The sequence below is a fragment of the Variovorax paradoxus B4 genome, from assembly GCF_000463015.1.
GTDB classification, from domain to species: domain Bacteria; phylum Pseudomonadota; class Gammaproteobacteria; order Burkholderiales; family Burkholderiaceae_C; genus Variovorax; species Variovorax paradoxus_E.
The window spans coordinates 2,021,344-2,241,565 of the sequence record NC_022247.1 but is presented as its reverse complement, the minus strand read 5'-3'; the positions used below and the strand labels follow the sequence as shown (position 1 = coordinate 2,241,565).

Below are 220,222 nucleotides of genomic sequence, written 5' to 3'. Positions count from 1 at the left end.
CGGTGGATGCGGCTGCACGTCATGGCCGCACGTCCGGCCGGCTCAGCACCACCAGCGAGCGGCGCTGCAGCGGATAGGCGGGCTGCGACCAGGCGGGCGCGAGCGCGGCCACGTCCTCGGTGGCGGGCGGCGGCGTGCCGCTGGCGGTGTCGAGCAGCAGCCGCCATGCGCCGTAGGGCGCGGCCGGCAGGGTGAACGAGATCTCGTCGTGGTGCGCATTGAACAGCACCAGAAAATCATCGTCGTGCAACGCCTCGCCGCGCGGCCCTCGGTCGGCGATGCCGCCGCCGGACATGTACATCGCAAGGCATCGGGCGTTGCCGTCGCTCCAGTCCTCCGGGCGCATCTCGGCGCCGTCGGGCTTGAGCCAGACCACGTCGGTCACGCTCTCGGCCTCCGAGGGCTTGCCGGCAAAGAAGCTGCGGCGCCGGAACGAGGGGTGGGCGCGCCTGAGCGCGATGGTGCGCTCCACGAAGGTGATCAGCGCCTGCCGCTCCGGCGTGGGCGTCCAGTCGATCCAGCTGATGTCGTTGTCCTGGCAGTAGGCGTTGTTGTTGCCGTTCTGCGTGTGGCCGCGCTCGTCGCCGGCCAGCAGCATCGGCACGCCCTGCGACAGCAGCAGCGTGGCCAGCAGGTTGCGCTTCTGGCGCTCGCGCAGCGCGGCGATCCCGGGGTCCTCCGTCGACCCTTCGGCGCCGCAGTTCCAGGAGATGTTGTGGTTGCTGCCGTCGCGGTTGTCCTCGCCATTCGCCTCGTTGTGCTTGTCGTTGTAGGAGACCAGGTCGTTGAGCGTGAAGCCGTCGTGCGCAGTGATGAAATTGATGCTCGCGTGGGGCCGCTTCCCCGACCAGCCGTAGAGGTCTTCCGAGCCGGTGAGCCGCTTGCCGACCTCGCCGATCACGCCCGAGTCGCCTTTCCAGAACCCGCGCATGCCGTCGCGGTAGCGGTCGTTCCATTCGGCCCAGCCGAGCGGGAAGTTGCCCACCTGGTAGCCGCCGTGCCCCAGGTCCCAGGGCTCCGCGATGAGCTTGACGCGGTTGAGCGTCGGGTCCTGGCGGATGGCGTCGAAGAAGCCGCCCAGGTTCTCGACCTTGCCGGCCTCGCGCGCGAGGGCCGAGGCCAGGTCGAAGCGGAACCCGTCGACGTGCATTTCCTCGGCCCAGTAGCGCAGCGAATCCATCACCAGCTGCAGCGCGTGCGGATGCTCCAGGTTGACGGTGTTGCCGCAGCCGGTGAAGTCGTCGTAATAGCGCCGGTGGTCGGCATTGACGATGTAGTAGGAGGCGTTGTCCACGCCGCGCATCGAGAGCGTGGGCCCGAGCTGGTTGCCTTCGCAGGTGTGGTTGTAGACCACGTCCAGGATCACCTCGATGCCCGCCGAGTGCAGCGTCTTCACCATGGTCTTGAATTCCTTCACCTTGCCCGAGGCGCTGTAGCGCGTCTCGGGGGCGAAGTAGGCCAGCGAGTTGTAGCCCCAGTAGTTCTGCAGGCCCTTCTCCGCCAGGTGCCGGTCGTTGAGGAAGCTGTGCACCGGCAGCAGTTCGATGGTGGTCACGCCCAGGCGCTTGAGGTAGTCGACCACCGGCGCGCAGCACAGGCCGCCGTAGGTGCCGCGCAGCTCGGGCGGCACGTCGGGGTGGCGCATGGTGAAGCCGCGCACGTGCAGCTCGTAGATCACCATGTCCTGCCACGGCACCGAGGGCCGGCGGTCGTCGCCCCAGGTGAAGGCGGGCTCCAGCACGCGGCCCTTGGGCACGAGCGGTGCGCTGTCGCGGCGGTCGAACGAAAGGTCTTCGCGCTTGCTGCCCACCGTGTAGCCGTAGAGCGCATCGCCCCAGCGCAGTTCGCCCACCAGGTCTTTTGCGTAGGGGTCGACCAGCAGCTTGTGCGGATTGAAGCGATGGCCCTCTTCCGGCTTGTAGGGGCCGTGCACGCGGTAGCCGTAGGCCTGCCCCGGCCGGGCCTCGGGCAGGTAGCAGTGCCACACGCCGTCGGTGCGCTCCCGGATCGGGATGCGCTGGATTTCATGGCGGCCCTTCTCGTCGAAAAGGCACAAATCCACGCCCTGCGCGTGCTGGGAAAAAAGCGCGAAGTTCACACCCTCCCCGTCCCAGTTGGCGCCCCGCGGATAAGGGCGGCCCGGCCAGACGGCCGTGATCGAATTGCGTTGGCTGCTGCGTGTCATCAAATTGGATGTGGGAGAAAGAAATCTCAGCGCGGCGGGCGCTCGTCGGGCGGGCCGCCCTTGGCAGTGCCGTTGTCCTTCGGCAGGCGGGGCCACCAGCGCTCGATCTGCTCCGCCGCCCAATCCTTGCCCGCAAGCCCGAAGGCCAGCGCCAGCGCAAACACCACGCCCGCCAGCACCACCAGGAAGCTTTCGCGCACGATGTCGCCGCCCACCTTGACCTGGTCCAGCGCAATCAGGATGACGAAGGCCATGACCGCATAGCGCGCGATCTGCCCCAGCAGCGCGGCGTCGCGCAACTGCGCGCCCCGGAAGTAGCTCGACACCGCCTCTCCCACGAAGCGGGCAAAGTACGAACCGAAGGCCAGCACCAGCAAGGCCACGAACAGATTCGGCACGAACCACACCACGCGCCCGAGCAGGTCGGCGATGTAGCTCAGGCCCATGCCGTTGAACGCCAGCAGCAGCGCCGCAAAGATCACCAGCCAGTAGGCCAGCACGCCGAAGAGGCTGCTGGTGTCGCCCGGCCATCCGCCCTGGCGCAGGAAGTTGTCCAGCCCCGCGCGCTCGGTCAGCACGTTGAAATTGATGGCGCGCAGCGCCTTGGTGACCGCAAAGCGCACCGTTTTGGCGATCAGCCAGCCGGCGAGCACCACCACCAATGCCATCGCCAGGCGGGGCACGAAGGCCCCGACCTGGTAGAGCATTGCGTTCAGCGGCTCCAGGTGAATGCCAAATCGGTCCATGTTTCTCTCCGGTGCGTGGTTGTGGTGGCGGACGAAAGCGGCGAATGCAATGCAAGCATCAACCGGGCCGCTCCACATGCAGCAGCGCGAGCACCCCGTTCAGCGGCACCTGCGCCCAGTCGATGCGGTTGTTGAGCTCGTAGCGCAGCTCGTACAGCGCCTTCTCGATCTCGAACAGCGCGAGCAGGTCGGCGTCGATGCGGGTGGCGTCTTCTCCCGCGCCCGCTTCCGTGTAGCCGTCCAGGAAGGCCTGGCGCGCCGACTGCTCCCAGGCGGCGGCAGGCGGCCCCAGGTAGGCGGCCTCGTCCACGCTCTGCGCCACGCGCCGCAGGGCGGACCAGCGCACGTAGTTCAACGAACGCAGCATGCCGGCCACGTCGCGCAGCGGCGATCCCTTGGCGCGGCGCTCGTCGAAGCTGCGCGCCGGCTCGCCTTCGAAGTCGATGATCACGAAGTCGTTGTCCCGCAGCAGGACCTGCCCCAGGTGGAGGTCGCCGTGGTAGCGGCTCTTGATGCCGCCGTGCGCCTGCGGCGTGCGCGCGGCAATGGCGTCCTGCAGCGCAGCCTCCATCGCGAGCAGGGCCTGGGCGTCGGGCTGCGCCGGCGCCGGCAGCTGGTTCAACCTTTCGCGCAGCAGCCCCAGGGTGGTGGCGGCGTCGGCGCGGGCCTGCTCTGCGTAGCGGGCGATGTCGCTGTCCAGCAGCGGTTCGGGGTCGAAGGCCGCCGCGCCGGTGCGCAGCGCCAGCGCCTTGTGCAGCTCGGCGGTGCGCCGGCCCAGCGTGGCCATGAGCGCGAGAAAGCCGCCGTGCACGGCCATCGGGTCCGGCAGCGTGCCGTCGGTGGTGGCGAAGTCGCGCAGGAAGCGCTCCAGGTGGCCCAGCGTGTGATCCCAGCCGTCGCCCTGGTTCGACACATAGGACTGCACCATGGCCAGCGTCATGGCGCGGCCGTCGTTGCCGGTGTATTCGAGCGCGCCCAGCACCGGAACGCAATGCGGATATCTGGCGACCTCGGTCAGGAAGCGGCCCATTTCCAGCTCGGGGTTCAGGCCCTCGCGCAGGTGGCGGTAGCCCTTGAGGAACAGGGTTTCGTCGAGCGTCACCACGGTGTTGCTGCTCACGCCGCTGGGCCGCCCGACCGGCAGGCTGGCGATGTCGGCCTCGACGTCGGCAAAGGCGGCCGTCGCGCGGAACTTGAGCCGTCCGTGCGCGGTTTCCAGGTCCAGGCCGCTGCGGATGGCCTGCACCAGCGCGCGGCAGAAGGCTTCGTCGTAGAACGCATCGCCCATCAGGCCCACCTGCGCCTGCTGCCGCACCTTGGCGAGCGCCGCCTGCGCAACGCCGGCCATGCGCTCTTCGTCGCGCTCCTCCCAGGCCAGTGCCAGCGGCATGAAGTAGGTGGCCCCGCCGGGCGGCCCGTCGAGTTCGAGCAGCGGCAGCATCCAGCTGAGCGGCCCCACCTCCCACACGGCATGGTCCGCCAGGCGCGCGCGTTCGATGGCGACTCCCTTCGACGCATACCAGCGCTGGATCTCGATGTGGCGCGGCAGCGTCTCCAGCTCGAACTGGGCGCGCATGCGCTCCGACATGCCGATGCGCCAGGGCATCACGCGCTCGCGGAAGAAGCTGGTCCAGCCGTCGAACAGCACCAGGGTGGGCCACTCCTGGAGCGCCACACCCTCCTGGTGCCAGCTGGGCATCTCGGCATCGGAGGTGAGCCTGAACCAGTAGAAGCCGTACGAGGCCAGCGTGAGCAGGTACGGCAGCTCGCCGATGGGCGGGAACGGCGCGCGGCCCAGCATCTCGATGGGCACGCGGCCCTTGAAGGCCGAGAGGTCCAGCTCCACCGGCTGGGCGGCGCGCGAGAGGTTGAACACCGTGAGGATGATGTCCTGGTCGTACTCGCTCAGGTAGGCCAGGATCTTGCGGTTGCCCGGCTTCAGGAAGCGCCGCTTGCCGCGGCCGAAGGCATGGCTGGTCTTGCGCACGGCCAGCATGCGCTTGGTCCAGTTGAGCAGCGAGCTGCTGTCGCGCGCCTGCGCCTCCACGTTGAGCGCCTCGTAGCCGAACATCGGGTCCATGATGGGCTGCAGGTACAGCCGCTGCGGGTCGGCGCGCGAGAAGCCGGCGTTGCGGTCGGGGCTCCACTGCATGGGCGTGCGCACGCCGTTGCGGTCGCCCACGAACACGTTGTCGCCCATGCCGATCTCGTCGCCGTAATAGATGATGGGCGAGCCGGGCATCGACAGCAGCATGCCGTTCATGAGCTTGACGCGGTCGATGTCGTTTTCCATCAGCGGCGCCAGGCGCCGGCGGATGCCCAGGTTGATGCGCGCGCGCAGGTCGGCGGCATACATGGTGTACATGTAGTCGCGCTCCTTGCTGGTCACCATCTCGAGCGTGAGCTCGTCGTGGTTGCGCAGGAAGATGGCCCACTGGCAGCCCTCGGGAATGTCGGGGGTCTGCTGCATGATCTCGACGATGGGGTGCCGGTCTTCCTGCGCAATGGCCATGTACATGCGCGGCATCAGCGGAAAGTGGTACGCCATGTGGCACTCGTCGCCATCGCCGAAATACTCGCGCACGTCTTCCGGCCACATGTTGGCTTCGGCCAGCAGGAAGCGGTTCTTGTACTGCGCGTCGATGGCGGCGCGCACCTTCTTGATCACCGCATGGGTCTCGGGCAGGTTCTCGTTGCTGGTGCCGTCGCGCTCCACCAGGTAGGGAATGGCGTCGAGCCGGAAACCGTCCACGCCCATGTCGAGCCAGAAGCGCATCACCTTGAAGATGGCTTCGAGCACGGCGGGGTTGTCGAAGTTGAGGTCCGGCTGGTGGCTGAAGAAGCGGTGCCAGTAGTAGGCCTTGGCCACCGGGTCCCAGGCCCAGTTGGAGGTCTCGGTGTCGGTGAAGATGATGCGCGTGCCCTGGTAGATCTGGTCGGTGTCGCTCCACACGTAGAAGTCGCGCTCGGGCGAGCCGGCCGGCGCGCGGCGCGCGGCCTGGAACCAGGAGTGGTCGTTCGAGGTGTGGTTGATGACCAGCTCGGTGATCACCCGCAGCCCGCGTTCGTGGGCGGCCTCGAGCATCTCGCGGAAGTCGTCCAGCGTGCCGTACTGCGGGTTCACGTCCTCGTAGGCCGAGATGTCGTAGCCGTCGTCGCGCAGCGGCGACGGGTAGAAGGGCATCAGCCAGATGGTGTTGACGCCGAGCTCCTTCACGTAGTCGAGCTTGGCCGTCACGCCCTTGAAATCGCCGATGCCGTCGTTGTTGGAGTCGAAGAACGCCTTGACGTTGAGCTGGTAGATCACCGCATCCCGGTACCACAGCGGGTCGTCGCTGATGTCGATCTCTATCGTTTCGAGCGCAATGTGGGAGACGGGGGCGTTCATCGTTGCGGCCTCACAGGAAGTAGTCGAAGTCGCGCTCGTCGCCGTGGCGCCGCCGTACGACGAAGATGTGCGCGGGCGCGCTGTGCGGATCGAGCTTGACGTAGTGCCAGCCGCCCTGCCAGATGAAGCGCTGTCCGCTCAGCAGGTCGTGCATCTGGAACGCACGCGAGCGATCCACGCCCACGCTCTGCGGATCGAGCTCGAGCCAGCCCTCCTGCACGTTGTGCGGGTCGAGGTTGACCACGGTCACGACCACGTTGTCGCCGCTCTCCGACACCTTGGCATACGCCAGCAGCTGGTCGTTGTCGATGCGCAGGAAGCGCAGGCCGCGGTCCCGGTGCAGCGCCGGGTTCTCGCGGCGGATGTGGTTCACGCGGGTGATGAACGGCGCCAGGCTGGCCGGGTCGTCGTGGTTCCAGTGGCGCAGCTGGTACTTTTCGGAGTCGAGGTATTCCTCGCTGCCGGGCGAGCGCGGCAGGTGTTCGCGCAGTTCGTAGGCCGGCCCGTAGATGCCGTAGTTGGCCGACAGCGTGGCGGCAAGCACCAGCCGTGCCATGTACACCGAGGCTTCGCCGCCCTGCAGCTGCTCGTGCAGGATGTCGGGCGTGTTGGGCCAGACATTGGGCCGGAAGTAGTCCACGCCGGGCGCGGTGGAAAGCTCGGTGAAGTACTCGACGAGCTCCTGCTTGGTGTTGCGCCAGGTGAAGTAGGTGTAGGACTGCGAGAAGCCCAGCTTCGCCAGCCGGTGCATCACCTTGGGCCGCGTGAAGGCCTCGGCAAGGAAGATCACCTCCGGGTGCTCGCGCCGGATCTCCCCGATCACCCACTCCCAGAACGCGAAGGCCTTGGTGTGCGGGTTGTCGACGCGGAAGATGCGCACGCCCTCCCCGATCCAGTGCTCGATCACGCTGCGCAGCTCGGCCCACAGGCCGCGCCAGTCTTCGCTCTCGAAGTTGAAGGGATAGATGTCCTGGTACTTCTTGGGCGGGTTCTCCGCGTACTGCACGCTGCCGTCGGGACGCCAGCGGAACCAGTCGGGGTGCGCCTTCACATAGGGATGGTCGGGGGCGCACTGGAAGGCGATGTCCAGCGCAATCTCCAGGCCATGCGTGGCGGCCTGCGCGCAGAGGCGGCGAAAGTCTTCCGCCGTGCCAAGGGCCGGAAGAATGGCCTTGTGGCCGCCCTCGGCCGCGCCAATGGCCCAGGGGCTGCCGACGTCGTCGGCGCCGCTGGCCAGCGCGTTGTTGGGCCCCTTGCGCTGCAGGCGGCCGATGGGATGGATCGGCGGAAAGTAGAGCACGTCGAAGCCCATGGCCGCGATCGCCGGCAGCCGGGCCTCCACGTCCCTGAAGGTGCCGTGCACGCCGGGCGTCGGGCCGGCCGAGCGCGGGAACAGCTCGTACCAGGTGCTGAAGCGCGCGCGCTCGCGCTCGGCCTCCAGCGGCAGCTCGGACGGAAAGCGCACTTCGTGCCGGCGGTCGGGGTGGCGGCGCGCCAGCATGGCAAGCTCTTCGTCCAGCGCAAGGGCCTTGAGCGCCGACGCGTCCGCCCCGGGGTCGGCGGCCACGGCATCGAGCTCGGTGGCCCAGTTGGCCAGGGCCTGCCGGTCCGCGCCCTCGGCCCGCTCGGCCGCGGCGGCCACCTCCAGCGCGCCCACCTGCGATGCGATGCGCACGTCGTCGGGGTCCACGCGGCGCGTCATTTCATGGCGCCACGACTCGAAGGGATCGACCCAGGCCGCCACGGTGTAGAGATAGGGCCCGAGCGCGGGCGGCGAGAAGGCCGCCTCCCACACGTCGTTGGCGAGCGGCTTCATCGGCACTTCGCGGAACTCGGCCTTGCCTTGCGGACGCCAGCACAGCTGCACGCGCAGCACGTCGTGGCCATCGGTGAAGCAGTGCGCCTTCACGCGCACCCTCTCGCCGACGATGCACTTCACTGCGAAGCGGCCGTTGTCCACCGACGGCAGCACGGTGTCGATGACTGCGCGCCGGTTGCCGTCGCGCACGTCGGGCGCCACGGAAGCCATGGGCACCTGCGGGGTTGTGAACAGTTTCATCATGATGGCCGGTGCTCGAGAATCAGCGTGGACAGCGGCGGCAGGGTCATGCACACCGAGTGCATGCGGCCATGCGAACGCACGGGTGCGGCCTCGACGCCGCCAAGATTGCCCCACCCCGAGCCGCCGAACTCGACGGCATCGGTGTTGATGAGCTCGCTCCAGAAACCGGCCAGCGGCACGCCCAGCAGGTAGTTGGTGCGCGGCACCGGCGTCATGTTGCTGACGACCAGGAGCGGCGGCTGGCCGTCGCGCGGCTTGCGCAGGAAGGCGAACACGCTGGCGTCGGCATCGTCGGCCGCGACCCATTCGAAACCCGACGCGGAAAAATCCTGCTGGTAGAGCGCGGGCGCGCCGCGGTACACGCGGTTGAGCTGCGCCACCAGCCGCTGCAGGCCGCCGTGCCCTTCGAGATCGCAGACCCACCATTCGAGCTCGCCGTCGTGCGTCCACTCGCGCCGCTGCCCGAACTCGCCCCCCATGAACAGCAGCTTCTTGCCCGGGTGCGCCCACATGAAGCCGAACAGCGCGCGCAGGTTGGCGAACTGCTGCCATTGGTCACCGGGCATCTTGCCGAGCAACGAGCCCTTGCCATAAACCACTTCGTCGTGCGACAGCGGCAGCACGAAATTCTCGTGGAACGCATAGACCAGCGAGAACGTCATCTTGTGGTGGTGGTACTTGCGATGGATCGGCTCTTCCTTCATGTAGGCGAGCACGTCGTGCATCCAGCCCATGTTCCATTTCTCGCCGAAGCCCAGCCCGTCCATGTCGGTCGGCCGCGAGACGCGCGGCCAGGCGGTGGATTCCTCGGCCACGGTGATCGTGTCGGGGTGCTCGCGGTAGACGGCGCGGTTCAGCGTCCGCAGGAAGTCGATGGCCTCCAGGTTTTCGCGGCCGCCGTGGCGGTTGGGAATCCATTCGCCGTGCTTGCGCGCGTAGTCGAGGTAGAGCATGGACGCGACCGCATCGACGCGCAGCCCGTCGAGGTGGTACCTGTCGAGCCAGAACAGGCCCGACGACACCAGGAAGCTGCGCACCTCCGCGCGGCCGTAGTTGAAGATGCTGGAGTTCCACTCCGGATGGAAGCCCTGGCGCGGGTCGGCATGCTCGTAGAGGTGCGTGCCGTCGAAGAACGCGAGGCCGTGCTCGTCGGTCGGAAAGTGCGAAGGCACCCAGTCCAGCAGCACGCCGATGCCGTTCTGGTGCAGGTGATCGACCAGGTACATGAAGTCCTGCGGGGAGCCGAAGCGCGCCGTGGGCGCGAAGTAGCCGGTGGTCTGGTAGCCCCAGGAGCCGTAGAAGGGGTGCTCCGTCACGGGCATGAGCTCCACGTGCGTGAAGCCCATCTCCTTCACGTAGGCCGCGAGTTCATGCGCGATCTCGCGGTAGCCCATGAACCGGCCTTCGCGGCGGCGCCACGAGCCCAGGTGCACCTCGTAGACGGACATCGGGGCATCGAGCGCATTGCGCGCCGCCCGCGTGGCCATCCATTCGGCGTCGTTCCACTCATAAGAAAGTTCACAGATGCGCGAGGCCGTGGCGGGCGGCAGCTCGGCGCGGAACGCGAAGGGGTCGGCCTTGTCGACCGTGTAGCCGCCAAAGCGCGACCGGATGCGGTACTTGTAGGCCTGGCCCGGCGCCGCGTGGGGCGCATGGCCCTGCCAGATGCCCGTGCCGTCCGCCGACGGCGCGAGCGGATCGGCGTCGCCGGACCAATGGTTCCAGTCGCCGACCACCGTCACCGACTCCGCGTTGGGCGCCCACACCGCGAACCGCGCGCCGCCCTCCTTCAGAAGATGGCAACCCATGAGGTCGTACAGGCGGGAATGCGTTCCTTCGCGGAACAGGTAGGCGTCTTGCGCCTCGGGCTCTGACAGCGGCTGGATCACTGGCACCGGTGTTCCTTGCTTGCATGAAGGCCAGCGACCGGGTGTCCAACGGAACACGCTTTCGGCATCTGCAAGCCTGACCGCACAATTTGCAAAGAATCCCGGCGCAGCGGGTAAGGCTTAAACCGCCTTGGCGTGTCGGAGAGTTCCCCATAACGCGATCAGGGACGAAAAATGGCCGCGCGCGGCGCGCGGTCTTTTCAGGCCGCGAGCGGCGTGGCCCGCGAGGCGGTTTGCGAGCGCGCGGACCGCGGGGAGATGCGCCGCGAAAAGTCGTCCACGGTCAGGATGATGGGCTGGGTCGGATTGGCCCGGTACCGCTTGAGCGCTGCAGCGCCAATGACATCGAAGTGCGCCCTGCAGGTCTCCAGCAGGCGGTCGCCCAGGTTTCGGGTGCCGAACACGTCGTGCAGGGTTTCCTCTGAAATCTGGCCGATGATCCGGGCACCATCGGGTCCGTCCGGGTAGATCGCGAAGCGGACGGCCGCCGTGTCAAAGCAGTAGATGCCTTCGAAGTCCATGTCTGTCTCCTGAAGAATTTCTTCGCTCGCATAGGCGAATCGGATTCAGCGCGGAACCACGCAGACGGCGGCGTGGATTTCCGCGCAAGTTCAGGAAGGATGCAGCCTACACGCCTCCAGCGGTGCGGGAATCGTGGCCTCGCGAGGGTAAGACTTGCTGCAATCCATGTCCGAAGCGCTTGGCGCCCAGCCAGCCCTTCAGGCCCGGATGGCGAGGCTTCGGTGGCGGCAGGTCGCCCGGATAGCGGATGCGCGCGAGCTCCTCGCGCCCTTTTTCGGTCAGGGCCAGCACCTGCGCCGCGGGTTCGCTGCCCGCCAGCGTCAGGGGGTCGGCTGGCGCCGGAATCAATGCAATCACGAGCCCCGCCCGGCGAAGAATCCTGACCTCGTCGATCTCCTTGGGCGTGCGGAAAGACACGGGCAGGCGGGATGCGGCAATCTGCTTGAGCAGGTCCATCGGCATGGCAAATCTCCTTCAGGTTTGGAATGACGACTGACGATTTCGACGAGGATCGATCTAGGTTCGCCGGGCGCGGGTTCAAGAGGCGCGGCAACGTGATTCTTTCAATCGCGCCTTCCGTCCTCATAGCGCTCGAACGATCGGTTTCCGGGCCCCTGCGCGCACCTCTTGAAAACCCGCCGCGAGCGCCTATTTCGCTGATCGGGAGCGCTGGAGACACACGCCTCCGGCGCGCCGTTCAACCTGTTCTTGAATGGAGGTTTTCGCCATGTACCGATCCCTGTTTCCGCGCGACGTGTTCGCAGAGATGGATCGCCTGCAGCGCGAGATGCAGCAGGCCTTCGATCTGTCTCCGACCATCCGCGGCTTCGGCCGCAACGGCTTCCCGGCCCTGAACATCGGCGGCACGCCGCAGACCGTGGAGATCTACGCGTTCGCACCCGGTGTCGACCCCTCCAGCCTGGAGGTCCACCTGGAGCGCGGCCTGCTCACCATTGCCGGCCAGCGCGGCAAGACCCTGCCCGAGGCCGATGCGCAGGCGGCCGTGCACATCAACGAGCGCTTCGAGGGCGCGTTCCGCCGGGTCCTCACCCTGCCCGACGATGCCGACCCCGACGCCGTGGCCGCCAGGTACCGCGACGGCGTGCTGCACATCACCGTGCAGCGCCGCGCGTCGTCGCTGCCCCGGCGCATTGCCGTCCAGTGATATCGACCATGAAGAAAGGAGAGACGATCATGGACAGCCACACCACCACTTCGCCTCGCGCGGCCGGATCGAAGGAGCTCGCGCCCAAGGACGACAGCTCGCGCTACAGCGACGCGGCGCTCACGCCGCCGGTCGACGTGGTCGAGGACAGCGGCGGCATCACGCTCTTTGCCGACCTGCCGGGCGTCTCGCGCGACAAGCTCAGCCTGCAGGTGGCCTCCGACACGCTGACCATCGACGCCGAGTCCGGTCTCTCGGTGCCCGAGGGGCTGGAATCGAGCCACACGGAAGTCGGCCTGGCCCGCTTCCGCCGCGTCTTCACGCTCAGCAAGGAGCTCGACACCAACGCCATCTCGGCCGAGCTTTCGCAGGGTGTGCTGAAGCTGCGCATTCCCAAGGCCGAACATGCCCAGCCGCGGCGCATCGAGATCCAGGCCGCCTGAGCGAGGTGCGCAGCATGTGGTGCTCCGGAGGTGAAGAAAGATGAGCGGCACCGAGTGCCTTGCGCGCCTGCGCGCCGACGCTGCAGCCCTGAGCCCGCGCGCCGCGCACATCGCGCTGGCGCTCCTGCCCGCCGTCGATCACCTACCGGATGCATGGAAAGCGGGCCTGCGCAAGACGCTGACCCACCGCGCCAGCGCGGCCGCGCCGCTGTCCCCCATCGAGTTCGACGCGATCCGCGTGACCGCGGCCAGCCTGCCGCATGCGTACCCCGAATGGGTGGTCACCGATCCCGAGCATCCGAAGGCGCGGGAATTGATCGTGAATGCGTGGCGGGAGGCGGAGCGCCGCGGCCGGGGTGGGTTGCAGGCCGGCGCATAGGCAGGCTCGCCATCCACCCGGAAGGGGAAGACCCCCGGTGGCAGTGCACGCCTACGCCAATGTGGGCATCGCCCTACAACACCCTTGCGCCGGCAAAAATAAGGTGCCTGCAAGGACATCCGAAAAATGGCATTCGCGTCTTTCAGGAACCGGCAGCAGGCGGGCCGCGTGCTCGCCCGAAGGCTGGCCGCCTATGCCCACAGGCCGGAGGTGATCGTGCTGGCCCTGCCACGCGGCGGGATGCCGGTTGCGTACGAGGTGGCCAAGGCGCTGCACGCCCCGCTCGACGTGCTGGTGGTGCGCAAGCTGGGCGTGCCGGGCCACGAGGAATTCGCCATGGGTGCCATCGCGGGCGGCGGCGAACAGGTGCTGGACCAGGACCTCGTGCGCGAGCTCGGCATCGGCGCGAGGGAGGTCGATGAAGTGGTGCGCAACGAGCAACACGAGCTCGAACGGCGCGAACGCGCATACCGCGGCAACCGGCCCGCGCCCGATCTGCATGGCCGCACCGCCATCCTGGTGGACGACGGCCTCGCCACCGGCTCGACCATGCGCGTGGCCGTTCGCGCGGTGCGCCGGCAGGCGCCCGCACGCGTGGTCGTTGCCGCCCCCGTGGCGTCGCCCGAAGCCTGCGCGCTGCTGCGGGGCGAGGCGGACGACGTGGTCTGCGCCGAAACCCCGGAGCCTTTCCTGGGTGTGGGCCGCTGGTACCTGGACTTCTCGCAGACCAGCGACGAGGAAGTGTGCAGCCTGATCGAAGACGCGAACCATCATGGCGCGCATCCAGCCTGAGGACCGTGGACGATGACGCCCTCCCCCATATCGAAGGAAGCAGACGCGCTGCGCGCCGCGGCACATCCGATGGACGGCTCTTCCGGCGACCACGACGCGCTGCTCGAGCTGATCGGCGATGCGCACTACGTGCTGCTCGGCGAGGCTTCGCACGGCACGCACGAGTTCTATGCGGCGCGCGCGGACATCACGCGGCGCCTGCTGGCCGAGAAAGGCTTCAACGCGGTGGCCATCGAAGGCGACTGGCCCGATGCCTATCGCGTGAACCGCTACGTCAAGGGCGCCGGCGACGACGCCGATGCGCGCGAGGCGCTCGCGGGCTTCCGGCGCTTTCCGACCTGGATGTGGCGCAACGAAATTGTCGCGAGCTTCGTCGAATGGCAGCGCGCCTTCAACGATGCAGGCCCGGCGCAGGGAAAGACCGGCTTCTACGGGCTGGACCTCTACAGCCTGCATGCCTCCATCGAAGCCGTGCTCGCCTACTTCGACCGCACCGACCCCGAGGCGGCGCGAAGCGCCCGCGAGCGCTACGGGTGCTTCGACCGCTTCGGCGATGGCGGGCAGGTCTACGGCCTGATGGCCGGCCTCGGCAACACGCCCTCCTGCCAGCGCGAGGTGGTCGACATGCTGGTCCAGATGCGCCGCGCCGCCGGCGACGCATGGCGCAGCGGCATCGCAGCCAACGAGGAAGAGGCCTTCAATGCCGAGCAGAACGCGCGCCTGATCAAGAACGCCGAGGCCTACTACCGCTCGATGTACCTGAGCGACGTGTCCTCGTGGAACCTGCGCGACCGGCACATGGTGGAGACGCTGGGCGAGATCGAGCGCCATCTCTGGCGCGCGAGCGAACGCCCGAAGATCGTGGTGTGGGCACACAACTCGCATCTGGGCGACGCGCGCGCCACCGAGATGGGCGAGCAGCGCGGAGAACTCAACGTCGGCCAGCTGGTGCGCGAACGCCAGGGCCGCGATGCGGTGCTGGTGGGCTTCACCACGCATGCCGGCACCGTGATGGCAGCCTCCGACTGGGGCGCGGCCGCCGAACGCAAGCAGGTGGCTGCGTCGCGCCCGGACAGCTACGAGGGCCTCATGCACGAGACCGGATTCGAGCGTTTCATGCTGCCCCTGCGCGGCGAGGGAAGCCCTTTCTTCGCGCTGCGGGCGCCGCGGCTCGAACGCGCCATCGGCGTCATCTACCGGCCCGAGACCGAGCGGCAGAGCCACTATTTCTTCGCGCGGCTGCCGGTGCAGTTCGACGCACTGCTGCACTTCGACCGCAGCCGCGCGGTCGAGCCGCTGGAACGCGATGCAGCGTCGATGGACGCAGAGGTTCCCGAGACCTATCCGTCCGGCCAATAGCCACCGTTGGCGCCCCACCCACCTATGGGGGATTGCGCGAAGTGGGGCAATCCCCGCTTCTGACACACTACATGCGCCGCGCGGACTGCATCGCGATGCTTTTTTTCCTCTCCAATGAACTCATCAGGTCTCGGGAACATCCGCATCAGCTTGAACTCACGTCTCAGCCTCGGCGTTGCCGCGGTGGTCCTGGCGGCGACCTTCGCCATTGCCACGGTTGCCCTGCATCTGGTCAAGACCAGCATGAAGGCCTCCATTGAAAGCGAAGCGTTCGCGCGCCTGTCGGCCATTGCAAACACGGTAGGCCAGAAGTTCGTCAGCCGCCGCACCCTGCTGGAGACCTTCGCCGACAGCGTGGCATCGAACGAATTCCCCGACGCGCCGGCGTTGCAGGCCTTCCTCGAAAGGCACCCGTCGCTTCGCAAAGCCTTCAGCAACGTCGCGTTCTTCACGGCCGACGGCGACCTGATCGCGAGCCTGAGCGGAGCGCAGCAGCTCGGCAGGGTGAACATCAAGGACCGCCCGTACTTCCTGCAGACGATCGCCTCGCAGGCCGGCGTGGTCTCCGAACCCTACCTCAACCGGCTCAGCGGCCTGGCACAGATTGCCATGACCGAACCGGTGCTGGACCCTGCCGGCAATGTGCGATACGTGATCTCGGGCGCCCTCAACCTGAAGGACCGGAACATCCTGGGCGAACTCACCGACATGAAGTTCGGCGAAACGGGCTATCTGTTCATCACCAGCACGGAAGGCGTGGTGATCGACCATCCGCGCACCGAGCGCATCATCAACCAGACGGGCCTGAAGGGGGTCGGCAATCCCGAGATCGAGCGTCCGATCGAAGGCTACGAAGGTGCGACCGAAGGCTTCAACCATGCGGGCGTGCACGGCCTGTATGCCTTCAAGCGCATCCAGCAGACGAACTGGGTGCTGGGGTCCATGTACCCGAGCGCGGAGGCGTTCGCGCGGGTCGACGCCATCGAGCGTTCGGCCTGGATCGGGACGGTGGTGCTCGCGATGTTCGCCGGCGCCATGGCACTGGGCCTCGTGCGCGGGCAGCTCAGGCCGCTCACGCATCTGCACCGGCACATGCTCGACGTGGACAACCCGGCCCTGGAAACGGCCGTGCCGCGCACGTATCCGCGCGACGAGATCGGCGACATCGCGCGCACCTTCGACACGCTGATGCGGCAGCGCAAATCGAGCGAGAAGTTCCTGCGCGACATCACAGACAACCTTCCCGCGATGGTGTCGCACGTGGATGCGCAGGGACGCTACACCTTCGTGAACGCACCACTGTGCAGAAAGCTCGACCGCGGCGCGGCCCAGCTGATCGGCCGCGCGGCGCAGAACGTCGGCGAAGACGAGACGGGGGATGCCGCCGTTCGGCGCGTGCTGGCCGGCGAGGCCGTCAGCTTCGAAAGCCGGGGCCAGGCCAGGCACGGCGAGGAAGACCGCTACTTCCAGACCGAACTCATCCCCGACCGCGACCAGGCCGGACAGGTTCGCGGCTACTACGCCATGACCTCCGACGTGACCGAGCGCAAGCGGATCGAATTCAGCCTTGCCCACAGCGAAGCGCAGGTTCGCGTCATTGCCGACAACATCCCCGCCCTGGTGTCGCACGTCGATTCCTCGCTCAGGTACACCTTCGTCAATGCCCAGGTGAAAGCCTTGCACAAGGAGCGGGCCATGGTGGGCCGATCGATGCCGGAGGTTCGCGGCCCGGCGGATTTCGCGATCGTGGCATCGGCCTACGAACGCGCGCTGGCCGGCGAGACGGTGGTCGTCGAGAAATCCGGCGATGCGGCGCTGGGCATCGGAAACCGGACCTTCAAGGCCCACTACATTCCCGACCGGGACGCGGACGGCGTGGTGCAGGGCGTGTTCGCCATGACCTTCGACATCACCGACGAAGTGAACATACGCAAGGCCCTGACCGAGCAGGAGAAGCGGCTGCGCGACGTGACCGACAGCATCCCGGCGCTGGTGGGCTATTTCGACAGCAGCGAGAAGTGCCTCTTCGCCAACAGCCGCGCGCGGCAGATGGCGGGCCTGGGCGACGGCCCGCTCGACGGCGTCACCCTGCGCTCGGCGCTCGGCAAGGCGGTGCACCGGCAGATCCGGCCCTATCTTCCGCTGGTGCGCGAGGGCAAGTCGGTGCGCTTTCCGGTCCAGGCCCCGCTCCATGGAAGGGATGGCTATTTCCAGGTCAACCTGGTCGCCGACATGGACCCGCAGGGCGACAAGCTCCTCGGTTTCTATCTCATGACCTTCAACATCACGGCGCTGAAGCGGGCGGAGCTGCGGCAAGCCGAAAGCGAAAGGCGCCTGCGCACCATCACCGACAACCTGCCGGCACTCATCACCTACATCGACCGCGACGAGAAGATCACCTTTGCCAATGCCACCTACCGCGAATGGCTCGGGGTGGAACCCGCCGGCATCCTGGGCCACCACGTGAGCGACGTCGCGGGCCCCGAGCTGTATCTTTCGCGCAAGGCCATGATCGCGCGCGCGCTGGCGGGCGAGCGCGTGGAGTTCGAGGCGCAGACCCGGACCCAGGGCGTAGACCGCGCCACCCGCGTCAGCTACGTGCCCGACATCGGCCCCGACGGCGCCACGCGCGGCATCTTCTCGCTGAGCCTGGACATCAGCGCATTGAAGGCGGTGGAGCGCCAGCTGAGCGACCTGGCACGGTTCGACACGCTCACCGGCCTGTCGAACCGGCTCGCCTTCAACGAGTTTCTGCCCGGAGCCATCGCCCGCGCGCAGCGTTCGGGCAATGCACTGGCGGTGCTGTTTCTCGATGTCGACCATTTCAAGACCATCAACGACACGCTCGGCCATGCGACCGGCGATGGCGTCCTGGTGGAATATGCGCGGCGCCTGCTGGCCAGCGTGCGAACCACCGACACCGTGGCGCGCCTCGCGGGCGACGAGTTCGTGGTGGTGCTGGAGAACGTGCACACGCGGGAAGCCGCCGTGGCCGTCGCGCGAAAGATCGTCCAGCAGGTCGGCACCGCCCCCTTCGAGGTGGACGGCCGGAGCCTGAACGTCACGACCAGCATCGGCATTGCCTTCCACCAGGCGGCCGACGCCTCCGTCACCGCCGCCGATCTGCTGGCGCGCGCCGACGCTGCGCTCTATCGTGCAAAGGCTGCGGGGCGCAACACCTTCGGATTCTCCGATTGAGAACTTTGGTTGCGGTTGCGCATGGCCTTCGTCCACCGCAGCGGGCGCATCCCTGCTGACAAGCCCGCCCCGGCGGCCTCAGAATCCCTCTCACAGGAGAACCCATTTCATGTCCCCCACCGAAGTCGTCACGCCCGAGCAGCTGCTGCACGCGCTGGAGGTTCAAAGCCGCATGCCGATCCTGCGCATCGGCCAGGCCCTGATGGCCCTGGGCATGCTCACCGAAGAGCAGCTGCGCGCCGGCCTGGCCCAGCAGCAGCTCGACCGCAGCGTGCCGCTGGGCGAGACGCTGGTTCGCATGGGCGTGGTGACCCGGGCCCAGCTGCAGGCCGCGCTGGTGCGCAAGATGGGCTACCCGCTCGTGAACCTGCATGAGTTCCCGGCCGCCGTGGACGCCCTGCGCACCATCAGCCACGGGGTCGCCCGGCGCCTGCAGGTGATGCCGCTCATGATCCACCAGGGGCGCCTCATCGTCGCGCTCGACGATCCGGCCAGCCGCCACGCGGCCATCGACGAGGTGGAGTTCATCACCCAGATGAAGGTGGTGCCGGTGATCGGCGAATGCCTGGTCCTGGACACCGTGCTCTACAAGGCCTACGGCAAGATCGGCACCGAGTCGGTCGATCCGACCATCGTCCACGATCCCTCGCGGCCGCTGGACTTCGACATGGGCAACGCCGGCACCAGCGAGCTGCTGGTCACGCTCGAGAAGGAACGTCCCGCGCCGGCCGTCGAGGAAGAAGGCATCGAGCAATCGGACAACTCGCTGGTGCGCATGATCAACAGCATGATCGTGGACGCGCACCGCGAAGGCGTCTCGGACATCCACATCGAAAGCTATCCGGGCAAGGAAAAGACCCGCATCCGGTTTCGCCGCGACGGGCGGCTGCACACCCACCTGGAGCTGCCGGCCAGCTACCGCAACGCGGTCGTCGCGCGCGTGAAGATCATGTGCGACCTGGACATCAGCGAAAAGCGCAAGCCCCAGGACGGGAAGATCAATTTCGCCAAGTACTCGCCGCAGCACCGCATCGAGCTGCGCGTGGCAACCATTCCCACCGCCAACGGGCTGGAAGACGTGGTGATGCGCATCCTGGCCTCGGCCAAGCCCATTGCGCTGGACAAGCTCGGGTTTTCGCCGCGCAATCTCTCGGAGCTCACCAAGGCCGTGGAGCGCCCCTACGGCATGGTGCTGTGCGTCGGGCCCACGGGTTCGGGCAAGACCACCACGCTGCATTCGGCCCTGATGCACATCAACACGCCGGAGCGAAAGATCTGGACCGCCGAAGACCCGATCGAAATCACCCAGCCCGGCCTGCGCCAGGTGCAGGTGAATCCGCGCATCGACTGGACCTTTGCCAAGGCGCTGCGGGCCTTCGTGCGCGCCGATCCGGACGTGATCATGGTCGGCGAAATCCGCGACGAGGAAACGGCCAAGACGGCCATCGAGGCGTCGCTCACGGGTCATCTGGTGCTTTCCACGCTGCACACCAACAGCGCGCCCGAAACCGTGACGCGGCTGCTGGACATGGGAATGGACCCCTTCAACTTCGCGGACTCGCTGCTGGCGGTGCTGGCGCAGCGGCTGGTGCGCCGCCTCTGCAGCCATTGCCTGCAGAGCCGCCCCCTGCGCCCCGAGGAGATCGAGGAACTGTTGGCCGACTACATGCACTCGTTCGCGGGGCAGGAGGCGCCCGACGAACGCGAGACCGTGCGCAAGACCTGGCACAGCCACCACGGCCGCGACGGCCAGCTGCAGGCCTTCACGAGCAGCGGATGCCCGCACTGCGACAACACCGGCTTCAGCGGCCGCGTCGGCATCCACGAACTGATGGTGATCTCCAGGACGCTGCGCCGCCTGGTCCAGGGCGGCGCCCGCGCCGAGGAACTGCAGGAAGCCGCCATGCGCGAAGGCATGCGCACCCTGCGCCAGGACGGCATCGACAAGGTCCTGTCGGGGCAGACCACCATCGAGGAGGTCCGTGCAACCAGCAACGTGTGAGGCGGCGCCTCAGGCGGCGTCCCACGCCACGGCCGGCAGCATGGCGATGCCGGGCCTGGCGAACAGGTAGCCCTGGAACAGGCCCACGCCCAGCGACCGGAGGGCGTGGACCTCCTGCGAAGCCTCGACGCCTTCCGCCACCACCCGGATGCCGAGCTCGTCGCAGGTGCCCACGAAGCCCTTCACGATGCTGAGCCGAACCGGGTCGTTGTGGATGTTGCGCACCAGGCCCATGTCGATCTTCACCACGTCGGGCTGGAATCCGGCCAGAAGCTCGAAGCCCGCATAGGCGGCGCCGAAGTCGTCGATGGCGGAGGTGAAGCCGTAGTCCTTGTAGGTGCGGAACACCGCCGCCAGCGCAGGCAGGTCCGCCACGCGTTCGCCTTCGGTGATCTCGAACATCAGGTGGTTCACCGGAAAATTGCAGCGCTGCGCGGCCACCATGGCGGTATGAAAGCACTCGGCCTGCCGCTCGGCCACGTCGTTGGGCAGGATGTTGAGGCTCAGCCGCGTCTCCATGCCCAGCGCGGAGGCGGTCTCGATGGCTTTCACGCGGCATGCCTCGTGAAACGCGAAACGCTGGCGCGGGTTCACGCGCGACAGAACCTCGAAGGCGCCCTCGCCCGACGTGCCGCGCACCAGGGCTTCGTGCGCGAAGACTTCGCGCCGCTCGAAATCCACGATCGGCTGGAAAGCCATGACGAACCCGTCATCGAAGCCGGGAAAGCAAGCATCTGCCGTTGTTCCAATGGTCACTGGAGTGGATCTCGCGGGAAAGGGGCCGGGTCGTTCAGGCAGCTCGATAAGTACGTAAATGTAACTCCTTCATCCATGGCGGCCTCCTTGATCAGCATGCGGGCAGGTCGAGCTCGACCCAGACCGGCGCGTGGTCGCTCGCCCCGGGCCGGCCGCGCACTTCGCGGTCCACGTTCGCATCGGTCAGCAAGGGTGCGAGTTCGCGGTTGAGCAGCAGGTGGTCGATGCGCAGGCCCGCATTGCGCGGCCAGCGGTTGCGCCAGTAGTCCCAATAGGTGTAGATCGCTTCGTCGGGATGGCGCGCACGGATCGCGTCGGTCCATCCTTGCTTCAGCAGGCGGGCGAAGGCCGCGCGGCTTTCCGGCTGCAGCAGTGCGTCGTCCTGCCATGACGCGGGGTTGTAGATGTCCGCATCGGTGGGCACCACGTTGAAGTCGCCGGCCAGCACCGCCGGCATGCCGCAGCCGTAGAGAAGGCGCGCATGGGCGTTCAGCCGCTCGAACCATTCGAGCTTGTAGTCGAACTTGGGGCCGGGCTGCGGATTGCCGTTGGGCAGGTACAGGCAGCCGACGATCACGCCGCCCACCACGGCTTCGAGATAGCGGCTCTGGCTGTCTTCGGAGTTTCCGTCGAGCCCGCGGCCGGTTTCGATCGGCTCCCTTCCACGCGCCAGAATGGCCACGCCGTTCCATGCGCGCTGGCCGTGGAACAGCACGCCGTAGCCCGCCTCGCGAATGGCCGCGGCGGGAAAGTTCTGGTCCGGGGATTTCAGCTCCTGCAGGCAGGCCACGTCCGGGCGGGACTCGGCCAGCCACGCCAGCACAAGCGCAAGCCGGCTGTTGATGCCATTGACGTTGAAGGTCGCGATCTTCATGGGCGCTGCGTTGAACACAAGCGGGGCTGCCCGGATCATGGCTCCAAAGCCGCCAGGCCCCTGTCGGAGAACACGCTCCCCGCGAGAAGCCGCAAACCGTTGAAAAGCCTTCAGCGGCGGTCGCTTCGAGGCGCGCCCGGCACCGAGATGCACATCAGCGCGCCGGCCGCCGTGAGCCCGAGGAACGCCGAAGCCCACAGCGCGCGCTCGCCCCAGCCCTGCACGAGCAAGCCGAACAGGAACGGCGCACCGGCCTGCAGCAGCCGCGCGGGCACCATCAGCAGGCCCTGCCGCCCGCCGTAGCCCTGGGGGCCGAACAGCAGCAAGGGCAGCGTCCCGACCGCGATCGTGAGAATGCCGTTCCCGGCGCCATGCAGCACGGCAAAGACCATGGCCGCCGGCGCACCGAACATCAACAGCGCGGCCACCCCCAGCGGATGCGCCAGAGCGGCGATCCGCGCCGACAGCAGCGCCGGCGCACGCCTGAGAAAACCGAACTCCAGCAGGCGGCCCGCCACCTGCGCCGGCCCCACCAGCGCGGCAATGGAAACCGCGGCCATCGCCGACACCCCGCTCGCGTGCAGCAGGCTCGGCAGATGCGCCGCCATGGCCGTGCTGACGAACCACCCGACGGCAAAGACATAGGCCAGCAAAATTTCCGTCCTTCGCGGCCGGGCCCTGCCAGGCGCCGGCGCGGCGGCTTGCCCGGCCTCGGGAAGCCGCTGCGCCGCGGCCTCCCGCACCCTCGGAACGATGGCATTCAGCGGCAGCCCCAGCACCAGGTGCAGGCCCGCCCAGGCCATGCATGCGCCGCGCCAGCCGCAGTGCGCTTCGAGAAACGCCGTCAACGGCCAGCCCACCGTGCTGGCAAATCCCGCGAACAGGGTGATGCCCGTGATGGCGCCGCGCGAGTCGGCGCCGTGAATGCGCACCACCGTGGCAAAAGCCGCCTCGTACAGCCCGCTGCCCATCGCGACGCCGATCAGGCCCCACGCGGCCATCAGCCACGGAACGCTCGCGGCCTGCGACAGTGCCAGCAGGCCCGCGGCAAAGACGAGGTTGCTGCCCATCAGCACGGGCCGTCCGCCGAACCGGTCGATCGCCTTGCCGGCAAAGGGCCCCAGCGCGGCCGACACCACCAGCGCCAAGGAGAACGCGGCAAACACGATGAACGACGGCGCGCCGAGGTCGCGCGCGATGGGCGCGGCCAGCATGGCGGGCAGGTAGTACGACGAGGCCCAGGAGAGCGTCTGCGCCGTTCCGAGCGCCGACACCGTCAGCGCCCGGCGGGATGCGGGCGTCATGCCGTGGCGGCCTCGGCGCCGGTCAGCCCGCCTTCGCGCCTCTTTCGTACCAGCCCTGCGACCGGTTGACCACCGCGACCACCAGCAGCATCACCGGCACCTCGATCAGCACGCCCACCACCGTGGCCAGCGCGGCGCCCGACTGGAAGCCGAACAGGCTGATGGCCGTGGCCACCGCGAGCTCGAAGAAATTGCTGGCGCCGATCAGCGCCGACGGGCCGGCCACGCAGTGCGCCACGCCCAGCTTGCGATTGAGCACATAGGCCAGCCCCGAGTTCAGGAACACCTGGATCAGGATGGGCACCGCGAGCAGTGCGATCACCAGCGGCTGCCGGATGATGGCCTCGCCCTGGAAGGCGAACAGCAGCACCAGCGTCAGCAGCAGCGCCGAGATCGACCATGGCCCGAGCCGCGCCGCCGCCGCCTGGAAGTGCGCCGTGCCCTTCTTGAGCAGGTGCTTGCGCAGCAGTTGCGCGATGATCACCGGCACCACGATGTACAGGCCCACCGAAGTCAGCAGCGTGTCCCAGGGCACCGTGATCGACGACAGCCCGAGCAGCAGAGCGACCACGGGCGCGAAGGCCACCACCATGATCGCGTCGTTGAGCGCCACCTGCGACAGCGTGAAGTACGGGTCGCCCTTGCACAGCTGGCTCCACACGAACACCATCGCCGTGCAGGGCGCCGCCGCCAGCAGGATCAGGCCCGCGATGTAGCTGTCGAGCTGCGTCGGCGCAAGCAGCGGCGCGAACACGTGGCGGATGAAGATCCAGCCCAGCAGCGCCATCGAGAACGGCTTCACGGCCCAGTTGATGAAGAGCGTGACGCCGATGCCGCGCCAGTGCGCCTTCACCTGCCCGAGCGCCGCGAAGTCGATCTTCAGCAGCATCGGGATGATCATCACCCAGATCAGCACGCCGACCGGCACGTTGACCTTGGCCACCTCGAGCGCGGCAATGCCGCGGAACACGCCCGGCAGCCACTGGCCCAGCGCAATGCCCACCACGATGCACAGCGCAACCCAGATCGTGAGGTAGCGCTCGAAGAAGCCGATGGCGGGTGGCGGTGCGGACGATGCAGCGGCGGCGGTGGCGGTATGGGAGCTCATGGAAAAGTCAGCTTTCGGAAATCGCGGCCAGCGCCGCCTGGAGTTCGGAGTCCGCCATCGTCTCGATCGGCAGGGCCAGCAGCTGCACGAGGCGATAGGCGAGCGCCTGGCGCGTCAGTTCGAAGGCCACCCGCTTGCCTTCGTCGCCGCCGGGCGCATTCGACGGATCGGGGTAGCCCCAGTGCACCTTCACCGGGCTGCCGGGCCAGTACGGGCAGGCTTCCTGCGCGGCACTGTCGCACACGGTGATGACGATGCGCATGGCCGGCTTGTCTTCGCCCACGAACTCGTCCCAGCTCTTGCTGCGGCAGGCCGACACGTCGACCCCCGCATTGGCGAGCGCCTCGAGCGCGAAAGGGTTCAGGCGCCCGCTCGGCGCGCTGCCGGCGCTGTAGGCCCGCACGTCCCTGCCCGCCTTTCGCGCTAGGTGGTTGAGCATGCCTTCGGCGAGCACGCTGCGGGCCGAGTTGTGCGTGCACAGGATCAACACGTTGACCGTCATGGCGCAGCCTTCTGGACCCTGCCGATGTCGCGCATCTCGCGCTGGATGGCCATGGCATCGAGCCGCGCGAGCGGCAGCGCCAGCATCAGCTCGATGCGGCGCTTCAAGGTCAGCGCCGTGTCCATGAACTGGCGCTCGGTCGCTTCTTCCGAGCCCTCGAAAGCCGCGGGATCGGCCACACCCCAATGGGCCGTCATCGGCTGGCCCGGCCATACCGGGCACACCTCGCCCGCAGCCTTGTCGCAAACCGTCAGCACGAAGTCCATGGCGGGGGCGCCGGGCCCGGCGAACTCGTCCCAGTTCTTGCTGCGGTAGCCCTCTGCGGGAAGCCGCAGCCTCTGGAGCGTGCGCAGCGCCTGCGGGCTGACCCTGCCCGTCGGATGGCTGCCCGCCGAATACGCCTTGAACCGGCCTTCGCCCATGTGGTTGAGCAGGCCTTCGGCCATGATCGATCGCGCGGAGTTGCCCGTGCACACGAAGAGCACGTTGTAGATTCTTTCAGCCATGGCAGTTCGCCTCGCGCGTCCCAGGTGCGCAGCACGCAGTCTTCCGGCTCGCAACCGCCCTCTTCTCGCCATACACCGGCACATTGCCCAGCGTGTGGAAGTGCTCCCAGGCAATGCCCTGCGGATCGGTGATCCAGTGCTTTTCGCTGCGTGCGTAGCAGCAGGTGGTGGCGCCTTCGTCGAAGGTTTCGATCTGGGCGTCCGCGACGCGGGCCTTGAGTTCCGCGAGTTCCTCCTCGTTCTCGGCCTGCAGTCCGAGATGGTCGATGCCCAGCGAATTGGCGCGCGTCGACACCGCAAAATTCACCGGCGGATCGGTGAGCATCCACTTGGCGTAGTCGCTCTCCACCCGCGCCGGCTCCGAGGCGAAAAGCCTGGAATAGAAGGCGATGCTCGCCGGCAGATCCTGGACGTTCAGATGCACATGGAATCGTTTCATGGTTTCTCCTTCAGCATGGACAAGCCTGGGCCGCCTGGGGCAGGCAAGCCTCGCCCTGGCAGCAGTTCTCAGTGAGGTACCCGATCAGCGCGTTCATCTGCTCGAACGCCGCGCGGTAGATCAGGTTACGGCCGCTGCGCTCCTGCGTCACCAGCCCCGAATGGGTCAGCTCCTTCAGATGGAACGACAGGCTGGTGGCCTGCACGTCGAGCGCCTCGACCAGCGCGCCGGGCGTGAGCCCCGCCGGGCCCGCAACCACCAGGGCGCGGAAAACCTGAAGGCGCACCGGCTGGGCCAGCGCGGCAAGGGATCTGACGATGTCCTGTTCTTCCATCGTTCAATAATAGTTGCATAATCGCAGGAATGCAATCGACAAATCCTTCCTCCATCACGATCTTTCACAACCCCGCGTGCGGCACCTCGCGCAACACGCTGGCGATGATCCGCAACAGCGGCGAAGAGCCCCGGGTCATCGAATACCTGAAGACCCCGCCCGCCAAGGAAACGCTGCGCGAACTGCTCGCCGCCATGGCCATGGCGCCGCGCGCGCTGCTGCGCCGCAAGGGCACGCCCTACGACGAACTCGGGCTCGACGATGCCAAATGGTCCGACGATCAGCTGCTCGACTTCATGCTCGCGCATCCGATCCTCATCAACCGCCCCATCGTCGTCACGCCGATCGGCACGCGCCTGTGCCGCCCTTCCGAGGAAGTGCTCGACATCCTGCCCTTGCCGCAAAAAGGCCCGTTCACCAAGGAAGACGGCGAGATGGTCATCGATGCGGAGGGCCGCCGTGTCGATCGCGCTGCCTGAGCTTCCGAACATCGACGCCGAGCTGTTCGACCGGCCCTCGCCCGAGCGCTTCTCCAACACGGCGCCGGCGCGCCACGCACCGCGCTTCCTGCTGCTGTACGGCTCGCTGCGCGAGCGCTCCTACAGCCGCCTGCTGACCGAAGAGGCCGCGCGGCTGCTGCAGGCCATGGGCGGCGAAACGCGCATCTTCGATCCCGCCGGCCTGCCGCTGCCCGACAGCGCGCCCGACGACCATCCCAAGGTGCAGGAACTGCGCGAGCTCGCGCAATGGGCCGAAGGCATGGTGTGGTGCTCGCCCGAACGCCACGGCGCCATGACCGGCATCATGAAGGCGCAGATCGACTGGATTCCGCTGAGCGTGGGCGCGGTAAGGCCCACGCAGGGCAAGACGCTGGCCGTCATGCAGGTGTCGGGCGGATCGCAGTCGTTCAATGCGGTGAACCAGCTGCGCGTGCTCGGGCGCTGGATGCGCATGCTGACCATCCCCAACCAGTCGTCCGTCGCCAAGGCCTTCCTGGAGTTCGACGAAGCCGGGCGGATGAAGCCCTCCGCCTACTACGAGCGGGTGGTCGACGTGATGGAGGAACTGGTGAAGTTCACCCTGCTCACGCGCGACGCGGCCGCCTACCTTGTCGACCGCTACAGCGAGCGCAAGGAAAGCGCCGAGCAGCTCTCGAAGCGGGTGAACCAGCGCGCGATCTAGCGCGGTGCCCGAGGCCGTCGTTGGCCCGACAATCGGCGCCCATGAACGCCAAGCCTTCGACGACAACCCCGCCGGGTCCACCGCCGTCCATGCCGCGACCCATCCGCGTTGCAGCCTCCCTGATCCTCTTGCGCGACGGCGCCCACGGCATGGAAGTGCTGCTGCTGCGCCGCGCCGAGAAGGCCGACGACCAGAACAGCGGTGCCAGCGTGTTTCCGGGCGGCGTGGTCGATGCGCACGACCGCCGCCTGCACCTGATGTGCAAGGGCCTGGACGATGCGGCGGCCAGCGCGCGCCTGGGCGTGCCCGATGGCGGCCTCGACTACTACGCCGCCGCGGTGCGCGAATGCTTCGAGGAAGCGGGCGTGCTGTTCGCAAGCGATGCCGAAGACCGCCTGGTCGAGCTCGACCGGCTGCTGCCGAGCCGGCTCGAATCCATGCGGCATGCCGCCGAGCAGGGCACCGATGCGCTGCTTGCGATGTGCGACGCGCAAGGCTGGCGCCTGGCGATGGACCGGCTGGCCTATTTCAGCCACTGGCTCACGCCGCCCGGCATGCCGCGCCGCTTCGACACCCGCTTCTTCATTGCGCAGATGCCGCCTGGGCAGGCCGTGAAGCCCGACGGCCGCGAGACCGTGGCGCACATGTGGCTGAAGCCGGCGGAGGCGGCGCATCCGCGCCGCGGCCTCAAGCTGATGAACGTGACGCGGCGCACGCTCGAGCAGCTGGCAAGCTTCGGCAGCGCCGCCGACTGCATCGCCCATGCGCGAAGCCTGACACGGATCGTGCTGAACATGCCGCGCCTGGCCGACGGGCCTTCGGGCCGCCGGCCAGTGAACATCGAAGAAGCCGCCTATGAGGAAATCGGCCGCCTCGACCCCGACGGCCAGGGCCACGCACGCTACGCGCTCGAGCCCGGCCTCGTCACGCAGCTGTCGGCGCGCGTCGTGCGCGTGGCTGGCGCAGCGGAGTCGCATCACAGCTATTTCGTCGGCGGCGAAAACGGCCACTGGGCGTTGATCGATCCCGTGCCGCACGGCTCGGTGCAAGGCGAGGCGCTTCGGGCCGCGGCACCCGGGCAGGTGAAGTGGCTGCTCTCGACCGCGGCAGGTACGCGGGCATCGGCCGCGCCGCTTGAAGGGCTTCGATCGGCATGGCCGGATGCCGCCGTGCTGTGGCCGGAGCCCGGGGACACCCTTCGCCTGGGGGGTGCAACGCTGCACGTCCGGCCAGCCGATCATGGCGCGCCTGCACGCCAGTTCCTGCTGGCCGAGGAAGGCACGCTGTTCACCGGCTGCGCCGCAACGCCCGCCGCGCACGGCACCTGCGCCACCGGCGAGGCCGGGTGGATCGCGCCGGCCAGCGGCTTCATCTTTCGCAAGCTTGGCTAGGGCACTCGTCAGGAACAGAGGGCCGGCACCGCATCCCGGCGCAACTGCCCGCGCATCGCGCTCATGCGCTTGATGGCAGCGCCAAGCAGCTTCACGGCCACCTGCGGGTGCTGCTCGCACAGCCCGCGCATGGCCGAAACCGGCACCAGATACACCGACGAAGGCTGCGCTGCAACCAGCGTCTGCCTTGCCCGGTAGCGGCTCTCGCTGAGAGAGGGGCCGAGAAAGAATTCGTCCTGGCGGATGAGGTCGGTGGTGACGTCGCCGCTGCTGCTGCGCCCCTGGACCACCACGCGCAGCAGCCCGCTCGCCACGCAATAGAGCCTGTCCGTCCACTCGCCCGTTGCAAGAACGGTTTCATCGCACCCGTAGGAGCGAAGCTCGCTGGCCTGGACCAATGCCGCGCGTTCCGCATGCGGCAGACCGCCGACCAGAGTGTGCAAATACATCCCCGAATGGTGTCCGAAGGCACTGCAGAGTGCATACCCATGAATTGGGGATGCCGCGCCGGCCTCTATCGCCCGGGCTTCACCCCGGCTGCGCGCCGCAGGCATTCGATCAATTGCTGCGTGCTGGGCGTGCGCCTGCGCCCGCGCATGGTGATGAGGCCCACCGGCGGCAGCTCGATCGGCACCTTGAGCGCCAGCACCTTCAGCATGCCCTGCTGCTGGAAATGCCGCGCCACCGAGCGCGCCATGAAGGCCACCGCATCGCGCTGCTGCAGGAAGCTGATCTGCGCCAGGAAGGAGGCCGACTCGATGATGTCGGCCGGCGGATGCACGCCGTCGCGAAAGAACATCTGGTCGAGCTTCACGCGCAGCGAGGCCCAGGGCGGCGGCATCACGCAGCGCTCCTTCGCCAGGTCGGCCCAGCCCAGCCGGCGCTTCGCGGCCAGCGGATGCCCCGGCCGCACCACCGCCTGCATGGGCTCGGCATGCAGCGCCTCGGTTTCGAGGTCGGGCGCCGCATAGCCGGGCTCCAGCCGCCCCACGAACAGGTCCAGCTCGCCCAGGCGCAGCTTGGGCAGCAGGCGCGTGAGGTCGCCCTCCTCCACCAGCACCGTGGTCTGCGACGAGTGCGCCTTGAGCATCTCGACGGCGCGCGCCATCAGCACCGGCATGGCCACCACCATGGCGCCCACGCTGGTGCGGCCCGCGGCGCCGCTGGCCACGGCCGCGATCTCGTCGCGCGTGCGGTCGTAGTCGGCCAGCACCGAGCGCGCGAAGCGCACCACGCTGTCGCCGTAGGGCGTGGGCTCGGTCCCGCGCGTGGAGCGCTCGAACAACGCCAGGCCGAACATCCGCTCGATTTCCGCCAGCGACTTGGACACCGCCGGCTGCGTGACCGACAGGAACTCGGCCGCGCGGCCCAGGTGGCGGAACTGGTCGAGCGCCACCAGCATCTGCAGGTGGCGCAACTTGAGGTTGGAACGCAGGACGCGGTCGATCTGGCTCATCGTGGTGCTTGCGGCTGTTTCCGCTTCATAACCTCCAGGCTATGAAGAGAGTCCGCTATTTCATTGGATTGCAATGATTGTCTACTGAAGAATGCGCCCAGCTTTCTCGAACAACAATCGTCGGAGACACACACATGACCCTGCAACGCACCCTGCAGCGGCGCCAACTGGTGCTGGGCGGCCTCGGCGCCGCCGCGCTCGCCACCGCCACCGGCCGCGCCTTCGCGGCCGACTATCCGGAACGCCCCATCACCTTCATCTGTCCCTGGCCCGCCGGCGGTACCGCGGACCGCTCGATGCGCGCCATCTGCCAGATCGCCGCGCGCGAGCTCGGCCAGCCCATAGCGCTGGAGAACCGGGCCGGCGCCTCCGGCATGATCGGCACCAAGGCGCTGGCCTCGGCCCGCCCCGACGGCTACACGATCGGGCAGATCCCCATCTCGGTGACGCGCTTCGCGCAGATCGGCACCGTGCAGATCGATCCGCTCAAGGACCTGAGCTACCTGGCCCGCACCTCGGGCCAGACCTTCGGCATCGCGGTGCCCGCCAGTTCGCCCTTCAAGTCGCTGCGGGACATGGTGGCGCAGGCCAAGGCCAAGCCGGGCACGATCAGCTACGCGCATGCCGGCGTGGGCGGCGCCACCCACGTGGGCATGGAGCAGTTCGCGCAGGCGGCCGGCGTCAAGTTCAATGCCATTGCCTACAAGGGCGGTTCCGCCGCGCTGCAGGACGTGCTGGGCGAACAGGTCGACATGCTGGCCGACAGCAGTTCGTGGGCGCCGCACGTCGAAAGCGGCAAGCTGCGCCTGCTCGCCACCTGGGGCGAGGCGCGCACGCCGCGCTTCAAGGACACGCCCACGCTCAAGGAGCTGGGCTACGACGTGGTGGTGGAAGCGCCCAACGGCATCGGCGCGCCGCGCGGGCTGCCGCCGGCGGTGGAAAAGAAGCTGCGCGATGCGTTCCGCGTGGCCGTCAACAGCGAAGAATTCAGGAAGGTGGCCGACAGCATCGACGCCCCGGTCATGTACCAGGACGGCCCCGACTACCGCAAGTACGTCGAAGCCGTCTACCGGCAGGAGACCGAGCTGATCCGCAAGCTCAACCTCAAGGAACTGATGGAGAAAGGTTGATGGCCGACAGCCCCCTGCTTCGCCTGCACCCGCACGACAACGTGCTGGTTGCCAAGACGCCGATCGCCCTGGGCGAGACGATTGCCGAGTTCGGCGTGCGCGCACGCGCGCAGATTCCCGCGGGGCACAAGATCGCGTCGCGCGCCATCGCGGCCGGCGAGCAGGTGAAGAAGTACGACACCGTCATCGGCGTGGCCTCGCGCGACCTCGAGGCGGGCGACTACGTGCACAGCCACAACCTCACGCTGGTGGACTCCTACCGCGACCCGGCCTTCTGCCAGGACGTGCGTCCGGTGGCCTATGTGCCCGAGGCCGAGCGCGCCACGTTCATGGGCTTCGTGCGGGCCGACGGCCGCGTGGGCACGCGCAATTTCATCGGCATCCTGTCGTCGGTCAACTGCTCGGCCACCGTCATCAAGCGCATTGCGGCGCACTTCACGCCCGAGCGCCTGGCGGCCTTTCCCAACGTGGACGGCGTGGCCGCCTTCGCGCAGACCAGCGGCTGCGGCATGTCGTCGCCGAGCGAGCATTTCGACGTGCTGCGCCGCACCCTGGCCGGCTATGCCCGCCATCCCAACCTGGCCGGCGTGCTGATCGTGGGCCTGGGCTGCGAGCGCAACCAGGTCGACGCGCTGGTCGACTCGCAGGGCCTGCAGCAGGGCCGCCTCATGCGCACGATGGTGATGCAGGACGTGGGCGGCACGCGCCAGACGATCGAGGCCGGCATCCGCGCCGTGGAAGAAATGCTGCCCGAAGCCAATGCCGCCGAGCGCACCCGCGTGGGCGCCAACCACCTGAAGATCGGCCTGGAGTGCGGCGGGTCCGACGGCTTCTCGGGCATCACGGCCAACCCGGCGCTGGGCGCGGCCATGGATGTGCTGGTGCGCCATGGCGGCACCGCCATCCTTTCCGAAACGCCCGAGATCCATGGCGTCGAGTTCATGCTCACGCGGCGCGCCGCGACGCCCGAGGTCGGCCAGAAGCTGCTCGACCGGCTGGCCTGGTGGCAGCGCTATGCCGCGGGCCAGAACGCGCAGTTCAACGGCGTGGTGGGGCACGGCAACCAGGCCGGCGGGCTGGCCAACATCTTCGAGAAATCGCTCGGCTCGGCCATGAAGGGCGGCACCACGCCGCTGCAGGCCGTGTACGAATACGCGGAGCCCATCGACCAGGCCGGCTTCGTCTTCATGGATTCGCCGGGCTACGACCCGGTGGCGGTCACCGGGCAGATCGCCAGCGGTGCGCAGCTGATCTGCTTCACCACCGGGCGCGGCTCGATGTTCGGCAGCAAGCCGGCGCCGACCATCAAGCTGGCCAGCAACACGCCGATGTTCAAGCGCCTCGAGGAGGACATGGACATCAACTGCGGCGTGGTGCTCGACGGCGAACTCTCGGTGCCGGAACTCGGGCAGCAGATCTTCGAACAGATCCTGCGCCATGCCTCCGGCGAGCGCACGCGCAGCGAAGCGCTCGGCCTCGGCGATCATGAGTTCGTGCCGTGGCACCTTGGCATCGTCAGCTGACCTTTCCCCTTGGCCTTGCAGCACAACGAACAAAAATGCCCCTGACCCTCACCCGCCCCGACCTGCAGCGCACGGCCAACTTCATCGCCGGCGAATGGTGCAGCACCGACGGCCGCACGCTGGACGTGACCGACCCCGCCACCGGCGCGCTCATCGCACAGGTGCCCGATTCCGGCGCGGACGCAGCCCGTGCCGCCGCCGATGCCGCGTATGCGGCGCTCCCCGCCTGGCGCCGCACGCCGGCCAAGCAGCGCGCACAGATCCTCAAGCGCTGGAACGACCTGGTGCTCGCGCATCAGGACGACCTCGGCCGCCTGATCTCACGCGAACAGGGCAAGCCGCTGGCCGAAGGCATCGGCGAGGTCGCCTACGCGGCCAGCTATATCGAGTGGTTTGCCGAAGAAGCCACGCGCGCCAATGGCGACGTGATCCCCGCGCCCGTTCCGGGCCGGCGCATGTTCGCCATCAAGGAGCCGGTGGGCGTGGTGGCCGCCATCACGCCGTGGAATTTTCCGGCCGCGATGATCGCGCGCAAGATCGCGCCGGCGCTTGCGGCGGGCTGCACCGTGGTCTGCAAGCCGGCCGAGGACACGCCGCTCACCTCGCTCGCGCTGGTGGCGCTGGCCGCGCAGGCCGGCGTGCCCGCGGGCGTGCTCAACATCGTGACGGCCTCGCGCGAGCGCACGCCCGAAGTGGTCGATGTGTGGCTGGACGATGCCCGCGTGCGCAAGATCACCTTCACCGGGTCGACGCCGGTCGGCAAGCACCTGGCGCGCCGCTCGGCCGACACGCTCAAGAAGCTGTCGCTCGAGCTCGGCGGCAATGCGCCCTTCATCGTGTTCGAGGATGCCGACCTGCACGCCGCGGTCGACGGCCTGATGGCGGCCAAGTTCCGCAACGGCGGACAGACCTGCGTCTGCCCGAACCGCGTGTTCGTGCACAAGGCCGCGCATGATGAATTTGCCGAACTGCTCGCGGCCCGTGTTTCGGCGCTGCGCGTCGGCCCGGCCAGCGACCCCGCTTCACAGATCGGCCCGATGATCAATGCGCGCGCCATCGAGAAGATCGAACGCCATGTGCAGGACGCCGTTTCGCGTGGCGCGCGCGTGCTCACCGGCGGCGCGCGGCTGCCCGCGCTGGGGCCGAACTACTTCGCGCCCACCGTGCTCGTGAACGCCGACGCCACCATGGCCTGCGCCTGCGAGGAGACCTTCGGCCCCGTCGTTCCGCTGACGCGCTTCGCGGATGAGGCCGACGTGGTGGCCCAGGCCAACGACACGCCCTTCGGCCTGGCCGCGTACTTCTACTCGCGCGACGTGCGCCGCATCTGGCGCGTGGCGGACGCACTCGAAGCCGGCATCGTCGGCATCAACGAAGGCGCCCTGGCCGCGGAGGCCGCGCCCTTCGGCGGCGTGAAGGATTCAGGCTACGGCCGCGAAGGCTCGGTCCACGGCCTGGACGACTACCTGCATACCAAATACGTCTGCCAGGGCCAGCTGGACTGACGCCACGCGCACACCCCACACATCCAACGGAAAAGACATGCCCGCCCTCAACGCCTTCAAGACAGCCTTGGCCGCCAAACAGCCGCAGATCGGCCTCTGGCTCTCGATGGCCGACCCCTACATGGCCGAGGTGAGCGCCACCGCCGGCTTCGACTGGCTGCTGATCGACGGCGAGCACGCGCCCAACGACCTGCGCTCGACGCTGGCCGCATTGCAGGCCGTGGCGCCCCACCGCGCCCAGCCGGTGGTGCGCGCGGTGCAGGGCGACACGGCGCTCATCAAGCAGCTGCTCGACATCGGAGCGAAGAACCTGCTGGTGCCCATGGTCGACACGGCCGAACAGGCGCGCGCGCTGGTGTCGGCCACGCGCTATCCACCGCTGGGCATCCGCGGCGTCGGCAGCGCGGTGGGCCGCGCCTCGCAGTGGAGCGCACGCACCGACTACCTCGACATCGCCGATGCGGAGGTCTGCCTGCTGGTGCAGGCGGAAACCGTGGCGGCGCTCTCCAACCTGGCGCAGATCTGCGCGGTGGACGGCATCGACGGCGTCTTCATCGGCCCGGCCGACCTGGCCGCGTCGATGGGCCACCGGGGCCGGCCCGGCCACCCGGAGGTGCAGGCCGCGATCGAGGCCGCCATGCGCACCATCGTGGCCTCCGGCAAGGCCGCGGGCACGCTGACCTCGGACCCGAAGCTGGCCCGGCACTACCTGGAACTGGGCTGCACCTTTGTCGCGGTCGGCGTCGACGTGCTGCTGTATGCGGGCGCGGCCCGCAAGCTCGCCGCCGACTTCAGCGGCGCGCCGCCTGCCGCCGAGCCCGCGCCGCGCGCGGCCTACTGATTGAAGGCCCCGGCGCGAGAAAAGGCTACGGCAGGTTCTCGCGGAAGATCACCTGGCTGCGGGTGGTTTCCACGCCGCTGAGCGCCTCGCGCCCGTCGCGCAGGTTGGCAAAGATGCGCACGCAGCTCATCAGCGTGGTGTGCGGGCTCTGCGTGATCACCGCGTCCATGCTGCCGTCGATCAGCAGCGTGCGCGTGTCGGGCGTGAGTCCGTGCCCGATGAACACCACCTTCTGCTCGCGCCCCGCCTCCTTCAGCGCCCGCGCCACGCCGTCGGACGCGCCGCCGATGTTGTAGATGCCGCCCATGTCGGGGTATTGCTCCAGCAGCGCGCGCGTCTGCCGGTAGTTCTTGCCCGCATCGTCCTGGCCTTCGCGCAGGCCCACCACCTCGAGCCGCGGGAACATCTCGTCGATCACGTGCAGGAAGCCGGCCTCGCGCTCCTCGTGCGCCTTGTAGCTCAGGCTGCCCGCGATGAGCGCCACCTTCGCGGCGCGCGCGCCGATGAAGCGGCCGATGAGGTAGCCCGCGGTGCGGCCGGCCGCGCGGTTGTCCAGCCCCACGAAGGCGGCGCGCTCCGAGTTCGACAGGTCCGAGATCAGCGTGACCACCGGCAGCCCGCGCGCAGCCAGCGCCGCCACGGCCTCGCGCACCGCGGGGTGCTCCAGCGCCATCATCGCGATGCCGTCGCAGCGCTGGCCATGGCGCCGCAGCGCGTCCGCCAGCTCGTGCGGATTGAAGCTCTCGATGAACACCGTGCGGCACTGCACGTTGAACGGCGCCCAGTGCTCCTGCGAATAGCCCACCATGTCGCCCAACATGCGGATGAAGCGGTTGGTGCCGGCCGGCAGCAGGAACACCAGCCGGAGGGGCGGCGGCGTGAGCGCGGCATAGAGCTCGGGGCCCGGCAGGTAGTCGAGCTCGCCCGCGGCCTTGAGCACGCGCTGCACCGTGGCATCGCGCACGCCGGGGCGGCGGTTGAGCACGCGGTCGACGGTGGCGGTGGACACCTGCGCCGCGCGGGCGATGTCGACCACGCGCGCGCGCCGCGCATCGGAAGGAGGTGAAGGGTTATCCCGCATACATCAAAAACCATCAAAACCAAGTTTGACCCGGATGATGCATGCTTTTATCTTCGCTGTGGCTCGAATTCAAGGGTGCATCAGATTGCATCAACCGAACTACGAAGATCCTGGAGACAAAGACATGACCTCGCTGACCCGCCGCAGTGCCCTGCGCACGCTTTCCGCCCTCCCCGCCGCCGGCATCGTCTCGGCCCTGCCGCGCATCGCCCGCGCGGCCGAGTTCTCGTACAAGTACGGCAACAACCTGCCGCTCAGCCATCCGCTGAACATCCGTGCGCAGGAGGCGGCCGACCGCATTGCCAAGGAAACCAAGGGCCGGGTCGAGATCAAGATCTTCCCCAACAACCAGCTCGGCGGCGACACCGACATGCTGGCGCAGGTGCGCTCCGGCGGCATCGAGTTCTTCACGCCCTCGGCGCTGGTGATTGCCACGCTGGTGCCGGTGGCCGCCATCAACGCGGTGGGTTTCGCTTTCAACGACTACAGCCAGGTGTGGGGCGCCATGGACGGCAAGCTCGGTGCGCACGTGCGCGGCGCCATCGCCAAGTCGCGCCTCTACGCCTTCGAGAAGATGTGGGACAACGGCTTTCGCCAGACCACCAGCAGCAAGGCCGCGGTCACGAACGCGAAGGACATGGACGGCCTGAAGATCCGCGTGCCCGTGAGCCCGCTGTCGATCTCGATGTTCAAGGGCCTGGGCGCCGCGCCCGCGAGCCTGCAGTTCAGCGAGGTGTATTCGGCCCTGCAAACCAAGATCGTCGATGCGCAGGAGAACCCGCTGCCGATCATCCAGGTCGCCAAGCTGTTCGAGGTGCAGAAGTTCTGCTCGCTCACCAACCACATCTGGGACGGCTACTGGTTCATTGCCAACGGCCGCGCCTGGGAGGCGCTGCCGGATGACCTCAAGACCACCGTGGCGCGCGCCATCAACGACGCCGGCATGCAGCAGCGCGAAGACATCAAGAAGCTCAACGAATCGGTGGTCGGCGACCTGCAGGCCAAGGGCCTCACCATCAACCGCCCGGTGGCCGAGAGCTTTCGCGCCAAGCTGCGCGAGTCGGGTTTCTATGGCGAGTGGAAAGGCCGCTTCGGCCCCGAGGCGTGGGCGCTGCTCGAAGGCGCCGTCGGCAAGCTGGCCTGACCGTCCATGGTGCATGAATCCACTTTCGAGGCGGTCCCGTTCGTGGGCGCCGGGCCGTCCGCCAACGCGCTGAGCGGCATGGCCGGGCGCGCCGACCGCGTGCTGGGCGGCCTGGTCGAGGCCGTGGCCGCATTGCTGGTGCTGGCCGAGATCTGCGTGCTGTTCGCGGGCGTGGTGTCGCGCTATGTGTTCCATGCGCCGCTGGTGTGGTCGGACGAGCTCGCGTCCATCCTGTTCCTGTGGCTGTCGATGCTGGGCGCGGTGGTGGCGCTGCGGCGCGGCGAGCACATGCGCATGACGGCGCTGCTGCAGAAGGTGCAGCCCTCGACCCGCGCCATGCTCGACGCCTTTGCCATCGCGGCCTCCATCGCCTTCCTGGTGCTGATCATCTGGCCGTCGATCGACTATGCGCACGAAGAGTCGTTCATCGTCACGCCCGCCCTCGAGATCAGCAACGCCTGGCGCGCCGCGGCCATTCCGGCCGGCATCGGCATCATGCTGGCGATGGCGCTGCTGCGCCTCTTGCGCGTGTGCACCGGGCGGCAGATCGCCGTCGCGGTGCTCGGCATGGCCGCGCTGGTGGCGGCCTTCTGGCTTGCGGCGCCGCTGTTCGCGACGCTGGGCAAGTTCAACCTCGTGATCTTCTTCGTGGTGGTGGTGGCGGCCACCGTGCTCTCGGGCGTGCCCATCGCGTTCTCGTTCGCGCTGGCCACCTTCGGCTACCTGGCGCTCACCACGCGCACGCCGCTGCTGGTGATGGTGGGCCGGCTCGACGAAGGCATGTCGCACCTGATCCTGCTCGCGGTGCCGCTCTTCATCTTCCTGGGCGCGCTGATCGAGATGACGGGCATGGCGCGCGCCATGATCCAGTTCCTTGCCAGCCTGCTGGGCCATGTGCGCGGCGGCCTCTCTTACGTACTGATCGGCGCGATGTACCTGGTGTCGGGCATCTCGGGCTCGAAGATCGCCGACATGGCAGCCATTGCGCCGGTGCTGTTCCCCGAGATGGTCAAGCGCGGCGCCAAGCCCGGCGACCTGGTGGCGCTGCTGTCGGCCACGGGCGCGCAGACCGAAACCATTCCGCCGTCCATCGTGCTGATCACCATCGGCTCGGTCACGGGCATCTCCATCGCCGCGCTGTTCACGGGCGGGCTGCTGCCGGCCGTGGTGCTGGGCGCCGCGCTGTGCGTGGTGGTGTGGTGGCGCTACCGGCGCGAAGACCTGAGCGGCGTGCAGCGCCACAGCAAGCGCGAGATCGGCAAGCTGCTGCTGGTCGCGCTGCCCGCGGTGCTGCTGCCCTTCGTGATCCGCGCCGCCGTGGTCGAGGGCGTGGCCACGGCCACCGAGGTGTCGACCATCGGCATCGTCTACTCCGCCATCGTCGGTCTGGTGGTGTACCGGCAGTTCGACTGGAAGCGGCTCAAGCCGATGCTCGTCGACACGGCCTCGCTCTCGGGCGCAATCATCTTCATCGTCGGCTGTGCCACGGCCATGGCCTGGGGCCTCACGCAGTCGGGCTTCTCGCAGGACCTGGCACGCGTCATGGGCGCGCTGCCAGGCGGCGCCTATGGCTTCCTGGCCGTGTCGATCGTGGCCTTCATCGTGCTGGGCAGCGTGCTCGAGGGCATTCCGGCCATCGTGCTGTTCGGGCCGCTGCTGTTTCCCATTGCCAAGGCGGCGGGCGTGCACGAGGTGCACTACGCCATGGTGGTGATCTTCGCGATGGGCATCGGCCTGTTCGCGCCGCCCTTCGGCGTCGGCTACTACGGCGCCTGCGCTGTCAGCAAGGTCAACCCCGACGAAGGCATCAAGCACATCTGGGGCTACATCGGCGCCATGCTGGTCGGCCTGGTGATCGTGGCCGCGTTCCCGTGGTTCTCGACCGGTTTTCTCAAGTTCTGATCACAACAACACACTCACATCAACGGAGCCAACCGCAATGAGTCGATTCCTCGGCGAGATTCGCCAGCTGGGCTATGTCGTGCACGACATCGAGGCCGCCATGGACTACTGGAGCACCACGCTGGGCGTGGGCCCCTGGTTCTACAACCCCAAGGTGCCCATCAAGAACTACCGCTACAACGGCCAGGCGCACGAACCCCACAACTCGGTGGCGCTGGCCAACTCGGGCTACGTGCAGGTCGAGCTGATCCAGACGCGCAACGACGTGCCCTCGATGTACCGCGACTTCCTGCAGGCCGGCCGCACCGGGCTGCAGCACGTCGCCTACTGGACCGCCGACTACGACGCCGACCTGGCGCGCCTCACCGCGCAGGGCTTCAAGCCCGTGATGAGCGGCGAAGTGGGCGAGCGCGGCCGCTTCATCTACTTCGACACCGAATATCACCCGGGCACGGTGATCGAGCTGTCTGAAGTGGCGGGGCCCAAGGGCAAGATGTTCGACCTGATCCGCAGCGCCTCCGAAGGCTGGGACGGCAACGAGCCGGTGCGGCCTTTTCCAGACCTGAGCAAGCTGTGACCGTGACTGAACGCATCCGCGCGCGCTACTTGATCGAGACGCCGCTGGACCCGGCCGCCGTGGCCGAGGTGATGGCCGGCGAACAATCGTGCGGCACCTTCACGCGCGTCGAGGGCGAGACCGACGCACTGCGCGAACGCGCGCGCGCCACGGTCGACGCGATCACCGAGCTTGCACCGGCCGAGACGCCGAGCCTGCCCAACGCCCTGCTCGAACGCAAGGGCACGCGCGGCCCGTGGCGCCGTGCGCTGGTCGACATCTCGTTTCCGGCAGCGAACATCGGCGCCAACCTGCCGACGCTCGCGGCCACGGTGTCGGGCAACCTCTACGACCTGGGCGAAGTCACGGGCCTGCGGCTCGAATCGCTGAAACTGCCGGCCGCGTACCGCACGCAGTTCGAGATGCCGCGCGCCGGCATCGCGGGCACGCGGCGCACTACGGGCGTGGCGAGCGGCGCGCTGGTCGGCACCATCATCAAGCCAAACGTGGGCCTGTCCGCCAGCGAAACCGCCGCGCTGGTCGCACGGCTCTGCGCCGCGGGCGTCGACTTCATCAAGGACGACGAGGTCTGCGCCGATCCCGCGCATGCGCCGCTCGCCGAGCGCGTGCCCGCGGTGATGGCCGTGGTGCGCGCCCACCAGGAGCGCACCGGCAAGCACGTGATGGTGGCCTTCAACATCACCGACGAAACCGATGCGATGAAGCGGCACGCCGACCTGGTCGAGCGCGAAGGCGGATCGTGCGTCATGGCCAGCCTCAACTGGTGCGGCCATTCGGGCATGCAGACCCTGCGCCGCCACACCGGCCTGGCGCTGCACGGCCACCGCAACGGCTACGGCGCGCTGTCGCGCCATCCGCTGCTGGGCATTTCGTTCCAGGCCTATCAGACGCTCTGGCGGCTGGCCGGGGTCGACCACATGCACGTGCATGGCCTGCAGGGCAAGTTCTCGCAGCCCGACAGCGAAGTCATCGAATCGGCGCGCGACTGCTTCACGCCGCTGACCGATGCTGCCGACGACCGCGTGATGCCGGCCTTCTCGTCGGGCCAGTGGGCCGGCACGGTGCCGGCCACCTGGGCCGCCATCGGCAGCGACGACCTGCTCTTCATGGCCGGCGGCGGCATCCTCGCGCATCCCGATGGCGCGGCGGCCGGCGTCACCAGCATCCGCCAGGCCTGGTCGGCTGCGCGCGCCGGCACCGCGCTGGAAGAAGCCGCCCGCAGCGCGCCCGAACTGGCGCGCGCGCTGGCCTTCTTCGGCAAGCCGTGATGCCGGCCGCTCCGGCTCCGGCCATCGTCTACTACGGCGACGACTTCACCGGCGCCACCGACACCCTCGGCACCGCGGCGCGCGCGGGCCTGCGTGCCCTGCTGTTCCTGAAGACGCCCGACACCGCGCAGCTCGCGCAGGCCGGGCCGCTCGACGTGCTGGGCATTGCAGGCGCCGCGCGCGCCATGGCGCCCGAGGCCATGCAGGCCGAGCTGGCCCCGGTCGCCGCGCTGTTCCGCTCGCTCGGCGCACGCGTGCTGCACTACAAGACCTGCTCGACCTTCGACAGCGCGCCGCACATCGGCTCCATCGGCGCGGCCGTGCGTGCACTGCGCGGCGCCGTCGAACAGCCCTGGACCGCGATCATCGGCGGCCAGCCCAACATCGGCCGGCACTGCCTGTTCGGCAACCTGTTCGCGGCGGCCGGCGCGGGCGGCGAGGTGTTTCGCATCGACCGCCATCCGACGATGAGCCGACATCCGGTCACGCCGATGCATGAGGCGGACCTGAGATTGCACCTGGCAAAGCAGGGCCTGGCCGACGTGCGCTCCATCCCTTTCACGGCCGCCTCGCAGGGCCCGGATCCGCTCGGCGCGGCGCTGCAGCGTGCACTGCGCCGGCCCTCCCCTGACGCTGACGCCAACACTGCCGAGGCCGTGCTGTTCGACGTGGCCGACGCACCGCAGCTGGCGGCCATCGGCCATGTGCTGTGGTCGCAGGCCCGGCGCGCCACGCTGCTGGCCGTGGGCCCGAGCAGCGTGGTCGATGCATTGGCCGGCGCACTCGGCACGCGAAGCGATGCGCCAGTCGACCAGCGCCACGTCGCTCCCGCGCGCGGCCCCGTGCTGGTGCTTGCCGGAAGCCTGTCGCCCGTCACGGCGCGCCAGGTGGCGGCGGCACGCTCGTTCGACACCGTGTGGCTCGATGCGCCACGGCTCGCGCAACGCGACGCGGCCACGCTGGAGCGACATGCCCGCGACATCGCGCAAGGACTCGCCCGCGGCCGCAACGTGCTGGCCTGCACCCGGCCCGCCGAGCAGACACCCACCGAGGGCAACAACGTCGATGCCCAGGCCCTCTCCCGCGCCGGCGGCGACCTGCTGGCAAAGGTGCTGGCGATGGCGCCGCTGCAACGCGTCGGCATCGCCGGAGGCGACACCTCGAGCCACGCCGTGCAGGCGCTCGATGCGTGGGGGCTTTCCTATGTGGCCGACATGGGCGCCGGCGCGTCGCTGTGCCGCGTGCACAGCGACGCCGCCGCGCTCGACGGCATGGAGATCATGCTCAAGGGCGGCCAGATGGGCTCGGACGATGTGTTCGAGCGCCTGGTGCATGGTGGTGCGGGCAGCAGCCCGCCTTTGTGAGAGAGGGGCGTTCAGGCGAACGCGTAAGGACCGGCAAAGTCTCCGATATGGCTCACGTGGCTGACCATGCCCTGCCGCTCGTCCCACAGATGCAGCATGCAGCCGCGCGGCCCGACGTGGGACTGCGGGGGCGCATCGGGGCGCAGCTGCAACGCGATTTCCGTCGTGGTGCTCGGGCATGAACAGACCACCGTTCCGCCCCAGCGGCGCAGCATCGTGCGATGCACATGCCCACACAGCACCAGTTCGACGTTCGGCGCGCCTCGCACCACGTCTTCGAGCTGCTGCGCCTCCATGCAGCGGTAAGCATCCATATAGGGAATGCCGCTCGTGAAGGGCGGGTGATGCAGCATCAGCAGCGTGGGCTTGACGGTGTCTTTTGCCAGCACGCGCGCAAGCCACGCAAGGCCTTCGGCGTCGATGTGGCCGTGGTGCTTTCCGGCGGGGCACGAGTCGAGCCCGATGATGCGCACCGCGTGGTCGTCCACGCACCAATGCAGCGGCCCTGCCTTGGGCAGGTAGGCGTGGTCGCTGAACGCAGCGCGAAAGCTCTCGCGACGATCATGGTTGCCGGGTATGACGAGAAACGGAATGCGCGAGGCAGCGAGCAGCGTGCGCGCCATCTCGTATTCTTCGGCGCGGCCTTCGTCGACAAGGTCGCCGGTGAGCACGAGCAGATCAGGGCGACGATCGAGCGCATGCACGTGTGCGAGCGCCTCGGCAAACATTCTGTTGGAGTCGACAACGCCCTGGTACAGCTCGCCCTCGGCGCGAATGTGCGGATCGGACAGCTGCGCAATGAGCATCAGGACCCCTTCAAATCAGGCGCGTCGTTGCGCAATTATTGAAACAAAACAATTCAATAGTAATAGCCGACTTACAGCAACCACATTGCAATTGTTAGACATTTTCAAAAAACAATACAAAAGTTCTAATTCCCGACTGAGTTTCCGGCTGTAACGCGAAATCGGCCTGTGCGCGGGCGTCCGCGACCTCTCTCGCCTCCCCCGTCTTAGGTACCGTTTCCCCTCTCTCGAGTGGTACCATCGGGCCGTTGACTAGGGTAACAATGCGCAATCGCCGGTTACTATCGGTTGTCGACGCTGTCGCTCACTTCCAAGCTTCATCCGAACGGGAAAAACACATGAAACATAGTCACCTGATCGCAGCCATGGCCCTTGCAGCCCTGGCCTCCGCGCCTGCACTCGCCCAAACACTGCCTGTGCCTCCGACCAGCGCCGCTGATGCCGTTCGCGCAGCTGGCGGTGGCGGCCTGACGACGCAGCAGGCCGGCCTTGCAGCTGGCGGCGGCGTCCTGCTGGCAGCAGCCCTTGGCGGCGGCGGTGGCAACGGCGGTGGTGGCTTCATCATTCCCGGCGGCCCAGGCGGCACCGGCACTGGCACCACCGGAACCACCGGCACCAGGTAATGGCCGGAGCCCTCCGCAAGGGGGGGTTCCCAGCGAGATTCCAACGCACCTCCAGCGCGGTGCGAAAACTAGGATGTTGCGTACTCGCATCATCCTTTTTTTTGGGCGGATGCTCCTCGGGCTCCTCGGCAATGCTTGCCACGGCCCGGCACCTCTACAACAACAACGCCTCGCCGTCGGACTCCCACACATTCCGTCCGGAATTCAGCTATTTGCGGGCCACCTTGGAAGGCCGCACCGTGTTTCTCGTGCTCGGATACGTCGACCCCCATTCCGAAGGTCCCACAGAGGTCTGGTACAGCGCCTCGGGTGAAACCGTGCGCCTGCGCCACGGGCGCCTTGTGGCCACGGCCGGCCTGACGACCGACTGGCGCGCGGTGCGCCTTGTCAATGCACCCGCCTGGCCTTCCGCCACGGCCGCCGAGCGCACGACAACAACAACAGCACGCTTCCAACGCGAGCGCGACCTGATGCCAGGCTACCGTTCGGGCATACGCGACGACATCGAGCAGCGGCCGATCAAGCCACCTACCGACACCATGCTCGCCGGCAGATCGGCAAGTTCGCTGCGCTGGGTCGAGGAACGCAGCAGCACGCGCCCGGCTTCGGCGTCGTTGCCGCCGGCACGCTTTGGCCTCGCCCAGGTTGGCGACAAGCTCGAGGCGGTCTATTCCGAGCAGTGCCTTTCCCGTGATCTGTGCTTGAGCTTCGAGCGGTGGAATCCCTCTGTGCCAGCCAACGTTGCCTCGACAAGCGCAGCTGGTTCATGAGACCCCCGCCCCCGCCCGGCCCCATCACCAACCCCTTCCGCCTCAGCCTACTGGCCGCAGCGATCGTGTTGATGATTCCCTCCGCCCACGCCGCAGCAACGACCCGCGCGCCTGCGGGTGCCGCGGAAGTGCGCCCGGGCGAGCGGCTCAGCGACTGGCTGCTGCGCCAACCCGAGGATGCGGCCAGCCCCGGCCTCGCATGGCAGGTGCCGCAGGAACTGCTCGCCCAGCAGTTCCTGAAAGAGTCGCTGCTGGTGCGGGTGGAAGCGGCCGTTCGATCGGCCTCGCCCGAGGAACGGGCTTCGCGCGAACAACTCCTGTCTGTGCTGCAGAGCCTTCCGGCGACCGGCCGCGTGGCGCTGGGCATCGTCGATCCGCGCTGGCTGCAGGCGAATCCGGGGCAAGACCCCGTGCTCAGCGAAGGCCAGCGGCTCGCGGTGCCGCCCGCCCCGCTGCGCACGGTGACCGTGGTGCAGCCGGACGGCAGCTTTTGCCGGGTTCCGCATGAAGGCGGACGCTTGCTGCTCGACTACCTGAGCGCCTGCGGCCTCGACAGCGGCGCCGACTGGGCCTGGATTGCGCAGCCCGACGGCCGCACCGCGCGCGCAGGCATTGGGGCCTGGAATGCCGAGCCCGCCGATGAACCCGCGCCGGGCGCCTGGATCTGGGCCCCGCCGCGCCGCATGTCCGCTCTGGCGGCACTGTCGGAGGGGCTGATCAAGTTCCTTGCCGTGCAAGGCCCCTCGCCGCAGGAGCCCAGCACCGCTCCCCCGGCCGCCGATGCGCCCGTTTTCGCCGCGCCCACCGTCGCCGGCACGCTCCCCGAGGCCGTAGCCTCGCAGCCGCGCCCGCTCGACATCAGCGGCAACGACTGGGGCGAAACCGGCCTGCTGCAAACGCCATCGGCCCGCATGGGAGTGGCCGGCGACACGCGCGCGTCGCTCACGTCGATCTGGCCCTACACGCGGCTGAACGTCATGTTCCAGCCCTTCGACTGGATGGAAGCGGGCTTTCGCTACACATCCATCTCCAACCGCGTTTATGGGCCAACTTTTGTCGACCAGTCGTTCAAGGACAAGAGCATCGACCTGAAGGTCCGGTTGCTCGAGGAATCCACCTACCTGCCCCAACTGGCGCTGGGCTTTCGGGACATCGGCGGCACGGGCCTATTCTCGAGCGAATACCTGGTGGCCGGCAAGCGCTTGCATGAATTCGACTTCAGCCTGGGCATCGGCTGGGGCTACCTGGGCGCCAGCGGCAACATCACCAACCCCTTCAAGTTGCTGGGCAGCCGTTTCGACACCCGACCCCGCGCAAATACCACCGGCAACGCCAACATCAGCAGCTTCTTTCGGGGACCGGCCGCCCTCTTTGGCGGCGTGCAATGGCGCACGCCGTGGGACCCGCTCACGCTCAAGCTCGAATACGACGGCAACGACTACCAGAGCGAACCGCTGAGCAGCAAGCTGCGACGGCGCTCACCCATCAACATTGGCCTCTCTTACCGCGTGTCGCCCAAGGTCACGCTGTCCGCCGGCTTCGAGCGCGGCGACAAGTTCATGATTGGCCTCACGCTGGCAAGCAACCTGGCGGCCTCGCAATCGCCCAAGCCCGCCGACCGGCCGCTGCCGGAATTCAGGCCGGAGGCGGCCCCCCGCTCCCCCGGCTGGGCAACCACCGCGGCGGAGATCGAGGCACAGACCGAATGGACCGTCGAGCGCATTGCGCCCAAGGACGACGTGCTGCATGTGTGGGTGACCGACAGCAACACCGTCTACCGCACCGCGCGCGTTGAAAAAGCCATTGCGGTGCTCCACCACGATGCGCCCGACACCATCAAGAGCTTTGTCTTTCACTACGCCGAGCGCGGGCTCGCGGTGCATGCGCAGGCCGTCGACCGCGCCGAATGGGTGGCCGCGCGCATCCAGGCCTTGCCGCCGCATGCGGCGCGTGCCGTGTCCAAGCGCGACTACGAACCCGAGCTGGCCCGCCCCGACGAAAAGAGCGGCACTGCGCAGAGCACCGTCGCCGAGGCCGCCGCCACGGAGACGAATGCCCCTTGGGTGCGCCCCCGCGACAAGTTCACCTTTGGCATTGCGCCGAGCTATGGGCAGATCGTCGGCGGCCCCGACGCCTTTCTTCTCTACCAGCTCGGCATCCAGGCCACCGCCGAATACCGCTTTACGCCGCGCACCTGGCTCAGCGGCGCGGTCAACCTGCGGCTGGCCGACAACTACGACAAGTTCACCTACACCGCGCCCAGCGATCTGCCGCGCGTGCGCACCTACCAGCGCGAGTACGTCACCTCTCGGCGCTTCACCATTCCGTCGCTGCAGCTCACGCACGTGGGGCAGTTGTCGAGCAACCACTACTACAGCATGTATGGCGGTCTGCTCGAATCCATGTTTGCCGGCGTGGGTGCCGAATGGATGTATCGGCCGGCGCGCTCGCCGGTGGCCTTTGGCGTGGACATCAATCGCGTGCGGCAGCGCGACTTCAACCAGGACTTCGGCCTGCGCGACTACAAGGTGACCACCGGCCACGCCAGCCTTTACTGGGACACCGGCTGGAACGGCGTCATGGCCAAGATCAGCGCGGGCCAGTACCTTGCAGGCGACCGCGGCGTCACGCTCGAAGTCATCCGCCGCTTCGACAATGGCTTTGTGCTGGGCGCCTACGCCACCAAGACCAACGTCTCATCCGCGCGGTTCGGGGAAGGCAGTTTCGACAAGGGCATCTATCTTTCGATTCCGCTCGATGCGCTGCTGCCGCGGTCGAGCAAGTTTGCGCTGGGCTTTGCGTGGTCGCCGCTCACGCGCGACGGCGGCGCGCGCCTGGGCCGCAGCAACACCCTTTATGAACTGACCTCCGTACGCGACCAGGGCGCCTTCAACTTTGCGGCCCCGCCAGACAACAAGCCTCGCGCCGGAGACAACATCTTGAACTTCGATCGCAGCAGCAGCCCATGAGTGTTTGTATGCAAGTTAATATCGCTCGCCCGCGCCTACCAGGCGCATGCGTTGTCCATTTCTGCATAGAAAGGCGGACACGTTGAAATCCGTTCTCGTCGTTTGCATCGGCAACATCTGCCGAAGCCCGATGGCGCACGTCATGCTCGCCGACGCCCTGCCGCAGATCACCGTGTCGTCGGCCGGCACGGGTGCGTTGATCGGCCATCCTGCGGACCCCATTGCCCAGGAATTGATGGCCGCGAGGGGCCTCGACCTGGGCGCCCACCGCGCGCGCCAGATCACCCAGTCCATGTGCGTTCAGGCCGACCTGATCCTCACCATGGACGAGGGGCAGCGCCGCCACATCGAAAACAACTACCCGCTCACGCGCGGCAGGGTCTTTCGCCTTGCCGAAACCGCCAAGCTGAATATCCCTGACCCCTACCGCATGGGCCAGGAAGCCTTCGAGCACGCACTTCAACTCATCGACGCCGGCGTCAAGACATGGGCCGAACGCATTCGGCAATTCAAATGAACACCCCTGCTGTGACCACTTCCAATGCTGCGCGCCTCGGTCAGCCTGCCGCTCCCTCGACTGTTGACGATGACGAGGTCTACCTGTCTGAATATCTTGACATCCTGATCGACCGCAAGTGGCTGGTCGCGGGGGTCACGGCGCTGGCGCTGGTGCTCGGTGGGGCCTACGCATTGCTGTCCGCCCCTATCTACCAGTCCAACCTGCTGATCCAAGTCGAGGACGCTACGCCTGATGCCAAGGGCTTCCTCGGCGATGCCTCCAGTCTCTTCGACGTCAAAACGCCCGCCACCGGCGAAATCCAAGTCATCCGCTCACGGATGGTGCTCGGCGCCGCGGTGGATCAGACGCGCTTCTATATCGACGCCAAGCCTCGCTATCTACCGATACTCGGCACCTGGCTGGCGCGGCGGGCCGACGAGCTTTCGAATCCGGGCTTCCTCGGCATAGGCGGCTACGTCAACGGCAAGGAACGCATTGATGTCGCCCGCTTCGACGTGCCGACCGAATTCGAGGACGAAGAGCCTTTCCTTGTCACCGCTCAGGGCGGCGGCAAATACACACTCACGCACGAGGATTTGGACCGGCCGCTGACCGGCGTCGTCGGCCAGCCACTCCACCATGTCCTCGAAGGCGGCACCATCGACCTGCTCATTAACAAGCTTGATGGCAAGCCCGGCGCGGAATTTGTCGTTTTGCGCGCCTCGTGGTTACGAACCATCGAGGATCTGCAAAAGCGCATGCAGATCGGTGAACAGGGCAAGCAGTCGAATGTGATCAGCGTGGCACTGGAAGACAGCGACCGCGATCGCCTCTCCGGCATCCTCAATGCCATCGCCAATCAGTACGTGCAGCAGAACGTCGAACGCAAGGCGGCCGAAGCGCAGAAAACGCTGCAGTTCCTCGACGAGCAACTGCCCGAATTCAAGCGCCAGCTCGAGGCTTCAGAAGACGCCTACACGCGATTTCGCAACAAGAACGGCACCGTGGCCTTCGACGAAGAAGCCAAGGGTGTATTGACCCAGACTATCGAACTGCAAACCAAGCTCCTCGAAACCCAGCAGCGTCGCCGCGAGGTGGCGGCGCGCTTCACCGACGCCAACTCGCGGGTGAAGATTATCGATGGGCAGATTGCCGCCATCGACAAAGAGATTGGCGGCCTCAATGCGCGCGTGAGCCGAATGCCCACGATGCAGCAGGATGCGCTACGCCTCGAACGCGACGTGCGGGTGAACAGCGGGCTGTACCAGTCGCTGCAGAACAACGCACTGCAATTGCGCCTGGTGAAGGAAGGCAAGACCGGCAACGTGCGCTTGCTCGACAAGGCAGTGAAACCAAAGGAGCCAGTCAAGCCGAAGAAACCACTTGTTCTGGCGCTCGCGCTGGTGCTCGGCCTTCTGGCCGGCGTGGTACTGGCCCTGGTGCGAGCTCGCTTCCTCGCAGGCATCCGGGATCCGCAGGAGATCGAGGCCCACACCGGCTTGACGGTTTACTCGGTCGTGCCCTTCACCGCCGAGCAGACGGTGCTCGACCAAAGTGTTGCCGAAGGTGCGAGGGGCATTCGGCTGCTTGCCGTGACCCACCCGGAAAGCCCGCCCATCGAAGCACTTCGCAGTTTGCGGATCGCGCTGCAATTCGCCACTCTCGAAGCCGGTAACAACCGCGTGCTTATCACCGGCGCAACGCCAGGCATTGGCAAGAGCTTCGTTTCAGGCAACTTCGCAGCCATCATGGCCCATGCCGGCAAGCGGGTGCTGTTGATCGACGCCGACATGCGCAAGGGCCATCTGAACAAGCAGTTTGGCCTGCGGCGCGAGGGTGGCCTGTCGGAACTGCTGGCTGGCGAACTCTCGACAGATCAGGCCATCCGTTCGCAGGTGCTGCCGAATCTCGACGTGCTGACTACGGGCAAGCTGCCGACTAATCCAGCCGACATGCTGATGTCGGAAAGCTTCGTCCGCTTGCTCGACATGGTTTCCGCCCGATACGACCTGGTGGTGATTGACACGCCGCCAGTGCTCGTGGCGACTGACACCGCCGCAGTGGCGCCACACATGGGCGCAGTACTCCTCGTGGCCCGCGCGGATCAGACCCAGCTCGGCGAACTTAACGAGAGCGCCAAGCGCCTTGCGCAAGCGGGTAGAACAGTCAATGGCGTGATCTTCAATGGCATCGACTTGACGCGCCGCCACTACGGCAGCCATGGCTATCGCTACGGTGGCTATCGATACACGGAATACAAGTACGACGCCTGACCGCGACAAGATTTCGACCAGAGCGTCGATTTCTGCGAGCGCTCGCTGGTCGGCGAATCGATACAGGCACCCGACGACGACGACCTCAACAACGTCAGCGGCACACTCAACCTGCGACAAGCGATGCAGCGCCATGGCGTCGATCGCGTCGTCTTTTCATCCACGGCCGCAGTGTCGGCCCACCGTCGGCCGAACGCATCAACGAAGACCATCCCAAGGCGCCTATCAACCCCTATGGTGCCGTCAAGTTGATGGTGGAGCGCATGCTGGCGGATGCCGCCCACGCGTATGGCCTGCGTTCCGTTTCGCTGCGCTATTTCAACGCGGCAGACGCAAGCCCCGACTGTGACATCGGTGAAGCACATGATCCGGAAACACGCCCAGTCACCGGACGAATGATTTTTCAGCGTGACTGCCAAAGATGCCGATCAAAACCCGTCGAGCTAAAGCCGGCCATCCAAAATCTATTTTTGAATCCTCTCCCAAGTTTTATTTTCCGGATTGTACATTTTAATAACTCGAGCGGGAACACCAACAATTACGGAATAATCAGGAAAAATTCCGCGTACCACAGCATTGGCACCAACGACACAGCCATTGCCCAAGATGGTCCCGGCTTGTATGCGAGCCCCCATACCAATATAGCAATTTTCCCCTATTCTTGTTTTCTTCCATATCATCGGCTGCCTGAGTACTGGAACGTCAACTTCCTCATGATGATGTTCAATATCCGTGACAGAAGAAAATCCCAGGATGAGCGTTCCCTTACCAATGCTAATTTCCCCCATGCTAGTGATGTGAAAATCCTGCTCAATGGCGACATCATCATGAATAAATATTTTTCCTTGACCATGGCATTCAGCCCGAAACCCAGGAAAAATTCTTACCTTTTTTCCCACGTAAATTCGACTCGGCTGCACTAAAAACTTTGGGGACCCAATGTAGCCCGGAAATTTGAAAGATCCAAATATCAATTTATAAAAGACTGCACGAATGGCCCAGGTAATTTTAAAAACGTATTGCATTGAATGCTTAATTATCGATAGCCCCGCAGGTCAATTTGGCTTTCGGGCAAAGTCAGCTACTTCTTGAAAACGCCAACCAGCGTCTCTTTGTCGAATACCAGCAGCGAAGAAATGCGGTGGCGTTCCATCAGCGCAATAGCATCTTCCACTCGCGTCTCCGCCGCCACACGCACCGGGCTGCGCGTCATCACATCAGATGCGCGACGATCGAAAACGTCTTTGCCATAGCGCGCGACCGCACGCCGCACGTCGCCATCGGTGATTACGGCCCACTCGCTGTCGACCTTGACGATGGCCAGTCCTAGGCTGGAACGTGTAATCGCACTGATGACATCCATGATCTGTGCGTCTTCGCCAATAATGGCCAGGTTCGCACTCGTCATTTCATGTCCGACGCGACTCAGCAGACGCCGCCCTAGCGAACCCCCAGGGTGAAAGCGGGCGAAATGTTCTGGCCTGAAATCACGCGCTTCCATCAGCGTCACCGCCAATGCATCGCCCATCGCCAACGTCGCCGTGGTCGAGGCAGTTGGCGCCAAGTGCAGCGGACAGGCCTCAGCCTTCACGCCCACATTCAAATGACAGTCGGCCGCGCGCGCCAACGTAGAGTTCGGATTGCCTGTGATCGCCACCAGGAAATTGCCGTTGTCCTTCAGGAAAGGCAGCAACTTGACCACCTCCTCGGTCTCCCCGGAAAAGGAGATGGCAAGAAAGGCATCCGCAGAAGTCACCATGCCCAGGTCGCCGTGGTACGCCTCACCAGGATGCATGAAAAAGCTGGGTGTGCCGGTGCTTGCCAGTGTGGCTGCGATCTTCTTTCCGATGATGCCCGACTTCCCCATGCCACAGACGATGGTGCGGCCGCTGGACTGCAGGATGTGCTCCACCACCAGAGAAAAATCACCATCGAGCTTGCCTGCGAGTTCGGCAACTGCCTCGGCCTCGACCTGGAAAACTCGCTTGGCAGAAGCGCGGTAGTCCATGGCGGATGTTGCGACTGTGTTCATTTTTCGCTCTTTCAAAGATAAGAAGGATTGCGGCACAACAGCAGCCGATCAAGATTTACCAGGCCCACCGATTCCGTGGCGCAAGCCCAGCGCGGCCCTCTCGATCAACGGATATCCAGCGGAGGAAAACTCTTCACCAAGTCGTCAATCGCCTTGACCTGGGTAAGAAACGGCTCCAGCGCCGCCAGCGGGAGCGCGCTGGGACCATCGCAACGGGCGCGATCCGGGTCTGGGTGAGCCTCCAGGAATAGCCCGGCGAGCCCCACCGCCATGCCAGCGCGAGCCAATTCCAGCACCTGATTGCGACGCCCTCCGGATGCCTCGCTGCCGGCATCTCGGCGTTGCAGGCTGTGGGTCACGTCGAAGATCGCCGGCAGCCCACCAGTGGAACTGATCATCTCGCGGAACCCGAGCATGTCCACCACCAGATTGTCGTAACCGAATTGCGCGCCCCGCTCGCACAGGATGATGCGCTCGTTGCCCGATTCGCGAATTTTGGTGACGATGTGCTTGAGCTGAGTGGGACTTAGAAACTGCGGCTTTTTGATGTTGACCGCGCGTCCGGTCTTTGCCACAGCAACCACTAAATCAGTCTGACGGGCCAGGAACGCGGGGATTTGCAGCACGTCTACGACCTCGGCCACAGTCGCCGCCTGCTCCACTTCGTGCACGTCCGTGATTACAGGAACGCCGAAGCGCTTCTTGACTTCCTCAAAAATCCGAAGGCCCTCATGCAGGCCCACGCCACGAAATGAGTGAATGGAGGAACGATTGGCCTTGTCGAACGAAGCCTTGAATACGTAGGGAATATCGAGCTTGGACACCACCTTCACGTAGTGCTCTGCAGCCACCAACGTCGAATCGAGATTCTCCAGCACATTGATGCCACCGAACAGAACGAACGGCAAATGATTACCGCTCATCACGCCATCTGCGATCGGAATTTTCATTAAATACCTCGATTAGGAATCAAAACACAGAACTTGAATGCAATTCCGCATTCACTCTATTCCTTCAAAAATCGCTTTTCGAATACGAGCCGCTTGATCACGATCATCGTTATACCATTGACCTATATTAAGAAAACGGCGCTGCGCGGCAATTGGCATCAATTGATCAGCCTTCACAGCCGCGACAATAGAGCAGGAGTCGGGATAACTTAAGCCGTCGACTTGAAAGGCTTGCGCCAAGCGCCCATCGTTCAATAAATAAATCGGTGCTCCGGCATATAAAACCTCAACGACCGCACCCGACATATGAGCCAGACTAAAATCGACATCAATCAAATAGGTTGCAATATCGAAATGTCCAATGCTTTGCAAGCCTCCATCCAAATGTTCTAGATATTCTTTAGGGCGACTCCACGGATGCAACCGAATCAAATATTGAAGTCCGAGCTCCTGCGCAATAAATTTAGCAGTCGCAATCAACTCAAGGTTAGATTCTTTAGCGCTGTCAGCATTCAGCATCACACCGAACACACCTTTAGAAATCTTCTTTGCCCTAGGCAAGGCGAGCCGACTCCAGTCCTTGACCCATCCGCTTACTATTAAGTTCTCCGGCGGAAATCCATAGCGAGAAAATTCGGCTTGCGTAGCTTTACCCCAACAGAGCATTCGCCGGCTAACAAAGTTTGAATAAGCTTCAGCATCAGAGCTCATATTTCGCTCATCTAAGACACGGTACTGTCCGTGCTGGTTGGTCACCGTAAACAATCCAGCAGTATTTCCCATTTGAGCCAAAAGATTTTCGGGCGCATGGGCGTCGCAGAAAGTAACCAAGCGATCCTGTCCTCGCAGCAGCGACCGAAACGAGTAAATAGCGGTAGTTCTGTATTTTGCAATGAGCAGTGCAGTTGCTACTTTTTGCAAAACTCCAACGCGATACCCTTTTACGCCTTGAAAAGATGACCAAAATCGCGTGAGCGTCTGCCAAGCCTGTACGATAGAAAATCGCTCTTCGCTTTCTGCGTAGGAGCAGTTCCTTCCTAGGATTTCACGCAGTTGATTCGGTATGTAGTCATAGTCGGCTCTCTTTTTATGACGGGCAGAATAGAAAAGCAGCACGCGGCATTTCGCTGTCTCATGCGTAATCACTCGCGTCGCGTAGAACAGAGAAAAGATTATCTTCTTTATCCAACCACCCAGAGAAGTATCATAAAGATATATCGCAACCACGTTCGCATAATTTACCTTCCCAAATACTGCAGTTCCACTAAATTTGAAATCTTTTATTTTTCTGTATTTTAAACTTGAGTTCACACCCCCCCCCCTCAAGCGACAGTGATATTACGCACCCGTACACCCAATATCAACGAGAGCGCCAAATAGCCAAGTACAAAAGAAACACAAGCCATTTCGATCGCAAAAAAATAACTTAAACAAAAAAACACAAGAACCCCAATGAAGTTTATTGCGCCCTGCGAAATCAATAGGAAATTTTCGTCTCGACACATACTTAGCACCACCGAAAAGAGTGAGGCAACTGAAAAAAGCACTTGACTAAATAGCAACACCACAAGTGTGGCATCCATATTTTTCTCTATTCGAGCGAACGCGAAAATCTGCTCGCGAAATAGCATGATGGCGATAGATGCCAGAATGCTGGCGCCAAGAATTGTAAAGAACGAAATCCTTATGATTCTTCGTAATTCATTGAATTTTCTTTCAGCATGCAGAACAGCGAAGCGTGAAGAGAATGTGAAGTTAATCGCCAACATTACCAAGCTGATAAGTGTTGAAATTTTCTGCGCCACCATGAAACCTTTGTAAAGCTCCGCGCCATAGACGGTTGGCACTACAAGCAAGGCGGTCCAGCCCAAAATTTGCTGCGCCAAAACTACTCCGCCGAGCTTGTTAGCTGCACGAGAATCTGCCCTCCGATCGGCAGCATCTAGACTATTAGTGCATCGCACTAATACTGATAAAGGTGATCTGTAAGTCGCAATAACGCTCAAGTACACAAAAAAAACAATGGCTGTGTACAGAAAAAAAAGCTGCTCCGCGTTGGCGCGCCAGCCCCCGGCCATCAGTAATAGCAATCCGAAAAGAGAGAAAAGGGGAACCACAATATTCAAGAGAAATGTGGCAAGGTTTGTACGTCCTTCTCCTTGGTAAGCACGAGCTGCACATGCAGAAAGTGCAATCAGCGCGGATGCAACCGAAAGGCCGAGAGCTTCAGTAAACGTGAATCCATAAAGCACTAAACTTATTTTCGGCTGCTGCAGCGCCAAAGACAGAATCAATGACAATCCTGTCCACGTGAGTACGCGTCGATGAGAAATAACAATTAAGTGCATTCTCAATGTGGAAACTTCGGAAGCGGAAGCAGAAGCTACGCGCCGGATGATGACTTCGTCCAACCCCCAGCGATAGCACACGGCCGCGATGACACTAATATTGAATAGCAGAAAAAAACGAGCTGCGTCTCTTGTCTCCAAGTAGCGAGAAACTAGAACAGTAAATAAGACTGCGACAGCCGCCCCCGCGCCGCGCAAAACGAGAGTATTTAATACCGCCGCGAGCCGTTGCAAATTCATCAGCACGGCACTTTAAGTAAGAGAGTTTCGCTCGATTCGCCTGAGAATTCGCAATTCCTTGTGCATCAAGTAAATCAAAAGAAACACAAAGACGATGCCATTGGCATAATACTCCCCCATCCGAAGAAGAATAATGATCAAACTCGACAGGCATGCGATGCTTATCGCAGCATAGTTTTCAGACCTGATGACTCGCCAGCTCCAATAGAAAAAAAGACAGATAAACAGCCAAGCCCCTACTCCAAGCTCTGCCGTTAGGCGACTCAACATCGACGTCGCAGAACCTCGACCCGGGAGTTCATCGCGGTATGTCGGCATTTCATAATTGTCAATGTATTTGTCAAATACGACGCTATACATCCCAAATCCCGCTCCTACTCCAAAATTATCTTCAATGGAGCGCTGGGCGATGGACGCATTTACCACCGCAGAGTAGGTACTAATGTTGATCCCATCATCTACGGTCAATTGAGTGTTAGCGAGCATGGAGACAGTATCGTTCCACCTCAACTGAAAGAATTCGGTTTCGGACAACTTGTATGCGCCGAACAGCGCAAATGGAATCGTAAAACTTAGAATCCAGAGTTTTTTTGGACTTAACCCAGTCAAGAACGAAATCACTACCGCTGCAAACAGGCCAAGATATCCGAGAGATGAAGTTGAAAATATCAGGGCGACGATGACTGCTGCTCCGCTCAGGCTCACCTTAAAGTGGCGAACGAAACTGGACATGTGATAAGCAGCGGCAGGAACCAACGCACATGCATAGAACGCCGGTTCAACACTCAGTCCAGCAACACCCAAATAAACCCCGTAGTCTTTGGCGCCTTCGGTGAATGGAAAAAATATGTCAACTTGGGCAACAACAAAAAATAGTTGCTGGGCGATACCCAGCCATGAAAAGAAAGCTGCAACCTGCAGGTACTTTTCAAAAAACGCACCGACCGACTTACCTGTTAATCGATATGCCGAGTAGTAATAAACAACAAAAAACATGAGTAACACGATTTTTGCGCTCGCAGAAATTACTCTTTCTACGAACATTCCATAACTCTCATACGTGAGCAGCACGCTGATCAGTGAGACGAGAAGAAGGAGAACAAATAAGAAAACAAAATCCTTGGTGACACCAAATGATCGGTTGAATATCACCATCGGAACATAAGTCGCCGCCATCACAAAATAGGCGAAAAACAGGATCCCGACGGGTGTCTCAACATACAGCCCAGAAATGAATGCAGTTGCAAACGAAATCCACAAAAGAATCGATTTATATCGCAATCTTGGCGCGGCGAATTTTATTGCTCGCATATTATTTTTCAGTTCGGGCCCGTGAAATATGGATGGATTTTATTGTCAACCAACTCATTGACCAGCAATATTAAAAAACAGGAACTAATCCACGAGTGTCGGCATCTGCTGCTCGGGGAGTTTCGCCCGAACCTTTGGCAAGTCACCAAAAATCTCATCCGCCCAGGCAGCTATCGAGTAGTAGGCAACGATAGCTTCGTCAACATCAATGCGCGGCGATCTTAGGAAATCTTTTGGTATTGCAGGATTTTTACGATCAATCGCCAAGACATTCTTTGGATCATAGAAACTCGCACCAAGAACACTGGGATTAGTCGTGATCAGTTTTCTTGCGGACCCGAGAATTTCCAGCGTCCTCATCGTGAAGCCAGTTTGAGCGGTTCGCTCGATATCTAGAACCGCGCCCGCTCTTGCCATAAGGCCAGATAACTCTTTGTGAGAAATTGGCTTGAATATAAAATCGTCCTTTTTGACACTCCAGAAACTCGGATCAAATACCCTTCTTGCCCAATATATGATTCGACTGGGGCAATAAAGTACTTTGTGAAAATTCACACCAGACCCCGTCAAAGATTCATCAATTTTCTTGACAATCTTATATCGATCGGTATGCGCGGTACCAACAAATAGCAAGTCGATATCGGGGGTGATCGGCCGACTGTTTTGATAGTCTCTAACAAAAAATAAAGGCCGATATTTCAGCCTTGAGTCATTTTTTACATCGACCGGATCAAAGCTCAGCGCCACGTCGAAGTGATCGACCTTCGCAAATGAAGAGGACGGCATATTTTTGTAGCCGTCCCAAAAATACAGTCTGAAAATGGCATCAGGAAATACCTTTCTCAAGTATTTTATCGATTCGACCGAAAGGGATTCACCCTTGATGACAAAAACTTCCCGGATATTCTTATCTCTATTCTCCTCGGCAATGCGCTTGAAATAGCGAAAAGCCATTTTCTCCGCAATGCCGGGAAGTAGTCTTGTTTTTACTTTCCCGAGAAAACTGGTCGAAGGCCTGTCTTCATACCAGAAGACATTTTCAAACTTCTTTTCCAGTTCGTTCTTTATGTGCTTGGCGTAGCCAAAGAAACTGGACGAAATGAAGAGGACGGACATATCTTGTGGCGCGGAGAATTAAGCGGAGCGATGGAAAGCCGGAGGATGAGACACCTTCTCCGACACGAGATCGCTCGTTGTTGGATGGAAACTCACTTCAGCAGCCCCTTGCTACGCATCTCGCTGACGGATCGCTCGTAGCCTGAATCGCTGACTTCCTGGGTTTGCACCCAGTCAGCAAACGCCTTCACACCATGGGCAAAGTCCACTGCTGGCACGAAGCCAAGGTCGGACTTAGCCCGAGTCAGATCGGCAAAGTTGTGGCGGATGTCGCCCACGCGAAAGTTGCCGGTAACTTTGATTTCGCCGTCGCTGCCGTAGTTGGCTCTCAGCGCCTGCGCGACGCTCAACACGTCGGTGGCCTGGCCGGTGCCAACGTTGTAGGCGGCGCCGCTCACATCGGCATCGATGGCGGCAAGAGTGGCGCTGACCACGTCGTCGATGTAGACGAAGTCGCGGGTTTCCTTGCCATCCTCGAAAATATTGATGTCTTTGCCCTGAAGGAGCAGAGTCGAGAAGATCGAGAGGATGCCGGTATACGGATTCTTCAGAGACTGGCCTGGCCCATACACGTTCTGATAGCGCAGTGCCACACTGGGGATACCGAGACTGGCACCACCAGTGAGTATCAATTGTTCTTGCACCTGCTTGGTGATGCCGTAGATGGAACTGGGATGGATCTTCGAATCTTCGTCGGTAGGAACGGCTACTGCGATGTCGCCGCTTTCCGGATCCCGGCAGTCAAAGATGCCATTGCTCAGATCGCCCGGATCGCGTGCGCCGGGATAGACGTAGCTGTTGCGGCCTTTGTACTTTCCCTCGCCATAGATCGCGCGGGAGGAAGCCACGACGAGCCGCCGGACGGTTTCACTACCGGCTTCTTTCTTGGCGAGGATGTCGAGTAGCAGCGACGTGCCGCGAATGTTGACATCCACGTAGCGATCGATCTCGTACATCGATTGCCCTGTGCCGGTTTCCGCTGCCAGGTGTATGACGACGTTTTGACCAGACAAAGCATTCGCCCAGTCTTCGCGACTTCGAACGTCTCCCTGAATCAAGCGCACCGAGGAAGGCAGACGCCGTACCAAGGCAGATGACTGCGGATCTTCACCGTGAATTTGAGGCGAAAGGTTGTCGAGTACGGTGACCTGATCGCCTCTGCTAACCAAGGCGATCGCCAATGCGCTGCCGATAAAGCCGGCACCGCCTGAAATCAAGATATTCATTCGATTCTCGTTAACAATATAGACGGAACAATTCAAGAGCAGTGCCAGCTTAATAGGAACCGCGTCTTGTGATTACCACAGCAAATGTTTTCGCGATGATCAGCAAATCCCCTGCCAGCGACCAATTGCGCGCATAGCCAACATCCAGTCTTACCCGTTCGTCGTAGCCAAGATCGTTCCGTCCGCCTACTTGCCAGGGACCAGTAATCCCCGGTTTAACGCTTGAGTAAAATATTGCAGCGCCGCCGTAATACTGCTCCAACTCTTTGGCAATCACCGGACGAGGACCAACGAGGCTCATTTCGCCACGAAGTACGTTCCAGAATTGCGGGAGTTCGTCCAAGCTGGTCTTGCGAATAATGCGTCCGAATTTGGTAATACGGGGATCATCTCTCAACTTGAAATCGCGCTCCCACTCGGCCTTGGCTTCGGGGTTTTCTTCTAGATGTCGATCTAAAATCTCGGCAGAATTTACCAACATAGATCGGAATTTAAGGCAGTTAAATTCCTTGCCTCCGCGACCGACGCGACGGTGGCTGTAGATGGCTGGAGAACCCGTTGTATAACGAACGCCCAGCCATAGAATCAAGTAAAGCCAGCTATGGATGACGATAAATATCACAGCGGCCACAATGTCTATCGTTCGCTTGATTACCTTTTCCCAAGCAGGATGCGTCGAGTGCCGCCTCTTCGGCCTGAGACCCGGATCAACAAAATTGGCTGCATACCCATTTACAGTTTCTTCGTTCTCGCTCATACATTGACCCCGTATATGTAAATTACGAACTACGCCGTCGCCGAAGTCGCTGCGAGCGTTTTCTGATGTGAGACCAAGACCACGATCAATTTCTGATGACGAACATCGAAATCAAAATTGCCTTGAGACGGTTTTTTTGGGCGCACAAATCCTCCTCGCTGCCAATCGCTGCGAATTTCACGATCAAGAGAATGAGAAAAGTTGCGCCGGCTGCGGGTGGGTTAAAGCGTGGCCGGTCACGCTATAGATCGGTACCTATCGGAATCGATCTCCCACTTCACTGCCCAAATTCACTACCTGAGCCGAAGGCAGAATCAAGCTGACCACACGGTTCCACTTCACGAGCGGCACCGGGTCGATATAGACCACGTCTTGCGGCTCCAGGCTGAACTGCCTGGCCAGCACCATTGCGGCTGGGTTCTTGGCGTCCAGGTGGAAGATTGCGGGCAAGCCGGTGGCACCCTGGCGAATCACGTAGATCTGGCCGGGGTTGGAGGTGGTAAGCACCGGGCCGCCTGCGTCGCCGAGCGCTTCGTTCAGGTTGAGGCGGCCGTTGCTGCGCACTGTCAGTGCCGATGGGCGGAGGATTTCGCCCATCACGTACACCTTGGCGTCTTCGCGGTGGCCGATGCGGATGGTGTCGCCGTTCCTCAGGGGAATGTCGTTGCCGTCGCGGCCGGCTTCGCGCAGGCGCGTGAGGTCGATGTCGATGGATTTGCCGTCGCGCACCAGGGTCACGGCCGCACGGTTGCCGTTGGCGGTAATGCCGCCGGCCCGGTTGATGGCCTCGGTCAGCGTCATGGGCACGTCGGTGAAGATCTGCGAGCCCGGCACGCGCACTTCGCCTTCTATATAGGCACGGCGGCTGCGGAAGGACTGGATGCGCACCGTTACTTCGGGCTCGCGCACCTGGGTGACGATGAGCTTGGAGATCAGGTCGCCCGCCTCGGCCTCGGTGAGGCCCGCAACCCTGACGCGACCAACATACGGAAAGGCGATTTCGCCCGACGAATCGACGATGAAGCCCGGTGCCACGCTCACACCGGTGGGGTCGGCCTGCTGCGAGATGACTGCGCCGGCATTGGGCAGCAGCTCGGGGTGGTCATACACGATGACGCCGACCACGTCTCCGGGGCCGATGGTGTAGCGCTGCGGCTTGCCGAACAGCGCCCGCACTTCCGGCGGCACGTTCTTGGGCCCGGCCTTGGCCAGGGTGCGCACAAGGGCTGGCGTGATGGGGGTGATCCGGTCCTCGGGTGCTGCGTCGGGCAGGTACTGGAACTTGGGCGGCAGGTCTTCAGCGACCTGGTACGGCTCCACAGTACCCATGCCCGGCACGACGGTGCAGCCCTGAAGCACGGCACCCAACACCACAGCGGCGGCCCATGCCGCCGCGTTTACTTCTCGTCTCAAAACTGACCCCCTCGTTTGTTTGCTTCAGCCCAGCCAGCCGACCCTTTCGAGGTCGCAGCCTGTTGCTGAATACCCTATCTCGTACCGATATTTTATCTTTTGTTGCTAAACGTTTGTATTCAACTAGTGACGCGGATCACTTTTTCAGAGGTATCTAACGTGTTTTACCTTTTGCAACCCATCTTCTCCAGGAAATGTGATGGATGTCCTTGTCAGGACACATAGATATTTTGGAAACAGTTGCGCGAGGTTGAGGGAAGAAGCGAGCAGCTTGTCATCACTCGTATTGGGGAGGCGGCCCATTTTTTTGTAATACCCAGGGGATGGACATCAGCGATCAGCAGATGGTCAGGTGCGACATATCCAATGCTCCAAAAAGAGCCTTTCGGGAGGGCATTTGTTGTTTACCCCCATGTACACCTTCGCAATTGACATCGGAATCTTCGTAGCTGGCGCCTTCCTGGGTGTCCTGGTCATGTGTCTGCTCCAGGTTTCGCGGTCTGACGACTGACGCCGGCAGCCCTGCCTCACGGAGCTTGGGCAAGCGACCGTTGTTGCCACGCGTCACTGCGGGACGGTCCTCGTGACGGTGCGTTTAAACGCCTTGAGGCCTTTTTCCCTACGGAAATCCGTGATGGAGTTGGCAAAACCGCTTTAAAAATGCAATCAGCGGTCTGTGACAGCCAGTACTTCACGATACATTTTGTAAGTCAGAAGCGACCGCTGATCCAGCATAACGAGCGCCGGCAGTCCCAACGGACTGCCGTTCCTTGTTGTTGATTGCTTCTGGACGCCCGCCTCCATGCGAGGTCTCGCAGCCAGAAGGAATCCGGCAGGTCCCGGTGCCCTCGGCCCCTCTGTAGGGCCCGCCTTCCAGCCATTTCTCAGCCCGTGCCTGGCGGATGGGTTACCCACGAGCAAGTACCCAAGCGTGCAACCACAGCGCGACGGCTTGAAGCGCGCCGGTTGACTTTTGGAAACTAAAGTATCAATAATTGATAGTTGAGAACTATTTTGTTACTTAGCCGGAGCGAGCTCGGCGTTCTTCAACCCCCGTCTTTCCAAAATCTTTCCTCTACCCAGTTGGCATTCATCATGAAAAAAATCTCCCTCATCGCTGCAGCGATCCTTGCCGTTACCGCCACCAGCGCTGTCCTGGCAGCAACGAGCCCGGCCACTGCCACGTTCCAGGTTCTGATCACTGTCAACAAGGCCTGTTCGGTTGTCGCGGGTACCGCATCCAACATCGATTTCGGCGCGGTCGACTCCTCCGCCACCAGCCTGTCCGCCAGCAGCAACATCAGCGTGACCTGCTCCAAGACGACGCCCTACAACGTGGGCCTGCTGCCCTCGAACAGCGACACCACGGGCGCCGGTGAGATGAGCCCCGCCAGCGGTACGGACAGGGTCGCCTACCAGCTGCGTTCGGTGAGCGCTACCGGCCCGGTCTGGGGCAGCACCGCCACGGCCACCGACGTGGGCAACGGCGTGGCCGGCACGGGCACTGGCGTGGCGCAGACGATTCCGGTGTTTGCCACGGTTGCCGACGCCAACGTGACGCCTGGCGCCTACGCCGACACGGTGACGGTCCAGGTCAACTACTGATCGATCGATTGCCCATGCACCATCTGCTTCGCTATACCGCTGTCCTCGCGCTTGCCTTCGCGCATGCGCTCGCATCGGCAAGTGGATTGCAGGTGTCTCCGGTCACGCTGACGCTGCAGGCCACGCAGAACGCGGAAGGCCTTTGGCTCAGCAACACCGGCGACACCGTGGTGCACGCGCAGGTGCGGGTCTATCAGTGGACGCAGGAGAACGGCACCGAAAAGCTGACGCCCTCGCGCGAACTGCTCGTCAGTCCGCCGATGGTGCAGCTGGCCGCCTCCGACCGGCAGCTGATTCGCGTGATTCGCTCGGGCGTTCCTGCCGGCACTGTCGAAGGCTCGTACCGGGTGATCATCGACGAGCTGCCGGTGGAGGTGAAGGAGAAGAAGGGCCTGCAGCTGGTGCTGCGCTATTCGGTGCCGATCTTCATCGCTGCCGCGGGCGCACAGTCGCCTGCGCCCCAGCTCGCATGGTCGCTGCGCCGGGAAGACGGCAAGGCGCTGCTCGAGGTGGCGAACAACGGCGGCATGCATGCGCAGCTGGCCGATCTGGAATTTGTCGACACGGTCGGCCGCCGCACGCCGGTGCATGCCGGCCTGATGGGCTACGTGTTGCCGGGCGCGCGCATGCGCTGGCCACTGAAGACTTCCGCGGAGGCCTTTGCCCTCGGCGGCACCCTGGAAACGAAGATCAATGGCAACGCGACGCAGGAAAACATCCCGCCGCTCCCACGCGCCCGCTGAGCGCCTGCTGCCACTGCTGCTTCTTTCCGGTCTGATGTCTTTCGCCGCTCAGGCGGAGAATGCTGCAGCCGGCGCAAGCGCACTGGTGGCCGCGTCCACGGAAGGCGATCTCGCCGGCCCCAGCGGCAGCGACCTCTATCTTGAATTGAGCCTCAACGGCAATCCGCGGGGCCTGGTGCACTTTGGCCTGCGCGGGCAAGAGCTGTGGGCCAGCGCGGCCACGCTGCGGCAGCTGGGCTTTGTGCTGCCGGCGGGCGTGTCGGATCCGGTGCGGCTCAAGAGCCTTCCGGGGGTACAGGTGAAGTACGACGCGGCGGTGCAGAGCGTCGCCATCCATGCCTCGGCCGATGTGCTGCGCCTGCCCACGACGGTGGTCGACACGTCGACAACCATCGTGCCAAAGGCCAGCGCTTCGCCCGGCTTGCTGCTCAATTACGACCTGTATGGCACGCAGGGGCGCGGCAATTCGTCGAGCCTCAATGCGCTCACCGAACTGCGTGCGTTCAGCGGGAGCTCGGTGCTCACCAACACGCTGATGTCGCGCGCGACCCGCACCGATGGCGAGGGCTGGCAGCACGACTCGGTCCGGCTCGACACCACCTGGAGCAAGTCGTTTCCTGACGACATGCTGACCCTTCGCGTGGGCGACACCACCACGGCCTCGCTGCCATGGTCGCGCTCCACGCGAATCGGCGGCATCCAGCTTTCGCGCAATTTTGCGCTGCAGCCCTATCGCACGACCACCCCGCTGCCGGCCTTCATGGGGTCGGCCACGCTGCCTTCGCAGGTGGAGCTGTACATCAACGGCTTGCGCCAGTACACGGGCCAGGTGCCGGCGGGGCCGTTCCAGCTGAAGACGGTGCCAAGCATCAATGGCGCGGGCAATGCGCAGGTGGTGCTGACCGATGCCTTCGGGCGCGCGACGACGCTCGATTTTTCGCTGTACGACACGCAGCGGCTGCTGGAGGCGGGCCTGTCGGACTGGTCGGTGGACCTGGGCATGGTGCGCAAGAGCTACGGCCTGCGCTCGTTCGACTACGGCAACGAACCCGCCGCCACCGGCACCTGGCGCTACGGCGTGAGCAACAGCTTCACGCTGGAAGCGCACGGAGAGGCCACCAAGGGGCTGGTCAAGGGCGGCGTTGGCGGTGCCTTGCTGCTCAGCCAGAGCGGCGTGCTGACGGGCGCCATGGCGCAGAGCAGCTATGGCGCCGAGCGGGGCTCGTTGGTCAACCTGGGGTACAGCTGGCGCGACAACCGGTTCAATTTCACGGTCGAAGGCACCCGCACGCGCGGCGACTACCGCGACGTGGCCTCGCTGTACGGCAGCGCGCCGCCACGCGGCTCGGGCCGCGCATCGATCGGCTACACCACCGGCGGCTTCGGCAGCTTTGGCCTGAGCTACCTTTACCTGCGCTATCCGGCGCAAGAGGCAACGCGCCTGATCAGCGCCTACTGGTTCAAGGCGCTGGGACGCAGCGCCTCGGTGAACGTGAGCCTCAACCAGAACCTGGACAACCGGCGGGAGCGCAGCCTTTTCGTGGGCTTCACCTGGGCGCTGGACGGCAAGGTCACCGCCAGCACCGGGGCCCAGCGCGATGGCGACCGCACCACCTTCTCGGCCGACGCGCAGAGCTCGACGCCGAGCGAAGGCGGCATCGGCTGGCGCGCCGGCCTGCGTCAGGGCGGCGGCCAGAACGGCGGACAGGCCGAGCTCGACTACCTGGGCCGCTACGGCCGCGCGATGGCCGGCATCAGCATGATCGGCGACAGCCGCTACGCCTACGCCGGCGCCACGGGTTCGGTCGCGTTCATGGGCGGCCAGCCGTTTGCGGCCCGGCGCATCGACGATGCCTTTGCGGTGGTTTCCACCGATGGCATCGCCGGCGTGCCGGTGAGGCTGGAGAACCGGGACATCGGCACCACGGACGGCAACGGCATGCTGCTGGTGGCGCCGCTGCGCGCCTACCAGAACAACCAGCTGTCGATCGACCCGATGCAGCTGCCAGCCGACGTGCGGATCGAGCGCGTGAAGACGGTGGCCACCCCCAGCGACCGCGCCGGCACGATGGTGCGCTTTGGCATCACGCCGATCAATGCGGCGGCGCTGCTGCTGGTGGACGAATCGGGCAAGCCGCTGCCGCTGGGCAGCCGGGTGCGCGTGAACGGCGGCACCGGCGAGCCGGCGCTGGTGGGCTTTGACGGCGCCGTGTACCTGGAGTCGCTGGAGGCGCGCAACACGCTCGAGGTGCAGACGCCCGGCGGCCGCTGCCGGGCCAGCTTCGACTATCGCAAGGACGGCGCGGGGATTCCGCAGATCGGGCCGCTGCGCTGCATCAGGGAGGGGAAGACGCCATGAGCTTTTCTTTGAGCCGCACCTTGCAGGCGCTGCGCCTGCCGCTGTTTTGCGCGCTGCTGTGGTGGCTGCCGGTGGGAAGCGCGCAGGCGGCGGTCAGTTGCAACGCGACAATGACGGCCCTGAATTTCGGCACGGTGGAACTGGTCGACGGGAGCACGCCGCCATCCGTGAACGCCACGCTGACCTACACCTGCAACAACACCGGCAACAGCACCGAGTCCCTCAGGGTCTGCTTCAACATTGGCGACGGCGACCAGAGCCTTGGGAGCTTCGACCCGCGGCTCATGAAGCTCACCACAGGCAACAACACCTTGAAGTTCCGGCTCTTCCAGGGGACGAGCGGCACGGTCTGGGGTTCGAACGGCAACGCGGCGGTGCCGAATCCCTTCACCGACACGATGAGCATTGCTCGCCGATCCAGCATAACGAGAACCACCACCATGCGCGGGGAACTGCTTGCCCTGCAAGGCACGGCACCTCCGGGTCAGTACACGGACAACTTCGGCGGCATTCACACCTCGATCACGCTGTCGTCGAACCAGGGCTCCACCGCGCCATCGACGTGCAACGGCTCGTCGTCGGGCAACTTTCCCTTCGTGGTCAACGCGACCGTCGCCAAGAGCTGCCTGGTCACGGCCGATCCGCTGAACTTCGGCGGCATCGACGGCCTGCCGGGCATGGGCAACAGAGACCAGACGAGCACGATCAACGTCACCTGCGCGGCGTCGACCGTCTACAAGGTCGGGCTGTCGCCATCCAATGGCTCGACGATCGGTGCCGGGGTGTTGGCGCCGACGGGGGGCGTGCCGGGCAACACCGACACGGTGCCCTACCGGCTCTACCGCGATGCCAACCGCTCGCTCCCGTGGGGCAACGTCGTGGACACCAATACCGTCACGGCCACCGGCAACGGCACGGCCCAGGCGCTGACCGTGTATGGCCGGGTCCTTGGCAGCAGCGTGAACGTGCGGCCGGACAGCTACCTGGACACCGTGACGGTCACCGTGACCTACTGACCCGCCAGGGCCAGCGGGCGGACGCCGCCAAAAAAAGCGCGGGCGGCCTTAATTTTCCGGCTACTCTGCCGATAACCCAGGTTGGGGCATCGATGCGATGCCCTCCACCGAGGTTGCGACGAGAGGAGGTCCCATGTCCGGAAACATGTCCCGTGCAGGTTCTGCCGGCCTGCTGCTTCCATCGCGTGCGGCACGCGCGGCGGCCGCCGTCGGCATGCTGCTGCTGTTGCCGCTGCGGCTCGGCTCTGCGGAGCCGATGCATGGCATGGGCAGCTCCACGGCCAGGTTCAACGTGACGATGATCGTTCTTCCGACCTTCAAGGTGCTCCAGGTCACGCCGGTGAATGGCGGACATGAATACCGCGTCTGGACCAACATGAAGTCGGTGCTCATCAAGGGCCGCGAGTACCGGTTCGACAAGATCGGTGAAACCGCCTTCACCGTGGCCGGCACCACCGCCGACGGCCTCGACACCCTCGACCCCACCTGGCGCAGTGCCATCGGCGCCATGGCCGCCATCACGGCCCGCACCGCGCCACGAACGGCCGGTGCTGCTGCTGCAGATGGCGACGGGAGCAATTCGATGAGGGTGACGGTGATTTACTGAGGGGCGATGGGGGGTCGCGAGCGCCCCCTCAGATCATCCTGCGTTGCGAGGCACAGGCGTGTTGAGCAGCTGCTGCTCCCAGAGATACGCGATGCCGCTGCCGGCGAAGTGCTGGATGAGAATCTCGGTCAGCTCCTCGACGTGCTCGGTGCGCGCCCAATCGCGTTGCCATTCGCCAGCGAGCGCCATCACAGTCATCACGTTCGCGCCGGCCGCGATCATTCGCTGGATGGCAACTTCGTGAGACTCCTTCGAAATCCCGCCCGACGCGTCGGTGATCACGGTCACGTCCCAGCCTTCGCCGGCGGCCTGGATGACAGGCATTGCAACGCAGACCTCGGTCCACAGGCCGGCGATGATCAGCTGCTTGCGGCCAGTCGCCTTGACGACGCTCACCACATTCTCGTCCTGCCAGGTGTTCACCCAGGTGCGATCGATGACTTCCTGGTCCGGAAATACGTCGGTGATCTGCTTGAAGAGAAGTCCACCGCGCGCCGCGATCACGCTGGTGAGAATGGTCGGAACATTGAAGGTTTTTGCCAGCTTCGCCAGGGCGGTCGTGTTGTTCACCACGGCCTGCGGGTCGTGGCTGTTCAGATTGGCAAGCTGGTAGGGCTGGTGGTCGATAAGAACGAGTACCGAATCTTCGGGACGAAGAAGCGAAGCCAGGCCGTTGCGAAAAGTCATTGATGGATCCTTTGTTTCGGTTGTGAACGGGACGTTGCCCCGAAGCAGGATTGTGTTGTTCCTCCTTTTGATCCGGTAGTACCATTTCGCGGCGAGCTGTGTCGCGGAATGGGGAACACCAAATTGGACATCGAAGAGCTGCAGACATTCGTGGAAGTTGCCGATGCCGGAGGGGTTTCGTCTGCTGCGCTGCGGCTCGGCGTGTCCAAGTCGATCGTCAGCCGTCGCCTCTTCCGGCTTGAAGCGGAGCTCGGTGTCCAGCTGCTTGCGCGGTCCACCCGAGGGGCTGCGCTCACCGAAGCCGGGGCCACGTTCCGGGACCATGCAGCCAGGGTTTGCGCCGAGATCGAGGTGGCCAGGGAAACGATCCTGCCCGCCGGTGACCTTCGCGGCCGCTTGCGCGTTGCTGCGCCGTTTTCCTTGGGCCCGACTCACTTCGCTCCCATGCTCGCGGAAATGGCACGGCGCCACCCCGGGCTTCACATCCAGACCTGCTACAGCGATCGCTTCGTCGATCTCATCGCGGAGGGTTACGACTGTGCGATACGGGTTGGCTACCTCCAGGACTCCAACTTGATCGCAAGGCGCATCGGCCCGGTCCATGGGAAGCTCGTCGCGAGTCCGGACTATGTCAAGGCGCATGGGTCGCCCGAGACACCGGAGGAGCTTGCCGGCCATCAGGCCCTCATGCAGGGAACCGAAGCCTGGCAACTCACGGATGGCGACAAGATCATCACGGTTCGTCCGCAGGGGCGCTTCAAGGCCGACAACGGCACAGCTTTAGTCGCCGCTGCGACGGCAGGACTCGGGATCGCCTACCTGCCCGATTGGCTCACCCATGAACATGTGGCCTCCGGGGCACTCGTGCCGGTCATGACACGTCATCCACCACCCCCGGCAGGTGCATATGTCGTCCGGCCGCCGGGCCAGCATCCCGCACGGAAGATACGGGTCCTCACCGAACTCCTGATCGAGTATTGCGACCGGTCTCCGCATCCTGTGGGGGCTGCCGCGGTTTGAGGGGGTGCGTCGGGCGAACAGTGCCTGCCCGCAGCAGGGGATATAAAGCACTTTTGGGAACCTGCACATCGCCATGCAAAGCCAGCCCGCCTCCGCAGCAAGCGCAAACCTCCTGGAGGACACGGCACCGATCGTCGAGCAGTTGCCCGTCGGAATTTTTCGCAAGGACGCCGAGGGGCGCTTCACCTTCGTCAATGCCCGGTTCTGTCAACTCAAGGACCTGCCTGCAGAACGGATTCTGGGCCGGACGCCTGCAGAGATCGCCTCCGACGAGGCGCGTTCGCTGCAGGTGATCGAGTCCGCAGTGCTGGGGCCCGATGGAACGGTCATCGGCAGCCAGGGGATCTTGCTCGAGGTGCCCGAGCGCAACCCGGAGGACGAAATGCTGGCCAACGAGCGTGAGCTGCTCCGCGCGCTGCTGGACAACTCTCCGGACCATATCTACTTCAAGGACGCGCAGTCCCGTTTCATCAAGACCAGCACGGCCCAGGCCCTGGAGTTCGGAATGGCCACGCCCGAAGGGCTGGTGGGAAAGTCGGATTTCGACGTCTTTTCCGAAGACCACGCGCGCCCGGCGTTCGAGGACGAGCAGGAAATCATCCGCACGGGTTTGCCGATGATCGGCAAGGTCGAAAGAGAAACCTGGATCGACGGGCGGCCCGACACCTGGGCCTTGACGACAAAGATGCCTCTGCGAAACCGTGCAGGCCAGATTGTCGGAACCTTCGGCATCACCAAGAACATCTCCGATCTGAAGGAGGCCGAGCGCCAGATTGCCGAGGTGCACAAGCAGTTGGTCGAGGCCTCGCACCTGGCCGGCATGGCCAGGATCGCCACCAATGTGCTGCACAACGTCGGCAATGTGCTCAACAGCGTGAACGTGTCTGCGGCGCTCGTTCTTTCGCGCGTTCGCGCCTCCAAGGTCCCGGGGCTGGCGCGGGCCGTCCAGCTGATGGAAGACCACGCGGACGATCTGGGTGCGTTCCTCGCTTCGGACCCCAAGGGCAAGGTGCTGCCCGGCTATTTGCGCCAATTGGCTTCCGCGCTGGTGGCGGAGCAGAACGACGCCATCGAGGAACTGGCGGCGCTGGGCAAGAACGTGGAACACATCAAGGAGATCATCGCCGCGCAGCAGGCCTACGCCGGAGCGTCCAGGCTCCTGGAGAAGGTGCAGATCCGCAAACTGGTGGACGATGCATTGCGCATCAACGCAGAGGCGTTGGCGCGGCGCCGGATGGTGGTGGAAAAGGAGATTGCGCCTGTGCCCGAGTTGCTGCTCGACCAGGGGCGGATACTGCAGATCCTGGTGAACCTGATCAGCAACGCCGAACAGGCCATGGAAGGCGTGGCCGACCGCGAGCCCAGGCTCACCTTGCGGGTGGAGCTGATGCCAGGCCAGCGGCTGCGCATCTGCGTTGCGGACAACGGCGTGGGCATTGCGACGCAAACCCTGCCCCAGGTGTTCGTGCACGGGTTCACCACGAAAAAGACCGGCCACGGATTCGGCCTGCACAGCGCCGTGATCGCCGCGCATGAAATGGGCGGAACCCTCACGGCCCACAGCGACGGGCCAGGCACCGGAGCGGCATTCACGCTGGAGCTCCCGGTTGGAACAGAAGGCGCAGAAACGCTCGGCGCAGGTTGAATTCCGGCATGCCTCGGCGCATCCGTCCTTGCCGGCGTGCCCGGCGTTTCCGTTGCGCAGGACAAGACGCTGCGCGTGCTCGTGAGTTTTGCGGCCGGCGGTGCCGCAGACACGGTCGCGCGCCGTGGGCGAAGGCCTGCGCGAGAGCGGCTACACCGCGATCGTCGACAACAAGGCCGGATAGGCAAAAGACATAGCTGATATAGGCGCTTGTTGCTTATCGCCGCGCGGACGCAGCACCAGACTTCGGGCATGACCCAAGCAACGACAGAGACAAGCGCCGCATCACGCCTCCTGGTGCGCTACCGCCCGCCGCTCGCAGACGCCGACGTGCAGATCGAGTACGCCGACCAGGGCTCGGGCCCTGTGGTCTGCATTCTTGCCTCGCTGGCGCGCTCCGGCAGGGACTACGACGAGGTCGCCGGGCTGCTGCAGCTCCACGGCTTCCGCGTGATCCGCCCCGAGCCGCGCGGCATGGGCCGCAGCGAAGGCCCCATGCACGGGCTGAGCATGCACGACTTCGCGGCCGACGTGGCCGCCGTGCTCGATCACGAGAAGACGGGGCCCGTCGTCGTCGTTGGCCATGCCTGGGGCAGCCAGCCCGCGCGCATGCTCGCGGCAGACCGCCCCGACCTGGTGTGCGGCGTCGTGATGGCGGCGGCCTCCGCCGGCAAGCTGCCGCCCGGATCGACCGAGAAGCCCTACAGCCGCCTGCGCGAGGCGATCGACGGCGCGGGCGACATGAACCTGCCCGAGGACCAGCGCCTCGACTGCCTGCAGCGCGCCTTCTTCGCACCGGGCCACGACGCGCGCGTGTGGCTCGACGGCTGGAGTGCGGCCACGCACAAGGCGCAAAGCCATGCACGCATCAACACCCCGGTGGACGACTACTTCTCGGCAGGCACGCAGGTGCCCATCCTGGACCTCCAGGCCGAGCACGACGCCGTGGTGGTCCCGAACGTCATGCAGCCCTACCTGGGAGCGCGCGTGACTGTGCAGGTGATTCGCGACGCGGGCCATGCGATGGCACCCGAGCAGCCGCGCGCCATGTCGCTTGCCATCGGCGCGTTCGCGCACCGCGTGTATCTCGCCCGGGCCGCGGCATAGAACCGCGGGCCCGCAGGCCCCATCGCCACGGCACGCCGCACCGCCGGGAGAACCGGCGGGCAGGCACTCGATTTTCCAAAGGAGACAAGCATGTTCAAGCACATCCACCGCACCGCCATGACGGTCGCCTTCGCGGGCACTGCGCTGTTCGCGGGCACCGCCGCCAGCGCGCAGGACTACCCCCACAAGCCGATCCGCATGGTCATCCCGTACACGCCGGGCGGCTCGATCGACAACGTGGGGCGCCTGGTCGCGGACCAGCTGCAGCGCCAGCTCGGCCAGCCCATCGTGATCGAGAACACGCCGGGCGCTTCCGGCCTGCTCGGCGCATTGAACGTGAAGAAAGCCAAGGCCGACGGCTACACCTTGCTGTTCAACGCGTCCAGCCAGGCGTATCTGCCGCTGGTGGTGGCCAAGCAGACCTACGACGCGGAGCGCGACTTCACGCCCATCGGCCAGATCGGCTTCGTACCGCTGATCGTTGCGGTCAACAACGCCGTGCCGGCCAGGAACATGGCCGAGTTCGTGCGGTTGGCCAAGGCCAATCCCGGCAAGTACACCTGGGCCACGTCCGGCTTGGGCACGACCAGCCACCTGAGCGAGGAGATGGTCAACCGCGCACTGGGCCTGCAGATGGAGATCGTGCCGTACAAGGGCGCCGTGCCGCAGCTGACCGACGTGGTCGGCGGCCATGTCTCGGCCGCCATCTCGCCCATGCCGGGCGTCACGTCGTTCGTGCAGGCCGGCCGGTTGCGGCCTCTGGCCGTGACAAGCAAGGCGCGCCTCGCGTCGCTGCCGGATGTGCCCACGCTGGCCGAGAGCGGCATGCCCGGGTTCGAACTGCTCTCCTGGTACGGCATCTGGGGCCCGGCCGACCTGCCCGCCGCGATCACGGAGAAGCTCAACGCCGAGATCGGCAAGGCCGTGCAGGCCCCGTCGCTGAAAGCCAGGTTCGCCGAGATGTCGTTCGTGCCTGCGCGGTCCACGCCCGCGGAGTTCAAGCAGTTGATCTCCGAAGACCTGGTCAAGATCGGCAAGGCCGTGAAGGACGCGGGCATCCGCATCGATTTCTGAGCCGCAGGAGCCCCAACCATGCACCCCTCTCGCTTTTCAGCTTCGCGCCGCCAGCTGCTGCGCGCCGGCACTCTGGCGCCTGCCGGGCTGACGCTCGCCTGCCTCGGCGTCTCGGCCGCCGAACCATTCCCTTCGCGCACCATCCGGATCATCGTGCCGTTCACACCGGGCGGGGGTACCGACGTGGTGGGCCGCACGCTGCTGGTCGGCATGCAGGCCGCGCTCGGCCAGGCCCTGATCATCGACAACAAGCCGGGCGCCGGTACGGTCATCGGCACCGACATCGTGGCCAAGGCGCCAGCCGATGGCTACACGCTGCTGATGACCACCTCGGCCATCGCGATCAACGATTCACTGGTCAAGAAGCTGCCCTACGACACGCAGAAGGACATCACCGAGGTCGCTCTGATCTGCACCGGGCCCAACGTGCTGGTCACGCGCGCGGGAAGCCCGTACAAAAGCGTGGCCGACGTGATCGCCGCGGCCAAGGCCGCGCCGGGCAAGCTGACCTATGCCTCATCGGGCAACGGCTCGGCCGTGCACCTGGCCGGCGAGCTCTTCAAGAACATGGCAAGGGTCGATATCGCGCACGTGCCTTATCGCGGCGCAGGCCCGGCCTACAACGACCTGATCGGCGGCCAGGTCGACCTGCTGTTCGGCACGGCCGGCGGCGTGGCCAAGCTGGTGGCCGGCGGCAAGATGCTCCCGATCGGCATCACGTCCGCCAAGCGCAGTGCGGCCTACAAGGACGTGCCGACCATTGCCGAGACGCTGCCGGGGTACGAAGCCGACGTCTGGTACGCGCTGTTCGCGCCGGCCGGCACGCCGCCTGCCGTGATCGCGACCCTGAACGCCGCATTGCGCAAGGCCGCCGAGACACCAGCCTACAGGGACCGGCTTGCGAACGAGGGGTTGACCGTGGCCGCCGGCACGCCCGAGCAGATGACCAGACTGATGCGCGCCGAAGAGGCTCGCTGGCGAAAGGTCGTGGTCGACGGCAAGGTCACCATCGATTGAGGAACACCCCCATGCAACATGCAGGCAACGGACGACTGCAAGGCAAGGTCGCCATCATCGTGGGCGCGGGCCAACTTCCCGGCGGCACCGTCGGCAATGGCCGCGCCGTGGCGGAGCGCTTCGCACAGGAAGGCGCAGCGCTGCTGCTGGTCGACATCCAGCAGGAACTGGCCGAGGCGACGCACGAAGCGGTTGCGGCGTACGGGCAGCGCGCCAGCGTGCTGCGCGCCGACATCACACGCGAGGACGATTGCCGGGCCATTGCCGCCGCGTGCATCGAGCGCTACGGGCGAATCGACATCCTGCACAACAACGTGGGCCGTTCCAAGGGCGACCGACGCACGACCGAGATGGACGCCGGCATGTGGGACGAGATCATGGCCATGAACCTCAAAGGCATGTTCATGACCTGCAAGCACGTGCTGCCGCAGATGGTCTCGCAAGGTGCGGGCAGCATCATCAACGTCTCGTCCACGGCTTCGATGGCCGCGCGACCGACCGTGACCTACAAGACCAGCAAGGGGGCCGTCAACGCGTTCACGCAGCACCTTGCCATGGAGAACGCCGCGCACGGCGTGCGCGCCAACGCCATCCTGCCGGGCCTGATCGACACGCCCATGGCCATCGAGCGGCGCGCGCAGGAACGCGGCGTGTCGCGCGAGGTGGTCCGCGCCGAGCGTGAGGCGCTGGTGCCCATGCGGCGCATGGGAACGGGCTGGGACGTTGCGAACGCCGCCGTATTCCTGGCCTCCGACGAGGCCCGGTACCTGACCGGGGTGCTGCTGCCGGTCGACGGCGGCCTGCTGTGCAAGCGGGGCTAGGCACGCGCGCAAGTACGGGCTCAGACCGCCAGTCCCTGCAGGTCAGCAGCCCGGTCCAGGCCCCATAGGCGCTGCAGCAGTCCCTGCGCGCGTTCGGCACCGATCACCGGCATCGCCAGTTCAAGAAACTTGTCCTCCAGTTCGGCGTCGGACAGCGGCAGCTCGGGGTCGCCCTTGCGGTCGGGCTGCAGCCAGGCGTGGCGCTGACCGTCGACGGTCTCGATCTCCACACGCGCCGAGCGGCGGCCGGGGAAGGCCGCATCGAGCTCCGGATCGACCACGGCCGTGATGCGCGCCATCATGGCGCGCGTGTCGGCATCCACCAGCCGCTCGGGCGTGTAGGCTGCCAGCCGCACGCTGCCATGCACCAGCGCCGTGGCCACCACGAAGCGCAGGCTGAAGCGGGCTTCGTTCTCGGTGCGCGGGTCTTCGTAGCAGGCAATGTCGAGCGCGGGGCCGTAAGTCGCCACATGGACGTGGCGAATGTCCGATGCGCGCAGGCCGTACCGGCGTGCGAGTTCCAGAGCACCGTCGATGGCGGCGAAGGTGTGGCCGCAACCGACATGGTTCTTGAAGGTCAGCCGCGTGACGTGGAAGTCACGCCCCAGCGTCTCGCCCACCTTCGACCAGTCCGGGCCGTCGCTCATGGCGCGGCCGAAGCCGGCCTCGCCGTCCAGCACGTCCAACGAGCCCGTCACGCCCTGCGCGGCCAACTGCGCGGCGAGCACGCCGCCCTCGGCGGCGCGGCCCGCGTGCAGGGGCTTGGACATCGAATCCATGCGGAACGCCTGCTGCAGCCCGGCTGCGAAGGTGGCGGCCGTGGCCAGCGCATGTGCGAAGGGCGCGCCCTGCAGCCCCAGCAGGCCCGCAGCGGCGGAGGCGGCCCCGAAAGTGCCCACCGTTCCCGTGTTGTGCCAATGGCGATAGTGCGGCCGCCCCATCACCACGCCGATGCGGGTCGAAACCTCGTAGCCGAGCACCACGCCGCGCAGGAAGTCCAGGCCCGCGGCGTTGCCATCCTGCGCGATGGCAAGCGCCGCCGCCACGGTGGCGGCACCAGGGTGGTACATGGCGTCGCGGAAGCTGTCGTCCACCTCCGCGGCATGGGCCGCCGTACCGTTGAGCAGCGCGGCCACGCGGGGCGTTGCACAACGGCCGTCGGGCAGGCGCGCACGGCCGCGATCCAGGTCGTCCGCCAGCAACGCACGAAGCTGCGGCATCGGCGCCACCGCCAAACCCGGAAACAGCGCCGCATACCAGTCGATCACGGCACGTTTCGCGTGGTGCAGTACTTCGTCATCCAGCCGGGCCTGGTGGAATTCGGTGGCGTAGCGGGCAAATACTTCAGTGGCATGCATGGTCAGGTCCGATCAGTTTCAACGCTCAGGCGAGCACGACGACGCCGTCAGCGGCACGCACGCCCTGCCCCTGCGGCAACACGAAGACCGGATTGATCTCGGCTTCGACCAGGCGCTCGCCGAGCTGGGCCGCCATTTTCGAGAAGGCGACGATGGCATCGACCAGCGCCTCGACATCGGCCTTGGGGCGGCCGCGGAAACCGTCCAGCAATGGCCAGGTCTTCAGTTCGCGCGCCATGGAGAGCGCGTCCTCGCGGCTCAGACCACCCTGGGCGGGCAACAGCCGCATCGTGGTGTCCTTGAACAACTCGGCCGTGATGCCGCCCATGCCCAACAGGATGGCCGTGCCCAGCACATCGTGGTGCACGCCCAGGATCAGCTCCGTGCCGCCGCCCACCATTTCCTGCACCAGGAAGCGCCGGGGCCGCACGCCTGCCTTGCTCTCGACTTCAGAGGCCATTGCCAGCAGGCGCGCCCCCACCGTCTCGGCCGTGAGGCTCACGGCGACGCCGCCGACATCGCTCTTGTGCGTGATCTCGGCCGACAGAATCTTGAGCACGACTCGGCCGCCCAGTTCGCGCGCCGCAGCTTCGGCCTGGGTTGGCGTGGCCACGACCACCTCGCGCGCGCAGGGCACGCCGAAACGGGTGAACAGCTGCTTGGCCTGGGCTTCGTCCAGGGAGCCTGCCGGCAGGTCGTCGACGAGCACGGCCGCCGCGGGCGCGCTGAACGTCGGCTCTTGCCAGCTGCCGACATTCAGCATCGCGCCCAGCGCGCTGGTGCAGCTTTCGGCCGCGGCAAATGCGGGCACACCGCGCTGCGTGAGCAAGGCCGCGACTTCGGGCGCATGCGGGCTCACGTAGGCGATCACCGGCTTGTCCGAGTGGGGCAGGCAGTCCTGGATGGCGCCTGCCATCAGTTCCGGCATGGCCAGGCTGGAGGAGCCGACGATGATCGCCAGCGCGTCGTAGCTGGGGCTCTTGAGCAGGATATTGATGGCGCCGCGCAGCAGGTCCGGCTGCAGACCCGCCAAGGTCACGTCGATGGGATTGCGGTCGAGCACGGCGTGATCGCCGGTCTGCAGCGCGCGCAAAGCCTCGGCCGTCGCAGCGTCCGGCGCCGGCGTCTCGAAGCCTCGCATGCCCAGATCGTCCGAAACCAGAGTTCCGGCTCCGCCCGTCGAGGTCAGGATGGCCACGCGCTTGCCGCGCAGCTTGCGGCCCGTGGCCAGTGCGACCGGAATGTCGAGCAGGTCGCCAAAGGTCTGGGCGCGAATCACGCCGACCTGCCTGAACAACGCGTCGTACATGCTGTCGGCCCCCGCCAATGCACCGGTGTGCGATACGGCAGCCTTCGCGCCGGCTTCGGAGCGACCGATCTTGAACGCGACGACAGGCTTGCCCGCGCGCGCCGCCTTCAGCGCAGCGGCACGAAACTTCCCGGGGTTGCGGACGCTCTCCACGTAGAGTGCAATGACCTTGGTGTCCGCGTCGTCAGCCAGATGATCGACAAAATCCGCCAGGTCCAGATCCACCTCGTTGCTGGTCGAGATCAATTTCGACAGGCCGATGCCGCGTGCAGCGGCACGCGAAAGCAATGCGCCGAGGATGCCCCCGCTTTGCGAGACCACGCCGATCCCGCCGACCGGAAAATGATCCATCTCGAGCGCGCCGCTGGCGGAGAGCACGATGTTGTCGGTCAGGTTGACAAGTCCGATCGTGTTGGGGCCGAGGATCCGCATGCTGCCGGCGGCCTCGATGAGTTGCTGCTGGCGACGCGCGCCCTCCTCCCCGGTTTCCGTGTAGCCGCTGGCGAGCACGATCGCCGCAGCGCTCCCCTTGGCCGCGAGTTCGCGCACGGCCTGATGCGCCCGCTCCGCGCCCAGCAGCACGATGCCAACATCGGGCGTGCCGGGAATCGAGGCGATGTCGGGATAGCAGGTCAGGCCGCCAATGGAGTCGACACGCGGATTGACCGGGTAGATCTCGCCCGTGAATCCGTGCTTGCGCAGGTAGGCCACCGGGCGGCCGGCGGTCTTGGCGGCATCCGCCGAAGCGCCGATCACTGCGACGCTGCGCGGCTTGAGGAGCCTGGTGATGGAGTTCGGTTCGGTCATCTCGTCGTCCCGTTTTTCGCGCTGCTCTTGGCCAGGAAGGCCATCACCGACTCGCGATGCTCGGTGCTGGTGTAGCAAATGCCCTGCGCCTGGCTCCCCTGTGCGAACACCTGGTGCGCGGACAACTCGAAGCTCTGGTTGAGGATCGTCTTTCCGAGGGCCAATGCGGTGGCCGATCCCTTGCTCATCTCGGCCGCCCAGCGCTGCGCATCGGCAACGAGGGTCTCGGCATCCGACTGGCGATCGGCGATGCCGAGGCGCAGCGCCTCTTCAAGCTCGACCTTCCGGCCGCTGAAGATCAGTTCCTTGGCTTTCGAGAGGCCCACTCGGCGCGGCAGGAAGTACATGCCGCCGCCATCGGGAACGATGCCGCGATGGATGTAGGACCACGTGAAGCTCGCCGCATCCGAAGCGATGATGAAGTCGCAGGCCAGGGCCGTGTCGGCTCCCAGGCCGGAAGCCGCCCCGTTGACGGCAGCGATCGTTGGCTTGGGCATGGTGTGCAGCAGCGATTGGGTGTGGTGCACACGTTGCTGGCGGCTCCAGCCGTTGAAGCCCACCTCGCCGGCAGGCGCCTGCATCCGCCGTTCCATTCCGGCGACGTCCCCGCCGGCGCAGAAGCCCTTGCCGCGCCCGGTGAGCACCAATGCGCGAATCGCCTTGTCGCATGTCACATGCTCCAGCGCCGCGATGAATTGCGTGCGCATGTCGTCGCTCATGGCGTTGCGCTTCTCGGGACGGTTCAGCCACAGGGTGGCGATGCCGCCTGCAACTTCCAGCTCGATCAATTGTTCAGTCATTTCACCGTTCCCCTCATTCGTTGGTGATGTTGTTTTCCTTGACGACCTTGCGCCAACGCGCTTCCTCGCCCTTGGCGTACTTGTCGAAGTCCGCCGGCGAGCCCCCGTTGATCACGAGGCCCTCCCCTTCCACGCGCTTGCGAAAGGCCTCCGTCTGGACGGCCTTCTTGGCGGCGGCGTTCAGGCGGGCGATGACGTCAGCGGGAGTGCCGGCAGGCACATACAGGCCGTACCAGCTGTCGGCCACGTAGCCAGGCACGCCGCTTTCCGCAATCGTCGGCACCTTGGCAAGCGCGTGGGAGGACGATCGCGTGGCCGTGGTGACTGCAAGCGCGCGCAGCTTGCCGCTTTCGACGAAGGTGCCCACTGCAGCCGCGGTTGCGAACATGACGTCCACCTGGCCGCCCAACAGATCGGTGATGGCCGGACCGGCGCCCCGGTAGGGAATGTGGGTGATGTTCGTCTTCGTCAGGTTCTTGAAGAGTTCACCGGCAAGGTGCGCCGAAGTGCCTGCGCCTTGCGATGCGAACGAGAGCTTGCCCGGATTTGCCTTGGCTGCGTTGATGAGATCCTTGACCGATTTGAGCGGGCTGTCTGTCCGCACCACCAGCACATTCGGAGAAACCCCGACGAGCATGACCGGCGCGAAGGCCTTCTCGTAGTCGTAGGGCAGCTTGCTCTGGATGCTGGGGTTCACCACATGCGCAACGGTGGCCATCACCATCGTGTAGCCGTCGGGTGCAGCCTTCGCCACCGCGTCCGTTCCGATGATCGTGCCGGCGCCGGGCTTGTTGTCGATGATGACCGGCTGACCCAGTTCCTGGCCCATCGCGATGCCCATGGTGCGGGCGACCAGATCGGTGCCGCCGCCCGGTGCAAACGGCACGACGATCTTGACGGGCTTGTCGGGGAACGCGGCGAGTGCCGGCGTCGGGATTGCAGCGGTCGCCGCTGCGATCGAAAAAAAGACCGAGACGGTCCTGAAGCATGCCGAGAGCAGGCCTTTTTGCATGATTGTCTCCAAATGGAAGAAGGTCGAAGGAAGCAGGATCGATGGCGGCTTGGGTCTTCTCATCGAGTGCCTCCAGCTTAGGTTCCCGGAGCACCTTGCGCACCCCCCTATTTCCAATCAATGGAATTACACTGCGCGATCCCTTCAACCCCGAACCCCATGTTCATGTCCACCAGACGCCAACATTTCGAAGAGCCGACGCTGAATCGATCTCTCGAGCGGGGGATCGAGATCCTCCGGGCCTTCAGGCCCGGTGCCGACCTGCTGGGAAACGGCGAGATCGCGGAGCGCACCGGGCTTTCGCGCGCCACCGTCAGCCGCCTGACCCAGACATTGGTCGAAACCGGAATGCTCGAGCATGATCGGAGCCTTCGGGCCTACCGGCTTGCCGCGCCGGTATTGAGCTTTGCCCACGCCATGCGCGCCGGCTCCCCGGTGTTGAACACGGTCGCCCCGCTGATGCGAGCCCTGGCGGAGAAACTTCGCATCAATGTCGGCCTGGCTGTTCCGGACCGGGACGAAATGGTCTACCTCGAATCGGTCCGCTACAACCGGAGGGTTTCGCTGCGCAACGTCGTTGCGGGCCAGCGGGTGCCGATGGAGCTCACTTCGCTTGGCCGGGCCTACCTGGCGGTCGCCGACGAGCCCCGGCGGCGCGCTCTCATGGCACAGTTCCGCGAAAGACGCCAAAGCGGCTGGAACCAGATTCGTGACGAGATCAGAAGCGCAGCCCGAAGCGTGGCTGAGCGCGGCTTTTGTACCGCTTCCTGGCAACCGGAGGTGGTCGCCCTCGCGACGCCGATCGCGGTGGAAGACCGCCCTGTCTACGTGCTCAACGCGAGCGTCACGACGAAGGCCGGCATTGCGGAGACTGAGTCGATGCTCGCAGGCCCGCTGCTCCAGCTCTCAGGGAATGTGAAAGCCGCCCTCGCCGCGTTGGAGATTCGGAAAGCCTAGCGAGGCGCCGACCTTCAAAGCCCTAGTCGGGCGCGCCTTCCCCATGCAGCCCGACGATCAGCGAGCGCAGCCACGTGATGGCCGGGTCCTTGTGAAAGCGACCATGCCAGAACAGGTTGATCGCAATCTCGGGCAGCTTGGCCGGGTGACGGATGTAGGACAGTTCGAAAGGCCCCGCCAAAGCCTGCGCGAGCCGCTCCGGAACGGTCGCGACCAGGTCGGAGTCGTGAAGGATGTGGCCCACGGCGACATAGTGCGGAACGGTGAGGACCACCTTTCGCACCACCTTCTTCCGGCCGAGGATTTCGTCGGCGTTGCCGTGGCCCGTTCCCGCGGAGATCACGACGACGTGATCGGCCGAGGAAAACTCGCTCAATGAAACCGTCTTCTTGTCGAGGGGATGCCCACGCCGGAACATGCAGACGTACTGCTGCTTGAACAGCCGCCGCTGAAAGTACCCCGCCTTGAGCTGCGGCAACAGGCCGATCGCAAGGTTCACATGGCCCGCTTCCATCTCATCCTGCAGGTTCACGGCCGTGTTGCGAACGGTGCTGATGGACACATTCGGCGCAAGACGTGCCACTTCCTTCATCAGCTTGGGCAGGAAGTAGATCTCGCCGATGTCCGTCATGCCCACCGTGAAGGCGCGCTTCGAAGTCGACGGGTCGAACGACGCCTTCTGGTTGATCGCCGCGTGGATGACTTGCAATGCGCTCGCGGTGGGTCCCGCAAGCTGCTGTGCATACGGCGTCGGCTCCATGCCGTTGGGCGTTCGAAGGAACAACTGGTCATCGGTGAGCTTGCGCAGTCGAGCCAGCGCGTTGCTCACGCCCGGCTGGGAAAGACCAAGGCTGACTGGCCGCCTTCGAGACGCGCCGATCGACGAGCAACTGATGGAAAACGACCAGAAGGTTGAGGTCGATGTCTTTGAGCTCCATGACGCCTCACATTCGCGGAATCAATCTGAACTATTCCCCATATTCTATTGAGCGATGGCACCGGAATGGCGATCATTGCTGCACACAAGACGCTGTTCCCCTACGGCAGCACAGGAGACACAAGACATGGACGACACATCGGCCGTCTTCCCCCAGAAGATCCACTGGGAAAGCCAAGGCACCAGCCGGATCCCCTTCATGGCCTACACCGAGGCCGATCAGCATCGACAAGAGCTGGAGCGCTTCTTCTATCGAAACCACTGGTGCTACGTCGGCCTCGAGGCCGAGGTTCCGGAGATCGGGGACTTCAAGCGAACGGTCGTCGGCGAACGCTCCGTGATCATGGTGCGCGACGCCGCGGATTCCATCAGCGTCGTCGAGAACGTGTGCGCTCACCGGGGCATGCAGTTCTGCCGCGAGCGCCATGGGAGCCGCAAGGCGGAGGGGTTCACCTGCCCTTATCACCAGTGGAACTACACGCTCACCGGCGACCTGCAGGGAGTGCCCTTCCGCCGGGGCGTCAAACAGGATGGAAAAGTCAACGGCGGGATGCCCGCCGACTTCAAGCCCGCCGAGCATGGCCTGAACAAACTCAAGGTCGCGACCCGCGGGGGTGTCGTCTTTGCATCCTTCGACCCCGACGTCGAATCGCTCGAAGACTTCATGGGGCCGGAGATCCTGGGTTATTTCGATCGGCTGTTCAACGGCCGAAAGCTGAAGATCCTCGGCTACAACCGCCAGCGCATTCCGGGCAACTGGAAGCTGATGCAGGAGAACATCAAGGACCCATACCACCCGGGCCTGCTGCACACCTGGTTCGTCACCTTCGGTCTCTGGCGTGCCGACAACAAGTCGGAGCTCAAGATGGATCGGCACCATCGGCATGCCGCCATGATTTCAACGCGTGGTGCGAGCGGCAAGGCCGACCAGGTCACCCAGGTGTCGAGCTTCAAGGAAAGCATGCAGCTCAACGACCCCCGCTTCCTCGACATCGTGCCGGAGCCCTGGTGGGGCGGACCGACGGCTGTGATGATGACGCTGTTCCCGAGCGTGATCTTTCAACAGCAGGTCAACAGTGTCTCTACGCGCCACATCCAACCGAGCGGCCCCGGTGCCTTCGATTTTGTTTGGACCCACTTCGGATTCGAGGACGATACCGAAGAAATGACGCAGCGCCGGCTGCGTCAGGCCAATCTCTTCGGACCCGCCGGATTCGTGTCCGCGGACGACGGTGAAGTGATCGAGTTGTCGCAAAAGGGTTTTGAGCAGAAGCCTTTTCATCGCACGCTCGCCGAGCTTGGCGGACGCGAGGTCGGCGACACGGATCACATGGTCACCGAGACCCTGATCCGGGGCATGTACGAGTACTGGCGCAAGGTGATGGAGGCTTGACGTGGACTTCAAAGACTACTTCGAACTGTCTCAGCTCTACGCCAGCTATGCCCAGGCCGTCAGCTCCAGCCAATGGGAACTCTGGCCCGAATTCTTCACGGAAGACTGCATCTACAGGCTTCAGCCACGAGAGAACTACGACCGCGGCTTTCCGCTGGCGACGCTCTCGTTCGAGAGCAAGGGGATGCTCAAGGACCGTGTCTACGGGATTCGCGAAACCCTGTTTCACGACCCCTACTACCAGCGCCACATTGTCGGAACACCGGTTGTGCTGAAGGCCGAAGCCAATCGCTTCGAGTCGGAGGCCAACTACGCGGTGTTTCGCACCAAGCTCTCCGAGCTTTCAACAGTCTTCAGCGTCGGGCGCTACATCGACGTCGTCGTACGGACCGAACAGGGACTGAAATTCGCTTCGCGGCAGGTCATCTATGACAGCGAAATGATCCCGAACTCCGTCATCTACCCGTTGTGAGGCAACCCATGAGCGATCCTGATTTCCAATGGACCGACGCGGCTCCGGTCGATGAAGTACCGACAGACGATGTCGTGGGCATGCTCGTCGACGGACGCGACATTGCCCTGTACGGCGTAGACGGCCAGATCTATGCAACCGACAACATCTGCACCCACGGGCACGCCCGCCTGTGCGAGGGCTTCCTGGAGGGGCACGAGATCGAATGCCCTCTGCACCAGGGCAAGTTCGACGTGCGCAATGGCGCACCGATGTGCGCCCCCGTGACGGAAGCGATCCGCTCCTATCCGGTGAAGATCGAAGGCGGCCGGGTGTTTCTTTCACTGGGCTGATTCAGCTGCATGGCAATGCTCGCGCACCGAGCCCAGACACACCGTTCCGCAACGGCCCGGAGGCCCCATGAGTGATCGGACGATCGTGATCGTGGGCAGTGGCCAGGCCGGAGGATGGGCTGCGCAGACGCTGCGCAGCGACGGCTTCGATGGCCGGGTGGTGCTGATCGGCGACGAACCTCACCGCCCCTACGAAAGGCCGCCCCTGTCAAAGGCGGTGCTCGCAGGCGATGCGCATCCGGACACGACCTACCTGCAGAAATCGGAAGCGTTCGATGCGCTGAACCTCGACTGGCGCCCCGATGTCAGCGCAACGCGCATCGACAGGACCGCGAAACGACTGCATCTGAGCCACGGCGAGCCGATTCACTACGACAGCTTGATCCTCTGCACCGGAGGACGGGCGCGCCGTTTGGGCATCCCGGGTTCCGATCTGCCTGGCATCTTCACCCTGCGCAGCATCGGCGATGCGGCAGCGCTCGGTGCGGCGCTCGTTGCCGGAAAGCGGCTGCTTGTCGTAGGCGGCGGATGGATCGGGCTGGAGGTCGCGGCGACCGCCCGGAAGAAGGGCCTGGACGTCACCGTCGTCGAGGCCATGGGTCGGCTGTGCGAGCGCACGGTTCCTGCGGAGATTTCCAGCTACCTGCTGCGGCTTCACACCGCGCATGGCGTTCAGGTCGAGTTGGGTGCGGGGATCGAGCAGTTGGCCCAAGGGCCGGGCGAAGACCTGACGGCAACCCTCAGCGACGGACGGGAGCTGGCTTGCGACGTGGTTCTCTTCGGCGTTGGATTGATCGCGAACGATGAACTCGCACGCGAAGCGGGTCTGGCATGTGAAGGCGGCGTCCTGGTCGATTCCCAGTGCCGGACCTCGGATCCGGACATCCTTGCCGCTGGCGACGTCGCGATCTGGCACTGCGACTGGGCTGCCCGGCGCATGCGACTGGAGTCCTGGCAGAACGCCCAGGAGCAAGGGATCGCGGCCGCGCGCGCCGCGCTGGGAGCCACGGTGAACCATCAGCCGCTGCCGTGGTTCTGGTCCGACCAATACGACGTCAATCTGCAGATCTTCGGCGTTCCGACACCCAGGCACCAGGTGGTCGTGCGCGGCGACGTGGACTCCAACAGCTTTGTCATGTTCTTTCTCGATGCAGACAAAGTTGCCGCGGCGCTCGGGCCGAACGCGGCGCGCGATCTGCGTTTTGCGCGACGCCTGATCGAGCGTCGCACGAGCGTCGATCCCCATCAACTCGCCGACCTCCAGGTCCCTCTTTCCAAGCTCTGAAGGTCGAAAACGAGCGGACGGCTTTCCGCCCCTCAACAGACTCTCATCATGCCCCCCGCCTGTCTCTGGAATTCGAGCGGCAAGGCGCTGCTGGGCAGCTTGAAAGAACCCGAGATACGCGCCTGGCTGAAGGAACGCGAGCTGCCCGCCGTCACCGCCACCACCAAGACCGGCCACGAGGCGCCGCTCCCGCTGCCCTCGGGCACCACGCGGGCGCCGCGATGGCGGCAGACGTTCCGGAAGGCCTGGACCTGCCCCTTCTCCTGGCGCACCAGCAGCAGCGGCACGCCGACGTACGTCAGCGACAGCCACGCGCCCGGCGCCGCGAGCGACGCGCTGGCAGCCACCGGTTGCGGATGCCGGCGCAGCAGGCGCAGTTCCTGGCGCGCGATGGCCTCGTCGGTGTACTGGCCGACCGGCACCCGGTCGCCCTGCCCTTGTGCGTCCGCGCGCCCGTCGAGGGGTGATCGCTCGCAATCTACCGACTGACCAGTCGGTACATCAACGCCTCCTTGTGCGTCAGGTCGGTTTGCGAAGGAAGCCCTGCTGGGCGCCGTTGCGGTTGGGCGCGAAGCCGTTGGCCTGCAGCGTCTCTTCGGCGGTCTCGTAGAAGACGCCGATCTTCATGATCTCGCGCGCCTGCTGCGCGGTGGCGATGGGGCGGCCGAACTCGGTCGAGATGCGCACCAGCTGCTTGATCTGTTCGACCGAGCTCATCTTGCCCGTGCGCGTCTGGTTCCAAAGCACATCCTCGATGCCGCAGCGCACATGAAGGCCCAGGGCGATGCCGATCATGTTCACGGGCAGCACGTTGAGCACGGAGCTCTCGACAGTGACCACAGAGCCGTCGGGTGCGGCGCGCAGGAAGTTGGCCAGGTTGTAGATGTTGGCCTGGTCCATGCCGCCGCTGATCGCCACCCAGTTCATCACCAGCGGGCCCTTGTAGGCGCCGCGGCGGATCATCCGCTCGATGGTTTCGAAGCTGTTGATGTTGTAGCACTGGAACTCGCTCTGGATGCCTGCGGCCGTCAGGCGGCGGATGTGCTCCTCCACCCAGCTGGGGTTCGAGGGCACGATCATGTCCTTGTACGTCGAATACAGCCGCGGGTCGCCGCGCGACAGGCCCTTGAAGTCGTCCAGGCCGGCGTGCTCGGTCACGTTCATCTGCGTGGTGTTGACGGTCACGGTCACCTGGTCGGGCTTGGGCGTGAGCTCGGCCAGCATGTGCCGCGTGTCGTCGCTGAGCCACTTGGCCGCGGAACCGTCATCCTCGGGCGCGAAGCTGATGGAGCCGCCCACCTGGATGACCATCTCCGGCACGCGGGCGCGCACGCCGGCGATCAGTTCGTTGAACATCGACAGGCGCTTGCTGCCCTTGCCATTGGCTTCGCGCACATGCAGGTGCAGCACGGTGGCGCCGGCTTCGTAGCAGTCGACCGCCTTCTGGATCTGCTCTTCCATCGTGACCGGAATGTCTTCCGGAAAGTCGGCAGGAATCCACCCCGGCGCATAGGGGGCGGCCGTGATGATCAGGGGTTGCTGGTTCTCGGGATAGAGGTGGCCGTCGAGGAAGTTCATGGTGATGTGTCTCCGGTGGGAAGGGGTCTCTGACGCCGAAAGTGTCTGGTGCACTTGGGAAAACTTCTTGCTCATCTGGGGCGAGGTTTTGTCTTTTTGGGGCAATGGCGCGTCGCGCGCCGACATCGATTCCGGTGTCGCGATTCGGTAAGTGATCGGCGCCTGTCGCCAAGCATTGGGAGGACGTGGCGCCGGAAAATTCGCATGCTCCCGCGTCTTCCGCTTGCCCCTTTCACCTGAGGATGAACCGTCATGTTTCTGCATCTGCTGCGGCCCCCCCTGATCTCCCTGGCCGCCTTGTGCTGCGCCGTGGCCCCCGCCGCGGCCCAGCCCTGGCCCGACAAGCCCATCCGGCTGATCGTTCCCGCGCCGCCCGGCGGCATCTCCGACGCGTCGGCGCGGCTGCTCGCCGAGCAACTGCGCGTCAACCTCGGCCAGACCCTGCTGGTGGAGAACAAGCCGGGCGGCTCCGCCGTCATCGCCGAGCGCGCGCTGATGGCCGCGCCGGCCGATGGGTACACGCTGATGGTGGGACCGTCGAGCGTGCTGTCCGACATTCCGCTCACCGTGAAGACGCCTTTCGACCCGCTGAAGACCTTCACCTACGTCGGCGAGGTGACGGGCATGTTCCATGTGCTGGTGGCCAACACCGGCTTTGCGCCGAACACGGTCAAGGAACTGCTGGCGCATGCCAGGCAGCATCCGCGCTCGGTGAGCGTGGCCAACCTGAGCGCGGGCACGCGCTCCAACCTGCTGGGCGAGATGCTCAGAGAGCGAAGCGGCAACGACATCCTCGTGGTGCCGTACAAGGGCTCGGCGCCGGCGCTGGTCGACCTGATGGGTGACCAGGTGCAACTGACCTTCGAGGTCGTGAGCAACGTCACTTCGCTGATCCGCAGCGGCAAGATCAAGGCCCTGGCCGTGGCGTCGTCCAAGCGCTCTCGCTTCCTGCCCGACGTGCCCACCTTCGGCGAACTGGGCCTGCCCGACTTCGTGCTGCCGGACGCGAGCGTCGGCGTGTTCGTGCTGAGCAGCATGCCGCTGCCGCTGCAGGAGAAAATCCGCGCCGAGGTGGCCAAGGCCGTGCAGTCGCCGAAATTCCGCGAGGCCCTGCTCGCGCAGAATTACGATCCGCCCCGCGACATGTCGCTGCCGCAGCTGCGCCAGACGCTGGACGCCACGACCGCCCACAATCGGGCCATCATCGAGAAACTGCAACTCAAGATCAGCCCCGAGTGAGCGCGGGGCCCCAAAAAAGCCAGCCATGAAACACCTCGGTCGACTGATGCGCAGCGCGAGCCTCAGCGGCTACGTGGAGCTGGTGCAGTCGCTCGGCCGGGACCCGCATGCCTTCATGCGCACCGTGGGGCTGAAGGCCCAGCTGCTCGAACATCCCGAGACGCTGATCCCGGGCGACGCGGTGCGCGAACTGCTCGAGATCACCGCGCGCGCCACGCGCACCGAAGATTTCGCTCTGCGGCTCGCGGCGCAGCGCAAGCTCTCCGCGCTCGGCCCCATCAGCGTCGTGCTGAAGGAAGAGCCCACGCCGCGCGATGCGCTCGACACGCTGGGCCGCTACCTCAAGCTGGTGAACGCCTCGCTGAGCTTTCGCCTCGAAGACACGGGCGACATGGTCATCATCCAGGAAGACCTGCTGCCCAGCCCCGGGTTGCCGATGCGCCAGTCGATGGAGCTGGCCGTGGGCATCATGTTCCGCATCCTCGGCGAGCTGATCGATCCGCAGTGGCGCCCGCTCCAGGTGTGCTTCACGCACCGCCCGCCGGCGGACGTGTCGGCGCACCGGGCCTTCTTCGGGCGCCACGTCAAGTTCAACCAGGATTTCAATGGCTTGGTCTGCCTGGCGGCCGACCTGCGCAAGCCGCGCGAATCGGGCGACCAGGGCGCGGCGCGTTTCGCGCGCGAGTACCTGGATGCGGCACTGAAGGACCGCGGCGAGAGCACGCGCGAAGCCTGCCGCGAACTCATCCTGGCGCTGATGCCCGGCGGCGGCTGCACGGCGCAGGAGGTGGCGCGGCACCTGCGCGTGGACCGCCGCACGCTGCACCGCCGGCTCGAGGCCGAAGGCTTCACCTTCAGCAGCCTGCTCGACCACGTGCGCTCCGACCTCGTCAAGCGCCACCTGCGCGACAGCGACCTGCCGCTGAGCGAGGTGGCCGAACTGCTGGGCTTCTCGGGGCCCAGCAGCTTCAGCCACTGGTTCCGCAATCACTTCGGCTGCAGCGCCTCGCAGTGGAGCAAGCAGACGGCCGGCGCGGTGGCTCAGGGCGCGGTGCGCGCGTTCTGAGCCAGGTCTTCGAAGCGCAGGGCATGCGACATGTCCTCCAGCAGGCGCCAGAACGCGTGCGTGAAACGCCTCGTCATCGCGATGCGCTCTCTCAGGCCGCCTTGCGCAGGAAGCCCTGGTTGGCCCCGTTGCGATTCGGCGCGAAGCCGTTGGCCGCCAGCGATTCTTCGGCCGTCTCGTAGAACACGCCGATCTTCGAGATCTCGCGCGCCTGCTGCGCCGTGGCGATCGGGCGGCCGAACTGGCGCGAGATTTCCACCAGCTGCCCGATCTGCGCCACGGTGCCGATCTTGGCCGAGCGCGTCTGGTTCCACAGCACGTCCTCGGTGCCGCAGCGCACGTGCAGGCCCATGGCGATGCCCATCATGTTCACAGGCAGCACGTTGCGCACCGAGCTTTCCACGGTAAGCACCGCGCCGTCGGGCACCGCACGCACGAAGTTGGCGAGGTTGTAGATGTTCGGCGCGTCCATGCCGCCGCTGATCGCCACCCAGTTCATCACCAGCGGGCCCTTGTAGACGCCGCGGCGCATGAGCCGCTCGACCGACTCGAAGCTGTTGATGTTGTAGCACTGGAAGGCGCTCTGGATGCCGGCCTTGGTGAGACGGCGGATGTGCTCCTCGACCCAGCCGGGCTGCGCCGGCACCGTCATTTCCTTGTAGGCCTCGAAGATGGCCGGGATTTCGCGCGAGGTGCCCTTGAAGTCCGCCAGTTCGGCATGCTCCGTGACGTTCATCTGCGAGGTGTTGACCGTCACCGTCACCTGGTCGGGCGTCGGCTCCAGTTCGGCCAGCATGTGGCGCGTGTCGTCGCTCAGCCACTTGGCGGCGGCGCCTTCGCTCTCCGGTGCGAAGCTGATCGAGCCGCCCACCTGGATGATCATTTCGGGCACGCGTGCGCGCACGCCGGCGATCAGCTCGTTGAACTTGGACAGCCGCTTGCTGCCCTTGCCGTCGAGTTCGCGTACGTGCAGGTGCAGCACGGTGGCGCCGGCGTTGTAGCAATCGACCGCCTTCTGGATCTGCTCCTCCATCGTGACCGGGATCTCGCCCGGGAAGTCGGAGGGAAGCCAGCCCGGTGCATAGGGGGCAGCGGTGATGATCAGCGGCTGCTGGTTTTCGGGAAAGAGGTGGCCGTCGAGGAAGTTCATGGCGTGGCGTCTTCTGGTTGCAATGCGGATATCGGAAGGAAGCGCACGGCTCAGTACGGCACGTCGCCCACGATGCCGGCGCGTTCCATCTTTCGCGGCGCGGGCCAGTAGTCGTTCAGCGCGTAGTGCTGCGTGCTGCGGTTGTCCCAGACGACCACGTCACCCGGCTGCCACGACCAGCGCACCTGGTACTCGGGAATGGTGGCCCGGCTGAGCAGGTAGTTCAAAAGAAGCGCCGCGCCCGGCGTCTTGTCGATGCCGTGCCGCACGTTCTCGGGGGTGCTGTAATTCACGAAGTGCGTGGTGAAGCTGCCCACATAGAGCACCTTCTCGCCGGTCTCGGGGTGCGTGCGCACCACGGGGTGCTCCACGGGCGGGTTGTCCTGGCCCAGCTTGAGGCGGGCTTCCATCGGCATGACGGCGCCGAACGAATGCTCGATGCTGGCCTTGGCGCGCAGCTTGGCGATCTTCTGCTTGATCTCTTCGGGCAGCTCGTCGTGCGCCTGCACCATGTTCACCCAGATGGTGTCGCCGCCGATCTCGGGGCATTCGATGCAGCGCAGCACCGAGCCCAGCGGCGGGGTCGGGCGCCACAGGCCGTCGCAGTGGTAGGTGTTCTCGTAGCTGTGCTTGTTGTCGCTGCGATGGATGAGCACCAGCCCCGGGTGATCGGGGTCGGAGCCGAGCACCGGATGGTCTTCCAGCGGGCCGAAGCGCTTGGCAAAGGCCACGTGCTCGGCGCGCGTGATGTCCTGGCCGCGAAAGAACAGCACCTTGTGCTTGAGCAGCGCAGCGCGGATGGGCGCAAAGCGCTCGGGGTCGCGCGAAGCCTCGCCCAGGTGAACGTCGGTGACTTCCGCCCCGAGGGAGGGCGTGACGGGTCTGATCTTCATGAGAGGTCTCCGTTGGAATGGCGGGTGCAGGTCAGTTCGCCTGGATGCGGTACTTCTTGACGATGGCGGCGTTGCGCTCCGACAGCGCCCGGGTCTCGGCGATGAGCGCGGGCGTGTCGACGCTGAGTTCGGGCTCCAGCCCCACGTCGATCAGCTTCTGCTGCACGGCGGGGGCCTGGCCGGCCTTCTCGATCACGGCATGCAGCTTGGCCAGCACGTCGGCCGGCAGCTTGCTGGAGCCGATGAAGCCGACCCAGCCACGGAACTGGAGGTCCGGGTAGCCGAGTTCGGTCGTGGTCGGCACGTCGGACAGGAAGCGCGAGCGGGTCTTGCCGGTGAAGGCATAGGGGCGCAGCTTGCCGGCCTTGATGAGCGGCGTCGAGGTCAGCATGCCGTCGAACATGATGTCGACCTGGCCGCCGAGCAGGTCCTGCAGCGCGGGCGGTGAGCCGGGGTAGCCAACGTGCTGCATGTCCAGCCCGGCGCCGTCGTTGAGGATCAGCCCGGCGTATTGCGAGACGGTGCCGGGGCTGTAGCTGGCGAAGCTGGCCTTGCCCTTGCGCGCCTTCAGCTCGGCGATCAGGCCCTGGAAGTCCTTGGCCGGGTAGCTGGCCGCCGACACGAGCACCACGCCCGACCGCGCCACCGACGCGATGGGCACCACGTCCTTGAGCGGGTCGAACGGCATCTTCACCACCTGCGGCGTCTCCGCCAGCACGTTGCTCGCAGCCAGCACGATGGTGTTGCCGTCGGGCGCCGCCTGCAGCATGGCCTGCAGGCCGATCGAGCCGCCGGCGCCGGGGCGGTTCTCGATGATCACGGGCCGGCCGATGTCCAGTGCCATCTGTTGCCCGACGACGCGGGCGACGATGTCCATCGTGCCGCCCGGCGGCGCGGGAACGATGAGCTTCACGGGCTTGTCGCCCAGCGCCCAGGCCCCGAGGGCCATCGAGCATCCGACCAGCGCCGCCGCGGCGCGTGCAAAGTGCAGCAGTTTCATGGGTTGTCTCCGGTTCTTGTCATGCAGGCCTCGGTGGGCCAACACCGCCAGTATCCGGCGCACCCCGCCCTCTGTTCTTGCTTTATTGGGGCGTCTGCTTGTCGATTTGGGACATCGCCGCGGCGGTGCTTCCGGTCGCCGCGGCACGCCGCAAGAATGAGCGCTTCCATGCACCCAGACACTCCAGGAGACGCACCATGAACCAGGCCATCCGCTTCTATGAGACCGGCGGCGCCGACGTCCTGAAGCTCGAACACGTCGAGGTCGGCGAACCCGGTCCCGGCCAGGCGCGCGTGCGCCACAGCCTCATTGCCGTCAACTTCATCGACATCTACTTTCGCACCGGGCGCTATCCGCTCGCCCTGCCCAACGGCCTCGGCTCCGACGCCGTGGGCGTGGTGGAGGCCGTGGGCCCGGACGTGACCGACATCCGCGTGGGCGACCGCGTGGGCTATCTCATCGGGCCGCAAGGTGCCTACTCGCAGGTGCGCGTGATGCCGGCCGATGTGCTGATTCCGCTGCCCGAGGGCATCTCCGACCGCACCGCCGCCACGCTCATGATGAAGGGCATGACGGCGCAGTACCTGTTCCGCCAGGTCTATCCGCTCCAGGGCGGCGAGACCATTCTTTATCACGCGGCCGCCGGCGGCGTGGGCCTGATCGCCTGCCAGTGGGCCCGTGCCCTGGGCGTGACGATGATCGGCACGGTCAGCACCGACGAGAAGGCGGCCATCGCCAAGGCCAACGGCTGCGCGCACACGATCGTGACCTCGCGCGAGAACATCGCCCAGCGCGTGCGCGAGATCACCGAGGGCAAGGGCGTGCCGGTGGTCTACGACTCGGTGGGCAAGGACACATTGGAAGCGTCGCTCGACTGCCTGCAGCCGCGCGGCTCGCTGGTGAGCAACGGCACTTCTTCGGGCTCGGTGGTGATCGACACCAAGCTGCTGGCGGCCAAGGGCTCGCTCTGGCTCACGCGCCCGGCGATGGTGCATTACATCCAGCCGCGTTCGCACATGCTGGCCATGGCCGAGGAGCTGTTCGGCCACGTGCTGGCCGGGCGCATCGTGAGCGAACCGCAGCAGAGCTTTGCGCTCGCCGACGCGGTCGAGGCGCACCGCGCGCTCGAAGGCCGCAAGACCACCGGCGCCACCGTGCTCGTGCCCTGAGCAACGAACAAGCAGCGCCGCCCGGCGCTCAGAACGTGTGCCGGATGCCGACGTCGTAGCCCATCGCGCCGCGGGGCTGGAAGCCGCCCGAGGTGGTGAAGCCCGGCTGCGGAAAGATGGCAGGCAGGCTCAGCACCAGCGGCGTCACGCCCATCACGGTCGGGTTGTTGTGGCCGTCCCGGATGCGGATGCGGGCCACCGACGCGTACAGCGCCGTCCGCTTCGACAGGTGATGCACATAGCCGACTGCGAGCTTGTTGGTGCGGGCGTCCGCATCGGGCACCGTCGATCCATTGTCGAACTTCACCGTGGCGTAGGAGACGCGAATCAGCCCCGGGCCGACCGGCACCGTGAGGCCGAGCAAGGCGCCGTCGTACCGGCCGCTGACCGCGGCGGTCAGCGGCCGTTCCTTCACGTCCTTCACGCGCGACAGTTCGCCGAACAGCTTGGCCCACCCGAAGTCGTAGGACGCGCCGAGATTGACGGTCTTGATGCGCTCCTTGTTGAGCAAGGTGTCGGCCACCGTGCTCTCGCCGTAGGCCAGCGCCACGTCAACGGCCCCGTTCGACCAGCCGGCGCGTGCGCCCGCATAGCGCCCGCGGCGGCCCGTGCCGTCCGGGGCGGACGCGCCTTCGACCTTGATGTTCTCCGGCAGCGCGTACTGCACCTGGCCGTAGAAGCCGCCCAGATTCGGCGGCAGGAAGTAGCTGACGGCGTTGCTGGTGCGCAGGTAGCTGTCGGTGCCCGCCGAGAGGCCTCCGTTGAGCAGGCCGCCGGTCGCCAGTGCACGCGAGGCCGCGATGTTGCTGTTGACGACGGCGATCAGGTTCGTGCCCACGCCGTTGACGGTCATCGGATCGAACACCGCGTCGTTCCAGAACGAGGCGGTGTAGTCGCGGCCCAGGCGCAGTTCGCCGAAGGGCCCGCTCAGGCTGAGCGTGGAGCGGCGTCCGAAGTTGGAGATGCCGCCGCCCGTGTCGTTGCTCAACGGCGCCTCGAGCCAGAAGCTCGCAGCCAGGCCGCCGCCGAGGTCTTCGGTGCCCCGGAAGCCCAGGCGGCTCGAACTCAAGCCCGAGGGCGACAACACCGTCTGGCTCTGGCGCATCGTGCGCGGCCCGAAGAGCGCGGCGGAGCCGTAGGTCGAACTCTTCGTCGAATAGCGACTGATCCCCGCGTCGACGACACCGAACACGGTCAGTGAGGATTGGGCACTCGCGCCGGCGGCGCAAAAAGATCCCGCAACAAGAATGAAAGGTCTGAGCATGCCTGGTGTCTCCGATGGCTGTTGTTCGGTGCCCTGGATTCTGGTGACGGCGGTGTTCTCCCGATTGACTTTGCGCGCCAGCCACTTACCCTTCGATGCCACTCCAGTGCTCAGGTTTTCGATGTCTTCCTTGGTCCGCGCGGCAAGTCTCACCAACTACAGCGAAGTCGCCCGTGCCAGTGGACTGGACCCGGTGCGCATGCTGCTCGATGCCGGGCTGAACCCGAGCGTGCTGGACGAACCCGACCTGATGATTCCCGTCGAGAGCGTGGCCTCGCTGCTGCAGTCGTCGGCCGCGCGTTCCGGCAACGAGAGCTTCGGCCTGTGCATGGCGGAGTCGCGGCGCCTGTCCAACCTCGGGGCCGTCGGCCTGCTGGTGCGCGAACAACCCACGCTGCGCGATTCGCTCGATGTGCTGATGCGCTACCTGCCGCTGCTGAACGGCTCACTGTCGCTGATGATCGAGGCCTTCGACCAGGTGGTGGTCATCCGCGAGGAAGTGAAGCCCGGCAAGGAAAACCGCGCCACGCGCCAGCGCATCGAGCTCGCGCTGGGCGTGATGCTGCGCATCATGCGGCAGTTCCTCGGCGCCGACTGGCAGCCGCGACGCGTGTGCCTCGCGCACCCGGCGCCGCGCGACCTGCGCACGCACCGCCGGGTGATGGGCCCGGCCGTCGAGTTCGATCACGACTTCAACTGCATCGTCTGCGCCAAGGAAGACCTGGCCGCGCCCAACCCGTCGGCCGACCCGGCCATGGCGCGCTACGCGCAGCAGCTGCTCGATGCCTCGGCCCGGCCGCCCGTCGAAGCCCTGCACGACGACGTGCGGCGCGCGGTACTGCAGCTGTTGCCCAGCGGGCGCTGCACCATCGAGCAGGTGTCGGACCACGTGGGCGTGGTGTGCCGCACGGTCCAGCGCCGGCTCGCCGATGAAGGGCAGACCTTCTCGTCGATCGTCAACGACGTGCGCAAGGAACTCGCCACGCGCCACGTGCTGGAAAGCGACCGTCCGCTGGCCGAGGTGGCGGCGCTGCTCGGCTTCTCCGCGCCCAGCGGGCTGTCGCGCTGGTTCCACGCGCAGTTCGGCTGCAGCGCGAAGGAAAGCCGCGCGAAGCGCAGCGCGGGGCGCCGCCGGACGGCCGCGCTGCATGCTCGGGATTGACGCGGAAAATCGGCGCCGACCTCCTTCCCGCAGACACCACGGACACGAACGACCCTTGGCCACCTTCCCGTCGACCGGTGCGACCGGCGCCCCCCGCGACCTGCTGCTCAAGGTGACGCCGCCGCGCGTGCCGCGCCACCTGGTGTCGCGCGCCCGGCTGCTGGCCAGCGCCGATGCGCTGCGCGACCACGCGGTGTTCGTGGTGCAGGCACCGTCGGGCTTCGGCAAGACCTCGCTGCTGGCGCAGTGGCGGCTGGAGTACCTGGGCATGGGCATGCCGGTCGCCTGGGTCTCGGCGCAGAACCACGACGATCCGGGCCGGCTGGTTCAGAGCCTGGCGCTGGCGCTGCGCGTTGCCATGGGGCGCCCTGCCTTCGGCCGCAGCGTGCTCGAGGACGACCGGCCCGGCAACCTCGGGAGCGTCACGGCCCTGCTGTCCGAGCTGACGCAGGCGGCGCTGGATGTGGTGCTGGTCATCGACGAGGCCGAGCGGCTGCCGCCGGCCTCGCGCGAGGCGCTGGCCTACCTGCTGCGCAACGCACCGCCCAACGTGCGCACGCTGATCGCCACGCGCCCCGACGGCCGGCTCGACATCGAGGACCTCGTGGCCTACGGGCAGTGCGTGGAGATCGGTCCGGCGCTGCTGAAGTTCAGCCTCGACGAAACCCTGCAGCTCGTGCACGCCCGCTTCGGCGCGCGCGTCGACCGCAACACGGCCGCCCGGCTGCACGAGCTGACGGAAGGCTGGCCGCTGGGCCTGCAGCTGGCGATGACGATCATCTCGCGCGGCGCCGATGCCCACGCTGCCCTCTCCGGCATGACGGCGGCGGCCGGCGAACTGCAGGGCGAGCTGGTGCGGCTGCTGCTGGTCAACCTGGACCCGGACGATCGCGATTTCCTGGTGCGCATCGCCGTGCTCGACCTGCTGCATCCGGATCTGTGCCGGGCCGTGTCCGGTGCCGAAGACGCCGCGGCGCGGCTGGCGCGGCTGAACAACGACACGCCGGTGTTCGCCGCAGCAGAAGGAGGCGACTGGCTGCGCATGCATGCGCTGGCGCGCGACGTGCTGCGCCAGCGCTTCGGCGCGCTGGACACCGCCGAGCAGGTCGCGGTGCATGCGCGCGCGGCGCAGTGGCTGGCGGCACACGACCTGTTCGACGAGGCGGCGCACCATGCGCTGAGCGCGGGCCAGCACCAGACGGCCTACGAGCTGGCGGAGCGCAGCCTGTACGAGTCCCTCATGCGGCGCGGCCGGCAGGCGGCCGTGCTCGAATGGCTCGCGCAGATGCCCGCCGACGAACTCGACCGGCGCCCGCGCCTGCTGCTGGCAGCGGCGTGGACGCTCGCGTCGAGCGAGCGGCACGAGGAGGCCGGCCGCTTCGTGGCACGCATCCTGGCGCAGCCCGACGTCGGCGATGCCCTGCGCTGCGAATGCGCGCTGATCCTCGGCAGCGCCGCCGTGTTCGCGGACGACCCCGACCGTTTCGTCGAACTGCACGCGCCGTGGACCGAGGCCGTGCCGCTGACAGACCCGCTGCTGCTGCAGTCGCACGCCAACCGCATGGCCTACCGCGCGCTGCTCGAAGGCGAACCGGCGCTGGCGCGCCTGCGCCAGCAGCAGGCCATGCGCGGGCACCCGGGTCACGGCATCGACTACATCCGGCGCTGGAGCGAGCTGGTCATCGGCCTCAGCTACGCCTGGGAGGGCCAGGTGCTGCTGGCCGAGCAACTGCTGCGGCCCGCCGTGGCGGGCGCCGAGGCCGAGCTGGGCCGGCGCCACCGCTTCAGCTGCAACCTGGCTGCGCTGCTCGCCGCGGTGGCCTGGGATCGCGACCTGCCGGGCGACGCTGCGACGCTGCTGGCCGACCGCCTCGACGTGCTGGAGCACAGCGGCCTGCCGGAATCGCTGCTGCTGGCCTATCGGACCGCCGCGCGCATCGCGGCGGCCGAAGGCGCCGAACACCGCGCGCTGGAACTGCTGACCGCATTGGACGCGGTCGGCGCCGCGCGGCGCCTGCCGCGGCTGCGCATCGCCAGCCTCGCCGAGCAGGTGCGCCTGCACGCGCAGCGCCACCGCGCCCAGACCTGCCGCGAACTGTGCGAGCGCATCGACGCACAACTGGCCGACCCCGCGCTGCCGCAGGGCCCGCTCTGGCGGCGCGGCGTGGAGACGCTGCGCGACGTGGCCCGCGCCCATGCGGCCATTGCGACGCGCGACTGGCCGGACGCCCTCGCGCAGCTGGCGCGTGCCGACGACCAGGCCCGCCAGCGCAAGCAGGGCGGCCTGCACATCGAGCTGCTCGGCCTGCGCGCGCTGGCGCAAGAGCGCTGCGGCCAGCCCTCGCAGGCGCTGCTGCGCGAAGCGATGGACCTGGCGCGCGCCTACGGGCTGCAGCGCGTGTTCTCCGACGCGCACCCCGACCTCGGCGCCTGGGTCGGCACGCTCGCGGCCGAGAGCGCGCAGCCCGAGATCACGGTCGCCAGCGCCGCCGCGCCGCCGCCCGCGCTCCCCGCGACGCACGGCGCGGTGCTCACGCCCAAGGAGGGCGAGGTGCTGTCGCTGCTGGCCCGCAACCTGTCGAACAAGGAAATCGGACGCGCCATGCAGGTGGGCGAGACCACCATCAAGTGGCACGTCAAGAATCTGTTCGCCAAGCTGGATGCCGGCACCCGCACGCAGGTGGTCCAGCGCGCGCGCATCCTGGGACTGCTCGGCCCCGAGCGCTGAGCGAGGGTTCTCCCTCCCCTCCCGGACCGGGCGCCCCCTTCTGCAAGGAGGGGGCGCGGGAAGGGTTCGCGACCTATTCTTCCTTCCCACACGGTCACCGCCGGACAGCGGCGCCAGACGACCGGGCGAAGGAGACAAAACCATGGGTTCCATGAACCAGCCAGCCCCCTCGAATGGGGCACCCGCCGTGCTGACGCGCGGCATCCAGGTCCACCCCGTGACCTGCGCGATCGGCGCCGAACTGCGCCAGGTGTCGCTGGCCGAGGCCTCGCGCGACGCCGGCCTGGCGGCCGAGATCCGCGCGCTCCTCATCAAGCACAAGGTGCTGTTCTTCCGCCAGCAGGAGCTCACGCGCGCCGAGCATGTCGCCTTCGCCCGCCACTTCGGCGAGCTCGAAGACCACCCGGTGGTCGGCAGCGACCCCGAGCACCCCGGGCTGGTGCGCATCTACAAGAACCCCGACACCCCGGTCGACCGCTACGAGAACAGCTGGCACACCGACGCCACCTGGCGCGAGAAGCCGCCCTTCGGCTGCGTGCTGCGCTGCGTCGAATGCCCGCCGGTGGGCGGCGACACGATGTGGGCCAACATGGCGCTGGCCTTCGAGAATCTGCCCGCGCACATCCGCCAGCAGATCGCCGGGCTGCGCGCACGCCACAGCATCGAGGCCACCTTCGGCGCCGCGATGCCGATCGAGAAGCGCCTGGCGCTGAAGGCCCAGTTCCCCGACGCCGAGCACCCCGTGGTGCGCACGCACCCCGACACGGGCGAGAAGATCCTGTTCGTCAACGGCTTCACGACCCACTTCACCAACTTCCACACGCCGGCCAACGTGCGCTACGGGCAGGACTACCAGCCCGGCGCCGCCATGCTGCTCGCGTACCTCGTGAGCCAGGCCCAGATCCCCGAGTACCAGGTGCGCTGGCGCTGGCAGCCGGGCGACGTGACGATGTGGGACAACCGTTCGACCCAGCACTACGCGGTCATGGACTACCCGCCCTGCCATCGAAAGATGGAACGCGCCGGCATCGTCGGCGAAGCGGTCTTCTGAGCGGGCGCAGCCCTGCGCCTTCCTTATCCCCTTCTTCCTTTCTACCGAGGTTTTGCCATGAACTTTCTCGACGGCCATCTGTTCCCCGAAAACCAGCAGCCGCTGATCATCACCGCCGCGCCCTACGCGCCGTCGTGGGTGCCCGCCGACTTCCCCGAGGACATCCCGGTCACGATGGAGCAGCAGATCCAGAAGGCGGTCGATTGCTACAACGCCGGCGCCACCGTGCTGCACCTGCATGTACGCGAACTCGACGGCAAGGGCAGCAAGCGGCTGTCCAAGTTCAACGAGCTGATCGCCGGCGTGCGCGCACGCGTGCCCGAAATGATCATTCAGGTGGGCGGCTCGATCAGCTTCGCGCCCGAGAGCGAAGGCGCCGCTGCCAAGTGGCTGTCGGACGACACGCGCCACATGCTGGCCGAGCTGGAGCCCACGCCCGACCAGGTGACGGTGACCATCAACACCTCGCAGATGAACGTGGTCGAGCACTGGGAAGACGCCGACGTCAAGGGCACCTCGATGGAAGACCCCGAGGTCTACCGCGCCTACAAGGAAATGACGGTGCCGGCGCAGCCGGGCTGGGCCGAGGAGCACATCCGCCGCCTCAGCAAGGCCGGCATCCAGAGCGCCTTCCAGTGCTACAACATCAACAGCTTCGACTCGGTCGAACGGCTGATGCGCCGCGGCGTCTACAAGGGCCCGCTGGTGATGAACTGGGTGGCCATCGGCGGCGGCATGGACGTGCCCAACATCTACAGCCTGGCCAACTTCGTGCGTGCGGTGCCCGACGGCGCGGTGCTCACGGTGGAAAGCTCCATGCGCAACGTGCTGCCCGTGAACATGATGGGCATCGCCATGGGCCTGCACGTGCGCTGCGGCATCGAGGACAACCTCTGGAACCAGTCGCGCTCCGGGAAGATAGGCACGGTGGCGCAGGTCGAGCAGCTGGTGCAGATCTCGCGGCAGTTCGGTCGCCCGATCGCCACGGCCAAGCAGGCGCGCGAGATCTCCAGGATCGGCGTCTTCTACGACACGGCAGAAGAATCGCTGCTGGCCAACGGCTTCGCGCCCAACCGCAACGGCGGCCAGCAGGGCTTCCTGCGCAAGGCGGCCTGAGCCCTCTCCCCACCTCACTCCAGGCACTCCCATGACACTTCTTCCGCGCCTCGCTTCTCTGACGATGGCCGTTGCCGCCGCGCTGTACGCGCCAGCCGGCTTCGCCTTCATCGACAAGCCGGTTCACCTGATCGTGCCCGCGCCGCCGGGCGGCACCATCGACGTGATCGCGCGCATCATCGGCGACCAGTTGGCGCAGGAGATCAAGCAGCCCGTCGTGGTCGAGAACAAGCCCGGCGCGGGCGGTGCGATCGCCGTCAAGTACATGCTCTCGCAGCCCGCCGACGGGCAGACGCTGATGGTGACGGCCAGCAACGTGCTGTCCGAGATTCCCCACGTGATGAAGACCGGTTTCGACCCGCTGAAGGACGTGAAGCCGGTCGGCATCATGGCGCGCTCGGCGCTGCTGTTCATCGCGGCGCCGCAGTTTCCGGCCAAGGACGCCAAGGAGGCCATCGCCTACGTGAAGGCGCATCCGGGGCAGGTGTCGTACGCCTCGTACAGCGCGGGCACCGCCTCGCACTACGCAGGCGCGATCCTGAACCAGAAGGCGCAGCTCGACATGCAGCACGTGCCCTTCGCCGGCTCGGCGCCCGCGCTGGCGCAGGTCATGGGCGGGCAGATTCCGCTCATGTTCGACGGCACGGTCACCTCGAAGAACCTGGTCGCCGGCGGACGGGTGCGCCTGCTGGGCGTGGCCTACAAGACGCGCCTGCCGGACTTTCCGAACGTGCCGACGATGGCGGAGATCGGCTACCCCGACCTGAACTTCAGCAACTGGACCGGCGTGATCGCCTCGTCGCAGATGCCCGCCACGCTGATCGAAAAGATCCATGCGGTGCTCGAGAAAGTCGCCGCCACCCCGGCCTTCCGCGGGCGCCTCGTGAGCGCCGGCTTCGAGCCGGTCGGTCCGCGCTCGCTGGAGCAGGCCGCGACCGAACTGCGCGAAGAGCACGGCCGCAACGCCGAGATCGTGAAGAGCTTCGGCATCCAGCTGAACTGATCCCCACCCTCCATTCCCCTGCACATGACCGCTCCCACCGTCCTGATCGTTCCCGGCCTGCGCGACGCCGTCGCCAGCCACTGGCAAACCCTGCTTGCGGCGCGCCTGCCACGCGTGCGCGCGGTGCCGCCGATGGGCCGCGAAGACCTCGACTGCACCGCGCGCGTCGAAGCCATCGAGCGCGAGGCGCAGGCGGTCGACGGCCCGCTGATCGTCGTGGCGCACAGCGGCGGCGTGGTGATGCTGGCGCACTGGGCGCAGCGCACGCGCCGGCCGGTGCGCGGCGCGCTGCTGGCCACGCCGCCCGATTTCGAACGGCCGATGCCCGAGGGCTACCCGAGCGTCGAGGCCTTGCGCGCAGGCGGCTGGCTGCCGGTGCCGACCGGGCCGCTGCCGTTCCCGAGCATCGTGGTGGCCAGCCGCGACGACCCGCTGGCGTCCTTCGAGCGCGTGGCGCAGATGGCGCAGGGCTGGGGCAGCCGGCTGGTCGACCTTGGCGCGGTCGGCCACCTCAACCCCGCTTCGGGCTACGGCGAGTGGCCGGGCGCGCAGGCATTCCTCGACGAACTCGCGGCGGGCTGAGCCCATCTCGCCGCCCCTTGCACCGAGAAAGAAACACATCATGGTCAAAGCCATCCGCTTCCACGAGACCGGCGGCGCCGACGTCCTGAAGCTCGAACACGTCGAGGTCGGCGAACCCGGTCCCGGCCAGGCGCGCGTGCGCCACAGCCTCATTGCCGTCAACTTCATCGACATCTACTTTCGCACCGGGCGCTATCCGCTCGCCCTGCCCAACGGCCTCGGCTCCGACGCCGTGGGCGTGGTGGAGGCCGTGGGCCCGGACGTGACCGACATCCGCGTGGGCGACCGCGTGGGCTATCTCATCGGGCCGCAAGGTGCCTACTCGCAGGTGCGCGTGATGCCGGCCGATGTGCTGATTCCGCTGCCCGAGGGCATCTCCGACCGCACCGCCGCCACGCTCATGATGAAGGGCATGACGGCGCAGTACCTGTTCCGCCAGGTCTATCCGCTCCAGGGCGGCGAGACCATTCTTTATCACGCGGCCGCCGGCGGCGTGGGCCTGATCGCCTGCCAGTGGGCCCGTGCCCTGGGCGTGACGATGATCGGCACGGTCAGCACCGACGAGAAGGCGGCCATCGCCAAGGCCAACGGCTGCGCGCACACGATCGTGACCTCGCGCGAGAACATCGCCCAGCGCGTGCGCGAGATCACCGAGGGCAAGGGCGTGCCGGTGGTCTACGACTCGGTGGGCAAGGACACATTGGAAGCGTCGCTCGACTGCCTGCAGCCGCGCGGCTCGCTGGTGAGCAACGGCACTTCTTCGGGCTCGGTGGTGATCGACACCAAGCTGCTGGCGGCCAAGGGCTCGCTCTGGCTCACGCGCCCGGCGATGGTGCATTACATCCAGCCGCGTTCGCACATGCTGGCCATGGCCGAGGAGCTGTTCGGCCACGTGCTGGCCGGGCGCATCGTGAGCGAACCGCAGCAGAGCTTTGCGCTCGCCGACGCGGTCGAGGCGCACCGCGCGCTCGAAGGCCGCAAGACCACCGGCGCCACCGTGCTCGTGCCCTGAACGAAGAACAACGAACAAGCGAACGAAGAGCCCCCTCCCATGAACGGATTGATGATGGATCGGCCGCTGCTGATCTCCTCCCTGCTGACGCACGCGGAAACCCAGCACGGCGAACAGGAGATCGTCTCGCGCCGCGTCGAAGGCGACCTGCACCGCACCACCTACCGCGCGCTGGGCCAGCGCGCGCGCCAGCTGGCCAATGCGCTGGCGGCACTGGGCGTCGCGCACGGCGACCGCGTGGCCACGCTGGCCTGGAACGGCCACCGCCACATGGAGCTGTACTACGCGGTCTCGGGCTCCGGTGCCGTGCTGCACACGCTGAACCCGCGCCTGCACCCGGACCAGGTGCGCTGGATCGTCGATCACGCGGAAGACCGCGTGCTGTGCTTCGACCTGAGCTTCCTGCCGCTGGTCGAGGCCATCGCCCCGCACGTGGCCACCGTGAAGGCCTTCGTCGCGATGTCCGACCGGGCGCACATGCCCGCGTCTTCGGCGATCCCGAACCTGCTGTGCTACGAGGACCTGCTCGACGCGCAATCGCCCCGCTTCGAGTGGCCGGATTTCGACGAACGCACCGCCTCGTCGCTGTGCTACACCTCGGGCACCACCGGCAACCCCAAGGGCGTGCTGTACAGCCACCGCTCCACGGTGCTGCACAGCTACGCGGCGGCCCTGCCCGACGCGCTCAACTGCGCCAGCGCCGACACCATCCTGCCCGTGGTGCCGATGTTCCATGTGAACGCCTGGGGCCTGCCGTACATCGCATGCATGGTGGGCGCCAAGCTGGTGTTCCCCGGCCCGTCGCTCGACGGCAAGTCGCTGCACGACCTGTTCGAAGCCGAGGGCGTGACCGTCTCCGCCGGCGTGCCCACCGTGTGGCAGGGCCTGCTGACGCACGTGGAAAGCCACGGCCTGAAGTTCTCGACCATGCGCCGCACCATCGTCGGCGGCTCGGCCTGCCCGCCCGCGATGATGCGCGCCTTCCAGGAGCGCCACGGCGTGCAGGTGCTGCATGCCTGGGGCATGACCGAGATGAGCCCGCTGGGCACCGCCGGCGCGCTCAAGCCCGCGCACCATGCGCTCGACGCCGAACAGCGCCTGGCCATCCAGTCGAAGCAGGGCCGCGCGGTGTACGGCGTCGAGATGAAGATCGTCGACGCCGACGGCACCGCCCTGCCCCACGACGGCCGCAGCGCGGGCGAACTGATGGTGCGCGGCCCGTGGATCCTCTCGCGCTACTTCAAGGGCGAAGGCGACGGTCCGCTGGTGAACGGCTGGTTTCCCACCGGCGACGTGTCCACCATCGACGCCGACGGCTTCATGCAGATCACCGACCGCAGCAAGGACGTGATCAAGTCCGGCGGCGAGTGGATCGGCTCGATCGACTTGGAGAACATCGCGATGGCCCACCCCGCCGTGGCGATGGCCGCCTGCATCGCGGCGCGCCATCCGAAGTGGGACGAGCGGCCGCTGCTGGTGGTGGTGCGCAAGCCCGGGCAGGCGCTCGCGCGCGACGAACTGCTGCGCTTCTACGACGGCAAGATCGCCAAGTGGTGGACGCCGGACGACGTGGTGTTCGTCGACAGCATCCCGCTCGGCGCGACCGGCAAGGTGCAGAAGAACCTGCTGAGAGACGCCTGGCGCGACCATCTGCTGGACGAAGACAAACACAACAAGCAGGAGACAAGACCATGAAGAAGAAGACCCTCGCCGCCGCCGCGGCCGCCCTGGTCGCCGGCCATTGCCTCGCCCAGTCGTCGCTCACGCTGTTCGGCGTGGTCGATGCAGGCGTCAGCCACTACCGCACCACGAGCAGTTCGTGGAACCCGCTGCGCCCGGCCGAGCTGCGGCAGAGCCAGACCGTGCTGTCCCCGTCGGGCAATGCCTCGAGCCGCCTGGGCTTTCGCGGCACCGAAGACCTCGGCGGCGGGCTGGCCGCAAGCTTCTGGCTCGAGGCGCCGCTGAACAACGACACAGGCGGCGGCATCGCGAACTTCGGACGCCGTTCCACGCTCAGCCTGAGCGGGCCTTTCGGCGAACTGCGCCTGGGCCGCGACTACACCGCCTCGTTCTGGAACGACGCGGTGTTCGACCCGTTCAGCGTCAACGGCGTGGGCACGAACCTGATTGCCGTCGTCAACAGCAACATCGCGGCTTCGCGCGCGCTGGCGACCGGCGGTCTGCTCAACGGAGGCCTCTCGGCGGGCACCGACAGCTACCTGCGCACCAGCAACGCCCTCAGCTATTTCCTGCCGCCGAACCTGGGCGGCTTCTACGGCCAGGTGCAGTACGCGCTGCACGAGAACGTGAAGATCGACAACCTGCCGGACAGCCCCTCGCAGCGCGGCCGCTACGTGGGCGGTCGCATCGGCTGGGCCAGCGGCCCGGCCGACGTGGCCCTGGGCTACGGGGAGAGCACCCTGGCCAGCACCGCCTCCCAAGGCGAGAAAATCAAGAGCCTGAACCTCGGCGCTTCGTACGATTTCGGGCCGGTGAAGCTGTTCGGTGAATGGTCGCGCGTGCGCGACGTGCGCAGCAGCAACAGCGGCCTTCCCGCCGGGGCCATGCGCCTGAGCGACCGCTACGACGGCCTCATGGCCGGCATCAACGTGCCGCTGGGCGCCGGCATGCTGCGCGCCTCCTACGCCCGCGTGCGCTTCCTGAACGGCCTCGGACTGCCGGACGGCAATTCGTCGGTGAACAAGCTCGCGCTGGGCTATGTGCATAACCTGTCGAAGCGCACGGCGCTGTATGCCTCGGTGGCGCGCATCCACATCGGCAATGGCCGCAACAACCCGTCCGTGATGGGCGTGACGCCGCTGGTGTTGAGCAACCCGGCGATCTTTCCGCAGCCGACCTATGCAACCACCGGCGGCATGCAGCCGCGCAGCGCGCTGGGGTACGACGTCGGCGTACGCATGGTCTTTTGAGCAAGCCCGGCACGCTCATCGCCGACGAGGCCTGCGACACGCAGGCTCGCGTGCTTGGTCAGCTTGCGGGCGCCTCGTCGAAGAAGCATCGTTCGGGATTCCTGGATCTATCGTTCGCCGGGCCGGCCGGAATCAGCACCCTGACATTGTTCGCGCCCGTCCGGACACCGACGTGCAACCGAGCTATTCGGGCCTGATGTCGGGCGACGCAATCGTGGGCACCCCCTGCGAGATGGCGGCACCGTTCTGGGCCACCATCGCGCGCCGGTAAGCAGGCCTCGCCTGCAGGCGTTCCCAATAGGCGCGAACCGACGGCGTGAATTGCTGGTCGAGGCCGAGATGCCGGGCCAGCAGCAGCGCGTAGCCGACCGAAACATCGGCGGCGGTGAAACGATCCGCACAAAGGAACGCCTGCTCCGACAAGAGCGGTTCCAGTGTCCGCAACCTCGCGAGGAACCACTTGCCGTAATCGTGGGCCACCTGGGGCTGGCGCCGTTCGCCCGTTTCGAAGTGCAGATAACGCAGCACCAGTGTCTGCGGGAACGTCAAGGTCGCTTCACCGAAATGCAGGTAATTCAGGTAGGCGCCAAAGGCCGGCTCATCGATGCCCACATCGAGCTTTCCCGGAGAAAAGCGTGCCGCCAAATACTGGCAGATGGCAGACGACTCGGTCATGCGAACCGTCCCGTCGAACATGGCCGGCACGGTTCCCAGGGGATTGATCTCCAGGTACGGCCGGGCCAGCGCGCGGGGCGGGAACGGCATCATCTTCAGCTCGTACGCAACCCCGATCTCCTCGAGCATCCACAAGGGACGAAACGAACGTGCGCTCACGCAATGGTGCAAAGTAATCATGGCTTCAGTGCTCGGTGGCGGCGGGCCTCGACCCACTTCCTACAGCGTCGGCGATGAGGTCGCCCATGCGTTCCGTTCCAACCAGTCGGGTGCTGCTGCATCGGATATCCGCGGTACGGTAGTCCTGACGAAGCACCGAGCGTATCGCAACCTCGATGACTACAGAAAGGTCGGGCCAGTGCGCGGAGTGGCGCAGCAGAAGCCCTATTCTTACTGTGTCACAAGCGTAGCCTTGTGTTTTCGCGCAGGCAGCACGGACATCGGGGCAGCGTCTTGAGCAAGGCTGCGGCGATAAGCAGCCGCAAAGTCGTGATGGACGATGGCACGTGGCGCTGCGTGCGCTGGGCTGCCGCGAGGCTTGTAATGCGTGGGCAGGGCAGATTCTTTGCTTCGTGCGGAGTTTTTTTTTACCGGCTCCCTCGGGATGCCGCAGTTGCCGCGCCATCAAGAAGCCGTAAGCGGCGATGCTCAGGCTGGCGTGGTGATGGAACCCCCGCCAGCCCCGGCCTTCGTAGTGGCCCAGCCCCAGTTCCTGCTTGAGGTCCTGGTAGTCGCGCTCAATGCGCCAGCGCATCTTGGCCTCCAGCACCATGCGCTCAAGCGGCAGATCCTCAGCCAGCGTGGACAGCCAGTACTTCATCGGCTCCTTGTGGCCTTCGGGCCACTCGATGAGCAGCCACTCCTGGACGCGCTGCTGCATGCGCAGGTGCTCGCGATGGGCCGCGCGCACGCGTACGCCACCCGGCTGACGCCTTCGTTCGTGCCGATGACCGTCCAGACACAGGCGCCCGCGCGACGCAAGACATGCATCTGTGAAGGTCTGCGGATGGCCGCAGCGGTCAGACGCTGCCGCGAAGAGCCGCGACGGCGACCTCGTAGGCAAGTTGCTCTGCTGTGCTGCTTGGCGCATTGTTGCTGGTGATCACCACAATCTGTGGTGGAAAAAAACCGAAACCAGCATGATGGGAGCGCGTTTTGGCACCTTGTGGTCGACGTTCAGGGCCTTGGCCCGCCCTACTCCCGCATCGTGAATACGACCGACAGGTAGCTCACCGGACTTTCCTCGATTGAATCAATTCCATGCAGGGCGGTGGCGTCGAACTGCAGTGAATCGCCCGGGGCCAGCTTCACCACCTTGGTGCCGTAGCGATAGGTGACGTGGCCAGTGAGAAGGTGCAGGAACTTCACACCGGGGTGCTGGAAGGTCACGTAAGGCTCCGCTTGCGGCAGTAGGGTGACCAAGTAAGGCTCAACGAACAGGTTGCCCGAGAGCTGATGGCCCAGGAGTTCGTAGCGGTAGCCGGCTACGGCGCCGACGCGCTCGACCAGTATTCCCTTGCCCGCGGGGACATAGGACAAGTCCGTGCGACTGGTCTGATCACCGAAGAAACGGGAGACTGGCACCCCCAGGCCGCGGGCGATGCGGTCGAGCGTTTCGACGGAGGGGGAGACCAAGCCGCGCTCGATGCGCGAGAGCATGGAGCGGGAGACGCCGGAAATGACGGCGAGATCCCCTCCTGAGGCGCCGGATGCAACGCGCAGCGCCCGGATCTGGTGGCCAATACGGAAGGCAGAGTCGCTGCGAGTGGGTGCTGAGGCAGGTATACGCGTGCGCACGACAGACGCCGGCAGCCGGAAAGGGCGAGCAGTCGGAAAAGGGGAGGCGCCGCGCAGTTCTTTCATCACACTCGTCGCAAGGAAGATGAAGCGTCGACCAGTGAGGCTGAGACTTCATGGGTCTTATCGTACGTGGTTTTATCGTACTCGCACATGGACCATTCGTCCATGCCCAACCCGTCCCCAAAGTACGCGTCCGATCCGGCGCTCGTATCGTTGGGCGTCGCCATCAGAGGCATCCGGCTGGTGCGCGGGTTTTCTCAAGAAGATCTCGCCCTCCAGAGTCAGATCGAGCGCTCGTACATGAGCAGTATTGAGCGCGGTATGCAGAACGTAGGCGTGATGACCCTGGTGCGTATCTGCGCGACGCTTGGTGTGTCCGTTGCCGAATTGATGTCGGCCGCGAAGCTGTAGTTTTGGCTCGAGCAGTTCGGCAATCTCGGCGTGAGTGTGCTGCTCGAGCAGCATGTCGACGAGTTCGACGACCTTCGGCTGTGTCTTAACTTGCTGTGCCGACGATCTGCGATTCACCGTCGTGATCGTCTGCGTTTTGCCGCCCTTGAAGCGCACGTGAACCTTGGTGATTCCCTCTGCAGGCAGCCTGATCAAGGTGGCATCTTCGATGATGAGGTCGATCATCCTCTTGCGCTCGCGGTTCGGCGTGTGGGGGCGGAACCAGTGGCGACATTGCGGCCAAGCCCGAACTTCGCGCCGATCAAGGCCAAGCGCGCCTTCGAGGCGGTGTGCGAGCAGATCCGCCGCGAGGTGGCACTGGGCACATTGAAACCGGGCGACCGCCTGCCGCCTGAGCGCGAATTCGCCGAGCAGCTCGGCGTCAGCCGCACCGCCATCCGCGAGGCGATGCGCAGCCTGGAGAACGCCGGCATCGTGCAGTGCCAGCAAGGCATGGGCGGCGGCGCCTTCATTCGCGAGCGCGACTCCATGGCCGTGACCCAGGCCGTCGGCGACATGGTCATGCTGGGACAGATTCCCTCGCACAGCGTGACCGAGGTGCGCATCATCCTTACCGAACAGGCGATCCGCATGGCCTGCGAACGCGCGACCGAAGAGGATTTCATGGCGATCGAGCGGGACATCGACCGTGCCGAGCAGCTGACCGTTCGCGGCGACTTCACGCGACGCAACACCTACATCACCGAGTTCTACCGCATCCTTGCACAGGCAACGCACAACCAAGTCATGGTGATGCTGGTGGAGTCACTCTCGGAATTGACCCGTACGCTGCTGGCCAAAGCGAGCCCGGTGCCGCGCAGCGATGTAATCGGCGTGCGGCGCAATGTGCTAAAGCTCATGCGCGCGCGACGCCGACGGTGCGGTCCGGGAGATGCGGGCTCATCTCGAGCGATTGCATCGTTTGCTCGAAGCGCAGGACTGATGGCACAACACAACCGAGCGTAACAAGACGCTGACCGGCATTCGGTCGGATGGGCCAGTCTTCAAGGCCGCTTTCGCCAGCTCACGATCGCTGGCGAGATCACGTCGTCATCACCCGCTTGACGAACTCAAGGACGGAGTCGGTCGCGGGAGCTCGAGGCTTCCAGCCAGCCGTTGCCACTTGTGCACGATGTTGACATTCACGCTGTTACGTTCGGCGGGCTTTTACAAAACGAGGCAGGTCTGAGCGACACAGTTGAAATACGATGTGGCGCGCTCAAGTACGCTATAACCTGCTGGCCCACTCAATGGTTTCCGAGGGCCGAAAACCCGCATGAATGCTAGCTTTGTTGGGTTGGGACATCGTACTTTACCGTCACTTCTACCGTCGAAAAACGAGCGCTTTTACTGGCGCGGGAGATGGACTCGGTTTGCGGGGAAGCTACTCCTGCCTATCAATCGTCAACGATCGCCAGCACCGAGGCTCTATTTTGCCCGCGTTAAACGCGCTGGCTGCAAGACGGCGCAGGCAGGGTGTCCTACCCGGCTTCTGGGATGGGTTCGCCTTACGCGGTGGGAGCGCTGTTCCGAACTCGCACCTTCGGCATTTCCAGGTAGCCTTCAATGGCATTGCGTTAGCTAGTCGTTTATTGACAAATGACTAATTATTGCAACATACTTCAGGGATGGGCTCGGACTCCACGCTCGAACAAGCCGTCCTCGCGTTCGCCGGACGTCGGCCACTGCTGCGCGCGCGAGATCTGGCTGAGCAGGGCCTTCCGACCGTGGTGCTCAGCCGGCTGGTTGCAGCCGGCAAGCTTGAGCGCATCGCCCGTGGCGTCTACAGCCTGCCAGGACGCGCGCTCAGCGAGCACCGGTCTCTGGCCGAGGTAGCCCTGCGTGTGCCGCGGGGTGTCGTGTGCCTGCTGTCGGCGCTTCGCGTCCATGGCATCGGCACGCAGGCGCCCTTCGAGGTCTGGATGGCAATCCCCCATCACTCGCCCACACCCCGGCTGGACCAGCCTGCCCTGCGCGTGGTGCGCATGTCGGGCGCCGCTCTGACCGAGGGCATCGAGCCGGTCGAGATCGACGGCGTGAAAGTCCCGGTGTTCAACGCGGCCAAGACGGTGGCCGACTGTTTCAAGTACCGCAACAAGATCGGCCTGGACGTGGCGCTGGAAGCGCTGCGCGATGGCTGGACACAGCGCAAGCTGACCATGGATGCGCTCTGGCACTACGCCACGATGGATCGCGTTGTCAATGTTATGCGGCCCTATCTGGAAAGCGTCACCGCATGAGCCGCAACCTGGCCGCTTCCATCCGCGCCCGCCTGAAGCAGCGCGCCGATGCCACGAAGCAGGACTTCAACCTGACGCTGACTCACTATGGGTTGGAGCGGCTCCTGTACCGGCTGTCAGTCTCGCCGCATGCCGCCAATTACCTGCTCAAGGGCGCACTGCTGTTTTCGCTGTGGTACGACCAACCACATCGGCCGACGCGGGATGCGGACCTGCTGGGCTTCGGTCCAGACGATCTCGACACCGCCGTGGCGGCCTTCCGCGAGATCTGCCAGATCGAGGTGGAGGATGGAATCGCATTCGATCCTGCCTCGGTCAAAGGCTCGGTGATCCGCAAGGAGGCGGGCTACGGCGGTGTGCGGATCGACCTGCGTGCGAAGCTGGATGGTGCGCGCATCGCGCTGCAGGTGGACATCGGTTTTGGCGACGCGGTCACGCCGGCGCCGGAGACGGTCAGCTACCCGGTGCTGCTCGAAGACCTGCCCGCCCCACAACTGCGCTCCTATCCGAAATACACGGTGGTGGCCGAGAAGTTTCATGCGGTGTGCCTGCTCGGCATGGCCAATACCCGCATGAAGGACTACTTCGATCTCTGGGTACTGCTTGCCGAAGATGCCTTGGAAGCCGCCGAACTGCGCCGCGCAGTCGAGGCCACGTTTGATCGGCGGAAACTCGCGATGCCCAGCACCCTCCCCTCGGGCTTGAGCGATGCATTCGTGCAGGATGCTGCGAAGCAACGACAGTGGGCGGCCTTCCTGAAAAAGAACCGACTCGAGGCCCTGGACCTCGCCCAGGTCGTCGCGCTGTTGCGCGGCGAGTTTCAGAAACTCGGGGCCTACAAGAACAACGAGGAGCACCTGGCCAAGGGCAAGAAGGGCACCGTCTTCGGTGGCGTCGCCGAAGTGGGCGTGACGATCGAAGAGCTCCAGCGCCGCGAAGCCAAGCTCTGAGCGTCAACGATGCCACTGCGGCAGGGAGAGCATCCCTCTCCCTTCCGCAAAGGTCTTCCTACCCTGCTTCTTCTGGACGGTCCATCGTGAACTCCAGAGCGTGGAGGTTTCGTTCGAGTTATCCGCGACGACGGGCAGCGCGTGGCCGAGCACGTGACCACGCTTGATGCAGGCCGATCCTTTGCCTGCGTGACGTCTGCCTGGCAGGCGCATGAAGCGGAATTGCGGGGCTATCTGCGACACCGGCTCTCGGATGCGGACGCCGCCGACGACGACGTGCTTCAGGATGTCCTCCTGAAGGCCATTCGACAAGGTCCAGGCTTCTGCACGCTCGAAAATCCGCGCGCTTGGCTGTTTCAGGTGGCGCGAAACGCCCTGGTGGACCGGCTTCGCATGGCACGCCCGACCGAGCCGCTGTCTGACGATTTGCCGGAGGTGCCCCACGAACCGCTCGCGGCGGTGGATGCGCTTGCCGATTGCCTGGACCGCGCACTCGGAGAACTCTCAGCCGGTGACGCAGCCATCCTGCGTGCCTGCGACATCGAAGGCCAGACCCAACTGGCGTTTGCGCAGTCACACAGCGCAACCCTGGCGTCAACAAAGTCGCGCCTGCAGCGGGCGCGGCAACGCCTGCGCGATCGAATCCCAAGGGCATGCCAGGTGAGGTTTGCACCCGACGGCAGCGTTTGTTGCCACATACCGCGGCCGGACGTCCCCACCTGAGATCACTCCACCGCGCCGCATTGCGCAGGTGGCAGATGCGTCGAGGCCATCCAAGCGGACCTGGTTTGATCTCCATCAAGCGCCCGCAGCGCCATCGGTGCATCCTTTTGCCTGGATCCTCGTCTCCTCGTCAGGAGGATCCCACCATGACCGAACTGACCCTGTCCCAACGTACCCAATTGCTGCCCCGGCGGCACCCTCGCGCCTTCCTCTTGCTGGCGGCTGTCGCCTGGTGGGCACTTTACAAGTCGCTCAATTCCGTTTCCGAGGCGCTCGTTGCGGCGCTGCCGGTGGAGCGCGGCAGCCGGCTCGGCGGCGCGCTCCAGTTCTTCCTCTACGACACGCCCAAGGTGCTGCTGCTGCTCACGGCCGTGGTGTTCGTCATGGGGATGGTCAACTCCTACTTCACGCCCGAACGCACCCGGGCGCTGCTGGCAGGGCGCGCCGAAGGCATGGCCAACGTGATGGCGGCCGGCCTGGGCATCGTGACGCCGTTTTGCTCCTGCTCGGCGGTACCGCTGTTCATCGGGTTCGTTCAAGCCGGAGTCCCGCTGGGCGTGACCTTCTCCTTCCTCATTTCGGCACCGATGGTCAACGAGGTCGCGCTCGCGCTGCTGTTCGGCATGTTCGGCTGGAAGATCGCCCTGCTCTACATGGGGCTGGGGCTGACGGTGGCGATCGTTGCCGGCTGGGTCATCGGCCGGCTCAGGATGGAAAGCTACCTCGAAGACTGGGTGCGCGACATGCCCAAGGTGGCCGCCGCAGGCGGCGAGAACGGACTGACGCTGCCCGAGCGCATCGAGTCGGGCTTTGCGAGCGTGCGCGAGATCGTGGGCAAGGTCTGGCCCTACATCCTGGTCGGCATCGCCATCGGCGGCGCCATTCATGGCTGGGTGCCGCAGGACTTCATGGCATCGATCATGGGCAAGGACGCGTGGTGGTCGGTTCCGCTGGCGGTACTGCTCGGCGTTCCCATGTACACCAACGCAGCCGGCGTGATTCCCATCGTCCAGGCCCTGTTGGCCAAGGGCGCCGCGCTGGGCACCGTGCTCGCCTTCATGATGAGCGTGATCGCGCTGTCGCTGCCCGAGATGATCATCCTGCGCAAGGTTCTCAAGATCCCGCTGATCGTCACCTTTGCGGGCGTGGTCGCCATGGGGATCCTCATCGTGGGCTTCCTATTCAACGCGGTCCTGTGACTGCGTCTTTGCACACCGGTCTTGCGAAAGCCCCCTCATGCCCGAACTTGTTCTGCATCTCTTTCACAACGACCCTGCTGCGCTGTCCACTGTGCCCACGCACCAGGCACACGACACACGCCGGCCAGCGCTGGAGGTCTACATCTTCGGACCGGCCGAAGGTGCGCGATCGGCGAACGACCGGGCCGAATTCAACGGTCGCATCGATGCGCAGGTGAAGCTCGGGGTGCGAATCGAATCACCACATGCATCGGCTTGGCACAGCTGGCGGGCGCCGACGCGGCGTTTCGCGACCGCGGTCCGGCCCTCGAGTCGGCCGCGGTGGCATTTCCGCGCTTCGCTGCCGAAGCGGCCACTCCATGTCGACACTGGACCCACGGCCCCTGCCGAGCAGCACAGCCATGAGTGCTTCTGTCTCGGCCTCGACCGCGGCGCGCTTGGCGCCGGCGCGCACGGTCATATCGGGTCGGCGGCCGAACCGGCCGTTTGAATTTTCAGTCTCAAGGAGCTTTCATGGACATCAAGGTACTCGGCACGGGTTGTGCCAACTGCAAGAGCACCATCGCGCTCATCGAGCAGATCGCCAAAGACAAAGGCGTGCTCATCACGCTGAGCAAGGTGGAGGAATTGCGCGACATCATGGGCTATGGCGTGATGAGCACGCCCGGCGTCGTGATCGACGGCAAGGTGGTGCACGCGGGCGGCGTGCCCCGGCGCAACAAGATCGAACAATGGCTGACGGCCTGAGAAGCGCTCGATGAATGATCAGGTCAATCTGCCGCCGCCGGTTTCCTGCGGCAAGTGCCTTTGAACCGCTCAGCCCATGGGCAAGATGCAGTTCGACGTCGTTGCGGTTCGCCTGAGCGCACAGCTCAGCGAGGCTCGCTGCAAAGAGGCCACCGTGTCGCTGGACACCGACCTGGCCGGCAACCCAAAGGCTTTCAATCCAGCAGAACTGCTGCTGGCGGCCCTGTCGGCCTGCATGATCAAAGGCATCGAGCGTGTCGCTCCGATCTTGAAGTTCAAATTGCAGGGCGTCGACGTTCGCGTGCACGGCGTGCGGCAGGATGTGCCGCCGCGCCTGGAATCCATCACCTACGAAATTGTGGTCGACACCGACGAGTCCGACAGGCGGCTCGATCTTCTCCATGAAAACGTGAAGAAGTACGGCACGGTGTTCAACACCGTGGCGCCCGGTACCGCGTTGTCGGGCGTCCTGCGGCGGAAGGAGCCCCCTCCGTGAGCACAGGGCATGACCACGGCCACGGCGCGGCCGGTTTCAATGCCGCCTTTGCCATCGGCATTGGCCTGAACATGGCATTCGTTGTCGTCGAGGCCTTCTACGGCTGGAGGATCAATTCCCTGGCCCTGCTGGCCGACGCAGGGCACAACCTGAGCGACGTCATTGGCCTTGTTCTGGCCTGGGGCGCAGCCCTGGCCAGCCGGCTGCGACCCAATGCACGCCACACCTATGGGTGGAAGCGCGCAAGCATCCTGGCCGCCTTCATCAATGCGCTGCTGTTGCTGGTGGCGATGGGATCCCTGGCCTGGGAGGCGGTGCACAGGCTGCAGTCACCCGAACCCATTGATGGCCTCACGATCATGCTGGTCGCCGGCGTCGGCATCGTCGTCAACACGATCACCGCGCTGCTGTTCATGCGCGGCCGCGAGGGCGATCTCAACATCCGCGGCGCCTTCCTTCACATGGCGGCCGACGCGCTGGTATCGGCCGGCGTGGTGGTGGCCGGCAGCCTGACGCTGTGGTTCGGCTGGACCTGGCTCGACCCAGTGGCCAGCCTGGTGATCGCCGCCGTCATCGTCGTTGGCACCGCCAGCCTGTTCAAGCAATCCCTGCACCTCTTGTTCGATGGCGTGCCCGAAAGCGTGGACCTCCATGAGGTGCAGGCCCTGCTCGAGGCCCTGCCCGGCGTGGCGCGGGTGCACGACCTGCACGTGTGGGCCATGGGAACGTCCGAGATCGCCATGACCGCGCACCTGGTGATGCCCGAGGGCCATGCAGACGATGCCTTCCTGCAGCGGGCAACCGGGCAACTGCACGACCGCTTCGGAATCGAGCACGTCACGCTGCAGGTGATGCGCGTCCCGTTCACCACCCCCTGCGCTCGATCTGACGATAACACCAGGCTCAGTGACCCTCGATCAGTTCCCCGAACAGTTCCTTGACCTTCGCTCGCGCCTCGGCAAGCGCAATCCGGCCTTGCCCGGTGATCTCGTAGACGCGCCGCCCCCGCCGCCCAGTACGCTCGTGACGCGACGTCAGATAACCCTTTTTCTCCAGTCCATGCAGCATCGGGTACAGCGTTCCGGCGCTCATCTCATATCCGTGATGCCGTAGCTCCTCAATGATGCCGAGTCCGAAGATCGGTTCCACGGCTGCGAGGTGCAGGATGTGCAGGCGGATCAGGCCGCCGTAGAGGTCTTTATCGGTCATGGCACAGTCTCACAGAACGGCACTCAGCAACCAGCCTGCCGCACCGCTACCGATGACGACCAACCAGGGCGGGAGCTTCCAGAACATCAGTGCGACGAGGGCCACCAGAGCCAGCCCGAAATCTCGGGGCTGATGAATGGCGCTCGTCCATACCGGCTGATAGAGCGCAGCCAGCAGGAGACCGACCACGGCAGCATTGACCCCGGCCAGCGCCGCTTGAGTGCGCATGCTGTGCCGCAGCCGCTCCCAAAAAGGCAAAGCACCGACGACCAGCAAGAATGACGGCGCAAAGATCGCCAGCAGGCAGATCGTGCCGCCGATCCATCCGGAAGGCGTTGTGCTCATGGAGGCCCCAAGAAACGAGGCGAACGTGAACAGGGGGCCGGGCACCGCCTGCGCAGCACCGTACCCCGCCAGGAAGGCGTCATTGCTGACCCAGCCGGAGGGCACCACCTCAGCTTGCAGCAGCGGCAGCACGACGTGGCCACCGCCGAAAACCAGTGACCCGGCACGGAAGAAAGCGTCCACCACGGCCATGGGTTGACTTGGCATCAGTTGAGCCAAAACCGGCAGACCGACCAGCAGAGCGAAGAACAGCGTCAACCAGATCGCGCCGACACGGCGGCTGACCGTGATCGGCAGCGGATCATGTGCGCCGTCCTGAGCAGGCTTGAACAGCAGCAGTCCAGCGATGCCCGCAGCAGCAATCATGCCGACCTGCCCCCATGCGGACGGGACAAGCAGAACGACACAGGTCGCAATCGCCATGATGGTGATACGCGGCACATCCGTACAGAGGTTGCGTGCCATGCCCCATACCGCCTGGGCGACGACCGCGACTGCCACCACTTTCAGACCATGCAGCGCGCCTGGCGATATGGCATTGCCGTAGGTGGAAATGCCCAGCGCGAACAGGATCAAGGCAACGGCTGAAGGCAGTGTGAAGCCGGCCCAGGCGGCCAGCGCCCCGGCGTAGCCCGACCGGGACAGGCCCAATGCCATGCCGACCTGGCTGCTTGCAGGCCCCGGCAGGAATTGGCACAGCGCCACCAAGTCTGCATAGCTGCGCTCGGACAACCAGCGCCGCCGTGTGACGAACTCATCGCGAAAGTAGCCCAAGTGTGCGATGGGACCGCCGAAAGAGGTCAACCCAAGACGCAGAAAGATAAGAAAAACAGACCCCGGGTTGCGGTCGCCAGTGTGCGTGTTGGTCATCGGTTCCTTTGATTTCAAAAGGGATCGGTTCATAATAATCGAATATCGATATTGAAATTCAATTATTTGACGGAGGCTCGGGAATGGAACTTGTCTTGATTGGCGTCTCGGCGCTACTCATCTCTGGCCTGACACTTTTTTTCCGGCTTCGGTCTTGGCACAGTTCTGATGCCGGTTTTCGCGTTGTTCTTCCCGTTGCCGCTGGCGATCGCAGCCACCGCTGTTGTGCATTTCGCCAACAACATTTTCAAGTTCGGCTTGATGGCCAAGCAGGCTGACTGGCGGGTCGTGGCACGCTTCAGTGTGCCTGCCGCTATCGCCGCCTTGGCGGGGGCAAGTCTCATCCATCTGTTCGACAAGATGCCGGTCATTGCGAGTTACGCCGTTGGCGAATCGACATTCGAGATCACCATGATCAAGGCCGTCATAGGCTCCCTGATCGTGGCATTCGCCCTCTTGGAGTTGTCACCCCGCTTTCAAGCGCTGGCGTTCCCGCCGAGTTGGCTGCCACTGGGAGGCGCGCTGTCCGGTTTCTTCGGTGGCCTGTCAGGGAACCAAGGCGCACTGCGCTCGGCCTTCCTGTTGAAAAGTGGCCTATCGAAAGAGGCGTTCGTCGCTACAGGCGTCGTTTCAGCCGTCATCGTCGACGCTGCGCGACTGGTGGTTTATGGCGCCAGCTTCATGGCGAGCAACCTTGCTCAGTCGCAGGAACTGCTCGCGCCTGTTGCGGTGGGCACGATCTGCGCTTTTGTCGGTTCATTCATGGGCAAGCGCATGCTTCAAAAAGTGACGCTGCGCGCTGTGCAGATCGCGGTGACTGGGGCGATGCTGCTGATCGGCGTTGGACTGGCGACCGGTCTGGTATAGCCCAAATACTGAATGGCGGCAGGAATGGGCAATCGTGATGTCTGATATCCCGCGGCGCGCGCTTTCCCCCGTCCGGCATCAAAGCATCAAAAGTAATACCGCGCATGGAACTCAAGCTTGCGCGATACCTGCTTCTCGCCGAAATCGGTGCCACTGCGGCCGTGCAAAAACAACAGCCGCAGACGCAACTCGAGGTTCTTGATGCCGGTGTACTGCAGCTCCGGCGCGATCTGGAAGCTGCGGTCCTGCCGGTTCACGATGGCGGTGAGGGAAGGCGTGAAGTAGACGATGCCCAGCGCGTCTTTCACCTGCGCGCGGAAGTAAACATAGTCTCGTCCGGCATTCGGCCGACCGTAGCTGCCCTGGGCCAGCGACAGCGCCTTCTGGAACAGGGGACTGCTGCCCGTGCGCTGCAGTTGCCCGTACCCCGTGTCCACCAGCTCGTAGAACTGGCGCGCTTCGGGCTCGGCGTATCCGGCGCCGTTGCGGTAGTACTCGACGATATACGTGGTGTCGTTCGCAGTGAGATAGCGCAGCCCGATCAGGTAGCTGGTGGCGTTTCCGACCTCGTTCGTCACGGTGCCGGCGGCGGTGGTGACAGGCCGGGTGAACTTCCGGATGCGTGCCCATTCGCCGTGGATCTCGATGTTCGACGCAAGGTTGCGCGAGAAATCCATGCCGAAACGGGCCGGTCGGCTGCCCTTGCCCTGCCATACAAAATCAATGTCGGTATCGCGGTAGAGCAAGTAGAGCTTGGCGGCGGGATTCAAGTGGCCTGGGGCCCCGAAGTCTTGGTTGACACCGCCGCTCACAGGCAGCAGGACCGGCGTGAAGGCAATCGTCTGGAGGTCGCCGCCCGGGCTCGCGATCCAGTCGGCGTTCGCCATCACGAAGCCCTCGCGCGCGAGCTGGGGGTCGTTCGGGTCCTTGGGCCGCTCGACAAAGCCGACCGGATTCCATGCGTAGCCCTTGCCCCACTTGAGCGAACGCTTGCCGACTTCCAGCGTCAAGCCCGGGGTGGGACGAATCGAGTAGGCGGCCTCGTAAACGCTGTTGTTGTGACCGTGCGCAAGCTGGTCGCGTTGCACATCTGCGTTGAGCCGGAAGTCGAAGGTACCCATACCCTTGCGCAGCTTGCCGGCCAACTGCAGCGTTGCGGAACTGCGGTCCAGGCTTTCTCGCTGAGCCTGGTTGTAGAAGCCGAGCTTGTAGAAGGCCGTGTCGCGGCTGAACGAGAAGCTCTCCTGCTTGAACTGCACATAGCCGCCCAGTTCGAACGGTTTCTTCTCGAACTCGGAAGCATCGAAGCTGTACTCTTGCGCGTGCCCGAGTGCCGTCCATGCCAGCAGCGGAACGACGGCTCCGACGCGCAGCTTCCTTGCGACGGTCATTTCCTCAACTCTTGGACCCGCGGCAGATAGTTGAGCGTGAATATCTCGTCAGGGAATTCACGCTTTTTGAGGCCCGACCACAACATCACCGACTTGTAGCCCTTCTGCAGCGGGCTGTCCGTCTCCAGCGTCGCCGGGCGCTTGATGCCGCCGCCGAAATCCTTGACGTCCTTGAAGCGCAGAGTCTTGATCAGCAGACCGCTGGCCGCGTAGCATTCGATGGTCACCGGCAGCAGGAGCTGCCTGTCCACCCACATCTTCAGCCGATCGTAGGCGATCTCGCCGGTCTTCGCCTTCAGCGACAGCACCAGCGCGTCCTTCTGCTCGTCGAGCGATTCCACGTTGTACTCGGCTCCGTAATCGATGCGCATGATGTCGGCATTGTTGAAGACGCTGCCCGTGACCGACTGCAGGCTCGTGATGCGGATCGCGCGGCCCACGTCGGGCATGTACAGCCACATGTTCTCTTCCAACCGCAGGGTGACTCGCCCCTTGTCGCTGGGCGGCAGGAGAAACAGTGCCACGACCTTGTCCCGGCCCTTCTTCATGGTGTAGAGCACTGATTCCTTCTGGCTGCCGTCGGGCTGGATGTCGATCAGCTTGCGATAGGACTCGTAGGACTCGGGCTCGAGGTTGCGATCGACCTGCTGGAGAATCTGCGTCCCATCGAGCGCCATCGCCGGCAGTGCAAGCAGACACAGAGCAAGGTACAGCAGTTTCTTCATGATGGTCCTGTCGATTCACACGTGGCCCAGCGCCGTCACCGGGTCCATGCGCGAGGCCTTCCAGGCCGGCTGCAGGCTGGCGAGCGCCGACATGACAATCACCAATGCGGCGATGATCCCCACGTCACCGACGGTCACGGAGGGAGACAACGTCACGGGCGCCGACTGCATACCGAAACGGAAGGCCGGCTTCCAGATGTTCAGCGCGTAGATGGCCACGAGGCTGATCGCCGTGCCGATCGCCGTCCCGCCCAGCCCGAGCAGCAGTCCTTCGGTCAGAAACAGCGAGAGGATTCTCCGCGGCGGCGTGCCGATGGCGGAGAGGGTCCCGATCTCGCGGATCCGTTCGTAGACCGCCATCATCATCACGTTCATCACGCTGATCAGAACGATCGAGACCAGCATGACCTTGATGAAGATCGCCAGCAGATCGATCATGCGCACGATGCTCGAAAACGGCGACAGATCCGCCCAGGTGTGCACTTCCAGGCCCGGACCGCTCCCCGACCCACCACCAACCCCATCATTCGGCTCGGTGGGCTTGCCGACTGACGCGCCCAGCGCGCGACTCAGGTCCGCGTAAACCTTGTCGAGTTGTGCCGGCTCCTTGAGCCGGATCGCGAATTCGCTGACCTCGGCCTCCTTCATGCGAAGCAGGGCACGCGCGTCTTCAATGGAGATGTAGCCGTCCTTGCCGCCCGGGCCGGTCGCGCTCTGCACCACGCCACCGACTGTGAAGGTCTTGCCGTTGACCGAGCCATCGCCGTTGGTGGCAACCAGGACCACCGTGTCGCCGACCTTCACCTTCAGCCCTCGTGCGATCAGCTCGGGGATGAGGATCTCGCCCGGCGTCAGCAGGACACCCTCCCGCTTCGCACCGATCAACCGCCCGGGAAGCAAGGGCGTGGTGGCGGCTTCCTTGGCCGGGTCCACGCCGTTGATGCGCACGCTCGTGGTTTCGGTGAAGTTGCTGAACATGGCGCCCAGCTTGACGCGCGGCGCGTAGGCCTCCACAGCATCCATGCCCTTCAGGGTCTGCTCCACCCTGTTGACTGTCTGGGGCCGCATGTTCAGGTTCAGCGGCAGGCTGTCGATCGACGCGACGTAGCCTTTGCGGTGCACCTCCAGATGGCCCAGCATCGAATCGGTGAACTGGCCGATCATGATGCTCTTGAACGAGCCGGTGGTGGCGACGAACAGCAGCACCGCCACGATCCCAAGCGTGATCAAGGCCGAGGTGAGAAAGGTGCGCCGGCCAAACCGCATGAGGCTGCGAGCCGCGATCTTCAAGACCTTAAACATGGAGGGACGCCTTTCTTTCCGGCTGCGATTGACGGCGGATCCGGCCGTCCTCGAGCTCGAAGATGACTTCCGCCTCGTCCATGATCTTCGGGTCGTGGGTCGAGAAGACGAAGGTGGTGCCCAGCTCGTCGCGCATCTTCTTCATCAGCTCGATGACGCGCAGTGCCGTGTCGTGGTCCAAGTTGGCCGTAGGCTCGTCGGCCAGCACAAGTTGCGCGTTGGTCGCCAGCGCCCGTGCAACCGCCACCCGCTGCTTCTGCCCCCCCGAGATCTGGTCCGGGCGCTGCCCTGCCTGTTCGCGCATACCCACGGCGTCGAGCAGTCGTTCGACCTGCTGGCGCCGTTTCGCCTCGGGCCAGTCCTGCACCATGATGAGCGGGTACTCGACGTTCTCGTAGACGGTGAGCACCGGAATCAGGTTGAAATTCTGAAAGACGAAGCCGATGTGTTGCCCGCGGAATTCGGCGGCCGCACGGCGATCCATCTTGCCAATGTCCTTGCCAAGCACCGTGAGCGTTCCGCTCGTCGCGTGGTCGAGGCAGCCGATCATGTTCAGCAGCGTGCTCTTGCCGCTGCCCGAAGGGCCGACGAACGCGACGAAGGATCGCGCCTCGATCGTGAAGTCGACGCCCTTGATCGCCTGCACCTCGACCTCGCCAGCGCGGTAGGTCTTGACCAGGTGCTCGGCGCGGATCAACGGCGCGGGCGATGCGAACTGAACGCGCGTGACGGGCGCGTTCATTTGCGCCCCAGCGCTGCGCCGTTGGCGCCCTCGCCAAGCTCGATCCGCCGCCCGCCTTTGCTCTTCGTGCCCGCGGCGGTCGCGTCCGACCTGATGGCCAGGATGACCATCCTGATCGACGCCAGCGATTTCGGCAGCGCGAAAGCCGGACTGGGAACGTATCTCATCGAAACATCTCCGTGGCGAAGCCGAACAGGTCGCTCGAGTATCCGGGCGCGTCAGCGGTAGACATTGACGTGGATCAAGCAAGGCCGATCCTGCGAGGCTGCGCGCTATTTGTGGTGAAGATGCATATGTGCGCCGTGGTCGGAACGCTGGGCGGCGAACCAGGTGTGGATGGCTGTCACCACGGCAGGGTCATCGCTCGCAAATGTGAGGCGTGCGCCGGCCGGAACATTCGCATACGACACCCGCAACCTGTCGCCAGCGTGCGCCAGATCCGTGAGTCCAGCCATGTCCTGCCCATGAATCCGCGCCGGGTCAGAAAAGTCGCCGCGGGCGAAGCGCCTTGCCTCGATCGCCAGATGCGAGCGAATGAGGGCGGTCTGGCGCACGTCCTTCGGGTCGTTGGCCGTGATGGTTTCGACGCCACCGTCCGGGGTGTCGTCGAAGAAGTGGGTCGTGCGCGCCAGATCGAAGGGCATCACCGAGGCCCCCTTGTGGGCCACGTCCTCCTGCCGGGATGTCGTGACCGCAGGCTCGGCCGCTGAAGTAACCGATACCCCTATCAAGGCAGCTGCAGCGGCTGCGACGAGTTGATGCATTGCGTTTCTCCGATTCAATGAGGCCCGAGGTGCTACCGGCGGACGCGTTCGGTGCCAATGCCCATCCGATCAGCGAAGGCCAGGGACGAGATTGCGTGAGCATCCGTCTTGTATCGCCTTTTGGCGGCGGGGCGATGGCTACGCTGGCCGACAAAACAACGATGGCGATATGCGTCTGTCGCAAGACCTGCGCGTCGCCGGTCCAGGGAAGCAATGGCCTTCCGGTCGCTCGCCGAAGAGAAGTGAGCGAGCATTCTGGATGGGCAAGATTGCGCAGCGCCGAGGCTCCGCCCTGCTCGGCGACAGGCGCCTTTCGCGGTCGGATCAGTGCGTGTGATCGGGCGTCGCGCCGCGCCGGTCAGAACCGGGGCCCATGCTCGAACCCATCCCGCCCGGGCCCATCGCGATGCGGCTCATCATGCCTCGGCGCATGGCCGCCATGCCATCGCGGACCAGTTCGGTCACCTCGCCGGCGTGTCCCTGCAGGGCGGCCACCACTTTGGCGTCCGTGGAGGTGCGAGTGACGACTGCGCCTTTCTCGGTCGTTTCGACTTTTGCGGCGATCTTTTCCCGGTTCTCGAACAGCACCGGCAGGGTGCCGCTGAAAATGTTGAACTCGCGCCCATCCTGCAGTCGCTGCGACATGCTGGCCACATGAGCCTTGATGGCCTGTGCAACCTGCGGATCATCGGATTCGGTGACCGTGCGTATGCCGTCGGGCAGCATCGTCACAGTGCGCTTGATCTTGGTGTTATTGGCCAGCAGGTCGTGCACGAGGTTCATGTCTTCGGCCGATCCGGCATCCTGCTTCGTCAGCATCGCGGTCGGCCCGGCCATCCGGCCGTGACTGGCCGCCCCGACGCCTTGGCCCATGCCACGCATCGGGCCGTGACCCGCGCCAAAAGGTTGACCGAGCGCCGTGGCCGCGGTCAGACCCAGCGCCAGCGCGGCGGCGATGCTGCCGACTGAGAGTTTGAGAGCACGCTTCATCTTGAGTCTCCATGCTGAACCGAGTGGGCACCTTCCAGCGTTGAAAGGCGTTGACATGACCTCTTGCGCGATGTCGTGCATGTGGCCACGACCCGTATTGGAAGCGCGAGGCCCTTCCGGTAGATTGCTGCCAAGCATGGAATTGCATCGCCAACCGCCGGATTGGGGTCATGCAACACTACGATACAAAACTCGCCGCGTCCGAGTCCGGTACGGGACGACGCTCATGCCATGGACCACAAAGACCGCATCCTGATCGTCGACGATGACCCAGATATCCGGCAGTTGCTGGTGGATTACCTGGCCCGCAATGGTTTCGACGCCGTGCCGGCCGCCAGCGGCCGGGAACTGTGGCAAGTGCTGAACAAGCACGCTGTCGATTTGGTCGTGCTGGACCTGATGCTCCCCGACGCGGATGGGCTGACGCTGTGCCGCGACCTGCGCGCGAAGTCGAACCTGCCCGTCTTGATGCTCACCGCGCGCGGCGAGGAGACGGATCGCATCCTCGGCATCGAGATGGGCGCTGACGACTACCTGGTCAAGCCGTTCAGCCCGCGCGAGTTGCTGGCACGCATCAAAGGCATCCTGCGTCGCACGCGTGCGTTGCCGCCCAACCTCAAGCCCGATACCCAGCGCTGCCTGGTCTTCGCCGGCTGGAAGCTCGACACCGCCACCCGGGCGCTCACGGGGCCCGATGGCGTGGTGACGCCGTTGTCGGGTGCCGAGTACCGCCTGCTGCGCATCCTGCTCGATCACCCCAACCGGGTGCTCAATCGCGATCAACTGGTGGAACTGATCCATGGCCGCGAAGCCGAGCCTTACGACCGCGCCATCGATGTCCAGGTGAGCCGCCTGCGCCAGCGACTGCAGGACGACGGACGCGAAGCCCGGCTGATCAAGACCGTGCGCGGCGAAGGCTACGTGTTGGCTGCTGCGGTGGAGGGCTTGCCGTCATGCACCTGAAACTCATCAAGTTAGTGCCGCGTTCGCTGTCTGGGCGAATGACGCTGATCCTCGTGCTCGGCCTGTTCGTCGCGCAGGTGGTCAGCCTGGTGCTGCATCTGCAGGACCGTTCGGCCATGATGGCGGCCGGGCGCGTCCATCCTGGGATGCCAGCCTTCGACGCGTTGCCGTTGCGCTTTCTCTGGCACGTGTCGCTGACCCTCGGCGCGGTCGTCGTGGTGTCGCTGGTGGCCGTGCGCTGGGCGACGCGGCCGCTGGAGCAGATGGCCGCGGCGGCGACCGCCTTCGCGCACGACCTCAACGCCGCGCCGCTGGAGGAAGTCGGGCCGACCGAGGTACGCCGGGCCGCAGAAGCCTTCAACTTCATGCAGCGGCGTCTGCGCCAACTGGTGGTCGAGCGCGGCAGAGCGCTCGCAGCCGTCTCCCACGACCTGCGCACGCCGCTCACCCGTATGCGGTTGCGCACTGAACTGGTGGAGGACCCAGGCTTGCAGAACAAGCTCAATGCCGACATCGACGCGATGCGGAGCATGGTCAACAGCGTGTTGTCCTATCTGGGTGGGCTTGAGGATGCCGAACCCCTCCAGCCAATCAACATGGAGGCGCTGTTGTCCAGCATTGTCGAGGATGAGCAGGCTCTGGGACGAAAGGTCCGTCTCGTGCCATCGTCGGGGTTGAGGCGCGTCCCATCGGCTCCCTACGTCGGAAAGCTGTCGATACTGAAGCGTGCGGTGGTCAATCTGATCGACAACGCCGCAGTCCACGGTGATACGGTGGAAGTCCGAATCGACGACTCTCCAAGTACGGTCCGCGTGGTGATTGAAGACAACGGGCCCGGCATACCCGGCGCAGACTTGACGCGCGTTGTCGAACCCTTTGTTCGATTGGACTCGTCGCGTAGCCTCGAGAGCGGAGGAGTAGGACTAGGCCTTGCCATCGCGCGTGACGCAGCGGCCTATCACGGTGGGCGGTTGATTCTCGAAAATCGCCCGGGCGCAGGGTTGAGAGCGAGCATCGAGCTACCGCGGGGTCAGTCCGTCGAGAGGTGAAGTGCTGTGCGTTGTCGTCGTAGGCATTCGCTGCCGGCCTCGCACGAGTTGGACGATCAATGTTCTCTACCGACCCACTCTGGTTCCGCGCACGCGACAGACGCGCATCCGTTCAGCTTCTTAGGGACTCGTCGACCTCGGCCGCTGTGCTTCTTGCGGTGCGCATCACCCCGATGAGCGTTGCCGACGCCGGCCCGGTCCATTCTCCATAGCCCACCAGCCAGAGTCCGGGTACATCTCGCGAGCAAGTCCCGGTGACAGGGACCCTTCCGTCTTCGACAGCGTCGAGCGGTATGAGATGGTCCAACGCCGCGCGAAAGCCTGTGCACCAGATCACCGCATCGAATTCGCGAACGGTGCCGTCGTCCCAGAGTGCGCCTTCGGACGTCATCCGACGGAAAGGTCTGACGGACGACAGCACCCCGCGTGCACGGGCGTCCATCACCGGCGGCACCATGACGATGTCGCCGAATCCGCCAGGAAGCGCATCGATGCTTCGCCCTTCCTGCAGCGCACGCCATCGCGCCGTCGCACGCTCGAACAGCACACGGCCGTCCACGTCATCTGGCAGAAAGGTGGGCTCGTCTTCCGTGACCCACACGGTCTCGTCTGCCGAGAGCGACACTTCGGCCAGGATCTGCGCACCGGAGTTTCCACCGCCCACGATCATGATCCGCTGGCCCCTGAATTCGTCCGGACTCCGGTAGTGCGCCGAGTGGAGCTGGCGGCCGGCGAAATCCTGCATGCCCGGATAGACGGGCATGAAAGGTTTGCGCCAAGTGCCCGTTGCGCTGACGACCGTTCGCGCCGTCCAGGTCCTGCCGGCGGCCTGCACGCTGAAGCCCCGCGCATCGCGCGTGATCGAGGATACGAATACCGGCCGCTCGATCGGGAGTGCGTAGCGCTTTTCGTAGTCCCGCAGGTAATTCACCACATGGTCGCGACCGGGATAGGTTGTACCTGCGCTCGGCATTGGCCACCCCGCGATCGAACTCCAAGCCGCCGGTGAAAACAGACGCAATGAATCCCATCCGTGCTGCCAGGCGCCGCCGCCGCGTTCTTCGGCGTCCAGAATCAGGAACGAGCGTTGCGTACGTCGCAGGAAGTACGCCACCGAGAGCGCCGCCTGGCCACCGCCGATGATGATCACGTCGTAGGTCATTCGACTGTCAGGCCACCGGTTTCAATGCGCCTCCGCGGCATGCGGAGCCGTCCTGATGCTGGTGGTCATGATCACCAGCGCAAGGCAGGCGGACAGGCCGAGTCCGGCGGAAAACCACAGCGCACCGTCGCCCCACCGCTCCACGGCCATGCCGAACAGGAATGGCGCGGCCGCCTGCACGAGGCGTGCCGGCACCATCAGAAACCCCTGTCGCTGGCCGTAGCCCTTGGCGCCGAAGATCAGGAGCGGAAGCGTCCCGATGGCGATGGTCAGAATGCCGTTGCCCAAGCCGTGGAGCACAGCGAAGGCAGCGGCGGCCGAGGTGCCGAACAGGCCAAGACAAAGTGCGCCCAGCGGATGCGCCAGCGTGGCCAGCCTGGCCGACAGCAAGGGGTGCGCGCGCTTCAGAAATGTGAACTCGATCAGCCGTCCCGCCACCTGCGCCGGCCCGACCAGCGCGGCAATTCCCACTGCCGCGGCGAGCGTGGCGCCGCTGGCCAGCAGCAGCTCGGGCAGGTGCGCGGCCATGGCCGTGCTGATGAACCAGGTCACTGCAAACACATAGGCCATCAGGACTGCGGCACGGCGCTGTTGCGCGGGCGCGAGACCGGGGCCGGCGTCCTTCTCGGAGGTCGCGGTCTCCTTCGATGCCGAATCGGCGCGGGAAGCGCGAGGCAACAGCGCATTGAGCGGCAGGCCGACCACCAGATGCAACGCGGCCCACGCAAGACAGGCGCCGCGCCATCCCACCGTGCTTTCCAGGTAGGCCGACAGCGGCCACCCCACGGTGCTCGCAAAGCCTGCGAACAGCGTGATGCCGGTGATGGCTCTGCGCGCGTTCTGGCCGTGCAGGCGCACCACGGTGGCGAAGGCGGCTTCGTAGAGGCCGCTGCCCATTGCCAGGCCCATCAAGGCCCAGGCTGCAAAGACGTGGCCAGGGTGGACGGCTTGGCTCAGAAGTGCCAGGCCGGCGGCGAACACCAGATTGCTGGCCATGAGAATCGGTCGCCCACCCAGGCGATCGATGAGCCGGCCCGAGTAAGGCCCGATCGCGGCCGCGACAAGCAGCGCCACCGAGAATGCACCGAAGACCGTGGAGGTCGAAGTGCCGATGTCCCTGCTGATGGCGCCGGCCAGGACCGCAGGAAGGTAGTACGACGATGCCCATGCCAGGGTCTGCGCCACCCCCAGCATCACCGTCGTCGTGGTCCTGCTCTGCACCTTGGCTTGCTCCCTCAGATGCTTCGCAGGTTGACGCGTTTCGAAAGGGCCTCCGCGCTCTCGCGCCGTTCGCTGTAACGGTCGACCAGGTAGTCCGCGCAGTCACGCGTGAGCAGCGTGAACTTCACGAGTTCTTCCATGACGTCGACCACGCGCTCGTAGTACGGCGAGGGCTTCATGCGCCCGTTTTCCTCGAACTCGAGAAAAGCCTTGGCCACCGACGACTGGTTGGGGATGGTGATCATCCGCATCCAGCGGCCGAGCACGCGCAGCTGGTTCACGGCATTGAAGGACTGCGAGCCGCCCGACACCTCCATGACCGCCAGCGTCTTGCCCTGGGTGGGACGCACCGAGCCGACCGACAGCGGGATCCAATCGATCTGTGCCTTCATGATCCCGGTCATGGCGCCGTGGCGTTCGGGCGAGCACCAGACCATGCCCTCGGACCACTGCGCCAGATCGCGCAGTTCCCGGACCTTCGGATGATCCTCGGGCGCGCCGTCCGGCAGGGGCAGTCCACGCGGGTCGAAGATGCGTGTTTCAGCGCCCATCCTCCGCAGCAGCCGAGCCGCTTCTTCTGTCAGGAGCCGGCTGTAGGAGCGTTCACGCACGGAGCCGTAAAGCAGCAGAATGCGCGGCGCGTGTGTCGCCCGCACGGTTGGAAGCAGGCGCTGCAGATCCGGCCCGTGAAAGGCTTCGGGATCGAGGTTGGGGAGTTCAGGACTGAGCGACACGTTGGCCTTTCGCATCGATCACGGCTTCGCCGTCTTCCTTGGAAAACGCGCCCTGTTGGGGACGCGGCAGGATGTCGAGCACCGCTTCGGAGGGGCGGCACAGACGCGTGCCGATTGGCGTCACCACGATCGGCCGGTTGATGAGGATCGGATGCTGCAGCATGAAGTCGATCAGCTGGTCGTCGGTCCACTTCGGATCGTCGAGGCCCAGCTCGTCGTACGGCGTTCCCTTCTGACGCAGGACGTCGCGCACCGGCGTGCCCATCGCCGCGATCAACTGCTTCAGCGTGGCCCGATCGGGCGGCGTCTTCAGGTACTCGATGACCGTGGGCTCCTCGCCCGTGTTGCGGATCAGCGCGAGCACGTTCCGGGACGTGCCGCAGGCGGGATTGTGATAGATGGTGACGTCGCTCATGAGATCTCAAGCGTGTGGAGGGTGGATGGTTCGCTTCAGCCGACGCTGAGGCGCAGCGCCAGAGCGGCCAGCGTGACGGCGAGCACGGGGATGGTCATCACGATGCCGATCTTGAAATAGTAGCCCCAGCCGATCACCGTGCCCTTCTTCTCGAGCACATGCAGCCAGAGCAGCGTGGCCAGGCTGCCGATCGGCGTGATCTTCGGACCCAGGTCGCAGCCGATCACGTTCGCATAGATCATCGCTTCCTTCACGATGCCGCTCGCGTTCGAGGCATCGATGGACAGTGCGCCGATCAGCACCGTCGGCATGTTGTTCATGACCGATGACAGCGCCGCCGTGAGGAAACCGGTACCCATCGCCGCACCCCAGACGCCGCTTTGCGCGAAGACGTTCAGCAGCGAGGCGATCTGGCCAGTCAGCCCCGCGTTGCGCAGCCCGTAGACCACCAGGTACATGCCCAGCGAGAAGATCACGATCTGCCAGGGCGCGCCATGCAGCACCTTGCGCGTGCTGATGACGTGCCCGCGCGCCGCCACGGCAAGCAGGATGGCTGCGCCCACGGCCGCCACCGCGCTGACCGGCACCCCCAACGGCTCCAGGCCGAAGAAGCCGATGAGCAGGAGCACCAGCACGATCCAGCCCGCGCGGAAGGTCGCCGGATCCCGAATGGCTTCCACGGGGTTCTTGAGTTGCGCCACGTCGTAGCTGGCTGGTATGTCCCGGCGAAAGTAGAGCATCAGCACCAGCAGGCTGGCCGCCACGGCCGCGAGGTTCACCGGGATCATCACGGCGGCGTAGTCGTTGAAGCCGATCTTGAAGAAGTCGGCCGAGACGATGTTCACCAGGTTCGAGACGATGAGCGGCAGGCTGGCCGTGTCGGCGATGAAGCCGGCTGCCATCACGAAGGCCAGCGTGGCGGCAGGCGTGAACCCAAGTGCGACGAGCATCGCCATCACGATCGGCGTGAGGATCAGCGCCGCGCCGTCGTTGGCGAACAGCGCCGAAACCGCGGCGCCCAGCAGCACGATGAAGGCGAACAGCAGCCGGCCGCGCCCGTTGCCCCAGCGCGCCACGTGCAGCGCAGCCCATTCGAAGAAGCCGGCCTCGTCGAGCAGCAGGCTGATGATGATGACGGCCACGAAGGTCGCCGTCGCGTTCCACACGATGCCCCAGACAACCGGGATGTCGGCGAGGTGCACCACGCCGAAGAGCAGCGCGATCACCGCGCCGAGCGAAGCGCTCCAGCCGATGCCCAGGCCGCGTGGCTGCCAGATGACCAGCACGAGGGTGAAGATGAAGATCAGGATGGCCGCGAGCATTGGAGAGTTTTTCTTGGTTTGAATTGGCGATGCACAGGCGGGCACTGCCGGCCCGCTGCATGAGGTCGGAAATCGAGCCGTTGTGGATCAGATGGCTTCGAGGGTTGCGCGCAGCTGCGTGTCATCCAGCGTGTCGAAGGGCACTTGCGCCAGCTTGCGCATCCGTTCGCCGATGGCCTGGCGGGTGGATTCGAAGGCCTCCCGCTTCTCGTCCGCGTTCGTCCCGACATTGGACGGATCCGGGTACCCCCAATGAATCTTCACAGGTGAGCCGGGCCAATAGGGGCAGGTTTCCTGCGCGGCGCTGTCGCAGACGGTGATGACCACCCGCATGGTGGGCGCACCGGCCTGCGTGAATTCGTCCCAACTCTTGCTGCGGTAGCTCGACGTGTCGATGCCCGCGTTCTGGAGCACTTCGATCGCCATCGGATTGATGCGGCCGCTGGGCGCGCTGCCGGCACTGTAGGCCCGCGCGTCGACACCCAGTTCTTGCGCCCAGTGATTGAACATGCCCTCCGCCAGCACGCTGCGTGCCGAGTTGTGAGTGCAGAGGATCAGGATATTCGTCGTCATGTCAGCGGGTTCCGATGTCGCGCACTTCGCGCTGGATGGCCAGGGTCTCGAGCTTGGCCAGGGGTAGCGAGAGAAGGAACTCGATCCGGCGCTTGAGCGTGACGGCGGCGTCCATGAAGGCGCGGTGCTTGATCTCATCCGAGCCTTCGACGGCAGCTGGGTCGGGCAGTCCCCAATGGGCGGTGATGGGTTGGCCTGGCCAGATGGGACAGACCTCGCCGGCGGCCTGGTCGCAGACGGTGATCACAAAATCCATCTGAGCCGCGTCGTCCTTGGCGTATTCGCCCCAGCTCTTGCTCCGGTAGCCGGTGTCCCGGTAGCGCAGCTGGCGCAACGTGGCCAGCGCCAACGGATGCACGGCGCCCTTGGGGTGGCTGCCGGCCGAGTAGGCGGCAAAGCGATTTGAGCCCAACTGCTCGAGGATGCCCTCGGCCAGGATCGAGCGGGCGGAGTTGCCAGTGCAGATGAACAGGACGTTGTGTTTTCGGTCGGTCATGATGTTGAGATTGCAGGTTGATGGATGCGCGGGCGACGGCTGAGCGTCACCGGGCGCAGCAAGCGCCTTTCGAGAGTCCCAGCTGTTCGGCGGCCTTCGAGGCCAGACCTTGAACCTGCTGGCTGACCTGGTCGCGGCCCTGGCCGAAGATCCTGGAGGCATCCATCGTTCGGTAATGCTCCCATGCCACGCCTTGAGGGTCGGTGACCCAGTGCTTCTCGCTCTTGGCATAGCAGCAGACCGTGGCCCCCTCATCGAACAGGGCCCGGTCGGCCGCCTGGGCGCGGACCTTGAGTTCGGCGAGTTCGTCCTCGTCCTCGGCCTGAATGCCGAGATGGTCGATCCCCGTCCCGTGACCCCTCGTGGAAATCGCGAAGTTGACCCTGGGATCTTCCAACATCCACTTGGCGTAGTCCTGCTCGACGCGGGCCGGCTCCGCAGCGAAAAGGTGGGAGTAGAACGCGATGCTCTTGCTCAGGTCATCGACATGCAGGTGAACGTGGAAACGCTTCATGATGGCTCTCCTAGGTGGACGTTGATGGGAGTTGAGACTGCGCTTGCTGTGGCGCTTGACCTGAAGTCGATGGGTCAAGATGCCTGTACATGCACGCAGCCGACGCGGGACAGATGCTGGCGAATTCGGTGAGCGCCCGGATCGCACCGGGCGCATCAGCCCTGGGACAACGAACGTAGCTCCGGGCGGCAAAGAAGTCGTGTGCGGTCGTCGTGAGCAGGAAAAGCCGGCGGACGCCCGCCGCAACGGCACGAGCTTCCATCGCATGCAGGAGCAGATCGCCAAGGCCCGTGCCACGGCGCTCATGCGCCACTGCGAGGGAGCGCAGCAAGCCCGCATCACCTGCGCGCTCGAACCCGACGCAGCCCCAAAGGGCGTCGCCGGCGCGCAGCACCAGGAAATCATTCATGTGCGGCGGGTTCAGATCGCTCTCGGGCAACTCGCAAGTGCGCAGCAGCGCGCGAACCTTCGCCAAGTCGGCCGCGCTCGCCAGTTCCGGTTTCATGATGGATGAAGTGCACGGGCGTCAGCAGGCACACGAAGCATCGACCTGTTCCGTGGCGCATGCCTGCCCTTGGCAGCAGTTCTCGGTGAGGTACGCCAGCAGCGCGTTCATCTGGTCGAACGACGCCCGATAGATGAGATGCCGCCCCTGCCGCTCCTGCGAAACGAGGCCGGCATTCGTGAGCTCCTTGAGGTGAAAGGACAGGCTCGTGGCCGGAACATCCAGGGCTTCAGTGAGCGTGCCTGGGGTCATGCCGTCGGGGCCGGCGACTACCAAGGCGCGAAACACGCGAAGGCGCACCGGTTGCGCAAGTGCGGCCAAGGAACGGACGACTGTATTTTCTTCCATCATTCAAGTATCTTAGAAATGTTGAACCCATGCAAGTAACCGTTCCGTTGCTACGCCAATCCCAGGAGATTCTCGAATGCGGCCATTCCACATGCTTCTCGCCGTTCCGGTCGCCCTGATCCGGGGGGTGGCTGTTCGTCGTCAGCAAGATCGGCTTGGAGAGCTTCACGCCACCTCCATTGACCGCGCTCCGGTTCATGGTGACGGCCGCGGGCGCGCTATGGCTGCCCCGGCCGGCGGTCTCATGGAAAGCGGTGGTGTTCATGAGCCTCACCGTCTTCACCGAACAGTTCCTGCTGCAGTTCTTCGGCATCGCGTTTGGAAGGCCCGGCGGACTCACGGCCTTTATCGTCCAGACTCAAGCGCTCTTCACGGTGGCATTTGCGGCGCTGATGTTCGGCGACAGGCCCAGCACCCAACAGATGTTCGGCGTGAGCGGCGCCCTCACCGGACTGTTCGTGATCGGCCTGACACTGAACGGCAGCGTGCCGGCACTGGCCTTCGCGTTGACGCTCGCGTCGGCGCTGAGTTGGGCCGCCGGCAACTTGGTGATCAAACAGTTGTCCCAGGTCAACGCCCGGAAGCCATGAACCGTCTGCACGGTCGGGCCGTACCCCAGGGTCGGAAGCGCTGCACGCAGCGTGTTGTCCGAGATCGGCCGCTCATGACTGCGCTCACCCGGGAAGACCAGCGCACTGCGGCCCGTTATAGGGATGCAGCTTGCGCAGCAGCTCCACAGCCTGCCTGGGCAGAGGCACCAAGTGCGGATCACCATGTTGCTTGCCATCGATGCGCCGCTTCATCCGCGCAGCGGGCACGGTCCAGAGCGCCCCGTCGAGATCGATCTCGGCCCAGGCCGCCGCTCGCAATTCGTTCGGGCGTTGAAAGAGCATGGGCGCCAGCTGAAGCGCCGTACGCACGATGGCTCCGCCTTGATAGCCCCGGATGACCCGCATCAACGTACCCAGTTGGGCCGGATCCGTGATGGCCGCGAAGTGCCGCTTCTTGTGGGGCGTGAGTGCCCCCCTTGAGATCCGCCGTGATATCGCGCGGCGCCCGTGCAGTCGCCACGGCGTAGCGCCACACCGCGCGTGTCCACCTCACCGGAGAACGCACATGGCCAAACAATTCGCTCAGCTCTTGGTGTCTTGGTATTTGCTCGTGTTCCTCGCTTTGTGGTTCATCATCTGAACACCGCATGTCGCGTCCACATGGGCGTGCCAGTCGATATCTCCGAAGGCACGCCCGGCGTGATGGTGGCCGCCGACGGCACCGAGGTCTCGCTGCAGTAAGGCGCCAGCCGCATGAGGGCCACTTCAGTGGCCGAAGATTAATTTAACGTAAATACATAAAATCCTTGCGCGCGGATTTATTGTCACTACAATAAACCCATGTTCACAGTGATCGAAACCCCGACCTTCCAGCGCCTTGCCGCTGACGTTTGGTCCGACGACGAACGCCTGGAATTCGTTTCCTTTATCGCTGCGAACATCGAAGCGGGAGATGTGATCCCCGGTGCTGGCGGCCTGCGCAAGGTGCGATGGACGCGGGCCGGTATGGGCCAAACGTGGCGGCGCCCGCGTGATCTATTTCAACCGTAACGAGCGCGGCGATCTGGTGCTTCTGATGGTCTACGTGAAGGCCAAGTTCGACAACATCCCCGCTGCCACGCTGCTGAAACTGAAGGAGGCTCTTGATGCCTAAGACCAAAGACTCGGAAATGGAGCAATTTGAGAAGGACCTGCTCCAGTCCATCGGAGAAATGAAGCGAGGCGAGCACGCTGTCGTGCACACGCCTGCGCAGATGGAAGCGCGAAAGCGCGGTCGACCGGCCGGCAGCGTGAAGGAATCCCCAAAGGTCGCAACCACCATTCGCATTGATGCAGATGTGCTGGTGGCGCTAAAGGAGTCCGGCCCAGGCTGGCAAACACGCGTGAATGATGCACTGCGTAAATTCATTGCCGCAGGGCATTCGACTGCAATTCCTGATACCAAGAAGTCGCAATTGGCAGCCGCCTACCAAGCCATCACTGTTGAAATTGACCACGCGCTGGAACGACAAGCCGAGACACTGGAGACGCTTCGAAAGCAACTTACCGAGACAAACGAAGCTGTGAAGGCTATGGAAAGCCTAGCCATCAAGCAGCGGAAAAGCACATCGACTACCTGAAGGCACGCGTGCGCTGTTTGCTGCTTGCAACTCTTCTCATTCCGGCCTGCGTTGTCGCGGCTGAGCCCCGCACGTGCCTGGTGGTGGGCGTCAGCGATGGCGACACCATCACCGCGCGATGCGGCGCCGCGGGCAACTACGAGCAGATCAAGGTGCGCTTCAACGGCATCGATGCGCCCGAGAAACGCCAGCCCCTCGGCCAGCGATCGAAAGAGGCACTGTCCGATTTGGTCTACATGAAAGACGCCGCGCTCGACTGCCCGAAGACCGACCGCTACGGACGCAGCGTTTGCAAGGTGATGGTGGCGCCTGCCTCCGCGCCGCGCGGGCCCAAGACGCTCGATGCGGGCCTGGCCATGGTCACGGTCGGCATGGCCTGGTGGTATCGCGCCTATGCGCGCGAGCAGACGCCGCAGGAGCGCGGGCAATACGAGTTCGCGGAGGTCGAGGCCCGGGCCAAGCACGTCGGCCTGTGGCGCGATGCTGAGCCCGTGGCGCCGTGGGACTGGCGCAAGGCGCAACGGGAAGCCGCGGCACACTGAACTGCCCCGCCGCCGCACGTCCTACACTCCGATCAGGAGGTGGGTATGACCGAAGACGACGAAAAGCAGGTTCGGGAAGAACTGTGGACTCTCGGCATCGAGAACCAGGTGCTGCATTCCATGATCGGTGCACCGGCTACCGCTGACGCGCGCTCTTCGGGCGTCATTGCGGCGAGGTCTCCATCGCAGCAACTGGCGGCGGCGGTTGCGACCACTGCTATGCCGAGGCGAGCACGCCGGCGCGCGTGCTGCGCGCCAAGGGCGCCGAGACCTGGGGCACGGGCTCATCGCGCGTTCGCACCAGTGAGGCAAATTGGAAGATGCCGCTTCTGGCCGGCGTCAACTATCTTGTCCGGCCAAGGCAATTGTCGCCAACCACGCTTCGGTGGAATGCGCAACACGATGCCTTCTTCGCACAGCACGGCCGCCGCCAGCGCGTGTTCTGCGCGAGCCTGGCCGACGTGTTCGACAACGCGGTCGATCCGCATTGGCGCGCCGACCTGTTCAAGCTGATCCTCCAGTGCGATAACCTCGACTGGCTCCTTCTCACGAAGCGCATCGGCCACGCGGTTGGGATGCTGCCGTGGCGGGGCGAGGCTGAGCAGTGGCCGCACGTTTGGCTCGGCGCCACAGTCGTGAATCAAGCCGAGGCCGACCGCGACATCCCGAAGCTGCAGGACGCCCCACCTGCGGTGCGCTTCCTCAGCATGGAACCGCTGCTGGGCCCCGTATGGCTCGGTGCGGACGGGCATGGCCGGTTCGGCGGCATCTCGCGCGCCAGCGGCGACGGCGAGTGGACTTACAGCGATCACCCTCTGGAAGGCAAGCGGTCGACGAAGTGCGGCGAATATTCGGTGCCGCGCATCGACTGGGTGATCGTTGGCGGCGAAAGCGGTCCAAACGCGCGCCCAGCGCATCCTGATTGGCTGCGCAGCCTGCGCGACCAGTGCCAGCACGCCGGCGTGCCGTTCTTGTTCAAGCAGCACGGCGAATGGCGCGAACCCGCAGCCGGCGAGGAATTCGACACGTCGATGGGGAGGGCTCAGCGCCGGCCGGTTTTCATCATGTCGGAGACCGGCACCGTGCACTGCTTCGAGAGCGGCAGCATCGTGAACGGCAAGGCCGTCATCCGCGTGGGCAAGAAAGCCGCAGGGCGCCTGCTCGACGGCCGCGAATGGAACGAGGTGCCGGCGTGAAGCTACTTTTTCTTGAGTTCTGCTTCGACCTTCGGCCGAGAATTTCCGACCTTCTTGATCGCAGCCTTCACATCCGCTGGCTTGACGCCTGCTTTCTTCGCTGCGTAGGCCACTTCGTACTTCTCGCCGCCGGCGACCTTGTTGCGGTCGGATTTTCCGGTCTTCGACTTGTTGTCTGCCATTGCTTGCTCCTTGGAAGGAACGCGCAGTATGGACCTCAACACTCGCAACTGACAATCGATGTTGCTCACCGCCACAAGGAGGCCTGCCATGGCGCCGCCTGAAGTGGTCAGCACGCATGCCTTCCCGCAGGTGCCCGACGTGGTCGAGCGTCCTCTGCTCTATCGCGGGCCGATGGTGGTGGCCGTGCTGCGCGACGTCGATCCGAAGACCCAGACGCGCCGCGGCGTCACGCGCTTGGCCGGCTTCGGCCAGATCACCGATCTCGGGCTCTCAGACACGCCAGGCTACGACTGGCATTTCCGCGACAGCGCCATGCGCTGGCACGACATCACGCATGCGCGCCTGCTGGAATGTTGCCCCTATGGCCAGTTCAAGGATTGGCTGTGGGTGCGCGAGACGCACTTCGCCTGGGGCCACTGGGAGACGCGCTACAGCGCCGCGAAGGGCCGCAACGAGTGGCACTTTGTAGACCTGACGCGGGGCTCCGGGCGCGACTACCTCTACGCCGCGGACGACAACATGGAGCTGGCGCTGCCGAGTCGCTCACGCGGAGTGGTGCAGTACTGGAAGCGCCCGGCCTTCTTCATGCCGCGCATCGCAAGCCGCATCCTGCTCGAAATCACTGGCGTCCGCGTCGAGCGCCTACAGGACATCAGCGTGAACGATTCGATTGCAGAAGGCGTGACATCGCAGGATGACCCCCAGCCTGGCGACGATACGTGGAGCCCGATCAACGCCTACCAGCACCTGTGGAAGTCGATCAATGGCGCCGGCAGCTGGGCCGTCAACCCGTGGGTATGGGCGGTGGAGTTCCGGAGGATCCGGCCATGACCGTCAGTCGCCACCCACGGGATCCGCGTCCTCATCTTCTCGATTCGTCGCTGCTCGCCAGCACACCGAGCCGGCTTCAAACGCGTCGTGCGCGGTCGGAAACGAGTGCTCGGAAGCGGAATGTTCCTCCACGCGATCTGCATCGCCCGTGGCCCGAAGGAGCAGCCAGTGGTAGGTGCCATCGTGGTCTGGATCCTCGATCACCGTCAAAGCAAGGTGCGACAAGTGCATGCCTGTTGCTCCTTAGAACTGCCCTTGCCCGTCGCCGGTGCGGTCATGAACCCAGCGCATCGCCTGCTGCTCCGCGTGCCGGGTTGCCTCCGCCTCGGTGCCATAGACGATCTCTTCCGTGTCGTTCGGCAGTTGGGTCTCCTGCTCATGCGCAGGTGTGCGGACAAGAACAACGACCGGCCGGTAGCCGGCGGGCGCGGCCTCCGCGTGAAGCTCAAAGCGAAATCCACGGTATTCAAGGGAGTGGCCGTCCGAAATGGGCGTGCTGTCGTCTGTCATGGCTGTGGCCCCAGGAAAGCCCTAGATCGTGCGCCTCCTTCAGAGTGACGGGGTGCAGGTGCGCGGAGGCCCTGCGTGAAGGACGGCACGCCGTGGGAGCACGCCTATGACCACGCCCGGATTCGGCGCCTTCTCCAGCGCAGTGGCGCGCGCAATGGCCGAGGTGCGCAAGCAGCACTGCCAGCCCCCTCACTACCGCCCTGCCGAGACGCAGCGCGGCTCTATCCGCTGTACGAAGTGCGGCGGACTTCTCACCTTCACGGCCTCGGCTGTCGATGGCCGGACCTCCGGCCGCTGCACGAGCGCCGGCTGCATTCGATGGCACGAATGACTGCGTGCTCAGCGCTCCCGCGCCGCCACATGCGCTCGAAGGCCCACTTCAATCTGCTGGCGAATCAGTTCCGGAGTGACTTCGTTCGATGTCGCGCGAAAGATCGTTGTCCGCGAGTCGGGTTGCTCATGGATGCCGTCCACCGTTGCAGACCAGCCCAGACGCACCAGATCGCCGTCGAAGACTGGCGTGCCATAGGAAGCTGTATAGCGCCAGCTGCGCCACACCCCAGCCTCGTTGGCTGTGACCTCACCCGCTATTTCCGTTCGATTTGTCACTTTCGACCCTCGTCGTTGAGAAGGCCCACAGTATGACCATCACCGCCTTTCCCCTCGCCTGGCCGCCCGGCTGGAAGCGCACTGCCGCCGACGAGCGCGCCTACGGACGATTCAGCACTGCAAAGCAATCCAGCGTTGGCAACTGGCGCACCACGCAGAACATCACCGTCGCTGCAGCCACGCAGCGCCTGCGCGCCGAGCTCGACCGCATGGCCGTGCGCGGCGATGACCTGGTGCTCAGTTCGAACCTGAAGCTTCGCCTGGACGGCCTGCCGCGCAGCGATCAGGCTCAGCCGGCGGACCCCGGCGCCGCGGTCTGCTGGAACGACCCATGGACCGCTGCGCCGCGCTGCATGGCCATCGACCGCTACACGAAAGTCGAGATGAACATCGCAGCGCTCGCGGCCACCATCGAGGCCATGCGCGCCATCGAACGCCACGGCGGCGCCATCGTGCTCGAGCGGGCCTTCGCCGGCTTCACCGCCTTGCCGGCGCCTATCGTTGCCGGCATGAAGCGCCACTGGCGCGAGGTGCTCGGCTTCTCCAGCAACTACCCCGTGTCGGCCGAGTTGCTGAAGGAGCGCTACCGCTCGCGCGCCAGCAGCGCGCACCCGGACAAGGGCGGCAGCACCGCCGAGATGGCAGAGCTCAACCAGGTGCGCGACGACGCGCTGAAGGAAATCTCATGAAGTGCCCCGCATGCACCAGCGGCGAGCAGCGCGTACTGTCGACGCGCACCGGCGACTCCAAGATCACCCTGCCGCGCGGCATGCGCAAGGTCGGCGCAGTCTGGTACTGGCGCGGCACGGACGGCCTCACCAAGGAGATCGAGGCCAAGCTGCGCGACGCCAAACTGTCCATGCGCGCCGGCTCGACGCCGGTGCAGGCCCGCCTCTGGTGGGAAAAGCACATCTCCCCTGCCTTGGTCGCGGCCGTGCCGGACGACGATGTCGCAGGCACCCTCGAAGAGATCATTCGGAAATACGAGGCCGACGAGTTGGCGACCATCAAGCGCGATGCCACGAAAAAGGAATACGAAGGCCGCATCCGCCGGCTTCGCGCCGTCTTCCGCACGAAGCGCTACCCGAAAAATGAGGTGCAAGCGCTGCTGTCCGGTTACCTGAGCGCGGTGATCGTCACGCAGCACCTCCACGACAACCGCGAGCGCGCCGCGTCGGCGAACAAGGACATTCAGTTGCTGTCGCGCATGTTCCGCCTCGCGCGGGTGCGGTGGGGCCTGACAACGTTCAACCCGTGTGATGGCATCGAATACCTGCCAGAGGCGCCGCGCGACCAATACGTGAGCGACGAGCGGTACGCCCAGATCTACAACGTGGCAAGCCCGGTGTTGCAGTGCATGCTGGAAATCAGCACGCAGACCGGCGCCCGGGAGGGGATGATCTTCGACATCCGGATCGGCGACTACGACGAGACGCAGATCAGCCTACGGGTGACGAAGAAGCGCAACGACAAGGGCTACATCACCAAGTCCTACAGCATGACACCGGACCTCTGGGCAGCGCTGACCCGAGCGCTCGAGCTACGGAAAAAGAACCGCGGCGGCGCGGCCAGCCTGCCCAGCGACTACCTGTTCATCACCAAGCAGGGGAATCCCTGCGGGAAAGAGGCCTTCAAAACCCTGTGGCGGGCCGTGCGCACGAAGCTGGGTCTTCAGCCCCGCGAGATCACCTTCCATGACATGCGAGCGAAGGCAGCATCGGATTCCGCTTCCGACGTCTCCGCCCAAGAGCTGTTGCACCACGAAGATGTGAAGGTCACGAAGCGTGTCTACCGTCGCAAAGTACCAACGGGAACACCCTTGCCGTCCGCAATTGGGGGGCGTGGCGGAAGCTGAAAAGGGCGGGGTTTGTCAGGGACCCCATCCATTTGTCAAAGGCAAAGAAAAACGGGTCAGAGCTTGTGGCCCTAACCCGTTGATCTATCTAGCAATTTTGGTCGGTGTGAAAGGATTCGAACCTTCGACCCCTTGCACCCCATGCAAGTGCGCTACCAGGCTGCGCCACACACCGAAGCTCTCAATTATAGCCGGCTGAAATCACCGTCCGACGGTCAGCAGCTCACGAATTTCAAAAAGCTCGCGCCGCAGGTGCAACAACTGCGACGGATCGACCGTGCGAGCCGCTGCTGGCTGCGGCTCGGGATTGTTGTGGTTGTCGTCCTGGTGCATGGCGGCATCGAACTCTTCCTGGTCGATCTCGACGGCCTCCATGCCCTCGAGCGGCACCACGCCGGCCTTGCGCCGGTCGCGTTCGCCCTGCACGAGTTCTTGCAGCTTGTTGCGCGCGCCGCTGATGGTGAAGCCCTGGTCGTAGAGCAGGTCGCGGATGCGGCGGATCATGAGCACCTCGTGGTGCTGGTAATAGCGCCGGTTGCCGCGCCGCTTCATGGGGCGCAGTTGGGTGAACTCCTGCTCCCAATAACGCAGCACGTGCGGCTTGACGCCACAGAGCTCGCCAACCTCACCAATGGTGAAGTAGCGTTTGACGGGAATGGGCGGGAGCGTTTTCTCCATTGAAATCAAGACCGTGCGCGGGAAACCTTAGAGATTACTCTACGCACGCGCAGGGCGCCAAGCACTTATTCGGCGCCCAGGCTCCACTCGACCTCGGAAGTGCCGTTCTGCTCGATGCTTCCGTGGATTTGTTCCTTGAGCTTGGCGCTCGCGTGGAAGGTGGCCACGCGGCGCTCGCCGATGGGAATGGCCTCGCCGGTGCGCGGGTTGCGGCCCGGCCGCGGTGCCTTCACGCGGATCTGGAAGTTGCCGAAGCCGGAGATCTTGACGTCGGTACCCTCGATCAGGCTGTTGGCAATGAGGTCGAAGAAAGCCTCGACCATGTCCTTGGATTCGCGCTTGTTGAGGCCGATCTGCTCGAACAGCAAATCGGCCAGATGCGCCTTGGTGAGTGCGGGCGTTTCGAGGGCTTCGAGCGTGAATTCCGCAGCGTTCATTCTCATCAACCTCTCAGGCGTGCGCCGAGCTTGGCGCTCAATTGTTCGACGATGGCGCGCACGGCCGGTTCCACCTGCTCGTCGGTGAGCGTGGCGCTGTCGTCCTGGAAGCTCAGGCGAACCGCCATGCTCTTTTCGCCTTGCGCCAGTCCGCCCGATGCCGGCACCGCACCGTCGCGCGCAGGCTGCGGACGATAGATGTCGAACAGCGTGGCGTCGCGCAGCAGCCCTTGCGCCGCTGCCGCCGATTGAATGGCCTGCATCAACGCATTGTGCGTGACGGCTTCGGCCACCACCACCGCAATATCGCGCTCCACCGCCTGGTGCCTGGGCACCGGCCGCGCCACGGGCACGGGGCGCGCGGTGACGGCATCGAGGTCGAGCTCGAACAGCACCGGCGCCAGCGCGAAGTCCCACTTCTGGCGCCAGCGCGGATGCAGTTCGCCGATGAAGCCGATGGCCTTGCCGTCGACCATCACGCGCGCCGAGCGGCCGGGGTGCAGGGCCGGATGCTCCGCCGGCTCGAAGCTCGGCACCCGCGGCGCGAGCAGCGCTTCGACGTCGCCCTTGGCATCGTAGAAATCGACGCGCTGCGCCTTGCCGTCCCAGCGCGCCTCTTCCGCATCGCCCCAGGCGAGGCCGGCCACGCGCATGGGCTGGTCGACGCCGCGCACGGTGCTGTCGGTGGTGGCCACGCTGTCGTCGCGCATGAACACACGGCCCACCTCGAACACGCGCACGCGGGGCGCCTTGCGATCGAGGTTGAACTTGAGCACCTGCAGCAGCGAGCCCAGCAAGGACGAGCGCATCACGCTCATCTGGCTGGCAATGGGGTTGAGGAGCTTCACCGGATTGGCATTGCCGGCCAGGTCTTGCTCCCAGTGCGCCTCGACGAAGCTGAAGTTGATGGTTTCCTGGTAGCCGAGGGCCGCCAGGCTGCGGCGCACCGCGAAGCGGCTGCGCTGGGCCTCGGGCCGCACGCGCGCGGTGATGGGCGCCAGCGGCGCATTGGTCGGCAGGTTGTTGAAGCCGATCAGGCGCGCGACCTCTTCGATCAGGTCTTCCTCGATCAGCAGGTCGAAGCGATGCGGCGGCGGCGTGACGGTCAACGTGCCCTCGCCTTCGCGCAACGCAAAGCCGAGGCGGCGCAGCGCGTCGGCGCATTGCGCCTGCGTGAGCGGCATGCCAATGACGCGCGCGGCACGCGCCACGCGCAGCGTGACGGGCATGGCCTCGGGCACGTTCAGGATCTTGTCGTCCATGGCGCCGGCCTGGCCGCCGCAGATCTCGATGACCAGCTGCGTGATGCGCTCGATGATTTCCACCGTGCGGCTCGGATCGACGCCGCGCTCGTAGCGATGCCCCGCATCGGTCGAGAAGTTGAAGCGGCGCGAGCGGCCCTGAACGGCTTCGGGCCACCAGAACGCGGCCTCCACGTAGATGTTGCGCGTGTCGTCGGACACCGAGGTGGCATCGCCGCCCATGATGCCCGCGAGCGATTCGACGGCCTGGTCGTCGGCAATCACGCCGACCTTGTCGTCGACGCCGATGGTGTTGCCGTTGAGCAGCTTGAGCTGCTCGCCCGCCTTGCCCCAGCGCACCGTGAGGCCGCCATGAATCTTGTCGAGGTCGAAGATGTGGCTGGGCTGGCCGTACTCGAACATGACGTAGTTCGAGATGTCGACCAGCGGCGTCACGCTGCGCTGGCCGCAGCGCGCGAGGCGATCGACCATCCAGGCCGGCGTGGCCACCTTGGTGTTCACGCCGCGCACGATGCGCCCCGAGAAGCGGCCGCAGAGTTCGGGCGCTTCCACCTTCACCGGCAACACGTCGGCAAACGATGCCGCCACCGGCGCGATGGCGGGCGTCCTGAGCGGCGCACCGGTCAGTGCCGCGAGCTCGCGCGCAACGCCATAGACGCTCAGGCCATGCGCGAGGTTGGGCGTGAGCTTGAGCGTGAGCAGCGCGTCGTCGAGCTTGAGCACGTCGCGCACGTCGGCGCCAATGGGTGCGTCGGCATCGAGTTCGAGCAGGCCGCCGTGGTCTTCGCTGAGCTTCAGTTCGCGGGCCGAGCACAGCATGCCCTGGCTTTCCACGCCGCGCAGCTTGCCGAGCTTGATGAGAAAGGGCTTGCCGTCTTCACCGGGCGGCAGTTCGGCGCCGACCAGCGCGCAGGGCACCTTGATGCCGACGCGCGCATTGGGTGCGCCGCACACGATGTTGAGCAAGGCGCCCTGCCCGGCGTCGACCTGGCACACGCGCAGGCGATCGGCGTTGGGGTGCTGCACGGCTTCCTTGATCTCGCCGACCACGATGCGGGTAAAGGGCGGCGCCACGGGGCGGCGCTCTTCGACCTCGAAGCCGCCCATGGTGAGCGTTTCGGCCAGTTCGGCGCTGCCGAAGGGCGGATTGCAGAACTCGCGCAGCCAGGATTCCGGGAATTGCATCTCTTCGATCTCGTATTCGGTATTTATTTCTGTGGACGGGTGCTTACTGGAACTGCGAGAGAAAGCGCAAGTCGCCGTCGAAGAACAGCCGCAGGTCGTTCACGCCATAGCGCAGCATGGTGAGCCGGTCGGGGCCCATGCCAAAGGCAAAGCCGATGTAGCGCTCGGGGTCGAGCCCCATGTTGCGCACCACGTTCGGATGCACCTGGCCGGAGCCCGACACCTCGAGCCAGCGGCCGGCCAGCGGGCCGCTCGCAAACTGGATGTCGATCTCGGCGCTGGGCTCGGTGAACGGGAAGAAGCTCGGGCGGAAGCGCAGCACGAGGTCGTCGCGCTCGAAGAAGGTGCGGCAGAAGTCGGTGAACACGACCTTCAGGTCCTTGAAACTCACGTTCTCGCCGAGCCACAGGCCTTCGCACTGGTGGAACATGGGCGAGTGCGTGGCGTCGCTGTCGACACGGTAGGTGCGGCCGGGCGCAATCACGCGGATCTCGGGCGCCTTCACGGTGCCGGTGGTGTCGGCCGCGGCCGCCGCGAATTCGGCGGCGTACTTCTTGATGTGCTGATGCGCATAGCGCACCTGCATCGGGCTGGTGTGCGGACGCAGGTTGTAGGGAATGCCGTCGTCGCCATTCAGGTCGACGTAGAAGGTGTCCTGCATCGAACGCGCCGGATGGTTCGGCGGGTTGTTGAGCGAGGTGAAGCTGTGCCAGTCGCTCTCGATCTCGGGGCCGTCGGCCACGTCGAAGCCCATGCTCGAGAAGATCTCCTCGATGCGCTCCAGGGTGCGGCTCACGGGGTGCAGGCCTCCCGGAATGCGGCGGCGGCCGGGCAGGCTCACGTCGAGCGCCTCGGCACGCAGCTGCAGCGAAAGCTCTTCGTCGGCCAGCTGCTGGCGCCGCTCGGTCAGCGAGGACTCGATGGCCTGCTTGGCCACGTTGATGGCGGCGCCGCGCGACTTCTTCTCGTCGACGCTGAGCGCGGCCATGCCCTTCATCAGCTCGGTGATGCGGCCCGACTTGCCGAGGAACTGCGCCTTGGCGTTTTCGAGCTCGGCGGGCGTTTTCGCTTCGGCGAAGGCAGCGCGTGCGGTGTCGACAAGGGAGTCCAACTCGTTCATAGCAACAAAAAATAGGCGGGGAAATAAAAAAAGAGCTGGAGCCTTTTCAAGCGCCAGCCCTTGTGTCGTGGGCGCAGGAAGCCGCCCGAAGGCAGCACCCCTGCTGTGCAGAATCAAGCAGCCAGCTTGGCCTTGACCTGCTCCACGATGCCGGCAAAAGCGGCCTTGTCGTGCACTGCGATGTCCGCAAGCATCTTGCGGTCGATCTCGATTCCGGCCTTGCGGATGCCGTTGGCGAACTGGCTGTAGGTCAGGCCCAGTTCACGCGAGGCGGCGTTGATACGCGCGATCCACAGTTGACGGAACACGCGCTTCTTGGTGCGGCGGTCACGGTAGGCGTATTGCCCAGCCTTCATCACCGCCTGTTTGGCGATGCGGAAGACATTGCCGCGGCGACCGCGGAAACCCTTGGCGAGTGCGAGAACTTTCTTGTGGCGGGCGCGAGCCGTTACACCACGTTTGACGCGAGGCATGTGTGTACTCCTTGTTCGTCTGAGTTAAATGCCACGGCCGGGCAGCATGGCGGCGACAGAAACCATGTTGGTCTCATGCACTGCGACTGCACCACGCAGGTGACGCTTGTTCTTGGTGGTCTTCTTCGTCAAGATGTGACGCTTGAAGGCTTGACCGCGCTTGACGGTGCCACCGGGACGAACGCGGAAACGTTTTTTCGCGCTGCTCTTGGTCTTCATTTTGGGCATGTGAATGCTCCTTTAGTTTGTGCTCGTGAGGCGCCGCGGATACTCCACGGACTTGTTGGCCCCGAGACACTTCTTTATTCCGCCCCTGCCTGCCCTTCTTGCGAAGCGCCGGCAACGGCGAAACTCTTTAAAACCCTGCTCTCTCTGTCGCCCAGCCAGCCTTTTCAGGCCGCCGCGGGCGCCGGCGTTTCCGACGAAGCGGGCTTGGCGGTACCGCCACCCGGCTTCTTGCGGCCCGGCGCGATCATCATGATCATTTGCCGGCCTTCGAGCTTGGGGAACTGCTCCACGACGATCAGGTCGCCCAACTCATCGCGAATTCGCTGCAGCAACGCCAGACCGAGTTCCTGGTGCGTGATCTCGCGGCCGCGGAAGCGCAGCGTGATCTTGCATTTGTCGCCCTCTTCAAGAAAGCGCCGGATATTGCGCATCTTGATGTTGTAGTCGCCATCGTCGGTACCGGGGCGGAACTTGATTTCCTTGACCTCGATGACCTTCTGCTTCGACTTCGCCTCGGCCGCCTTCTTCTGCTCGTGGTACTTGAACTTGCCGTACTCGATCAGACGGCAGACGGGCGGATTGGCCGCGGCAACGACCTCTACCAGATCCACGTCAGCCTCACCGGCAAGGCGCAAGGCCTCGGAGAGACTCATAACACCCAATGGCTCGTTTTCCGGGCCTACAAGGCGGACTTCCGGGGCCATGATTTCCCGGTTCAGGCGGTGTTGGCGTTCCTCGCGGTGGCGGCGGTCGCGAAATGCAGTAGCGATGGTCAGAATCCTTCAAAAATTGCTACAAAATCTGTAGCGAACGCCGGGCAGCCCTCGCGGACAAGCGGCATGATTTGGTCGAGAAACACAGATGAGGGTGCTTCCGGGACAAATCAACGCTTGTCAGCAACATCCTGGACGAGCCGTTGCACGAACGATTCGAGGGACATTGCACCGAGGTCTTGATTGCCCCGGGCGCGCACTGCGACGGCACCAGCTTCCTTCTCTTTGTCGCCCACGACAAGGATGTAGGGAAGCTTTTGCAACGAATGCTTGCGTATTTTATACGTAATCTTCTCGTTGTGCAGATCGAGCTGAACCCTAAGCCCTTGATTCTGCAGCGTTTTCGCCACTGAAGCGGCGTAGTCGGCCTGCCCTTCGCTGATATTGAGCACCGCCACCTGCACCGGAGCGAGCCATGCGGGCAGCGCGCCGGCGTGGTGTTCGATCAGCATGCCGATGAAACGCTCGAGGCTGCCGACGATGGCACGGTGCAGCATCACGGGGTGCGCGCGGCCGCTCGTTTCCGTGACGTACTCGCCGCCCAGGCGCTCGGCCGTGTTGAAGTCCACCTGCATCGTGCCGCACTGCCACTGGCGTCCCAGCGCGTCCTTCAGCGTGTATTCGATCTTGGGGCCGTAGAAGGCGCCGTCGCCGGGCGAGATGATGAAGTCGACGCCCGAACGGCGCAGCGCTTCCATCACCGCATGCTCGGCCTTGTCCCAGAGCTCGTCGGAGCCCACGCGGTTGTCGGGGCGCGTGGCCACCTTGTAGAGGATGTCCGTGAAGCCGAAGTCGGCATAGACCTTCTGCAGCTGCGCCGTGTAGGCCACGCATTCTTCGAGGATCTGGTCTTCCGTGCAGAAGATGTGGCCGTCGTCCTGCGTGAAGCCGCGCACGCGCATGATGCCGTGCAGCGCGCCGCTGGGTTCGTTGCGGTGGCACTGGCCGAACTCGCCGTAGCGCAGCGGCAGGTCGCGGTAGCTGCGCAGGTCGCTCTTGAAGATGAGCACATGGCCCGGGCAGTTCATCGGCTTGAGCGCGTACTCGCGCTTTTCCGACTCCGTCGTGAACATGTTGTCGCGGTAGTTCTGCCAGTGGCCCGTTTTCTCCCACAGGCTCTTGTCGAGGATCTGCGGGCCCTTCACTTCCCAGTAGCCCGTGTCGCGGTAGATGCCGCGCATGTACTGCTCGACCGCCTGCCACAGGGCCCAGCCCTTGGGGTGCCAGAACACCACGCCCGGGGCCACTTCGTCGATGTGGAACAGGTCGAGCTCCTTGCCGAGCTTGCGGTGGTCGCGCTTCTCGGCTTCCTCGATGCGCTGGATGTACTGGTCGAGCTGCTTCTTGTCGGCCCAGGCCGTGCCGTAGATGCGCTGCAGCTGCTCGTTCTTGGCGTCGCCGCGCCAGTAGGCACCGGCGAGCTTCGTGAGCTTGAAGACCTTCAGGAAGCGCGTGTTCGGCACGTGCGGGCCGCGGCACATGTCGACGTATTCCTGGTGGTAGTACAGGCCCATGGCCTGCTCGTCGGGCATGTCCTCGACCAGGCGCAGCTTGTAGTCTTCGCCGCGCGACTTGAAGACCTCGATGACTTCGGCGCGCGGCGTCATCTTCTTGACCACGTCGTAGTCCTGCGCAATGAGCTCGCGCATGCGCGCCTCGATGGCGGCCATGTCCTCGGGCGTGAAGGGGCGCTCGTAGGAGATGTCGTAGTAGAAGCCCTCCTCGATCACGGGCCCGATGACCATTTGGGCCGTCGGATAGAGCTGCTTCACGGCGTGGCCGACCAGGTGGGCCGTCGAGTGGCGAATGATCTCCAGGCCCTCGTCGTCCCTGGGCGTGATGATCTGGAGCCTGGCGTCGTGGTCGATGACATCGCTGGCATCGACGAGCTTGCCGTCGATCTTGCCGGCCACCGTCATCTTGGCGAGCCCGGGTCCGATGGACTGGGCAACTTCGGCCACCGAAACCGGGCCGGGGAACTCGCGGCGCGAGTTGTCGGGAAGCGTGATCTGGATCATGAAAAACCTCGGGCGAAAAAACAAAAAGCGCGGTGACTGGCCGCGCTTTGCTTGGTTTGGGAGCTGGAAGAAACCAGCGAGCGCGGGCTACCGGCCCTTTCCTTCGGAGACGAAGAAAAAGCCGCTGAATCCTTGCGGAGTAGTTCGCGGTGTCATAACCAAGGTGCCTTTCTCGCTCTTGTTGGGTGCAGAGGCCGCAATTCTATCCTCTGCCCGCCGGGCCTATCGACGCGAGGTCTTGGCGGTTGCCAGGCAAAAAAAAGGCCGGCGCTCGGCCGGGCTCGAAGGTGACAGCGAATCGTCTGTACTGGCGAATTCAGCGGATCAGTGGAACTGTTCTTCTTCGGTCGAGCCGGTCAGCGCCGTGACGCTGGACTTGCCACCCTGGATGACCGTGGTCACTTCGTCGAAGTAGCCGGTGCCCACTTCCTGCTGGTGCGACACGAAGGTGTAACCGCGATCGCGCGCTGCGAACTCGGGCTCCTGCACCTTCTCGACGTAGGCCGACATGCCGCGCTGGACGTAGTCCTGCGCCAGGTCGAACATGTTGAACCACATCGAGTGGATGCCGGCCAGCGTGATGAACTGGTACTTGTAGCCCATGGCACCGAGTTCCTTCTGGAACTTGGCGATGGTCGCGTCATCGAGGTTCTTCTTCCAGTTGAAGGACGGCGAGCAGTTGTAGGCCAGCATCTTGCCGGGGTGCACCTTGTGCACCGCGTCGGCAAACCGCTTGGCGAACTCGAGGTCGGGCGTGCCGGTTTCGCACCACACCAGGTCGGCGTAGTGGGCGTAGGCAATGGCGCGGCTGATGGCCTGGTCGATGCCCTTCTTGGTCTTGTAGAAGCCTTCGGCGGTGCGTTCACCGGTGAGGAAAGGCTTGTCGTTCTCGTCGTAGTCGCTGGTGATGAGGTCGGCGGCTTCGGCGTCGGTGCGGGCAATCACGAGCGTCGGCGTGCCGCAGACGTCGGCAGCCATGCGCGCGGCGATGAGCTTCTGCACGGCCTCGGTGGTGGGCACGAGCACCTTGCCGCCCATGTGGCCGCACTTCTTGACCGAGGCGAGCTGGTCTTCGAAGTGCACGCCGCCGGCGCCGGCCTTGATCATGGCCTTCATCAGTTCGAAGCCGTTCAGCACGCCGCCGAAGCCGGCTTCGGCATCAGCGACGATGGGCGCGAAGTAGTCGACATAGCCCTTGTCGCCGGGGTTCACGTTCTTCGACCACTGGATCTCGTCCGCGCGGCGGAAGGTGTTGTTGATGCGCTCGACCACGGTCGGCACCGAGTCCACCGGGTACAGCGACTGGTCGGGATACATCGACGAGTAGGTGTTGGCGTCCGCGGCAACCTGCCAGCCCGACAGGTAGATGGCCTTCACGCCGGCCTTCACCTGCTGCATGGCCTGGCCGCCCGTGAGCGCACCGAGGCAATTGACGTAGGGCTCGTTGTTCACCAGCTCCCAGAGCTTCTCGGCGCCGCGGCGCGCGAGCGTGTGCTCGATGGGGAAGGAGCCGCGAAGGCGCACGACGTCGGCGGCGCTGTAGCCGCGCTTGATGCCCTTCCAGCGGGGATTGGTGGCCCATTCTTTCTCGAGGGCTGCAATTTGCTGTTCGCGGCTCAATTGTTCGGTGAGGGTCTGGGGCATGGTCACTCCGTGAGGTTGATTGAAAAGGATAGGCGCTGCGGCCGTGGAGTTACTCTAAACCGAAGCCAGACTCTTATGTCTTATAGAAGACATATTTTTAAGCCATAAAAATCAACAACTTACAGAGACATTTCTCAATACAAAATTATTTTTCTCATATTGAGAAAAAATATTGCGCCGCAGCAGCCGCACTTTTCGCAATGTGCAATCGATCTTTCAGGTGTGAAAACGAAGCGCCGAAAAGAACGGCGGCTCACCTGGCGGCGGCGTGCGCCATCCAGTCGCCGCCATCGATCACCGCGCGCCCTTCGATGCGCGCGGGGTGGATCTCGTAGACCAGGCACTCGAACCGCTGCGCGCCCGCTTCCACGGTCACGCGGCGGCGGATGTATTCCCCGGAATCGTCGTCGGCAACTTCCTCGAGCCGATCGAGCGCGGCCTCCACCTGGGGCGCGATGCGGTAGATCTCGCCGACGATGCGCCCCTGCCCGCCCAGCACTGCGCCGGGATAGGCGCCCAGGTCGTACAGCGTGGCAGCAATGGTCGCGTCGGCCACGTGGACCGGCGCAGGCCTGTAGCGTGCGATGTCGTTGCGCCCGCCGCGGCGCAGGGTGCCGTAGACAAAGACGTGGCGCCGCGCGTGCGTGTCCGGCACGCCATCGGACTCGGGGGATTGGGGCATCATCGAATCCATCGTTCCAACAAGCCGTCCAGTCTATTGAACACCGCTGCTCCCGCCAGTCGCCTGCTGGCCTATGGTTGCCTGGCCCTGAGCATGTCGCTCGTCGGCGGCTACGTCGCCCTTTCCAAGCCGCTGGTGGCGGCCTTTCCGGTGCTGCTGCTCGCCTGGCTGCGCTTCGGCATCGCCGCGCTCGCCATGCCGCACTGGCTGCGGCGCGCACCGGGCGAACCGCCCATGAGCGGGCGCACGCGCGGGCTGGTCTTTCTCGAATCGTTCCTCGGCAACTTCCTGTTCTCGATCTGCATGCTGTTCGGCGTGAGCCTGACGAGCGCGGTGTCCGCCGGGGTGATCATGGCTTCCATCCCGGCGGCCGTGGCGGTCGCGAGCTGGCTCTTCCTGCGCGAGCGCATCACGGTGCGCATCGGCCTTGCCATCGGCTGCGCTGCGCTCGGCATCGGGCTGCTGGCCCTCGCGCCGGCGCACGCCCCGGCCACAGGCAACGGTACTGCGCCGCCTTCGATGCCCTGGCTCGGCAACCTGCTCGTCTTCTGCGCGGTGCTTTGCGAAACCGCCTACGCGGTGATCGGCAAGTCGCTCACCGGCCATCTCGGCCCCAAGCGGATTTCCTCGCTCATCAATCTCTGGGGCTTCGTGCTGTCGATGCCCTTCGGCATCTGGTTCGCACTGCAGTTCGACTTCTCGGCGGTGCGCCTGGGCACCTGGGCGCTGCTCGTGGCCTATGCGCTTGCCGCGAGCATCTGGACCGTGTGGCTCTGGATGACCGGACTGCGCCACGTGCCTGCTGCGCAGGCCGGTGTTTTTGCCGTGATGCTGCCCGTGAGCGCGGCCCTCGTGGGCGTGCTGGTGCTCGGTGAAAGCCTCTCTGCGGCGCAGCTGCTTGCGTTCGCTCTTGCGCTCGTTGGCGTGGTGCTGGCGACCTGGCCCGCACGCCGAAGCTGAAAACCGGGGGTTCTCCCCTCTGAAAAAACAACAACTCCCAATGAAAAAAGCTCTTTTTCCCTTGGAAACGCGTTTTTTCTCCTTTAGCATCCGCAATGCCACTGGAGACGCAAGTTTTTCATTGGTGACTGTTTAACCAAAAAGGAAATCAACCATGGCAACTGCAAAGAAGGCTCCGGCCAAGAAAGCTCCGGCAAAGAAGGCCGCTCCCGCGAAGAAGGCTGCGGCTCCTGCGAAGAAGGCCGCACCGGCCAAGAAGGCTGCGCCCGCAAAGAAGGCTGCGGCTCCTGCGAAGAAGGCTGCACCGGCGAAGAAGGCTCCTGCAAAGAAGGCCGCTCCCGCCAAGAAGCGCACGCCCAACGCCGCGTTCATGAAGGCCCTGACCCCCAGCCCGGCACTCGCCGCCGTTGTGGGCTCGACGCCTCTGCCGCGCACCGCAGTCGTGAGCAAGCTGTGGGACTACATCAAGAAGAACAACCTTCAGGACAAGGCCAACAAGCGCAACATCAACGCCGACGCCAAGCTGAAGGAAATCTTCGGCAAGCCGCAAGTGTCGATGTTCGAACTGGCCGCGCTGATCGGCAAGCACGTCAAGTAAGCGCTCGGGGGCCTCGCGCTCCTGAATCAAAAAGCCGGCTCATGCCGGCTTTTTTTTCGTCTGCGGCAAGGCCATTCCCTCCTCGAAGAAACGCGCTGGCGTGCAGCCGAAGTTCTTGCGAAACGTCTCGATGAACGCGCTCACCGAGCTGTAGCCGACCGTCAACGCCACGGTCGTCACCGCCTCGCCAAGGCTCAGAAGCTCGATGGCTTTCAGCAGGCGAGACTGCTGTCGCCATTGCGCGAAGCTCAATCCGGTCTCGACAGCAAAGCGCCGCGTGAGCGTCCTGCGCGCCATGCCGATGCGATCGGCCCACCGGTCGATGGTGTCGGGCAGCGCGGGGTCGTTCGCCAGCGCCGCGGCCATCGCCCCCAGGCGCCTGTCCTGCGGCATCGGCAAATGAAGTGACGGCCTGGCGCTCGCGGCGAGTTCGTCCAGCAACACACCGACCAGCCGCGCGCGACGCTCCTCGAAGGCCGCCGCCGACGCATCGAGCGATGTCAGCCGGTCGACCAGCGCCTGCGTCAGCGGCGTCGTGCCAAACACATGCGGCTCGCCCGGCAAGCCGGCCACCATCGCCGCGTCGATATGCAGGCTCCAGCCCGCGGTGGCGCCGAAGCTCTGCGCCGCGTGCGCGCAGCGCGGCGCGATCCAGCCGATCCAGCCAGGCGGCTGCACCCAGCGCCCCGAGGGCGTCTCGATGACTTGCAAGCCCTCGCGCAGGGCGAACAGCTGGCCGTCCTCATGGGCGTGATAGCCCGTGACGCGCGGCGCCTCGGAGGCATTGATCCAGAGCTTGACCGGCGTCTCAGCCGTCATGCCTGGCCCGCCGGAGGTATCGATTGGCCCCCTGCCGCAAGTCGCAAAACGCACCGTTGCCTAGCATCGAGTCCATCTTCTCAACGCCTTCAAAGGAACGCTCATGCAAGCTCAGGATGTATTGCCCGACGGACAGGATTTCGTCACCCGGAACGGACTGCGGTTGCGCAAGGGCTCGGTCGGCGCCTTCCTCGTCAACGCGCAACTGCTGCAGGACCCGAGCGCATCCGCCGATGCGAAGCAGGCTGCTGAGCGCGACCTGATCGCCCTGCTGCCCGTCCTTGAGGCACTGGGCCTCTTCGAGGTGTTCGAACTGCGCTCGCCCACCCTGCGCGACGAGGTGGCCCGTCATCGCGCGGCGCTCAGCCCTGCGCCTGCCGCTGCGCGGCACGCGTGATCGACGCGAGCGTGCCGCGCGTGGTGATCACCTCAGGATCGAGCGGAATCTCGATCAGCGTGCCCGTATCGGCCGCCAGCGCGCGCAGCAGCGCGGCTTCGAACTGCGCGGTTTCCGTCACGCGCTCGGCCGCGTAGCCGTAGGCCCGCGCGAGGCCGCAGAAGTCGGGGTTGCGCAGCGCGGTGCCGCTGGCGCGCTCTGGATACTCCCGCTCCTGGTGCATGCGGATGGTGCCGAACATGCCGTTGTTCAGCAGCACGATGATGCTTTTGCCTCCGTGCTGCGAAGCGGTCGCGAGCTCTTGCCCGGTCATCAGGAAATCGCCGTCGCCCGCGATGGTGAAGGCCACCCGGCCCGTGGCCAGGTTGGCCGCGATGCCCGCCGGCACGCCATAGCCCATGGCGCCGCTGGTGGGCGCCAGCTGCGTCTTGTGGCCCTTTGCAAGCCCGTGGTAGCGGAAGTAGCGGTGCACCCAGCTCGCGAAGTTGCCGGCGCCGTTGGTGATGGCCGCATCCGGCGGCAGGTGCTTCTGCAGCAGTGCGACGACCTCCGCCATGTCGACCGGGCCGCGCGGCGTTTCGGCCGGCATGCCGGCGAGCGCCTGCGGCTCGAGGTTCGCCTCGTAGTCCGCATGGGCCTGAACCGCCCACTCTTCCCACGGCAGGGTGTTGGGCGCGCTCAGCACCTCCAGGCTGCGCGCAGCGGCGCTCATGCCGGCGTTGATGGCCAGGTCGGCCTGGTAGACGCGGTTGAGCTCCTCGGCGCTTGCATGGATATGCACCAGCGTCTGCCTGGCCTTGGGCGCTTCGAGCAGCGTGTAGCCGCCGGTGGTCATCTCGCCCAGCCGCGGGCCGATGGCGATGATCAGGTCGCTGTCTTTCACGCGCTGCGCGAGCTTCGGATTGATCGCGATGCCGACGTCGCCCGCGTACAGCGGATGGCCGTTGTCGAAGGTATCCTGGAAGCGAAAGGCATTGGCCACCGGCAGCCGCCAGTTTTCGGCAAAGCGCTGCAGTGCTTGCGCGGCCTGCGCCGTCCAGCCACCGCCGCCCGCGATCACCAGCGGCCGCTGCGACTTCAGCAGCAGCTCGCGCAGCGTGCGCAATGCGCCCGGGTCGCTCCACGGCTGGACCGCCTCCACGCGCTTGAGCGGCCGCGCCGCGGTCTGGCTGCGCAGCATGTCTTCCGGCAGCACCAGCACCACCGGCCCCGGCCGGCCGTTCATCGCCGTGGCAAAGGCGCGCGCCACGTATTCGGGAATGCGGTTCGCGTCATCGATGCGCTCCACGCGCTTGGCAAAGCCCTTGGTGCCCGGCCCGAAGAAGCTGCCGTAGTCCACCTCCTGGAACGCTTCGCGGTCGCGGAAGTCGCTGCCGACGTCGCCGACGAACAGCACCATCGGCGTCGAATCCTGGAACGCGGTGTGCACGCCGATCGACGCGTTGGTGGCTCCCGGCCCGCGCGTCACGAAGCACACGCCCGGGCGCCCCGTGAGCTTGCCGTGCGCCTCCGCCATGAAGGCTGCGCCGCCCTCCTGCCGGTTGACAATGAAGCGGGCCCGCTCGCGATACGCATGAAAGCCGTCGAGCACCGCCAGAAAGCTCTCGCCGGGCACGCCGAACGCGATCTCCATGCCCTGCTCGACCAGGCATTCGACGATCAGGTGGCCGGCGGGTTGTGATGTACTCATGGGAAGTCGAACCTCAGCTGCAATGTCTCCGGCAATTATGTGCGCCCGCTCCCAACGTCTTGCGTTAATTCACCAAATGGTTAAATTCGCGCCATGAAGGCCACCAAGGATTCCTTGCCCGAAACGATCGAGCCGCGTTCGCGCGACGCCGACCGCTCGCAACTGGCCATCCTTGCGTCGGCACGCGACGAGTTTGCCCAGCGCGGCCTGGCCGGCGCGCGCATGGACAGCATCGCCGAGCGCGCGGGCCTGAACAAGCGCCTGATCTACTACTACTTCGGCAGCAAGGACGACCTGTTCCTGGCAGTGCTCGAACGCACCTACGCCGACATCCGCGAGGCGGAGCAGCGGCTGCACCTGGACGAGATCGATCCGGTCGAGGCCATTCGCCAGCTGGTCTCGTTCACCTGGCACTACTACCTCGAGCACCCCGAGTTCATCACGCTGCTGAACAGCGAGAACCTGCACTGCGCCGCGCACCTGAAGCGTTCCGAACGGATCCAGGAAATGAACTCGCCGCTGGTGCAGATGCTGGACACCGTGCTCGAGCGGGGCCGGCGCGACAAGCTGTTCCGTGCCGGGGTGGACCCGGTGCAGCTCTACATCTCGATCGCGTCGCTGTGCTACTTCTATCTCTCGAACAACCACACGCTCTCGGCCATCTTCGGGCGTGACCTGCGCGCACCCAAGGCGATGGCGCAACGCCTCTCGCACATGACCGACCTGGTCCTGGGCTACGTCCTTCACTGAGCCTGCAGGCCCCTGCAGCCTTTCCAGACCTTCTCCGGGTATTCACTAGGCAGCGGCGATTGACGCTGCGGCGCAGCCGTTCCTAGAATCGCTAATTCACTTATTGGTGAATTGATCGATCGAGACAGCGGCCCGACCGCGCGGAGACAACCGACCATGAAGCAACTCGCACGCACCACCGCCCTCACGGCGCTCACCTGCCTGGCCGCCTTGCTGCCGGGCCTCGCATCCGCGCAGAACGGCTACCCCACCAAGCCGATCCGCGTGATCGTTCCGTTCGCGGCCGGCAGCACCACCGACATCATTGCCCGCGCCATCGCCGACAAGATGGGCGCGAGCATGGGCCAGGCGCTGATCATCGACAACCGCGCAGGCGCCAGCGGCACCATCGGCCAGCAGGCCGTGGCCACGGCCGCGCCGGACGGCTACACGGTCATGATCCACTCGTCGTCGCACACGGTGAGCCCGTCGACCTTCGCCAAGCTGCCGTTCGACACGGTGGGCGACTTCGCGGGCGTGACGCCGATCTCGTCGCTGCCCAACGCGCTCGTCATTTCGCCGTCGAAGAACATCAGGACGCTGCCGCAGCTGCTGGCCGCAGCACGCGCCAAGCCCGGCAGCATGAACTTCGCGTCGGCCGGCCAGGGCAGCGCCACGCACCTGAACGCCGAGAAGTTCAAGATGGCCGCGAAGATAGACGCCACCAACATCCCCTTCAAGGGATCGGGCGAGGCCGTCACCGAGGTGCTCTCGGGCCGTGTCGACTACTACTTCTCGCCCATTGCCCCGGTGATCGGCCAGATCAAGGAGGGCCAGCTGCTCGCGCTCGCCGTCGGCTCGCCCAGGCGCGCCGCCGCCCTGCCCGACGTGCCCACCACCACCGAAGCCGGCGTGCCCGGCTCCGAGTTCAACTTCTGGATCGGGATGATGGCGCCCGCCAAGACGCCGCGCGACATCGTCAACCGCCTGCACGACGAAGTGGCGAAGGCGCTGGCCACGCCCGAGGTGAAGGAGCGCTTCGCAAAGCTCGGCGCCGATGCCTGGACGCTCAAGCCCGAGCAGTTCGACGCCCACATCAAGGAAGAGATCGCGAGCAATGCCCAGCTCGTGAAGGCCGCGGGCCTCTCGGTCCAACAGTAAGCCTTCCGAAAAGTCCCGAGTCGTCTTCATGCTCCGCAAGCTCCTGCTCTCTCCGGCCCTGCGCCCGTTCCTGCTGATCCTGTTGCTGCTGGTGCTGTGGGACCTGACGATCCGGCTCTTCAGGATTCCGGCCTACCTGATTCCACCGCCGTGGGAGGTGGTGAAGCAGCTCGTTGCCGAATGGCCGCACCTGCTCGCCGAAAGCTGGAAGACCACGCTCGCCACGCTCGGCGGCTTCGGCCTGACGATCCTCATCGGCATTCCGATCGCGATGGTCATCGCCTACTCGCGTCTGGTCGAGTCGTACGTGTACCCGCTGCTGGTGTTCTCGCAGAGCATCCCCAAGGTGGCGATAGCGCCGCTGTTCGTGGTGTGGTTCGGCTTCGGCATCCTGCCCAAGGTGATCAGCGCCTTCCTGCTGGGCTTCTTTCCGGTGGTGGTGTCGACGGTGATGGGCTTCAAGTCGGTCGAGCCCGACATGCTCGACCTGGCCCGTTCGATGGGCGCGAGCCGCCTGCAGACCTTCTTCAAGATCAGCCTGCCGCAAGCCATGCCCGCAATCTTCAGCGGCTTGAAGGTGTCGGTGACGCTGGCGGTCGTGGGTGCGGTGGTCGGCGAGTTCGTCGGCTCCAACTCGGGCATCGGCTACGTGCTGCAGGTCGCCAACGGCAACTTCGACCTGCCGCTCATGTTCGCCGCGCTCGTGGTGCTGTCGAGCATCGGCGTGATCCTTTTCGTCGCGGTCGACCTGGTCGAGCGCGTGATGATTCCGTGGCACGCCTCGCAGCGCCACGTGCAATGAGTTCCCTCGCCATAGCTACAAAACCCCCGGAGACAACCGCCATGAAGAAACTGCTTCCCTCGATGCTCGCGCTCGCCGTCACGGCGCTGGCCACGTTCGCGATTGCGCCCGCCCATGCCCAGGCCGACAAGCCCAGGGACAAGGTCACGCTGATGCTCAACTGGTACCTCTACAGCGAGCACGCGCCCTTCTTCCTCGGCAGGGAGAAGGGCTTCTATGCCGACGAAGGCATCGACCTCGAGATCCAGGAAGGCCGCGGCTCCGCCGTCACCGCGCAGGCGGTGGCCGCCAAGTCGGCCACCTTCGGCTACATCGACGTCACGACCATGATCAAGGCCGCCGCCAAGGGCGCGCCGCTCAAGTCGACCGGCGTGCTGTTCCAGGTGAGCCCGATGTCGGTCATGGGCTTCACCGAGAAGAACATCAAGACGCCGAAGGACATCGTCGGCAAGACCGTGGCCGTCACGCCCGGCGACTCGATGTCGCAGATGTGGCCGTTGTTCCTGAAGGCCAACAACATCACGGCCGACCAGGTGAAGATTGTCTCGGGCGACGCCCAGACCAAGCTCAATGCGGTGACCAATGGCCAGGCCGACCTGCTGCTGGGCTACGTGATGGACCAGGCCATCAAGCTGCAGGACGCCACCGGCAAGCCCGTGACGCCGATCCGCTTTGCCGACTCGGGCGTGAACCAGATCAGCTCCGGAATCATCGCCAACAAGAACCTGCTGACCGAGAACCCCGACCTGGTGAAGCGCTTCATGCGCGCCTCCACCAAGGCCGCCGAAGCCGCCGAGAAGAGCCCCGAGGCCGCGGTCGACGCGATGCTCAAGGCGAACCCCAAGGCTGGCGTGCGCGACACGCTGATCGTCGGCATGAAGCAGAGCACGGCGCTCTATCACACGAAGGAGACGGCGAACCAGCGGCCGTTCCGCGTGGCGATGAAGAACGTGAACGACTCGCTCGACCTGCTGGTGCAGTACGGCGGCATGGATGCCTCGACGCGCGGCAAGCCCGAGGACTATGTGACCCTGGACTTCCTTCCGAACTGATTCCCGGTCCTCGCGCGCTCGCATCCCGTCACCCCTCACGCACTCCATGTCCCAAGTCAACCTGATCGAAGCGCGCGGCGTCTCGAAAACGTACCAAAGCAAGGACGGCCCGGTCGAGTCGCTGAAGCCGCTCGACTTCGCCATCCGGGAGGGCGAGTTCGTCTCCGTCGTCGGCCCTTCGGGCTGCGGCAAGAGCACGCTGCTCAAGATGGTGGCGGGCCTGCTGCCGATCAGCGGCGGCGAACTCACGCTGGCCGGCAAGCCGATCAAGGGCCCGCAGAAGGACGTGGGCATCGTGTTCCAGAGCGCGGTGCTGCTGCCCTGGCGCAGCGTGGAAGACAACATCCTGCTGCAGGCCGAGATGCGCCACCTGCCCAAGGCTGCCTCCCAGGCCCGGGCGCGCGAATTGATGGAGATGGCGGGTCTCAAGGGCTTCGAGGGCAAGTACCCGTGGCAGCTCTCGGGCGGCATGCAGCAACGCGCGTCGATCTGCCGCGCACTGCTGCACGACCCGTCGGTGCTGCTGATGGACGAGCCCTTTGGCGCACTCGACGCGATGACGCGCGAGAAGATGAATCTCGAGCTGCAGCGCATCTGGATGGCGTCGAGGAAGACCGTGATGCTGATCACCCACAGCATTCCCGAAGCCATCTTTCTCTCGGACCGCGTGATCGTGATGAGCGAGCGTCCCGGTTCGATTGCCGCCGTCTACGACATCGATCTGCCGCGCCCGCGCACGCTCGACATGATGGCCTCGGCCGAGTTCGGCGCGTACACGAAGGTCGTGCGCGCACATTTCTTCTCGCAGGGCATCCTGGACCACTGATTGCGAGCCATGGACGCGCCCCGTTTCCATATCGAAGAGATCCGGTTTGCCGAGCGCGACGTGGCGCTGAGGCTGCCGTTCCGCTTCGGCGCCGCCACCGTCACGGCCTGCCCGCAGGTCTATGCGAAGGCCCGCATTCGCTTCCCCGACGGCCGCACGGCCGAGGGCTGCGCCGCCGAGATGATGGTGCCCAAGTGGTTCGACAAGAACCCGGTGCTCACCAACGAACAGAACTTCGAGCAGCTGCGCTTTGCGCTGCGCGATGCACGCGACGCCTATGCGGCCGAAGACGATGCACAAACCGCGTGGACGCACTTCGCGTCGAACTATGCCGCACTGCAGGCCAGTGCCCGGGCCAGGGGCCTGCAGGCACTGGTGGCGAGCTACGGCCCCGCCCTGATCGACCGCGCCCTGCTCGACGCGCTGTGCCTGCACACGGGTGCCAGCTTCGCCTCGGCGATGAGCGCCAATCTGTGCGGCATCGACATCGCAGGCAGCGGGCTGGCCGATGACCTCGCCGACTTCGACATGCCCGGCTTCCTGGCCTGCCAGTCGCCGCGCGCAAGCATCGCGGCGCGCCACACGGTCGGCCTGGCCGACGCCATCGACGACAGCGATGCGCTACCCGACGCGCCCACGGACGGACTGCCCACCACACTTGCCGCGGCAGTGCACCGCTACGGCCTCACGCATTTCAAGCTCAAGCTCTGCGGCAACACCGCGCAGGACATCGATCGCCTCGAACGCATCGCCCGCGTGATCGACGGCCACGCGCAACTCGTGACGCTCGACGGCAACGAGCAGTACGCCGACGCGGACGCCTTCGGTGTCTTTCTCGACCGCATGCTGTCGACGCCCATGCTGTGGAAGCTCGCGCAGAAGACGGTCTTCGTCGAACAGCCGATCCGCCGCGATGCCGCCTTGGCGCGCAGCGTGTCGGCGCTGGGCAAGCGCATCCCGCTGCTGATCGACGAATCCGACGCCACGCTGGACGCCTTCGTACAGGCCCGCACGCTCGGCTACACGGGCGTATCGAGCAAGAGCTGCAAGGGCTTCTACAAGTCGGTCGTCAACGCGGCGCGCTGCGCACACTGGAACGCTGCGGAAGGCACCGCGCGCCATTTCCTCTCCGGCGAAGACCTGACCATGCAGGCCGGCATCGGCGTCCAGCAGGACCTCGCGCTCGTCGGCTGGCTCGGCCTCTCGCACGTCGAACGCAACGGACACCACTACGTCAACGGCCTCGCGGCCGTGCCCGAGGCGGAGCAGCGGGCCTTGCTGAAGCTGCACCCCGGTCTCTACGAACTGAGCGACGGCGCCGTGCGCCTCGCCATCCGCGGCGGACAGCTCGATCTGTCGTCGCTCGCCACCGCGCCCGGCTTTGCCACCGGCAAGCCCGGCGCCGGCATCTCGTGGGACGCCATGCGTTCCGTCTACTGAAGCACCCTTCTCTCTGACTCTCTCTCGCATCCCAAGGAAGAAAACGATGGCCACCCAACGTCTAGGAATCATCATGCACGGCGTCACCGGACGCATGGGCATGAACCAGCATCTGATCCGCTCCATCTGCGCGATCCGCGCCCAAGGCGGCGTGACGCTGTCGAACGGCGACATGGTCATGCCCGACCCGATCCTCGTCGGCCGCAACGCCGAGAAGATGGAAGCACTCGCGAAGAAGCACGGCATCGCGCGCTGGGGCACCGACCTCGACGCCGCACTCGCGAACCCCGACGACACGATCTTCTTCGACGCCGGCACCACGCAGATGCGCCCCACGCTGCTGGCCAAGGCCATCCGCGCCGGCAAGCACGTCTACTGCGAGAAGCCGATCGCCACCAACCTGAACGAAGCGGTGGAGATCGCGCGCCTGGCCGAAAGCTCCGGCCTGAAACACGGCGCCGTGCAGGACAAGCTCTTCCTGCCGGGCCTGCGCAAGCTCGACATGCTGCGCCGCGCCGGCTTCTTCGGCCGCATGCTCAGCGTGCGCCTGGAGTTCGGCTACTGGGTGTTCGAGGGCGACCTGCAGCCCATCCAGCGCCCGAGCTGGAACTACCGCAAGGAAGACGGCGGCGGCATGATCCTGGACATGATGTGCCACTGGCGCTACGTGCTGGACAACCTGTTCGGCGAAGTGAGGTCGGTCTCGTGCATTGGTGCCACCCACATTCCCAAGCGCTGGGACGAAGCCGGCAAGCCCTACGAGGCCACCGCCGACGACGCGGCCTACGCCACCTGCGAGCTCACCGGCCACAACGGCGAGCCGGTGATCGCGCAGATCAACATGAGCTGGGTCACGCGCGTGCGCCGCGACGACCTCGTGACCTTCCACGTGGACGGCACCGACGGCTCGGCCGTGGCGGGCCTGTCGAGCTGCCGCGCCCAGTCGCGCGTGGCCACGCCGCGCCCGATCTGGAACCCGGACGAGAAGCAGACGATGAACTTCTTCGACCAGTGGCAGGAGATCCCGGATTCGCAGGTCTACGACAACGGCTTCAAGATCCAGTGGGAGCACTTCATTCGCCACGTGGTCGAGAACGAGCCCTACAAGTGGACGCTGCCCGAAGGCGCCAAGGGCGTGCAGCTGGTCGAGGCCGCGCTGGAGTCGTGGAAGGACCGACGCTGGGTCGATGTGCCCGCGCTGAAGGTCTGAGGCAGGCAGCATGGCACTTTCGCTGACCCTTCCCATCGCGAGCGGCTCGCTCGCGCCCTACGCCCTGCGCGGCACCGCGCCGGTGAAGCCCGATGCGGGCGTGAAGTTCAACCGCATCGCCTACTCTGCGGCGCACGTGGTGGCCGACCCGCTCGCGGCGGTCGACCCGTGGCTGCAGTGCGCGGTCGACTGGGACACCACCATCGCCTACCGGCGCCACCTGTTCTCGCTGGGCCTGGGCGTGGCCGAGGCCATGGACACGGCGCAGCGCGGCATGGGCCTGGACTGGCCGACCTCGCTCGAGCTGATCCGCCGCTCGCTCGATGCGGCCAAGGACGTGCCGGGCGCGCTGGTCGCCTCGGGCTGCGGCACCGACCACCTGAACATCGACGAGGTGAGGAGCGTCGACGACGTGATCCGCGGCTATGAAGAGCAGATGGCCGCCATCGAGGCGCTCGGCGGCAAGCTGATCGTGATGGCGAGCCGCGCGCTGGCCCGGGTGGCGAAGAGCCCCGCCGACTACGAGCGCGTGTACGACCGCATCCTGCGCCAGGCGAAGCAGCCCGTGGTGCTGCACTGGCTCGGCGACATGTTCGACCCGGCGCTCGCGGGCTACTGGGGCAGCAAGGAAGTCGATGCAGCCATGGACACGGCGCTCGCCGTCATTGCCGCTCATCCGCACAAGGTCGACGGCATCAAGATCTCGCTGCTCGACAAGGACAAGGAAATCGCGATGCGCCGGCGTCTGCCCAAGGGCGTGCGCATGTACACCGGCGACGACTTCAACTACGCCGAGCTGATCGCCGGCGACAGCTTCGGTAGCGAGCCGACGCATGGCCAGAGCGACGCGCTGCTCGGCATCTTCGACGCCATCGCACCCGCGGCAAGCGCTGCACTGGGCGCATTGGCCCAGGGCGATACCGACAAGTTCCACGCGATCCTCGGCCCCACGGTGCCGCTGTCGCGCCACATCTTTGCGGCGCCCACGCGCTTCTACAAGACCGGCGTGGTGTTCATGGCCTGGCTCAACGGCCACCAGAACCACTTCACGATGGTGGGCGGCCAGCAGAGCACGCGCTCGCTGCAGCACTTCGCCGAGCTGTTCCGCCTGGCCGATGCGGCCAACCTGCTGGAGCAGCCGGAGCTTGCCGTTCAGCGCATGAAGACGCTGCTTGCGCTGCACGGCGTGGAAGGCTAGTCATGCGCCCCCACGCTCATCACTTCGTGTATCGCTGCCCCCCCAGGGGGCGCTCCGTGCCCTTCGGGCGGCCGGGCGGGCACTGACCATGCGCGATTTCTCGCAGAACCACGACTGGCTGTCGATCAACACCGCGACCATCCGCAAGCAGTCGGGCGCCGAGGTGCCGCTGGACCGGATCATCGACCAGTGCGCCGAACGCGGCATCCGCGCGATCAGCCCCTGGCGCGACCAGGTGGCGGCCGTCGGGCTCGACAAGGTCGCAAAGCAGCTGAAGGCGCACGGCATCGGCCTTTCGGGCTACTGCCGCGGCGGCTTCTTTCCGGCGGCCGATGCAGCGGGCCTCCAGGCCGCGCTCGACGACAACCGCCGCGCCATCGACGAAGCCAGAACGCTCGATGCACCCTGCCTCGTGCTGGTGGTCGGCGCCCTGCCCGGCGCGCTGGAGGGCAAGGCCGCCTACAAGGACATCGCCCGTGCACGCGGCGAGGTGCGCGACGGCATCGCCGCATCGCTCGAATACGCGCGCGAAGTCGGCATGCCGCTGGCCATCGAGCCGCTGCACCCGATGCAGGCGGCCGACCGTGCCTGCATCAACACGCTCGAACACGCGCTCGACATCTGCGACGAGCTCGATGCGGGCAAGAGCGGCATGCTGGGCGTGGCGCTCGACATCTATCACGTCTGGTGGGATCCGAAGCTGCAGCAGCAGATCGCGCGCGCCGGCCGCGAGCGCCTGTTGGCCTATCACGTCTGCGACTGGCTCACGCCCACGCGCGACCTGCTGAGCGACCGCGGGATGATGGGCGACGGCGTGGTCGAACTGAAGAAGATCCGCGGCTGGGTCGAGGACGCGGGCTTCGCGGGATTCAGCGAGGTCGAGATCTTCTCGAATCTCGACTGGTGGCAGCGGCCTGGCAGCGAAACACTCGACGTGTGTATCGGGCGGCACAAGCGAGCCGTCTAGCGAAGGCATTCGGGGCGCCTTTGTTCGGGGCGCGTGCACGGGCCACCGGGTACTCCCCTCCGCGAATGTCCCCCGGCTTCGCCTCCTCCTTGATTTCGCTGCGGGGAGCACCCGATGCCCTGTGCACCTGGGCACGCTCTGGGTATACCGCTGATCAACGACTGCTCTTTCCAACGATCACGCCGATGGGGTGCCTTGCGCAGCGAAATCAAGGGGGGAGGCCGAAGGCCGGAGGACATTCGCTTCGCCGCGTACCCCGTCGGCGTGATCGCGCCCTGAACAAGGCGCCCTGAACAGCAGCGCCTCACCTGTGCTGCAATTCGCCCCATGGCTCCCCCGACCCTCGACGACCTGCGCCGTTACGCAATAGCGCGCACCCTCTTCAAGCCGACGACGCTGCCAGGCGCGATCCGCCGGCTCGGCTTCGTGCAGGCCGACCCGATCCGCGCCCCCGCGCGCGCGCAGGACCTCACGCTGCGCCACCGCGTGAAGGACTACCGCGCCGGCGACCTGGAGAGCCGCTACACCCGCCTTGCCATCGAGGAAGACTGCCTCGTCAACTACGGCTTCCTGCCGCGCGAGCATCTGGCGCTGATGCATCCGCGCGAAGCCAAGCGCGCCTGGGATGCCGATACGCGGCGCAAGGCAGCCGACGTGCTGGCCTACGTCCGCGAACACGGCCCGGTGCATCCGCGCCAGGTGGAGCAGCACTTCGCGCACGGCCGCGTCAAGAACTACTGGGGTGGATCGAGCAACGCGACCACGCACCTGCTCGACGGCATGCACTACCGCGGCATGCTGCGCGTGGTGCGGCGCGACAGCGGCACGCGCGTCTACGAAGCCGTGACGCATGTGCCGGCCGACGACAGCCCGGCCGGCCGCGCGCAGCGCGCCGCCGCGCTGATCGACCTGGTCGTGCGCAAATACGCGCCGCTGCCGGCCGCGAGCCTGACGTATCTCGTGCGGCTGCTCGGCTACGGTGCACCGCATCTCTCGTCGCAGACGCAGGCCGCGCTGCGCCTGGCGCGCGACGAACTCGCGAGCTGCCGCATCGACGGCACCACCTGGTACTGGCCCGGCAATGAGAACCCAGCCTCGCGGCGCCATGCGCCCGACGAAGAAGTGCGGCTGCTCGCGCCCTTCGACCCCGTGGTGTGGGACCGCCGCCGCTTCGAGCTGCTGTGGGGCTGGACGTACAAGTTCGAGGCCTACACGCCGGCACCGAAGCGGCAGTTCGGCTACTACGCGCTGCCGATGCTCAGGCACGACCGCGTGATCGGCTGGGCCAACGTCACGGCGCCCGAAGGCCGGGTTCAGCCCGCGTTCGGCTACGTCGACCGCAAGCCCCGCGATGCGTCGTTCCGTGCGGCGCTCGACGACGAACTGCAACGCATGACGCAGTTCCTCGCGAAGCGCTGAGCCGCATCCCGCCTGCGGAGAAAATCCCCGCGCGGCCGAAGGTCTGGCGCGCGGGCGACAACCTCTTCCGCCGGCCGCTCCTAGAATCGCACCGTCGTCCGGCATGCCGGACGGCAAGCGTTCTCAGGGCGGGGCGAAACTCCCCACCGGCGGTAATGGCGGTTTCTTCGAGAGGGGAGCCGCACGAGCCCGCGAGCGCCCAAGGCCTGCAACAGGCGGCGGGGTCAGCAGATTTCGGTGCAATTCCGAAGCCGACGGTCACAGTCCGGATGAAAGAGAGCGCGAAATGCGGGCTGGCCCGCGCGCTTTGCATTGGAGCGCGCGGTCTGCCCCGTGGTTTCGTGCGCCCTGATTCAGGAAACCTGCTTTCAAGAGGCACACCATGAGTCAGATCAACGACCTTCCCCTTTCCGCCGTCAACGCGCCGGGCAACCCGCGCGGCGAGCGCATCGCCTTTGTCGAGGCGCAATGGCATTCCGACATCGTCCACCAGGCACGCGATGCCTTCCTTGCCGAAATGGAGCGGCTCGGCGTGGCACGCGAGCTGATCGACATCTTCGACGTGCCAGGCGCCTTCGAGATTCCGCTGCATGCCAAGCGGCTCGCCAACTCGGGCAAGTACGCGGCCATCGTGGGCTGCGCGCTGGTGGTGGACGGTGGCATCTACCGCCACGAGTTCGTGGCCGGCACCGTCGTCAGCACGCTGATGTCGCTGCAGCTCGAAACCGACGTGCCGATCTTCTCGGCCGTGCTCACGCCGCACCATTTCCACGAGCATGTGGAGCACCGCAAGTACTTCCACCGCCACTTCGCCGTCAAGGGCACCGAGGTGGCCGAGGCCTGCGTGAGGACGCTCGAAGGCCTGAAGAAGGTCGACGCGCTGCTGGCCGCCGCGTGACAACCGGCAGGCTGCTGCAGTAATCTGGGCGGATGGCCTCCGCATCCGCTTCATCTTCAAACGACCGCTACACCCTCTACGGCGCGCCCGGTTCTGGCGCCACGCCCGTCCATGCCGCGCTGACGCTGATCGGCGCGCAGGTCGATGTCGTCGACGTCGCGCCCTGGGAGGGGGAGTCCGAGCGCGAGCGCGTCTCGGGCGTCAACCCGATGCGCCAGGTTCCCGCGCTCGTGCTGCCTTCGGGCGAGGTGATGACCGAGAGCGCGGCCATCCTGATCTGGCTCGGCGACCGCCATCCGGAAGCCGGGCTCTGCCCCGCGCCCGGCGATCCGCTGCGCGCGCGCTACCTGCGCTGGATGGTCTACCTGCCGGCGGCCATCTATTCGCTCTACTGGGTGCGCGACGACCCCACGCGCCTCACGCCCGACCCCGCAGCGCAGGCCGTGATGCTCGAACGCACAGCCGAGCGCATTGCGCACTGCTGGCACCTGATGGACACGCAGATCGACGAACCCGCGCCCTACCTGCTCGGCGAGAGGATCAGCATGCTCGACCTCTACGTGACCGTGATGTCGCGCTGGACGCCGCAGCGCAGGCGTTTCTACCGCGAGGCGCCGCGCATGGCCCGGGTGGTGCGGCGCGTGGATGCCGATCCGCGGCTGGCCGACTTCTGGGCGGCGCGCTTTCCCTTCACGATGGACCAGGAAGCACAGAAAGGCTGACGACGACCACACCATGGCCGCACGCACCCCGACCACCGACTACCCGATGACCATCTTCCACAAGCCCAACTGCAGCACTTCGCGCAACGTGCTGGGCCTGATCCACGAGAGCGGCGTGGAGCCCGAGATCGTCCTGTACCTGGAGACCCCGCCCTCGAAGAAGAAGCTGCGCGAGCTGGCCAAGGCCATGGGCATGGGCGCGCGCGACCTGCTGCGCACGAAGGAAGCGCCCTATGAAGACCTGGCACTGGCCGATCCGAAGTGGACGGACGACCAGCTGTTCGACTTCATCGTCGCGAACCCGATCCTGCTGCAGCGGCCGATCGTCGTCTCGCCGCGCGGCACGCTGATGTGCCGGCCCTGGGCGCGCGTGCGCGAGATCCTGCCCACGGCTTGAGACGAAATCCGCGGGAGATCAGGCCGAGGCCGGCATCAGCGCCGTGCGGCGCACCCGCGTCACGTTGAAGGCGCTGGCAATCAGCACGCCTTGCACCAGCGCAAGGCCGGCGATCACGCTCGTGTACTGGCCATGGTCCATCAAACGGCCGAACACCAGCGGCGCCAGCGCCTGGCCGATGTCGAGGCCCGCATACACCACGCCGTAGACGCGCCCGGTGGCGTTCGGCGGCGTCGAGCGCTTGACCAGCAGGTCGCGCGAGGGCCCCGCGACACCCGACACGAACCCCATGGCGCCGAACAGCACCGGCACCATCACCGGCGGAAACTGCGCAAAGGCCAGCACCAGCGCCAGTGCGGCCGCCACCCCGAAGCCGATGCCCACGATGCGTTCGCAGCGCGACGGATCCGAGGCCAGGAAGCCCCCCGCCACCATGCCGGCCGCGCTCGCCACCATGTAGACCGTGAGGCACACCGCCACCAGCGCCACCGGCACCGCGTGCAGGTGGCCTGCCGCCACCGGCGCGAAGGTCTGCACCACGCTGATCACGACGGCATAGAAGAAAAAGAAGCCGAAGCACATCCACACGGCCGGAATGCGCAGAAAGTCGAACTCGCCGCCGACGGGTGCCGGCTCGCCGTGTCCGGTCGCCTTCTGCACCGTCTTCACGTCGAGCGCCAGCACGCTGCGGTAGGCCCAGAGCACCAGCAGCACCACGATGGCCAGCGCACCGGCCGACGCCAGCGCCGCGCGCCACGAAAAGGCGATGGCAATCGGCACCACGAAGGCCGGCGCCAGCGCCCAGCCCAGGCTGCCGGTGATGCCGTGCACGCTGTAGGCATGGCCGAGCCGCGTCGGCGCCACCTTGCGGTTGAAGAGCGTGTAGTCGACCGGGTGGAACACGCCATTGCCGATGCCGCCCACGACCGCGCACAGCAGCAGCATCCAGTAGCTCTGGGCCAGCGCATAGCCGAAAGCCGCCAGGGCCAGTGCGCCCAGCCCCACGAACAGCACCGGCCGCGGACCCAGCTTGTCGACGATGAAGCCCGAGGCCGCCTGCACGATGCACGAGACCACGAAGAACACCGTCAGCACCGCGCCAAGTTCGGTGTAGCTCACGTTGAACGCGTCTTTGAGCCAGGGGAACAGCGGCGCCAGGATCAGCTGGCTGAAGTGGCTGATGGCGTGGGCCAGGCCGACCAGGCCAATGAGCTGGGCGTCGCCGCGCAGGCTGGTGGAAGGGGTGGCTGTCGGGAAGGAAGAGGAAGACATGGATTGCTACAAAAAACCGCGCAGGCACCGATGCTATGCCCGCTCGCCGCGGCAGAATGGCGATACAGCGACAACATTTGTCGAAACCATGCCAAGCGCCGTTTCACTCCCCTCCCCGGTCACCAGCGTCGCCTCGCTCACGCCGCACCTCTACGCACCCGACGCGGTCCGGCCGCTGCGCGCCAAGGAACATTTCCTGAGCGCCGACACCTTCGTCGAGCTGCACCAGCACCCGTGGCCGCAGCTCACTTTCTCGACCCGCGGCGTGATCCGGCTCAGCACGCAGGACGGCAGCTACATCGTGCCGCCCTCGCGCGCGGTCTGGGTGCCGGCCAACATGCCGCACAGCATCATGCTGATCGAAGACGCCGAGCTGCGCACCGTGTACCTCCATGCCTGGCTTGGTCCGCCGTGGGAAAAGTGCGAGGTGCTCGAGATCAGCCCGTTGCTGCGCGCGCTGATGCTCGCGCTCGACACCACGCCCGACGGCCTGCCGCCCACCGATCCGCACGCACCGCAGCGCGAACGCATGATCGCCCCGCTCTTGGTCGACGAACTCGAACGCGCCACGCAGATCCGCATCGACGTGCCGCTGCCCACCGACAAGCGGCTGCGCCAGCTGTGCGAGACGCTGCTGCGCAACCCGGCCGACCGCGCCACGCTGGCCGAGCGCGCTGCCGCCATCGGTGCCAGCGAGCGCACCGTGGCGCGGCTGTTCCGCGACCAGCTCGGCATGAGCTGGCAGCAGTGGCGGCAGCAGGCCGTGATGGCGCATGCGCTGCCGCTGCTGGCGCGCGGCATGGCCGTGAGCCAGGTGGCGGCCGCCAGCGGCTATGCCACCGACAGCGCGTTCTGCGCCATGTTCAAGGCCGCCACCGGGCGCTCGCCGACGTCCTTCCAGCACAGGAAGCGGTCCGCCGCACTCGCCTGAATTGCGTCATGCGGTCACGGCGCTCTGGCAAGATCGGCCGGCCGACGAAAACCACGGACACCCGACCGACCTGCACATGGCGCCCCTTCCGCGAACGCACAGCCCCCAGACCTGGACCGCAGACATCGGCGTGCGCGTTCGCCGCCTCTTCTGGCTCAAGGCGATCGGGACCACGGTCTTCACCTGGCTCTTCTTCATCGGCTACTTCCACATGCTGCGCAACCCGGCCTACCCGGTCGTGGTGATGCCGCTCACGGCGCTGGACCACCTGATCCCGTTCCAGCCCTACGCGCTGGGCGCCTACCTCTCGCTGTGGGTCTACGTGGGCGTCGCTCCCGGCCTGCAGCTGAGCTTTCGCGAGCTGGTGGTCTACGGGCTGTGGATCGGCGCTCTGTGCCTGACCGGCCTGGGCCTCTTCTACTTCTGGCCGACGCAGATACCGCCGCTGGCCATCGACGTGTCGGGCTATCCCGGCTTTGCGATGCTGCAGGGCGTGGATGCCGCGGGCAACGCCTGCCCCTCGATGCACGTGGCCGTGGCCATCTTCACGGCCATCCGGCTGGACCACGTGCTGCGCGAGGCGCGCACGCCGGTCTTTCTGCGCCTTGCCAACTGGCTGTGGTTTGCCGCCATCGCGTACTCGACGCTGGCCGTCAAGCAGCACGTGGTGCTCGACGCGCTGGCCGGCGCGCTGCTGGGAATGGCCTTCGCACTGCCTTCGCTGCGCTGGCGTCCGGAGGGCAGACGCCAAGGCAGTACCCTGGTGGGAGCGGATATCATTGGCCATCACTGACCCACAAGCCGAGCGAGGAAGGGGTCGATCCCACGCAGCGCCCCGGGGGCGGCGATCGATCAGCGGCTGGCACACGACAACAGGCATCGCACGATGAGTTCGCTGAAGGAATTGCAGGACCTGATCCACGAGAAGTACGGTATCGAACCGTCGAAACTCGACCCCAACGCATCGATGCGCGAAACCGGCGGGCTCGACTCGCTGGCATTGGCCGAGTTCCTGTTTGCCATCGAAGACCACTTCGGCATCACCATGCCCGACGAAGACGCCAACATCGACACCCTGAACGAACTGGCGGTGCTGGTCGACAAGGTCAGGGCCGCGAAGACAGCGTGAAGCACGAGGTCTGCGTCACCGGACTGGGCGTCGTGGCGCCGCACGGCGACGAGCCCGGCGCGCTGTTCCAGGCCCTGCTCGACGGCCGATCGGCCATCCGGCCGGTCTTTCCCGAGCTGCCCAAGCCCGCCGCCGCAGCCATGGCGGCCTTCGACGAAACACGCTGGTTCACCAAGCTGCAGCTCGCCGGCGTCGACCGCGTGAGCCAGCTCGCGGTGGCCGCCGCCGACCTCGCGCTGCGCGATGCGGGCCTTGCCGCGAACGATGCCGATCCCGAACGCGTGGGCGTCTATGCCGGCTGCGGCATGGGCGGCGCCGCGGCGCTGGAGGCCGCCTACCGCGGCAACGGGCGGGTGTCGCCGCTCACGATTCCCGCCTTCATGCCCAACGCGCCCGCCGCCCACGTGGCCATGCGCCAGGGCGTGCAGGGACCGGTGCTGACCTATTCGGTCGCCTGCGCCTCGTCGTCGGTGGCCATTGCCGAAGCCGCCAAGGCCATCCGGCGCGGCGAAGTCGACATGGCCATTGCCGGCGGCAGCGAAGCGCTGATCGTGCCGGGCGTGGTGCTGGCCTGGCAGGCCATGCAGACCCTGGCCACCTTCCAGCCCGGCGAGGCGGCCGGCGCGGTGCGGCCCTTTGCCACCGACCGCAGCGGCTTCGCGCTGGGCGAAGGCGCGGCCTTCCTGGTGCTCGAATCCGCCGAGCGCGCGCGCGGCCGCGGCGCCCGCAGCTATGCCACGCTGGCCGGCTGGGGCCTGAGCAGCGATGCCACCCATCTCACCAAGCCGGATGCTCCGGGCCAGGCGCGCGCGCTGCGCCAGGCCCTGCGGCAGGCCGGCCTCGCGCCGCGCGACGTGGGCTACTGCAACGCGCACGGCACGGCCACGCGCATCGGCGACGTGGTCGAGCGCAACGCACTGGCCGATGTGTGGGGTGCCGATCTCGACAGCCTGCGCGTCAGTTCCACCAAGGCCCTGCACGGCCACATGCTCGGGGCCGCGGGCGCCATCGAGGCGCTGGTCACGGTATTTGCGCTGCACCACCGCCAGTTGCCGCCGAATGCGAACTGCAGCGAAGTCGATCCGGCCTGCAGCCTGAACCTCGTGACGCAGCACGACACGAGTGCGCCAACCATCGAAGCGGCCATGAGCAACTCCTTCGCATTCGGCGGAACGAATTCCGTGCTGCTCTTCCGCCGCTCGTGAAACCGGGGTTCCGTCGGGGGTATGCTGACGATGGAATCTTCATTCACCTCTACAGACGGGAGTTCGTCATCATGCGTTTTCGCACCGCACTGATTTCCATCGCGCTGGTTGCGGCCAGCGTCTCGGCCTCGGCCCAGTCGGACCTGCTCGGCAAGCTCAAGGACCAGATGGGCTCCTCCGGCAGCGGCTCCGCGCTCGGCGAGAACCTCGGCTTCAAGATGCCCGCGATCGGCTCCAGCACCATGGGCAATGCGGCCGGCGTGCTGCAATACTGCGTCAAGAACAACTACCTCGGCGGCGATGCGGCCTCGGTGAAGGACAAGCTGATGGCCAAGATCACCGGCCAGAAGCAGCAGGAAACCGGCTTCGCGAGCGGCGCCAAGGGGCTGCTCAAGGGCGGCGACGGCAAGACGCTGAACCTCAAGATGCTCTCCTCGAAGGTGAAGGAGAAGGCCTGCGACTACGTCCTCAAGAACGCGAGTTCGCTGGTCTAGGTACCCTCCCCATGCCCGCGGCCCGTCATCGTCATCACTGCTTCCTCGGCATTCCACGACCGGCCGCGTAAGTTACCGCCTGCGGTGGCGCAGGAAAATCGCCAGCAAGCCACCCCCCATCCATGAATCCGGCAGCCACCACCTCCTCCTCTTCCTCCCTGCGCCAGCGCATCGCACGCTGGGTTCCATGTCTTGCATGGCCCCGTCCTTCCGCGGCGCTGCTGCGCAACGAGGCGATGGCGGGCATCACGGTGGCGCTGATGGTCATTCCGCAAGGCGTGGCCTACGCGGCGCTGGCGGGCATGCCGCTGGTCACCGGCGTGTACGCGGCGCTGTTCCCGGCGCTCATCGCGGTGCTCTTCAGCTCGTCGCAGCGGCTGTCGGTCGGGCCCACGGCGCTCACCAGCCTGCTGGTGGGCGCATCGCTCGCGCCGCTGGCCGTGCCCGGCAGCGCCGAATGGGTGGAAATGGCCGTGTGGCTCACGTTGATGTCGGGCACGATCCAGATCGTGCTGGGCGCCGGGCGCTTCGGCTGGCTGCTGCGGCTGGTCAACTCGCCGGTGCTCATCGGCTTCACGCAGGGCGCGGCGGTGCTGATCGCCATTTCGCAGCTGCCGGCGCTGCTCGGCTTCACGGGGCGCACCCTTCCCCAGGTGCTGCAGGGCGGGCCGCCGCCGGATCTGGTCGCCATTGCCTTCGGGCTGGGCAGCATCGCCGTGCTGTGGCTCGGCAAGCGGCTGGTGCCGCGCTTCCCGACCACGATGGCGCTGGTGGCGGGCGCCGCGGCCATCAGCTGGAGCCTCAACTACGCATTGCGCGGCGGGGCCGTGGTGGGCAGCCTGCCCTCGGGCCTGCCCTCCTTCTACTGGCCGGGCCTGCTGCCTTTGCACACGTTCAGCGCGCTGGTGCTGCCGGCACTGATGATCACGCTGGTGAGTTTTCTCGAAACCGCCTCGAGCGCCAAGGTCGACAACGCGCGCGCCGGCACGCTCTGGAACGAGAACCAGGACCTGATCGGCCAGGGCCTGGCCAAGCTGGCCTCGGGTTTCTCGGGCGCCTTTCCCACCAGTTCGTCGTTCTCGCGCTCGGCCATCACGCTGTATGCGGGCGCCCAGACCGGCTGGGCCACGCTGTCCAGCGTGGTGGTGGTGGCCGGTGCGCTGCTGTGGCTGATGCCACTGCTCTATCACGTGCCGCAGGCCGTCCTGGCAGCGGTGGTGGTCACGGCCATTCTGGGGCTGGTCAAGCCGGCGAGTTTCATTGCGCTCTGGCGCGTGTCGCGCATCGAAGCGGGCATTTCCCTCGGAACCTTCGCGCTGACCATTGCCACGGCGCCGAGCATCTACTGGGGCGTGCTGGGCGGCCTGCTCGCGAGCCTGGCGCACTACATGTACCGCCACCTGCATCCGCGCATCATCGAAGTGGGCCTGCACCCCGACGGCAGCCTGCGCGACCGCAACCTCTGGAAGCTGCCGCCGCTGGCGCCGCAGCTCTACGCGCTGCGCATGGATGCCGAGCTGGACTTCGCCTCGGCCTCCACGCTCGAACGCGCGCTCACCGTGGCACTGGCCGAGCGGCCCGAACTCACCGACGTGTGCCTCTTTGCGCAACCCATCAACCGCATCGACATCACGGGTGCCGAAGTGTTCGGCTCGATCCGCCGGATGATGGAGGCCAAGGGCATCCGCCTGCACCTGAGCGGCCTGAAGCTGCCGGCCATGCAGGTGCTGGAGCGCGCCGGCCTGCTCGCACCGGGGCCGATGCTCTTCAGCTACCGTACCGACGGCGAAGCGCTGGCGGCGCTGACGCATCGGGTCGATGCGCCGTCGCTGCCAATGTCCCAGAGCGACGCCGGCAGCTGAACGAACGCCGCAAGCGCTGCGCCATGAAGACCACCATCGAAGAACTGGTCGCGTTCCGCACCGTGGTGGACACCGGCTCGATCACGGCGGCGGCCGAGCAGCTCTCGCAGACGGTGTCGGGCATCAGCCGCGCCCTGAGCCGGCTCGAGCAGAAGCTCGAGACCACGCTGCTGCGGCGGACCACGCGGCGGCTCGAGCTCACCGAGGAAGGCGCGGCCTTCCTGCTGCGCACGCGGGCCATCCTCGACGCCATCGACGACGCGGAAGAGCAGCTTGCCGCGCGGCGCCAGCAGCCCGCCGGGCGCCTGCGCGTGAACGCGGCCTCGCCTTTCATGCTGCATGCCATCGTGCCGCTGGTGCCCGAGTTCCGGCGGCTCTTTCCGCAGATCAGCCTCGAGCTCGACACCGACGACCTGCCCATCGACCTGCTGGAGCGCCGCACCGACATCGCGATCCGCATCGGACCGCTGCGCGACTCCACGCTGCACGCACGCCCGCTCGGCACCCACAGGCTGCGCGTGCTTGCAAGCCCGGGCTATCTGGAAGCGCACGGCAAGCCGCGCAAGGTGGCCGACCTCGCCGGCCATGCGCTGCTGGGTTTCACGCAACCCGAATCGCTCAATCGCTGGCCCTTGCGCGGCGTGCACGGCGACGAGTGGCCCATTGCGCCCACGCTCGCCGCGTCGAGCGGCGAAACGCTGCGCCAGCTGGCGCTGGCCGGCGTGGGCATCGTCTGCCTGTCGGACTTCATGACCGGCGCCGACCGTGCGAGCGGCGCGCTGGTGCAGCTGCTGGCCAGGGAGACGGTCGACGTGCGCCAGCCGGTCAACGCGGTGTACTACCGCAACACGCAGCTGTCGGCGCGGATCACCTCGTTCCTCGATTTCCTCACGCAGCGCATGGCCTGAAGAAGATCAGTGCGCCGCGACAAAAGGCTCGACCGAGGCCGACTTGATCTCGTAGCCGCTCACGCCCATGTCCACCGAGGAGTAGCGCGCCGCCTTCAGCAGCCCGCTCACGCGCACCGTGTCCATCGCATGCAGGCCCTTCACGGTATCGGCCGCGACCACGTGCACGATCTGGTTGGCGGGCGGCGGCGGGGTGTGGATGCAGGCGCCGAAGTACGGCACCAGCAGGAACTCGCGGATGCCGTCCTGCGTGTTGTCGAGCGGAACGACGAAACCCGACAGGCGTGCGGCCGTGCCGTCGAGCGCCACGTTGACCGGCGCGTTGTCCCAGACGGCGCGCATCTCGTCGAGCATCTGGATCGCGCGCGGATCGTTGTCGCGCAGCGCCTCCAGGCTGAGGTTGCGGTAGCGCTGGGTCGGGTCCCAGTTCTTGGGAACGAGCTCGTCCCACTTGAGTTCCTGCACGGCGCCCGCGGACACCGGGCTGCTGTCGGCGGCCGGCCCGCAGCCCGCCAGGGCAGCCACGCCCAGCGCAAGCAGGAAAGCCGGCAAGGCGCGGCGGAAGAAGGCTCTCATGGCTCCTATTGTGCTTGCGGCCCGTGTCCGCCAGCTTAGCGGGGGCTGAACGGTGAAGACAAATTGCCCGTGCCCGGCCAGAATCGCGCCACCACGACTCCGAGGAGGTCCGCATGGCTGCAACAGGATGGCTGGGACTCACGTCCCTTGGCATTGTCCACACGGCGATCAGCCTGATCGCCGTGATCGCGGGGCTGATCGCCCTGTTCCGCTACAGGGAAATCACGCTGCGCACCGGCTGGGGCCGGGCCTTCGTATGGACCACCGTGCTGACCTGCCTGACCGGCTTCGGCATCTTCCAGCACGGCGGCTTCGGCAAGCCGCATGCGCTGGGCATCCTGACGCTCGCGGCGCTGGCCATGGGTGCAGCCGCCGGCCGCGGCGCCTTCTTCGGCCAGGCCTCGCGCTACGTCGAAGCCGTGGCCTTCTCGGCCAGCTTCCTGTTCCACTGGATTCCGGCCTTCACCGAAACCCTGACCCGCCTGCCGCTGGGCGCGCCGCTGCTGCCCAATGCGGATGCGCCCGAACTCAAGGCGATCACCGCGGTGCTCGGCGTGCTGTATCTGGTCGGCGTGACGCTGCAGATCAAGCGGCTGCGCGGCGGCAAGCCGGTCAGTCCCGCACCGGTCCGCGCAGGTTCTTGATCTGCGAGCGCTGGCTCTTGCCTTCGAGCCGGCGCTGCTTCGAACCGTAGGTCGGCTTGGTGGCGCGCCGCACGCGCGGCGGCGTGGCCACGCTGTCGACCACCGCCTGCAGGCGCGCGAGCGCGTCGGCGCGGTTCATCTCCTGCGTGCGGTGCTGCTGCGCCTTGAGCACGAAGACGCCTTCCTGCGTGATGCGGCTGTCGCGCAGCGCGAGCATCCGCTCCTTCACGTCGGCAGGCAGCGAGCTCGCGTGGATGTCGTAGCGCAGGTGCACCGCGCTCGACACCTTGTTGACGTTCTGGCCGCCCGCACCCTGCGCGCGGATGGCGCTGAACTCGACGTCGTCGGGGTCGATCTGAATGGGGGCGCGGAGCATGCCCGCAAGTGTGCCTTCAAACGCGCTCGAAGACGGCGGCAATGCCCTGCCCGCCGCCGATGCACATCGTGACCAGCGCATAGCGCCCGCCGGTGCGGTGCAGCTCGGCAATCGCTTTCGTGGTGATGATCGCGCCGGTCGCGCCCACCGGATGCCCCAGCGAAATGCCCGATCCGTTCGGGTTCACCTTGGCCGGATCGAAACCCAGCTCCTGGATGACCGCACAGGCCTGCGCCGCAAACGCTTCGTTCGACTCGATCACGTCGAAGTCGCCGACCTTCAGGCCCGTGCGCTCCAGCACCTTGCGCGTGGCCGGCACCGGGCCGATGCCCATGTACGCGGGCTCGACGCCGGCGTGCGCATAGCCGACCAGGCGTGCGAGCGGCTTCAGGCCCCGCGCCTTGACGCTCTCGCCGCTGGCGAGCACCACCGCGGCGGCGCCGTCGTTGATGCCCGAGGCATTGCCGGCGGTGACGAGGCCGTCCTTCTTGAACGCCGGCTTCATCTGCGCGAGCGTGTCCACGGTGGTGTCGGCGCGCACGTGCTCGTCGGTGTCGAACAGCACGACGCCCTTGCGCGTCTTCACCTCGACCGGAACGATCTGTGCCTTGAAGCGCCCTGCGGCAATGGCGGCGGCGGCGCGCTGCTGGCTGGTCACGGCCAGTGCGTCCATCTGCTCGCGCGTGATGCCGTAGCGCGCCGCCACGTTCTCGGCCGTGATGCCCATGTGGATCTTCTCCCACGGGTCGTGCAGGATGCCCAGCATGTAGTCGACCAGCACCGCGTCGCCCATGCGCGCGCCGTAGCGCGCCGAGGTGTCGAAGTACGGGCCGCGGCTCATCGACTCCGAGCCGCCGCCGATGGCGATGTCGCAGTCGCCCAGCGCAATGGCCTGCGCCGCCGACACGATGGCCTGCAGGCCCGAGCCGCACAGGCGGTTGACGTTGAAGGCCGGCGTCTCGATCGGGCAGCCCGCATCGATGGCGGCCACGCGGCTGAGGTACGCGTCCTTCACGTCGGTCGGGATCACGTTGCCCATCACCACATGGCCGATGGCATCGGCCGCCACGCCGCTGCGCTCGAGGGCGGCCTTGACGGCGGTGGTGGCCAGTTGCGTGTTGGGCACGTCCTTCAGCGCGCCGCCGAAGGTACCGATGGCGGTGCGGGCGGTGCCGACCACGAAGATGTCGCGTGTTGTCATGGTGTGGATCTCCTGGATTGAAAAAAATGGATCGAGCGGCCGGTCATCGCTTTGCTTTCGCCGCCGCAGGCTTGCGGCGCGCCGCGACGGGGCGATGCAGCACGCCATTCAACAGCAGATCGATGCCCTGGTCGGCGATCTGGTCGGGCGTCAGCTCGCCGTCGGGGCGGTACCACCGGCCGATCCAGCTCAGCGCACCGGCCAGCATGAAGGCGGCCATCTTCGGGTCGCAGGGCGCGAGCGAGCCTTCGGCCACGCCATCCTCGATGAGCCGACGGAACTGCCCGTCGATGCCGGCCTTGAGGCGGCGCAGTTCCTTCTTGAGCGGATCGGGCAGCGGGTCTTCGCCGATGCGGATCACGCACATGCCGAAGTCCTGCGTGACCACGCCCGAATAGATGCGCATGCAGGCCTTGAGCTGGTCGATGGCGCTGCCGCCCGCGGCGCGCACCTCGCCGATGCCGGCCTGCATCAGGTCGAGCGCGGTCTTCACGCACTCCAGCAGGATCTGGTCCTTGCTCTCGACGTAGTAGTAGAGCGTGGGCTTGCTGACGTTGAGCCGCTCGGCAATGTCGTCGAGCGACGTGGCATGGAAGCCGCGCTCGTTGAAAAGCTGCGCCGCCGTCTGGAGCACGGCGTTGCGCTTGACCTCGCGCTGCTGCGCGCGCCTGCCGGCAGGCTCCCACGGAGAAGGAGGAATGGATGGGCTGAGGGCTGGAGGGGCCATGGATTTGTAAGGGCGGGAAAGTCCTGATGCCGCGGCGTGCGGCGAACCGTGACATTACCCGTCAGTAGGAATTTTACGCACCAGTAGATTTTCCGATCCTGGACACAAACCCTGACCCGGCACTCCCCTTTTTCTGCAATGCCCGACGATCCTCCACGGGACGACCTCTCCGCCCCTGCCGCATCCGTGCTGCAGGTGGATGCGCTGACGCTCGCGTTCGGCGGTGTGAAGGCGCTGACGAACGTGGGTTTCGGCGCGGCACGCGGCTCGATCACCGCAGTGATCGGTCCCAACGGGGCGGGCAAGACATCGCTCTTCAACACGATCTCGGGCTTCTACAAGCCGGCGCAGGGCCGCGTGCTGTTCGAGGGCGAGGACATCACGCGCCTGCCTGCGCCGAAGCGCGCCGCGCTGGGCCTGGCGCGCAGCTTCCAGAACATCGCGCTGTTCCGCGGCATGACGGTGCTCGACAACATCAAGCTCGGCCGCCACACGCACCTGAAGACCAACGTGTTCGACGCGCTGTTCTACCTGGGCCGCGCGCGCCGCGAAGAAGCCGAGCTGCGGCGCGACGTGGAAGAACGCATCATCGATTTCCTCGAGATCGACCACATCCGCCACGCCTCGGTCGCGGCCCTGCCCTACGGCCTGCAGAAGCGCGTGGAAATGGCGCGCGCACTGGCCATGCAGCCGAAGGTGCTGATGCTCGACGAACCCGTGGCCGGCATGAACCGCGAGGAGACCGAGGACATGGCGCGCTTCATTCTCGACGTGCGGCGCGAGTGGGGCATCACGGTGCTGATGGTCGAGCACGACATGGGCATGGTGATGGACCTGTCGGACCACGTCGTGGTGCTCAACTTCGGCCAGGTGATCGCGCAGGGCACGCCGGCGCAGGTGCAGGCCGACCCCGAGGTGATCCGCGCCTACCTCGGCGCGGGCGACGTCGGCGAGCTGCGGCGGCGGCTGCGCGGCGAATCCACAGTAGGGGCGGCCTGATGGATTGGGCCTACCTCTTCGAGATCGCGCTCACCGGCATTGCCGGCGGCGGGCTCTATGCGCTGGCAGCGCTGGCCTTCGTGCTGGTCTACAAAGCGACACGCGTGGTCAACATCGCCATCGGCGAGATGCTGATGGTCGGCGCGTACCTGTTCTTCACCTTTGCCGCGAGCTTCTCGCTGCCGATCTGGCTCGCGGTGCTGGGCTCGGTGATCGGCACCGGCCTGTTGGGTGCGGTGATCGAGCGCACGATGATCCGGCCGCTGCTGGGCGAGCCGCCGATATCGGTGTTCATGGTGACGGTCGGGCTCGCGTCGATCCTCGTGGGCCTGGTCGAGATCATCTGGACCGCCGACCAGCGCCGGCTGCCCGAGTTCCTGCCGAACGCACCGGTGATGATCGGCGATGCGTTCCTCGCGCCCAAGATCGCCTACGGCGCGCTGATCGCCGTGGTGCTGATCGGCATGGTGCTGCTGCTGTTCCGTTTCTGGCGCGGCGGCGTGGCGCTGCGGGCCACCGCGTCGGACCAGGCGGCGGCCTACTCGATGGGCATCAACGTGCCGCGCGTGTTCTCTCTCGCGTGGGTGGCCTCGGCCATGATCGCGGCGGTGGCCGGCATCATCGTCGGTGCCATCGGCGGCATCTCGTCGTCGATGGGCGTGTTCGGACTGTCGGTGCTGGTGGTGGTGATCGTCGGCGGGCTCGACAGCGTGCTGGGCGCACTGGTCGGCGGCCTCTTCATCGGGCTGGTCGAGGCGCTGGCGGGGTCTTATCTCGGTGGCGAGTACAAGCTGCTTGCGACCTTCATCGTGCTGGTGCTCGTGCTGATGGTGCGGCCCTACGGGTTGTTCGGCACGCATGAGATCGAGAGGCTCTAGCCATGCGCATCGGCACCCTCAAGCAAAGCTACACAGCCGACGCAGCGCTGTTCGACTCGCGCACCCAGAAGGTGTGGCTCGCGATCGGCGCCGCGCTGCTGGTGCTGTTCCCGTTCATGGCCAGCGACTACTGGCTCTACCTGGCGTGCCTGGTCGCCATCAACGTGGCGAGTGCGACGGGCCTCAACATCCTCACCGGCTACACGGGTCTGGTGAGCCTCGGACAAGCAGCGTTCATGGGACTGGGTGCATACACCGTCGCCATCATGCAGACGCGGCTCGGCACGCCCTTCCTCGTCAATATCGCCGCGGGCGGCATCGTCGCCATGCTCGGCGGGCTGATCGTCGGCATCCCCTCGCTGCGCGTGAAGGGCCTGTATCTCGCCATTGCCACCATCGCAGCGTCGTTCATCGCGCATTTCCTGTTCGCCAACCTGAAGCTCACGGGCGGCACCTCGGGCCTCTCGCTGCCGCCAGCGCAGTTCTTCGGGCTGCCGCTCGACACCTCGTTCCGCCTCTACTGGGTGATCGTGCCCGTGATGCTGCTGATGGTGCTCGGCGCGGCCAACCTGTTTCGCACGCGCGTGGGCCGGGCCTTCATCGCGATCCGCGACCGCGACATCTCGGCCGAGGTGCTGGGCATTCCGCTGCTGCGCTACAAGCTGCTGTCGTTCGGGCTCTCGTCGTTCTACGCGGGCGTCGCGGGTGGCCTCTGGGCCTACTTCTTCCGCGTGGTCACGCCGGAGAGCTTTCCGCTCCTGATGTCGATCTTCTTCCTGGCCGCGATCATCGTCGGCGGCATGGGCACGATCCTTGGCGGCATCTTCGGCGCGGTGTTCATGACCATGGTGCCCGAGCTGCTCAAGCTGGTGGTCGACCTGCTGCCCGGCGGCGTCGAGATGACCGTATTCCTGTCGCCCGTGCGCACCGTCGTGTTCGGGCTGCTGATCGTCGGATTTCTGGTGTTCGAGCCGCACGGGCTCGCAGAAGTGTGGCGGCGCATCCGCCGCTTCTTCCATCTATGGCCGTTTCGTAACTAGAACTAGGAGACAAGCATGCCCAAGACACCGAAGCTTTCCCACCATCGCCGCGCCCTGCTGATCGCGGCCGGCCTCTCCGCCAGCCTCGCCGCCGTGTCGCTCGCGAATGCGCAAGGCAATGAGGACATCGTCATCGGCGGCTCCATTCCGATGACCGGCGTGTTCGCCTTCGCAGGCGTCGGCATCAACGCCGGCATTGCCGACTACGTGAAGATCGTCAACGACGCGGGTGGCATCAAGGGGCGCAAGCTGCGCTATGTGCCGGAAGACACGGGCTACAAGGTCGACGTGTCGGTGGCGGCCTTCAAGAAGATCACGAGCCAGAACAAGGTCAACCTCTACTACGGCGACTCGACCGGCTTCTCCAAGACCATCAACCCCGAGCTCGAACGAAACGGACAGATCCTCATGGCCGGCGCTTCGTTTGCCACCGAACTCAACGACTCGGCCAAGTACCCGAACCAGTTCCTGGTCGGCCCCGACTACACCGAGCAGATCGGCATCCTGCTGCGCCACATCGCCAAGGAAAAGCCGGGCGCGAAGGTGGCCTTCGTGTATTCCGATTCCGAATTCGGCCGCGACCCGATCGAAGCCAGCGAAGCCGCCGCCAAGAAGCTGGGCCTCACCGTGCCGGTCAAGCTCATGACTCCGCCGGGCAGCGTCGACGTGTCGACCGAAGTCATCAAGCTGCGCCGCGCCGCACCCGACTACACCATCTTCCACGGCTACATCCTCGCGCCCATCCCGGAGTTCGTGCAGCAGGGCAAGCAGATGGGCATGACCAGCAAGTGGATGGGCACCTTCTGGACCATGGACAGCTCCACCGTCATGAAGATGGGCGAAGGCGCCGATGGCTTCATGGGCGTGATGCCCTACCGCTACTACTACGACACCTCGGCCAAGACGCCGATGCTCGACAAGATCCGCGCGCTGCGCCCCGAGTACCAGAGCACGGCCTACACGCAGGGCTTTCTCACGGCGATGCTGTTCACCGAAGCGGCCAAGCGCACGCTGGATGCGGGCAAGCCGCTGGACGGCAAGAACCTGAAGGCCTCGCTCAACACCATCAAGGACTTCGACACCGGCGGGCTCATCGGCATGCCGATCACGATCAAAGGCAACTCGATTCCCGTGGGCCGCGTCTACAAGGCCGACATGAAGGCGCAGAAGATGGTGCCGGCGTCGGACTGGATCTCGCTGAACTGATGGACGCGCGCGCGGCACCCGACCTCGTGCTGGAGGTCAACAACCTCGAGGTGGTGTACAACAAGGTCGTGCAGGTGCTGCGCGGCCTGTCGCTGACCGTGCCGCGCGGGCAGATCGTGGCGCTCCTGGGCAGCAATGGCGCGGGCAAGTCGACCACGCTGAAGGCGGTGTCGGGCCTGCTCGCGCTGGAGGACGGTGAGGTGGAGGCGGGCCGCATCGTGTTCGATGGCGCGCCGACCGCACAGCTGGCGCCGCAGCAACTCGTGCGGCGCGGCCTGAGCCATGTGATGGAAGGCCGGCGCGTGTTCGAGGACCTGACGGTCGAGGAGAACCTGATCGCCGCGACCTATGCGCTCACCGGGCGTGACGGCCCCGCGCCGCCGCGCAATTTCGACGACGTCTACGCGTACTTCCCCCGCCTGCACGAACGCCGCAAAGGCCTCGCGGGCTATCTCTCGGGCGGCGAGCAGCAGATGCTGGCCATCGGCCGCGCGCTGGTGGCTCAACCCAAGCTCATCCTGCTCGACGAGCCCTCCCTCGGCCTCTCGCCCAAGCTGGTGGAAGACATCTTCACGATCATCGCGCGCATCAATGCCGAACGCGGCACCTCGATGCTGCTGGTGGAACAGAACGCGAGCGTGGCACTGGCCATTGCCCACACGGGCTACATCATGGAAAGCGGCAAGGTGGTGATCGACGGCAGCGCCGAGCGGCTCGCGGCCGACCCCGACGTGCGCGAGTTCTACCTGGGCGTGGGCGGCAGCGGCGAGTCGCGCAGCTTCCGCGCGCTCAAGCACTACAAGCGCCGCAAGCGCTGGCTCTCATGACCGATGCCGCGCTTCCCTCGCTGACATTGCCGCAGATGCTGCGCGAACAGGCGCGCTTGCGGCCCCAACGCATCGCGATCCGCCAGAAGGACTTCGGCATCTGGCATCCGCTGGACTGGGCCGGCTACCTGCGCCGCGCATCCCGCTTCGGCCTCGGCCTGCATGCGATGGGCCTGGCGCCGGGCGGGCATCTCGGCGTGATCTCCGAGAACCGCGTCGAGTGGCTGCTCGCGCAGATGGGTGCCGGCCTGATCGGCGCCGTGACCGTGGGCGTCTACCCGACCAGCCCGAGCAACGAGGTGGCCTATGTGGTCGGCCATGCGGACATCGAGGTGATCGTCTGCGAGGACCAGGAACAGACCGACAAGGTGCTCGACGCCATCGGCCAGCTGCCGCGCCTGCGCAAGATCGTCGTGATCGAGACCAAGGGCCTCGCGAGCTATGCGCCCGAAGTGCGCGCACTCATCGCGACCTTTGCCGAGGTGGAACAGGCCGGCGCCGAAGTGCACGCGCGCGAGGGCGACGCGCTGATCGACGCCGCGCTGGCGCGCCAGACGCTCGCCGACATCGGCCTGATGATCTACACCTCGGGCTCCACCGGCAAGCCCAAGGGCGCGATGATCTCGTACCGCAACATCCGCGGCGTGGTGCCCGGCATCGTCGAGCGGCTGGCGCTCGACGGCGACACCACGCACCTCTCGTACCTGCCGCTGTGCCACGTGGCCGAGCAGATGCTCACGGCCTTCGTGCCGGTCTACCTGGGCTCGCAGGTGAACTTCGGTGAATCGATCCGCACCGTGCAGGAAGACCTGCGCGAAGTGGCGCCCACCATGTTCCTCGGCGTACCGCGCATCTGGGAAAAGCTGCATGCGGGCATCAGCATCAAGATGCAGGAGGCGGGACGCCTGCAACGCGCGCTGTTCCGTCGCGCGCTCGCGGCCTGCGCGCCGCTGGCCGAGAAGCCGCGCAGCGCCTGGACCCTGGCCGAGCGCGGCCGATTCGCCCTCGCCTATTGGACGGTGCTGCGCGCGCTGCAGAACTTCATCGGCCTGCGGCGCGCGCGCGTCGCACTGACCGGCGCGGCGCCGATTCCGGCCGACGTGGTGCGCTTCTTCCGCACGCTGGGCGTGCCGCTGGTGGAGGTGTACGGCCTCACCGAATCGACCGGCATGATCGCCGGCCACCGCAGCGATGCCGTGAGGATCGGCACCGTCGGCCCGCCGACGCTGGGCACGAAGCACCGCATCGGCGAAGCGGGCGAACTGCTGGTGCGCGGCGAGATGGTGTTCGAGGGCTACTACAGGAACCCCGAGGCCACCGAGTCGTCAGTCCGCGACGGCTGGCTGTACACGGGCGACGTGGTGCGCGAGGAAGACGGCCAGCTTCGCATCGTCGACCGCCTGAAGGACATCATGATCACGGCCGGCGGCAAGAACCTCACGCCCTCGGAAATCGAGAACACCATGAAGGGCAGCCCCTTCATCAAGGAATGCATCGTGGTGGCGGACGGGCGCAAGTTCGTCGGCGCGCTGCTGCAGATCGACTACGAAACAGTGGGAAAGTGGGCCGAGGCCGAGCGCATTCCGTTCACGCACTTCCGCTCGCTGGTGGAAGAGCCGCGGGTGCGCGCGCTGATCGAATCGGAAGTTTCCCGCGGCAACGACAGGCTCGCACAGGTGTCGCAGATCCGGCGTTTTCACCTGCTCACAAAAGAGTTGGACCACGACGACGGCGAAGTCACCGCAACCATGAAGGTGCGGCGCTCCAGCATCTACAAGGCTTACGCCGAAGAGATCGAGGCGCTGTACCGCGCCTGACCCTCGTCGGCGCGCTTATTCGCCGCGCGCAGGCCGGGCCCGCACGTCGGTCACGTCGCCTGCGGGACGCAGTGCAAGCGGGCTGCGCACCGATTCGCCGCGCGCACGCGCATTGGCCACGTCGGCCGCCGTCGGCTCGGCCGGCTGTGCCGCATTGCGAAAACGCTCGAAGCCCGAACGCGGGTTGAAGCGCCCGCCCATCGAAGCCATCCAGGGCGTCACGGGCTTGCCCGTGATCCGCCCCCAGGCGTAGCGCACACCCCACACGGCCGCCAGCAGCATGACCGCCACCGCCAGGCTGGCCGCGAAAACCAGCCCCAGGAGCAGAAGAATGACGCGAAAAATCAAGTTCATCATCCAACTTTAGGCTGCAATGGCCTCCGATGGTTCCCCGGCCTTGGTGAACGAGAACTGGCCAGGTGTCCGGATCGGGTCGGTGTTCACCTCGATCGTGTCCTTCGGCCCGAAGCTGCCGTCGAGCAGCAGCTTCGAGAGCGGGTTCTCGATGCGCTGCTGGATGGCGCGCTTCAGCGGACGTGCGCCGAACACCGGGTCGAAGCCGACCTTGGCAATCTCGGCCAGCGCTGCGGGCGACACCTCGAGCCCCAGGTCCATCTTCGCGAGCCGCGCCTTCAGCACCTTGAGCTGGATCGCGGCAATCGATTCGATGTTCTTCGCGTCCAGCGCATGGAACACGACCGTCTCGTCGATGCGGTTCAGGAACTCGGGGCGGAAGTAGTTCTTCAGCTCGCCCCACACCGCTTCCTTGATTTCCTCGGAAGGCTGGCCCACCATGGCCTGGATGATCGGCGAGCCGATGTTGCTCGTCATCACGATCACGGAGTTCTTGAAGTCCACGGTGCGGCCCTGGCCGTCGGTCAGGCGGCCGTCGTCGAGCACCTGCAGCAGCACGTTGAACACGTCCGGATGCGCCTTCTCGACCTCGTCGAGCAGCACCACGCTGTAGGGCTTGCGGCGCACGGCTTCCGTCAGGTAGCCGCCCTCCTCGTAGCCCACGTAGCCCGGCGGCGCGCCGATCAGGCGGGCCACCGAGTGCTTCTCCATGAATTCGCTCATGTCGATGCGGATCAGGTGGTCTTCGCTGTCGAACAGGAAGCCCGCGAGTGCCTTGCACAGCTCGGTCTTGCCCACGCCCGTGGGGCCCAGGAACAGGAACGAACCGGTCGGGCGGTTCGGGTCGGAGAGACCCGAGCGCGAGCGGCGGATCGCGTTGGCAACGGCACCGATGGCCTCGTCCTGCCCCACCACGCGTTCGTGCAGCTTGTCTTCCATGACCAGCAGCTTGTCGCGCTCGCCCTGCATCAGCTTGGCCACCGGAATGCCGGTGGCGCGCGCCACGACCTCGGCGATTTCTTCCGATCCCACTTGCGTGCGCAGCAGCGTGGGCGCGCTGGACTTGCCCTTGGTCGCCTCGTTCGCCTCGGCTTCCTTCAGGCGTTTCTCGAGCGCAGGCAACTGGCCGTACTGGAGCTCTGCAAGCTTGTTGAAGTCGCCCTTGCGCTTCCACTCCTCGATCTCGAACTTGATCTTGTCGATGTCCTCGCGGATCTTCGCGCTGCCTTGCGCCTGCGCTTTTTCGGCCTGCCAGATCTCGTCGTAGTCGGCAATCTCCTTCTGCAGGCGCCCGATCTCGTCCTCGATCAGGCCGAAGCGCTTCTGCGAGGCTTCGTCCTTTTCGCGGCGCACGGCTTCGCGCTCGATCTGCAGCTGGATCAGGCGGCGGTCGAGCCGGTCCATGACCTCGGGCTTGGAGTCCATCTCGATCTTGATCTTGGCCGCGGCCTCGTCGATCAGGTCGATGGCCTTGTCGGGCAGGAAGCGGTCGGTGATGTAGCGGTCGCTCAACTCGGCCGCGGCCACGATGGCCGGGTCGGTGATCTGCACGCCATGGTGCACTTCGTATTTCTCCTGCAGGCCGCGGAGGATGGCGATGGTGGCTTCCACGCTCGGCTCGCCCACGAGGATCTTCTGGAAGCGGCGCTCCAGCGCGGCGTCCTTCTCGATGTACTTGCGGTATTCGTCGAGCGTGGTCGCGCCCACGCAATGCAGCTCGCCGCGCGCGAGCGCGGGCTTGAGCATGTTGCCCGCGTCCATTGCGCCCTCGGCCTTGCCGGCGCCCACCATGGTGTGCAGTTCGTCGATGAAGACGATGGTCTGGCCTTCGTCCTTGGCCAGTTCGTTGAGCACGGTCTTCAGGCGCTCTTCGAACTCGCCACGGTACTTGGCGCCCGCCAGCAGCGCGGCCATGTCGAGCGACAGCACGCGCTTGCCCTTGAGCGAGTCGGGCACTTCGCCCGCGACGATGCGCTGCGCCAGGCCTTCGACGATGGCGGTCTTGCCCACGCCGGGTTCACCGATGAGCACGGGGTTGTTCTTGGTGCGGCGCTGCAGAACCTGGATGGCGCGGCGGATTTCCTCATCGCGGCCGATCACGGGGTCGAGCTTGCCCAGGCGCGCACGCTCGGTGAGGTCGATGCAGTATTTCTTGAGGGCTTCGCGCTGGCCTTCGGCGTCGGCGCTGTTCACGCCCTGCCCGCCACGCACGGCGTCGATGGCGGCTTCGAGCGACTTGCGGCCGAGGCCGTTTTCCTTGGCGATCCTGCCGATGTCCGACTTGCTGTCAGCCACGGCCAGCAGGAAGAGCTCGCCCGCAATGAACTGGTCGTTGCGCTTGATGGCTTCCTTCTCGGTGGCCTGCAGCAGCTTGCCGAGTTCGGGGCCGACCTGGACGATGTCGTGCCCCTGGACCTGCGGCAGCTTCTTGATGGCCGCTTCGGCCGCCTTCGCAAGGCCCTGCACGTTGACGCCGGCGCGCTCCAGCAGGGCGCGCGGGCCGTCCTCCTGGCGCAGCATTGCGGCCAGCAGGTGGGCTGGTTCGATGTAGGCGTTGTCGTTGCCGAGCGCGAGCGTCTGGGCATCGCTCAGTGCTTCCTGGAACTTGGTGGTGAGTTTGTCTTGTCGCATGGTGGTATTCCTGCACTCAAAATAGGACTGTTCGGGCGCGATTCAAGGTGTCCGGCGCTTCGGGCACGGCTATTGCACTGTGCCTGCTCATTTTTCGAATGGAGTCGATCATGGTTTTTTCAATGCAGCGCGCCCATCCGGTTCGCCGGGCGCTCGGCGTCGGTCTCTTTTTAGCGGCCATGGGCCTGACGGGCCTTGCGCAGGCGCAAGGCACGCCCATCCGCCTGCTGGTCGGTTTTCCGGCCGGTGCCGGCACGGACGCCATTGCACGCACACTCGGCGAAAAGCTCAAGGACGTGCTGGGCGTGCCGGTGGTGGTGGAAAACCGCGCCGGCGCCGGCGGACAGATCGCGGCGCAGGCGCTCAAGGCGGCCCCGGCCGACGGCCATACGCTGTTCCTCTCCCACGACCATTCGATCTCCATCCTGCCGCAGGTGGTGAAGAACCCGGGCTTCAACCCCGCGACCGACTTCGTGCCCGTGGCCGGATTCGCCACCTTTGCCAACGTGCTGGCGGTCTCGGGCGGCACGCCGGCCAAGAGCATCGACGAGTACGTCAAGTGGGTTCGCACCCAGCGCGGCGGCAAGGAAACCATCGGCATTCCGGCGCCGGCCTCTATCCCTGAGTTCCTGGTGAAGATGATCTCGGAAAAGTACAAGATCGACGTGCAGCCCGCGCCCTACCGCGGCAGCGCGCCGATGACGGCAGACATGCTGGGCAACCAGATCACGGCCGGCATCGCCTCGGTGCCCGACTTCATCGAGAACCACAAGGCCGGCAAGGTGCGCATCGTCGCTTCCATCGGCGCCAAGCGCCAGGCCGTGCTGCCGAACGTGCCCACCTTCACCGAGCTGGGCTTCTCGAACCTGGAAGACCTGCCCTACTACGGCATCTTCGCGCCCGTCGGCACGCCGCAGCCGATCATCGACAAATACGGCGAGGCACTGCAGAAGGTGCTGGCCATGCCCGACGTGAAGCAGAAGCTCACGACCATGGGATTGACGGTCGGCTACGAGCCGCAGGGGCAGTTCGCAGGCCGCGTGCGCAGCTACACGCAGACCTGGGAACGGATCATCCAGTCGAGCGGCTTCAAGCCTCTTTAAGCGTTCGGGGCGGTGATGCCCCAGCGCGCCAGTGCGGCGTCGTCGCTGACGCGCGCATCGACCCAACGGGCGCCTTCGGGCGTCTGTTCCTTTTTCCAGAACGGTGCCTGGGTCTTCAGGTAGTCCATCAGGAACTCGCAGGCCTCGAAGCTCTGGCCGCGGTGGGCCGAGACCACCGCCACCATCATGATCTGGTCGAGCGGCTGCAACAGGCCCACGCGGTGGATCACCCGTGCGCCCAGGATGTCGAAGCGCCGGTGCGCCTCGTCGATCATGGCCTCGATGGCCTTTTCGGTCATGCCGGGGTAGTGCTCGAGCTCCATCGAGGCGATGGTGCTGCCGTCGTTGCGATCCCTCACCGTGCCGACGAAGCTGCAGACCGCGCCCACGCGTTTGTCGCCGGCGCGCAACGCGGCGACCTCCTGTCCCAGGTCGAAATCGGCTGTCTGGATCGAAACGCGTGCACCACTCATGCCGGGATTGTGGCATCGCGCTAGACTTCGGCAATGCCCCGCCTCGCCATGCTCTTCACCGTGCCTTCGCACGCCGAGAGCACCCGCGCGCGCCAGGGCAGCAAAGCCAAAAAACCAAAGCTCGTCTGACCGGAGCTGCGGTTCCGTCGTCGGATGAGCGACGGAACCTGCCAAGGCCTTGGCCACCAATGGGTTGCGCGCGCATCGGACGACGGTTCTTTTCCATCGGTCGATTCCCGCAAGGAAGCCTGCGTGCCGCAACCATCCATCCCCTCCTCTTCCAGCCCTGACTTCTCGGGCCTCTGGATTCCCCTTGTCACGCCGTTTCAGGGCGGCGCGGTCGACCATGCCGCACTCTCGGCGCTGACCCGCCGGCTCGCCGGCGACGGCGTGGCCGGCTTCGTGGTCTGCGGCTCGACCGGCGAGGCCGCCGCACTCGATGAAACGGAACAGCTCGCCGCGCTCGATACGGTGCAAGCCGCTGCGGCCGGGCTGCCGATCGTCATGGGCCTCTCGGGCTACCACCTGGGCAAGACGACGGCCTGGGTGCGCCGGCTCGCCGAATGGCCGCTGGCGGGGCTGCTGGTGCCCGCGCCGCACTACATCCGGCCTTCGCAGGCCGGTTTGCTCGAATGGTTCCGCGCCATTGCCGACGCCAGCGCGGCACCGGTGCTGGTCTACGACATTCCCTACCGCACCGGCGCGACCCTCACGCGCGAAACGCTGCTGGCGCTGGCCGAACACCCGCGCATCCGCGGCATCAAGGACTGCGGCGGCGACATGGCCAAGACGCGCGCCGTGATTGCCGATGGCAGGCTTCAGGTGCTGTCGGGCGAGGACCACCAGATCTTCGGCACGGTGGCCGAAGGCGGCGTGGGCGCCATCGCGGCGAGCGGGCACGTGCAGACCCGGCACTTCGTGCAGGTGCTGCGCCTCCTGGCCGAGAACCGGCTGGCAGAAGCGCGCGCCGAATGGCAGCCGCTGCAGCCGCTGATCGAGATGCTGTTTGCCGAACCGAACCCGGGGCCGCTCAAGGCGCTGCTGGCGAACGGCGGATCGATGCGCGACGAGCTGCGCTCGCCGATGACCCGCGCGTCCGATGCCTTGCGCGAGCGCCTGGTGGCGCTGGACGCCCGGCTCAGCCGCCCGTAACGGGCGGGAAGAAGGCGACCTCGCAGCCTTCGCGCAGTGCGGCCGCCTCGTCGCTCATGGCCTGGTCGAGCGCCATGCGCACGGCCTTGCCGCGCGCAAGCGCCGCGGCATACGCGCCGCCGCGTGCGATGAGTTCGTCGCGCAGGGCGGCCAGCGTGCCGGCACCGGTGTCGACGGTTTCGCCGCTGGTGGCGAGCGCCTCGCGCACGGAGGCGAAGTAACGGATCTGGACCTTCATGGGCAACGTCAGTCAGGCCAGCAGCGAGGCCAAGGGGATGAAATTCACCGTGTCGCCGGTCTGGATGGTCTGGCCGGGCGGGTTGTCGACGACGCCGTCGCCCCAGACCATCGACGTCAGCACCCCCGAGCTCTGGTTGGCGAACAGGTCGAGCCCGCCCGCGGCGTTGCGCCGGGCGCGCAGGAACTCGCGGCGGCGGTCGGCGCGCGGCCAGTCGAAGTCGGCGCGCATCTGCACGGGCTCCGGTGCCACGCGGCTGGCGCCCTGCAGCGTCAGCAGGAACGGGCGCACGAGCAGCAGAAAGGTCAGGAAGCTGGACACGGGGTTGCCGGGCAGCCCCGTGATGTGGCAGCGGCCTTGCGCGCTGCCCCCGGCCCTGGGAATCGAACCGTAGGCAAAGGGCTTGCCCGGCTTCATCGAGAGCGACCACAACTGCAGTTCGCCGAGCGCCTGCACCGCGGCCTTGATGTGGTCTTCCTCGCCCACGGATACGCCGCCGGTGGTGATGATCAGGTCGCTGCTCTCCGCCGCGCCGCGCAGCGCCTCGATGGTGGCTTCGCGCTTGTCGGGCACGATGCCCAGGTCGTTCACCTCGCAGCCGAGCCGGTGCAGCAAGGCGCGCATGAAGAAACGGTTGGAGTTGTAGATCGCGCCCGGCTTCATGGCCTCTGGCGCGACTTCGCCGGGCATCACCAGTTCGTCGCCGGTGGACAGCAGTGCGACGCGGGGCCGCCGGGCCACCTGGAGCCGGTCGAAACCCACGCTGGCGGCGAGCCCGAGCGCGGCGGGCGTCAGGCGCTCGCCCTTGCGCAGCACCACGTCGCCGGCGGCCACGTCTTCTCCGGCGCGGCGAATCCATTGGCCGGCAGCGGGAGCGATCTCGATGCGCACCGCGCCAAGTCCGCCCTCTTGCGGCACGGGCTGGGTGTCTTCCTGCATCACGATGGCATCGGCACCTCCGGGGATCTGGGCGCCGGTGAAGATGCGCGCTGCAGTGCCGGCGGCCAGCGGCGTGCCCACCGTGCCGGCGGGAATGCGCTGCGCCACCTGGAGCAACGCGCCAGGCGCAGTGCAGTCGGCCACGCGCACCGCATAGCCGTCCATCGAGCTGTTGTCGCGGGGTGGCACGGTGAGCGCGGAGACGAGGTCCTGCGCGAGCACGCGGCCGTCCGCATCGAAGGTGGCGACGCTTTCGGCGGGCAGCTTCGGGAGCGCTTTCCCGAGCAGGCTCGCAAGGGCTTCGTCGAGCGCCATCAGCGGCGGGCGCGAGGGGGTCACGGAATCAGCCATGGTGTTCGGGGTTGTATTCGAAGCGGCTTGCGCTGTCGATCAACCATTGCGCGATGCCCTCGATGTCGTCGAGGTCGAACAGGGGCAGACTGGTGGGTGCCGGCAAGCTCGCGGGCGCATCGGTGGCAATGGCGGTCACGAAGGCGTCCTCGATGTACTGCGAGGGCCGCGCCGGCTTGCCGGCCTCGGGTGCGCGCCAGACCTCGATCTTGAGCAGGTCGCTGTGCTTGAAGCCCTCGACCAGCACCCAGTCGACGCCGTCATGAAGCTCGGCAATCAGGTCGTGCACCGACAGCTGCGCGGGCTGCTCGAACTCGCGGATCAGCGCGAGCCGCTTGTCCGACGCCACGACCACCTCGAAGGCTCCCGCCTCGCGATGACGGTAGGTGTCCTTGCCGGGATGGTCGATGTCGAACTTGTGGTGCGCATGCTTGACCACCGACACGCGCTGGCCATGGAGCTTGAGCACGGGAATCAGGCGCTCGACCAGCGTGGTCTTGCCCGAACCCGAATACCCGGAAAAGCCGATCACCTTCATGTCGAGTTCCTGTGGCTGCCGCCTACGCGGCCGCCGAATGCATGTGCGGGGCAGCCGCTGCCGTGCGCGGCGTGCGGCAAGGGTCAATCACAGTTCTGCGCGATGTATGCCTTCACGGCCTCGGCATCGGCCGGGAGCTTCACCACCCGCTTGGGCAGCGCTTCGATGCCTTCGAACCTGGCCGGCCGCGCAGGCTCGTGCCCGAGAGCTTCCACCAGCGTGGCCGCGAATTTGATCGGCAGCGCGGTCTCGAGCACCACCATCGGCACGCCGGGCGCCAGGTGCTCGCGCGCGGCCTTGAGGCCGTCGGCCGTGTGCGGATCGACCAGCGTGGCAAAGCGCTTGTCGGTGTCGCGGATGGTGGCGAGGCGGTCGGCATGCGTGCTGCGGCTGCTCTTGAAGCCGAAGCGTTCCGCGGCCTGCCTGAACGCGGGGTCGCCGCTCAGGTCGAAACGGCCCTGGCGGCCCAGATCGTCCACGAACAGCGAGCGCAGCTTGCCGGCGTCGCGTCCCACCAGGTCGAACACGAAGCGCTCGAAATTGCTGGCCTTGCTGATGTCCATCGACGGGCTCGAGGTTTCGTGCGTATCGGCCGCCGCGCGCACGCGATAGATGCCGGTGCGGAAGAATTCGTCGAGCACGTCGTTCTCGTTGGTGGCGACCACGAGCGTCTGGATGGGCAGGCCCATCATGCGTGCCACATGGCCCGCGCAGACGTTGCCGAAGTTGCCCGAGGGCACGGTGAAGCTCACGGGCTTGTCGTTGCTCGCCGTGGCCTGGAAGTAGCCGGCGAAGTAGTAGACCACCTGCGCGAGCAGCCGCGCCCAGTTGATCGAGTTGACCGTGCCGATGCGGTACTTGCGCTTGAAGCCCAGGTCGTTCGACACCGCCTTGACGATGTCCTGGCAGTCGTCGAACACGCCGGCGATGGCGATGTTGTGGATGTTCTCGTCCTGCAGGCTGAACATCTGCGCCTGCTGGAAGGGGCTCATGCGCCCGTCGGGCGAGGTCATGAAGACGCGCACGCCCTTCTTGCCGCGCATGGCGTACTCGGCCGCGCTGCCGGTGTCGCCGCTGGTGGCGCCCAGGATGTTGAGCTCGGCGCCGCGGCGGCCCAGTTCGTACTCGAACAGGTTGCCCAGGAGCTGCATCGCCATGTCCTTGAAGGCCAGCGTGGGGCCGTTGGACAGGGCCTCGAGGTACACGCCGTCCTCGAGCTCGCGCAGCGGCACGATCTCGTCGGTGCCGAACACCTCGGGCGTGTAGGTCTTGGCGCAGATCGCCTTCAGGTCGGCCGGCGCAATGTCGTCGATGTAGAGCGAGAGGATCTCGAACGCCAGTTCCGCATACGGCAGGCCGCGCCATTTGGCGAGTGTGGCGGTGTCGACTTGCGGATAGTGCTCGGGCAGGTACAGCCCGCCATCGGGCGCGAGGCCTTCCAGCAGGATTTCGCAGAAACGCTTGCGGTCGGGGTGCCCGCGGGTGCTCAGGTAGTTCACGGTAGGTCTCTTGTGCCGTCCTCAGGACAGCTCTTCCTTGCGGATGCGCACGATCGGCTGCAGCACCGTGGGCAGTGCCTGCAGTTCCGCAAGCACGTCGTTCACCGTGCCTTCGCGCGCGTCGTGCGTGAGGATGATCAGGTCGGTCTGGGTGGAGCCCTCGCCGCCCACTTCGTCGGCTTCGCGCTGCAGCACCGCGTCGATGCTGATGCCGGCGGTGGCCAGCAGGCCCGTCACCTTGGCGAGCACGCCGGCCTGGTCGGCCACGCGCAGGCGCAGGTAGTAGCTGGTGACGACCTCGGCCATCGGCAGCACCTTCAGGTCGCTCATGGCGTCGGGATGGAAGGCCAGGTGCGGCACGCGGTGCGCGGCGTCGGCCGTGTGCAGGCGGGTGATGTCGACGAGGTCGGCGATCACCGCGCTGGCGGTCGGCTCGCTGCCCGCGCCCTTGCCGTAGTACAGCGTGGTGCCGACGGCGTCGCCATGCACGACCACGGCGTTCATGGCGCCTTCGACATTCGCAAGCAGCCGCTTCGACGGCACGAGCGAGGGATGCACGCGCAGTTCGATACCTTGCGCGGTGCGCTTGGTGATGCCGAGCAGCTTGATGCGGTAGCCGAGCTGTTCGGCGTACTTGATGTCCTGCGCCGCGAGCTTGGTGATGCCTTCGATGTGCGCCTTGTCGAACTGCACCGGGATGCCGAAGGCGATCGCGCTCATCAGCGTGACCTTGTGGCCCGCGTCGACGCCCTCGATGTCGAAGGTGGGATCGGCTTCGGCATAGCCCAGGCGCTGCGCCTCCTTGAGCACGGTGGCGAAATCGAGCCCCTTGTCGCGCATCTCGGAGAGGATGAAGTTGGTGGTGCCGTTGATGATGCCGGCCAGCCACTGGATGCTGTTGGCCGTGAGGCCCTCGCGCAGCGCCTTGATGATCGGGATGCCGCCGGCCACCGCGGCTTCGAAGGCCACCATCACGCCCTTGGCATGCGCGGCGGCAAAGATCTCGGTGCCATGCACGGCGAGCAGCGCCTTGTTGGCCGTGACCACGTGCTTGCCGGCCGCGATCGCCTCGAGCACCAGCTGCTTCGCAATGCCGTAGCCGCCGATGAGCTCGATCACGATGTCGATGTCCGGGTTGGCGATGACTTCGCGCGCGTCGGCGACCACCTTCACGCCTTCACCGGCCACTTCGCGGGCGCGGGCGGTGTCGAGGTCGGCCACCATCGTGATCTCGATGCCCCGGCCTGCACGTCGCTTGATTTCTTCCTGATTGCGCAGCAGCACCTTGAAGGTGCCGCTGCCGACCGTGCCTGCGCCGAGCAGGCCTACTTGGATGGGTTTCATTGGGAGATTCGCGTGGATGGTTCGTATGGGGTGGAAAGGAAGGGGCCGCCGGCCGCCGCGGCCAACCGCGCGGCGAGCGGGCACGCCATCAATCCGTCTTGCTGCGCAGGCGGTACAGCTCCAGGAACTTGGCGATGCGGTTGATCGCTTCGCGCAAGTCGTCCTCGTGGGGCAGGAACACGATGCGGAAGTGGTCCGGCGTCGCCCAGTTGAAGCCCGTGCCCTGCACCAGCATCACCTTGGTTTCCCTCAGCAGCTCGAGAAAGAACTGCCGGTCGTCCTCGATGGGGTAGACCTTGGGATCGAGCTTGGGAAACATGTAGAGCGCGGCGCTCGGCTTGACGCAGCTCACACCCGGAATGGCCGTGATGAGCTCGTAGGCCAGGTCGCGCTGGCGCCGCAGGCGGCCGCCGTCGCCGACCAGGTCGTTGATGCTCTGGTAGCCGCCAAGTGCGGTCTGGATGGCCCACTGTCCGGGCACGTTGGCGCACAGGCGCATGTTCGAGAGCATGTTCAGGCCCTCGATGTAGTCCTGCGCCCGCGCCTTGTCGCCCGAAACCACCATCCAGCCCGCGCGGTAGCCGCACGAGCGGTAGCTCTTGGACAGCGAATTGAAGGTCAGCGTGAGCACGTCGGTCGAAAGGCTCGCGATCGCGGTGTGCCTGACGCCGTCGTACAGCACCTTGTCGTACACCTCGTCGGCGAAGATCACCAGGTGGTGCTCGCGCGCAATGGCGACGATGCTCTTGAGCAGTTCGTCGGAATAAAGCGCACCGGTCGGATTGTTCGGATTGATGACCACGATGCCCTTGGTGCGGGGCGTGATCTTGGCGCGGATGTCGTCCAGGTCGGGCATCCAGCCGTTGGCTTCGTCGCAGACGTAGTGCACCGGCTTGCCCCCGGACAGGCTCGAGGCGGCCGTCCACAGGGGATAGTCGGGTGCCGGGAGCAGCATTTCGTCGCCGTCGTTCAGCAACGCGTTGGTGGCCATGGCGATCAGTTCGCTCGCGCCGTTGCCCAGGTAGATGTCCTCGAGCGTGACCCCTGCAACGCCCTGCTTCTGGGTCTCGTGCATCACGGCCTTGCGGGCCGCGAAGATGCCCTTGCTGTCCGAATAGCCCGCCGACGCCGGCAGGTTGCGGATCATGTCCTGCTGGACTTCCTCCGGCGCATCGAAGCCGAACACGGCCAGGTTGCCGATATTGAGCCTGATGATCTTCTGGCCCTCTTCTTCCATCTGCTTCGCGGCGTCCATGATGGGGCCGCGGATGTCGTAGAGCACGTTGGCCAGCTTGGCCGATTTCTTGAACTGCTTCAAAAGGCCCTCCCGGGCGCGGGTTACTACTCGAGGTCGAAAGGCCCTTGGGGGCCTCGTGTCACTGGGAAAACCTATAATTTGACCACAGTTCCCAGTGCCCCGATGAAGCTCCAGCCCGACAAATCCGACGCCCAGTCCCTTACCGCGCACGGCCCCGGGTGGGTCGCCATCAACAACGAAAAGGTCGAGGGCAGCGTGGTGGTGGGCTCGCGCGGCGAGCGCTTCGAATGGAATTGCACCCGTTTCGACCAGCTCGGGCCCGAGCATTTCGCTCAACTTGCGTCACTTGGCGCGGAATTGGTCATTTTTGGAAGCGGATCACGCATCCGGTTCCCGCAGCCTGCCTGGCTCCAGCCCCTGATGTCAAAGCGCACCGGCGTGGAGACCATGGACACCCCCGCAGCCTGCCGTACCTACAACATCCTGGCCGGCGAAGGCCGCCACGTCATAGCCGCCCTCCTCGTGGAACCGCCCGAGCACTGAGGGAGGGGTTTTCGGGGTAAAATACCGGGTTGCGAACAGGCCTGCTGCTCCAGTTAGCAACGACCAATCCTCCATTCGTCGAGTGTGCTCCAAAGCGCTCGATCAATGGAAACCAACGGAGAAAACAAGTTTCATGGCGATCGTTGTCAACAAACCCATTCCTGAATTCGACGCCAACGCCACGGGCGGACTGAAAGTCTCGAATACCTCTCATCTCGGCCACGTGCTGGTCATGTATTTTTACCCGAAAGATAACACTCCGGGTTGCACGACCGAAGCCATGCAGTTTCGCGACCGTTACAAGGACTTCGAGAAGGCCGGTGCCACGGTGTTCGGCGTGTCCCGCGACAACATGAAGTCGCACGACGAGTTCAAGGCCAAGCTCGAACTCCCGTTCGAACTCATCGCGGATACCGAAGAAAAGATGTGCCACATGTTCGGCGTGGTCAAGAACAAGATCATGTACGGCAAGAAGGTCAAGGGCATCGAGCGCAGTACCTTCCTGATCGGCGCGGACGGCGTCCTCAAGGCCGAATGGCGCGGCCTCAAGGTTCCGGGCCATGTCGACGACGTGCTCAAGGCCGTCAAGGCGCTCAAGAAGGCCGCCTGACCGTCACGAGAAGCGCAGCCTGTGCGCTTTTGCATCGCGCCGTGGGGAATGCCCAACGGACTTTGCAAAGAGCGCAAGACGCGTCACCGGCGGTGTGCATAATGGCCTCATGCCGTTGAGCTCCACGACCGCATCCCCCGAACAAAGCCGCCTTGGTCTACAGGCGGCTTTTTCGTTTTCTGGTTTCCACTTCCTGCGAGCGATCTGACACATGCCATTGCCTCCCGCCCCCACGAAACGCGCCGCATTGCTCTCGCCGGATGCGCACGATGCACCCGCCCGCTCCTCGCACAGGGGATCGCGCCGCTCGGGCGAATCGCGCACCGATTCGGCGTCATCGAACGGCTCCCAGCCATTGGAATTGTTCGACCGCCACGCCGCCGATGCGGTAGGCGGTGGCACCGAGGCCGCGCCGCCGATGCGCGCCAGGTCGAAAACCGCCCCCTCCCGCGGCCAGCGGCAGCAACCCACGGCACGCCAGGAATCCGAAGCGCCGCCGCCAGCCGTCCAGGTGTCCGCACCGCAGCAAATTGCGGCGGCGTCGCAGGCGCCGGCGCGGCCCAAGCGCAGCAAGTCCAACGGCCCGGCCAAGCTGTTCGTGCTCGACACCAATGTGCTGCTGCATGACCCGATGTGCCTGTTCCGCTTCGAGGAACACGACATCTTCCTGCCGATGATCGTGCTCGAGGAGCTGGACGGCCACAAGAAGGGCACCACCGAAGTCGCCCGCAACGGCCGCCAGACCAGCCGCACGCTCGACGCCCTGGCGGCAGCCCAGGACGCCGACATTGGCAAGGGCCTGAAGCTGGACACCACGGGCCATCGCGAGGCCGGCGGCAAGCTGTTCTTCCAGACCGCACCGCTCGACTATTCGCTGCCGATCAGCCTGCCCCAGGGCAAGGCCGACAACCAGATCCTCGGCGTGGTCCATGCATTGCGCGACCTCTATGCCAACGACCAGCCCGGCCGTCCGAAGCAGGAAGTGGTGCTGGTGTCGAAAGACATCAACATGCGCGTCAAGGCGCGCGCCCTCGGCCTGGCCGCCGACGACTATCAGAACGACAAGACGCTCGAAGACGGCGACCTGCTCTACGCGGGCTCGCTCGCGCTGCCGGCCGATTTCTGGACGCGCCAGAGCAAGACGGTCGAAAGCTGGCAAAGCGGCAGCAACACCTTCTACCGGGTCAGCGGACCGCTGGTGCCCAACCTCTACATCAATCAGTTCGTCTATTTCGAAGCGCCGGGCGAACCGAGCATGTACGCACGCGTCACCGAGATCCGCGACAAGACCGCGGTGTTCAAGACGCTCAAGGACTACAGCTCGGGCAAGAACGCGGTGTGGGGCGTGAACACGCGCAACCGCGAGCAGAACTTCGCGATGAACCTGCTCATGGACCCCGAAGTCGACTTCGTCACGCTGACCGGCACCGCCGGCACCGGCAAGACGCTGATGGCGCTCGCCTCGGGCCTCACGCAGGTGCTCGACGACCGGCGCTACACCGAGATCATCATGACCCGCGCCACGGTGAGCGTGGGCGAGGACATCGGCTTCCTGCCGGGCACCGAGGAAGAAAAGATGGGCCCGTGGATGGGTGCGCTCGACGACAACCTCGAGTTCCTGGCCAAGGGCGACGGCGGCGGCGCCGGGGAATGGGGCCGCGCGGCCACCAATGAGCTGATTCGAAGCCGCATCAAGGTCAAGAGCATGAACTTCATGCGCGGCCGTACCTTCCTGAACAAGTACGTGATCATCGACGAGGCACAGAACCTGACGCCCAAGCAGATGAAGACGCTGATCACCCGTGCGGGCCCGGGCACCAAGATCATCTGCATGGGCAACCTCGCGCAGATCGATACGCCGTACCTGACGGAAGGCTCCTCGGGCCTCACCTTCGCGGTCGACAAGTTCAAGGGCTGGCCGCACGGCGGCCACATCACGCTGGCGCGCGGCGAGCGCTCCAGGTTGGCCGACTTCGCGAGCGACGTGCTCTAAGAGCCGCCGGTTCGCGGCTGTCAAAAGCCCGCGATGCTCCCAGGAGCACCGCGGGCTTTTTTCGTCCGCGGTGACAGCCTCCTGACAAGACGCTGTCAGGAGGCCGCCCGCACCATCAGGGCTCCTTCAACGCAACGAAAGCGAGTCCTCCATGCAAAACGCCGTCAACTGGTTCGAGATTCCGGTCACCGACATCGACCGCGCCCAGGCCTTCTACGAAACCGTGCTCGGCCGCACGCTGCGCCGCGAAAACTTCGGCGGCCAGACGCTGGCCATCTTTCCCTACGACAACCCCGCCACCGGCGGCGCCCTGCAGGCCGGCGCGAACGCCAGCGCACGCGCGGGCAGCGGCATCCGCATCTACCTCGACTGCATGCCGAGCATCGACGCCGTGCTGGCGCGCGTCGAAACGGCAGGCGGCCAGATCGTCGCGCCCAAGTCCGCGCTGCCGCCAGGCATGGGCTTCATCGCCCATCTGCGCGACACCGAAGGCAACGAAGTCGGCCTTCACGCCATCGCCTGAATCGCACCATGGCACAGCGCAACTGGATTGCCGTGGCCAGCGCCGAGCACGCCCGCCGCGGGCGCGACCACAAGCCGCTCGGCTTCATGCAGGTCGGCCACGGCAAGCTCGGTCCGCTCAAGCGGGTTGCGGCAGGCGACCGCGTGGCCTACTACGCGCCGGCCACGGTCTTCGGCGGTACCGACAGGCTGCAGAGCTTCGTCTCGATCGGCATCGTGCGGCCGGGCGCACCGTATGAGGCCGACATGGGCAACGGCTTTGTTCCATGGCGGCTCGACGTGGCCTACGCGGCCTCCCGCGAAACGCCGATCGCGCCCTTGCTGGACCAGCTGGCCTTCATCGAGAACCCCAGGCAGTGGGGCTACAAGTTCCGCTTCGGGCTGTTCGATGTCCCCGACGCCGACATGATGCTGATCGCCCGGGCCATGAAAGCCGACCTGAAGGCGCTCGCGCTCTGAGCACCACAATCCCCACATCACCCATGCAGAAGAGAACCCCGATGGAACCCGTGCGCCAGCAACATGACGCTTTCCAGGTCGCAGGCCTCACGGTCCGCACCACCAACCGCGAAGAGAACGACCCCGCGGGCGCGCGCATCGGCGCCCTGTGGAATCGCTTCTTCGGCGAAGAGACATACCGATCGACGCCCGGCCGCACCGGCGATGCCCGCATCTTCGGCGTCTACTCCGGCTACGAGTCCGATGCGCATGGCGCCTTCGATGTGACCGTGGGCGTGGCCGTCTCGGGCGGAACGGGCAGCGTGCCCATCGAGGCCGGCAGCTACCTCGTCTTTGCGGGCCAGGGCGAGATGCCGCAGATGGTGATCGCCACCTGGCAGCGCATCTGGCAGTATTTCGAGGCGAACCCGGAAATCGTGCGCCGCTACCGCAGCGATTTCGAAGCCTACGAGGGGCCGGACAAAGTGGCGATCCATATCGGAGTCTCATGAGCACACGCCAGGGCTGGCCCGACGGCTTCGCTGGAATATCCCAGGGAGCGCACTGATGCGCCGCGCCGACCGCCTGTTCCAGCTCGTGCAGATCATCCGCGGGCGCCGGCTCACCACGGCGGCCTTCCTGGCGCAGCGCCTCGAGGTGTCGGAGCGAACGGTCTACCGCGACGTGGCCGACCTGCAGCACCAGGGCGTGCCGATCGAGGGCGAGGCCGGCGTGGGCTACAGGCTGGGCGCGGGTTTCGAGCTGCCGCCGCTGATGTTCACGCAGGACGAAGCTTCGGCGCTCGTGGCGGCGGCCCGCCTGGCGCAGAGCTGGGTCGATCCGGCCCTGGCGCGTGACATCGAAACCGGGCTGGGCAAGATCCTCTCCGTGCTGCCGCCGGCGGCACGCGTCTCGGCCGAGGCGCTCGCACTCTACGCCCCCGCGCTGGGGCTGGGCGATGCCTTGCGCGCGCGGCTGCAGACGCTGCGCGAAGCCGTGCAGGCGCGCCAGAAACTGCGCCTTCACTATCGCGACGTTTCGGGTGATACCAGCGAACGCACCGTGCGTCCGCTTGGCTGCTTCTATTGGGGCAAGGTCTGGACGCTTTCGACCTGGTGCGAACTGCGCAACGACTTCCGGGGTTTTCGCATCGACCGCATGGATGCGGTCGACGTGCTGCCCGAACGCTTTCGCGACGAAGCAGGCAAGACGCTGGCCGACATGCTGCGCCAGGTGAAGGCGCGGACGGCGGAGGCCAAGCTGCTGGAGCAGCAGAAATGAAGGCGCGGCGGCGTCAGTAGTCGTCGTTGTTGCCGTAGCCGGCCAGGTTCTCGAACTTGGTGAGCGGCTTGAGAAAGGCGAGCTTGACGGTGCCCGTGGGCCCGTTCCGGTGCTTGCTGATGATCACCTCGGCCACGCCCGGCTCCTTGCTGTTCTTGTCGTAGTAGTCGTCGCGGTAGATGAACATGATGATGTCCGCGTCCTGCTCGATGGCGCCGGATTCGCGCAGGTCGCTCATCATGGGGCGCTTGTCGGTGCGGCTTTCGACGCCGCGGCTCAACTGCGACAGCGCGATCACCGGGCACTTGAGTTCCTTGGCGAGCATCTTCAGGCCGCGCGAGATTTCGCCCACGGCCGTTGCGCGGTTCTCGTCGCTCATGCTGCTCGACACGCTCATGAGCTGAAGATAGTCGACCACGATCAGGCCGAGGCGCCCGTACTGGCGCGCCAGGCGGCGCGCATTCGCACGCAGCTCGCTGGTGGTCAGGCCCGGCGTCTCGTCGATGTGCAGCGAGACGTTGCGCAGCTTCTCGATGGCTTCCGTGAGGCGCGGCCACTCTTCATCGCTGAGCTTGCCGGTGCGCAGGTGCCCCTGGTCGATGCGCCCGATCGAGCCGACGATACGCACCGCCAGCTGCGACGCACCCATTTCCATCGAGAAGACCGCCACCGGCAGCCCTTCGTTGAGCGCCACGTGCTCGGCGATGTTGATGGCCAGCGAGGTCTTGCCCATGGAGGGGCGCGCGGCCAGCACGATCATGTCGCCCGGCTGCAGGCCCGAGGTCATCTTGTCGAACTCGTAGAAGCCGGTGCGCACGCCGGTGATGTCGTTCGGGTTCTCCGCCATCTCGGTCACGCGGTCGAGCAGTTCGACGACCAGGGCATCCATGCTCTGGAAGCCCTGCTTCATCCGCGTGCCCTCTTCGCCGATGTTGAAGATCTTCTGCTCGGCCTCGTCCAGGATCTTGTCGACCGACTTGCCCTGGGTGTTGAAGGCGTTGGTCGCGATCTCGTCGCTCGCGGAGACGAGTTTTCGCAGGATCGAGCGTTCGCGCACGATCTCGGCATAGCGGCGGATGTTGCTCGCGCTCGGCACATACTGCGCGAGCGAATTGAGGTAGACCAGGCCGCCGATTTCATCGGCCTTGCCCAGGCCCTGCAGCTGTTCGTAGACCGTGATGACGTCGGCCGGCTTGCTGGCGTTGATCAATCCGCCGATCGCGGCATAGATCAGCTTGTGTTCGTGGCGGTAGAAGTCGCCATCCACCAGCAGGTCGCCCATGCGGTCCCAGGCACCGTTGTCGAGCAGCAGGCCGCCGAGCACGCTCGACTCGGCCTCGATCGAGTGAGGCGGAATGCGAAGCTGGGCAACTTGACGATCGGCCGACGGATCATTGTCGGCATAGGAAAAAACGGCGGACATGGACTTCCCTTGCAACCCTGCATGCTAAGCCGCGCACGCGCTGGCGTGTGTGGACAAGGTTGTGAATAAACAGTGATCTTTCAGTGCATCGCGCTGGAAAACCGGTGCGCAGAAAGACAAAAGCCGCCCGGAGGCGGCTTTTGCGGCAGCACACAAGGCGCTGTGGATGATCAGGCGGTTTCGCCGTAGACCGTCACGGTGATGTCGACCACCACGTCGGTGTGCAGCGCAACGCTCACGGTGCTGTCGCCGACGACCTTGATCGGGCCGTTGGGCAGGCGCACTTGCGACTTGGCAACCTTGTAGCCTTGCTTGCCCAGTTCTTCGGCGATGTCGCCGTTGGTGACCGAGCCGAACAGGCGGCCGTCCACGCCGGCCTTTTGGGTCAGCTTGACGGTCGTGCCGCCGAGCTTTTCGCCCTGGGCTTGCGATTCGGCCAGCTTGGCGGCCGCAGCCTTTTCGAGTTCGACGCGCTTGGCTTCGAATTCGGCCTTGTTGGCGGCGGTGGCGCGGCGGGCGCGGCCCGTCGGGATCAGGAAGTTGCGTGCGTAGCCGTCCTTGACCTTGACGATGTCGCCGAGGCCGCCGACGTTCAGGACCTTGTCCAGAAGAATGATTTGCATGGTGACGGCTCCTTAGACGCGGTGCTGGTCGCTGTACGGCACCATGGCCAGGAAGCGCGCGCGCTTGATGGCGGTGTTCAGCTGGCGCTGGTAGATCGCGCGCGTGCCGGTCAGGCGGGCGGGGATGATCTTGCCGTTTTCGCTGATGAAGTCACGCAGCGTGTCGATGTCCTTGTAGTCGATTTCCTCGACGCCAGCGACAGTGAAGCGGCAGAAGCGCTTGCGCTTGAACAGCAGCGACTGGGTGTTGCGCTTCGGGCGCTTGTCTTTGTTGAATTTCTTGAACGTGGCCATTTGGGGACCTCTTGTCGAAAATTAATCTTGCTGAAAATCCTGGATGTGCAGGACCGGATGCTTGCCATTGCCCGGTGTCGCGAGAAAGCCCTGAAAACGCCAGAGACTTCCCATCGACTGCGTTGCGAGCCGTTCGGCGATGGCACCGAAGGCAACGGCCCTGAGGGCCGCTTTCACCTGCCTGGCTTTTCCTGCTTCCTGGAGCGTCGACTCGTGTTCGAGCTTCAGATCGATGGCGGGAAGGCCGGCGGGCGTATATCGCAAGGCTCCGAGTTCGGCAACCGAGGCGCTCAGCAGAAGCTGATTGACTCCGGTTGCCGCAGCAGCGGCAGCGGTCACGCCATCAGCTGTTGTTGGCGGCGTATTCGGCCTGCTGAGCCTTGCGGGCTTCTTCGCGCTCGACCGTCTTCATCATCGACGAAGGACCGGTTTCGGCCTTCTTCTTCTGAACGGTGAGGTGGCGCAGCACGGCGTCGTTGAACTTGAACGCGTGTTCCAGTTCGCCCATCACGGTTTGCTCGGCTTCGATGTTGACGCACAGGTAGTGCGCCTTGCTGAGCTTGTTGATCTGGTAGGCCAGCTGGCGACGGCCCCAGTCTTCAACGCGGTGGACCTTGCCGCCGCCGGCCGTGATGAGGCCCTTGTAGCGCTCCAGCATGGCCGGAACTTGTTCGCTCTGATCCGGGTGGATCAGCAAAATGATTTCGTAGTGACGCATGGCACTCCTTGTGGATTCTTCCGTGGAAGAGGAAAAGCCACCTGCAGCGTCGGGCGCAGTGTGGCAAGGCAAAGCCGGCTATTGTAGCACTGTCGGCATTGCGCGTGTCCAGCGTCAGTCGTTCAGGGCCCGGTCCAGGGCCGCGGCCTTCTCCGCGCCCACCGCGGCGCGTATCTTGGGCGCCAGGGCGACCAGGTCCTCGTAGCTGCTGGTGCCCTCGACCTGCAGGTTGAGCCTGAAGCCCATCAGGCCGAGCGCACCGGTCAATTGGGTGGCAATGGGATAGGCATCCTTGTAGCGCTGCTGCCTGCTGCGCCCGGAAGGCGGCGCGGGTTCGGCCGCCTTTGCCGCCACCACGGGCGCCTTGCTTGCGGCCGCAGGCGCTTCGGTTGCGGCCGCAGGCGCTTCGGGTGCCTTGGCTAGCTCAGGCGCAGGCGCAGCCGGCTTGCTCCCCGCCACGGGCCCGAGCAGCCCCAGTTCGACCATCTGGTCGATCTCTTCTCGCGCAATTCCCATCCCGGCGGCAAGCACCTCATCGACCGAACGCTTGCCGTCGAACAGGATGAACGCAGTACGCTGGCGCGGCGAAAGCGGCACCGAGCGATCCTTGAGAACCCGCTGTCCGGCGTCTGTCTTGACAAGAATCATGATGGTTTCTTCCGCGAAATACCGGTGGGTGCGGCGACGAGCGGCTTCGCCATGCAATCCGCGAGCGACCCGCCACCCTGCGAATGTCGCAAGTCTGACACGAGTAACACATTCTGATTCAATCGGACAGGCACCGAAGCGGGAATTTCCCGATGAGGATTCCCGCAGGGGCGGCCGCGCGGCGGGGGCATGCCCCCCGCGCCCGCCGCCTTCCGTTGTCAGCGCTTGGCGAGCTGCTGCCAGGTGTCGATGACGCTGTCCGGATTGAGGGAGATCGACTCGATGCCCTGCTCCGCCAGCCAGAGCGCGAAGTCCGGGTGGTCGCTGGGGCCCTGGCCGCAGATGCCGACGTACTTGCCCTCGGCCTTGCAGGCCTTGATGACGCGGCTCAGCAGCGCCTTGACGGCCGGGTCGCGCTCGTCGAAGTCGGCGGCCAGCAGCTCGAGCCCCGAATCGCGGTCCAGCCCGAGCGTCAGCTGGGTCAGGTCGTTCGAGCCGATCGAGAAGCCGTCGAAGTACTTCAGGAACTCTTCCGGCAGGATGGCATTGCTCGGCACCTCGCACATCATGATCAGCTTGAGCTCGTTCTCGCCGCGCTTCAGGCCATGTTCGCCAAGCAGCGTGGTCACGCGTTCGGCCTGGCCCAGCGTCCGCACGAAGGGCACCATGATCTGCACGTTGACCAGGCCCATGTCGTTGCGCACGCGCTTGAGCGCCTCGCATTCCATGGCAAAGGCCTCGCCGAAATCCTTGCTCAGGTAGCGCGCGGCGCCACGGAAGCCGAGCATCGGGTTTTCTTCTTCCGGCTCGTAGCGGCTGCCGCCGATCAGCTTGCGGTATTCGTTCGACTTGAAGTCCGACAGGCGCACGATCACCTGCTTGGGCCAGAAGGCCGCGGCAATGGTTGCGATGCCTTCGGCCACCTTGTCGACATAGAAAGCGCGCGGCGAGGCATGGCCGCGGGCCACCGATTCGACGGCCTTCTTCAGGTCGTTGTCGACGTTCGGGTAGTCGAGGATCGCCTTCGGGTGCACGCCGATGTTGTTGTTGATGATGAACTCGAGCCGCGCCAGGCCGACGCCATGGTTCGGCAGCTGCGCGAAGTCGAAGGCGAGCTGCGGGTTGCCGACGTTCATCATCAGCTTGATGTCGATCTCGGGCATCACGCCGCGCTGCACTTCGGTCACCTCGGTTTCGAGCAGGCCGTCGTAGATGAAGCCGGTGTCGCCCTCGGCGCAGCTCACGGTCACCAGCGTGCCGTCCTTCAGCAGGTCGGTGGCGTCGCCGCAGCCGACCACGGCCGGAATGCCGAGTTCGCGCGCAATGATGGCCGCGTGGCAGGTGCGCCCGCCGCGGTTGGTGACGATGGCGGCGGCGCGCTTCATCACCGGTTCCCAGTTGGGGTCGGTCATGTCGGTGACCAGCACGTCGCCGGCCTGGACCTTGTCCATTTCGCTGATGTTGTGCACGAGCCGCACGGGGCCGGTGCCGATTTTCTGGCCGATGGCACGACCTTCGGCGAGCACCGCCCCCTTGCCCAGCAGCTTGTAGCGCTGCTCGGCCTTACCCTGCTGCTGGCTCTTCACGGTTTCGGGGCGCGCCTGCAGGATGTAGAGCTGGCCGTCGGTGCCGTCCTTGCCCCACTCGATGTCCATCGGGCGGCCATAGTGTTCTTCAATGACGAGCGCATATTTGGCGAGTTGCTCGACGTCGGCGTCGCTGAGCGAATAGCGGTTGCGCTGCTCGGTCTTGACGTCGGTGGTCTTCACCAGCTTGCCGGTGGCCTTTTTCTCCTCGGGCGACGCGAACTCCATCTGGATCAGCTTGGAGCCCAGGTTGCGGCGGATCACGGCTTTCTTGCCGGCACGCAGCGTGGGCTTGTGGACATAGAACTCGTCGGGGTTCACGGCGCCCTGCACCACCGTTTCACCGAGGCCGTAGCTGGAGGTGATGAACACCACGTCTTCGAAGCCCGATTCGGTGTCGATGGTGAACATCACGCCGGCCGCGCCGAGGTCGGAGCGGACCATGCGCTGCACACCGGCCGAGAGCGCGACCACGTCGTGCGCGAAGCCCTTGTGCACGCGGTAGCTGATGGCGCGGTCGTTGTAGAGGGAAGCAAAGACTTCCTTCATCTTGTGTAGCACGTCGTCGATGCCGACCACGTTGAGGAAGGTTTCCTGCTGACCGGCAAAAGAAGCGTCCGGCAGGTCTTCGGCCGTGGCCGAGGAACGCACGGCGAACGAGGCGGCGGGATTGCCGGCGCTCAGTTTCGCGAAGGCGTCGGCAATGGCTTTCTGCAGGTCGGCCGGGAAAGGCTGGGCCTCGACCATGGCACGGATCTCGGCACCGGCCGCGGCCAGCGCCCGCACGTCTTCGGTGTCCAGGGCGGCGAGCCGCTTGCTGATCTTGTCGGCCAGGCCGTCGTGGGCCAGGAACTGGCGGAACGCGTGCGCCGTGGTCGCGAAGCCCGTGGGCACCCGCACGCCCTGCGGCAGCTGCGAGATCATTTCGCCGAGGCTGGCGTTCTTGCCGCCGACCGACTCGACGTCGGTCATCCTCAGGTTTTCAAACGGTACGACCAGGGCGGTCGCGTCGAAAAGTGCAGACATGGGAAAGCTCCAGAAGTTGAAACCGGTGCTGCATGCAGACGGCGCGGCACGATCGTTGTCGTTGCTTTGGGTGCTGTCGCGGTGTGCATGGAAAGAATTGGGGGGTGGGAAAGCGGATTCCCGATAATGGCCCGGATTGTAGGCGTGGCGAGATTGCACGCGCCGCAGGACAAGGCCGCAAGAGCAACACCATGCATACACGCACCGTTTTCTTCATTTCCGATGGCACCGGCATCACGGCAGAAACATTTGGTAACGCCGTGCTGGCCCAATTCGAGATGAAACCGCGCCATGTGCGGCTGCCGTTCACCGACACGGTCGACAAGGCGCACCAGGCGGTACGGCAGATCAACCACACGGCCGAGCTGGAAGGCGTGCGCCCCATCGTCTTCACGACGCTGGCGAACATGGAAGTGCTGGAGGTGATCGAAACCGGCTGCAAGGGCATGCTGCTCGACATGTTCGGCACCTTCGTGCGGCCGCTGGAGATCGAGCTGGCGGTGAAATCGAACCACCGCATCGGCCGCTTCAGCGACGTCAGCAAGAGCAAGGAATACGATGCCCGCATTGCGGCCATCGACTTCAGCCTGGCCCACGACGACGGCCAGAGCAACCGGGATCTCGAAGGCGCCGACGTGATCCTGGTGGGCGTGAGCCGCAGCGGCAAGACGCCGACTTCGCTTTACCTGGCGATGCAGCACGGCCTGAAGGCGGCCAACTACCCGCTGATTCCCGAAGACTTCGAACGCCGCCAGCTGCCGCCGGCCCTGATGCCCCATCGCAAGAAGATCTTCGGGCTCACGATCCAGCCCGAGCGGCTGAGCCAGATCCGCAACGAGCGCCGGCCGGATTCGCGCTACGCCAGCCTCGAGAACTGCCGCAACGAGGTGAGCGAGGCCGAGGCCATGATGCGCCGGGCCGGCATCCGGTGGCTGTCGACGACGACCAAGTCGATCGAGGAAATTGCCACCACCATCCTGCAGGAGCTGAAGCCGGAGCGGCTGACGTACTGATCCGGGCGCCCGGATCAGGTCCGCCGCAGCCGGCCTTTAGACGGTCGCCTGCTCGACCGGGGCCGAGGTCCGGATCAGGTGATCGAAAGCACCGAGCGCCGCCTTCGCGCCGTCGCCGGCCGCGATGATGATCTGCTTGAACGGCACGGTCGTCACGTCGCCCGCGGCGAATACGCCCGGCACCGAGGTCTGGCCCCTGGCGTCGACCACGATTTCGCCGTGCTTGGTCAACTCGACCACGCCCTTGAGCCAATCGGTGTTGGGCACCAGGCCGATCTGGATGAACACGCCTTCGAGTTCGACCTTCTTCAGCTCGCCCGTCGCGCGGTCCTTGTAGACCAGGCCGTTGACCTTCTGGTCGCCGGTGATCTCGGTGGTCTGCGCGTTGGTGAACACGTCGACGTTCTTCAGGCTCTTGAGCTTGCGCTGCAGCACGGCGTCGGCGCGCAGCGCGGTGTCGAACTCGATCAGCGTGACATGGCCCACGATGCCGGCCAGGTCGATGGCCGCCTCGACGCCCGAATTGCCGCCGCCGATCACCGCCACGCGCTTGCCCTTGAACAGCGGGCCGTCGCAATGCGGGCAGTAGGCCACGCCCTTGTTCTTGAACTCGTGCTCGCCGGGCACGTTGATGTTGCGCCAGCGCGCACCGGTCGAGATGATGATCGATTTGCTCTTCAGCGAGGCGCCACTCTCGAGCTGGACCTCGATGAGGTCCTTGCCCGGCACCAGCGCCTTGGCGCGCTGCAGGTTCATGATGTCGACGTCGTAGTCGCGCACATGCTCTTCGAGGGCGTGGGCGAACTTCGGTCCTTCGGTCTCCTTGATCGAGATGAAGTTCTCGATGCCCAGCGTGTCGAGCACCTGGCCGCCGAAGCGCTCCGAGGCCACGCCGGTGCGAATGCCCTTGCGCGCCGCATACACGGCAGCCGCGGCACCAGCGGGGCCGCCGCCGACGATCAGCACGTCGAACGGGTCCTTGGCGGCGATCTTCTTCGCTTCGCGCTCGACGCCGCTGGTGTCGATCTTCGCGAGGATCTCTTCCAGGCTCATGCGGCCCTGGCCGAATTCGGTGCCGTTCAGGAACACGGTGGGCACGGCCATCACCTGGCGCTCCTTGACCTCGTCCTGGAAGGTGCCGCCCTCGATCATGGTGGTGCGGATGCGCGGGTTCTGGATGGCCATCAGATTCAGCGCCTGGACCACGTCGGGGCAGTTGTGGCAGGTGAGCGAGACATAGATCTCGAACTCGAAGTCGCCGTCGAGTGCGCGGATCTGGTCGAGCACCGCCTGTTCGACCTTGGGAGGATAGCCGCCGACCTGCAGCAGCGCGAGGATCAGCGACGTGAATTCATGACCCATCGGCAGGCCGGCGAAACGCGGGCCGTGGTTCTCGCTCGGGCGGTTGACCGAGAAAGAGGGCTTGCGATGGTTGTCGTCGCGGCTTTCGGTCAGCTTGACCAGCGGCGACGCTTCGGCGACGTCCTTCAGCAGCGACAGCATTTCGCCCGAGGCCTTGCTGTCGTCGAGCGAGGCGACGATCTCGATCGGCTGCGTGGCGCGTTCGAGGTAACTCTTCAATTGGGCTTTGGTGCTGGCGTCGAGCATGACGGACTCTCTTTCGATAACTGAAAACTATCAACGGGGGACAAAAAAGCCCGGGGCCTCGTGAGCGCCCGGGCTTTCGCGCGGGGGACGCTTAGATCTTGCCGACGAGGTCGAACGAAGGCTTCAGCGTTTCGGCGCCTTCGGTCCACTTGGCCGGGCAGACTTCACCGGGGTGGGCAGCCACGTACTGGGCAGCCTTCACGCGGCGCAGCAGCTCCGCAGCGTCGCGGCCGATGCCGTTGTCGTGCACTTCGATGGTCTTGATCTTGCCTTCGGGATCGATCACGAAGGTGCCGCGGTATGCGAGGCCGGCGTCTTCGCCTTCTTCGATCAGCACCTGGAAGGCGCGGGCCAGTTGCTGGCTCGGGTCGCCGATCAGCGGGTACTTGACCTTGCCGATGGTGTCCGAGGTGTCGTGCCATGCCTTGTGGGTGAAGTGGGTGTCGGTCGACACGCCATAGATCTCGACGCCGAGCTTCTGGAATTCAGCGTAATGGTCGGCCAGGTCGCCGAGTTCGGTCGGACACACGAAAGTAAAGTCAGCCGGGTAGAACACCACGACCGACCATTTGCCCTTGAAGTTGTCGTTGCTGACGGGCACGAACTTGCCGTTGTGATACGCGGTGGCCTTGAAGGGAATGATTTCGGTGTTGATCAGGGACATTGCTGTTTCCTTGGTGGTGGCTAATGAAAGAACGAGCCATGAGTATAACTACCAATCTCAGCAATTTGATAGTTATCAACTATTAAAAGTATTGCAGCTTGCTATGTTTGCGATGACCACGCCGAGATCGAATACGAACGTGTATCACCATCAAACGCATGCAGACCGGCGCAGCATGGGATTGCTTGCAAGGGCTTGCCCACCCCTCTCACAATCGGTGCTTTCAGAACAAGGAAAAAAAAACATGAAGGGCGACCCCAAGGTCATCGAACATCTGCAGGCGCAGCTCAAGAACGAGCTCACCGCAATCAACCAGTATTTCCTCCACTACCGCATGCTCAAGCATTGGGGCTTGGACAAGCTGGCCAAGAAGGAATACGAGGAATCGATCGGCGAAATGAAGCACGCCGACAAGCTGATGGACCGCATCTTCATGCTCGACGGCCTGCCGAACCTGCAGGACCTGGGCAAGCTGAACATCGGCGAAGACGTGCCCGAGCTGCTGAGCTGCGACCTGGGCGCCGAAACTGGCGCGCAAGCCACGATCAAGGACGGCATCGCGTACTGCGAGACGGTGCGCGACTACGTTTCGCGCGACCTGCTGCGGGAAATCCTGGACGACACGGAAGAGCACATCGACTTCCTCGAAACCCAGATCGACCTGATCGACAAGGTCGGCGTGCAGAACTATCTGCAATCGCAGATGGGCGAAATCAGCTGATTCGACAAGGCCGGGGCGGCGTTCTCAGTCGGCGTCGCCCGGTTCCCGCGGGCGCTTGCGCCCGCTGAACATGGCGGCAACCAGGTTTTCCCTGTGCCGCCAACTCGTGAAAGCCACTCCGGCCAGATGCAGGGCGATCAGCGCCACCAGTGTCCAGGCCAAGCTGCGGTGGAGCCATTCCACCCACGCCAATCCCCAGAACATGTCGAGCGAGTACATCCATCCCGTGACGCCCACAACCGCCACCGTGGCGAGCAGGGCAACGACCATCCAGCCGCCCAGCGGGTTGTGGCCCAGGTAGCGCTTTTTGCGCCGGGCAAGCACCTCGGCCGCGTAGCGCCGCACCTGCGCGGGAGACCGGACGAACTGCCGGAACCTCGCATGGCGTCCGCCCAGCCAGCCGCCAATGCATCGCCCGGCAATCAGGGCCAGCGCGGCATCGCCCGCCAGTTCATGCAGCTGCAACAAGGCCTCGCCGCTGAACCACGCCACGGCAACGGCCGCGACCAGCGCCCAGTGCGTTGCGCGCAGCCAAGGCGCCCAGACCTGCGTCGACGCACGCTCGGGAGCCGCACGCACCGCGCGGTTGCTCAGGACGGCTGCTTCACCTGCCCGACCTTCTCGAAGGTCTTGGGATCAAAGAACGCCTCGGTGCGCTGGCAGCTGGCTGGGGCCGGTGCGGGGGGATAGTTATTGAAAATGCGAGAGATTCGTATTTATAATAGGCTCGTACCCAACCAGCCAGCCAACTGCCGCTTTCACCGCCATGATCGTTTGCGTCTGCCGCCGAGTCTCCGACCGTGAAATCGCACGTCACGTGCGGGCCGGCATGACTTTCGACGAAGTCCAGTTCGAGCTTGGCGTGGCCACCCAGTGTGGCCAGTGTGAAGGCTGTGCGCGCGATATCGTCGCGCAGTGCAGCGCCTCCCACCCGGTCGCCGCGTTGAATCGCGAATCGGGAACGAGTGCGATCCAGCTTGCCACCTCCATCACGGAAAGCAAGGCATGGAACTCTTCTCGGCACTCGGCGGCAGCCTGATACTCGTTGCAGGCTCGGCCTGGTGGATCTTTCGTAAGTAAACAGTAGTCGTAGCGGTTTTGCTGCAATCGAGGCACGCTCCGTGCGCGCCCGCATTCGAATTGGTTGATCGTGTCTGACCGCTTTGCCCCCCCTCCCTCCGTCCTGGGCCTCTCGCGCAATGCACTCATTGCCGGGGGCGTGATCCTGTTTCATGCAGCCGCGCTGTGGGCGCTGCAAAGCGGCCTGCTGCGCCGCGCTGCCGAAGTGGTGATCCCCGTCGAAATTCTGAGCCAGTTCGTCGAGCCGCCCAGGCCGGCCGAACCACCGCCTCCCCCACCGCCGCCGCCTCCGCAGCGCAAGCCCGAGGCCGTCAAGCCTCCGCCTCGCCCGGTGGCCATACGCGAACCGAAGCCGACACCGGCGCCCAGCGCGCCGGTCGGCGTGCCCGAGCCTGCGCCCCCCACGCCCATTGCGGAGGCTCCCGCACCCACGCCGCCGGCTCCCCCGGCCCCGCCGCCAGCGCCGCCCGCCCCACGGACGATCGAAATTTCGGAGGGCCAGACGCGCTACGTCAGGGAGCCCAAGCTCGTGTATCCCAGCATGAGCAGGCGGCTGGGCGAGTCGGGGACCACTGTGGTCTCGATCTATTTCGACAGCGAAGGCTTCGCCAAGCGCGTCGAACTCTTCAAGTCCAGCGGATTCGAACGCCTGGACGAAGCGGCGCTCAGCGCCGCCCGAACCGCCCAGGTCACGCCCTTCAGGCAAACGGGAGGCAACGCACAGACCACCTACCTGCTGCGGGCCCCCTTCTCATTCAAACTGAACTAATTTTTCTCTGGAGCAACTTCGTATGGATTCCCAATTCGGCTTGATGAACGTCTGGAACCAGGGCGATTTCGTCACCAAGGCCGTCGCGGTGCTGCTGGTCGGCATGTCGCTTGCGTCGTGGATCGTGATCATCATCAAGGCCCTCGACGTCATCAAGTACAAGCGCCTTGCCAAGCATTCGCAGGACTTCTGGCATAGCGAAGACTTCGCAACCGCGCTCAACAAGCTCGGCAAGGACGACAGCAATCCGTTTCGCGCCCTGGCGCTCGAAGGCCGCGAAGCGGCTGCGCACCATCGCAACACGAAGGCCCATCTGCACGACGCGCTGGACGTGAGCGACTGGATCACGCGCGCGCTGCGCAACGGCATCGATGCGTTCACCGCGCGCCTTCAAACCGGCCTGGCCATCCTGGCATCGGTCGGTTCGACGGCCCCGTTCATCGGCCTCTTCGGCACGGTCTGGGGCATCTACCACGCGCTCATGAGCATCAGTTCCGCCGGCCAGGCCACCATCGACAAGGTGGCGGGCCCGATCGGCGAAGCACTGATCATGACGGCGCTGGGCCTCGCGGTGGCCATTCCGGCGGTGCTGGGCTACAACGCACTGGTGCGCGGCAACAAGTTCGTGCTCACCAAGCTCAACAGCTTTGCGCATGACCTCCACGCCTACTTCGTGACGGGCGCACGCGTGCAAAGCGGGGGCGGCGACGCCATCGTGGTTCCGCTCAAGAAGGGCTGAGCATCATGGCTTTCGGAACCCAGGACGAACCCGATGAGGTGATGAACGAGATCAACATGACGCCGCTGGTCGACGTCATGCTGGTGCTCCTGATCATCTTCATCATCACCGTGCCGGTGATGAAGCACGCAGTCAACATCGACCTGCCCCGCGCCACCAGCGAACCCGAGCAGCCCAAGCCGCAGAACATCCTGTTCAGCATCACCGCCGACGGCAGCTACTACTGGAACGAACAGAAGATCGAAGACGGCGAGCTGCCCGCCCGCCTGGCCGCCGAGGCCGCGAAGGATCCGCAGCCCGAGCTGCACATCCGCGGCGACAAGGCCGTGCGCTATGAACGCGTGGCCAAGGCCATGTCGCAGGCGCGGGAAGCCGGCGTACGCAAGATCGGCTTCATTACCGAGCCCGACGCGAAGTAAGTCACTGCATGGCCCTGAAAAAAGTTGATCGCCGCGATTGACTTTTTATTGCGAATCATTATCATTCACTCATCGCTTCGATAAGGGAATTTCAGATGCAAGCCAAACCGAACGCCTTTTCTGTTCTGAGCCATCCGTCGCTCGACCAATCGGGTGGCGGACAGGCGTCCATCCAGGCACCGCGCCCGGCGCCGATGGTCGAAAGCACGGAGCTTCTCAAGGGAAGCAAAACCGTGGGCATCATGCACAACGGGTCCCTCTATCGGCTCCAGGCCACCAAACTCGGCAAGCTGATCCTGACCAAGTAAGAGGCAGATCAGCCCGCCCTTCGCGCAAGTTTCATCGTGGGGCGACTTGAGGAGATTCATCTCCGAGGGTCGTTTTTTGCTAGCCAACGGTTCGCCGACTAGCCAAGCTTTTTTTCACGCTGGATATCCAACAAAAACGCCGGCTCGAAGCCGGCGTTTTGCTTTGGCGCTTCGAATGCTCAAAGACCGAGGGCCGCAATGCCTGCCTTGGCGATCTGGGCATCTTCGTTCGACTTCACGCCGCTCACGCCGACGGCGCCGATCACCTGGCCGTCCTTCACGATCGGCACGCCGCCCTCCAGCAAGCCCTGTACGGCGGGCGCCGTGAGAAACGCGGTGCGGCCGCCGTTGATGATGTCCTCGTAGACCTTGCTCTCGCGGCGCCCCATGGCTGCCGTATGTGCCTTGGCAGGCGCGATATGGGACGACAGTGCCGCAGCGCCATCGAGGCGCTGGAGCCAGAGCAGGTTGCCGGCATCGTCGGAGATGGCAATGGTCACGGCCCAGTTGTTCTTGAGGGCTTCGGCTTCGGCAGCCGCGGCAACGGCCTTGACATCGGCGAGTTCGAGGAAGGACTTGGTCTTCATGTTGAGAATCAGGTTGCGTAAAACCCGACAGCATAACGGCCAACCGGCCCGGAACCACGGCGGTGCTTAGGACCATCAGCCATACGGTCTTTGTGCCGCCCCCCTCTTGCAGACCCCTAGAATGCGCCCAACTGCGTCATTGCAGCAACCAAAGGAGCTACGGCCATGAACGACCGCGTTACCACCCTCGACACTTCCGCCGGCTACGGCCAG

Annotated in this window: 227 protein-coding genes, 1 tRNA gene, 5 pseudogenes and 1 riboswitch (2 of these 234 running past the window's edge); of the genes and pseudogenes, 126 read left to right on the top strand and 107 right to left on the bottom strand. The window is 65.6% G+C overall.

All coding sequences use genetic code 11. The features are described 5' to 3' along the window. The 8 genes from treZ to VAPA_RS10375 form a co-directional block, all read right to left on the bottom strand. Window positions 1-23: the beginning of a malto-oligosyltrehalose trehalohydrolase gene (gene treZ, locus VAPA_RS10410; RefSeq protein ID WP_021006729.1), read on the bottom strand. It extends 1,816 nt beyond the left edge of the window; only the first 23 of its 1,839 coding nucleotides appear in the window; its start codon is at window positions 21-23; its stop codon lies off the left edge, out of view. Continuing rightward, complete coding sequence (gene glgX / locus VAPA_RS10405; protein WP_021006728.1) at window positions 20-2,185, bottom strand: glycogen debranching protein GlgX; 2,166 nt, start codon at window positions 2,183-2,185, stop codon at window positions 20-22. Before glgX ends, treZ begins: the two co-directional genes overlap by 4 nt. Before the next feature lie 26 nt (window positions 2,186-2,211). Next, window positions 2,212-2,931, bottom strand: coding sequence for a mechanosensitive ion channel family protein (locus tag VAPA_RS10400; protein ID WP_021006727.1), 720 nt, complete (start codon window positions 2,929-2,931; stop codon window positions 2,212-2,214). 58 nt (window positions 2,932-2,989) lie between these two features. After that, window positions 2,990-6,319 (bottom strand): maltose alpha-D-glucosyltransferase, encoded by a 3,330-nt coding sequence (gene treS / locus VAPA_RS10395; RefSeq protein WP_021006726.1) that lies wholly within the window; start codon window positions 6,317-6,319, stop codon window positions 2,990-2,992. 10 nt (window positions 6,320-6,329) lie between these two features. Then, window positions 6,330-8,381 (bottom strand): alpha-1,4-glucan--maltose-1-phosphate maltosyltransferase, encoded by a 2,052-nt coding sequence (locus VAPA_RS10390; RefSeq protein WP_021006725.1) that lies wholly within the window; start codon window positions 8,379-8,381, stop codon window positions 6,330-6,332. Next, the gene (gene glgB / locus VAPA_RS10385; protein ID WP_021006724.1) at window positions 8,378-10,276 is read right to left on the bottom strand and encodes a 1,4-alpha-glucan branching protein GlgB; all 1,899 of its coding nucleotides are present in this window, start codon (window positions 10,274-10,276) and stop codon (window positions 8,378-8,380) included. Before glgB ends, VAPA_RS10390 begins: the two co-directional genes overlap by 4 nt. Window positions 10,277-10,470: 194 nt before the next feature. After that, on the bottom strand, window positions 10,471-10,791 hold the full coding sequence (locus VAPA_RS10380) for a hypothetical protein (RefSeq protein WP_021006723.1): 321 nt from the start codon (window positions 10,789-10,791) through the stop codon (window positions 10,471-10,473). A gap of 106 nt (window positions 10,792-10,897) precedes the next feature. Then, entirely contained in the window at window positions 10,898-11,248 is a 351-nt protein-coding gene (locus tag VAPA_RS10375; RefSeq protein ID WP_230558989.1) for a hypothetical protein, read from the bottom strand. Window positions 11,249-11,519: 271 nt separating this feature from the next. On the opposite strand from VAPA_RS10375, the gene VAPA_RS10370 reads away from it, so the two are divergent. From VAPA_RS10370 to VAPA_RS10340, 7 genes are all read left to right on the top strand, one after another. Further along, complete coding sequence (locus VAPA_RS10370) at window positions 11,520-11,957, top strand: Hsp20/alpha crystallin family protein (RefSeq protein WP_021006721.1); 438 nt, start codon at window positions 11,520-11,522, stop codon at window positions 11,955-11,957. Between the two features lie 29 nt (window positions 11,958-11,986). Continuing rightward, on the top strand, window positions 11,987-12,400 hold the full coding sequence (locus tag VAPA_RS10365) for an Hsp20/alpha crystallin family protein (protein ID WP_021006720.1): 414 nt from the start codon (window positions 11,987-11,989) through the stop codon (window positions 12,398-12,400). 40 nt (window positions 12,401-12,440) lie between these two features. Next, window positions 12,441-12,779, top strand: coding sequence for a hypothetical protein (locus VAPA_RS10360; RefSeq protein ID WP_021006719.1), 339 nt, complete (start codon window positions 12,441-12,443; stop codon window positions 12,777-12,779). A gap of 126 nt (window positions 12,780-12,905) precedes the next feature. After that, window positions 12,906-13,571 (top strand): phosphoribosyltransferase, encoded by a 666-nt coding sequence (locus VAPA_RS10355; protein ID WP_021006718.1) that lies wholly within the window; start codon window positions 12,906-12,908, stop codon window positions 13,569-13,571. A gap of 12 nt (window positions 13,572-13,583) precedes the next feature. After that, a complete protein-coding gene (locus VAPA_RS10350) occupies window positions 13,584-14,930 on the top strand; it encodes an erythromycin esterase family protein (protein ID WP_021006717.1) in 1,347 nt (448 codons plus the stop codon). Window positions 14,931-15,080: 150 nt separating this feature from the next. Next, entirely contained in the window at window positions 15,081-18,128 is a 3,048-nt protein-coding gene (locus VAPA_RS10345) for a sensor domain-containing diguanylate cyclase (RefSeq protein WP_230558988.1), read from the top strand. 109 nt (window positions 18,129-18,237) lie between these two features. Continuing rightward, entirely contained in the window at window positions 18,238-20,130 is a 1,893-nt protein-coding gene (locus VAPA_RS10340) for a GspE/PulE family protein (RefSeq protein ID WP_021006715.1), read from the top strand. 9 nt (window positions 20,131-20,139) lie between these two features. Here VAPA_RS10340 and VAPA_RS10335 read toward each other — a convergent pair whose 3' ends face one another. The 8 genes from VAPA_RS10335 to VAPA_RS10300 all read right to left on the bottom strand — a co-directional run bounded on the left by VAPA_RS10335 (window position 20,140) and on the right by VAPA_RS10300 (window position 25,953). Then, window positions 20,140-20,829, bottom strand: a complete 690-nt coding sequence (locus tag VAPA_RS10335; RefSeq protein ID WP_041946072.1) for an EAL domain-containing protein — start codon at window positions 20,827-20,829, stop codon at window positions 20,140-20,142. Window positions 20,830-20,977: 148 nt separating this feature from the next. Beyond that, entirely contained in the window at window positions 20,978-21,760 is a 783-nt protein-coding gene (locus tag VAPA_RS10330; RefSeq protein WP_021006713.1) for an exodeoxyribonuclease III, read from the bottom strand. Between the two features lie 110 nt (window positions 21,761-21,870). Continuing rightward, complete coding sequence (locus tag VAPA_RS10325; protein WP_021006712.1) at window positions 21,871-23,064, bottom strand: MFS transporter; 1,194 nt, start codon at window positions 23,062-23,064, stop codon at window positions 21,871-21,873. 22 nt (window positions 23,065-23,086) lie between these two features. Then, window positions 23,087-24,172 (bottom strand): ACR3 family arsenite efflux transporter, encoded by a 1,086-nt coding sequence (arsB, locus tag VAPA_RS10320; RefSeq protein WP_021006711.1) that lies wholly within the window; start codon window positions 24,170-24,172, stop codon window positions 23,087-23,089. Between the two features lie 7 nt (window positions 24,173-24,179). Then, window positions 24,180-24,674, bottom strand: a complete 495-nt coding sequence (locus VAPA_RS10315) for an arsenate reductase ArsC (RefSeq protein WP_021006710.1) — start codon at window positions 24,672-24,674, stop codon at window positions 24,180-24,182. Then, the gene (locus tag VAPA_RS10310; protein WP_021006709.1) at window positions 24,671-25,180 is read right to left on the bottom strand and encodes an arsenate reductase ArsC; all 510 of its coding nucleotides are present in this window, start codon (window positions 25,178-25,180) and stop codon (window positions 24,671-24,673) included. The genes VAPA_RS10315 and VAPA_RS10310 overlap by 4 nt, the downstream gene beginning before the upstream one ends. Further along, the gene (locus tag VAPA_RS10305) at window positions 25,173-25,619 is read right to left on the bottom strand and encodes an ArsI/CadI family heavy metal resistance metalloenzyme (protein ID WP_021006708.1); all 447 of its coding nucleotides are present in this window, start codon (window positions 25,617-25,619) and stop codon (window positions 25,173-25,175) included. The genes VAPA_RS10310 and VAPA_RS10305 overlap by 8 nt, the downstream gene beginning before the upstream one ends. Before the next feature lie 10 nt (window positions 25,620-25,629). Further along, window positions 25,630-25,953 (bottom strand): ArsR/SmtB family transcription factor, encoded by a 324-nt coding sequence (locus VAPA_RS10300; protein ID WP_021006707.1) that lies wholly within the window; start codon window positions 25,951-25,953, stop codon window positions 25,630-25,632. A 29-nt stretch (window positions 25,954-25,982) separates the two neighbouring features. Between VAPA_RS10300 and arsC (VAPA_RS10295) the strand changes: the two genes are divergently transcribed. From arsC (VAPA_RS10295) to VAPA_RS10285, 3 genes are all read left to right on the top strand, one after another. Next, window positions 25,983-26,432 (top strand): arsenate reductase (glutaredoxin), encoded by a 450-nt coding sequence (gene arsC, locus VAPA_RS10295; protein ID WP_021006706.1) that lies wholly within the window; start codon window positions 25,983-25,985, stop codon window positions 26,430-26,432. Continuing rightward, entirely contained in the window at window positions 26,398-27,135 is a 738-nt protein-coding gene (arsH, locus tag VAPA_RS10290; protein WP_021006705.1) for an arsenical resistance protein ArsH, read from the top strand. The genes arsC (VAPA_RS10295) and arsH (VAPA_RS10290) overlap by 35 nt, the downstream gene beginning before the upstream one ends. Before the next feature lie 89 nt (window positions 27,136-27,224). Next, window positions 27,225-28,526: an NUDIX domain-containing protein gene (locus VAPA_RS10285; protein WP_021006704.1), complete on the top strand. Its 1,302-nt coding sequence runs from the start codon at window positions 27,225-27,227 to the stop codon at window positions 28,524-28,526. 8 nt (window positions 28,527-28,534) lie between these two features. Here VAPA_RS10285 and VAPA_RS10280 read toward each other — a convergent pair whose 3' ends face one another. Continuing rightward, window positions 28,535-28,975 (bottom strand): Crp/Fnr family transcriptional regulator, encoded by a 441-nt coding sequence (locus tag VAPA_RS10280; RefSeq protein ID WP_021006703.1) that lies wholly within the window; start codon window positions 28,973-28,975, stop codon window positions 28,535-28,537. A gap of 65 nt (window positions 28,976-29,040) precedes the next feature. After that, window positions 29,041-29,982, bottom strand: a complete 942-nt coding sequence (locus tag VAPA_RS10275; protein ID WP_021006702.1) for a LysR substrate-binding domain-containing protein — start codon at window positions 29,980-29,982, stop codon at window positions 29,041-29,043. 134 nt (window positions 29,983-30,116) lie between these two features. Here VAPA_RS10275 and VAPA_RS10270 point away from each other — a divergent pair, with 134 nt between their 5' ends. Genes VAPA_RS10270 through hpaI form a run of 4 tightly spaced genes read left to right on the top strand, consistent with a single transcriptional unit; the run spans window position 30,117 to window position 34,981 of the window. After that, window positions 30,117-31,112 carry a tripartite tricarboxylate transporter substrate binding protein gene (locus tag VAPA_RS10270; protein ID WP_021006701.1) on the top strand — a complete coding sequence of 332 codons (996 nt, stop codon included), beginning with the start codon at window positions 30,117-30,119 and terminating at the stop codon, window positions 31,110-31,112. Further along, the gene (locus VAPA_RS10265; RefSeq protein WP_021006700.1) at window positions 31,112-32,635 is read left to right on the top strand and encodes a UxaA family hydrolase; all 1,524 of its coding nucleotides are present in this window, start codon (window positions 31,112-31,114) and stop codon (window positions 32,633-32,635) included. Before VAPA_RS10270 ends, VAPA_RS10265 begins: the two co-directional genes overlap by 1 nt. Before the next feature lie 35 nt (window positions 32,636-32,670). After that, window positions 32,671-34,140: an NAD-dependent succinate-semialdehyde dehydrogenase gene (locus tag VAPA_RS10260; protein ID WP_021006699.1), complete on the top strand. Its 1,470-nt coding sequence runs from the start codon at window positions 32,671-32,673 to the stop codon at window positions 34,138-34,140. A gap of 37 nt (window positions 34,141-34,177) precedes the next feature. Continuing rightward, on the top strand, window positions 34,178-34,981 hold the full coding sequence (gene hpaI, locus VAPA_RS10255) for a 4-hydroxy-2-oxoheptanedioate aldolase (protein WP_021006698.1): 804 nt from the start codon (window positions 34,178-34,180) through the stop codon (window positions 34,979-34,981). A 25-nt stretch (window positions 34,982-35,006) separates the two neighbouring features. On the opposite strand, the gene VAPA_RS10250 is transcribed toward hpaI, so the two are convergent. Then, complete coding sequence (locus VAPA_RS10250; protein ID WP_021006697.1) at window positions 35,007-36,062, bottom strand: LacI family DNA-binding transcriptional regulator; 1,056 nt, start codon at window positions 36,060-36,062, stop codon at window positions 35,007-35,009. Between the two features lie 124 nt (window positions 36,063-36,186). On the opposite strand from VAPA_RS10250, the gene VAPA_RS10245 reads away from it, so the two are divergent. The 5 genes from VAPA_RS10245 to VAPA_RS10225 are packed head-to-tail and all read left to right on the top strand — an operon-like array spanning window position 36,187 to window position 42,317. Beyond that, window positions 36,187-37,206, top strand: coding sequence for a TRAP transporter substrate-binding protein (locus VAPA_RS10245; RefSeq protein WP_021006696.1), 1,020 nt, complete (start codon window positions 36,187-36,189; stop codon window positions 37,204-37,206). Window positions 37,207-37,212: 6 nt separating this feature from the next. Next, window positions 37,213-39,108, top strand: coding sequence for a TRAP transporter large permease (locus tag VAPA_RS10240; protein ID WP_021006695.1), 1,896 nt, complete (start codon window positions 37,213-37,215; stop codon window positions 39,106-39,108). Between the two features lie 37 nt (window positions 39,109-39,145). Further along, window positions 39,146-39,685 (top strand): VOC family protein, encoded by a 540-nt coding sequence (locus VAPA_RS10235; RefSeq protein ID WP_021006694.1) that lies wholly within the window; start codon window positions 39,146-39,148, stop codon window positions 39,683-39,685. Continuing rightward, a complete protein-coding gene (locus tag VAPA_RS10230; protein WP_021006693.1) occupies window positions 39,682-40,953 on the top strand; it encodes a ribulose-bisphosphate carboxylase large subunit family protein in 1,272 nt (423 codons plus the stop codon). The genes VAPA_RS10235 and VAPA_RS10230 overlap by 4 nt, the downstream gene beginning before the upstream one ends. Continuing rightward, window positions 40,953-42,317 (top strand): four-carbon acid sugar kinase family protein, encoded by a 1,365-nt coding sequence (locus tag VAPA_RS10225; protein WP_021006692.1) that lies wholly within the window; start codon window positions 40,953-40,955, stop codon window positions 42,315-42,317. The genes VAPA_RS10230 and VAPA_RS10225 overlap by 1 nt, the downstream gene beginning before the upstream one ends. 11 nt (window positions 42,318-42,328) lie before the next feature. Here the strand turns inward: VAPA_RS10225 and VAPA_RS10220 are convergent, their stop codons facing one another. Next, entirely contained in the window at window positions 42,329-43,123 is a 795-nt protein-coding gene (locus VAPA_RS10220; protein WP_021006691.1) for a phosphodiesterase, read from the bottom strand. A gap of 338 nt (window positions 43,124-43,461) precedes the next feature. Here VAPA_RS10220 and VAPA_RS10215 point away from each other — a divergent pair, with 338 nt between their 5' ends. The 7 genes and pseudogenes from VAPA_RS10215 to VAPA_RS35600 all read left to right on the top strand — a co-directional run. Continuing rightward, complete coding sequence (locus VAPA_RS10215; RefSeq protein WP_041946071.1) at window positions 43,462-43,746, top strand: hypothetical protein; 285 nt, start codon at window positions 43,462-43,464, stop codon at window positions 43,744-43,746. A 131-nt stretch (window positions 43,747-43,877) separates the two neighbouring features. Then, window positions 43,878-44,516 carry a YjbF family lipoprotein gene (locus VAPA_RS10210; protein WP_041946070.1) on the top strand — a complete coding sequence of 213 codons (639 nt, stop codon included), beginning with the start codon at window positions 43,878-43,880 and terminating at the stop codon, window positions 44,514-44,516. Continuing rightward, entirely contained in the window at window positions 44,513-47,485 is a 2,973-nt protein-coding gene (locus VAPA_RS10205) for a YjbH domain-containing protein (protein ID WP_021006688.1), read from the top strand. Before VAPA_RS10210 ends, VAPA_RS10205 begins: the two co-directional genes overlap by 4 nt. 82 nt (window positions 47,486-47,567) lie before the next feature. Then, window positions 47,568-48,002: a low molecular weight protein-tyrosine-phosphatase gene (locus tag VAPA_RS10200; protein WP_021006687.1), complete on the top strand. Its 435-nt coding sequence runs from the start codon at window positions 47,568-47,570 to the stop codon at window positions 48,000-48,002. Further along, window positions 47,999-50,257 carry a polysaccharide biosynthesis tyrosine autokinase gene (locus VAPA_RS10195; RefSeq protein WP_021006686.1) on the top strand — a complete coding sequence of 753 codons (2,259 nt, stop codon included), beginning with the start codon at window positions 47,999-48,001 and terminating at the stop codon, window positions 50,255-50,257. Before VAPA_RS10200 ends, VAPA_RS10195 begins: the two co-directional genes overlap by 4 nt. Before the next feature lie 24 nt (window positions 50,258-50,281). Further along, a pseudogene (locus tag VAPA_RS35605) lies at window positions 50,282-50,509 on the top strand (NAD-dependent epimerase/dehydratase family protein); the annotation flags it as partial. Beyond that, window positions 50,455-50,571, top strand: a pseudogene (locus VAPA_RS35600) (NAD-dependent epimerase/dehydratase family protein); the annotation flags it as partial. The pseudogenes VAPA_RS35605 and VAPA_RS35600, both read left to right, overlap by 55 nt. A 150-nt stretch (window positions 50,572-50,721) precedes the next feature. Here VAPA_RS35600 and VAPA_RS33850 read toward each other — a convergent pair. The 10 genes from VAPA_RS33850 to VAPA_RS10170 all read right to left on the bottom strand — a co-directional run bounded on the left by VAPA_RS33850 (window position 50,722) and on the right by VAPA_RS10170 (window position 61,650). Beyond that, window positions 50,722-51,282, bottom strand: coding sequence for a DapH/DapD/GlmU-related protein (locus VAPA_RS33850; RefSeq protein ID WP_080666852.1), 561 nt, complete (start codon window positions 51,280-51,282; stop codon window positions 50,722-50,724). A 56-nt stretch (window positions 51,283-51,338) separates the two neighbouring features. Continuing rightward, entirely contained in the window at window positions 51,339-52,289 is a 951-nt protein-coding gene (locus VAPA_RS10190) for a KpsF/GutQ family sugar-phosphate isomerase (RefSeq protein ID WP_021006684.1), read from the bottom strand. A 104-nt stretch (window positions 52,290-52,393) separates the two neighbouring features. Continuing rightward, window positions 52,394-53,239: a 3-deoxy-8-phosphooctulonate synthase gene (gene kdsA / locus VAPA_RS10185; protein ID WP_021006683.1), complete on the bottom strand. Its 846-nt coding sequence runs from the start codon at window positions 53,237-53,239 to the stop codon at window positions 52,394-52,396. Between the two features lie 51 nt (window positions 53,240-53,290). After that, on the bottom strand, window positions 53,291-54,550 hold the full coding sequence (locus tag VAPA_RS34430) for a hypothetical protein (protein ID WP_155248064.1): 1,260 nt from the start codon (window positions 54,548-54,550) through the stop codon (window positions 53,291-53,293). Between the two features lie 11 nt (window positions 54,551-54,561). Beyond that, on the bottom strand, window positions 54,562-55,833 hold the full coding sequence (locus VAPA_RS34425) for a lipopolysaccharide biosynthesis protein (RefSeq protein WP_021006681.1): 1,272 nt from the start codon (window positions 55,831-55,833) through the stop codon (window positions 54,562-54,564). 6 nt (window positions 55,834-55,839) lie between these two features. Then, on the bottom strand, window positions 55,840-57,138 hold the full coding sequence (locus VAPA_RS10180; protein WP_155248063.1) for a hypothetical protein: 1,299 nt from the start codon (window positions 57,136-57,138) through the stop codon (window positions 55,840-55,842). Between the two features lie 84 nt (window positions 57,139-57,222). Further along, window positions 57,223-58,254: a CgeB family protein gene (locus VAPA_RS34420; RefSeq protein WP_021006679.1), complete on the bottom strand. Its 1,032-nt coding sequence runs from the start codon at window positions 58,252-58,254 to the stop codon at window positions 57,223-57,225. 92 nt (window positions 58,255-58,346) lie between these two features. Next, the gene (locus tag VAPA_RS10175; RefSeq protein ID WP_021006678.1) at window positions 58,347-59,480 is read right to left on the bottom strand and encodes an NAD-dependent epimerase/dehydratase family protein; all 1,134 of its coding nucleotides are present in this window, start codon (window positions 59,478-59,480) and stop codon (window positions 58,347-58,349) included. Between the two features lie 49 nt (window positions 59,481-59,529). Next, entirely contained in the window at window positions 59,530-60,237 is a 708-nt protein-coding gene (locus tag VAPA_RS33845) for a sugar transferase (protein ID WP_021006677.1), read from the bottom strand. A 255-nt stretch (window positions 60,238-60,492) separates the two neighbouring features. Next, window positions 60,493-61,650 carry a polysaccharide biosynthesis/export family protein gene (locus VAPA_RS10170; protein WP_021006676.1) on the bottom strand — a complete coding sequence of 386 codons (1,158 nt, stop codon included), beginning with the start codon at window positions 61,648-61,650 and terminating at the stop codon, window positions 60,493-60,495. Between the two features lie 412 nt (window positions 61,651-62,062). Between VAPA_RS10170 and VAPA_RS35595 the strand changes: the two genes are divergently transcribed. The 6 genes from VAPA_RS35595 (at window position 62,063) to VAPA_RS10145 (ending at window position 67,980) form a co-directional block, all read left to right on the top strand. After that, window positions 62,063-62,161 carry a DUF3789 domain-containing protein gene (locus tag VAPA_RS35595; RefSeq protein ID WP_021006675.1) on the top strand — a complete coding sequence of 33 codons (99 nt, stop codon included), beginning with the start codon at window positions 62,063-62,065 and terminating at the stop codon, window positions 62,159-62,161. A 584-nt stretch (window positions 62,162-62,745) separates the two neighbouring features. Continuing rightward, the gene (locus tag VAPA_RS10165) at window positions 62,746-63,255 is read left to right on the top strand and encodes a Csu type fimbrial protein (protein ID WP_021006674.1); all 510 of its coding nucleotides are present in this window, start codon (window positions 62,746-62,748) and stop codon (window positions 63,253-63,255) included. Between the two features lie 14 nt (window positions 63,256-63,269). Further along, entirely contained in the window at window positions 63,270-63,998 is a 729-nt protein-coding gene (locus tag VAPA_RS10160) for a fimbrial biogenesis chaperone (protein ID WP_021006673.1), read from the top strand. A 34-nt stretch (window positions 63,999-64,032) separates the two neighbouring features. Beyond that, on the top strand, window positions 64,033-66,357 hold the full coding sequence (locus VAPA_RS10155; protein WP_021006672.1) for a fimbria/pilus outer membrane usher protein: 2,325 nt from the start codon (window positions 64,033-64,035) through the stop codon (window positions 66,355-66,357). Then, window positions 66,354-67,373 carry a Csu type fimbrial protein gene (locus VAPA_RS10150; protein ID WP_021006671.1) on the top strand — a complete coding sequence of 340 codons (1,020 nt, stop codon included), beginning with the start codon at window positions 66,354-66,356 and terminating at the stop codon, window positions 67,371-67,373. The genes VAPA_RS10155 and VAPA_RS10150 overlap by 4 nt, the downstream gene beginning before the upstream one ends. Before the next feature lie 133 nt (window positions 67,374-67,506). Then, window positions 67,507-67,980, top strand: coding sequence for a hypothetical protein (locus VAPA_RS10145; RefSeq protein WP_021006670.1), 474 nt, complete (start codon window positions 67,507-67,509; stop codon window positions 67,978-67,980). 33 nt (window positions 67,981-68,013) lie between these two features. Here VAPA_RS10145 and VAPA_RS10140 read toward each other — a convergent pair whose 3' ends face one another. Further along, a complete protein-coding gene (locus VAPA_RS10140) occupies window positions 68,014-68,667 on the bottom strand; it encodes a hydrolase (protein ID WP_021006669.1) in 654 nt (217 codons plus the stop codon). Between the two features lie 123 nt (window positions 68,668-68,790). Here VAPA_RS10140 and VAPA_RS10135 point away from each other — a divergent pair, with 123 nt between their 5' ends. From VAPA_RS10135 to VAPA_RS10110, 6 genes are all read left to right on the top strand, one after another. After that, window positions 68,791-69,687, top strand: a complete 897-nt coding sequence (locus tag VAPA_RS10135; protein ID WP_041946403.1) for a LysR family transcriptional regulator — start codon at window positions 68,791-68,793, stop codon at window positions 69,685-69,687. 73 nt (window positions 69,688-69,760) lie between these two features. Then, window positions 69,761-71,332: a PAS domain-containing protein gene (locus VAPA_RS10130; RefSeq protein ID WP_021006667.1), complete on the top strand. Its 1,572-nt coding sequence runs from the start codon at window positions 69,761-69,763 to the stop codon at window positions 71,330-71,332. 252 nt (window positions 71,333-71,584) lie between these two features. Then, window positions 71,585-72,439: an alpha/beta fold hydrolase gene (locus VAPA_RS10125; protein WP_021006666.1), complete on the top strand. Its 855-nt coding sequence runs from the start codon at window positions 71,585-71,587 to the stop codon at window positions 72,437-72,439. Window positions 72,440-72,529: 90 nt separating this feature from the next. Beyond that, window positions 72,530-73,513, top strand: coding sequence for a Bug family tripartite tricarboxylate transporter substrate binding protein (locus VAPA_RS10120; protein WP_021006665.1), 984 nt, complete (start codon window positions 72,530-72,532; stop codon window positions 73,511-73,513). An 18-nt stretch (window positions 73,514-73,531) separates the two neighbouring features. Then, window positions 73,532-74,530, top strand: coding sequence for a tripartite tricarboxylate transporter substrate binding protein (locus tag VAPA_RS10115; RefSeq protein WP_021006664.1), 999 nt, complete (start codon window positions 73,532-73,534; stop codon window positions 74,528-74,530). Window positions 74,531-74,541: 11 nt separating this feature from the next. Beyond that, window positions 74,542-75,351, top strand: a complete 810-nt coding sequence (locus VAPA_RS10110) for an SDR family NAD(P)-dependent oxidoreductase (RefSeq protein ID WP_021006663.1) — start codon at window positions 74,542-74,544, stop codon at window positions 75,349-75,351. A 20-nt stretch (window positions 75,352-75,371) separates the two neighbouring features. Here VAPA_RS10110 and VAPA_RS10105 read toward each other — a convergent pair whose 3' ends face one another. From VAPA_RS10105 to VAPA_RS10090, 4 genes are read right to left on the bottom strand one after another with little or no spacing between them, the layout of a single operon-like run. Next, window positions 75,372-76,709, bottom strand: coding sequence for an MmgE/PrpD family protein (locus VAPA_RS10105; RefSeq protein WP_021006662.1), 1,338 nt, complete (start codon window positions 76,707-76,709; stop codon window positions 75,372-75,374). Between the two features lie 25 nt (window positions 76,710-76,734). Continuing rightward, complete coding sequence (locus VAPA_RS10100; protein ID WP_021006661.1) at window positions 76,735-78,825, bottom strand: acetate--CoA ligase family protein; 2,091 nt, start codon at window positions 78,823-78,825, stop codon at window positions 76,735-76,737. Beyond that, window positions 78,822-79,625, bottom strand: coding sequence for an enoyl-CoA hydratase/isomerase family protein (locus tag VAPA_RS10095; RefSeq protein ID WP_021006660.1), 804 nt, complete (start codon window positions 79,623-79,625; stop codon window positions 78,822-78,824). The genes VAPA_RS10100 and VAPA_RS10095 overlap by 4 nt, the downstream gene beginning before the upstream one ends. Before the next feature lie 13 nt (window positions 79,626-79,638). Next, window positions 79,639-80,637, bottom strand: a complete 999-nt coding sequence (locus VAPA_RS10090) for a tripartite tricarboxylate transporter substrate binding protein (protein ID WP_021006659.1) — start codon at window positions 80,635-80,637, stop codon at window positions 79,639-79,641. Window positions 80,638-80,796: 159 nt separating this feature from the next. Here VAPA_RS10090 and VAPA_RS10085 point away from each other — a divergent pair, with 159 nt between their 5' ends. Further along, window positions 80,797-81,594: an IclR family transcriptional regulator gene (locus VAPA_RS10085; RefSeq protein WP_155248062.1), complete on the top strand. Its 798-nt coding sequence runs from the start codon at window positions 80,797-80,799 to the stop codon at window positions 81,592-81,594. Window positions 81,595-81,616: 22 nt separating this feature from the next. Here the strand turns inward: VAPA_RS10085 and VAPA_RS10080 are convergent. Then, window positions 81,617-82,532: pseudogene (locus tag VAPA_RS10080) on the bottom strand (LysR family transcriptional regulator). Between the two features lie 126 nt (window positions 82,533-82,658). Here VAPA_RS10080 and VAPA_RS10075 point away from each other — a divergent pair. The 4 genes from VAPA_RS10075 to VAPA_RS10060 all read left to right on the top strand — a co-directional run bounded on the left by VAPA_RS10075 (window position 82,659) and on the right by VAPA_RS10060 (window position 86,013). After that, window positions 82,659-83,924 carry an aromatic ring-hydroxylating dioxygenase subunit alpha gene (locus tag VAPA_RS10075; protein ID WP_021005392.1) on the top strand — a complete coding sequence of 422 codons (1,266 nt, stop codon included), beginning with the start codon at window positions 82,659-82,661 and terminating at the stop codon, window positions 83,922-83,924. 1 nt (window position 83,925) lies between these two features. Then, a complete protein-coding gene (locus VAPA_RS10070; RefSeq protein ID WP_021005391.1) occupies window positions 83,926-84,396 on the top strand; it encodes an aromatic-ring-hydroxylating dioxygenase subunit beta in 471 nt (156 codons plus the stop codon). Window positions 84,397-84,404: 8 nt separating this feature from the next. Continuing rightward, window positions 84,405-84,728 carry a non-heme iron oxygenase ferredoxin subunit gene (locus tag VAPA_RS10065; protein WP_021006656.1) on the top strand — a complete coding sequence of 108 codons (324 nt, stop codon included), beginning with the start codon at window positions 84,405-84,407 and terminating at the stop codon, window positions 84,726-84,728. Window positions 84,729-84,795: 67 nt separating this feature from the next. Next, complete coding sequence (locus VAPA_RS10060; RefSeq protein ID WP_021006655.1) at window positions 84,796-86,013, top strand: NAD(P)/FAD-dependent oxidoreductase; 1,218 nt, start codon at window positions 84,796-84,798, stop codon at window positions 86,011-86,013. A 32-nt stretch (window positions 86,014-86,045) separates the two neighbouring features. Here the strand turns inward: VAPA_RS10060 and VAPA_RS10055 are convergent, their stop codons facing one another. Continuing rightward, window positions 86,046-86,435, bottom strand: coding sequence for a Rieske 2Fe-2S domain-containing protein (locus VAPA_RS10055; RefSeq protein ID WP_021006654.1), 390 nt, complete (start codon window positions 86,433-86,435; stop codon window positions 86,046-86,048). Between the two features lie 97 nt (window positions 86,436-86,532). After that, the gene (locus VAPA_RS10050; protein WP_021006653.1) at window positions 86,533-87,591 is read right to left on the bottom strand and encodes a beta-keto acid cleavage family enzyme; all 1,059 of its coding nucleotides are present in this window, start codon (window positions 87,589-87,591) and stop codon (window positions 86,533-86,535) included. Between the two features lie 252 nt (window positions 87,592-87,843). Here VAPA_RS10050 and VAPA_RS10045 point away from each other — a divergent pair, with 252 nt between their 5' ends. Continuing rightward, window positions 87,844-88,830, top strand: a complete 987-nt coding sequence (locus VAPA_RS10045; RefSeq protein ID WP_021006652.1) for a Bug family tripartite tricarboxylate transporter substrate binding protein — start codon at window positions 87,844-87,846, stop codon at window positions 88,828-88,830. A 25-nt stretch (window positions 88,831-88,855) separates the two neighbouring features. Further along, entirely contained in the window at window positions 88,856-89,896 is a 1,041-nt protein-coding gene (locus tag VAPA_RS10040; protein WP_021006651.1) for an AraC family transcriptional regulator, read from the top strand. A 91-nt stretch (window positions 89,897-89,987) separates the two neighbouring features. Here VAPA_RS10040 and VAPA_RS10035 read toward each other — a convergent pair whose 3' ends face one another. Genes VAPA_RS10035 through VAPA_RS10025 form a run of 3 tightly spaced genes read right to left on the bottom strand, consistent with a single transcriptional unit; the run spans window position 89,988 to window position 92,939 of the window. Beyond that, window positions 89,988-91,046, bottom strand: a complete 1,059-nt coding sequence (locus VAPA_RS10035) for a beta-keto acid cleavage family enzyme (RefSeq protein WP_021006650.1) — start codon at window positions 91,044-91,046, stop codon at window positions 89,988-89,990. A gap of 50 nt (window positions 91,047-91,096) precedes the next feature. Further along, complete coding sequence (locus VAPA_RS10030) at window positions 91,097-91,939, bottom strand: TauD/TfdA dioxygenase family protein (protein ID WP_021006649.1); 843 nt, start codon at window positions 91,937-91,939, stop codon at window positions 91,097-91,099. Between the two features lie 31 nt (window positions 91,940-91,970). After that, entirely contained in the window at window positions 91,971-92,939 is a 969-nt protein-coding gene (locus VAPA_RS10025; protein ID WP_021006648.1) for a Bug family tripartite tricarboxylate transporter substrate binding protein, read from the bottom strand. A gap of 197 nt (window positions 92,940-93,136) precedes the next feature. On the opposite strand from VAPA_RS10025, the gene VAPA_RS10020 reads away from it, so the two are divergent. Next, window positions 93,137-94,108: a quinone oxidoreductase family protein gene (locus tag VAPA_RS10020; RefSeq protein ID WP_021006647.1), complete on the top strand. Its 972-nt coding sequence runs from the start codon at window positions 93,137-93,139 to the stop codon at window positions 94,106-94,108. 28 nt (window positions 94,109-94,136) lie between these two features. Here VAPA_RS10020 and VAPA_RS10015 read toward each other — a convergent pair whose 3' ends face one another. Continuing rightward, window positions 94,137-95,372: a porin gene (locus tag VAPA_RS10015; RefSeq protein ID WP_021006646.1), complete on the bottom strand. Its 1,236-nt coding sequence runs from the start codon at window positions 95,370-95,372 to the stop codon at window positions 94,137-94,139. 121 nt (window positions 95,373-95,493) lie between these two features. On the opposite strand from VAPA_RS10015, the gene VAPA_RS10010 reads away from it, so the two are divergent. From VAPA_RS10010 to VAPA_RS09970, 9 genes are all read left to right on the top strand, one after another. After that, window positions 95,494-96,534, top strand: a complete 1,041-nt coding sequence (locus tag VAPA_RS10010) for an AraC family transcriptional regulator (protein ID WP_021006645.1) — start codon at window positions 95,494-95,496, stop codon at window positions 96,532-96,534. A gap of 55 nt (window positions 96,535-96,589) precedes the next feature. Next, window positions 96,590-99,262 (top strand): LuxR C-terminal-related transcriptional regulator, encoded by a 2,673-nt coding sequence (locus tag VAPA_RS10005; RefSeq protein ID WP_021006644.1) that lies wholly within the window; start codon window positions 96,590-96,592, stop codon window positions 99,260-99,262. Window positions 99,263-99,464: 202 nt separating this feature from the next. Further along, complete coding sequence (locus VAPA_RS10000; RefSeq protein WP_041946400.1) at window positions 99,465-100,313, top strand: TauD/TfdA dioxygenase family protein; 849 nt, start codon at window positions 99,465-99,467, stop codon at window positions 100,311-100,313. A 57-nt stretch (window positions 100,314-100,370) separates the two neighbouring features. Continuing rightward, window positions 100,371-101,429: a beta-keto acid cleavage family enzyme gene (locus VAPA_RS09995; protein ID WP_021006642.1), complete on the top strand. Its 1,059-nt coding sequence runs from the start codon at window positions 100,371-100,373 to the stop codon at window positions 101,427-101,429. A 31-nt stretch (window positions 101,430-101,460) separates the two neighbouring features. After that, the gene (locus VAPA_RS09990; RefSeq protein ID WP_021006641.1) at window positions 101,461-102,432 is read left to right on the top strand and encodes a Bug family tripartite tricarboxylate transporter substrate binding protein; all 972 of its coding nucleotides are present in this window, start codon (window positions 101,461-101,463) and stop codon (window positions 102,430-102,432) included. A gap of 18 nt (window positions 102,433-102,450) precedes the next feature. Further along, window positions 102,451-103,014, top strand: coding sequence for an RBBP9/YdeN family alpha/beta hydrolase (locus tag VAPA_RS09985; protein ID WP_230559016.1), 564 nt, complete (start codon window positions 102,451-102,453; stop codon window positions 103,012-103,014). 40 nt (window positions 103,015-103,054) lie between these two features. After that, window positions 103,055-104,026, top strand: a complete 972-nt coding sequence (locus VAPA_RS09980) for a quinone oxidoreductase family protein (protein WP_021006639.1) — start codon at window positions 103,055-103,057, stop codon at window positions 104,024-104,026. A 39-nt stretch (window positions 104,027-104,065) separates the two neighbouring features. Then, window positions 104,066-105,721 carry a 3-(methylthio)propionyl-CoA ligase gene (locus VAPA_RS09975; RefSeq protein WP_021006638.1) on the top strand — a complete coding sequence of 552 codons (1,656 nt, stop codon included), beginning with the start codon at window positions 104,066-104,068 and terminating at the stop codon, window positions 105,719-105,721. Continuing rightward, window positions 105,718-106,956, top strand: coding sequence for a porin (locus VAPA_RS09970; protein WP_021006637.1), 1,239 nt, complete (start codon window positions 105,718-105,720; stop codon window positions 106,954-106,956). The genes VAPA_RS09975 and VAPA_RS09970 overlap by 4 nt, the downstream gene beginning before the upstream one ends. A 183-nt stretch (window positions 106,957-107,139) precedes the next feature. Here VAPA_RS09970 and VAPA_RS09965 read toward each other — a convergent pair whose 3' ends face one another. The 3 genes and pseudogenes from VAPA_RS09965 to VAPA_RS09955 form a co-directional block, all read right to left on the bottom strand. After that, window positions 107,140-107,811 (bottom strand): glutathione S-transferase family protein, encoded by a 672-nt coding sequence (locus VAPA_RS09965; RefSeq protein ID WP_021006636.1) that lies wholly within the window; start codon window positions 107,809-107,811, stop codon window positions 107,140-107,142. 324 nt (window positions 107,812-108,135) lie between these two features. Then, window positions 108,136-108,547: pseudogene (locus tag VAPA_RS35100) on the bottom strand (IS701 family transposase); the annotation flags it as partial. Between the two features lie 278 nt (window positions 108,548-108,825). Next, window positions 108,826-109,362, bottom strand: coding sequence for a helix-turn-helix domain-containing protein (locus tag VAPA_RS09955; protein WP_230559015.1), 537 nt, complete (start codon window positions 109,360-109,362; stop codon window positions 108,826-108,828). 234 nt (window positions 109,363-109,596) lie between these two features. Here VAPA_RS09955 and VAPA_RS09950 point away from each other — a divergent pair, with 234 nt between their 5' ends. The 10 genes from VAPA_RS09950 (at window position 109,597) to VAPA_RS09910 (ending at window position 117,177) form a co-directional block, all read left to right on the top strand. Further along, window positions 109,597-109,842: a helix-turn-helix domain-containing protein gene (locus tag VAPA_RS09950; RefSeq protein WP_041946067.1), complete on the top strand. Its 246-nt coding sequence runs from the start codon at window positions 109,597-109,599 to the stop codon at window positions 109,840-109,842. 30 nt (window positions 109,843-109,872) lie between these two features. Beyond that, window positions 109,873-110,847, top strand: a complete 975-nt coding sequence (locus tag VAPA_RS09945) for a FadR/GntR family transcriptional regulator (RefSeq protein WP_155248061.1) — start codon at window positions 109,873-109,875, stop codon at window positions 110,845-110,847. 662 nt (window positions 110,848-111,509) lie between these two features. Next, a complete protein-coding gene (locus VAPA_RS09940) occupies window positions 111,510-112,121 on the top strand; it encodes a type IV toxin-antitoxin system AbiEi family antitoxin domain-containing protein (protein ID WP_021006631.1) in 612 nt (203 codons plus the stop codon). Then, entirely contained in the window at window positions 112,118-113,071 is a 954-nt protein-coding gene (locus tag VAPA_RS09935; RefSeq protein ID WP_021006630.1) for a nucleotidyl transferase AbiEii/AbiGii toxin family protein, read from the top strand. Before VAPA_RS09940 ends, VAPA_RS09935 begins: the two co-directional genes overlap by 4 nt. A 153-nt stretch (window positions 113,072-113,224) precedes the next feature. Then, window positions 113,225-113,794 (top strand): sigma factor, encoded by a 570-nt coding sequence (locus VAPA_RS09930; RefSeq protein WP_051255378.1) that lies wholly within the window; start codon window positions 113,225-113,227, stop codon window positions 113,792-113,794. 146 nt (window positions 113,795-113,940) lie between these two features. Then, a complete protein-coding gene (locus tag VAPA_RS09925; RefSeq protein ID WP_021006628.1) occupies window positions 113,941-114,993 on the top strand; it encodes a permease in 1,053 nt (350 codons plus the stop codon). A 37-nt stretch (window positions 114,994-115,030) separates the two neighbouring features. Continuing rightward, window positions 115,031-115,483: a hypothetical protein gene (locus VAPA_RS34415; RefSeq protein ID WP_155248060.1), complete on the top strand. Its 453-nt coding sequence runs from the start codon at window positions 115,031-115,033 to the stop codon at window positions 115,481-115,483. Window positions 115,484-115,506: 23 nt separating this feature from the next. Continuing rightward, complete coding sequence (locus VAPA_RS09920; RefSeq protein ID WP_021006627.1) at window positions 115,507-115,740, top strand: thioredoxin family protein; 234 nt, start codon at window positions 115,507-115,509, stop codon at window positions 115,738-115,740. Between the two features lie 76 nt (window positions 115,741-115,816). After that, entirely contained in the window at window positions 115,817-116,236 is a 420-nt protein-coding gene (locus VAPA_RS09915) for an OsmC family protein (protein ID WP_021006626.1), read from the top strand. Then, a complete protein-coding gene (locus tag VAPA_RS09910; RefSeq protein WP_021006625.1) occupies window positions 116,233-117,177 on the top strand; it encodes a cation diffusion facilitator family transporter in 945 nt (314 codons plus the stop codon). Before VAPA_RS09915 ends, VAPA_RS09910 begins: the two co-directional genes overlap by 4 nt. On the opposite strand, the gene VAPA_RS09905 is transcribed toward VAPA_RS09910, so the two are convergent. Together VAPA_RS09905 and chrA are read right to left on the bottom strand one after the other, a co-directional pair. Beyond that, window positions 117,140-117,445 carry a PadR family transcriptional regulator gene (locus VAPA_RS09905; RefSeq protein WP_021006624.1) on the bottom strand — a complete coding sequence of 102 codons (306 nt, stop codon included), beginning with the start codon at window positions 117,443-117,445 and terminating at the stop codon, window positions 117,140-117,142. The two genes, VAPA_RS09910 and VAPA_RS09905, sit on opposite strands and share 38 nt — an antisense overlap. A gap of 9 nt (window positions 117,446-117,454) precedes the next feature. Next, window positions 117,455-118,660 carry a chromate efflux transporter gene (chrA, locus tag VAPA_RS09900; protein WP_021006623.1) on the bottom strand — a complete coding sequence of 402 codons (1,206 nt, stop codon included), beginning with the start codon at window positions 118,658-118,660 and terminating at the stop codon, window positions 117,455-117,457. A gap of 150 nt (window positions 118,661-118,810) precedes the next feature. On the opposite strand from chrA, the pseudogene VAPA_RS09895 reads away from it, so the two are divergent. Further along, window positions 118,811-119,527: pseudogene (locus VAPA_RS09895) on the top strand (TSUP family transporter); the annotation flags it as partial. Window positions 119,528-119,613: 86 nt separating this feature from the next. Here the strand turns inward: VAPA_RS09895 and VAPA_RS09890 are convergent. From VAPA_RS09890 to VAPA_RS33550, 7 genes are all read right to left on the bottom strand, one after another. Further along, on the bottom strand, window positions 119,614-120,918 hold the full coding sequence (locus VAPA_RS09890) for a hypothetical protein (RefSeq protein ID WP_021006621.1): 1,305 nt from the start codon (window positions 120,916-120,918) through the stop codon (window positions 119,614-119,616). Further along, on the bottom strand, window positions 120,915-121,643 hold the full coding sequence (locus VAPA_RS09885) for an outer membrane lipoprotein-sorting protein (RefSeq protein ID WP_021006620.1): 729 nt from the start codon (window positions 121,641-121,643) through the stop codon (window positions 120,915-120,917). Before VAPA_RS09885 ends, VAPA_RS09890 begins: the two co-directional genes overlap by 4 nt. Window positions 121,644-121,658: 15 nt before the next feature. Next, entirely contained in the window at window positions 121,659-122,945 is a 1,287-nt protein-coding gene (locus VAPA_RS09880; RefSeq protein ID WP_021006619.1) for an ABC transporter permease, read from the bottom strand. After that, window positions 122,938-123,687, bottom strand: coding sequence for an ABC transporter ATP-binding protein (locus VAPA_RS09875; protein WP_021006618.1), 750 nt, complete (start codon window positions 123,685-123,687; stop codon window positions 122,938-122,940). Before VAPA_RS09875 ends, VAPA_RS09880 begins: the two co-directional genes overlap by 8 nt. Beyond that, window positions 123,684-123,854: a hypothetical protein gene (locus VAPA_RS34410; protein WP_155248059.1), complete on the bottom strand. Its 171-nt coding sequence runs from the start codon at window positions 123,852-123,854 to the stop codon at window positions 123,684-123,686. Before VAPA_RS34410 ends, VAPA_RS09875 begins: the two co-directional genes overlap by 4 nt. A 105-nt stretch (window positions 123,855-123,959) precedes the next feature. Beyond that, window positions 123,960-124,451, bottom strand: a complete 492-nt coding sequence (locus VAPA_RS09870; protein ID WP_021006617.1) for a hypothetical protein — start codon at window positions 124,449-124,451, stop codon at window positions 123,960-123,962. Between the two features lie 324 nt (window positions 124,452-124,775). After that, window positions 124,776-125,441 (bottom strand): hypothetical protein, encoded by a 666-nt coding sequence (locus VAPA_RS33550; protein WP_051255316.1) that lies wholly within the window; start codon window positions 125,439-125,441, stop codon window positions 124,776-124,778. Between the two features lie 231 nt (window positions 125,442-125,672). Here VAPA_RS33550 and VAPA_RS09860 point away from each other — a divergent pair, with 231 nt between their 5' ends. Further along, the gene (locus VAPA_RS09860; protein ID WP_021006615.1) at window positions 125,673-126,404 is read left to right on the top strand and encodes a response regulator; all 732 of its coding nucleotides are present in this window, start codon (window positions 125,673-125,675) and stop codon (window positions 126,402-126,404) included. After that, window positions 126,395-127,453 carry an ATP-binding protein gene (locus VAPA_RS09855; RefSeq protein WP_021006614.1) on the top strand — a complete coding sequence of 353 codons (1,059 nt, stop codon included), beginning with the start codon at window positions 126,395-126,397 and terminating at the stop codon, window positions 127,451-127,453. The genes VAPA_RS09860 and VAPA_RS09855 overlap by 10 nt, the downstream gene beginning before the upstream one ends. 112 nt (window positions 127,454-127,565) lie before the next feature. Here VAPA_RS09855 and VAPA_RS09850 read toward each other — a convergent pair whose 3' ends face one another. The 10 genes from VAPA_RS09850 to VAPA_RS09805 form a co-directional block, all read right to left on the bottom strand. Then, on the bottom strand, window positions 127,566-128,615 hold the full coding sequence (locus VAPA_RS09850) for an ArsO family NAD(P)H-dependent flavin-containing monooxygenase (protein WP_021006613.1): 1,050 nt from the start codon (window positions 128,613-128,615) through the stop codon (window positions 127,566-127,568). A 21-nt stretch (window positions 128,616-128,636) separates the two neighbouring features. Beyond that, window positions 128,637-129,836 (bottom strand): MFS transporter, encoded by a 1,200-nt coding sequence (locus VAPA_RS09845; RefSeq protein WP_021006612.1) that lies wholly within the window; start codon window positions 129,834-129,836, stop codon window positions 128,637-128,639. Between the two features lie 14 nt (window positions 129,837-129,850). Then, window positions 129,851-130,585 (bottom strand): arsenical resistance protein ArsH, encoded by a 735-nt coding sequence (gene arsH, locus VAPA_RS09840; RefSeq protein WP_041946065.1) that lies wholly within the window; start codon window positions 130,583-130,585, stop codon window positions 129,851-129,853. Further along, window positions 130,554-130,985 carry an arsenate reductase (glutaredoxin) gene (arsC, locus tag VAPA_RS09835; RefSeq protein ID WP_021006610.1) on the bottom strand — a complete coding sequence of 144 codons (432 nt, stop codon included), beginning with the start codon at window positions 130,983-130,985 and terminating at the stop codon, window positions 130,554-130,556. Before arsC (VAPA_RS09835) ends, arsH (VAPA_RS09840) begins: the two co-directional genes overlap by 32 nt. A gap of 35 nt (window positions 130,986-131,020) precedes the next feature. Next, window positions 131,021-132,307, bottom strand: coding sequence for an arsenic transporter (locus tag VAPA_RS09830; protein ID WP_021006609.1), 1,287 nt, complete (start codon window positions 132,305-132,307; stop codon window positions 131,021-131,023). An 87-nt stretch (window positions 132,308-132,394) separates the two neighbouring features. Then, on the bottom strand, window positions 132,395-132,880 hold the full coding sequence (locus VAPA_RS09825; RefSeq protein ID WP_021006608.1) for an arsenate reductase ArsC: 486 nt from the start codon (window positions 132,878-132,880) through the stop codon (window positions 132,395-132,397). Between the two features lies 1 nt (window position 132,881). Next, entirely contained in the window at window positions 132,882-133,379 is a 498-nt protein-coding gene (locus VAPA_RS09820) for an arsenate reductase ArsC (RefSeq protein ID WP_041946391.1), read from the bottom strand. A gap of 43 nt (window positions 133,380-133,422) precedes the next feature. Continuing rightward, entirely contained in the window at window positions 133,423-133,890 is a 468-nt protein-coding gene (locus tag VAPA_RS09815; protein ID WP_021006606.1) for an ArsI/CadI family heavy metal resistance metalloenzyme, read from the bottom strand. Window positions 133,891-133,900: 10 nt separating this feature from the next. Then, the gene (arsN2, locus tag VAPA_RS33835; protein WP_021006605.1) at window positions 133,901-134,395 is read right to left on the bottom strand and encodes an arsenic resistance N-acetyltransferase ArsN2; all 495 of its coding nucleotides are present in this window, start codon (window positions 134,393-134,395) and stop codon (window positions 133,901-133,903) included. Between the two features lie 21 nt (window positions 134,396-134,416). After that, window positions 134,417-134,743: an ArsR/SmtB family transcription factor gene (locus VAPA_RS09805; RefSeq protein WP_041946389.1), complete on the bottom strand. Its 327-nt coding sequence runs from the start codon at window positions 134,741-134,743 to the stop codon at window positions 134,417-134,419. Between the two features lie 131 nt (window positions 134,744-134,874). Between VAPA_RS09805 and VAPA_RS33545 the strand changes: the two genes are divergently transcribed. Further along, window positions 134,875-135,333 carry an EamA family transporter gene (locus VAPA_RS33545; RefSeq protein WP_080666799.1) on the top strand — a complete coding sequence of 153 codons (459 nt, stop codon included), beginning with the start codon at window positions 134,875-134,877 and terminating at the stop codon, window positions 135,331-135,333. An 84-nt stretch (window positions 135,334-135,417) separates the two neighbouring features. Here VAPA_RS33545 and VAPA_RS34840 read toward each other — a convergent pair whose 3' ends face one another. Beyond that, on the bottom strand, window positions 135,418-135,636 hold the full coding sequence (locus VAPA_RS34840) for a hypothetical protein (RefSeq protein WP_196232552.1): 219 nt from the start codon (window positions 135,634-135,636) through the stop codon (window positions 135,418-135,420). A gap of 198 nt (window positions 135,637-135,834) precedes the next feature. On the opposite strand from VAPA_RS34840, the gene VAPA_RS34835 reads away from it, so the two are divergent. The 6 genes from VAPA_RS34835 to VAPA_RS09775 all read left to right on the top strand — a co-directional run bounded on the left by VAPA_RS34835 (window position 135,835) and on the right by VAPA_RS09775 (window position 138,651). Further along, entirely contained in the window at window positions 135,835-136,035 is a 201-nt protein-coding gene (locus VAPA_RS34835; protein WP_196232588.1) for a hypothetical protein, read from the top strand. Window positions 136,036-136,134: 99 nt separating this feature from the next. Next, complete coding sequence (locus tag VAPA_RS09790) at window positions 136,135-136,344, top strand: hypothetical protein (RefSeq protein WP_329604098.1); 210 nt, start codon at window positions 136,135-136,137, stop codon at window positions 136,342-136,344. Then, the gene (locus tag VAPA_RS35525) at window positions 136,325-136,447 is read left to right on the top strand and encodes a hypothetical protein (protein ID WP_329604097.1); all 123 of its coding nucleotides are present in this window, start codon (window positions 136,325-136,327) and stop codon (window positions 136,445-136,447) included. Before VAPA_RS09790 ends, VAPA_RS35525 begins: the two co-directional genes overlap by 20 nt. Then, the gene (locus VAPA_RS35520) at window positions 136,440-136,913 is read left to right on the top strand and encodes a BrnA antitoxin family protein (RefSeq protein ID WP_080666798.1); all 474 of its coding nucleotides are present in this window, start codon (window positions 136,440-136,442) and stop codon (window positions 136,911-136,913) included. The genes VAPA_RS35525 and VAPA_RS35520 overlap by 8 nt, the downstream gene beginning before the upstream one ends. A 17-nt stretch (window positions 136,914-136,930) precedes the next feature. Then, window positions 136,931-137,455 carry a thermonuclease family protein gene (locus VAPA_RS09780; RefSeq protein ID WP_230558987.1) on the top strand — a complete coding sequence of 175 codons (525 nt, stop codon included), beginning with the start codon at window positions 136,931-136,933 and terminating at the stop codon, window positions 137,453-137,455. 182 nt (window positions 137,456-137,637) lie between these two features. After that, the gene (locus VAPA_RS09775; protein WP_080666796.1) at window positions 137,638-138,651 is read left to right on the top strand and encodes a phage Gp37/Gp68 family protein; all 1,014 of its coding nucleotides are present in this window, start codon (window positions 137,638-137,640) and stop codon (window positions 138,649-138,651) included. Window positions 138,652-138,653: 2 nt separating this feature from the next. Here the strand turns inward: VAPA_RS09775 and VAPA_RS09770 are convergent, their stop codons facing one another. After that, complete coding sequence (locus VAPA_RS09770) at window positions 138,654-138,833, bottom strand: DUF3606 domain-containing protein (protein WP_021006597.1); 180 nt, start codon at window positions 138,831-138,833, stop codon at window positions 138,654-138,656. Between the two features lie 88 nt (window positions 138,834-138,921). On the opposite strand from VAPA_RS09770, the gene VAPA_RS09765 reads away from it, so the two are divergent. Beyond that, window positions 138,922-139,665 (top strand): hypothetical protein, encoded by a 744-nt coding sequence (locus VAPA_RS09765; RefSeq protein ID WP_021006596.1) that lies wholly within the window; start codon window positions 138,922-138,924, stop codon window positions 139,663-139,665. 3 nt (window positions 139,666-139,668) lie between these two features. Here VAPA_RS09765 and VAPA_RS09760 read toward each other — a convergent pair whose 3' ends face one another. Further along, window positions 139,669-139,896, bottom strand: coding sequence for a hypothetical protein (locus tag VAPA_RS09760; RefSeq protein ID WP_021006595.1), 228 nt, complete (start codon window positions 139,894-139,896; stop codon window positions 139,669-139,671). A 12-nt stretch (window positions 139,897-139,908) separates the two neighbouring features. Then, window positions 139,909-140,175 carry a hypothetical protein gene (locus VAPA_RS09755; protein WP_021006594.1) on the bottom strand — a complete coding sequence of 89 codons (267 nt, stop codon included), beginning with the start codon at window positions 140,173-140,175 and terminating at the stop codon, window positions 139,909-139,911. Between the two features lie 106 nt (window positions 140,176-140,281). Here VAPA_RS09755 and VAPA_RS34400 point away from each other — a divergent pair, with 106 nt between their 5' ends. Further along, on the top strand, window positions 140,282-140,506 hold the full coding sequence (locus VAPA_RS34400) for a hypothetical protein (RefSeq protein ID WP_155248058.1): 225 nt from the start codon (window positions 140,282-140,284) through the stop codon (window positions 140,504-140,506). Window positions 140,507-140,514: 8 nt separating this feature from the next. Here the strand turns inward: VAPA_RS34400 and VAPA_RS34395 are convergent, their stop codons facing one another. Beyond that, on the bottom strand, window positions 140,515-140,784 hold the full coding sequence (locus VAPA_RS34395) for a hypothetical protein (RefSeq protein WP_155248057.1): 270 nt from the start codon (window positions 140,782-140,784) through the stop codon (window positions 140,515-140,517). A 32-nt stretch (window positions 140,785-140,816) separates the two neighbouring features. On the opposite strand from VAPA_RS34395, the gene VAPA_RS09750 reads away from it, so the two are divergent. Further along, a complete protein-coding gene (locus tag VAPA_RS09750) occupies window positions 140,817-141,473 on the top strand; it encodes a molecular chaperone DnaJ (protein ID WP_021006593.1) in 657 nt (218 codons plus the stop codon). Then, a complete protein-coding gene (locus VAPA_RS09745) occupies window positions 141,470-142,639 on the top strand; it encodes a site-specific integrase (protein ID WP_021006592.1) in 1,170 nt (389 codons plus the stop codon). The genes VAPA_RS09750 and VAPA_RS09745 overlap by 4 nt, the downstream gene beginning before the upstream one ends. A gap of 98 nt (window positions 142,640-142,737) precedes the next feature. On the opposite strand, the gene VAPA_RS09740 is transcribed toward VAPA_RS09745, so the two are convergent. From VAPA_RS09740 to VAPA_RS09690, 11 genes are all read right to left on the bottom strand, one after another. Further along, window positions 142,738-142,814, bottom strand: a tRNA-Pro gene (locus VAPA_RS09740). A 26-nt stretch (window positions 142,815-142,840) separates the two neighbouring features. Next, on the bottom strand, window positions 142,841-143,317 hold the full coding sequence (locus VAPA_RS09735; protein ID WP_021006591.1) for a MerR family transcriptional regulator: 477 nt from the start codon (window positions 143,315-143,317) through the stop codon (window positions 142,841-142,843). A gap of 65 nt (window positions 143,318-143,382) precedes the next feature. After that, window positions 143,383-143,754, bottom strand: coding sequence for an integration host factor subunit alpha (locus VAPA_RS09730; RefSeq protein WP_021006590.1), 372 nt, complete (start codon window positions 143,752-143,754; stop codon window positions 143,383-143,385). 5 nt (window positions 143,755-143,759) lie between these two features. After that, a complete protein-coding gene (pheT, locus tag VAPA_RS09725; RefSeq protein ID WP_021006589.1) occupies window positions 143,760-146,201 on the bottom strand; it encodes a phenylalanine--tRNA ligase subunit beta in 2,442 nt (813 codons plus the stop codon). 43 nt (window positions 146,202-146,244) lie between these two features. Next, the gene (pheS, locus tag VAPA_RS09720) at window positions 146,245-147,321 is read right to left on the bottom strand and encodes a phenylalanine--tRNA ligase subunit alpha (RefSeq protein WP_021006588.1); all 1,077 of its coding nucleotides are present in this window, start codon (window positions 147,319-147,321) and stop codon (window positions 146,245-146,247) included. A 113-nt stretch (window positions 147,322-147,434) separates the two neighbouring features. Then, window positions 147,435-147,794, bottom strand: coding sequence for a 50S ribosomal protein L20 (gene rplT / locus VAPA_RS09715; protein ID WP_012747009.1), 360 nt, complete (start codon window positions 147,792-147,794; stop codon window positions 147,435-147,437). A gap of 24 nt (window positions 147,795-147,818) precedes the next feature. Next, window positions 147,819-148,022 carry a 50S ribosomal protein L35 gene (gene rpmI, locus VAPA_RS09710; RefSeq protein WP_007832497.1) on the bottom strand — a complete coding sequence of 68 codons (204 nt, stop codon included), beginning with the start codon at window positions 148,020-148,022 and terminating at the stop codon, window positions 147,819-147,821. A 164-nt stretch (window positions 148,023-148,186) separates the two neighbouring features. Then, entirely contained in the window at window positions 148,187-148,801 is a 615-nt protein-coding gene (gene infC, locus VAPA_RS09705) for a translation initiation factor IF-3 (RefSeq protein ID WP_080666795.1), read from the bottom strand. A gap of 104 nt (window positions 148,802-148,905) precedes the next feature. Next, a complete protein-coding gene (gene thrS, locus VAPA_RS09700; RefSeq protein ID WP_021006586.1) occupies window positions 148,906-150,813 on the bottom strand; it encodes a threonine--tRNA ligase in 1,908 nt (635 codons plus the stop codon). A gap of 324 nt (window positions 150,814-151,137) precedes the next feature. Beyond that, window positions 151,138-152,457 carry an isocitrate lyase gene (gene aceA / locus VAPA_RS09695; RefSeq protein WP_012747006.1) on the bottom strand — a complete coding sequence of 440 codons (1,320 nt, stop codon included), beginning with the start codon at window positions 152,455-152,457 and terminating at the stop codon, window positions 151,138-151,140. Window positions 152,458-152,710: 253 nt separating this feature from the next. Continuing rightward, entirely contained in the window at window positions 152,711-153,139 is a 429-nt protein-coding gene (locus VAPA_RS09690) for a gamma-glutamylcyclotransferase family protein (protein WP_021006585.1), read from the bottom strand. A gap of 36 nt (window positions 153,140-153,175) precedes the next feature. Between VAPA_RS09690 and VAPA_RS09685 the strand changes: the two genes are divergently transcribed. Then, the gene (locus VAPA_RS09685; protein ID WP_021006584.1) at window positions 153,176-154,099 is read left to right on the top strand and encodes a DMT family transporter; all 924 of its coding nucleotides are present in this window, start codon (window positions 153,176-153,178) and stop codon (window positions 154,097-154,099) included. 154 nt (window positions 154,100-154,253) lie between these two features. Next, the gene (locus VAPA_RS09680; protein WP_012747003.1) at window positions 154,254-154,697 is read left to right on the top strand and encodes an SWIB/MDM2 domain-containing protein; all 444 of its coding nucleotides are present in this window, start codon (window positions 154,254-154,256) and stop codon (window positions 154,695-154,697) included. Between the two features lie 39 nt (window positions 154,698-154,736). On the opposite strand, the gene VAPA_RS09675 is transcribed toward VAPA_RS09680, so the two are convergent. Continuing rightward, entirely contained in the window at window positions 154,737-155,516 is a 780-nt protein-coding gene (locus VAPA_RS09675; RefSeq protein WP_021006583.1) for an AraC family transcriptional regulator, read from the bottom strand. A gap of 103 nt (window positions 155,517-155,619) precedes the next feature. On the opposite strand from VAPA_RS09675, the gene VAPA_RS33825 reads away from it, so the two are divergent. Then, window positions 155,620-155,913 (top strand): hypothetical protein, encoded by a 294-nt coding sequence (locus tag VAPA_RS33825; protein ID WP_021006582.1) that lies wholly within the window; start codon window positions 155,620-155,622, stop codon window positions 155,911-155,913. Here VAPA_RS33825 and VAPA_RS09665 read toward each other — a convergent pair. Continuing rightward, on the bottom strand, window positions 155,879-157,603 hold the full coding sequence (locus tag VAPA_RS09665) for a thiamine pyrophosphate-binding protein (protein ID WP_021006581.1): 1,725 nt from the start codon (window positions 157,601-157,603) through the stop codon (window positions 155,879-155,881). The genes VAPA_RS33825 and VAPA_RS09665 overlap by 35 nt on opposite strands. Window positions 157,604-157,696: 93 nt before the next feature. Here VAPA_RS09665 and VAPA_RS09660 point away from each other — a divergent pair, with 93 nt between their 5' ends. The 13 genes from VAPA_RS09660 to arsC (VAPA_RS09600) all read left to right on the top strand — a co-directional run bounded on the left by VAPA_RS09660 (window position 157,697) and on the right by arsC (VAPA_RS09600) (window position 170,424). Then, window positions 157,697-158,353: a TetR/AcrR family transcriptional regulator gene (locus VAPA_RS09660; RefSeq protein WP_021006580.1), complete on the top strand. Its 657-nt coding sequence runs from the start codon at window positions 157,697-157,699 to the stop codon at window positions 158,351-158,353. Window positions 158,354-158,509: 156 nt separating this feature from the next. After that, on the top strand, window positions 158,510-159,493 hold the full coding sequence (locus VAPA_RS09655) for a tripartite tricarboxylate transporter substrate binding protein (protein WP_021006579.1): 984 nt from the start codon (window positions 158,510-158,512) through the stop codon (window positions 159,491-159,493). A gap of 28 nt (window positions 159,494-159,521) precedes the next feature. Beyond that, window positions 159,522-160,295 (top strand): ABC transporter permease, encoded by a 774-nt coding sequence (locus VAPA_RS09650; protein ID WP_021006578.1) that lies wholly within the window; start codon window positions 159,522-159,524, stop codon window positions 160,293-160,295. Between the two features lie 41 nt (window positions 160,296-160,336). Beyond that, on the top strand, window positions 160,337-161,347 hold the full coding sequence (locus tag VAPA_RS09645; RefSeq protein ID WP_021006577.1) for an ABC transporter substrate-binding protein: 1,011 nt from the start codon (window positions 160,337-160,339) through the stop codon (window positions 161,345-161,347). A gap of 46 nt (window positions 161,348-161,393) precedes the next feature. Next, a complete protein-coding gene (locus VAPA_RS09640; RefSeq protein WP_021006576.1) occupies window positions 161,394-162,173 on the top strand; it encodes an ABC transporter ATP-binding protein in 780 nt (259 codons plus the stop codon). A gap of 9 nt (window positions 162,174-162,182) precedes the next feature. After that, entirely contained in the window at window positions 162,183-163,613 is a 1,431-nt protein-coding gene (locus VAPA_RS09635; RefSeq protein ID WP_021006575.1) for an enolase C-terminal domain-like protein, read from the top strand. Window positions 163,614-163,659: 46 nt separating this feature from the next. Continuing rightward, on the top strand, window positions 163,660-164,823 hold the full coding sequence (locus tag VAPA_RS09630) for a Gfo/Idh/MocA family protein (protein ID WP_021006574.1): 1,164 nt from the start codon (window positions 163,660-163,662) through the stop codon (window positions 164,821-164,823). A 10-nt stretch (window positions 164,824-164,833) separates the two neighbouring features. After that, window positions 164,834-166,021 (top strand): dihydrodipicolinate synthase family protein, encoded by a 1,188-nt coding sequence (locus tag VAPA_RS09625; RefSeq protein WP_021006573.1) that lies wholly within the window; start codon window positions 164,834-164,836, stop codon window positions 166,019-166,021. Window positions 166,022-166,109: 88 nt separating this feature from the next. After that, window positions 166,110-166,988 carry a sugar phosphate isomerase/epimerase family protein gene (locus tag VAPA_RS09620; RefSeq protein ID WP_021006572.1) on the top strand — a complete coding sequence of 293 codons (879 nt, stop codon included), beginning with the start codon at window positions 166,110-166,112 and terminating at the stop codon, window positions 166,986-166,988. Between the two features lie 327 nt (window positions 166,989-167,315). Beyond that, window positions 167,316-168,407 (top strand): DNA glycosylase AlkZ-like family protein, encoded by a 1,092-nt coding sequence (locus VAPA_RS09615; RefSeq protein ID WP_021006571.1) that lies wholly within the window; start codon window positions 167,316-167,318, stop codon window positions 168,405-168,407. A 115-nt stretch (window positions 168,408-168,522) separates the two neighbouring features. Then, window positions 168,523-168,692: riboswitch (FMN riboswitch) on the top strand. A 97-nt stretch (window positions 168,693-168,789) separates the two neighbouring features. Then, window positions 168,790-169,305 carry a 6,7-dimethyl-8-ribityllumazine synthase gene (locus VAPA_RS09610; RefSeq protein ID WP_021006570.1) on the top strand — a complete coding sequence of 172 codons (516 nt, stop codon included), beginning with the start codon at window positions 168,790-168,792 and terminating at the stop codon, window positions 169,303-169,305. Between the two features lie 32 nt (window positions 169,306-169,337). Continuing rightward, entirely contained in the window at window positions 169,338-170,027 is a 690-nt protein-coding gene (locus VAPA_RS09605) for a glutathione S-transferase family protein (protein ID WP_021006569.1), read from the top strand. Window positions 170,028-170,040: 13 nt separating this feature from the next. Continuing rightward, on the top strand, window positions 170,041-170,424 hold the full coding sequence (arsC, locus tag VAPA_RS09600) for an arsenate reductase (glutaredoxin) (protein ID WP_041946062.1): 384 nt from the start codon (window positions 170,041-170,043) through the stop codon (window positions 170,422-170,424). 18 nt (window positions 170,425-170,442) lie between these two features. Here the strand turns inward: arsC (VAPA_RS09600) and VAPA_RS09595 are convergent, their stop codons facing one another. Beyond that, entirely contained in the window at window positions 170,443-171,696 is a 1,254-nt protein-coding gene (locus tag VAPA_RS09595) for an MFS transporter (protein ID WP_021006567.1), read from the bottom strand. An 88-nt stretch (window positions 171,697-171,784) separates the two neighbouring features. Here VAPA_RS09595 and VAPA_RS09590 point away from each other — a divergent pair, with 88 nt between their 5' ends. From VAPA_RS09590 to VAPA_RS09560, 7 genes are all read left to right on the top strand, one after another. Then, entirely contained in the window at window positions 171,785-172,627 is an 843-nt protein-coding gene (locus tag VAPA_RS09590; RefSeq protein ID WP_021006566.1) for an AraC family transcriptional regulator, read from the top strand. Window positions 172,628-172,703: 76 nt separating this feature from the next. After that, entirely contained in the window at window positions 172,704-173,420 is a 717-nt protein-coding gene (locus VAPA_RS09585; RefSeq protein ID WP_021006565.1) for a phosphatase PAP2 family protein, read from the top strand. 93 nt (window positions 173,421-173,513) lie between these two features. After that, on the top strand, window positions 173,514-173,756 hold the full coding sequence (locus VAPA_RS09580) for an acyl carrier protein (protein WP_012746984.1): 243 nt from the start codon (window positions 173,514-173,516) through the stop codon (window positions 173,754-173,756). Continuing rightward, window positions 173,753-174,961, top strand: a complete 1,209-nt coding sequence (locus tag VAPA_RS09575) for a beta-ketoacyl-[acyl-carrier-protein] synthase family protein (protein ID WP_021006564.1) — start codon at window positions 173,753-173,755, stop codon at window positions 174,959-174,961. Before VAPA_RS09580 ends, VAPA_RS09575 begins: the two co-directional genes overlap by 4 nt. A gap of 71 nt (window positions 174,962-175,032) precedes the next feature. Continuing rightward, window positions 175,033-175,455: a DUF2501 domain-containing protein gene (locus VAPA_RS09570; RefSeq protein WP_021006563.1), complete on the top strand. Its 423-nt coding sequence runs from the start codon at window positions 175,033-175,035 to the stop codon at window positions 175,453-175,455. Window positions 175,456-175,577: 122 nt separating this feature from the next. Then, a complete protein-coding gene (locus tag VAPA_RS09565; RefSeq protein WP_021006562.1) occupies window positions 175,578-177,317 on the top strand; it encodes a SulP family inorganic anion transporter in 1,740 nt (579 codons plus the stop codon). Between the two features lie 23 nt (window positions 177,318-177,340). Next, window positions 177,341-178,225, top strand: coding sequence for a LysR family transcriptional regulator (locus VAPA_RS09560; protein ID WP_021006561.1), 885 nt, complete (start codon window positions 177,341-177,343; stop codon window positions 178,223-178,225). A 6-nt stretch (window positions 178,226-178,231) separates the two neighbouring features. On the opposite strand, the gene VAPA_RS09555 is transcribed toward VAPA_RS09560, so the two are convergent. Further along, entirely contained in the window at window positions 178,232-178,801 is a 570-nt protein-coding gene (locus tag VAPA_RS09555; protein WP_021006560.1) for a DUF3299 domain-containing protein, read from the bottom strand. 113 nt (window positions 178,802-178,914) lie between these two features. Between VAPA_RS09555 and VAPA_RS09550 the strand changes: the two genes are divergently transcribed. After that, window positions 178,915-179,445 (top strand): DUF2306 domain-containing protein, encoded by a 531-nt coding sequence (locus VAPA_RS09550; protein WP_021006559.1) that lies wholly within the window; start codon window positions 178,915-178,917, stop codon window positions 179,443-179,445. Here the strand turns inward: VAPA_RS09550 and arfB are convergent. The 3 genes from arfB to VAPA_RS09535 are packed head-to-tail and all read right to left on the bottom strand — an operon-like array spanning window position 179,414 to window position 181,749. After that, window positions 179,414-179,821 carry an alternative ribosome rescue aminoacyl-tRNA hydrolase ArfB gene (gene arfB / locus VAPA_RS09545; protein ID WP_021006558.1) on the bottom strand — a complete coding sequence of 136 codons (408 nt, stop codon included), beginning with the start codon at window positions 179,819-179,821 and terminating at the stop codon, window positions 179,414-179,416. The two genes, VAPA_RS09550 and arfB, sit on opposite strands and share 32 nt — an antisense overlap. Before the next feature lie 16 nt (window positions 179,822-179,837). After that, complete coding sequence (locus tag VAPA_RS09540) at window positions 179,838-181,022, bottom strand: acetyl-CoA C-acyltransferase family protein (protein ID WP_021006557.1); 1,185 nt, start codon at window positions 181,020-181,022, stop codon at window positions 179,838-179,840. Window positions 181,023-181,065: 43 nt separating this feature from the next. Beyond that, on the bottom strand, window positions 181,066-181,749 hold the full coding sequence (locus VAPA_RS09535) for a TetR/AcrR family transcriptional regulator (protein WP_021006556.1): 684 nt from the start codon (window positions 181,747-181,749) through the stop codon (window positions 181,066-181,068). Window positions 181,750-181,887: 138 nt separating this feature from the next. Between VAPA_RS09535 and VAPA_RS09530 the strand changes: the two genes are divergently transcribed. The 6 genes from VAPA_RS09530 to VAPA_RS09505 are packed head-to-tail and all read left to right on the top strand — an operon-like array spanning window position 181,888 to window position 188,516. Then, window positions 181,888-182,748 (top strand): ABC transporter ATP-binding protein, encoded by an 861-nt coding sequence (locus tag VAPA_RS09530; protein WP_021006555.1) that lies wholly within the window; start codon window positions 181,888-181,890, stop codon window positions 182,746-182,748. Beyond that, window positions 182,748-183,626, top strand: a complete 879-nt coding sequence (locus VAPA_RS09525) for a branched-chain amino acid ABC transporter permease (protein ID WP_021006554.1) — start codon at window positions 182,748-182,750, stop codon at window positions 183,624-183,626. The genes VAPA_RS09530 and VAPA_RS09525 overlap by 1 nt, the downstream gene beginning before the upstream one ends. A gap of 2 nt (window positions 183,627-183,628) precedes the next feature. Beyond that, window positions 183,629-184,666, top strand: a complete 1,038-nt coding sequence (locus tag VAPA_RS09520; RefSeq protein WP_021006553.1) for a branched-chain amino acid ABC transporter permease — start codon at window positions 183,629-183,631, stop codon at window positions 184,664-184,666. 15 nt (window positions 184,667-184,681) lie between these two features. After that, a complete protein-coding gene (locus VAPA_RS09515) occupies window positions 184,682-185,872 on the top strand; it encodes an ABC transporter substrate-binding protein (protein WP_021006552.1) in 1,191 nt (396 codons plus the stop codon). Then, window positions 185,872-186,699 carry an ABC transporter ATP-binding protein gene (locus tag VAPA_RS09510; RefSeq protein ID WP_021006551.1) on the top strand — a complete coding sequence of 276 codons (828 nt, stop codon included), beginning with the start codon at window positions 185,872-185,874 and terminating at the stop codon, window positions 186,697-186,699. Before VAPA_RS09515 ends, VAPA_RS09510 begins: the two co-directional genes overlap by 1 nt. Next, complete coding sequence (locus VAPA_RS09505; RefSeq protein ID WP_021006550.1) at window positions 186,696-188,516, top strand: AMP-dependent synthetase/ligase; 1,821 nt, start codon at window positions 186,696-186,698, stop codon at window positions 188,514-188,516. The genes VAPA_RS09510 and VAPA_RS09505 overlap by 4 nt, the downstream gene beginning before the upstream one ends. Window positions 188,517-188,531: 15 nt before the next feature. On the opposite strand, the gene VAPA_RS09500 is transcribed toward VAPA_RS09505, so the two are convergent. After that, window positions 188,532-188,870, bottom strand: a complete 339-nt coding sequence (locus VAPA_RS09500) for a hypothetical protein (RefSeq protein WP_230558985.1) — start codon at window positions 188,868-188,870, stop codon at window positions 188,532-188,534. Between the two features lie 9 nt (window positions 188,871-188,879). Beyond that, window positions 188,880-191,501 (bottom strand): ATP-dependent chaperone ClpB, encoded by a 2,622-nt coding sequence (clpB, locus tag VAPA_RS09495; protein ID WP_021006548.1) that lies wholly within the window; start codon window positions 191,499-191,501, stop codon window positions 188,880-188,882. 110 nt (window positions 191,502-191,611) lie between these two features. Here clpB and VAPA_RS09490 point away from each other — a divergent pair, with 110 nt between their 5' ends. Further along, complete coding sequence (locus tag VAPA_RS09490; RefSeq protein ID WP_021006547.1) at window positions 191,612-192,604, top strand: Bug family tripartite tricarboxylate transporter substrate binding protein; 993 nt, start codon at window positions 191,612-191,614, stop codon at window positions 192,602-192,604. Here the strand turns inward: VAPA_RS09490 and VAPA_RS09485 are convergent. Then, a complete protein-coding gene (locus VAPA_RS09485; RefSeq protein WP_021006546.1) occupies window positions 192,601-193,077 on the bottom strand; it encodes a molybdenum cofactor biosynthesis protein MoaE in 477 nt (158 codons plus the stop codon). The genes VAPA_RS09490 and VAPA_RS09485 overlap by 4 nt on opposite strands. A gap of 153 nt (window positions 193,078-193,230) precedes the next feature. Between VAPA_RS09485 and dapA the strand changes: the two genes are divergently transcribed. Further along, window positions 193,231-194,229 (top strand): 4-hydroxy-tetrahydrodipicolinate synthase, encoded by a 999-nt coding sequence (gene dapA, locus VAPA_RS09480; protein WP_021006545.1) that lies wholly within the window; start codon window positions 193,231-193,233, stop codon window positions 194,227-194,229. On the opposite strand, the gene moaD is transcribed toward dapA, so the two are convergent. From moaD to VAPA_RS09450, 6 genes are all read right to left on the bottom strand, one after another. Beyond that, window positions 194,216-194,467 carry a molybdopterin converting factor subunit 1 gene (gene moaD / locus VAPA_RS09475; RefSeq protein ID WP_021006544.1) on the bottom strand — a complete coding sequence of 84 codons (252 nt, stop codon included), beginning with the start codon at window positions 194,465-194,467 and terminating at the stop codon, window positions 194,216-194,218. The genes dapA and moaD overlap by 14 nt on opposite strands. Before the next feature lie 12 nt (window positions 194,468-194,479). Continuing rightward, window positions 194,480-195,757 carry a molybdopterin molybdotransferase MoeA gene (locus VAPA_RS09470; RefSeq protein WP_041946061.1) on the bottom strand — a complete coding sequence of 426 codons (1,278 nt, stop codon included), beginning with the start codon at window positions 195,755-195,757 and terminating at the stop codon, window positions 194,480-194,482. After that, window positions 195,750-196,295 carry a molybdopterin-guanine dinucleotide biosynthesis protein B gene (gene mobB, locus VAPA_RS09465; RefSeq protein ID WP_021006542.1) on the bottom strand — a complete coding sequence of 182 codons (546 nt, stop codon included), beginning with the start codon at window positions 196,293-196,295 and terminating at the stop codon, window positions 195,750-195,752. Before mobB ends, VAPA_RS09470 begins: the two co-directional genes overlap by 8 nt. 83 nt (window positions 196,296-196,378) lie before the next feature. After that, entirely contained in the window at window positions 196,379-197,794 is a 1,416-nt protein-coding gene (thrC, locus tag VAPA_RS09460) for a threonine synthase (protein WP_021006541.1), read from the bottom strand. Window positions 197,795-197,815: 21 nt separating this feature from the next. Further along, entirely contained in the window at window positions 197,816-199,138 is a 1,323-nt protein-coding gene (locus VAPA_RS09455) for a homoserine dehydrogenase (RefSeq protein WP_021006540.1), read from the bottom strand. A gap of 88 nt (window positions 199,139-199,226) precedes the next feature. Further along, on the bottom strand, window positions 199,227-200,456 hold the full coding sequence (locus VAPA_RS09450) for a pyridoxal phosphate-dependent aminotransferase (RefSeq protein WP_021006539.1): 1,230 nt from the start codon (window positions 200,454-200,456) through the stop codon (window positions 199,227-199,229). Between the two features lie 102 nt (window positions 200,457-200,558). Between VAPA_RS09450 and VAPA_RS09445 the strand changes: the two genes are divergently transcribed. The 7 genes from VAPA_RS09445 to VAPA_RS09415 all read left to right on the top strand — a co-directional run bounded on the left by VAPA_RS09445 (window position 200,559) and on the right by VAPA_RS09415 (window position 205,783). Beyond that, on the top strand, window positions 200,559-200,939 hold the full coding sequence (locus VAPA_RS09445) for an Mth938-like domain-containing protein (RefSeq protein ID WP_021006538.1): 381 nt from the start codon (window positions 200,559-200,561) through the stop codon (window positions 200,937-200,939). A 133-nt stretch (window positions 200,940-201,072) separates the two neighbouring features. After that, a complete protein-coding gene (locus VAPA_RS09440; protein ID WP_021006537.1) occupies window positions 201,073-201,549 on the top strand; it encodes a peroxiredoxin in 477 nt (158 codons plus the stop codon). A gap of 211 nt (window positions 201,550-201,760) precedes the next feature. Next, entirely contained in the window at window positions 201,761-203,542 is a 1,782-nt protein-coding gene (locus tag VAPA_RS09435) for a PhoH family protein (RefSeq protein WP_021006536.1), read from the top strand. Window positions 203,543-203,693: 151 nt separating this feature from the next. Beyond that, entirely contained in the window at window positions 203,694-204,065 is a 372-nt protein-coding gene (locus tag VAPA_RS09430; RefSeq protein WP_021006535.1) for a VOC family protein, read from the top strand. A gap of 8 nt (window positions 204,066-204,073) precedes the next feature. Further along, a complete protein-coding gene (locus VAPA_RS09425) occupies window positions 204,074-204,523 on the top strand; it encodes an EVE domain-containing protein (protein WP_021006534.1) in 450 nt (149 codons plus the stop codon). 23 nt (window positions 204,524-204,546) lie between these two features. Continuing rightward, a complete protein-coding gene (locus tag VAPA_RS09420; RefSeq protein ID WP_041946060.1) occupies window positions 204,547-205,014 on the top strand; it encodes a GyrI-like domain-containing protein in 468 nt (155 codons plus the stop codon). 55 nt (window positions 205,015-205,069) lie between these two features. Continuing rightward, window positions 205,070-205,783, top strand: coding sequence for a helix-turn-helix transcriptional regulator (locus VAPA_RS09415; RefSeq protein ID WP_021006532.1), 714 nt, complete (start codon window positions 205,070-205,072; stop codon window positions 205,781-205,783). Window positions 205,784-205,796: 13 nt separating this feature from the next. On the opposite strand, the gene dnaB is transcribed toward VAPA_RS09415, so the two are convergent. The 7 genes from dnaB to ppsA form a co-directional block, all read right to left on the bottom strand. Continuing rightward, window positions 205,797-207,206, bottom strand: coding sequence for a replicative DNA helicase (gene dnaB / locus VAPA_RS09410; RefSeq protein WP_021006531.1), 1,410 nt, complete (start codon window positions 207,204-207,206; stop codon window positions 205,797-205,799). Window positions 207,207-207,376: 170 nt separating this feature from the next. Further along, on the bottom strand, window positions 207,377-207,829 hold the full coding sequence (gene rplI / locus VAPA_RS09405) for a 50S ribosomal protein L9 (protein WP_007830783.1): 453 nt from the start codon (window positions 207,827-207,829) through the stop codon (window positions 207,377-207,379). A gap of 12 nt (window positions 207,830-207,841) precedes the next feature. Further along, window positions 207,842-208,123 (bottom strand): 30S ribosomal protein S18, encoded by a 282-nt coding sequence (rpsR, locus tag VAPA_RS09400; RefSeq protein ID WP_007830781.1) that lies wholly within the window; start codon window positions 208,121-208,123, stop codon window positions 207,842-207,844. A gap of 21 nt (window positions 208,124-208,144) precedes the next feature. Further along, the gene (gene priB / locus VAPA_RS09395; RefSeq protein ID WP_021006530.1) at window positions 208,145-208,462 is read right to left on the bottom strand and encodes a primosomal replication protein N; all 318 of its coding nucleotides are present in this window, start codon (window positions 208,460-208,462) and stop codon (window positions 208,145-208,147) included. Between the two features lie 4 nt (window positions 208,463-208,466). Further along, a complete protein-coding gene (rpsF, locus tag VAPA_RS09390; protein ID WP_012746958.1) occupies window positions 208,467-208,841 on the bottom strand; it encodes a 30S ribosomal protein S6 in 375 nt (124 codons plus the stop codon). Window positions 208,842-208,955: 114 nt separating this feature from the next. Then, window positions 208,956-209,489, bottom strand: coding sequence for a hypothetical protein (locus tag VAPA_RS09385; RefSeq protein WP_021006529.1), 534 nt, complete (start codon window positions 209,487-209,489; stop codon window positions 208,956-208,958). Window positions 209,490-209,707: 218 nt separating this feature from the next. After that, window positions 209,708-212,101, bottom strand: coding sequence for a phosphoenolpyruvate synthase (gene ppsA, locus VAPA_RS09380; protein ID WP_021006528.1), 2,394 nt, complete (start codon window positions 212,099-212,101; stop codon window positions 209,708-209,710). A 191-nt stretch (window positions 212,102-212,292) separates the two neighbouring features. On the opposite strand from ppsA, the gene ppsR reads away from it, so the two are divergent. Next, window positions 212,293-213,114 (top strand): posphoenolpyruvate synthetase regulatory kinase/phosphorylase PpsR, encoded by an 822-nt coding sequence (gene ppsR / locus VAPA_RS09375; RefSeq protein ID WP_021006527.1) that lies wholly within the window; start codon window positions 212,293-212,295, stop codon window positions 213,112-213,114. A 36-nt stretch (window positions 213,115-213,150) separates the two neighbouring features. On the opposite strand, the gene ahpF is transcribed toward ppsR, so the two are convergent. Both ahpF and ahpC read right to left on the bottom strand, forming a co-directional pair. Continuing rightward, window positions 213,151-214,722: an alkyl hydroperoxide reductase subunit F gene (ahpF, locus tag VAPA_RS09370; protein ID WP_021006526.1), complete on the bottom strand. Its 1,572-nt coding sequence runs from the start codon at window positions 214,720-214,722 to the stop codon at window positions 213,151-213,153. Window positions 214,723-214,813: 91 nt separating this feature from the next. After that, window positions 214,814-215,386, bottom strand: a complete 573-nt coding sequence (gene ahpC / locus VAPA_RS09365) for an alkyl hydroperoxide reductase subunit C (RefSeq protein ID WP_021006525.1) — start codon at window positions 215,384-215,386, stop codon at window positions 214,814-214,816. Window positions 215,387-215,630: 244 nt separating this feature from the next. Here ahpC and bfr point away from each other — a divergent pair, with 244 nt between their 5' ends. After that, a complete protein-coding gene (gene bfr / locus VAPA_RS09360; RefSeq protein ID WP_021006524.1) occupies window positions 215,631-216,107 on the top strand; it encodes a bacterioferritin in 477 nt (158 codons plus the stop codon). Between the two features lie 24 nt (window positions 216,108-216,131). Here the strand turns inward: bfr and VAPA_RS09355 are convergent, their stop codons facing one another. Continuing rightward, a complete protein-coding gene (locus VAPA_RS09355; protein WP_021006523.1) occupies window positions 216,132-216,686 on the bottom strand; it encodes a cytochrome b/b6 domain-containing protein in 555 nt (184 codons plus the stop codon). Between the two features lie 187 nt (window positions 216,687-216,873). On the opposite strand from VAPA_RS09355, the gene VAPA_RS09350 reads away from it, so the two are divergent. The 5 genes from VAPA_RS09350 (at window position 216,874) to hemP (ending at window position 219,422) form a co-directional block, all read left to right on the top strand. Further along, window positions 216,874-217,146, top strand: coding sequence for a (2Fe-2S)-binding protein (locus VAPA_RS09350; RefSeq protein ID WP_021006522.1), 273 nt, complete (start codon window positions 216,874-216,876; stop codon window positions 217,144-217,146). 108 nt (window positions 217,147-217,254) lie between these two features. Beyond that, window positions 217,255-217,956, top strand: a complete 702-nt coding sequence (locus tag VAPA_RS09345; RefSeq protein WP_041946378.1) for an energy transducer TonB — start codon at window positions 217,255-217,257, stop codon at window positions 217,954-217,956. A 22-nt stretch (window positions 217,957-217,978) separates the two neighbouring features. Then, on the top strand, window positions 217,979-218,695 hold the full coding sequence (locus VAPA_RS09340) for a MotA/TolQ/ExbB proton channel family protein (RefSeq protein ID WP_021006520.1): 717 nt from the start codon (window positions 217,979-217,981) through the stop codon (window positions 218,693-218,695). A gap of 5 nt (window positions 218,696-218,700) precedes the next feature. Continuing rightward, on the top strand, window positions 218,701-219,114 hold the full coding sequence (locus VAPA_RS09335; RefSeq protein ID WP_021006519.1) for an ExbD/TolR family protein: 414 nt from the start codon (window positions 218,701-218,703) through the stop codon (window positions 219,112-219,114). A gap of 95 nt (window positions 219,115-219,209) precedes the next feature. Continuing rightward, window positions 219,210-219,422 (top strand): hemin uptake protein HemP, encoded by a 213-nt coding sequence (gene hemP, locus VAPA_RS09330; RefSeq protein ID WP_021006518.1) that lies wholly within the window; start codon window positions 219,210-219,212, stop codon window positions 219,420-219,422. Window positions 219,423-219,601: 179 nt separating this feature from the next. Here hemP and VAPA_RS09325 read toward each other — a convergent pair whose 3' ends face one another. Next, window positions 219,602-220,009, bottom strand: a complete 408-nt coding sequence (locus VAPA_RS09325; protein ID WP_021006517.1) for a GlcG/HbpS family heme-binding protein — start codon at window positions 220,007-220,009, stop codon at window positions 219,602-219,604. A 165-nt stretch (window positions 220,010-220,174) separates the two neighbouring features. Between VAPA_RS09325 and VAPA_RS09320 the strand changes: the two genes are divergently transcribed. Continuing rightward, window positions 220,175-220,222, top strand: partial view of a Bax inhibitor-1/YccA family protein gene (locus VAPA_RS09320; RefSeq protein WP_021006516.1) — the 5' portion only. The gene runs 654 nt beyond the window's last position; the window shows 48 of its 702 coding nt (coding positions 1-48); it begins with the start codon at window positions 220,175-220,177; its stop codon lies off the right edge, out of view.

Excerpts from the sequence above, each read along its gene's own strand:
- VAPA_RS34420 (WP_021006679.1), bottom strand. The coding sequence starts at position 58,254 with ATGTCCGTCCTCTTCATTTCGTCCAGTTTCTTTGGCTACGCCAAGCAC.
- VAPA_RS10040 (WP_021006651.1), top strand. The coding sequence starts at position 88,856 with ATGAAACACCTCGGTCGACTGATGCGCAGCGCGAGCCTCAGCGGCTAC.
- VAPA_RS10025 (WP_021006648.1), bottom strand. The coding sequence starts at position 92,939 with ATGAAACTGCTGCACTTTGCACGCGCCGCGGCGGCGCTGGTCGGATGC.
- VAPA_RS09615 (WP_021006571.1), top strand. The coding sequence starts at position 167,316 with ATGGCTCCCCCGACCCTCGACGACCTGCGCCGTTACGCAATAGCGCGC.
- VAPA_RS09620 (WP_021006572.1), top strand. The coding sequence starts at position 166,110 with ATGCGCGATTTCTCGCAGAACCACGACTGGCTGTCGATCAACACCGCG.
- VAPA_RS10315 (WP_021006710.1), bottom strand. The coding sequence starts at position 24,674 with ATGACGGTCAACGTGTTGATCCTGTGCACGCACAACTCGGCCCGCAGC.
- VAPA_RS10235 (WP_021006694.1), top strand. The coding sequence starts at position 39,146 with ATGAGTCGATTCCTCGGCGAGATTCGCCAGCTGGGCTATGTCGTGCAC.
- VAPA_RS09690 (WP_021006585.1), bottom strand. The coding sequence starts at position 153,139 with ATGCCCCAATCCCCCGAGTCCGATGGCGTGCCGGACACGCACGCGCGG.
- VAPA_RS09595 (WP_021006567.1), bottom strand. The coding sequence starts at position 171,696 with ATGTCTTCCTCTTCCTTCCCGACAGCCACCCCTTCCACCAGCCTGCGC.
- VAPA_RS09325 (WP_021006517.1), bottom strand. The coding sequence starts at position 220,009 with ATGAAGACCAAGTCCTTCCTCGAACTCGCCGATGTCAAGGCCGTTGCC.
- VAPA_RS10065 (WP_021006656.1), top strand. The coding sequence starts at position 84,405 with ATGAGCGATCCTGATTTCCAATGGACCGACGCGGCTCCGGTCGATGAA.
- rplT (WP_012747009.1), bottom strand. The coding sequence starts at position 147,794 with ATGCCTCGCGTCAAACGTGGTGTAACGGCTCGCGCCCGCCACAAGAAA.
- VAPA_RS10245 (WP_021006696.1), top strand. The coding sequence starts at position 36,187 with ATGACCTCGCTGACCCGCCGCAGTGCCCTGCGCACGCTTTCCGCCCTC.
- VAPA_RS10400 (WP_021006727.1), bottom strand. The coding sequence starts at position 2,931 with ATGGACCGATTTGGCATTCACCTGGAGCCGCTGAACGCAATGCTCTAC.
- VAPA_RS10330 (WP_021006713.1), bottom strand. The coding sequence starts at position 21,760 with ATGAAGATCGCGACCTTCAACGTCAATGGCATCAACAGCCGGCTTGCG.
- VAPA_RS10375 (WP_230558989.1), bottom strand. The coding sequence starts at position 11,248 with ATGGACCTGCTCAAGCAGATTGCCGCATCCCGCCTGCCCGTGTCTTTC.
- VAPA_RS10035 (WP_021006650.1), bottom strand. The coding sequence starts at position 91,046 with ATGAACTTCCTCGACGGCCACCTCTTTCCCGAAAACCAGCAGCCGCTG.
- treS (WP_021006726.1), bottom strand. The coding sequence starts at position 6,319 with ATGAACGCCCCCGTCTCCCACATTGCGCTCGAAACGATAGAGATCGAC.
- VAPA_RS35520 (WP_080666798.1), top strand. The coding sequence starts at position 136,440 with ATGCCTAAGACCAAAGACTCGGAAATGGAGCAATTTGAGAAGGACCTG.
- VAPA_RS10110 (WP_021006663.1), top strand. The coding sequence starts at position 74,542 with ATGCAACATGCAGGCAACGGACGACTGCAAGGCAAGGTCGCCATCATC.
- moaD (WP_021006544.1), bottom strand. The coding sequence starts at position 194,467 with ATGAAGGTCCAGATCCGTTACTTCGCCTCCGTGCGCGAGGCGCTCGCC.
- VAPA_RS10275 (WP_021006702.1), bottom strand. The coding sequence starts at position 29,982 with ATGAGCCAGATCGACCGCGTCCTGCGTTCCAACCTCAAGTTGCGCCAC.
- VAPA_RS09520 (WP_021006553.1), top strand. The coding sequence starts at position 183,629 with ATGCGCATCGGCACCCTCAAGCAAAGCTACACAGCCGACGCAGCGCTG.
- arsH (WP_021006705.1), top strand. The coding sequence starts at position 26,398 with ATGCGGAGGGCCGCCGTGTCGATCGCGCTGCCTGAGCTTCCGAACATC.
- VAPA_RS09980 (WP_021006639.1), top strand. The coding sequence starts at position 103,055 with ATGGTCAAAGCCATCCGCTTCCACGAGACCGGCGGCGCCGACGTCCTG.
- bfr (WP_021006524.1), top strand. The coding sequence starts at position 215,631 with ATGAAGGGCGACCCCAAGGTCATCGAACATCTGCAGGCGCAGCTCAAG.
- VAPA_RS09640 (WP_021006576.1), top strand. The coding sequence starts at position 161,394 with ATGTCCCAAGTCAACCTGATCGAAGCGCGCGGCGTCTCGAAAACGTAC.
- kdsA (WP_021006683.1), bottom strand. The coding sequence starts at position 53,239 with ATGAAAATTCCGATCGCAGATGGCGTGATGAGCGGTAATCATTTGCCG.
- VAPA_RS09630 (WP_021006574.1), top strand. The coding sequence starts at position 163,660 with ATGGCCACCCAACGTCTAGGAATCATCATGCACGGCGTCACCGGACGC.
- VAPA_RS10175 (WP_021006678.1), bottom strand. The coding sequence starts at position 59,480 with ATGAATATCTTGATTTCAGGCGGTGCCGGCTTTATCGGCAGCGCATTG.
- VAPA_RS10075 (WP_021005392.1), top strand. The coding sequence starts at position 82,659 with ATGGACGACACATCGGCCGTCTTCCCCCAGAAGATCCACTGGGAAAGC.
- VAPA_RS10265 (WP_021006700.1), top strand. The coding sequence starts at position 31,112 with ATGGCCGACAGCCCCCTGCTTCGCCTGCACCCGCACGACAACGTGCTG.
- VAPA_RS10205 (WP_021006688.1), top strand. The coding sequence starts at position 44,513 with ATGAGACCCCCGCCCCCGCCCGGCCCCATCACCAACCCCTTCCGCCTC.
- VAPA_RS09625 (WP_021006573.1), top strand. The coding sequence starts at position 164,834 with ATGGCACTTTCGCTGACCCTTCCCATCGCGAGCGGCTCGCTCGCGCCC.
- VAPA_RS09420 (WP_041946060.1), top strand. The coding sequence starts at position 204,547 with ATGCAGAAGAGAACCCCGATGGAACCCGTGCGCCAGCAACATGACGCT.
- arsN2 (WP_021006605.1), bottom strand. The coding sequence starts at position 134,395 with ATGAAACCGGAACTGGCGAGCGCGGCCGACTTGGCGAAGGTTCGCGCG.
- VAPA_RS10350 (WP_021006717.1), top strand. The coding sequence starts at position 13,584 with ATGACGCCCTCCCCCATATCGAAGGAAGCAGACGCGCTGCGCGCCGCG.
- VAPA_RS09510 (WP_021006551.1), top strand. The coding sequence starts at position 185,872 with ATGGACGCGCGCGCGGCACCCGACCTCGTGCTGGAGGTCAACAACCTC.
- VAPA_RS09940 (WP_021006631.1), top strand. The coding sequence starts at position 111,510 with ATGGGCTCGGACTCCACGCTCGAACAAGCCGTCCTCGCGTTCGCCGGA.
- VAPA_RS09605 (WP_021006569.1), top strand. The coding sequence starts at position 169,338 with ATGGCCTCCGCATCCGCTTCATCTTCAAACGACCGCTACACCCTCTAC.
- VAPA_RS09385 (WP_021006529.1), bottom strand. The coding sequence starts at position 209,489 with ATGATTCTTGTCAAGACAGACGCCGGACAGCGGGTTCTCAAGGATCGC.
- VAPA_RS10105 (WP_021006662.1), bottom strand. The coding sequence starts at position 76,709 with ATGCATGCCACTGAAGTATTTGCCCGCTACGCCACCGAATTCCACCAG.
- VAPA_RS34415 (WP_155248060.1), top strand. The coding sequence starts at position 115,031 with ATGCCCGAACTTGTTCTGCATCTCTTTCACAACGACCCTGCTGCGCTG.
- VAPA_RS09805 (WP_041946389.1), bottom strand. The coding sequence starts at position 134,743 with ATGGAAGAAAATACAGTCGTCCGTTCCTTGGCCGCACTTGCGCAACCG.
- VAPA_RS33550 (WP_051255316.1), bottom strand. The coding sequence starts at position 125,441 with ATGAAGCGTGCTCTCAAACTCTCAGTCGGCAGCATCGCCGCCGCGCTG.
- VAPA_RS10190 (WP_021006684.1), bottom strand. The coding sequence starts at position 52,289 with ATGAACACAGTCGCAACATCCGCCATGGACTACCGCGCTTCTGCCAAG.
- rplI (WP_007830783.1), bottom strand. The coding sequence starts at position 207,829 with ATGCAAATCATTCTTCTGGACAAGGTCCTGAACGTCGGCGGCCTCGGC.
- hpaI (WP_021006698.1), top strand. The coding sequence starts at position 34,178 with ATGCCCGCCCTCAACGCCTTCAAGACAGCCTTGGCCGCCAAACAGCCG.
- VAPA_RS09440 (WP_021006537.1), top strand. The coding sequence starts at position 201,073 with ATGGCGATCGTTGTCAACAAACCCATTCCTGAATTCGACGCCAACGCC.
- VAPA_RS09790 (WP_329604098.1), top strand. The coding sequence starts at position 136,135 with ATGTTCACAGTGATCGAAACCCCGACCTTCCAGCGCCTTGCCGCTGAC.
- VAPA_RS09445 (WP_021006538.1), top strand. The coding sequence starts at position 200,559 with ATGAAGCTCCAGCCCGACAAATCCGACGCCCAGTCCCTTACCGCGCAC.
- VAPA_RS10125 (WP_021006666.1), top strand. The coding sequence starts at position 71,585 with ATGACCCAAGCAACGACAGAGACAAGCGCCGCATCACGCCTCCTGGTG.
- VAPA_RS10050 (WP_021006653.1), bottom strand. The coding sequence starts at position 87,591 with ATGAACTTCCTCGACGGCCACCTCTATCCCGAGAACCAGCAACCCCTG.
- VAPA_RS09650 (WP_021006578.1), top strand. The coding sequence starts at position 159,522 with ATGCTCCGCAAGCTCCTGCTCTCTCCGGCCCTGCGCCCGTTCCTGCTG.
- VAPA_RS09660 (WP_021006580.1), top strand. The coding sequence starts at position 157,697 with ATGAAGGCCACCAAGGATTCCTTGCCCGAAACGATCGAGCCGCGTTCG.
- hemP (WP_021006518.1), top strand. The coding sequence starts at position 219,210 with ATGCAAGCCAAACCGAACGCCTTTTCTGTTCTGAGCCATCCGTCGCTC.
- VAPA_RS09995 (WP_021006642.1), top strand. The coding sequence starts at position 100,371 with ATGAACTTTCTCGACGGCCATCTGTTCCCCGAAAACCAGCAGCCGCTG.
- VAPA_RS10100 (WP_021006661.1), bottom strand. The coding sequence starts at position 78,825 with ATGACCGAACCGAACTCCATCACCAGGCTCCTCAAGCCGCGCAGCGTC.
- VAPA_RS10115 (WP_021006664.1), top strand. The coding sequence starts at position 73,532 with ATGCACCCCTCTCGCTTTTCAGCTTCGCGCCGCCAGCTGCTGCGCGCC.
- VAPA_RS09505 (WP_021006550.1), top strand. The coding sequence starts at position 186,696 with ATGACCGATGCCGCGCTTCCCTCGCTGACATTGCCGCAGATGCTGCGC.
- VAPA_RS09745 (WP_021006592.1), top strand. The coding sequence starts at position 141,470 with ATGAAGTGCCCCGCATGCACCAGCGGCGAGCAGCGCGTACTGTCGACG.
- VAPA_RS09335 (WP_021006519.1), top strand. The coding sequence starts at position 218,701 with ATGGCTTTCGGAACCCAGGACGAACCCGATGAGGTGATGAACGAGATC.
- arsC (WP_041946062.1), top strand. The coding sequence starts at position 170,041 with ATGGCCGCACGCACCCCGACCACCGACTACCCGATGACCATCTTCCAC.
- VAPA_RS09855 (WP_021006614.1), top strand. The coding sequence starts at position 126,395 with ATGCACCTGAAACTCATCAAGTTAGTGCCGCGTTCGCTGTCTGGGCGA.
- VAPA_RS09860 (WP_021006615.1), top strand. The coding sequence starts at position 125,673 with ATGGACCACAAAGACCGCATCCTGATCGTCGACGATGACCCAGATATC.
- VAPA_RS09555 (WP_021006560.1), bottom strand. The coding sequence starts at position 178,801 with ATGAGAGCCTTCTTCCGCCGCGCCTTGCCGGCTTTCCTGCTTGCGCTG.
- VAPA_RS09580 (WP_012746984.1), top strand. The coding sequence starts at position 173,514 with ATGAGTTCGCTGAAGGAATTGCAGGACCTGATCCACGAGAAGTACGGT.
- VAPA_RS09350 (WP_021006522.1), top strand. The coding sequence starts at position 216,874 with ATGATCGTTTGCGTCTGCCGCCGAGTCTCCGACCGTGAAATCGCACGT.
- VAPA_RS09825 (WP_021006608.1), bottom strand. The coding sequence starts at position 132,880 with ATGACGACGAATATCCTGATCCTCTGCACTCACAACTCGGCACGCAGC.
- chrA (WP_021006623.1), bottom strand. The coding sequence starts at position 118,660 with ATGACCAACACGCACACTGGCGACCGCAACCCGGGGTCTGTTTTTCTT.
- VAPA_RS09655 (WP_021006579.1), top strand. The coding sequence starts at position 158,510 with ATGAAGCAACTCGCACGCACCACCGCCCTCACGGCGCTCACCTGCCTG.
- VAPA_RS09565 (WP_021006562.1), top strand. The coding sequence starts at position 175,578 with ATGAATCCGGCAGCCACCACCTCCTCCTCTTCCTCCCTGCGCCAGCGC.
- ppsR (WP_021006527.1), top strand. The coding sequence starts at position 212,293 with ATGCATACACGCACCGTTTTCTTCATTTCCGATGGCACCGGCATCACG.
- VAPA_RS09935 (WP_021006630.1), top strand. The coding sequence starts at position 112,118 with ATGAGCCGCAACCTGGCCGCTTCCATCCGCGCCCGCCTGAAGCAGCGC.
- VAPA_RS09500 (WP_230558985.1), bottom strand. The coding sequence starts at position 188,870 with ATGAACTTGATTTTTCGCGTCATTCTTCTGCTCCTGGGGCTGGTTTTC.
- VAPA_RS09665 (WP_021006581.1), bottom strand. The coding sequence starts at position 157,603 with ATGAGTACATCACAACCCGCCGGCCACCTGATCGTCGAATGCCTGGTC.
- VAPA_RS09990 (WP_021006641.1), top strand. The coding sequence starts at position 101,461 with ATGACACTTCTTCCGCGCCTCGCTTCTCTGACGATGGCCGTTGCCGCC.
- VAPA_RS09415 (WP_021006532.1), top strand. The coding sequence starts at position 205,070 with ATGCGCCGCGCCGACCGCCTGTTCCAGCTCGTGCAGATCATCCGCGGG.
- VAPA_RS09970 (WP_021006637.1), top strand. The coding sequence starts at position 105,718 with ATGAAGAAGAAGACCCTCGCCGCCGCCGCGGCCGCCCTGGTCGCCGGC.
- VAPA_RS10130 (WP_021006667.1), top strand. The coding sequence starts at position 69,761 with ATGCAAAGCCAGCCCGCCTCCGCAGCAAGCGCAAACCTCCTGGAGGAC.
- VAPA_RS10095 (WP_021006660.1), bottom strand. The coding sequence starts at position 79,625 with ATGACTGAACAATTGATCGAGCTGGAAGTTGCAGGCGGCATCGCCACC.
- VAPA_RS10145 (WP_021006670.1), top strand. The coding sequence starts at position 67,507 with ATGTCCGGAAACATGTCCCGTGCAGGTTCTGCCGGCCTGCTGCTTCCA.
- VAPA_RS10380 (WP_021006723.1), bottom strand. The coding sequence starts at position 10,791 with ATGGACTTCGAAGGCATCTACTGCTTTGACACGGCGGCCGTCCGCTTC.
- VAPA_RS10030 (WP_021006649.1), bottom strand. The coding sequence starts at position 91,939 with ATGAAGATCAGACCCGTCACGCCCTCCCTCGGGGCGGAAGTCACCGAC.
- VAPA_RS10085 (WP_155248062.1), top strand. The coding sequence starts at position 80,797 with ATGTTCATGTCCACCAGACGCCAACATTTCGAAGAGCCGACGCTGAAT.
- VAPA_RS10215 (WP_041946071.1), top strand. The coding sequence starts at position 43,462 with ATGAAACATAGTCACCTGATCGCAGCCATGGCCCTTGCAGCCCTGGCC.
- VAPA_RS09830 (WP_021006609.1), bottom strand. The coding sequence starts at position 132,307 with ATGCTCGCGGCCATCCTGATCTTCATCTTCACCCTCGTGCTGGTCATC.
- VAPA_RS10355 (WP_021006718.1), top strand. The coding sequence starts at position 12,906 with ATGGCATTCGCGTCTTTCAGGAACCGGCAGCAGGCGGGCCGCGTGCTC.
- VAPA_RS10020 (WP_021006647.1), top strand. The coding sequence starts at position 93,137 with ATGAACCAGGCCATCCGCTTCTATGAGACCGGCGGCGCCGACGTCCTG.
- dapA (WP_021006545.1), top strand. The coding sequence starts at position 193,231 with ATGAGCGACGGAACCTGCCAAGGCCTTGGCCACCAATGGGTTGCGCGC.
- VAPA_RS10210 (WP_041946070.1), top strand. The coding sequence starts at position 43,878 with ATGCTTGCCACGGCCCGGCACCTCTACAACAACAACGCCTCGCCGTCG.
- VAPA_RS10225 (WP_021006692.1), top strand. The coding sequence starts at position 40,953 with ATGCCGGCCGCTCCGGCTCCGGCCATCGTCTACTACGGCGACGACTTC.
- VAPA_RS09885 (WP_021006620.1), bottom strand. The coding sequence starts at position 121,643 with ATGAAGAAACTGCTGTACCTTGCTCTGTGTCTGCTTGCACTGCCGGCG.
- VAPA_RS09515 (WP_021006552.1), top strand. The coding sequence starts at position 184,682 with ATGCCCAAGACACCGAAGCTTTCCCACCATCGCCGCGCCCTGCTGATC.
- VAPA_RS10045 (WP_021006652.1), top strand. The coding sequence starts at position 87,844 with ATGTTTCTGCATCTGCTGCGGCCCCCCCTGATCTCCCTGGCCGCCTTG.
- VAPA_RS10365 (WP_021006720.1), top strand. The coding sequence starts at position 11,987 with ATGGACAGCCACACCACCACTTCGCCTCGCGCGGCCGGATCGAAGGAG.
- VAPA_RS09760 (WP_021006595.1), bottom strand. The coding sequence starts at position 139,896 with ATGCACTTGTCGCACCTTGCTTTGACGGTGATCGAGGATCCAGACCAC.
- VAPA_RS10280 (WP_021006703.1), bottom strand. The coding sequence starts at position 28,975 with ATGTATTTGCACACTCTGGTCGGCGGTCTGCCGCATGCGGAACGCGCG.
- VAPA_RS10090 (WP_021006659.1), bottom strand. The coding sequence starts at position 80,637 with ATGCAAAAAGGCCTGCTCTCGGCATGCTTCAGGACCGTCTCGGTCTTT.
- arsH (WP_041946065.1), bottom strand. The coding sequence starts at position 130,585 with ATGCGAAAGGCCAACGTGTCGCTCAGTCCTGAACTCCCCAACCTCGAT.
- VAPA_RS09590 (WP_021006566.1), top strand. The coding sequence starts at position 171,785 with ATGCCAAGCGCCGTTTCACTCCCCTCCCCGGTCACCAGCGTCGCCTCG.
- arfB (WP_021006558.1), bottom strand. The coding sequence starts at position 179,821 with ATGCTCCGCGCCCCCATTCAGATCGACCCCGACGACGTCGAGTTCAGC.
- VAPA_RS09435 (WP_021006536.1), top strand. The coding sequence starts at position 201,761 with ATGCCATTGCCTCCCGCCCCCACGAAACGCGCCGCATTGCTCTCGCCG.
- VAPA_RS09560 (WP_021006561.1), top strand. The coding sequence starts at position 177,341 with ATGAAGACCACCATCGAAGAACTGGTCGCGTTCCGCACCGTGGTGGAC.
- VAPA_RS09430 (WP_021006535.1), top strand. The coding sequence starts at position 203,694 with ATGCAAAACGCCGTCAACTGGTTCGAGATTCCGGTCACCGACATCGAC.
- VAPA_RS09750 (WP_021006593.1), top strand. The coding sequence starts at position 140,817 with ATGACCATCACCGCCTTTCCCCTCGCCTGGCCGCCCGGCTGGAAGCGC.
- VAPA_RS09425 (WP_021006534.1), top strand. The coding sequence starts at position 204,074 with ATGGCACAGCGCAACTGGATTGCCGTGGCCAGCGCCGAGCACGCCCGC.
- VAPA_RS10325 (WP_021006712.1), bottom strand. The coding sequence starts at position 23,064 with ATGACGCCCGCATCCCGCCGGGCGCTGACGGTGTCGGCGCTCGGAACG.
- VAPA_RS33825 (WP_021006582.1), top strand. The coding sequence starts at position 155,620 with ATGCAAGCTCAGGATGTATTGCCCGACGGACAGGATTTCGTCACCCGG.
- VAPA_RS10260 (WP_021006699.1), top strand. The coding sequence starts at position 32,671 with ATGCCCCTGACCCTCACCCGCCCCGACCTGCAGCGCACGGCCAACTTC.
- VAPA_RS09870 (WP_021006617.1), bottom strand. The coding sequence starts at position 124,451 with ATGCATCAACTCGTCGCAGCCGCTGCAGCTGCCTTGATAGGGGTATCG.
- VAPA_RS09915 (WP_021006626.1), top strand. The coding sequence starts at position 115,817 with ATGGGCAAGATGCAGTTCGACGTCGTTGCGGTTCGCCTGAGCGCACAG.
- ppsA (WP_021006528.1), bottom strand. The coding sequence starts at position 212,101 with ATGTCTGCACTTTTCGACGCGACCGCCCTGGTCGTACCGTTTGAAAAC.
- VAPA_RS09540 (WP_021006557.1), bottom strand. The coding sequence starts at position 181,022 with ATGACAACACGCGACATCTTCGTGGTCGGCACCGCCCGCACCGCCATC.
- VAPA_RS10240 (WP_021006695.1), top strand. The coding sequence starts at position 37,213 with ATGGTGCATGAATCCACTTTCGAGGCGGTCCCGTTCGTGGGCGCCGGG.
- VAPA_RS09735 (WP_021006591.1), bottom strand. The coding sequence starts at position 143,317 with ATGGAGAAAACGCTCCCGCCCATTCCCGTCAAACGCTACTTCACCATT.
- arsB (WP_021006711.1), bottom strand. The coding sequence starts at position 24,172 with ATGAGCTCCCATACCGCCACCGCCGCCGCTGCATCGTCCGCACCGCCA.
- VAPA_RS09530 (WP_021006555.1), top strand. The coding sequence starts at position 181,888 with ATGCCCGACGATCCTCCACGGGACGACCTCTCCGCCCCTGCCGCATCC.
- clpB (WP_021006548.1), bottom strand. The coding sequence starts at position 191,501 with ATGCGACAAGACAAACTCACCACCAAGTTCCAGGAAGCACTGAGCGAT.
- pheT (WP_021006589.1), bottom strand. The coding sequence starts at position 146,201 with ATGCAATTCCCGGAATCCTGGCTGCGCGAGTTCTGCAATCCGCCCTTC.
- VAPA_RS33850 (WP_080666852.1), bottom strand. The coding sequence starts at position 51,282 with ATGCAATACGTTTTTAAAATTACCTGGGCCATTCGTGCAGTCTTTTAT.
- VAPA_RS09850 (WP_021006613.1), bottom strand. The coding sequence starts at position 128,615 with ATGACCTACGACGTGATCATCATCGGCGGTGGCCAGGCGGCGCTCTCG.
- VAPA_RS09675 (WP_021006583.1), bottom strand. The coding sequence starts at position 155,516 with ATGACGGCTGAGACGCCGGTCAAGCTCTGGATCAATGCCTCCGAGGCG.
- ahpF (WP_021006526.1), bottom strand. The coding sequence starts at position 214,722 with ATGCTCGACGCCAGCACCAAAGCCCAATTGAAGAGTTACCTCGAACGC.
- VAPA_RS09525 (WP_021006554.1), top strand. The coding sequence starts at position 182,748 with ATGGATTGGGCCTACCTCTTCGAGATCGCGCTCACCGGCATTGCCGGC.
- VAPA_RS09645 (WP_021006577.1), top strand. The coding sequence starts at position 160,337 with ATGAAGAAACTGCTTCCCTCGATGCTCGCGCTCGCCGTCACGGCGCTG.
- VAPA_RS09770 (WP_021006597.1), bottom strand. The coding sequence starts at position 138,833 with ATGGCAGACAACAAGTCGAAGACCGGAAAATCCGACCGCAACAAGGTC.
- VAPA_RS09905 (WP_021006624.1), bottom strand. The coding sequence starts at position 117,445 with ATGACCGATAAAGACCTCTACGGCGGCCTGATCCGCCTGCACATCCTG.
- VAPA_RS09950 (WP_041946067.1), top strand. The coding sequence starts at position 109,597 with ATGCCCAACCCGTCCCCAAAGTACGCGTCCGATCCGGCGCTCGTATCG.
- VAPA_RS09875 (WP_021006618.1), bottom strand. The coding sequence starts at position 123,687 with ATGAACGCGCCCGTCACGCGCGTTCAGTTCGCATCGCCCGCGCCGTTG.
- VAPA_RS09975 (WP_021006638.1), top strand. The coding sequence starts at position 104,066 with ATGAACGGATTGATGATGGATCGGCCGCTGCTGATCTCCTCCCTGCTG.
- VAPA_RS10270 (WP_021006701.1), top strand. The coding sequence starts at position 30,117 with ATGACCCTGCAACGCACCCTGCAGCGGCGCCAACTGGTGCTGGGCGGC.
- rpmI (WP_007832497.1), bottom strand. The coding sequence starts at position 148,022 with ATGCCCAAAATGAAGACCAAGAGCAGCGCGAAAAAACGTTTCCGCGTT.
- VAPA_RS10165 (WP_021006674.1), top strand. The coding sequence starts at position 62,746 with ATGAAAAAAATCTCCCTCATCGCTGCAGCGATCCTTGCCGTTACCGCC.
- VAPA_RS34400 (WP_155248058.1), top strand. The coding sequence starts at position 140,282 with ATGACCACGCCCGGATTCGGCGCCTTCTCCAGCGCAGTGGCGCGCGCA.
- rpsR (WP_007830781.1), bottom strand. The coding sequence starts at position 208,123 with ATGGCCACGTTCAAGAAATTCAACAAAGACAAGCGCCCGAAGCGCAAC.
- VAPA_RS10010 (WP_021006645.1), top strand. The coding sequence starts at position 95,494 with ATGTCTTCCTTGGTCCGCGCGGCAAGTCTCACCAACTACAGCGAAGTC.
- VAPA_RS09485 (WP_021006546.1), bottom strand. The coding sequence starts at position 193,077 with ATGAGTGGTGCACGCGTTTCGATCCAGACAGCCGATTTCGACCTGGGA.
- arsC (WP_021006706.1), top strand. The coding sequence starts at position 25,983 with ATGCAATCGACAAATCCTTCCTCCATCACGATCTTTCACAACCCCGCG.
- VAPA_RS10060 (WP_021006655.1), top strand. The coding sequence starts at position 84,796 with ATGAGTGATCGGACGATCGTGATCGTGGGCAGTGGCCAGGCCGGAGGA.
- VAPA_RS09925 (WP_021006628.1), top strand. The coding sequence starts at position 113,941 with ATGACCGAACTGACCCTGTCCCAACGTACCCAATTGCTGCCCCGGCGG.
- VAPA_RS10300 (WP_021006707.1), bottom strand. The coding sequence starts at position 25,953 with ATGGAAGAACAGGACATCGTCAGATCCCTTGCCGCGCTGGCCCAGCCG.
- VAPA_RS10120 (WP_021006665.1), top strand. The coding sequence starts at position 72,530 with ATGTTCAAGCACATCCACCGCACCGCCATGACGGTCGCCTTCGCGGGC.
- VAPA_RS33845 (WP_021006677.1), bottom strand. The coding sequence starts at position 60,237 with ATGAGCGAGAACGAAGAAACTGTAAATGGGTATGCAGCCAATTTTGTT.
- glgX (WP_021006728.1), bottom strand. The coding sequence starts at position 2,185 with ATGACACGCAGCAGCCAACGCAATTCGATCACGGCCGTCTGGCCGGGC.
- arsC (WP_021006610.1), bottom strand. The coding sequence starts at position 130,985 with ATGAGCGACGTCACCATCTATCACAATCCCGCCTGCGGCACGTCCCGG.
- mobB (WP_021006542.1), bottom strand. The coding sequence starts at position 196,295 with ATGAAGGTGATCGGCTTTTCCGGGTATTCGGGTTCGGGCAAGACCACG.
- VAPA_RS10140 (WP_021006669.1), bottom strand. The coding sequence starts at position 68,667 with ATGACTTTTCGCAACGGCCTGGCTTCGCTTCTTCGTCCCGAAGATTCG.
- VAPA_RS10360 (WP_021006719.1), top strand. The coding sequence starts at position 12,441 with ATGAGCGGCACCGAGTGCCTTGCGCGCCTGCGCGCCGACGCTGCAGCC.
- VAPA_RS10370 (WP_021006721.1), top strand. The coding sequence starts at position 11,520 with ATGTACCGATCCCTGTTTCCGCGCGACGTGTTCGCAGAGATGGATCGC.
- VAPA_RS10250 (WP_021006697.1), bottom strand. The coding sequence starts at position 36,062 with ATGCGGGATAACCCTTCACCTCCTTCCGATGCGCGGCGCGCGCGCGTG.
- VAPA_RS09680 (WP_012747003.1), top strand. The coding sequence starts at position 154,254 with ATGGCAACTGCAAAGAAGGCTCCGGCCAAGAAAGCTCCGGCAAAGAAG.
- VAPA_RS09610 (WP_021006570.1), top strand. The coding sequence starts at position 168,790 with ATGAGTCAGATCAACGACCTTCCCCTTTCCGCCGTCAACGCGCCGGGC.
- VAPA_RS10155 (WP_021006672.1), top strand. The coding sequence starts at position 64,033 with ATGTCTTTCGCCGCTCAGGCGGAGAATGCTGCAGCCGGCGCAAGCGCA.
- VAPA_RS09490 (WP_021006547.1), top strand. The coding sequence starts at position 191,612 with ATGGTTTTTTCAATGCAGCGCGCCCATCCGGTTCGCCGGGCGCTCGGC.
- VAPA_RS10220 (WP_021006691.1), bottom strand. The coding sequence starts at position 43,123 with ATGCTCATTGCGCAGCTGTCCGATCCGCACATTCGCGCCGAGGGCGAG.
- VAPA_RS09765 (WP_021006596.1), top strand. The coding sequence starts at position 138,922 with ATGGCGCCGCCTGAAGTGGTCAGCACGCATGCCTTCCCGCAGGTGCCC.
- thrS (WP_021006586.1), bottom strand. The coding sequence starts at position 150,813 with ATGATCCAGATCACGCTTCCCGACAACTCGCGCCGCGAGTTCCCCGGC.
- VAPA_RS10335 (WP_041946072.1), bottom strand. The coding sequence starts at position 20,829 with ATGGCTTTCCAGCCGATCGTGGATTTCGAGCGGCGCGAAGTCTTCGCG.
- pheS (WP_021006588.1), bottom strand. The coding sequence starts at position 147,321 with ATGAACGAGTTGGACTCCCTTGTCGACACCGCACGCGCTGCCTTCGCC.
- VAPA_RS09550 (WP_021006559.1), top strand. The coding sequence starts at position 178,915 with ATGGCTGCAACAGGATGGCTGGGACTCACGTCCCTTGGCATTGTCCAC.
- VAPA_RS34410 (WP_155248059.1), bottom strand. The coding sequence starts at position 123,854 with ATGAGATACGTTCCCAGTCCGGCTTTCGCGCTGCCGAAATCGCTGGCG.
- VAPA_RS09880 (WP_021006619.1), bottom strand. The coding sequence starts at position 122,945 with ATGTTTAAGGTCTTGAAGATCGCGGCTCGCAGCCTCATGCGGTTTGGC.
- dnaB (WP_021006531.1), bottom strand. The coding sequence starts at position 207,206 with ATGTCCGCCGTTTTTTCCTATGCCGACAATGATCCGTCGGCCGATCGT.
- rpsF (WP_012746958.1), bottom strand. The coding sequence starts at position 208,841 with ATGCGTCACTACGAAATCATTTTGCTGATCCACCCGGATCAGAGCGAA.
- VAPA_RS09755 (WP_021006594.1), bottom strand. The coding sequence starts at position 140,175 with ATGACAGACGACAGCACGCCCATTTCGGACGGCCACTCCCTTGAATAC.
- ahpC (WP_021006525.1), bottom strand. The coding sequence starts at position 215,386 with ATGTCCCTGATCAACACCGAAATCATTCCCTTCAAGGCCACCGCGTAT.
- VAPA_RS09890 (WP_021006621.1), bottom strand. The coding sequence starts at position 120,918 with ATGACCGTCGCAAGGAAGCTGCGCGTCGGAGCCGTCGTTCCGCTGCTG.
- VAPA_RS09455 (WP_021006540.1), bottom strand. The coding sequence starts at position 199,138 with ATGAAACCCATCCAAGTAGGCCTGCTCGGCGCAGGCACGGTCGGCAGC.
- VAPA_RS10285 (WP_021006704.1), top strand. The coding sequence starts at position 27,225 with ATGCCGCGACCCATCCGCGTTGCAGCCTCCCTGATCCTCTTGCGCGAC.
- aceA (WP_012747006.1), bottom strand. The coding sequence starts at position 152,457 with ATGCCCCAGACCCTCACCGAACAATTGAGCCGCGAACAGCAAATTGCA.
- VAPA_RS09730 (WP_021006590.1), bottom strand. The coding sequence starts at position 143,754 with ATGAACGCTGCGGAATTCACGCTCGAAGCCCTCGAAACGCCCGCACTC.
- VAPA_RS10015 (WP_021006646.1), bottom strand. The coding sequence starts at position 95,372 with ATGCTCAGACCTTTCATTCTTGTTGCGGGATCTTTTTGCGCCGCCGGC.
- VAPA_RS10340 (WP_021006715.1), top strand. The coding sequence starts at position 18,238 with ATGTCCCCCACCGAAGTCGTCACGCCCGAGCAGCTGCTGCACGCGCTG.
- VAPA_RS09965 (WP_021006636.1), bottom strand. The coding sequence starts at position 107,811 with ATGATTACTTTGCACCATTGCGTGAGCGCACGTTCGTTTCGTCCCTTG.
- VAPA_RS09340 (WP_021006520.1), top strand. The coding sequence starts at position 217,979 with ATGGATTCCCAATTCGGCTTGATGAACGTCTGGAACCAGGGCGATTTC.
- VAPA_RS09570 (WP_021006563.1), top strand. The coding sequence starts at position 175,033 with ATGCGTTTTCGCACCGCACTGATTTCCATCGCGCTGGTTGCGGCCAGC.
- VAPA_RS09815 (WP_021006606.1), bottom strand. The coding sequence starts at position 133,890 with ATGAAGCGTTTCCACGTTCACCTGCATGTCGATGACCTGAGCAAGAGC.
- VAPA_RS10310 (WP_021006709.1), bottom strand. The coding sequence starts at position 25,180 with ATGGCTGAAAGAATCTACAACGTGCTCTTCGTGTGCACGGGCAACTCC.
- VAPA_RS09920 (WP_021006627.1), top strand. The coding sequence starts at position 115,507 with ATGGACATCAAGGTACTCGGCACGGGTTGTGCCAACTGCAAGAGCACC.
- VAPA_RS09635 (WP_021006575.1), top strand. The coding sequence starts at position 162,183 with ATGGACGCGCCCCGTTTCCATATCGAAGAGATCCGGTTTGCCGAGCGC.
- VAPA_RS09585 (WP_021006565.1), top strand. The coding sequence starts at position 172,704 with ATGGCGCCCCTTCCGCGAACGCACAGCCCCCAGACCTGGACCGCAGAC.
- VAPA_RS10390 (WP_021006725.1), bottom strand. The coding sequence starts at position 8,381 with ATGATGAAACTGTTCACAACCCCGCAGGTGCCCATGGCTTCCGTGGCG.
- VAPA_RS10195 (WP_021006686.1), top strand. The coding sequence starts at position 47,999 with ATGAACACCCCTGCTGTGACCACTTCCAATGCTGCGCGCCTCGGTCAG.
- VAPA_RS10150 (WP_021006671.1), top strand. The coding sequence starts at position 66,354 with ATGAGCTTTTCTTTGAGCCGCACCTTGCAGGCGCTGCGCCTGCCGCTG.
- VAPA_RS35595 (WP_021006675.1), top strand. The coding sequence starts at position 62,063 with ATGTACACCTTCGCAATTGACATCGGAATCTTCGTAGCTGGCGCCTTC.
- VAPA_RS10180 (WP_155248063.1), bottom strand. The coding sequence starts at position 57,138 with ATGCGAGCAATAAAATTCGCCGCGCCAAGATTGCGATATAAATCGATT.
- VAPA_RS09470 (WP_041946061.1), bottom strand. The coding sequence starts at position 195,757 with ATGGCTGATTCCGTGACCCCCTCGCGCCCGCCGCTGATGGCGCTCGAC.
- VAPA_RS10305 (WP_021006708.1), bottom strand. The coding sequence starts at position 25,619 with ATGAAACGATTCCATGTGCATCTGAACGTCCAGGATCTGCCGGCGAGC.
- VAPA_RS10160 (WP_021006673.1), top strand. The coding sequence starts at position 63,270 with ATGCACCATCTGCTTCGCTATACCGCTGTCCTCGCGCTTGCCTTCGCG.
- VAPA_RS09535 (WP_021006556.1), bottom strand. The coding sequence starts at position 181,749 with ATGGCCCCTCCAGCCCTCAGCCCATCCATTCCTCCTTCTCCGTGGGAG.
- VAPA_RS34840 (WP_196232552.1), bottom strand. The coding sequence starts at position 135,636 with ATGCTCTTTCAACGCCCGAACGAATTGCGAGCGGCGGCCTGGGCCGAG.